Source organism: Alkalihalophilus pseudofirmus OF4 (assembly GCF_000005825.2).
Lineage (GTDB): Bacteria > Bacillota > Bacilli > Bacillales > Bacillaceae_D > Alkalihalophilus > Alkalihalophilus pseudofirmus.
Genome location: NC_013791.2, coordinates 1,382,986 through 1,613,671, shown reverse-complemented (window position 1 = coordinate 1,613,671; position 230,686 = coordinate 1,382,986). Strand labels below are relative to the sequence as shown.

Annotated in this window: 240 protein-coding genes, 1 other RNA gene, 1 pseudogene, 5 riboswitches and 1 other annotated feature (2 of these 248 running past the window's edge); of the genes and pseudogenes, 41 read left to right on the top strand and 201 right to left on the bottom strand. The window is 40.1% G+C overall.

Annotated features, from left to right (window positions below; genetic code table 11):
- The 3 genes in view from BPOF4_RS08085 to BPOF4_RS08075 are tightly spaced (each overlapping or abutting the next) and all read right to left on the bottom strand, a layout consistent with a single transcriptional unit that may run on beyond the window.
- Positions 1-810: the 5' portion of a cytochrome P450 gene (locus tag BPOF4_RS08085; protein ID WP_012958626.1), read on the bottom strand. Its footprint begins 399 nt before the window's first position; 810 of the gene's 1,209 nt are visible here — the first part of the coding sequence; its start codon is at positions 808-810; the stop codon falls past the left edge of the window.
- Complete coding sequence (gene bioF / locus BPOF4_RS08080; RefSeq protein ID WP_012958625.1) at positions 797-2,017, bottom strand: 8-amino-7-oxononanoate synthase; 1,221 nt, start codon at positions 2,015-2,017, stop codon at positions 797-799. The genes BPOF4_RS08085 and bioF overlap by 14 nt, the downstream gene beginning before the upstream one ends.
- Positions 1,980-2,801, bottom strand: a complete 822-nt coding sequence (locus tag BPOF4_RS08075) for a 6-carboxyhexanoate--CoA ligase (RefSeq protein ID WP_012958624.1) — start codon at positions 2,799-2,801, stop codon at positions 1,980-1,982. The genes bioF and BPOF4_RS08075 overlap by 38 nt, the downstream gene beginning before the upstream one ends.
- Positions 2,802-2,984: 183 nt before the next feature.
- On the opposite strand from BPOF4_RS08075, the gene BPOF4_RS08070 reads away from it, so the two are divergent.
- Positions 2,985-4,073 (top strand): tyrosine-type recombinase/integrase, encoded by a 1,089-nt coding sequence (locus BPOF4_RS08070; RefSeq protein WP_012958623.1) that lies wholly within the window; start codon positions 2,985-2,987, stop codon positions 4,071-4,073.
- Between the two features lie 109 nt (positions 4,074-4,182).
- Positions 4,183-4,863, top strand: coding sequence for a YwaF family protein (locus tag BPOF4_RS08065; RefSeq protein ID WP_012958622.1), 681 nt, complete (start codon positions 4,183-4,185; stop codon positions 4,861-4,863).
- A gap of 87 nt (positions 4,864-4,950) precedes the next feature.
- Here the strand turns inward: BPOF4_RS08065 and BPOF4_RS08060 are convergent, their stop codons facing one another.
- Positions 4,951-5,244, bottom strand: a complete 294-nt coding sequence (locus tag BPOF4_RS08060; RefSeq protein ID WP_012958621.1) for a hypothetical protein — start codon at positions 5,242-5,244, stop codon at positions 4,951-4,953.
- Between the two features lie 165 nt (positions 5,245-5,409).
- Complete coding sequence (locus tag BPOF4_RS08055) at positions 5,410-6,927, bottom strand: carboxypeptidase M32 (RefSeq protein ID WP_012958620.1); 1,518 nt, start codon at positions 6,925-6,927, stop codon at positions 5,410-5,412.
- Between the two features lie 181 nt (positions 6,928-7,108).
- Here BPOF4_RS08055 and BPOF4_RS08050 point away from each other — a divergent pair, with 181 nt between their 5' ends.
- Complete coding sequence (locus BPOF4_RS08050) at positions 7,109-7,435, top strand: iron-sulfur cluster biosynthesis family protein (protein WP_012958619.1); 327 nt, start codon at positions 7,109-7,111, stop codon at positions 7,433-7,435.
- Between the two features lie 19 nt (positions 7,436-7,454).
- On the opposite strand, the gene BPOF4_RS08045 is transcribed toward BPOF4_RS08050, so the two are convergent.
- The 11 genes from BPOF4_RS08045 to BPOF4_RS08005 all read right to left on the bottom strand — a co-directional run bounded on the left by BPOF4_RS08045 (position 7,455) and on the right by BPOF4_RS08005 (position 16,686).
- The gene (locus BPOF4_RS08045; RefSeq protein ID WP_012958618.1) at positions 7,455-7,709 is read right to left on the bottom strand and encodes a DUF2564 family protein; all 255 of its coding nucleotides are present in this window, start codon (positions 7,707-7,709) and stop codon (positions 7,455-7,457) included.
- A 142-nt stretch (positions 7,710-7,851) separates the two neighbouring features.
- Complete coding sequence (locus BPOF4_RS08040) at positions 7,852-9,000, bottom strand: THUMP domain-containing class I SAM-dependent RNA methyltransferase (RefSeq protein ID WP_012958617.1); 1,149 nt, start codon at positions 8,998-9,000, stop codon at positions 7,852-7,854.
- 144 nt (positions 9,001-9,144) lie between these two features.
- An RNA gene (rnpB, locus tag BPOF4_RS21620) (RNase P RNA component class B) lies at positions 9,145-9,533 on the bottom strand.
- A 65-nt stretch (positions 9,534-9,598) separates the two neighbouring features.
- Positions 9,599-9,991 carry a reverse transcriptase-like protein gene (locus BPOF4_RS08035; RefSeq protein ID WP_012958616.1) on the bottom strand — a complete coding sequence of 131 codons (393 nt, stop codon included), beginning with the start codon at positions 9,989-9,991 and terminating at the stop codon, positions 9,599-9,601.
- Positions 9,992-10,022: 31 nt separating this feature from the next.
- Positions 10,023-10,334, bottom strand: coding sequence for a cell division regulator GpsB (gpsB, locus tag BPOF4_RS08030; RefSeq protein ID WP_012958615.1), 312 nt, complete (start codon positions 10,332-10,334; stop codon positions 10,023-10,025).
- A 103-nt stretch (positions 10,335-10,437) separates the two neighbouring features.
- Positions 10,438-10,998, bottom strand: a complete 561-nt coding sequence (locus tag BPOF4_RS08025) for an SLOG family protein (protein ID WP_012958614.1) — start codon at positions 10,996-10,998, stop codon at positions 10,438-10,440.
- 73 nt (positions 10,999-11,071) lie between these two features.
- Entirely contained in the window at positions 11,072-11,608 is a 537-nt protein-coding gene (locus BPOF4_RS21615; RefSeq protein ID WP_012958613.1) for a spore coat protein, read from the bottom strand.
- Between the two features lie 77 nt (positions 11,609-11,685).
- Positions 11,686-11,844: a hypothetical protein gene (locus BPOF4_RS22170; protein ID WP_158305558.1), complete on the bottom strand. Its 159-nt coding sequence runs from the start codon at positions 11,842-11,844 to the stop codon at positions 11,686-11,688.
- A gap of 206 nt (positions 11,845-12,050) precedes the next feature.
- Entirely contained in the window at positions 12,051-13,376 is a 1,326-nt protein-coding gene (locus BPOF4_RS08015; RefSeq protein ID WP_012958611.1) for a ribonuclease H-like domain-containing protein, read from the bottom strand.
- Entirely contained in the window at positions 13,360-15,666 is a 2,307-nt protein-coding gene (locus BPOF4_RS08010) for a DEAD/DEAH box helicase (RefSeq protein ID WP_012958610.1), read from the bottom strand. Before BPOF4_RS08010 ends, BPOF4_RS08015 begins: the two co-directional genes overlap by 17 nt.
- 108 nt (positions 15,667-15,774) lie before the next feature.
- Complete coding sequence (locus tag BPOF4_RS08005; RefSeq protein ID WP_012958609.1) at positions 15,775-16,686, bottom strand: ketopantoate reductase family protein; 912 nt, start codon at positions 16,684-16,686, stop codon at positions 15,775-15,777.
- 275 nt (positions 16,687-16,961) lie between these two features.
- On the opposite strand from BPOF4_RS08005, the gene BPOF4_RS08000 reads away from it, so the two are divergent.
- Positions 16,962-17,408: a hypothetical protein gene (locus BPOF4_RS08000; RefSeq protein ID WP_012958608.1), complete on the top strand. Its 447-nt coding sequence runs from the start codon at positions 16,962-16,964 to the stop codon at positions 17,406-17,408.
- Between the two features lie 79 nt (positions 17,409-17,487).
- On the opposite strand, the gene BPOF4_RS07995 is transcribed toward BPOF4_RS08000, so the two are convergent.
- Genes BPOF4_RS07995 through BPOF4_RS07985 form a run of 3 tightly spaced genes read right to left on the bottom strand, consistent with a single transcriptional unit; the run spans position 17,488 to position 19,623 of the window.
- The gene (locus tag BPOF4_RS07995; protein ID WP_012958607.1) at positions 17,488-18,210 is read right to left on the bottom strand and encodes a P-II family nitrogen regulator; all 723 of its coding nucleotides are present in this window, start codon (positions 18,208-18,210) and stop codon (positions 17,488-17,490) included.
- Positions 18,200-18,934, bottom strand: a complete 735-nt coding sequence (locus BPOF4_RS07990) for a DUF1538 domain-containing protein (RefSeq protein ID WP_012958606.1) — start codon at positions 18,932-18,934, stop codon at positions 18,200-18,202. Before BPOF4_RS07990 ends, BPOF4_RS07995 begins: the two co-directional genes overlap by 11 nt.
- On the bottom strand, positions 18,931-19,623 hold the full coding sequence (locus BPOF4_RS07985; protein WP_012958605.1) for a DUF1538 domain-containing protein: 693 nt from the start codon (positions 19,621-19,623) through the stop codon (positions 18,931-18,933). The genes BPOF4_RS07990 and BPOF4_RS07985 overlap by 4 nt, the downstream gene beginning before the upstream one ends.
- A gap of 205 nt (positions 19,624-19,828) precedes the next feature.
- Between BPOF4_RS07985 and BPOF4_RS22435 the strand changes: the two genes are divergently transcribed.
- Positions 19,829-20,002, top strand: coding sequence for a hypothetical protein (locus BPOF4_RS22435; RefSeq protein WP_012958604.1), 174 nt, complete (start codon positions 19,829-19,831; stop codon positions 20,000-20,002).
- Positions 20,003-20,106: 104 nt separating this feature from the next.
- Here BPOF4_RS22435 and BPOF4_RS21175 read toward each other — a convergent pair whose 3' ends face one another.
- The 3 genes from BPOF4_RS21175 to BPOF4_RS07970 form a co-directional block, all read right to left on the bottom strand.
- Positions 20,107-21,945, bottom strand: a complete 1,839-nt coding sequence (locus BPOF4_RS21175) for an SEC-C domain-containing protein (RefSeq protein ID WP_012958603.1) — start codon at positions 21,943-21,945, stop codon at positions 20,107-20,109.
- A gap of 175 nt (positions 21,946-22,120) precedes the next feature.
- Positions 22,121-23,791: an acyl-CoA dehydrogenase family protein gene (locus BPOF4_RS07975; RefSeq protein WP_012958602.1), complete on the bottom strand. Its 1,671-nt coding sequence runs from the start codon at positions 23,789-23,791 to the stop codon at positions 22,121-22,123.
- A 20-nt stretch (positions 23,792-23,811) separates the two neighbouring features.
- Positions 23,812-24,201, bottom strand: coding sequence for a MerR family transcriptional regulator (locus BPOF4_RS07970; RefSeq protein ID WP_412675610.1), 390 nt, complete (start codon positions 24,199-24,201; stop codon positions 23,812-23,814).
- Between the two features lie 274 nt (positions 24,202-24,475).
- On the opposite strand from BPOF4_RS07970, the gene BPOF4_RS07965 reads away from it, so the two are divergent.
- Positions 24,476-24,676, top strand: a complete 201-nt coding sequence (locus tag BPOF4_RS07965; RefSeq protein ID WP_012958600.1) for a cold-shock protein — start codon at positions 24,476-24,478, stop codon at positions 24,674-24,676.
- Positions 24,677-25,033: 357 nt separating this feature from the next.
- Entirely contained in the window at positions 25,034-26,572 is a 1,539-nt protein-coding gene (locus BPOF4_RS07960; RefSeq protein WP_012958599.1) for an AbgT family transporter, read from the top strand.
- Between the two features lie 42 nt (positions 26,573-26,614).
- Here BPOF4_RS07960 and BPOF4_RS22780 read toward each other — a convergent pair whose 3' ends face one another.
- The 6 genes from BPOF4_RS22780 to BPOF4_RS22160 form a co-directional block, all read right to left on the bottom strand.
- Positions 26,615-26,749, bottom strand: a complete 135-nt coding sequence (locus BPOF4_RS22780; RefSeq protein ID WP_274378529.1) for a hypothetical protein — start codon at positions 26,747-26,749, stop codon at positions 26,615-26,617.
- A gap of 157 nt (positions 26,750-26,906) precedes the next feature.
- On the bottom strand, positions 26,907-27,065 hold the full coding sequence (locus tag BPOF4_RS22165; protein ID WP_012958597.1) for a hypothetical protein: 159 nt from the start codon (positions 27,063-27,065) through the stop codon (positions 26,907-26,909).
- 169 nt (positions 27,066-27,234) lie between these two features.
- Positions 27,235-27,438, bottom strand: a complete 204-nt coding sequence (locus tag BPOF4_RS07955) for a cold-shock protein (RefSeq protein WP_012958596.1) — start codon at positions 27,436-27,438, stop codon at positions 27,235-27,237.
- A gap of 759 nt (positions 27,439-28,197) precedes the next feature.
- Entirely contained in the window at positions 28,198-29,169 is a 972-nt protein-coding gene (locus BPOF4_RS07950) for a YbgA family protein (RefSeq protein WP_012958594.1), read from the bottom strand.
- Positions 29,170-29,200: 31 nt separating this feature from the next.
- The gene (locus BPOF4_RS07945) at positions 29,201-30,055 is read right to left on the bottom strand and encodes a Cof-type HAD-IIB family hydrolase (protein WP_012958593.1); all 855 of its coding nucleotides are present in this window, start codon (positions 30,053-30,055) and stop codon (positions 29,201-29,203) included.
- Positions 30,056-30,204: 149 nt separating this feature from the next.
- On the bottom strand, positions 30,205-30,363 hold the full coding sequence (locus tag BPOF4_RS22160) for a hypothetical protein (RefSeq protein WP_012958592.1): 159 nt from the start codon (positions 30,361-30,363) through the stop codon (positions 30,205-30,207).
- A 134-nt stretch (positions 30,364-30,497) separates the two neighbouring features.
- Here BPOF4_RS22160 and BPOF4_RS07940 point away from each other — a divergent pair, with 134 nt between their 5' ends.
- Positions 30,498-31,061 (top strand): hypothetical protein, encoded by a 564-nt coding sequence (locus BPOF4_RS07940; RefSeq protein ID WP_012958591.1) that lies wholly within the window; start codon positions 30,498-30,500, stop codon positions 31,059-31,061.
- A 50-nt stretch (positions 31,062-31,111) separates the two neighbouring features.
- Here BPOF4_RS07940 and BPOF4_RS07935 read toward each other — a convergent pair whose 3' ends face one another.
- Positions 31,112-31,732: a YhcN/YlaJ family sporulation lipoprotein gene (locus BPOF4_RS07935; protein WP_012958590.1), complete on the bottom strand. Its 621-nt coding sequence runs from the start codon at positions 31,730-31,732 to the stop codon at positions 31,112-31,114.
- Between the two features lie 319 nt (positions 31,733-32,051).
- Between BPOF4_RS07935 and BPOF4_RS21610 the strand changes: the two genes are divergently transcribed.
- Positions 32,052-32,216 (top strand): aspartyl-phosphate phosphatase Spo0E family protein, encoded by a 165-nt coding sequence (locus tag BPOF4_RS21610; RefSeq protein ID WP_012958589.1) that lies wholly within the window; start codon positions 32,052-32,054, stop codon positions 32,214-32,216.
- 91 nt (positions 32,217-32,307) lie between these two features.
- A riboswitch (Lysine riboswitch) is annotated at positions 32,308-32,487 on the top strand.
- Positions 32,488-32,615: 128 nt separating this feature from the next.
- Positions 32,616-33,503, top strand: a complete 888-nt coding sequence (gene dapA, locus BPOF4_RS07930; protein WP_012958588.1) for a 4-hydroxy-tetrahydrodipicolinate synthase — start codon at positions 32,616-32,618, stop codon at positions 33,501-33,503.
- 46 nt (positions 33,504-33,549) lie between these two features.
- On the opposite strand, the gene BPOF4_RS07925 is transcribed toward dapA, so the two are convergent.
- The 5 genes from BPOF4_RS07925 to BPOF4_RS07905 form a co-directional block, all read right to left on the bottom strand.
- Entirely contained in the window at positions 33,550-34,458 is a 909-nt protein-coding gene (locus BPOF4_RS07925) for a DMT family transporter (protein ID WP_012958587.1), read from the bottom strand.
- A 202-nt stretch (positions 34,459-34,660) separates the two neighbouring features.
- Entirely contained in the window at positions 34,661-35,845 is a 1,185-nt protein-coding gene (locus BPOF4_RS07920; RefSeq protein ID WP_012958586.1) for a M24 family metallopeptidase, read from the bottom strand.
- Between the two features lie 72 nt (positions 35,846-35,917).
- Positions 35,918-37,375 carry an aldehyde dehydrogenase family protein gene (locus BPOF4_RS07915; RefSeq protein WP_012958585.1) on the bottom strand — a complete coding sequence of 486 codons (1,458 nt, stop codon included), beginning with the start codon at positions 37,373-37,375 and terminating at the stop codon, positions 35,918-35,920.
- Positions 37,376-37,468: 93 nt separating this feature from the next.
- Positions 37,469-38,497 (bottom strand): homoserine dehydrogenase, encoded by a 1,029-nt coding sequence (locus BPOF4_RS07910; protein WP_012958584.1) that lies wholly within the window; start codon positions 38,495-38,497, stop codon positions 37,469-37,471.
- Positions 38,498-38,531: 34 nt separating this feature from the next.
- Positions 38,532-39,716: a cystathionine gamma-synthase family protein gene (locus BPOF4_RS07905; RefSeq protein WP_012958583.1), complete on the bottom strand. Its 1,185-nt coding sequence runs from the start codon at positions 39,714-39,716 to the stop codon at positions 38,532-38,534.
- Positions 39,717-39,890: 174 nt separating this feature from the next.
- Here BPOF4_RS07905 and BPOF4_RS07900 point away from each other — a divergent pair, with 174 nt between their 5' ends.
- Entirely contained in the window at positions 39,891-41,561 is a 1,671-nt protein-coding gene (locus BPOF4_RS07900) for a PucR family transcriptional regulator (protein WP_012958582.1), read from the top strand.
- Between the two features lie 10 nt (positions 41,562-41,571).
- Here the strand turns inward: BPOF4_RS07900 and kapB are convergent, their stop codons facing one another.
- The 8 genes from kapB to BPOF4_RS07860 form a co-directional block, all read right to left on the bottom strand.
- Positions 41,572-41,940, bottom strand: a complete 369-nt coding sequence (gene kapB / locus BPOF4_RS07895; protein WP_012958581.1) for a kinase-associated lipoprotein KapB — start codon at positions 41,938-41,940, stop codon at positions 41,572-41,574.
- Between the two features lie 17 nt (positions 41,941-41,957).
- A complete protein-coding gene (locus BPOF4_RS07890; RefSeq protein ID WP_012958580.1) occupies positions 41,958-42,143 on the bottom strand; it encodes a hypothetical protein in 186 nt (61 codons plus the stop codon).
- Between the two features lie 11 nt (positions 42,144-42,154).
- The gene (locus BPOF4_RS07885; protein ID WP_012958579.1) at positions 42,155-42,406 is read right to left on the bottom strand and encodes a hypothetical protein; all 252 of its coding nucleotides are present in this window, start codon (positions 42,404-42,406) and stop codon (positions 42,155-42,157) included.
- A gap of 156 nt (positions 42,407-42,562) precedes the next feature.
- Positions 42,563-42,958: a hypothetical protein gene (locus BPOF4_RS07880; RefSeq protein WP_012958578.1), complete on the bottom strand. Its 396-nt coding sequence runs from the start codon at positions 42,956-42,958 to the stop codon at positions 42,563-42,565.
- Positions 42,959-43,110: 152 nt separating this feature from the next.
- Positions 43,111-43,761: a YpjP family protein gene (locus BPOF4_RS07875; protein WP_012958577.1), complete on the bottom strand. Its 651-nt coding sequence runs from the start codon at positions 43,759-43,761 to the stop codon at positions 43,111-43,113.
- A 164-nt stretch (positions 43,762-43,925) separates the two neighbouring features.
- Positions 43,926-45,413: a glutamate synthase subunit beta gene (locus BPOF4_RS07870; protein WP_012958576.1), complete on the bottom strand. Its 1,488-nt coding sequence runs from the start codon at positions 45,411-45,413 to the stop codon at positions 43,926-43,928.
- Positions 45,414-45,554: 141 nt separating this feature from the next.
- On the bottom strand, positions 45,555-50,147 hold the full coding sequence (gltB, locus tag BPOF4_RS07865) for a glutamate synthase large subunit (protein ID WP_041822723.1): 4,593 nt from the start codon (positions 50,145-50,147) through the stop codon (positions 45,555-45,557).
- A gap of 316 nt (positions 50,148-50,463) precedes the next feature.
- On the bottom strand, positions 50,464-51,246 hold the full coding sequence (locus tag BPOF4_RS07860; RefSeq protein ID WP_012958574.1) for an NRDE family protein: 783 nt from the start codon (positions 51,244-51,246) through the stop codon (positions 50,464-50,466).
- Positions 51,247-51,496: 250 nt separating this feature from the next.
- On the opposite strand from BPOF4_RS07860, the gene BPOF4_RS07855 reads away from it, so the two are divergent.
- From BPOF4_RS07855 to BPOF4_RS07840, 4 genes are all read left to right on the top strand, one after another.
- Positions 51,497-52,519, top strand: coding sequence for a toxic anion resistance protein (locus BPOF4_RS07855; RefSeq protein ID WP_012958573.1), 1,023 nt, complete (start codon positions 51,497-51,499; stop codon positions 52,517-52,519).
- A gap of 37 nt (positions 52,520-52,556) precedes the next feature.
- Positions 52,557-53,468, top strand: coding sequence for a hypothetical protein (locus tag BPOF4_RS07850; RefSeq protein ID WP_012958572.1), 912 nt, complete (start codon positions 52,557-52,559; stop codon positions 53,466-53,468).
- A gap of 135 nt (positions 53,469-53,603) precedes the next feature.
- Positions 53,604-54,542, top strand: coding sequence for an MBL fold metallo-hydrolase (locus BPOF4_RS07845; protein WP_012958571.1), 939 nt, complete (start codon positions 53,604-53,606; stop codon positions 54,540-54,542).
- Between the two features lie 42 nt (positions 54,543-54,584).
- On the top strand, positions 54,585-55,568 hold the full coding sequence (locus BPOF4_RS07840; RefSeq protein ID WP_012958570.1) for a DUF2777 domain-containing protein: 984 nt from the start codon (positions 54,585-54,587) through the stop codon (positions 55,566-55,568).
- 4 nt (positions 55,569-55,572) lie between these two features.
- On the opposite strand, the gene BPOF4_RS07835 is transcribed toward BPOF4_RS07840, so the two are convergent.
- The 4 genes from BPOF4_RS07835 to BPOF4_RS07820 are packed head-to-tail and all read right to left on the bottom strand — an operon-like array spanning position 55,573 to position 58,980.
- Complete coding sequence (locus BPOF4_RS07835) at positions 55,573-57,111, bottom strand: PH domain-containing protein (protein WP_081457646.1); 1,539 nt, start codon at positions 57,109-57,111, stop codon at positions 55,573-55,575.
- The gene (locus BPOF4_RS07830; protein ID WP_012958568.1) at positions 57,101-57,577 is read right to left on the bottom strand and encodes a PH domain-containing protein; all 477 of its coding nucleotides are present in this window, start codon (positions 57,575-57,577) and stop codon (positions 57,101-57,103) included. Before BPOF4_RS07830 ends, BPOF4_RS07835 begins: the two co-directional genes overlap by 11 nt.
- 50 nt (positions 57,578-57,627) lie before the next feature.
- Positions 57,628-57,837: a hypothetical protein gene (locus tag BPOF4_RS07825; protein WP_012958567.1), complete on the bottom strand. Its 210-nt coding sequence runs from the start codon at positions 57,835-57,837 to the stop codon at positions 57,628-57,630.
- A 6-nt stretch (positions 57,838-57,843) separates the two neighbouring features.
- The gene (locus BPOF4_RS07820) at positions 57,844-58,980 is read right to left on the bottom strand and encodes a conserved virulence factor C family protein (protein WP_012958566.1); all 1,137 of its coding nucleotides are present in this window, start codon (positions 58,978-58,980) and stop codon (positions 57,844-57,846) included.
- 167 nt (positions 58,981-59,147) lie between these two features.
- On the opposite strand from BPOF4_RS07820, the gene BPOF4_RS07815 reads away from it, so the two are divergent.
- Entirely contained in the window at positions 59,148-59,870 is a 723-nt protein-coding gene (locus BPOF4_RS07815) for a metallophosphoesterase family protein (RefSeq protein WP_012958565.1), read from the top strand.
- Positions 59,871-59,881: 11 nt separating this feature from the next.
- Here BPOF4_RS07815 and BPOF4_RS07810 read toward each other — a convergent pair whose 3' ends face one another.
- The 8 genes from BPOF4_RS07810 to ilvA form a co-directional block, all read right to left on the bottom strand.
- Complete coding sequence (locus BPOF4_RS07810) at positions 59,882-60,301, bottom strand: TlpA family protein disulfide reductase (protein ID WP_012958564.1); 420 nt, start codon at positions 60,299-60,301, stop codon at positions 59,882-59,884.
- Between the two features lie 138 nt (positions 60,302-60,439).
- A complete protein-coding gene (locus tag BPOF4_RS07805) occupies positions 60,440-60,877 on the bottom strand; it encodes a BrxA/BrxB family bacilliredoxin (protein ID WP_012958563.1) in 438 nt (145 codons plus the stop codon).
- A 5-nt stretch (positions 60,878-60,882) separates the two neighbouring features.
- Positions 60,883-61,290 carry a thioredoxin family protein gene (locus BPOF4_RS07800; protein ID WP_238446491.1) on the bottom strand — a complete coding sequence of 136 codons (408 nt, stop codon included), beginning with the start codon at positions 61,288-61,290 and terminating at the stop codon, positions 60,883-60,885.
- A gap of 114 nt (positions 61,291-61,404) precedes the next feature.
- Positions 61,405-61,668, bottom strand: coding sequence for a YtzC family protein (locus BPOF4_RS07795; RefSeq protein WP_081457645.1), 264 nt, complete (start codon positions 61,666-61,668; stop codon positions 61,405-61,407).
- Between the two features lie 63 nt (positions 61,669-61,731).
- The gene (rnz, locus tag BPOF4_RS07790; RefSeq protein WP_012958560.1) at positions 61,732-62,649 is read right to left on the bottom strand and encodes a ribonuclease Z; all 918 of its coding nucleotides are present in this window, start codon (positions 62,647-62,649) and stop codon (positions 61,732-61,734) included.
- 99 nt (positions 62,650-62,748) lie between these two features.
- On the bottom strand, positions 62,749-63,381 hold the full coding sequence (locus tag BPOF4_RS07785; protein ID WP_012958559.1) for a YitT family protein: 633 nt from the start codon (positions 63,379-63,381) through the stop codon (positions 62,749-62,751).
- Between the two features lie 303 nt (positions 63,382-63,684).
- Positions 63,685-64,593 carry a chemotaxis protein gene (locus BPOF4_RS07780; RefSeq protein WP_012958558.1) on the bottom strand — a complete coding sequence of 303 codons (909 nt, stop codon included), beginning with the start codon at positions 64,591-64,593 and terminating at the stop codon, positions 63,685-63,687.
- Positions 64,594-64,672: 79 nt separating this feature from the next.
- The gene (ilvA, locus tag BPOF4_RS07775) at positions 64,673-65,920 is read right to left on the bottom strand and encodes a threonine ammonia-lyase IlvA (protein ID WP_012958557.1); all 1,248 of its coding nucleotides are present in this window, start codon (positions 65,918-65,920) and stop codon (positions 64,673-64,675) included.
- A gap of 375 nt (positions 65,921-66,295) precedes the next feature.
- On the opposite strand from ilvA, the gene BPOF4_RS07770 reads away from it, so the two are divergent.
- Complete coding sequence (locus BPOF4_RS07770; RefSeq protein WP_012958556.1) at positions 66,296-66,499, top strand: hypothetical protein; 204 nt, start codon at positions 66,296-66,298, stop codon at positions 66,497-66,499.
- Positions 66,500-66,632: 133 nt separating this feature from the next.
- A complete protein-coding gene (locus BPOF4_RS07765) occupies positions 66,633-67,244 on the top strand; it encodes a trimeric intracellular cation channel family protein (protein WP_012958555.1) in 612 nt (203 codons plus the stop codon).
- Positions 67,245-67,258: 14 nt separating this feature from the next.
- Here the strand turns inward: BPOF4_RS07765 and BPOF4_RS07760 are convergent, their stop codons facing one another.
- From BPOF4_RS07760 to racA, 3 genes are read right to left on the bottom strand one after another with little or no spacing between them, the layout of a single operon-like run.
- Positions 67,259-68,107, bottom strand: coding sequence for a sulfurtransferase (locus BPOF4_RS07760; RefSeq protein ID WP_012958554.1), 849 nt, complete (start codon positions 68,105-68,107; stop codon positions 67,259-67,261).
- Between the two features lie 25 nt (positions 68,108-68,132).
- Positions 68,133-68,525, bottom strand: a complete 393-nt coding sequence (locus tag BPOF4_RS07755; protein WP_012958553.1) for a YppE family protein — start codon at positions 68,523-68,525, stop codon at positions 68,133-68,135.
- Between the two features lie 42 nt (positions 68,526-68,567).
- Entirely contained in the window at positions 68,568-69,128 is a 561-nt protein-coding gene (gene racA, locus BPOF4_RS07750; protein ID WP_012958552.1) for a chromosome-anchoring protein RacA, read from the bottom strand.
- A 218-nt stretch (positions 69,129-69,346) separates the two neighbouring features.
- Between racA and BPOF4_RS22775 the strand changes: the two genes are divergently transcribed.
- Positions 69,347-69,472 carry a hypothetical protein gene (locus tag BPOF4_RS22775; protein WP_012958551.1) on the top strand — a complete coding sequence of 42 codons (126 nt, stop codon included), beginning with the start codon at positions 69,347-69,349 and terminating at the stop codon, positions 69,470-69,472.
- Between the two features lie 39 nt (positions 69,473-69,511).
- Here BPOF4_RS22775 and BPOF4_RS07745 read toward each other — a convergent pair whose 3' ends face one another.
- The gene (locus BPOF4_RS07745; RefSeq protein WP_012958550.1) at positions 69,512-70,465 is read right to left on the bottom strand and encodes a DUF2515 domain-containing protein; all 954 of its coding nucleotides are present in this window, start codon (positions 70,463-70,465) and stop codon (positions 69,512-69,514) included.
- Between the two features lie 207 nt (positions 70,466-70,672).
- On the opposite strand from BPOF4_RS07745, the gene recU reads away from it, so the two are divergent.
- Complete coding sequence (gene recU / locus BPOF4_RS07740) at positions 70,673-71,278, top strand: Holliday junction resolvase RecU (protein ID WP_012958549.1); 606 nt, start codon at positions 70,673-70,675, stop codon at positions 71,276-71,278.
- Between the two features lie 94 nt (positions 71,279-71,372).
- Entirely contained in the window at positions 71,373-74,045 is a 2,673-nt protein-coding gene (locus BPOF4_RS07735) for a PBP1A family penicillin-binding protein (RefSeq protein ID WP_012958548.1), read from the top strand.
- A gap of 615 nt (positions 74,046-74,660) precedes the next feature.
- Here BPOF4_RS07735 and BPOF4_RS07730 read toward each other — a convergent pair.
- The 9 genes from BPOF4_RS07730 to BPOF4_RS21605 form a co-directional block, all read right to left on the bottom strand.
- A complete protein-coding gene (locus BPOF4_RS07730) occupies positions 74,661-75,941 on the bottom strand; it encodes an IS110 family RNA-guided transposase (protein WP_012958547.1) in 1,281 nt (426 codons plus the stop codon).
- A 281-nt stretch (positions 75,942-76,222) separates the two neighbouring features.
- The gene (locus BPOF4_RS07725) at positions 76,223-79,789 is read right to left on the bottom strand and encodes a dynamin family protein (protein WP_012958546.1); all 3,567 of its coding nucleotides are present in this window, start codon (positions 79,787-79,789) and stop codon (positions 76,223-76,225) included.
- Positions 79,790-79,865: 76 nt separating this feature from the next.
- Entirely contained in the window at positions 79,866-80,189 is a 324-nt protein-coding gene (locus BPOF4_RS22155) for a YpoC family protein (RefSeq protein ID WP_158305557.1), read from the bottom strand.
- A gap of 176 nt (positions 80,190-80,365) precedes the next feature.
- Positions 80,366-81,022: an endonuclease III gene (gene nth, locus BPOF4_RS07715; protein WP_012958544.1), complete on the bottom strand. Its 657-nt coding sequence runs from the start codon at positions 81,020-81,022 to the stop codon at positions 80,366-80,368.
- A 32-nt stretch (positions 81,023-81,054) separates the two neighbouring features.
- On the bottom strand, positions 81,055-81,756 hold the full coding sequence (locus BPOF4_RS07710) for a DnaD domain-containing protein (RefSeq protein ID WP_012958543.1): 702 nt from the start codon (positions 81,754-81,756) through the stop codon (positions 81,055-81,057).
- 172 nt (positions 81,757-81,928) lie between these two features.
- Positions 81,929-83,221, bottom strand: coding sequence for an asparagine--tRNA ligase (gene asnS, locus BPOF4_RS07705; protein WP_012958542.1), 1,293 nt, complete (start codon positions 83,219-83,221; stop codon positions 81,929-81,931).
- A gap of 162 nt (positions 83,222-83,383) precedes the next feature.
- Entirely contained in the window at positions 83,384-84,568 is a 1,185-nt protein-coding gene (locus tag BPOF4_RS07700) for a pyridoxal phosphate-dependent aminotransferase (protein WP_012958541.1), read from the bottom strand.
- Between the two features lie 119 nt (positions 84,569-84,687).
- Entirely contained in the window at positions 84,688-85,176 is a 489-nt protein-coding gene (locus BPOF4_RS07695; protein WP_012958540.1) for a cell wall elongation regulator TseB-like domain-containing protein, read from the bottom strand.
- 28 nt (positions 85,177-85,204) lie between these two features.
- Positions 85,205-85,375, bottom strand: a complete 171-nt coding sequence (locus tag BPOF4_RS21605; protein WP_012958539.1) for a YpmA family protein — start codon at positions 85,373-85,375, stop codon at positions 85,205-85,207.
- 123 nt (positions 85,376-85,498) lie between these two features.
- On the opposite strand from BPOF4_RS21605, the gene BPOF4_RS22150 reads away from it, so the two are divergent.
- Positions 85,499-85,663: a hypothetical protein gene (locus BPOF4_RS22150; RefSeq protein ID WP_012958538.1), complete on the top strand. Its 165-nt coding sequence runs from the start codon at positions 85,499-85,501 to the stop codon at positions 85,661-85,663.
- 76 nt (positions 85,664-85,739) lie between these two features.
- On the opposite strand, the gene BPOF4_RS07690 is transcribed toward BPOF4_RS22150, so the two are convergent.
- The 14 genes from BPOF4_RS07690 to BPOF4_RS07620 form a co-directional block, all read right to left on the bottom strand.
- Complete coding sequence (locus tag BPOF4_RS07690) at positions 85,740-87,053, bottom strand: amidohydrolase (RefSeq protein WP_012958537.1); 1,314 nt, start codon at positions 87,051-87,053, stop codon at positions 85,740-85,742.
- A gap of 48 nt (positions 87,054-87,101) precedes the next feature.
- Entirely contained in the window at positions 87,102-87,947 is an 846-nt protein-coding gene (locus BPOF4_RS07685; RefSeq protein WP_012958536.1) for a ComEC/Rec2 family competence protein, read from the bottom strand.
- Between the two features lie 170 nt (positions 87,948-88,117).
- Positions 88,118-90,940, bottom strand: a complete 2,823-nt coding sequence (gene dinG / locus BPOF4_RS07680; protein ID WP_012958535.1) for an ATP-dependent DNA helicase DinG — start codon at positions 90,938-90,940, stop codon at positions 88,118-88,120.
- A gap of 104 nt (positions 90,941-91,044) precedes the next feature.
- Positions 91,045-92,043: a tetratricopeptide repeat protein gene (locus BPOF4_RS07675; RefSeq protein WP_012958534.1), complete on the bottom strand. Its 999-nt coding sequence runs from the start codon at positions 92,041-92,043 to the stop codon at positions 91,045-91,047.
- A 69-nt stretch (positions 92,044-92,112) separates the two neighbouring features.
- Positions 92,113-92,496, bottom strand: a complete 384-nt coding sequence (gene panD, locus BPOF4_RS07670) for an aspartate 1-decarboxylase (RefSeq protein WP_012958533.1) — start codon at positions 92,494-92,496, stop codon at positions 92,113-92,115.
- 3 nt (positions 92,497-92,499) lie between these two features.
- Positions 92,500-93,351: a pantoate--beta-alanine ligase gene (gene panC / locus BPOF4_RS07665; protein WP_012958532.1), complete on the bottom strand. Its 852-nt coding sequence runs from the start codon at positions 93,349-93,351 to the stop codon at positions 92,500-92,502.
- Positions 93,348-94,184, bottom strand: coding sequence for a 3-methyl-2-oxobutanoate hydroxymethyltransferase (gene panB, locus BPOF4_RS07660; RefSeq protein WP_012958531.1), 837 nt, complete (start codon positions 94,182-94,184; stop codon positions 93,348-93,350). Before panB ends, panC begins: the two co-directional genes overlap by 4 nt.
- Positions 94,185-94,447: 263 nt before the next feature.
- Positions 94,448-95,437, bottom strand: a complete 990-nt coding sequence (locus BPOF4_RS07650) for a biotin--[acetyl-CoA-carboxylase] ligase (protein ID WP_012958529.1) — start codon at positions 95,435-95,437, stop codon at positions 94,448-94,450.
- Between the two features lie 6 nt (positions 95,438-95,443).
- Positions 95,444-96,613, bottom strand: coding sequence for a CCA tRNA nucleotidyltransferase (locus tag BPOF4_RS07645; protein ID WP_012958528.1), 1,170 nt, complete (start codon positions 96,611-96,613; stop codon positions 95,444-95,446).
- Positions 96,600-97,745 (bottom strand): N-acetyl-alpha-D-glucosaminyl L-malate synthase BshA, encoded by a 1,146-nt coding sequence (gene bshA / locus BPOF4_RS07640; protein ID WP_012958527.1) that lies wholly within the window; start codon positions 97,743-97,745, stop codon positions 96,600-96,602. Before bshA ends, BPOF4_RS07645 begins: the two co-directional genes overlap by 14 nt.
- A 51-nt stretch (positions 97,746-97,796) precedes the next feature.
- Entirely contained in the window at positions 97,797-98,501 is a 705-nt protein-coding gene (gene bshB1 / locus BPOF4_RS07635) for a bacillithiol biosynthesis deacetylase BshB1 (RefSeq protein ID WP_012958526.1), read from the bottom strand.
- A complete protein-coding gene (mgsA, locus tag BPOF4_RS07630) occupies positions 98,494-98,910 on the bottom strand; it encodes a methylglyoxal synthase (protein ID WP_012958525.1) in 417 nt (138 codons plus the stop codon). Before mgsA ends, bshB1 begins: the two co-directional genes overlap by 8 nt.
- A 12-nt stretch (positions 98,911-98,922) precedes the next feature.
- Positions 98,923-99,735: a 4-hydroxy-tetrahydrodipicolinate reductase gene (gene dapB, locus BPOF4_RS07625; protein WP_012958524.1), complete on the bottom strand. Its 813-nt coding sequence runs from the start codon at positions 99,733-99,735 to the stop codon at positions 98,923-98,925.
- Between the two features lie 63 nt (positions 99,736-99,798).
- Complete coding sequence (locus BPOF4_RS07620) at positions 99,799-100,170, bottom strand: nucleotide pyrophosphohydrolase (protein ID WP_012958523.1); 372 nt, start codon at positions 100,168-100,170, stop codon at positions 99,799-99,801.
- Between the two features lie 157 nt (positions 100,171-100,327).
- Between BPOF4_RS07620 and BPOF4_RS07615 the strand changes: the two genes are divergently transcribed.
- Positions 100,328-101,200 carry a YitT family protein gene (locus BPOF4_RS07615; RefSeq protein WP_012958522.1) on the top strand — a complete coding sequence of 291 codons (873 nt, stop codon included), beginning with the start codon at positions 100,328-100,330 and terminating at the stop codon, positions 101,198-101,200.
- A 40-nt stretch (positions 101,201-101,240) separates the two neighbouring features.
- Here the strand turns inward: BPOF4_RS07615 and BPOF4_RS07610 are convergent, their stop codons facing one another.
- The 23 genes and pseudogenes from BPOF4_RS07610 to aroC form a co-directional block, all read right to left on the bottom strand.
- The gene (locus BPOF4_RS07610) at positions 101,241-101,918 is read right to left on the bottom strand and encodes a zinc metallopeptidase (RefSeq protein ID WP_012958521.1); all 678 of its coding nucleotides are present in this window, start codon (positions 101,916-101,918) and stop codon (positions 101,241-101,243) included.
- Between the two features lie 131 nt (positions 101,919-102,049).
- Positions 102,050-102,841 (bottom strand): sporulation protein YpjB, encoded by a 792-nt coding sequence (gene ypjB / locus BPOF4_RS07605; RefSeq protein ID WP_012958520.1) that lies wholly within the window; start codon positions 102,839-102,841, stop codon positions 102,050-102,052.
- A gap of 79 nt (positions 102,842-102,920) precedes the next feature.
- Positions 102,921-103,520, bottom strand: a complete 600-nt coding sequence (lhaT, locus tag BPOF4_RS07600; protein WP_012958519.1) for a lipoprotein heptaprenylglyceryl N-acetyltransferase LhaT — start codon at positions 103,518-103,520, stop codon at positions 102,921-102,923.
- A 114-nt stretch (positions 103,521-103,634) separates the two neighbouring features.
- Positions 103,635-104,414 carry a menaquinol-cytochrome c reductase cytochrome b/c subunit gene (locus tag BPOF4_RS07595; protein WP_012958518.1) on the bottom strand — a complete coding sequence of 260 codons (780 nt, stop codon included), beginning with the start codon at positions 104,412-104,414 and terminating at the stop codon, positions 103,635-103,637.
- Positions 104,415-104,496: 82 nt separating this feature from the next.
- Positions 104,497-105,168, bottom strand: coding sequence for a menaquinol-cytochrome c reductase cytochrome b subunit (gene qcrB, locus BPOF4_RS07590; RefSeq protein WP_012958517.1), 672 nt, complete (start codon positions 105,166-105,168; stop codon positions 104,497-104,499).
- Positions 105,169-105,183: 15 nt separating this feature from the next.
- Positions 105,184-105,684 (bottom strand): Rieske (2Fe-2S) protein, encoded by a 501-nt coding sequence (locus tag BPOF4_RS07585; protein WP_012958516.1) that lies wholly within the window; start codon positions 105,682-105,684, stop codon positions 105,184-105,186.
- 142 nt (positions 105,685-105,826) lie between these two features.
- Positions 105,827-106,288 carry a YpiF family protein gene (locus tag BPOF4_RS07580; protein ID WP_012958515.1) on the bottom strand — a complete coding sequence of 154 codons (462 nt, stop codon included), beginning with the start codon at positions 106,286-106,288 and terminating at the stop codon, positions 105,827-105,829.
- Positions 106,289-107,187: 899 nt separating this feature from the next.
- Positions 107,188-107,733, bottom strand: coding sequence for a ReoY family proteolytic degradation factor (locus BPOF4_RS07575; RefSeq protein WP_012958513.1), 546 nt, complete (start codon positions 107,731-107,733; stop codon positions 107,188-107,190).
- Between the two features lie 168 nt (positions 107,734-107,901).
- Positions 107,902-108,828 (bottom strand): tetratricopeptide repeat protein, encoded by a 927-nt coding sequence (locus tag BPOF4_RS07570; RefSeq protein ID WP_476489874.1) that lies wholly within the window; start codon positions 108,826-108,828, stop codon positions 107,902-107,904.
- Between the two features lie 6 nt (positions 108,829-108,834).
- Positions 108,835-109,182 (bottom strand): annotated as a pseudogene (locus BPOF4_RS23020) (tetratricopeptide repeat protein); the annotation flags it as partial.
- 150 nt (positions 109,183-109,332) lie between these two features.
- Positions 109,333-110,289 (bottom strand): hypothetical protein, encoded by a 957-nt coding sequence (locus BPOF4_RS07565; protein WP_041822337.1) that lies wholly within the window; start codon positions 110,287-110,289, stop codon positions 109,333-109,335.
- 279 nt (positions 110,290-110,568) lie between these two features.
- A complete protein-coding gene (aroA, locus tag BPOF4_RS07560; protein ID WP_012958510.1) occupies positions 110,569-111,858 on the bottom strand; it encodes a 3-phosphoshikimate 1-carboxyvinyltransferase in 1,290 nt (429 codons plus the stop codon).
- A gap of 10 nt (positions 111,859-111,868) precedes the next feature.
- A complete protein-coding gene (locus tag BPOF4_RS07555) occupies positions 111,869-112,966 on the bottom strand; it encodes a prephenate dehydrogenase (protein ID WP_012958509.1) in 1,098 nt (365 codons plus the stop codon).
- A gap of 147 nt (positions 112,967-113,113) precedes the next feature.
- Positions 113,114-114,220, bottom strand: coding sequence for a histidinol-phosphate transaminase (gene hisC, locus BPOF4_RS07550; protein WP_012958508.1), 1,107 nt, complete (start codon positions 114,218-114,220; stop codon positions 113,114-113,116).
- Positions 114,221-114,260: 40 nt separating this feature from the next.
- Positions 114,261-115,061 carry a tryptophan synthase subunit alpha gene (gene trpA / locus BPOF4_RS07545; RefSeq protein ID WP_012958507.1) on the bottom strand — a complete coding sequence of 267 codons (801 nt, stop codon included), beginning with the start codon at positions 115,059-115,061 and terminating at the stop codon, positions 114,261-114,263.
- On the bottom strand, positions 115,058-116,266 hold the full coding sequence (trpB, locus tag BPOF4_RS07540) for a tryptophan synthase subunit beta (RefSeq protein WP_012958506.1): 1,209 nt from the start codon (positions 116,264-116,266) through the stop codon (positions 115,058-115,060). The genes trpA and trpB overlap by 4 nt, the downstream gene beginning before the upstream one ends.
- Positions 116,235-116,906 carry a phosphoribosylanthranilate isomerase gene (locus tag BPOF4_RS07535; protein ID WP_238446490.1) on the bottom strand — a complete coding sequence of 224 codons (672 nt, stop codon included), beginning with the start codon at positions 116,904-116,906 and terminating at the stop codon, positions 116,235-116,237. Before BPOF4_RS07535 ends, trpB begins: the two co-directional genes overlap by 32 nt.
- Positions 116,881-117,654: an indole-3-glycerol phosphate synthase TrpC gene (trpC, locus tag BPOF4_RS07530; RefSeq protein ID WP_012958504.1), complete on the bottom strand. Its 774-nt coding sequence runs from the start codon at positions 117,652-117,654 to the stop codon at positions 116,881-116,883. The genes BPOF4_RS07535 and trpC overlap by 26 nt, the downstream gene beginning before the upstream one ends.
- A complete protein-coding gene (gene trpD, locus BPOF4_RS07525; protein WP_012958503.1) occupies positions 117,647-118,672 on the bottom strand; it encodes an anthranilate phosphoribosyltransferase in 1,026 nt (341 codons plus the stop codon). Before trpD ends, trpC begins: the two co-directional genes overlap by 8 nt.
- Complete coding sequence (trpE, locus tag BPOF4_RS07520) at positions 118,665-120,194, bottom strand: anthranilate synthase component I (protein ID WP_012958502.1); 1,530 nt, start codon at positions 120,192-120,194, stop codon at positions 118,665-118,667. The genes trpD and trpE overlap by 8 nt, the downstream gene beginning before the upstream one ends.
- 369 nt (positions 120,195-120,563) lie before the next feature.
- Entirely contained in the window at positions 120,564-120,944 is a 381-nt protein-coding gene (gene aroH / locus BPOF4_RS07515) for a chorismate mutase (protein WP_012958501.1), read from the bottom strand.
- Positions 120,928-122,034, bottom strand: a complete 1,107-nt coding sequence (gene aroB / locus BPOF4_RS07510) for a 3-dehydroquinate synthase (RefSeq protein WP_012958500.1) — start codon at positions 122,032-122,034, stop codon at positions 120,928-120,930. The genes aroH and aroB overlap by 17 nt, the downstream gene beginning before the upstream one ends.
- 2 nt (positions 122,035-122,036) lie before the next feature.
- Positions 122,037-123,209 carry a chorismate synthase gene (gene aroC / locus BPOF4_RS07505; protein ID WP_012958499.1) on the bottom strand — a complete coding sequence of 391 codons (1,173 nt, stop codon included), beginning with the start codon at positions 123,207-123,209 and terminating at the stop codon, positions 122,037-122,039.
- A 254-nt stretch (positions 123,210-123,463) separates the two neighbouring features.
- Here aroC and BPOF4_RS22430 point away from each other — a divergent pair, with 254 nt between their 5' ends.
- Positions 123,464-123,607, top strand: a complete 144-nt coding sequence (locus BPOF4_RS22430; RefSeq protein ID WP_012958498.1) for a hypothetical protein — start codon at positions 123,464-123,466, stop codon at positions 123,605-123,607.
- A 38-nt stretch (positions 123,608-123,645) separates the two neighbouring features.
- On the opposite strand, the gene BPOF4_RS07500 is transcribed toward BPOF4_RS22430, so the two are convergent.
- The 17 genes from BPOF4_RS07500 to BPOF4_RS07420 all read right to left on the bottom strand — a co-directional run bounded on the left by BPOF4_RS07500 (position 123,646) and on the right by BPOF4_RS07420 (position 137,989).
- Positions 123,646-124,422 (bottom strand): CheR family methyltransferase, encoded by a 777-nt coding sequence (locus tag BPOF4_RS07500; RefSeq protein ID WP_012958497.1) that lies wholly within the window; start codon positions 124,420-124,422, stop codon positions 123,646-123,648.
- A 124-nt stretch (positions 124,423-124,546) separates the two neighbouring features.
- A complete protein-coding gene (ndk, locus tag BPOF4_RS07495; RefSeq protein ID WP_012958496.1) occupies positions 124,547-124,990 on the bottom strand; it encodes a nucleoside-diphosphate kinase in 444 nt (147 codons plus the stop codon).
- A 177-nt stretch (positions 124,991-125,167) separates the two neighbouring features.
- Positions 125,168-126,139: a heptaprenyl diphosphate synthase component II gene (hepT, locus tag BPOF4_RS07490; protein WP_012958495.1), complete on the bottom strand. Its 972-nt coding sequence runs from the start codon at positions 126,137-126,139 to the stop codon at positions 125,168-125,170.
- 23 nt (positions 126,140-126,162) lie between these two features.
- Complete coding sequence (locus BPOF4_RS07485) at positions 126,163-127,008, bottom strand: menaquinone biosynthesis protein (protein WP_012958494.1); 846 nt, start codon at positions 127,006-127,008, stop codon at positions 126,163-126,165.
- Between the two features lies 1 nt (position 127,009).
- Positions 127,010-127,612 (bottom strand): UbiX family flavin prenyltransferase, encoded by a 603-nt coding sequence (locus BPOF4_RS07480; protein WP_012958493.1) that lies wholly within the window; start codon positions 127,610-127,612, stop codon positions 127,010-127,012.
- Positions 127,609-128,475 carry a UbiA-like polyprenyltransferase gene (locus BPOF4_RS07475; protein ID WP_327869777.1) on the bottom strand — a complete coding sequence of 289 codons (867 nt, stop codon included), beginning with the start codon at positions 128,473-128,475 and terminating at the stop codon, positions 127,609-127,611. The genes BPOF4_RS07480 and BPOF4_RS07475 overlap by 4 nt, the downstream gene beginning before the upstream one ends.
- Positions 128,476-128,496: 21 nt before the next feature.
- On the bottom strand, positions 128,497-129,207 hold the full coding sequence (locus BPOF4_RS07470; RefSeq protein ID WP_012958491.1) for a demethylmenaquinone methyltransferase: 711 nt from the start codon (positions 129,205-129,207) through the stop codon (positions 128,497-128,499).
- A 6-nt stretch (positions 129,208-129,213) separates the two neighbouring features.
- On the bottom strand, positions 129,214-130,002 hold the full coding sequence (locus tag BPOF4_RS07465) for a heptaprenyl diphosphate synthase component 1 (protein WP_012958490.1): 789 nt from the start codon (positions 130,000-130,002) through the stop codon (positions 129,214-129,216).
- 157 nt (positions 130,003-130,159) lie between these two features.
- The gene (gene mtrB / locus BPOF4_RS07460; RefSeq protein ID WP_012958489.1) at positions 130,160-130,378 is read right to left on the bottom strand and encodes a trp RNA-binding attenuation protein MtrB; all 219 of its coding nucleotides are present in this window, start codon (positions 130,376-130,378) and stop codon (positions 130,160-130,162) included.
- 230 nt (positions 130,379-130,608) lie between these two features.
- On the bottom strand, positions 130,609-132,087 hold the full coding sequence (gene spoIVA, locus BPOF4_RS07455) for a stage IV sporulation protein A (protein WP_012958488.1): 1,479 nt from the start codon (positions 132,085-132,087) through the stop codon (positions 130,609-130,611).
- A gap of 362 nt (positions 132,088-132,449) precedes the next feature.
- Positions 132,450-133,166, bottom strand: coding sequence for a hypothetical protein (locus tag BPOF4_RS07450; RefSeq protein ID WP_012958487.1), 717 nt, complete (start codon positions 133,164-133,166; stop codon positions 132,450-132,452).
- A gap of 40 nt (positions 133,167-133,206) precedes the next feature.
- Positions 133,207-133,410: a DUF2768 domain-containing protein gene (locus BPOF4_RS07445; protein ID WP_012958486.1), complete on the bottom strand. Its 204-nt coding sequence runs from the start codon at positions 133,408-133,410 to the stop codon at positions 133,207-133,209.
- Between the two features lie 306 nt (positions 133,411-133,716).
- Positions 133,717-133,983, bottom strand: a complete 267-nt coding sequence (locus BPOF4_RS07440) for a stage VI sporulation protein F (RefSeq protein ID WP_012958485.1) — start codon at positions 133,981-133,983, stop codon at positions 133,717-133,719.
- Positions 133,984-134,076: 93 nt separating this feature from the next.
- On the bottom strand, positions 134,077-135,117 hold the full coding sequence (locus tag BPOF4_RS07435) for an NAD(P)H-dependent glycerol-3-phosphate dehydrogenase (protein ID WP_012958484.1): 1,041 nt from the start codon (positions 135,115-135,117) through the stop codon (positions 134,077-134,079).
- Positions 135,118-135,148: 31 nt separating this feature from the next.
- The gene (gene plsY / locus BPOF4_RS07430) at positions 135,149-135,775 is read right to left on the bottom strand and encodes a glycerol-3-phosphate 1-O-acyltransferase PlsY (protein WP_180316875.1); all 627 of its coding nucleotides are present in this window, start codon (positions 135,773-135,775) and stop codon (positions 135,149-135,151) included.
- A 38-nt stretch (positions 135,776-135,813) separates the two neighbouring features.
- Positions 135,814-137,127 carry a ribosome biogenesis GTPase Der gene (gene der / locus BPOF4_RS07425; RefSeq protein ID WP_012958482.1) on the bottom strand — a complete coding sequence of 438 codons (1,314 nt, stop codon included), beginning with the start codon at positions 137,125-137,127 and terminating at the stop codon, positions 135,814-135,816.
- 232 nt (positions 137,128-137,359) lie between these two features.
- The gene (locus BPOF4_RS07420; RefSeq protein WP_012958481.1) at positions 137,360-137,989 is read right to left on the bottom strand and encodes a YphA family membrane protein; all 630 of its coding nucleotides are present in this window, start codon (positions 137,987-137,989) and stop codon (positions 137,360-137,362) included.
- Between the two features lie 126 nt (positions 137,990-138,115).
- Between BPOF4_RS07420 and BPOF4_RS21600 the strand changes: the two genes are divergently transcribed.
- Positions 138,116-138,250 (top strand): YpzI family protein, encoded by a 135-nt coding sequence (locus tag BPOF4_RS21600; protein ID WP_012958480.1) that lies wholly within the window; start codon positions 138,116-138,118, stop codon positions 138,248-138,250.
- A 42-nt stretch (positions 138,251-138,292) separates the two neighbouring features.
- Here BPOF4_RS21600 and fni read toward each other — a convergent pair whose 3' ends face one another.
- The 12 genes from fni to prsW all read right to left on the bottom strand — a co-directional run bounded on the left by fni (position 138,293) and on the right by prsW (position 153,126).
- Positions 138,293-139,342, bottom strand: coding sequence for a type 2 isopentenyl-diphosphate Delta-isomerase (gene fni / locus BPOF4_RS07415; protein ID WP_012958479.1), 1,050 nt, complete (start codon positions 139,340-139,342; stop codon positions 138,293-138,295).
- A 17-nt stretch (positions 139,343-139,359) separates the two neighbouring features.
- Positions 139,360-140,517 carry a 30S ribosomal protein S1 gene (gene rpsA / locus BPOF4_RS07410; RefSeq protein WP_012958478.1) on the bottom strand — a complete coding sequence of 386 codons (1,158 nt, stop codon included), beginning with the start codon at positions 140,515-140,517 and terminating at the stop codon, positions 139,360-139,362.
- Positions 140,518-140,604: 87 nt separating this feature from the next.
- Entirely contained in the window at positions 140,605-141,210 is a 606-nt protein-coding gene (locus tag BPOF4_RS07405; protein WP_012958477.1) for a lysophospholipid acyltransferase family protein, read from the bottom strand.
- A complete protein-coding gene (gene cmk / locus BPOF4_RS07400; protein ID WP_012958476.1) occupies positions 141,211-141,885 on the bottom strand; it encodes a (d)CMP kinase in 675 nt (224 codons plus the stop codon).
- Between the two features lie 187 nt (positions 141,886-142,072).
- Positions 142,073-142,741 carry a flagellar brake protein gene (locus BPOF4_RS07395; protein ID WP_012958475.1) on the bottom strand — a complete coding sequence of 223 codons (669 nt, stop codon included), beginning with the start codon at positions 142,739-142,741 and terminating at the stop codon, positions 142,073-142,075.
- Between the two features lie 122 nt (positions 142,742-142,863).
- Positions 142,864-144,222 carry a germination protein YpeB gene (gene ypeB / locus BPOF4_RS07390; protein ID WP_012958474.1) on the bottom strand — a complete coding sequence of 453 codons (1,359 nt, stop codon included), beginning with the start codon at positions 144,220-144,222 and terminating at the stop codon, positions 142,864-142,866.
- Positions 144,223-144,240: 18 nt separating this feature from the next.
- Positions 144,241-145,287, bottom strand: coding sequence for a cell wall hydrolase (locus BPOF4_RS07385; protein ID WP_012958473.1), 1,047 nt, complete (start codon positions 145,285-145,287; stop codon positions 144,241-144,243).
- 243 nt (positions 145,288-145,530) lie between these two features.
- Positions 145,531-148,977: a methionine synthase gene (gene metH / locus BPOF4_RS07380; RefSeq protein WP_012958472.1), complete on the bottom strand. Its 3,447-nt coding sequence runs from the start codon at positions 148,975-148,977 to the stop codon at positions 145,531-145,533.
- A gap of 82 nt (positions 148,978-149,059) precedes the next feature.
- Positions 149,060-150,886, bottom strand: coding sequence for a bifunctional homocysteine S-methyltransferase/methylenetetrahydrofolate reductase (locus tag BPOF4_RS07375; RefSeq protein ID WP_012958471.1), 1,827 nt, complete (start codon positions 150,884-150,886; stop codon positions 149,060-149,062).
- Positions 150,887-150,898: 12 nt separating this feature from the next.
- The gene (locus tag BPOF4_RS07370) at positions 150,899-152,020 is read right to left on the bottom strand and encodes a methionine biosynthesis PLP-dependent protein (protein WP_012958470.1); all 1,122 of its coding nucleotides are present in this window, start codon (positions 152,018-152,020) and stop codon (positions 150,899-150,901) included.
- An 87-nt stretch (positions 152,021-152,107) separates the two neighbouring features.
- A riboswitch (SAM riboswitch) is annotated at positions 152,108-152,210 on the bottom strand.
- 81 nt (positions 152,211-152,291) lie between these two features.
- Positions 152,292-152,456 (bottom strand): hypothetical protein, encoded by a 165-nt coding sequence (locus tag BPOF4_RS22425; RefSeq protein ID WP_012958469.1) that lies wholly within the window; start codon positions 152,454-152,456, stop codon positions 152,292-152,294.
- 22 nt (positions 152,457-152,478) lie between these two features.
- Positions 152,479-153,126: a glutamic-type intramembrane protease PrsW gene (gene prsW, locus BPOF4_RS07365; RefSeq protein ID WP_012958468.1), complete on the bottom strand. Its 648-nt coding sequence runs from the start codon at positions 153,124-153,126 to the stop codon at positions 152,479-152,481.
- A gap of 165 nt (positions 153,127-153,291) precedes the next feature.
- On the opposite strand from prsW, the gene BPOF4_RS07360 reads away from it, so the two are divergent.
- On the top strand, positions 153,292-154,260 hold the full coding sequence (locus BPOF4_RS07360; RefSeq protein WP_012958467.1) for an asparaginase: 969 nt from the start codon (positions 153,292-153,294) through the stop codon (positions 154,258-154,260).
- A 20-nt stretch (positions 154,261-154,280) separates the two neighbouring features.
- On the opposite strand, the gene BPOF4_RS07355 is transcribed toward BPOF4_RS07360, so the two are convergent.
- From BPOF4_RS07355 to BPOF4_RS07310, 10 genes are all read right to left on the bottom strand, one after another.
- The gene (locus BPOF4_RS07355; protein WP_012958466.1) at positions 154,281-155,252 is read right to left on the bottom strand and encodes a YpdA family putative bacillithiol disulfide reductase; all 972 of its coding nucleotides are present in this window, start codon (positions 155,250-155,252) and stop codon (positions 154,281-154,283) included.
- 87 nt (positions 155,253-155,339) lie between these two features.
- Positions 155,340-156,602 carry a Glu/Leu/Phe/Val family dehydrogenase gene (locus tag BPOF4_RS07350; protein ID WP_012958465.1) on the bottom strand — a complete coding sequence of 421 codons (1,263 nt, stop codon included), beginning with the start codon at positions 156,600-156,602 and terminating at the stop codon, positions 155,340-155,342.
- A 229-nt stretch (positions 156,603-156,831) separates the two neighbouring features.
- Positions 156,832-157,749 carry a D-alanine--D-alanine ligase family protein gene (locus tag BPOF4_RS07345; RefSeq protein ID WP_012958464.1) on the bottom strand — a complete coding sequence of 306 codons (918 nt, stop codon included), beginning with the start codon at positions 157,747-157,749 and terminating at the stop codon, positions 156,832-156,834.
- Between the two features lie 202 nt (positions 157,750-157,951).
- Positions 157,952-158,551 carry a genetic competence negative regulator gene (locus BPOF4_RS07340; RefSeq protein WP_012958463.1) on the bottom strand — a complete coding sequence of 200 codons (600 nt, stop codon included), beginning with the start codon at positions 158,549-158,551 and terminating at the stop codon, positions 157,952-157,954.
- 126 nt (positions 158,552-158,677) lie between these two features.
- Positions 158,678-159,583, bottom strand: coding sequence for a MerR family transcriptional regulator (locus BPOF4_RS07335; protein WP_012958462.1), 906 nt, complete (start codon positions 159,581-159,583; stop codon positions 158,678-158,680).
- 262 nt (positions 159,584-159,845) lie between these two features.
- Positions 159,846-160,589 (bottom strand): metallophosphoesterase, encoded by a 744-nt coding sequence (locus BPOF4_RS07330; protein WP_012958461.1) that lies wholly within the window; start codon positions 160,587-160,589, stop codon positions 159,846-159,848.
- 32 nt (positions 160,590-160,621) lie between these two features.
- Entirely contained in the window at positions 160,622-161,014 is a 393-nt protein-coding gene (locus tag BPOF4_RS07325) for a hypothetical protein (protein ID WP_012958460.1), read from the bottom strand.
- A gap of 401 nt (positions 161,015-161,415) precedes the next feature.
- Positions 161,416-162,318, bottom strand: a complete 903-nt coding sequence (locus BPOF4_RS07320) for a hypothetical protein (protein ID WP_012958459.1) — start codon at positions 162,316-162,318, stop codon at positions 161,416-161,418.
- A complete protein-coding gene (locus BPOF4_RS07315) occupies positions 162,315-162,845 on the bottom strand; it encodes an RNA polymerase sigma factor (RefSeq protein WP_012958458.1) in 531 nt (176 codons plus the stop codon). The genes BPOF4_RS07320 and BPOF4_RS07315 overlap by 4 nt, the downstream gene beginning before the upstream one ends.
- Positions 162,846-163,016: 171 nt before the next feature.
- Complete coding sequence (locus tag BPOF4_RS07310) at positions 163,017-164,243, bottom strand: M20 family metallopeptidase (protein ID WP_012958457.1); 1,227 nt, start codon at positions 164,241-164,243, stop codon at positions 163,017-163,019.
- Between the two features lie 597 nt (positions 164,244-164,840).
- On the opposite strand from BPOF4_RS07310, the gene BPOF4_RS07305 reads away from it, so the two are divergent.
- Complete coding sequence (locus BPOF4_RS07305) at positions 164,841-165,062, top strand: hypothetical protein (RefSeq protein WP_012958455.1); 222 nt, start codon at positions 164,841-164,843, stop codon at positions 165,060-165,062.
- 59 nt (positions 165,063-165,121) lie between these two features.
- On the opposite strand, the gene BPOF4_RS21170 is transcribed toward BPOF4_RS07305, so the two are convergent.
- The 5 genes from BPOF4_RS21170 to BPOF4_RS07280 all read right to left on the bottom strand — a co-directional run bounded on the left by BPOF4_RS21170 (position 165,122) and on the right by BPOF4_RS07280 (position 169,097).
- The gene (locus BPOF4_RS21170) at positions 165,122-165,583 is read right to left on the bottom strand and encodes a YpbF family protein (RefSeq protein ID WP_012958454.1); all 462 of its coding nucleotides are present in this window, start codon (positions 165,581-165,583) and stop codon (positions 165,122-165,124) included.
- 57 nt (positions 165,584-165,640) lie between these two features.
- Positions 165,641-165,883 (bottom strand): hypothetical protein, encoded by a 243-nt coding sequence (locus BPOF4_RS07295; protein WP_012958453.1) that lies wholly within the window; start codon positions 165,881-165,883, stop codon positions 165,641-165,643.
- Positions 165,884-165,944: 61 nt separating this feature from the next.
- The gene (locus BPOF4_RS07290; protein ID WP_012958452.1) at positions 165,945-166,520 is read right to left on the bottom strand and encodes a CPBP family intramembrane glutamic endopeptidase; all 576 of its coding nucleotides are present in this window, start codon (positions 166,518-166,520) and stop codon (positions 165,945-165,947) included.
- A complete protein-coding gene (locus tag BPOF4_RS07285; protein ID WP_238446489.1) occupies positions 166,513-168,045 on the bottom strand; it encodes a RecQ family ATP-dependent DNA helicase in 1,533 nt (510 codons plus the stop codon). Before BPOF4_RS07285 ends, BPOF4_RS07290 begins: the two co-directional genes overlap by 8 nt.
- Positions 168,045-169,097 (bottom strand): YpbB family protein, encoded by a 1,053-nt coding sequence (locus tag BPOF4_RS07280; RefSeq protein WP_012958450.1) that lies wholly within the window; start codon positions 169,095-169,097, stop codon positions 168,045-168,047. The genes BPOF4_RS07285 and BPOF4_RS07280 overlap by 1 nt, the downstream gene beginning before the upstream one ends.
- Before the next feature lie 364 nt (positions 169,098-169,461).
- Between BPOF4_RS07280 and BPOF4_RS07275 the strand changes: the two genes are divergently transcribed.
- The gene (locus tag BPOF4_RS07275) at positions 169,462-169,710 is read left to right on the top strand and encodes a ferredoxin (RefSeq protein WP_012958449.1); all 249 of its coding nucleotides are present in this window, start codon (positions 169,462-169,464) and stop codon (positions 169,708-169,710) included.
- A gap of 31 nt (positions 169,711-169,741) precedes the next feature.
- Here the strand turns inward: BPOF4_RS07275 and BPOF4_RS07270 are convergent, their stop codons facing one another.
- A complete protein-coding gene (locus BPOF4_RS07270) occupies positions 169,742-170,821 on the bottom strand; it encodes a M14 family metallopeptidase (protein ID WP_012958448.1) in 1,080 nt (359 codons plus the stop codon).
- A gap of 218 nt (positions 170,822-171,039) precedes the next feature.
- Positions 171,040-171,272: a binding site (T-box leader), on the top strand.
- Positions 171,273-171,384: 112 nt separating this feature from the next.
- Between BPOF4_RS07270 and serA the strand changes: the two genes are divergently transcribed.
- The gene (gene serA / locus BPOF4_RS07265; RefSeq protein WP_012958447.1) at positions 171,385-173,007 is read left to right on the top strand and encodes a phosphoglycerate dehydrogenase; all 1,623 of its coding nucleotides are present in this window, start codon (positions 171,385-171,387) and stop codon (positions 173,005-173,007) included.
- Positions 173,008-173,068: 61 nt separating this feature from the next.
- Here serA and BPOF4_RS07260 read toward each other — a convergent pair whose 3' ends face one another.
- From BPOF4_RS07260 to BPOF4_RS07175, 18 genes are all read right to left on the bottom strand, one after another.
- A complete protein-coding gene (locus BPOF4_RS07260; protein ID WP_012958446.1) occupies positions 173,069-173,881 on the bottom strand; it encodes a histidinol-phosphatase in 813 nt (270 codons plus the stop codon).
- A 97-nt stretch (positions 173,882-173,978) separates the two neighbouring features.
- Positions 173,979-174,365: a hypothetical protein gene (locus tag BPOF4_RS07255; protein WP_012958445.1), complete on the bottom strand. Its 387-nt coding sequence runs from the start codon at positions 174,363-174,365 to the stop codon at positions 173,979-173,981.
- A 148-nt stretch (positions 174,366-174,513) separates the two neighbouring features.
- Positions 174,514-175,299, bottom strand: coding sequence for a peptidoglycan DD-metalloendopeptidase family protein (locus BPOF4_RS07250; RefSeq protein WP_012958444.1), 786 nt, complete (start codon positions 175,297-175,299; stop codon positions 174,514-174,516).
- A gap of 135 nt (positions 175,300-175,434) precedes the next feature.
- Positions 175,435-176,535, bottom strand: a complete 1,101-nt coding sequence (locus tag BPOF4_RS07245; RefSeq protein ID WP_012958443.1) for a Ger(x)C family spore germination protein — start codon at positions 176,533-176,535, stop codon at positions 175,435-175,437.
- A complete protein-coding gene (locus BPOF4_RS07240) occupies positions 176,513-177,631 on the bottom strand; it encodes a GerAB/ArcD/ProY family transporter (protein WP_012958442.1) in 1,119 nt (372 codons plus the stop codon). Before BPOF4_RS07240 ends, BPOF4_RS07245 begins: the two co-directional genes overlap by 23 nt.
- Positions 177,632-177,673: 42 nt before the next feature.
- The gene (locus BPOF4_RS07235) at positions 177,674-179,170 is read right to left on the bottom strand and encodes a spore germination protein (RefSeq protein WP_012958441.1); all 1,497 of its coding nucleotides are present in this window, start codon (positions 179,168-179,170) and stop codon (positions 177,674-177,676) included.
- A gap of 115 nt (positions 179,171-179,285) precedes the next feature.
- Positions 179,286-180,218 (bottom strand): VanW family protein, encoded by a 933-nt coding sequence (locus BPOF4_RS07230; protein WP_012958440.1) that lies wholly within the window; start codon positions 180,216-180,218, stop codon positions 179,286-179,288.
- A 133-nt stretch (positions 180,219-180,351) separates the two neighbouring features.
- The gene (locus tag BPOF4_RS07225) at positions 180,352-180,951 is read right to left on the bottom strand and encodes a cob(I)yrinic acid a,c-diamide adenosyltransferase (RefSeq protein ID WP_012958439.1); all 600 of its coding nucleotides are present in this window, start codon (positions 180,949-180,951) and stop codon (positions 180,352-180,354) included.
- Positions 180,952-180,965: 14 nt separating this feature from the next.
- A complete protein-coding gene (locus tag BPOF4_RS07220; protein ID WP_012958438.1) occupies positions 180,966-181,364 on the bottom strand; it encodes a bifunctional adenosylcobinamide kinase/adenosylcobinamide-phosphate guanylyltransferase in 399 nt (132 codons plus the stop codon).
- On the bottom strand, positions 181,361-181,993 hold the full coding sequence (locus tag BPOF4_RS07215; RefSeq protein ID WP_041822326.1) for a histidine phosphatase family protein: 633 nt from the start codon (positions 181,991-181,993) through the stop codon (positions 181,361-181,363). Before BPOF4_RS07215 ends, BPOF4_RS07220 begins: the two co-directional genes overlap by 4 nt.
- The gene (locus BPOF4_RS07210) at positions 181,951-182,736 is read right to left on the bottom strand and encodes an adenosylcobinamide-GDP ribazoletransferase (protein ID WP_012958436.1); all 786 of its coding nucleotides are present in this window, start codon (positions 182,734-182,736) and stop codon (positions 181,951-181,953) included. The genes BPOF4_RS07215 and BPOF4_RS07210 overlap by 43 nt, the downstream gene beginning before the upstream one ends.
- Positions 182,723-184,246, bottom strand: a complete 1,524-nt coding sequence (locus tag BPOF4_RS07205; protein ID WP_012958435.1) for a cobyric acid synthase — start codon at positions 184,244-184,246, stop codon at positions 182,723-182,725. The genes BPOF4_RS07210 and BPOF4_RS07205 overlap by 14 nt, the downstream gene beginning before the upstream one ends.
- A 1-nt stretch (position 184,247) precedes the next feature.
- A complete protein-coding gene (locus tag BPOF4_RS07200; protein WP_012958434.1) occupies positions 184,248-184,847 on the bottom strand; it encodes a bifunctional adenosylcobinamide kinase/adenosylcobinamide-phosphate guanylyltransferase in 600 nt (199 codons plus the stop codon).
- Complete coding sequence (cobD, locus tag BPOF4_RS07195; RefSeq protein ID WP_012958433.1) at positions 184,841-185,917, bottom strand: threonine-phosphate decarboxylase CobD; 1,077 nt, start codon at positions 185,915-185,917, stop codon at positions 184,841-184,843. The genes BPOF4_RS07200 and cobD overlap by 7 nt, the downstream gene beginning before the upstream one ends.
- Positions 185,904-186,863, bottom strand: a complete 960-nt coding sequence (cbiB, locus tag BPOF4_RS07190; protein ID WP_012958432.1) for an adenosylcobinamide-phosphate synthase CbiB — start codon at positions 186,861-186,863, stop codon at positions 185,904-185,906. Before cbiB ends, cobD begins: the two co-directional genes overlap by 14 nt.
- Positions 186,860-188,329, bottom strand: coding sequence for a heme ABC transporter ATP-binding protein (locus BPOF4_RS07185; RefSeq protein ID WP_012958431.1), 1,470 nt, complete (start codon positions 188,327-188,329; stop codon positions 186,860-186,862). Before BPOF4_RS07185 ends, cbiB begins: the two co-directional genes overlap by 4 nt.
- A gap of 33 nt (positions 188,330-188,362) precedes the next feature.
- Positions 188,363-189,421 carry a FecCD family ABC transporter permease gene (locus tag BPOF4_RS07180; RefSeq protein WP_012958430.1) on the bottom strand — a complete coding sequence of 353 codons (1,059 nt, stop codon included), beginning with the start codon at positions 189,419-189,421 and terminating at the stop codon, positions 188,363-188,365.
- Complete coding sequence (locus BPOF4_RS07175) at positions 189,384-190,382, bottom strand: ABC transporter substrate-binding protein (RefSeq protein WP_012958429.1); 999 nt, start codon at positions 190,380-190,382, stop codon at positions 189,384-189,386. The genes BPOF4_RS07180 and BPOF4_RS07175 overlap by 38 nt, the downstream gene beginning before the upstream one ends.
- A gap of 206 nt (positions 190,383-190,588) precedes the next feature.
- A riboswitch (cobalamin riboswitch) is annotated at positions 190,589-190,769 on the bottom strand.
- A 148-nt stretch (positions 190,770-190,917) separates the two neighbouring features.
- Between BPOF4_RS07175 and BPOF4_RS07170 the strand changes: the two genes are divergently transcribed.
- Both BPOF4_RS07170 and BPOF4_RS07165 read left to right on the top strand, forming a co-directional pair.
- Positions 190,918-191,130, top strand: a complete 213-nt coding sequence (locus BPOF4_RS07170) for a hypothetical protein (RefSeq protein WP_148229502.1) — start codon at positions 190,918-190,920, stop codon at positions 191,128-191,130.
- 4 nt (positions 191,131-191,134) lie between these two features.
- Positions 191,135-191,434 (top strand): spore coat protein, encoded by a 300-nt coding sequence (locus tag BPOF4_RS07165; protein ID WP_012958427.1) that lies wholly within the window; start codon positions 191,135-191,137, stop codon positions 191,432-191,434.
- A 74-nt stretch (positions 191,435-191,508) separates the two neighbouring features.
- On the opposite strand, the gene BPOF4_RS07160 is transcribed toward BPOF4_RS07165, so the two are convergent.
- From BPOF4_RS07160 to BPOF4_RS07110, 11 genes are all read right to left on the bottom strand, one after another.
- Positions 191,509-192,900, bottom strand: a complete 1,392-nt coding sequence (locus tag BPOF4_RS07160) for an MATE family efflux transporter (RefSeq protein WP_012958426.1) — start codon at positions 192,898-192,900, stop codon at positions 191,509-191,511.
- A 27-nt stretch (positions 192,901-192,927) separates the two neighbouring features.
- Positions 192,928-193,374 carry a MarR family winged helix-turn-helix transcriptional regulator gene (locus tag BPOF4_RS07155; RefSeq protein WP_012958425.1) on the bottom strand — a complete coding sequence of 149 codons (447 nt, stop codon included), beginning with the start codon at positions 193,372-193,374 and terminating at the stop codon, positions 192,928-192,930.
- Positions 193,375-193,547: 173 nt separating this feature from the next.
- On the bottom strand, positions 193,548-195,347 hold the full coding sequence (locus BPOF4_RS07150) for an ATP-binding protein (protein WP_012958424.1): 1,800 nt from the start codon (positions 195,345-195,347) through the stop codon (positions 193,548-193,550).
- Positions 195,347-196,063: a response regulator transcription factor gene (locus tag BPOF4_RS07145; protein WP_012958423.1), complete on the bottom strand. Its 717-nt coding sequence runs from the start codon at positions 196,061-196,063 to the stop codon at positions 195,347-195,349. Before BPOF4_RS07145 ends, BPOF4_RS07150 begins: the two co-directional genes overlap by 1 nt.
- Before the next feature lie 137 nt (positions 196,064-196,200).
- Positions 196,201-197,388, bottom strand: a complete 1,188-nt coding sequence (ccsB, locus tag BPOF4_RS07140) for a c-type cytochrome biogenesis protein CcsB (RefSeq protein ID WP_012958422.1) — start codon at positions 197,386-197,388, stop codon at positions 196,201-196,203.
- A 28-nt stretch (positions 197,389-197,416) separates the two neighbouring features.
- Positions 197,417-199,129 carry a cytochrome c biogenesis protein ResB gene (resB, locus tag BPOF4_RS07135; protein WP_012958421.1) on the bottom strand — a complete coding sequence of 571 codons (1,713 nt, stop codon included), beginning with the start codon at positions 199,127-199,129 and terminating at the stop codon, positions 197,417-197,419.
- Positions 199,130-199,177: 48 nt separating this feature from the next.
- Positions 199,178-199,711: a thiol-disulfide oxidoreductase ResA gene (gene resA, locus BPOF4_RS07130; protein WP_012958420.1), complete on the bottom strand. Its 534-nt coding sequence runs from the start codon at positions 199,709-199,711 to the stop codon at positions 199,178-199,180.
- Between the two features lie 83 nt (positions 199,712-199,794).
- Positions 199,795-200,523 (bottom strand): pseudouridine synthase, encoded by a 729-nt coding sequence (locus BPOF4_RS07125; protein WP_012958419.1) that lies wholly within the window; start codon positions 200,521-200,523, stop codon positions 199,795-199,797.
- A gap of 160 nt (positions 200,524-200,683) precedes the next feature.
- On the bottom strand, positions 200,684-201,217 hold the full coding sequence (locus tag BPOF4_RS07120; RefSeq protein ID WP_012958418.1) for a spore maturation protein: 534 nt from the start codon (positions 201,215-201,217) through the stop codon (positions 200,684-200,686).
- A complete protein-coding gene (locus BPOF4_RS07115; protein WP_012958417.1) occupies positions 201,218-201,811 on the bottom strand; it encodes a nucleoside recognition domain-containing protein in 594 nt (197 codons plus the stop codon). It abuts the gene before it with no gap.
- Positions 201,804-202,952, bottom strand: a complete 1,149-nt coding sequence (locus BPOF4_RS07110) for a D-alanyl-D-alanine carboxypeptidase family protein (RefSeq protein ID WP_012958416.1) — start codon at positions 202,950-202,952, stop codon at positions 201,804-201,806. Before BPOF4_RS07110 ends, BPOF4_RS07115 begins: the two co-directional genes overlap by 8 nt.
- Positions 202,953-203,161: 209 nt before the next feature.
- Here BPOF4_RS07110 and BPOF4_RS07105 point away from each other — a divergent pair, with 209 nt between their 5' ends.
- Positions 203,162-203,878 (top strand): DUF421 domain-containing protein, encoded by a 717-nt coding sequence (locus BPOF4_RS07105; RefSeq protein ID WP_041822319.1) that lies wholly within the window; start codon positions 203,162-203,164, stop codon positions 203,876-203,878.
- Here BPOF4_RS07105 and BPOF4_RS07100 read toward each other — a convergent pair.
- The 7 genes from BPOF4_RS07100 to BPOF4_RS07070 all read right to left on the bottom strand — a co-directional run bounded on the left by BPOF4_RS07100 (position 203,875) and on the right by BPOF4_RS07070 (position 207,540).
- Complete coding sequence (locus BPOF4_RS07100; protein WP_012958414.1) at positions 203,875-204,732, bottom strand: DUF421 domain-containing protein; 858 nt, start codon at positions 204,730-204,732, stop codon at positions 203,875-203,877. The genes BPOF4_RS07105 and BPOF4_RS07100 overlap by 4 nt on opposite strands.
- A gap of 11 nt (positions 204,733-204,743) precedes the next feature.
- Complete coding sequence (locus BPOF4_RS07095; RefSeq protein WP_012958413.1) at positions 204,744-204,950, bottom strand: DUF1657 domain-containing protein; 207 nt, start codon at positions 204,948-204,950, stop codon at positions 204,744-204,746.
- Between the two features lie 10 nt (positions 204,951-204,960).
- On the bottom strand, positions 204,961-205,311 hold the full coding sequence (gene spoVAE, locus BPOF4_RS07090) for a stage V sporulation protein AE (protein ID WP_012958412.1): 351 nt from the start codon (positions 205,309-205,311) through the stop codon (positions 204,961-204,963).
- A 1-nt stretch (position 205,312) separates the two neighbouring features.
- On the bottom strand, positions 205,313-206,323 hold the full coding sequence (spoVAD, locus tag BPOF4_RS07085) for a stage V sporulation protein AD (protein ID WP_012958411.1): 1,011 nt from the start codon (positions 206,321-206,323) through the stop codon (positions 205,313-205,315).
- 1 nt (position 206,324) lies between these two features.
- Entirely contained in the window at positions 206,325-206,804 is a 480-nt protein-coding gene (gene spoVAC, locus BPOF4_RS07080; protein WP_012958410.1) for a stage V sporulation protein AC, read from the bottom strand.
- A gap of 11 nt (positions 206,805-206,815) precedes the next feature.
- Positions 206,816-207,241, bottom strand: a complete 426-nt coding sequence (locus tag BPOF4_RS07075) for a YhcN/YlaJ family sporulation lipoprotein (RefSeq protein WP_012958409.1) — start codon at positions 207,239-207,241, stop codon at positions 206,816-206,818.
- Positions 207,242-207,336: 95 nt separating this feature from the next.
- A complete protein-coding gene (locus BPOF4_RS07070) occupies positions 207,337-207,540 on the bottom strand; it encodes a DUF1657 domain-containing protein (protein ID WP_012958408.1) in 204 nt (67 codons plus the stop codon).
- 103 nt (positions 207,541-207,643) lie between these two features.
- Between BPOF4_RS07070 and BPOF4_RS07065 the strand changes: the two genes are divergently transcribed.
- From BPOF4_RS07065 to BPOF4_RS07055, 3 genes are all read left to right on the top strand, one after another.
- Positions 207,644-208,171 carry a hypothetical protein gene (locus BPOF4_RS07065; RefSeq protein WP_012958407.1) on the top strand — a complete coding sequence of 176 codons (528 nt, stop codon included), beginning with the start codon at positions 207,644-207,646 and terminating at the stop codon, positions 208,169-208,171.
- A 120-nt stretch (positions 208,172-208,291) separates the two neighbouring features.
- Complete coding sequence (locus BPOF4_RS07060) at positions 208,292-208,993, top strand: DUF421 domain-containing protein (protein WP_012958406.1); 702 nt, start codon at positions 208,292-208,294, stop codon at positions 208,991-208,993.
- Complete coding sequence (locus BPOF4_RS07055; protein WP_012958405.1) at positions 208,990-210,573, top strand: alkaline phosphatase family protein; 1,584 nt, start codon at positions 208,990-208,992, stop codon at positions 210,571-210,573. The genes BPOF4_RS07060 and BPOF4_RS07055 overlap by 4 nt, the downstream gene beginning before the upstream one ends.
- 249 nt (positions 210,574-210,822) lie before the next feature.
- Here the strand turns inward: BPOF4_RS07055 and BPOF4_RS07050 are convergent, their stop codons facing one another.
- The 3 genes from BPOF4_RS07050 to BPOF4_RS07040 form a co-directional block, all read right to left on the bottom strand.
- The gene (locus tag BPOF4_RS07050) at positions 210,823-211,704 is read right to left on the bottom strand and encodes a superoxide dismutase (RefSeq protein WP_012958404.1); all 882 of its coding nucleotides are present in this window, start codon (positions 211,702-211,704) and stop codon (positions 210,823-210,825) included.
- Positions 211,705-211,821: 117 nt separating this feature from the next.
- Positions 211,822-212,400 (bottom strand): SMC-Scp complex subunit ScpB, encoded by a 579-nt coding sequence (gene scpB / locus BPOF4_RS07045; protein WP_012958403.1) that lies wholly within the window; start codon positions 212,398-212,400, stop codon positions 211,822-211,824.
- Complete coding sequence (locus tag BPOF4_RS07040; RefSeq protein WP_041822700.1) at positions 212,400-213,161, bottom strand: segregation/condensation protein A; 762 nt, start codon at positions 213,159-213,161, stop codon at positions 212,400-212,402. Before BPOF4_RS07040 ends, scpB begins: the two co-directional genes overlap by 1 nt.
- 229 nt (positions 213,162-213,390) lie before the next feature.
- Here BPOF4_RS07040 and BPOF4_RS07035 point away from each other — a divergent pair, with 229 nt between their 5' ends.
- Positions 213,391-213,918 carry a DUF309 domain-containing protein gene (locus BPOF4_RS07035; RefSeq protein WP_012958401.1) on the top strand — a complete coding sequence of 176 codons (528 nt, stop codon included), beginning with the start codon at positions 213,391-213,393 and terminating at the stop codon, positions 213,916-213,918.
- Between the two features lie 27 nt (positions 213,919-213,945).
- Here the strand turns inward: BPOF4_RS07035 and BPOF4_RS07030 are convergent, their stop codons facing one another.
- The 5 genes from BPOF4_RS07030 to ribD form a co-directional block, all read right to left on the bottom strand.
- Complete coding sequence (locus BPOF4_RS07030; protein ID WP_041822316.1) at positions 213,946-214,296, bottom strand: GNAT family N-acetyltransferase; 351 nt, start codon at positions 214,294-214,296, stop codon at positions 213,946-213,948.
- Between the two features lie 168 nt (positions 214,297-214,464).
- Entirely contained in the window at positions 214,465-214,932 is a 468-nt protein-coding gene (ribH, locus tag BPOF4_RS07025; RefSeq protein ID WP_012958399.1) for a 6,7-dimethyl-8-ribityllumazine synthase, read from the bottom strand.
- 83 nt (positions 214,933-215,015) lie between these two features.
- Positions 215,016-216,209 (bottom strand): bifunctional 3,4-dihydroxy-2-butanone-4-phosphate synthase/GTP cyclohydrolase II, encoded by a 1,194-nt coding sequence (locus tag BPOF4_RS07020; RefSeq protein WP_012958398.1) that lies wholly within the window; start codon positions 216,207-216,209, stop codon positions 215,016-215,018.
- A gap of 39 nt (positions 216,210-216,248) precedes the next feature.
- A complete protein-coding gene (ribE, locus tag BPOF4_RS07015; protein WP_012958397.1) occupies positions 216,249-216,920 on the bottom strand; it encodes a riboflavin synthase in 672 nt (223 codons plus the stop codon).
- A 1-nt stretch (position 216,921) separates the two neighbouring features.
- A complete protein-coding gene (gene ribD, locus BPOF4_RS07010) occupies positions 216,922-218,004 on the bottom strand; it encodes a bifunctional diaminohydroxyphosphoribosylaminopyrimidine deaminase/5-amino-6-(5-phosphoribosylamino)uracil reductase RibD (RefSeq protein ID WP_012958396.1) in 1,083 nt (360 codons plus the stop codon).
- A gap of 262 nt (positions 218,005-218,266) precedes the next feature.
- Positions 218,267-218,469: riboswitch (FMN riboswitch) on the bottom strand.
- Positions 218,470-218,660: 191 nt separating this feature from the next.
- Between ribD and BPOF4_RS07005 the strand changes: the two genes are divergently transcribed.
- Complete coding sequence (locus BPOF4_RS07005) at positions 218,661-220,166, top strand: potassium/proton antiporter (RefSeq protein WP_012958395.1); 1,506 nt, start codon at positions 218,661-218,663, stop codon at positions 220,164-220,166.
- Between the two features lie 65 nt (positions 220,167-220,231).
- On the opposite strand, the gene BPOF4_RS07000 is transcribed toward BPOF4_RS07005, so the two are convergent.
- Positions 220,232-220,723 carry an SMI1/KNR4 family protein gene (locus BPOF4_RS07000; RefSeq protein ID WP_012958394.1) on the bottom strand — a complete coding sequence of 164 codons (492 nt, stop codon included), beginning with the start codon at positions 220,721-220,723 and terminating at the stop codon, positions 220,232-220,234.
- A 144-nt stretch (positions 220,724-220,867) separates the two neighbouring features.
- Between BPOF4_RS07000 and BPOF4_RS06995 the strand changes: the two genes are divergently transcribed.
- The 3 genes from BPOF4_RS06995 to BPOF4_RS06985 are packed head-to-tail and all read left to right on the top strand — an operon-like array spanning position 220,868 to position 222,750.
- Positions 220,868-221,674, top strand: coding sequence for a hypothetical protein (locus tag BPOF4_RS06995; RefSeq protein ID WP_012958393.1), 807 nt, complete (start codon positions 220,868-220,870; stop codon positions 221,672-221,674).
- Between the two features lie 3 nt (positions 221,675-221,677).
- On the top strand, positions 221,678-222,061 hold the full coding sequence (locus BPOF4_RS06990; RefSeq protein WP_012958392.1) for a GntR family transcriptional regulator: 384 nt from the start codon (positions 221,678-221,680) through the stop codon (positions 222,059-222,061).
- Positions 222,058-222,750, top strand: a complete 693-nt coding sequence (locus BPOF4_RS06985) for an ATP-binding cassette domain-containing protein (RefSeq protein WP_012958391.1) — start codon at positions 222,058-222,060, stop codon at positions 222,748-222,750. Before BPOF4_RS06990 ends, BPOF4_RS06985 begins: the two co-directional genes overlap by 4 nt.
- Positions 222,751-222,792: 42 nt before the next feature.
- On the opposite strand, the gene BPOF4_RS06980 is transcribed toward BPOF4_RS06985, so the two are convergent.
- Positions 222,793-223,413 (bottom strand): SIMPL domain-containing protein, encoded by a 621-nt coding sequence (locus tag BPOF4_RS06980; RefSeq protein ID WP_012958390.1) that lies wholly within the window; start codon positions 223,411-223,413, stop codon positions 222,793-222,795.
- A 290-nt stretch (positions 223,414-223,703) separates the two neighbouring features.
- On the opposite strand from BPOF4_RS06980, the gene BPOF4_RS06975 reads away from it, so the two are divergent.
- Entirely contained in the window at positions 223,704-224,801 is a 1,098-nt protein-coding gene (locus BPOF4_RS06975) for a M24 family metallopeptidase (RefSeq protein ID WP_012958389.1), read from the top strand.
- A gap of 114 nt (positions 224,802-224,915) precedes the next feature.
- Here the strand turns inward: BPOF4_RS06975 and BPOF4_RS06970 are convergent, their stop codons facing one another.
- The 6 genes from BPOF4_RS06970 to spoVAD (BPOF4_RS06940) all read right to left on the bottom strand — a co-directional run.
- The gene (locus BPOF4_RS06970) at positions 224,916-225,350 is read right to left on the bottom strand and encodes a peptidylprolyl isomerase (protein ID WP_012958388.1); all 435 of its coding nucleotides are present in this window, start codon (positions 225,348-225,350) and stop codon (positions 224,916-224,918) included.
- Between the two features lie 618 nt (positions 225,351-225,968).
- Entirely contained in the window at positions 225,969-227,291 is a 1,323-nt protein-coding gene (lysA, locus tag BPOF4_RS06965; protein ID WP_012958387.1) for a diaminopimelate decarboxylase, read from the bottom strand.
- Between the two features lie 90 nt (positions 227,292-227,381).
- Positions 227,382-227,556, bottom strand: a riboswitch (Lysine riboswitch).
- A 110-nt stretch (positions 227,557-227,666) separates the two neighbouring features.
- The gene (locus BPOF4_RS06955) at positions 227,667-229,154 is read right to left on the bottom strand and encodes a spore germination protein (protein ID WP_012958385.1); all 1,488 of its coding nucleotides are present in this window, start codon (positions 229,152-229,154) and stop codon (positions 227,667-227,669) included.
- Positions 229,129-229,722, bottom strand: a complete 594-nt coding sequence (spoVAEA, locus tag BPOF4_RS06950) for a stage V sporulation protein SpoVABEA (RefSeq protein ID WP_012958384.1) — start codon at positions 229,720-229,722, stop codon at positions 229,129-229,131. Before spoVAEA ends, BPOF4_RS06955 begins: the two co-directional genes overlap by 26 nt.
- Positions 229,723-229,726: 4 nt before the next feature.
- Complete coding sequence (gene spoVAE / locus BPOF4_RS06945) at positions 229,727-230,077, bottom strand: stage V sporulation protein AE (protein ID WP_012958383.1); 351 nt, start codon at positions 230,075-230,077, stop codon at positions 229,727-229,729.
- A protein-coding gene (gene spoVAD, locus BPOF4_RS06940; RefSeq protein ID WP_012958382.1) for a stage V sporulation protein AD crosses the window boundary here: on the bottom strand, positions 230,077-230,686 show its 3' portion. Its footprint extends 401 nt past the window's final position; the window shows 610 of its 1,011 coding nt (coding positions 402-1,011); the start codon falls outside the window, past its right edge; it ends in the stop codon at positions 230,077-230,079. The genes spoVAE (BPOF4_RS06945) and spoVAD (BPOF4_RS06940) overlap by 1 nt, the downstream gene beginning before the upstream one ends.

Sequence of the window (230,686 nt, the reverse complement as noted above, 5' to 3'; positions counted from 1 at the left end):
AGTAGGGTTTTCATTTAACATCTTCCATTGTTCAGGGTGCTTTAGAAAGGTGTAAATGGTGTTGCTAATTAAATTGACTGTTGTTTCGTGACCAGCAATGACAAGCAATATAAATGTAGAGATTAATTCATTTTCCGTACAATCATTTTCTTTAATCAGCATACTAATAAGATCGTCGCCCGGCTCCGCTCTTTTTTGGGCGATTAATGAGGAGAAGTACTCGCTCAGCTCTTCTGCCAATTGATCACTTGCTTCTAATGTTTTATGAGAACGTGAAAAATCTATTGATTGAAGTAATAAAGCTGCCCAGGCTCTAAATCGGTCTCGGTCTTCTTCCGGCACGCCTAAAATGGTCGCAATGACCAAGCTCGTAAGCGGAAAGGCGAATTCAGATACAACATCAAATTCTTCTTTTACAATAAGTTCGTCTAAAAGAGAATCAACGACCTCTTCTATTAAAGGTCTGAATCCCGCTATTTGCTTGGGTGTGAACCCTTTGTTCACAAGAAGCCGCAGCTTGCGGTGATCTTCCTTGTTCATATAAAGCATCATCTTGCTTTGAATTTGTTTTAGGTGGCTGTATTTTTCTGTCGCTTCAGGTAAAGGAATGCGAGTAAAAAAAGATGAATCTTTTAGGATGTAGGCTGTTTCTTTGTATCCTGTTACAAACCATCCGGGCTGCTTCAGTATACTTCCTTTATAAATCGGACCTCTCTCGCGTAATCGTTTATACAAGCCATACGGATCTTTAAATAAGTCATCTCTTTTAAGACGAATCTGTTTTGCTTTCGTTTGGCTAACGGTATTCATCATGACCCTCTCCTTTAGATGATCCTATCTTTGCATCTTGGATGATACACATTTCTCTTCCTATTAAATAGAAACTATGCAGCAAGTAGTTAATATCTTCTTCTGTATGATCAGCAGTCACTGTCACACGGATTCGTGCTTCCCCTTCCGCTACAGTAGGAGGTCGTATGGCTGGTGCGAATATGCCTTTTGCTTGGAGCTTTTCTGCGAATTGAGTAGCTTTGTGGGTATCCCCTATGATGACAGGGATGATAGGCGTTTCTTCCCCGCGGATATAAAAGTCCATTTCTACTAATTCTTTGCGAATGTGATTTGAAAGCTTCTTTAATTGTTGCAAACGGCTTTTATCAGATTCAATGATTGCTAATGCCGTGTAAGCCGCAGCACAGCTCGATTGGGGGATCGACGTTTGAAAGATAAAGCTTCGCGCATGATTTCTGAGAAAATCAATAAGGGTTCGCGAACCAGCTGCAAAGCCTCCTTCACATCCGACAGCCTTGCTTAATGTGCCAATGATTACATCACAGGCAACCCCAAAACGTTCACATGTTCCTATGCCTGTCTCTCCGGTTACACCTGTTCCATGAGCATCATCCACAACGAGATAAGCATCATACGTATCAGCCAGTTGCCTGATCTTATCAAGAGGAGCAATCGTTCCATCCATACTAAACACGCCGTCTGTTACAATAAATCGATGATTGTAATGCATACTCTCTTTTAATAGAGTTTCGAGCATTTCCATATGTAGATGAGGGTAGATCTTTTTATCTGCTTTTGATAATCTGCAGCCATCGATCAGACTTGCATGATTTAACTCGTCACTTAAAATAATATCCCCTTCTTGAGGGATAGATGATAGAACACCAATATTCGCTAAGTAACCGCTTGAAAATAATAATGCTGCCTCTGTTTGCTTAAAAGAGGCGAGTTTCCCTTCCAATTTTTCATGCCACGATGCATTGCCAGTCGTTAATCTAGAACCAGAACTGCCTGTACCGAACCCTTCTATCGCCAGCTTTGCAGCCTCTACAACTCTCAAGTCTGCTGCTAGCCCTAAATAATTATTAGATGAAAAAACAAGCTGCTTTCGTCCATCAATGATATTCGTGCGACCCGGTGCTTGTTCCATTTTACGTAGGGTCCGGTATAAACCTGCGTCCTTTGTATTACTCAGCCGCTCGGCCAGCCATTGATCGAGACTCATCAGCCATCACCTCCTGCTTCCAACGAATCAGCACTGGCTGTGTCGTTAAATAATTTATATAGGCATCCAAGTTTTTCATTTTCGTTTGATCCACAAAAAAAATACGGCAGCCTTTCTCTTCGCCCAATTCTTTTAGCTGAGATATTCGCTGATACCCAAACTTCTGACTCGCCACATATCCAGTAATATAATCAGGATCATCTGACCAGCATAATTCAGCAATGGTTGCAGGGTGTTGAGTGACTTTTGTTGCTAAGGCCAAAGCTTCTTTCATTCGTATATTAGGCGACAGTTGGTGTTCGTTTAACCAGCAGCTAAAGTCATCCAAAGGCCAATCCATCCTTGTTACTCTGACTCCATTTTTTATAGGGTCATCCAACCTTTGACCAGTAGCAGCATCAATGAAAAGAGCCCCTCGTAATTCAGTTAGCTCTGATAACACATAATAGGCTTCTTCAATTACCTGAGGCTTAATCCCAGCTTCAGTTAGTAATGAGCGAGCAGTCGCTTGCCCGTCAGCTACTGAAGATACAACATGGGTACCAACAGGCAAGGGTGACACATATTTAACCGCTTCTTCGATTTGTTCAAATTGAATGTTCATAAAGTCAGGCTTGCCACGCGAATGATTCAGGCCTTTTTCAGCTAATTCTGCCATACATGATGAGAGGTCATGATACGGAACAATCTTTTCCCCGCCTGAGATATGCTTGCCTCCTTGTTCATGAGATCCACCTTGTGCTGCTCTCATTCTGACGCTGAAATATATATGCTCATGTTGCATTTTATCACCTTCAATCCAGGTCTCGATCTTTTTGTTAACCTATTTATATATTAAGTTAACAATTTATTCAGGTGATTGTCAATTACTCTTAGAAGTATCTTCCAAACTAATTATCTACGTTCCATGAAATCAACATTTCACAGAACGTATATTTTACGTTAAACTACTAATGAGGTGAATACTGTGTCATTCTTTGCAAAATTAAATGATTTACATAAAAAGACTGATTTAAAAACAGATTTCCTGCCAGAGGCAATTAAACAGCAATATAGAAAAATAGATCAGCTTCCTCTATTTATCCAGCAATATCTCATAAGCCGTGTATCACTCGGTTATTCTAAGCAGACGATCCAAAGATATATTTATGATTATCATTATTTTTTCCATTATGTAAAAAGAGTCTCAGAAGATCCCTCTTTCCAGCCAGCAGCTGTCACATTAAAAGATTTCTTACAAATTGAAAAAGCAGCGATTGAACACTACATTACCTATCTCTCTCTTGAGGTAGAAAATGAACCGAGAACGATTAACCGAAAAATCTCTGCCTTGCAATCGTTATTTGATTACCTTGTTAAAAAAGGTGAAACGACGACGAATCCAGTTCTTGGTGTCGAGCGTCCAAAGGTCGGGAAGCGAGATCCTGTTTTCTTGACAATCAACGAAGCTCAGTTATTGTTAAAAGCAGTTAAAGACACTAGCAGTCTATCATTCAGACAAAAAAAGTATGCAGAAAAACTATTAGCGCGTGATTATGCCGTTATTTATTTATTAATTAGTTCAGGCTTACGAATTTCGGAGTTAGCCAATGTAAAGATGAAGGATTTTGATAAAGAAGAGAACATTCTTAAAGTACAAGGGAAAGGAAATAAAGAGCGCAGCATTCCGCTCTCCTATGAAACAATTGACGTATTAACTTACTATCTTGACTCCCTGCCAATTAAATCGCGACCTAAGCAAAGTGAAGACCACCTGTTTATTGGGTACGATTTTCAAAGCCAAGAATATACGAAGCAGGTAACAGTCAGCGCATTGCAAAAGATGATTCAGCGTCAATTACACCGAGCAAAACAATATGCACCGTCTCTCCAACATAAAACGATCACTGCGCATAAACTACGCCACAGCTTTGCTACAGCACTTGTGGCAAAAGGAGTCGATGTCTTAACCGTTCAAAGTCTTCTCGGCCACGAATCGGTTGCCACTACACAAGTTTATGCCCATGTTCAAGACGATGCTAGAAAAGAAGCGATCACAAGACTCTCAATTTCATAAATAAACATTATTTACTTATAGTAAACTAAAGCGAACAACCTAATACTTGAGGTGATGTTTTATAGATACAATTTTTGCTCCAGGGCAGTATGCAGAGGCCCCTCTTTTTTTGTCAACAGCCCATCTGCTTTCTATTGGTATCTTACTTATTCTATTGGTTCTGCTCTATCTACACCGCCATAAACCGTACATGCAATCATTCGGCAGGTATGCACTGATAAGTTTGCTGATTTTATCAGAAGTGAGTTTTCTCGCCTGGACAGTCCTATCCGGAATTTGGGATGTGAGATTTCATCTGCCTGCACAACTTTGTACGATCAGTTTATTTATTTGTATTTATATGCTGATTACGCGTCAGTCATTTATATTTGAAATCGTCTATTTCTTTGGGCTAGCTGGCGCGCTGCAGGCCATTATTACACCAGATTTATTTTATACGTTTCCTCATTATCGTTTTTTTCATTTTTTCATCGCTCATACCGCGATTATTCTAGCCATTCTCTACATGGTCTGGGTTGAAAAATACCGAATCACTTGGAAATCAGCTTTAAAATCATTTGCTGCCTTAAATGTAATTGCACTTCTCGTCTTTTTTATTAACGTTCTAACTGGTGCAAATTATATGTTTTTAGCTCACAAACCAGAAGGACCAAGCATTCTTGATTTCCTCGGTCCTTACCCATGGTATATTTTTCAGCTTGAGTTCATTGCTCTCTTTATGTATGGACTGTTATATGTACCTTTTCTCTTAGTTAAAAAATCTTCTCACCAAAAACAAGGAGCTGATTAGTCAGCTCCTTGTTCTGTATCTACCTCAGATTGCCCTCACCCTTTTTGAATATAACAACCTATATAAATATAGTAACCTCTCTAATTTTTAATGAGCGATTTCCCACTTCTCAATATCCATCCCATTGTTAAATAAAAAATGTTTATCCTCATCTTCTAGTCGGCTGCTTCCTGCTGCAAGAATAACGGTTCCATATACGGCTGCCACTTCATCTCGATGCTTTCTCCAGCCTTCTTTATGACAAAAAGCTGCATACTCTTCTCCATTTGATTTGTATATAAACTCACTGTATGGACCGCCAAGTATTTGTTCAATCTCTTGTTTATTGTTTATTTTTGTTTTAAATGGCTCTTTTCTCGGTTCGAAAATCACAATATCCATCTACATGATCACCTCTAGCACAAGTATAGGATAACTTGCTATATTCTATTCAATTTGGTTGTTCTTTGTTTAGTTACCTGTCCTATATATCATCATTTAATACGGTAAGTGAAATTATATATATTTAAGTAAATAAAGAGAGCTGCATTCCTGCAGCTCTCTTGCTTAAAATTTATACAAGCGACGATATTTTTCTTCTAAGTAGCGAACAAGCGGTTTGGAGTCAATGCCGCCGCCTGTTGTATCTTTAATAATATCGGCTGGCTTTTTCATTTTTCCAAACTGATGGACATTCTCAGTCATCCAGCTCTGAATCGGTGCATACTCTCCTGTACGGATCAGCTCATCAAATTGAGGAAGATCACTCACTAACGCTTCTTTTAATTGTGCTGAATAAATATATCCTAATGCATATGATGGGAAGTATCCGAATGCACCAAATGACCAATGCACATCCTGAAGCACTCCTTCACCATCATGACTCGGTCTGATCCCTAAATACTCTTCCATCTTCTCATTCCACAGACCAGGCAGATCACGCACTTCAATATCCCCCTGCATTAATGCTTTCTCAAGCTCATAACGAAGAATAATGTGCAGGCAATAAGTCAGCTCGTCACTTTCTATGCGGATTAATGATCGCTTAGATTGATTAACGGCAAAGTAGAAATCTTCAAGCGGCACATCATCAAACTGGCCTGATGAATGCTTTTTCAGCAAGTCATAATTGCGCTCCCAGAAGCCGAAGTTCTTTCCGACAAACTTTTCCCAGAACAATGACTGTGATTCATGAATTCCCATCGACGTGCCGTCACAAAGAGGTGTACCGATCAAATCTTGCGAAATATTTTGTTCATACAGCGCATGACCGCCCTCGTGAATCGTGCCAAATAATGCGACGCGGAAATCAGATTCATTATATTTTGTTGTCACACGTACATCATTCGGATTGATACCTATAGCAAACGGGTGAACCGTTTCATCTAAACGTCCTGCCCCAAAGTCATATCCGATTTCCTTTAAAATATCTTTACTTAACGCTTGTTGAGCTTCACGAGGAAAGCTTTTAAATAAAAAGTCTGTCTTTGGCTGATGGCTTGATTCAGTGACTCCTTTGACAAGAGGAATCAGCTGATCGCGAAGCTCGCCAAACACTTTATCGATCGTATCAACAAATACACCTGGTTCATAATCATCTAATAATGTATTGTATGGGTTGCCGTTATGTCCTAAGTAACCGACAAAACGCTTCTTAAACTCTACAAGCTTCTCTAAGTTCGGTTTGAACATCTCAAAATCAGCTTTATCCTTAGCTTCCTCCCAGATTGATTCTGACTGCGATTGAAGCATTACATATTCCTTATACTCATCTTTTGGGATTTTTAAGTTCCGCTCAAATTCTTTATGACACTGCTCTACACTTTTAAGAGTAATTTCTGATAGATGCTCTTTTGCACCCTCTTCCCGTAATTCACCTAAGAAGCTTGCCATCTCCTCTGATGTTGATAATTGAAACAACTCTGATGACAGCGTGCCGATCACTTCTGAACGCTGCTGAATTCCTTTTTTCGGAGCACCTGTTCTAGCATCCCAAGCTAGGAGAGATAAAGCCTGTCCGTAATCCTCCATCTTTTTGGTATATGCTAAAAAATCTCGTTCTACTTTTTTGATACGTTCACTCATCTTTTATCCACCTTTCAATTATGTAAGTCTTTTACATTTAATTATGTAAGTTTAAATTTCAAAATTTGTTCCTTTCATTAATTCGTCATCCGAATCAAATTTCCTGCTTCTTAGCAACGTTTTTTCTAGGAACTTGTCGAATTTTATGATATTGTGGAAAGGATTGAAGGGGGTACATTAAATGGATTTGAAATTAACAGACAGCGCAAGCACTTTTTATATAAATGAGATTCCTTTACAAAAAGGAGATACTCTTCGTTTGTTTGTTCGAGTCGGTGGAGTTGGTTCAGGCGGCTTCTCAGTTGGGGTCATTAAAGATTCACCACAAAAAACATCTTACACCTTAAACAAAAACGGAGTCACCTTTTTTGTCAATGAAGACGATTTTTGGTATTTGGACGGCATGACAATCGATTACAATGAAGATTTTGGATACCTCGATTTTTACAGTCCTAAATTCGAGCAGACCGATCATCCAGATTTAGAAGACGAACAAATAAAAAAATAACCGGCTCAATGGAGCTCGGTTATTTTTTTGCTTCATTTAATTGTGTATCTGCCTTCTCAAGCAGCTCTTCTGAAAATTCAAAGAAAGCAGCGTCTACGCCTGTTTGATGGGAAGCCGCTTTTTTGTATTGTTCTTTCGCTTGATTTACAGCATCGGTTGCTGCTTGAAGCTGATCAGGGTCCATACTCATTGTCGCTTGACCGACCATACGCTGTGCAGACTTAATCGCCATTTCTACTTGCTTTAACTCATTATACGGCTCACTCATTCTCATCCCTCGTTTCGATGTTCTCCTTACATACTATGCACCATTTTGGGATTAAATATTCATTGAGTTATTAGTTGTTTACATAATAATATTATAGTAAATATTTTTTTTAAAAAGCTGCTCATTATGAACAGCTTTACTTCGTTGATTAGTTTGTTTCTTCCTTACGAGGTGGACGAGGCCCAAAAAATTGATAATAATCCGTTTTAATATTCCCGTTATAAAGCTTCCGTTTTTTATTTGCCTTTTTACCATAAAACGTTTCAAACTCTTCATGGGACGTAAGCATGTAAACAGACCATGTATCTAAAAGCTCGAAAGCTTTCCCCATTCCACGGTACATCTCTTCCACTTCTGCCCGCTCTCCTAAACGCTCACCGTATGGAGGGTTACCTACTAAAATCCCGTATTCTCCCCTATGACGGAAATCGCTCACTTGCATCTGCTTAAATGAAATCAACTCACCAAAACCTGCTTCCATCGCATTATTTTGGGCTAACTCCACACTGCGATGGTCGATATCTGATCCCATAATATCTAACGGCTGATCATAATTAGCTGAATCTTCTACCTCTTGTCTAGCCGTATTCCATATCTCTTTACCGATCCAATGCCAATCTTCTGAAACAAAATCACGGTTAAAGCCTGGTGCAATATTTTGACCAATCATAGCGGCCTCAATCGGAAGCGTTCCGGACCCGCAAAAAGGATCAGCAAAAGGACGATCAGGTCTCCATGTCGTTAACATAACCATAGCTGCTGCTAATGTCTCTTTAAGAGGTGCTTGGTTGTGCAAGTAACGATAGCCTCTTTTGTGAAGACCAGTGCCGCTCGTGTCGATCGTTAAAGTCACGACATCTTTTAATAACGCCACTTCGATTCGGTAAAATGGACCGTCCTCATCAAACCAGCCGCGCTTGTATCTTTTTTTCATACTTTCAACGACTGCTTTTTTAACAATAGCCTGACAATCAGATACACTAAATAATTTTGATTTCACAGATTTCCCGATAACAGGGAATTCTGCATGAACAGGAATAAGATCTGCCCATGGCAATGCCTTTGTTTTTTCAAACAGCTCATCAAAAGTGAACGCCTTAAATTCACCGACTTTTAATTTCACACGATCTGCTGTACGCAGCCATAAATTAGCACGTGGAATCGCAGAGATATCGGCGGTAAATTCTACTCTTCCATTTTCTACTTTCACATCAGTATAACCGAGGTCTTTCACTTCTCTAGCAACAAGTGCTTCAAGACCCATCGTTGCTGTCGCAATTAATGTTACTTTACTCATTGTACGTATCTCCTTATGTATACAGTTACCTTATTATAAACAATTTATGATCAAGCTGACAAATACCTGAAAAACTTATGTAAATGAAAAAAACCCCTGTAGAGGGGATTTCTCAACGCGCTTATTCAAGTCATCTATTAACTGTTCGATAAGCCATGTTCTGTACCTTAGTACTACAAGCGGTGATGAACCTCGTACTCCGGTGGTAACCATCTATCTACAAGACCTACGATCTTGTTCATCTGACCCGTTCATTTCCGGTTCAGAAAATGCCCCTACCATATTTTGGGTTTCTCGCTCGCGGGGTTTACCTCGTTCCACTCCATATGTTTCCACATGGACTCCGTCACTGTGGCACTTTCAAGGCTATCACACCATATCTAAAGACTTAGGTGCGTCACCTGCCGTTAGCCCAGCATAATGCCAGACTACCCTAGCTTATGAATTGGCTAGGCACGAACACTACTGGCATCTCAGCCAGTGCGAGCATGGACTTTCCTCTACACGTAAACGTGCAGCGATCACCTGAACAGTTAATTCCGTCATAAGCGACAAATCTAATTATACGTTTTATGTTGAATGAAATCAATGGTAAATTTTACTTTGCTTGTTGAATTGCTCTTCTTGCTAATTGATCTGCATCTTTATTTTGTTTACTTGGTACCCATTTCATAAAAAATAAATCAAATTCATCAATATAGACAAGCGCTTCTTCTAAATACTGATTATAGCGCTTATTTTTAACATAACGCTTCTCAACGGCTTGATCAATCAACTGTGAATCAGTACGAAAAGATACTTGCTTAAACCCTTTCTCTTTGCAAATTTTAAGGGCGTGCAGCAATGCCTCATATTCCGCTTCATGATTTGACATATGGCCAAGAGGAATTGAATAGTGTCCGACACTGCCGTCTTTGTAATTTATAAAGATTCCTGCCCCCGATGGACCAGGATCCCCTGCACTTGCACCATCAATATAGACGTCAATCAATGACCTCTCCCCTTATTCTAGTTACTACTTTCTATTCGTACAGCTTGCTGCCGAATACTTTTTTCTCTAGGTTTGAAAGGCGCTGCAGAATATCATAGTTCGTACTTCCTGCAGTCGGAGCTGCCGTTTGACGCTGCGGTCTTTCCTGAAGCTGTTTCATCTCACGGCGCAATTTTTGATTCTCTTGTTCAAGAGCTGCTACTTTCTTTTGAAACGCTTCATAATCTTGTATAACTGAATCAAGAAACTTGTCTACCTCATCAGGATTGTAGCCGCGCATACTCGTTTTAAATTCTTTATCTAAAATCTCTTTAGCTGACAGTCGAACCTCTGGATTATTCATCACAAATCACCCCTACACTTATAAACCAACTTAGGTTATTTCTTTCTATTTTTTCAAAAGTTCTCTATCTTGTCAATTTGAATTATTGCACTCATCCATCTCCCTACCAATAATCTGCGTTATTCATTTGTTCATCTTGAATAAGAAAATCAAGATCCATGGGAGTAATATAGTGGATTGGATAATGAGTAGTTAATGCTTTTTGTTTAGCTGGCTCTAAATAATACATAGGTGAACCTGGCTTTTCTTCATCTACTAATAATAAGAGGGCATCCGATTTTTCTATAATAAACTCATTTTTCAAGCGAAGCTGCGCGGGATTATCATAAGGCCGTTTCGTAATACTGTCAACAAAATCCGCTTGATTTACAATGTTTTTATAGTAGTTTTGAGTTTCTTCACTCCATCGTTCTTCTTGATTATAAAATGGGGTCAACACCGATAACTTCAAGTCCGAAAACTCGCTCTTCAATGCTAAAACTACTTCAGCAGCCCAAAGCTCAACACCAAGCTGGCCGCTGATCACCACCCATTCTAGCCCTTCATCTATATACGAACGAAGTTTTTGTTCTAATGCTTTTTTTATATATGTAATACCTTGATGCTTTTGATCAAAAATGCCGAGTTCATGTCCTTTATAACCGGATACAGCCAATACTTTCACCGTTTTCACCTCTTACCAAAGAAATAAGGGCCAAGCCAAAAGATGGCTTAGACCCTACTATAACATGTGAAGATTAACGGTAGCTACAACCGCAATTTCCGTTTCCTTTACCTTTCCCGCCGCTCATTGGCCCAAAACCCATTGGAGCCATATTTGCTCCTGCTTGCGGACCCATGTTTGCTCCGGCCATTGGTGCCATGTTTGCTCCGGCCATTGGCCCCATGTTCGCTCCGGCCATTGGCCCCATGTTCGCTCCGGCCATTGGCCCCATGTTCGCTCCGGCCATCGGCCCCATGTTCGCTCCGGCCATTGGGCCAAAACCTTGTGTTCCCATTGGCGGACGAGGCGGCATCATTGCACCTGCTACTTGCGGTCCGGGACCATTTGCAACGAACTGCTGGTTAGAGATCGTCTCTTGGAAAGAATCTGTGTGCGGGAAGCTGTGAACATGCTTATATACATGGTTAGTCACATGCGTTGTATGACTTGGGTGAATTTCCGGTACGATATATTCACAAGTCTTTTGAGTCATATTACACTTTGTCGGGTGTACAACCGCAGGCATCACTTTCGTGCAAGTCGGCTGACAATGATTATAATGTTTTTTCATAGGTTAACTTCCTCCTTTTAATGGTGAGTCAATATTAACCTATGTAAAAACGTATGCAGGTGTACTAGTTGTTTCACCTAATTATACGCACTTATCTCGACATTGGGCGTGATTGGGCTGGTGCTGATTAACTCCGCACTATAGAGAGAACTTGATGTCTCATCACGAATCTCACTCATTACAAACACTGTTACACCAATCATTAGAAAAAATAAAATTAACAACGCCTTACTCATTCTTTTATCACTCTTTTCTTCAAATCAAATCCAGAACTACCATATTCAAATGCAGTACATTTCAATTCCAGTACATATTTTACTTCCTTTTAGATAGTCTGACAATTGATTTTTCTGAAGAAATAAGAAAAAATGACTAGGTTCACATTTTTGTCACATTTTGTTGATTGATAAGAGTTTATGCGCTTGCCCAGGAAATGTGCAGTTTAGATTACTAATTTCTTTTGCAGACGTTCAATGCGCTTTAACAGCTCTGCCTCTAACCGCTTATTTTCCTTAGTCGTTCGTTGATGTAGCGTAGCGTGGAAATGCTCATACCCATTTTCAGCAAGTTCGAATGCTTTGTTAATATTTTTGTCCTTATGCTCTAGGATCTTTGAGAGCTCAATTGCACTATCAATGGCATATGCTTGATGTTCTAGGAGCCGATAGAAATACGATTTTGCACTTTCAAAGTCTTTATTCTGTTTCAAAAGTTTTGCTGCTTGATGCATCGTTTTGAATAATATGTCTTTCTCAGCAGGTCTATCGCTTGATATGATGTCTTCATATAATTCTAGCGCCTTTTCTTTTTCACCGATATAGTCAAACCAACGGGCGATCTCATGTTTTTCAATTGTGTGCAGCGATTCTTCCTTTTTCTCAGCTTTAAATAGACTTTTGGAGAGATGAATGTAGAGTGTAATCAGCGAAAGCATATCCCATTCGTGATGCTTAATAATGCCTGTTACAAAATCTGGATCCTGCTCTTGTAAAAAGTCAAAATAAAGCATTGGAGCCAGGTATCCAGGAGTATCTTCTACTCTAATAAACCCAAGGATCTCATTTTCTACGACTGAAAGTTTACAAGAGGGCAGAATCTCTTTCCAAAGACGTCTTGACGCATGTAGCAGATCATAATGCCCGAATTTCGGCAATTTAGGAACCTGATCTCTGACAAACGTATGGCGTGTTTTCACTTGCGGCCAATCAAAAGCTTTTCCATTATACGTAACTAGATTTTTCATGTTGCTTACATCTGTTAAGAAATGATGATAAAAACTCACTTCTGCTTCTGGTCCTGGGAGAAAATATTGCTTAATAATGACTTCTTTATCGGTTACTTGTCCAAAACCAAGCAGAAAGATCCGATTGCCTGCCCCGCTTGAAAGTCCCGTTGTCTCTGTATCAAAAAATAACAGTTCATCCATCCGTTTTCCTTTTGCAGAGAGCGGATGAGAAGATAAAGGGTGTGCGGCGTCATAGGATTGCCATTGATCAATGATGGACGAAAGCTCGGCAAAGAGATAATGTCCGTGTTTTGTATCGATAGGATAACGGACTTCTCTAACCATCGTATAATGCTCTTCAAACCATTTAGGCTCAGTTTGCTGATCAGTCCACTTGTTCAAAAAAGGAATCTCTTTATGCATGTCTTCTGTTTTGCTAGGATGCTCATTACAATCCTGATCAGCTTGTTCAAAAGAGGAAGGACGCTCAGGCTCGATTTTCATATGTTTTTTAAGACGACCCAATTTACTTTTTAATGCCATCAAAATTCCCCCTCACCTTTAGCTGCCGCAGGATGGAAACAAGTCTTAGTACCGTTGATTTTACATTTGTTCCAGCTTCGCCCTCGGCTCCGACACATGCAGGACAGCCATTTTCACATGAACATGACCTTACAAGGTCGACCACTTGTTCTAAAATAACATCAATATTTTTATAGACTTCCTTTGAAAGTCCAATCCCCCCAGGGTAACGGTCATATATAAATATAGTCGGAGCCTCTGAATGATCAGCCTTCATCTGTGGAATAACATGTAAATCGCTGCGATCACACATGACAAATACCGGCGCGACATGTTGAAACAGGTGCGCAAGACCAATTAAAGCCTGATCAAAAGCACCTTCACTGTATTCTTCGACTAACTCGTTAGAAAAACTTAACCACATCGCATTTGTATGGAGCTCTTCTTCAGGAAGATGAATCGGACCAGAGCCAATATTTTCAAAGGTTGAAAGTTTAATCTTTTTGAAGATAGTCGCTTTTGCATTCACCATTACATCTCCAAAAGATACCTCTGCATACTCTTTTCTCTTCTTTTCATCTTCTTCGAGAACTTTTAACTGCACCGCAAGATTGGCATCTGTAAAGTATTCAACCGCTACTTCTCGGACGAATGCTTTCTTTTCATCCCAATCTAAATACTCCACTTGATACTGGATTCCTTGATGAAGGTAAATGGCCTCATCATGTAATAGAGTCATGGCACTAAAGCGGTCCATTTCTCCGATGACTGTCGGATGTGCAACATCTGACTGGTCTATAATGATGACATTTTCTTGTGAGGCAGAACGCAGGCTTATCCCATGGGCAGGAAAGGCATCGTTCATCCAATACCATTTATCTGCACGGTGGTGAAGAACCTGCTCTTCAGTAAGAAATTCTAATACTTCCTCAACCTCCACTCCGTCAAACGTCTCTCCTTTTTTAAATGGAAGTTCGTATGAGGCACACTTTAAGTGATCAACTAAAATCACTAAATTATCAGGGTTAATTCTGGCCGATTCGGGTGAACGCTCAAAAAAGTAATCCGGGTGTTGAATCACATATTGATCTATAGGGGTTGAACCTGCCACCATGATAATCACCGATTCATTTTGTCTCCGGCCTGCTCTGCCTGCTTGCTGCCAAGCACTCGCAATTGAGCCGGGATATCCGGTCATAATACACACCTGAAGCTGGCCTATATCCACGCCAAGCTCTAAGGCATTCGTACTGACAACTCCAATGATATTTCCTTGGCGAAGTCCACGCTCTATTTCACGACGCTGCTTAGGAAGATAGCCGCCGCGGTAGCCTCTAATGGTATCTGGCCCTAGGTTCTTTTTTATGAGCTCTTGTAAATGGCTTAAAATAATCTCAACTCGGACACGGCTCTTAGCGAATACGATGGTTTGGATCTTATTTTTCAAAAACTTCGCAGCTAAATCATTCACTTCTGCTGTAGCACTTTTTCTAATATTTAACGCTTCGTTTACAATCGGAGGGTTATAAAAAATAAAATGCTTCTTACCCCTAGGTGCTCCGTTCTTATCCACTAACCGCATCGGTACACCTGTAAGTTCTTCAGCAAGCTCTTTTGGATTGGCAATCGTTGCTGAGGTACAAATAAAGGTAGGGTAGCATCCATAATAAGCAGCAATTCGTTTAAGTCTTCTAATGACGTTTGCTACATGACTTCCAAAGACGCCGCGATATGTATGCAGCTCATCAATAATGACATACTTTAAGTTTTCAAAAAATGCGACCCATTTTGTATGGTGAGGCAAAATAGCAGAATGAAGCATATCTGGGTTTGTAATGACAACATGACCGGCCTTGCGCACAGCCTGACGAATGGTTGGGGCTGTATCCCCGTCATACGTAAAGCATTTTACATCCACGCCCATCTCTTCAATCAGTTCATTCATTTCACTTTTCTGATCCTGTGCTAATGCTTTCGTTGGAAAGATATAAAGTGCACGACTCTCATTATCGTTGATGATTTCTTGCAAAACAGGAATGTTGTAACAAAGTGTTTTACCTGAAGCAGTTGGTGTGACTGCTGTAATATTCTCACCTTGATGTGCGAGGTTGATCGCCTCATACTGATGAGAATATAACTCGCCGATTCCCCGTTTACGAAGAGACATTTGAATCCTCTCATCTATAAACGAAGGAAAAGGCTTTGTTACCGCCTCAACAGCTTCAATTTCTTCCCAATGACGAATTCGCTCCCTTAATTCCTCACTATGTTTTAAATCATGTAATAGGTCTTGCAAAGATTGTTTAAACATCCGGTCCACCTCGATTTCTGTTAGTTACATTGTAGCGAATGTTTGTTTGTTTTTCTACATTTATCAACGAAAAAAGCTGATCCCCAAAAGAGAAGATCAGCCTTGTATTTAACGGTCGTTTTCATATAGTTTTAAATTTACATAAATGTTCTTTAAGATAGGTGTTTCTAATTGATGGCGGCAAGCTTTTGTTAGAAGGTAACCTTGAAGGTGATCTGCTTCTACCGCTGCATGCTTTTCCATATCACGCTGCATGGAAGATTTCATCGCTCCTTCTATCTCCATAAATCTTTCATATTGAACCCTCTCAATATCATCAGCAATAGGTGCACCTTCCGCTCGCATGATAGCTGCAATCTCATTAAATAAGCCCTTAACGATCTCACTGCCTTCTTTAAGCTCACGAATCGGACCTACCGGCTGCCCGTAAAGTGTTGTGACTCCTGACATTGTCGTAATAAATAAGTATTTATGCCACATTTCTTGGAGGATGTTATCACTCACTTTCACCTTGGCATTTGCCCCTTCAAAGGCGTCTTCAATGCGTTTAACCCGATCGGTATATTCACCGTTTAATTCACCAAACGTGAAATGATGAGCACTGCTCGTCTGCTTAATGATTCCGTCTTCAGTCACCGTAGACTCAATAAAACATAAGCCGCCGATTACCTGCTCCTCGCTGAACGCCTTTTTAAGCATATCTACGTGGGAAATTCCATTAAGCATCGGAATGATTACTGTGTTCTTATGTACAAATGGTTTAACTGCCTCTACTGCCTGCTCAAGATGATAGGCCTTAGTTCCAATCAATACGACGTCAAACTCGCCTTCCTCACCTTCCACAACCATTTTTGGCTGAGTTTTAAAATTCCCGTTCACGCTTTCTAACATTAATCCATGATCTAAGAGCTGCTCTTGCCTTTTGTAGCGGACTAAAAAGGTCACATCTTCCCCTTTTTCTAACAGTCGCCCTCCAAAATAACCACCGACAGCACCCGCACCGACAACTAGAAATTTCATAAACTCTCTTCACTCCTTCAGCTAGTCTTGTCTAATAGTATACAACTTGTCAGAATATTTTAGTAGTTATATCTCTTCTATAAACCTTTCTTCAACCATTCATCTGCGTATCTATCTATAGTTCTTGAGATCGCTTTTAGATTCCTTTAATAATTTATCCTCCGCGTGCATAAGATGAATTAATTTCGAAAAACAACCCGCCAGGTAAGAGCGGATCATGGTTGTAATATGACCTGAGCTTATACATTACCTTTTAGCTAAACGAGGTGAGAGAGATGTCACAATTTCCAAGAGAGCAGTTTAACAATTTATCTATCCAAGTGAAGAAAAGTCAATTAAATGACATTGTTCAAGAAGTGAATGAACGTAGTTATGGGGTTTTTTGGGGATTTGACCGCGGGAAGATGATTTTAACCATTCATAATACCGACTTAAAAAACAAATTAACATTCGTGCGTCATAAACGGTATATGGAATTAATCAGTGTAGACATTCTCTCAGTTGAAGTACTTGATATTTTAGACAGGGTCATTGATTATACGAAACAGGTCAAAGAGCTGAAAGAACGAGAAGTAAGGACAAAGAAAGTCGTTCAATATCATGAAATTGACTATTACTTATCCGAGCTTCATGAATATCTAGTGCAAGGGGATAAATCGAAAGTTAATGAAACGAAAGCAATTTTGAAGAATTTGTTAATTAATGGGGTTCAACTAAATTAATAAAGCAATCATATACAACACCACAAAAGAAACGAGAGCAGGTTTTTTGCTCTCGTTTCTATCAAATCGTTTCCTCTTTTTATTCATCTATTTGTTTCAATTCGTCTATGACATGGTTAATTCCTACAACACGGTCAACATCTAGTACAAAAGCGATCCCCTTACCCGATTGATTAAGCCCAACTCCTAATTCAATGGCATGAAGTACTTCTTTTGTTTTCTTTCTGTGTATTAACGTCAGAACCACTTCCTTTTCTGGTTCGATCGGTATATTTAAAAATGATGCTTTTTCATGTATACCTGAACCACGGGCTCCGAGTACTGTGCCCCCTTCTGCTCCAGCTTCTAATGAGGAGTCAATAACTTTACCTGCATCTCCTTTTTTCACAATTGTTACAATCAAATCAAAAGGAATGTCTTCTTTTGGCATTACACCCTCATCCTCCTCTATTAAAGTATCTTCTGCATCTGCTGGATCTTCTAATAAATGGGCAATCCCGGTTAATTGTTTTAAATCCAAAACAAAGCCTATACCCTTTCCGCTTTGATTCAGGTTGCCTGCCAACGTTACATGGTAAATAATTTGCTCCATGACATTTTTTTTCGCTATTGTTAGAATGACCTCTTTTTCATAGTGAACCGGTATACCTAAAAACGTTTTTTTCTCACGTATTCCGCTGCCTTTGGCATATAGGATCGTTGCCCCTTCTGCTCCTGCTTTTTTCGCTGCCAACACCAGTTTTTTTGCCTGATGTTTCTTTACAATGCTTACAAATAGCTGGTGCTCACGTCTAAGTTTCATTCGACTCCCTCCCCTGCCTCTCAAATAATACTCCTAATATAAGAACGGACAGAATAGGGGCTAGGGCAACTAAAGCGATCATCCCAAAGCCGTCCATGAGCGGGTCTCGGCCTTCTGTAACTGACGCAACCCCAACCGCAATCGCTAAAATAAACGTAACCGTCATCGGTCCAGTTGCCACTCCGCCTGAATCAAATGCAATGGCAGAGAACGTATTACTTGATAAAAACAATAAAATAACGGCCAAGATATAGCCTGGAATGATGTAGTACCATAACGAGAAACCTACAAGAATTCTAAGCATCGATAAAGCAATTGACACACCGACACCAATAGATAGGGTGTAGAGCATCACACGTTCTGAAATATAGCCACCTGAAACCTTTTCTACTTGCTCATTTAAAATTCGTACAGCAGGTTCAGCAAAGGTTGCTACAAACCCTAAAACAAACCCGATTGGAATTAAAATCCAGTTGTAAGAAAGGCCGCCAAGCACTTCTCCCATCAACTCTCCTGCAGGAAAAAAGCCAACATGAACCCCTTGCAAGAATAAGGCTAAACCAAAAAAGGATAAAACCATTCCCTTTCCAATATTTATGATCTTTTCTTTTTCAAGTTTTAAAAAGAAAAACTGAAAAACTAAAAAGAATACGAGCAGCGGCAATAGGGCGAAAAATACTTCTACCAACACCTCTGTAAAGCCTTCAAAGATTGTAATATTCACCCGTAAATCACCCCTAAAATCTGTACCGAAATGATTGGACCAATTGATGCCAGAGCAACAAGACCAAAACTGTCGCTTGATGAAGACTTGCTTCTAAGAACAGAGGCCACACCTACTCCAAGGGCTAAGATGAATGGAACCGTCATTGGCCCTGTAGTCACCCCGCCAGCATCAAAAGAGATGGGGATAAATGTATTAGGGGTTATCGTTGCTAGGAGAAAAACGACACTGTATCCGCCTAATAACAGCCACTTCAACCGAATCTTAAAAATAATTCTTGCCATAGCAAGAGCAACAAATATGCCTACCCCTAAGGCTACCGAAGAAATCAGCACCATCTGAGAGATCTCCCCTCCTGAGACATTATCTATTTGCTGCGCAAGGACACGAACATCAGGTTCTGCCACCGTGACGACAAACCCCAAAATAAAGCCGACTGCAATAATCAGCCATATCTTTTTTGATTTAGGCAAAGTGGACCCGATCATTTCTCCTACCGGAAGAAGTCCTACATGCACTCCAACTAAAAAAAGAATCAAACCGACACTGACCATCACTACGCCGATAAGAAACTGTATAAAAACCTCAGTCGGCAGCCATATAAGAGTAAACTGCAAAATGACAATAACTAAGGTAATAGGAAGCACAGCAAAGACGACTTCTTTGACCGTTTCCATAAACTGCTCCATCTAACACTCCTCCTCGGATAGACTCATGATATATGTACCCTGCTTATCACATTTGATCTGCATGAGTACCTATTACCTTTAAAAGAAGAGACAAAACCTGTAAATTCCCTCTTTCAATCCAGCAAAAAACATATGACAAGCTATGCGGCTTGCTATATAATGATAAAGTTATTCCATTTAGAGTACGACAGGAGGGAAGTAAAGAATGAACGAGAAGAAGAAGATTAATTTACAAGAAGCGATGAAACAGCAGCTAGCACGTAAAAAGCAGCAATCATCTCAAGGAACCGGCCGCCAGCTGAATTCACACCAAACAAAGCCGCTTACAAGTCAGCTGACGAAAAAGCCTAATAATCAAAGAAAACGTATGGGAATTTAATTGATTTAGAAAGCGATATTTTAAAAGCTTTCTTTTTAGTTTACATAATAATATTATGATAAATATATTGAATAGCCGTACACCCTTTGATGTACGGCTGACGATTAGCGAGCTGCTGCCGGCTGTTTCACATACATGGATTCGACTTCTTTTAATAATGGTGTTACCCATTCAATAACAGACGTGCCCTCTTTTTTATCCTGCCATTTAACAAAAGCTCTTAGGACGCTGACAAAGTCCTTACTCTGCGTTTTGCTCAAAGTAGAATAGGTTTCTTTTAATCTAAAACATAATAGAGCTTCCCATTTTTCTTTAGTAAGCTCACTCCACGTTTTTATATCCATTGCATTCAATAAGCCAGCAAAGATCTCTACACTATTTGAATACTTTCGTACTGTCGCATCAGACTTTCCGTTCGTCTTTTCTTCTTTGAACGTTTCTAGCTCAAGATAGAGATCTAACGCTGTTTTCTCATCATAAGCATCATCCAAAGCTTGACCTTCTTGTTTGGCTTTTGCCCCGTCCGCAGCTTCAGACTGATCTAAATCTGTTGGGATATGTTCTTGCTTTGTAACCCTCTTACGACCACCCGTTACAAATGGGGACATAGGCAGATTCAGCTCTTCTCTAAGCGTGTTATAGTCTGCTGTTACTTCTACTTGTCCAAGTTTATTTTTTTGAGCGATGTATACATTGTATTCAGATTGACGCAGCCATCCTTCTACTTTTTCAATTTCATCAGCACGAACAAGTTCTTTTATCGTACGTTTTTCTTCAGTTGAATATGGCTTATCAAGCTGAGCTTCAATATTATTTTGAGCAAAAAGCGAAAAATGCTTTGGAAGTTCTGGATTAATTTGCACAAGCATATTTTTCATTTCGGCATGATATGGAATCTCCCATTCTTTCGTGCCCTCATTCATAAACGAGACAGAAGTAAGTCCATTTAAGCTATTTTTGACCTCGTTCATTGAATCAGAATCGAATGCTTCCACTTCTACGATGTTATCCTGGACTTTAAGCGTGCTTTTTACTTCAGTCGTCAGAACATCACCAGACATTTCTGAGTCTGTATAACGATACCAGTCAAGAATGAAACTAGCCATTTTTTCCTTCTCTGACCAGTTCTCTAAATAAATAGAAGGCTGTTTTTCTAGGTATGTTATAAGTTCATTCTCATTTTCGACTTTCCATTGTGCCTTGAATTGTTTGACAATTTTCATTTTATTAGAGTCTTCATTTTGCTGACCTTTAATGAAGGCAGACAATATTTCTGGAAATTCATTCACTAACAACGTGTCAACTGTTTCTTTTGTCTGTTTTGCTCTCTCTTTTACATAAGTAGCTGCTTCTTCAAGATTTAACGGTCCTTCAAACATTCTCACACCGTAAAAAATAGATTCTTGATTAAGATCTTCGATTAGACTAAATGTTCCATACCAAGGGGCAAAAGATCGCTCACCCTCATCTGTCAGCGTCATTGTATATACATCGTCATTTAAACGATCTTTAAACGTGACTTTGCTTTCTTTACGATCAACTGCTTGAACAAGACGCGGTGTTAACGTGCTCCATTTTTGGATCATCTCATATTCTTCAGCAGTAAGAAGATCCTTGCGTTCTTCTAAAAATGCCGTGATTAACCGGCCTTTTGAACTTTTGTTGAAAAACAACAGCCACAGCTCTGTAAATGAAGCTTTTAATTCCTTTGGAACAGCATGGTTTGAACGTTCATCAAATTCTTTTTCAAGCATAAAACGTTCTTTTACCGTAAATGTTTCTTTCACATACATACGTAATTTTTCAATCACTTGTTTACGTTTCGCAATATAGTGCTCACGCTGTTGTTCAGCGACTACCTTTACCGTTTCTTTATTCATGCAGCATTTCTTGTACTTCTTGCCGCTGCCGCATACACATGGGTCATTTCGTTTAATTGTCATTAGCCGTCTCTCCTACTTCATCCGAACAATTTCTGTTTTTATTTCTTAACGTAAAAACAACGCACCTTTAATAATAGACGAAAAATGCCTAATAAATCAATGGTTCTAGTTGAATATATGGAAATAGAAATAAGACCGCTCCAATCGATAGCTGCATCCATTGGAGCGGTCTTGGCTAATACGCGTGCTGCAGGACCACTTTATCGAAATCCTCTTTTAAGCTTGCTGCATCTTCAAATGAACAATCATGTTGAAATGTCTGCTGCATATAGCGTTTTAATAGAACCCTTTCACGCTCTGAACCATTATTTGCCCACTGGATGGCCGTTTTCGCTTCAAAAATCCCAACCATCTTCACAGCGATTTTTTTAGCGTAATACGTTTGTGTCTCTTCATCCGCTCGCTCAATATATGTGGTCATGCGATTTAGTGCATGCAGCTCTTTAGACAAGATCTCTTTCTCCTGCTCAAACTGCTTCAAATCACTTTCCACAAACGCTTTTATACGCTTACTGAATTGCTTATGGACATGCGTTTTCTTCATGAGACGTAACAACTCAAGTCCCAATATATTAGCCGTTCCCTCCCATACCGTCAGGACCTGTGCGTCCCTTAACAGCTTCGGTGTCACAAAATCTTCTATATACCCATTTCCACCAAGCAGTTCTATCGCCTCATGTGAAAAATGAATTGCTTGTTCAGCTGTTTCTTTCTTCAAGATGGCAATCAACAGCCGGACATATGCTGCCTGTTCATGATCCTTTTGATCCTTTTGATCATCATTCATAAGCAGGTCATATTCCTTTATTAAATCAAAGATAGCGACAGTTTCTATTTCATGTTTAACACATAAGGCAAGCAGACTTTCCTGCACCATTGGGTAATCAATTAACTGTTTCTTAAATGCTTCACGCTTAAAAGCATAACGAAGGGCCTCTTGATACGCACGTCTCATAATGCCAATTGAAGCGACCGCATTACAAATACGAGATAAATTAAGCGCTTCCATCATGTAATAAATACCCTTAGATTCATCTCCTACTAAATAAGCCTTAGCATTGGTAAATTCCACTTCCGCTGACGGAACAGCCCTTACTCCAAGCTTATCTTTTAAACGGCGGATGCTTATTCCATTTAATTCCCCACCCTCTAATCTCCAAGGTACAGCAAATAAGCTTAACCCCTTTGTACCTGATGAGCTTCCATCACCTCTTGCAAGCACCATGGCAACGCCGCACACCCCCGCATTTGAAGCAAAATATTTTTCCCCGCTGATCAAATAATGGTCCCCGTTCTTTACTGCAGCCACTTCATTAGCTCCTACATCAGAGCCGCCTTGTCTTTCAGTTAGAAACGTTGCCCCTTCATACAATTCTGTTTCACCCGTTGATAATACATGTGGTAAAAAACGTTCCTTCACATCTTCGTTTGCGTACTTCTCTAACAGAAGAGCAGTTGCCATTGAGAGGGTCACAGGACAGTAGAAACCAGGCTCAGATTGTGAGAGGAGATAGCCTTGTGCATATGAATACATGTAATTTCCTTTTGTATTCAGCTCAGGTATTTTTTTATGAACATACCCAACAATTCCAGTTTGATATGTCTCTCTTACCGTTTGCTTATAGCCTTCGTTCACCCAAATATGAGATATGTCTTCCCCAAACTGATTGTATTTCACCAGTTTAGGCTGCCCTTCACGGTCTGTATGCTTTGCTCGCTCATCAATTACGGTCCCGCACATTTCACCAAATGATTCAAGCTGCTTATCAGCCCAATTAAACATTCGTGAATCCAAATGTGTCTTTAAAATTTTTTTTAGTACCGGATCATTCTGATAAAAGTTCATGTTCGCTCCCCCTGGACGCTTCATTTTTGAGATAAACCTTTCTGGCACAACCTTGCTTTTAGATCTGTTAACATGTCTGTCATTTCACTTTTTAATTGTTCAAGCTCACTCATCCTGCACTCAATTTCTTTAATCTTTTTTTCTCCATATAAAATAGTTCGTGACAATTGCTTTGTCCCGGTTGAATCCTCTTCAAACAACCCAATCATTTCTTTAATTTCCTCTAATGTAAATCCATATCTTTTTCCTCTAAGAATTAGCCTCAGACGTACATGATCTTTTTTTGTATAGATACGCTGATTCCCGCTTGATCGTTTAGGGGTAAGTAAATTCAGCTCTTCATAATACCTGATTGTTCTTGTCGTCACCTGAAACTCTTCTGCGAGCCCCCTAATCTTGTACATGCACAGCACAACCCTTCGAATCTCTACTTTGAGCTTATCATTTACGTTAACGTTAATTTCAAGAAAAATCACAAAATTCCTTTTCCAATTGATAATTTCCAGCTTTCTGCTAAAAAGACCTTGCTTGAAAAACCATTCTTATGGTAAAGTTAAGGTACTTATTTTTGATCGTTCTTAAGGTGCTAGAAGAAAGAAACTGATGTTGATTTCCTCTTGAACATTATTAATGACGAGAATAGTAATACAATTAGTGCGTATGGCACTTCTAGGAGGAAATACAATGTTAGAAGGTACAGTAAAATGGTTTAACGCAGAAAAAGGTTTCGGTTTCATCGAGCGCGAAGGTGGAGACGATGTATTCGTTCACTTCTCAGCGATCCAAATTGATGGTTTCAAAACTCTTGAAGAAGGTCAAGCAGTAACATTTGAAATCGTTGAAGGTAACCGTGGCGAGCAAGCTGCTAACGTTCAAAAAGCATAATCTAGAATCGCCTAGATACAACCCCACTTCGGTGGGGTTTTTTATTTTCCTGTAAATACTTTTTAAAAATAATAATGATGGTATAAAGCGAGACTCTTGAATTTAACACCGATGTCGGTTACTTCAGCTATTTAAAGCGTTTATGCGTTAGATTTTTATGAGTTTTCCGATAAAATCCCCTTTATCAGATTATTCAAATACTATTTTAGAATATTTATAGGACTTATGATTCATTTTTTCGGTCTTTTAGAATTCTTGTTTCATCTCCTCTTATTTGTGATGTAGAATGAATGACGTGTCTAATCTAAGATGCTAATCGTCAGAAAATTACATATTAGAGGGGAGCTTTTCTAACTCATGGAAAAAGGTAAAAAGCAAGGTGCCTTTAATAAATTTTTAACTTTTATTGAAGTCACCGGTAACAAACTGCCTCACCCAATTACGCTGTTTGCGATCCTTGCGGTGCTGGTTGTTTTCGCTTCTGCTATTCTCTCAAGCTTGAATATAAGCGTAGAGAGCCCAGCTGAACCTGGTGTAGAAGTAACTATTACAAACTTACTTTCATCAGAGGGCATACATTATATTGTCACTAATATGGTAAGTAACTTTATCAATTTCGCTCCACTCGGGGTCGTACTTGCGACGATGATCGGGATCGGGGTCGCTGAGCGCAGCGGATTAATCAGTGCAGCACTAAGAGGACTTGTAACATCCGTGCCAAAGCGTTTAATTACAGCAGCACTTGTATTTGCTGGAATTATGTCAAGTGTGGCATCTGATGCAGGTTATGTTGTCTTACCGCCGCTTGGTGCATTATTATTCATCGCTTTAGGAAGACACCCGCTGGCGGGTCTTGCAGCTGCTTTTGCTGGGGTTTCTGCTGGATTCAGTGCTAACTTGTTCTTATCGGCAACAGATCCAATGCTTGGGGAATTAACAAGACAAGCCGCTGCAACATTTGATCCAGCTTACGCTGAAACGATTAATATTGCCATGAACTATTACTTCATTATGGTTTCAGTATTTGTATTAACAATCGCTGGTACATTCGTTACAGAGAAGCTAGTTGAACCTCGCTTAGGGTCATATAAAAAGACAGAATCTGACGAAGCTGAAAAGATTGACTACTTAAGCTCTAATGAGAAGAAAGCATTACTGTGGTCTGGTATTTCTATGTTGGCAACAATCGCTGTAATGGCTTTATTAATTGTGCCAGAATGGGGCCCGCTTCGCGGAGATGGTCCTAACCCAGTTGTAAACTCGCCATTTATGCGTTCATTAGGTCCTGTCATCTTATTTGTGTTCTTAATTCCAGGTATTGTTTACGGAGTTATGACGAAAACGATTAAAAACGATAAAGATGTTGCAAACCAAATGTCAGATACAATGGCTTCAATGGGGATGTTTATTGTACTCGCATTTACCGCAGGTCAATTTGTTGCTTTCTTTAACGAAACAAACATGGGCCTCGTACTTGGAGTATATGGTGCTGAATTCTTACAAAGTGTTCAATTCACCGGTATTCCGCTCGTCATTGCTTTTATGATCGTAGCTGGTTTTATCAACCTGTTTATCGGAAGCGCATCAGCCAAGTGGGCAATTATGGCTCCGGTATTCATACCAATCATGATGCAGCTTGGATATTCACCAGAATTAACTCAAATGGCATATCGTATTGCCGACTCAACAACAAATATCATTTCTCCATTGATGACATACTTTGCAATTATTATTGCCTTCGCTCAAAAGTATGATAAAAAAATGGGGATTGGTACGTTGATTTCAGTAATGCTGCCATACTCAATTGTCTTCTCAATCGTATGGGCTCTTATGTTAATTGTGTGGATGCTTCTAGGGATCGACCTTGGACCAGCTTCGCCAATTCACTACCCATAAGAAGCAAAAAAACATGGACCGGCTTCGGTCCATGTTTTTTTATTAATTTCCGCAATATCCGATAAACGGAATACCGGCCTTATTCATCTTGTCACACACTTCCTTAGATAACACAGCGTCTTTTCTACCTTCTTGGCTCAGCTCTTTTTGCACTTGTTTAACTAAGTCTTTCATCACATAAACTCCCCCTTTATGTTCTTATTAAAATAAGTATAAAGGAAGATCATGTTATATTCTAGTTCTTTTTACCAGCACCTATTTAACTATGAAGTTTTTAATACGTAAAAATATAAAATACCCCTGATCTTCATCTGACTGATCAGGGGTATTTGTATTAGAAGCGGTTCATTTTTTCAATTTGAGCTTCTAGCATTTCAATGTATTCTTCATACACCTCAATAAAAGCTTCTCTTTTATATTGGTGCCTGTCATCTTTCATCATATTAATTTTCTTTCTCATTTCTAATAAGTTTGGTTCAACCTCTTGTTTCATCTTATCTCCTCCATTTATACGTTCATTTTAGAAATAATCTTATGTAACTATTCCACAAGAGCACTGCATTTAAACCTGTAAGCTAGTAGACTAAGAAGGAAGAATTAAAAATTCAGCATAAAAACAAAAAAGGCACTACCCATAAGGGCAGTACCTGTATATGTGCAGCTTAGCGTTTTACAACGTTAGCAGCTTGAGGTCCGCGATCGCCTTCAACGATTTCGAACTCAACAGCTTGACCTTCGTCAAGAGATTTAAATCCTTCACCAGTGATAGCGCTGAAGTGTACGAATACATCGTTTCCGCCTTCAACTTCGATAAAACCGAATCCTTTTTCTGCATTAAACCATTTTACTGTACCAGTTTGTGTCATGCTTAAAACCCCATTCTTAATAATTTCTTAATATGCCAATCGTATTTACAATCCTTGGTAAATAAAAATTCACATATTATAAGGAACATCAGTCACTAAACCGAGTGAATATCCCTTATAACATGTGAATACTAAACCTCTGCTTGTGTTACTCATGATTTACCAATAATAATATAGAAGGTATAAAAGATCCCGTTCTATTCTTCCAAACAATAAAAGCCCTGCCTCTCTTTCATCCTTGCGGCTCCGATGACCGCGCCAGCTGATTGAAATGCGCTTGATATTGATGAAGAATTAAACTGTTAACTAAACTATACCTGATTTTATTCTATTTTGCAAGTCTAGTGTTCCTGAACGTGAAAGAAGCAGCTTAGTATTTACCTATATTTATGTAATTAGCCTATGTCTGTTACATAACAAAACCACTTAATTTAATAAGTGGTTTTGTTATGTTTTGTTTAATAACTAGTTACGGCTGTAATAGTCATTGATCATTTCAAGAATTGTCGGTTCTTCTTTTACCTCAACTGGTTTACGCTCCGAATTCGTTTTGATTTTTTCCATTTTCAACACCCTTTCTATTTTTTGTTCGAATGTTCAATCTTTTCTCTTACTCATAGTATATGCAACTGTACTATAATAGTCAACAACTTTTTTCGTGTTGTATTATTACAAATGTATGACAGCTGTCACTAATATAGACCTAACGCAAAAAAGCATCCGACAGCAATAGCCGAATGCCTTTGATAAGTTACATACTCATGATAAGCTTCTTCCCTTTCCTGAATCAGAAATCGCCACAAGAGCCTCAGGATATGGGCTAAAATAGTTTTGGGACAGTAAATAATCATTTTCAAATCGATAACTCCAGGAACGGAGCATAGTTAATAGACTGCTGAGAGGAATTTTTTGGTCTTTAAACTGATCAAGAGCTTGCAGGAAATGGTCTTTTTCAGCTTTTGTTAAATGCTTAGAAAAATAGCCGAAAACATGTTGACATACATTAATGTGGTCACTTGGTTTTGGCATGCGGTTAAATAACTCATCAAGCTCTTCTTCATAGAGGTCAAATACTTCTCCATCTTCAAGTTTTTCATGGTTCGCTACAATCCTCCCAAGTCTCCTCATAGAGTCTTGATTACAAGCCATGAACAAATATTTATTTTTTGCTTGAAACTGCATCAGTTTTGAAATCGAATGACTCTTCCTTACTTCTTTGAATTCAGCAACTGTAAACAATCTTGTTAAAAAGTGTTCACGAACAATAAAATTCTTTAACCTTCCTTCATCTTCTTTAGCTGCTTTTGGAAAATGCTCTTTTACTTTGTTAGCAAACAAGCCGGCTTCTGTTCTTACAACAGGAGATTTTTCAAGGCCGCTGTACACTTTCGCATCATATAAACCGCAGCTAGGGCTTCTTGTTTTGAGTATAAATCCATCAACCTCTTCAAGTTCACTCAAAAAGTCATTTGAATACTCCTCCATTTGTTCGGTAAGATCACGACCTGTTTCAGGTTGTTTAAGTCTTGCTTCATCTCCGCTTGCTACAAGACGGATGACTTCTCTTGGAGTACCTAGTCCAATTTCAACTTCTGGACAAACAGGTATAAATTCGACATATGGAGATAATTTCTCAATTAACTTATCTGGGATTTTTTCCCCGTTATACCGGCATGCCTCAAACTCGAGACATTTACTAACCACCACTCTTGGCTTAGCGAACGAACGCATAGGCTCACTCCTATCTCTACTTTTATAACGATTAAGATAAAATGTTATAAATGGCTTTAGCGACGCCACTATTATCATTCGTGTCTGTCACTTCTTGAGCAAGGCTCTTTACTTCTTCAATCGCATTACCCATAGCTACTGCATGGCCAGCTACTTTAAACATAGAAAGGTCATTACCGTTGTCACCAATCACCATAACTTCCTCCATTGGAATATCGAGACCAGCCGCATATCGTTTAACTGCTCTGCCTTTTTGTGCCTCACAATGAGTGATTTCAAGGTTATCAGAAGCTGAAGAGCTGATGGCTAAATGGTCCATCTCCTCTAATTCATGTTTAGCCTTAGTTCGCTTTTGGTCATCTTTCGTAAAAGCCAGTAGCTTATAAAATGAGATCGTTGGATCATCGAATAGTGCTTGATAATTCTCAATATGCGACACAGCACCTGTTTCATATCTTTCTTCCGCAATTTCTCTCATATGATCTAAGCTGTCTGTAGACCCAGAAGACAGTAATACATCGATGACTGTTTCAATTCCTTTTTCATAATCATCTGTAAAAGCACCTTTATTTGTATATAATTCGAAATACACTTCATGTCTATGTAAAATTTCTGAAGCCTTTTTTACGGTTTCATTATCAAGGGAATAAACATCTAAGACTTTTCCATCAGCAGATTGAACTTCTGCTCCGTTTACACTGATAACCGGACAGGTAAGTTTTGCTTCATCTAAAGGGATTCTTGCTTCTTTATCATCTCGGCCTGTGGCAATCACTACTTCAATTCCGCGTTTTTGTGCCTCTTTTATCGCCTTAACATTCTCAACTGTTACCTTGCGTTCATCATCTAATAATGTTCCATCCATATCAATTGCGATCATTTTCATTTTTACCACTCCAATTTCTATTCTGTTACCCTTTTCTTCTTATTTTAATCAAGTGAAGAACGAGCCGCAAATTTAGGATCTTTTGTGAGCGGTTACAAAAGTATAGATAAATAAAAAAACAGAAGAACTTGAGTTCCTCTGCATGATTTTTAAGATTTTAGCTGGTCATCAAGTTCTTGATTAAGATCATAAAGCATCTGATCTGCGTTTTCTGAAGTGGTTCGCTCAATTAAATGAGACATATGATTTCCAAGCATCATGACCCCAAAGAAAATTGTAAAAAAGAAGACAACTAAAAAGACAACCACTACACATCCCTCCCGGTAGTCAAAGTTCGAGTTTTGCTCTTTTGTCTACCGTATGTAGATAGGAGATGTCCTCATGCATAATTTTTCCTGTTTCCCTAAATACTAATAGCATTAGACGATATGGGGTGATGATTATGAAAAAACAAATGTTTTTAATCCTTGCTGGTATAAGCATTCTTTTTGCAGGGTGTATGCAAGATAACAGCGCTGATCTGATGGAGGATATTAAGCAATCTCAGACAAAAGGAACGTTTGGGGCTCAACGTTTTTCAAATAATACAGACCAGAATCACGCTATCCGCCGTGCTGACACGGAACTCCTAACTTATGCAAAAGAAGCAGGCGTATACCTAGAGCAAACGATCAATCAATTAGAAGACCTGGCTCCGACTTTCCAAGAGGATTCATTTCAAGCAGACTCACTTCATTCTGTTTTATCAACGATCCATTCGATAAAACAGAACAGTGAACGCTTCCATAACATACGTATCCCTCATGAATTTGAAGGCTTTCACCAAATTCATATAGGGTTTATCACTGAATTAACAGACCTTGAGCGGGTCATAGATGACATGAGAGAACCAGTCGACCCAAGACAAGCCTTGAATGCCCGTGTCCATTATGAAAATATTATGATTTCCCATAAATCAATGGAACGTGAATTTATGTCTTTATCAGAAGACTACGGGTTTCACTAAGTTCTCTTGGAACCTGTGATGAAAAAAAATAAGGCATGCGGATGCATGCCTTATTGATGAGACAATCGCTCCATTCTCCTTAGAAACTGGCGATCGCTTGTCACTATAATTTCGTGTTTCGGGTAATAGCTCTCTGCCATCCCTTCAATCATATCCTGCAGGGATTTAAGATTTTGGTTATCTGCTGCAACACCTATGACCAATGTTTGATCATCTGATAGCATATATACTTTATTTACCTCTTCAAGGTTTTCAAGTGTCTGCTTTAAATCATCTTGGCCTTGCTGTTTAGTTAAAATCGATTGACCGCTAATCATATCCCGTTTTGTACGATTAGAATATCTCACCTTATCTCTTAAAATCCCAGGCCTGCTGTTTTCAATTCTACGGCCCATATGATTAACACCCTCATGCTTCATCCCTAAATCCCGGTTGCCTGAAACATAGTCATAATGGGTAGTAAGCCTCGCTGTTGAATCGGTTAAGCCTTTCGGGGCAGCATCCGGAACCATCATATCCATTAAAGGCCCTTCGAAACTCCTCGCCCGCTCTACACCATACCCGCTGTATCCCTGATCACGATGTGAGTTCGCTCCTAATGTAGCTTTTTGTTCTATAGAGCATCCACTCATGATGATTAACAAGAGCATCGTTACGACAATCCTTTTCATTCTTTTCCCTCCTTTGCCTTAGTGTTTGCAAACTTTTCGCTGAAGAAACAAAAAAACACCCAAATCAGTTCAATTGTTGTTACCAAATGAGACAACAATCCATTTGTTATCCTATAAATCCCATTTTTCTTCTTGCGATGTTTGTCGAACCTTTTCTAATAACGACTTATTATGACTACTTTGCAAGAATGACTTTTCAACTTTCCTGCAATGGGTATAATAATCTTTGTGTGAAAAAAGACATGACTTCAACAAGACCCTTCAGAAAAAATAAAATAGTCCGTCTTCTTTCGAAAGTTTAAAATTGGAGTTGAAGGGTATGCTAACTATAAAAATTGAATTAAAGCGCAGACAAATGTTTAAGCTAGCAAAAAAATACGGATTCACGTCTCCACAAACAGTTAAATGCAGCCAAGAACTTGATGACCTTTTAAACCAAGTACAATTTAAACAAAATCCAGAGACAGATATGAAAGGTGTCTAAAGTGAAAATTTTTCATTAAATCCATTGCAATCCCCCTTAAGTTTTGATAAGGTTAACTCACAAAATCAATAATCTTTACTTCACATACTGAAGTGAGGGTAGAGGCGCAAATGTCATGAGTAAAGATGCGGAGGAGAATGAGCTCCATTGATGCATTTTAAAAGGGGGATTTGCCGAAGCGTACAAATGCTCATTCTTTCTACGCTGGGACTGTATTTAACAAATACAGGACTGTCATGCAGCACTGTCTGCATGGAGGGCTATCTCACGCATTGGAATGATTGTGCAGCCACAACATGTCCATGCAACAATGAGACTCCCTCATTGTTGTTTTTTTGTGCCTTGGCACATAGCCCGCTCATACTTGAAAGATATTATTACGAATTGAGGGTGAATAGAATGAATTTTGGACGAATACTTACTGCAATGGTAACGCCATTTAATCAACAAGGGGAATTTTGCGTTGACTCTACAAAGAAACTAGTGAGATATCTCATTGAGAATGGTTCCGATGCATTGGTTGTCGGGGGAACAACAGGAGAATCACCTACCCTGTCAACAGAAGAGAAACTAGTATTATTTAAAACGGTGGTAGAAGAAGCTGGCGGACAAGTTCCAGTGATTGCTGGAACAGGTTCGAATAATACGAAAGCTTCAATTGAATTAACAAAACAAGCAGAAGAAATTGGTGTAGATGGAATTATGCTCGTTGCACCATATTATAATAAACCTTCTCAAGAAGGCTTGTACCAACATTTTAAAGTGATTGCAGAAGCAACAAAGCTGCCGGTTATGCTCTACAATATTCCTGGCCGCAGTGCAGTTACGCTTAGTGTCGAAACAACTCTTCGCCTTGCGGAGGTTCCAAATATTGTCTCAACTAAAGAAGCAAGCGGAGACTTAGATGCCATTGCTGAAATCATTGAGCATGCACCTGAAGGATTCTCTGTTTACAGCGGTGATGACAGCCTGACACTTCCAATTCTTGCAATTGGTGGAACAGGTGTCGTCTCAGTTGCCTCCCATATCGTCGGAGGCCAAATGCAGCAAATGGTTAAAAATTATTTAGCCGGACAAGTTCAAGCAGCAGCAAAAGAGCACCGCCAGCTTCTACCTGTTATGAACACATTGTTTATGGCCCCTAATCCGACAGCTGTGAAAGCAGCCCTTGAATTAAACGGCGTTCAAACAGGATCTGTCAGATTGCCTCTTATTCCACTAACGGCTGAACAAAAACAAGAGCTTGTACGTATCATTAAACCTACTATGAACTTTTTTGTGAGCTAAAGGTAATGCCAACGATATAAATATTAAAAAGCATGCAGCCCAAAGGCTACATGCTTTTTTCATGAATAGGAACTTTTCTGACCCAATATCTCTCAGCATATCCCGTACCAAATAACACACCGGCTACAATAAAGAGAAAACCAATTAATTGATACATATGTATCGTTTCCTGGAGAAAGATGGCTGAAAAGACAAGCCCAAAAAACGGGACAAAATTATTAAATATCGCTGTCTGACCAGCGCCAATTTTTTGAATGGCTGCATTAAAAACAAAATGACCAATGGCTGTTGCTACAACGGCAGAAAAGAAAAACACCCCATACACAAAGGGCTGTGCCCCTGCCATTGATGCAACCCCTTGCGGTTCTACAATCAAGCTCACGATAAACAGGCCGGCAGAACCAATGATCAGCATCATACCAGTTACTTGCTTTGAATCTAGTGTAGCTGTAGCTTTTTTAATAAAAATAAAACTGATCGCTTGAACGACCATAGCAATAAATAAATAAATTTCACCAAGGGAAACCGATAATACCCCTGCTCCGCCCTGAATAAACAACACCCCGATTAACGCAAGGGCAATTCCCAAAAGGCGCCACTTTGTTAATCTCTCCCCTAGAAACCATACAGCAAAAAGGGCTGTAGTAAGAGGAAGCAAAGCTAAAATTAAGACAGCATTAGACGCATGAATCATCGTTAACCCTTGTGCAAGGAACGTATGGTGTAAAATAACTCCAAACAACATCCCAAGCAGCATATACATCCATTCACTTTTTGTAAGAGTCCTGAATGAGCGTCCAAAAAGTACAATTAATACTGTTACCACTCCTGCAGTCATTATCCTAAATGCTGTCATCGTCTGCGGCGGGAACGCTTCTACTAACACCTTTAACATGACTACATTTAATCCCCATGACACCATAACTAAAAACATTAATCCATATGTAAGGAACAAGGCTCGCCTCTCCACTCCACACGCCTACCCTTCATTTTCTATTAAAGCTTTTTTCTATTTTAGCTTTTTTCTATTTTAGCTTTTTCTATTTCTTTATTATTGTATCTTACCACCTGACAATCAAAACGTCATTGATTTTTTTCGCATTACGAAAGAAGCACTAGGAACCCCTAGTGCCTCACTTTATTTATTTTGACACTATTTATAATGCTGTTTCAATAATTGGCTTTTCATATAAATCACGTGAAAACTGAGTCAGTGCTTCCACACCTTTTTTAGTAATTAAGATTGATTCTGTAATCTCAACTCCGTAGGATTCATACCAAATACCAGGCATTAAGTGGAATGTCATATTCGGTTTCAAAATCGATTTATCCCCTGTTCGGAAACTGACAGTATGCTCTCCCCAGTCCGGAGGAAAACTTGCTCCAATAGAATAGCCAAGGCGTGAGCTCTTTTGATAACCATACTTAGCAATAGCCTCACTCCAGGTTCTCTCCACTTCTTCAGCGGTTATTCCCGGTACAATCACCTCAAGCGTTTTTTCAATTCCTTCCTGGACCACTTTTGAGAGTTCCTTTACATGATGAGGAGCTTCTCCTAGCGCAAGGGTTCTTGCAAGGGGTGCGTGATATCGTTTATACACACCAGCAATTTCTATTGTTAAAAAATCCCCTTTCTTGTACCTGCGTTCACTAAATGTTAAATGCGGACAGGATGTGTTATCGTTAGTCGGCAGCATAGGAACAATCGAAGGATAATCTCCCCCATATTCATCAAGCCCGCTGATCTGTGCTTGATAGATCGCTGCTGCCACATCACACTCTCTAACCCCTGCACCGAGACTGTCATAAGCAGCCTGCATCGCCCTCTCTACAATACTTGCTGCCTTTCTCATATATGATATTTCTTGGTCAGACTTAATTAATCTCACCCGGTTTACAAGAACAGTAGCATCCTTAAACTCCGCATTAGGAAGTCCATTTAATAAACGTTGAAAACATAGAGCTGTAAAATAATGCGCATCCATTTCAAGTCCAATTTTTCGTTTGCTATGGCCGATTTCATCAATGATCTTCACTACAAAGTCCATCGGGTGCCTCTCTGTAGACTGGACATAATAATCTGGATAGGAAATAATATGATTTTCATCCAGCCACGTTGTTTTTGCTACACTTGTAGCGTCCATATGTCTACCTATCCAAATGGGCTGAGAGTCTTCAAGAGTAACGATCATCATTTGATGAACATAGAAGCTCCACGCATTGTAATTGGTTAAATAATACATATTAGAGGGGTTTGAGATTAATAAAACATCGATCCCAGACTCTACCATTTTCATCTTTGTTTTCTTCAAACGCTCTTCATATTCTTTCACAGAAAACATATCCCCACCCCTATCCTATTACAAGCTTCATTTCACATAAATAATGATGCCTTTTTCAGTGATCCATTGATTTTAATCTGTTTTTTTCATCGAATTGTTCACTCGAAAGGCTACCACTTTCTCCTCTGTCATTGCTTCCATGGCATATTTAATTCCTTCTCGCCCCAGTCCTGAGCGTTTTACACCTCCAAAAGGCATCCCATCTATTCGTACATCACTGCTATCGTTAATTATCACACCACCTACTTCGAGTTCTTCGATCGCATAAAAAGCAGCATCGATATTGGATGTAAATAAACCAGCCTGAAGTCCATAACAACTGTCATTTGCTAAATTTACTGCTTCTTCAAGAGATGATACCGGCAGGATGGACACAACTGGACCAAACACTTCTTCTTGAATGATTTTCTCCTCTTTGCCAACATTAACGAGAACAGCAGGTGTTACATACGCTCCGTAACGCTTTCCCCCGCAAAGCAGATTAGCACCATTTGTTACAGCCTCTTTAATCCACGCTTCAACGCGCCTTGCTTCTTTCTCAGAGATCATAGGACCGATATCGGTTGCAGGATCCTTCTTTTCACCAACTTTTAACTGCTTCGTTTTTTCTACAAATTGACTTGTAAATCGTTCATACACCATGTTCTCTACATAGACCCTCTGTACACCGATACAGTTCTGACCAGCCACACCAAAAGCTCCATCGACACATGCCTCTACAGCTTCCTTAAGATCAGCATCTTGAAGAACGATGGTTGGAGCATTTGAACCAAGCTCCATGGCCATTTTTTTCACGCCAGCTTTTTGAGTGATCCCCACCCCTGTTTCATAGCCGCCTGTAAATGATACAAATCTTACATCTTCATTAGATACTAGTTCATCCCCTATTTCCTTGCCGCTGCCTGTCAGGACTGAAAGGATGCCATCAGGTAATCCAGCTGCTAGAAACGCTTCAGCAAGACGCAAAGCACTTAAAGGCGTTTCACTTGAGGGTTTTAAAATCACTGCATTTCCACAAGCAATCGCAGGCCCGACTTTATGTGCTACTAAATTGAGCGGATCATTAAACGGTGTGATGGCCGCTACAATACCTACTGGCTGATGCGTAATATAACCGATACGTGATTCATGGCCTTTCATTTGAGAAAAGGGGATCGTCTCACCGTTTAAACGACGGGCCTCTTCAGCACTCAGCCTTATAGTCTCTATACACCTTCTAACTTCTTTCTCTGCTTCTTTCACCGTTTTACTACTCTCTAAAACAATCGTTCTAACAAACTGGTCTTGATGTTCATTAATATATTCTGCAGCACCCATTAAGATAGATTGTCTTTTATAAACAGGTAAGTTTTTTGAAATGCCGGCCCCTTTTTTTGCAAGTTCGATCGCTCGTTTGACATCTTTTTTCGTTGCTTTTGGAACGGTAGCAATACAAGTATTAGAGCCAGGGTCCATGACTTGCAAATATTCTTGTCGTTCTACCCACCTGCCCCCGAGCAGCATTCTTTCAATAACCATTTGTTCTCTCATCACATCCCCCTCCTTCTATACGAATAAAGATAGCTTAGTTGATGTTTGTATTATTAGACCTTAAATGAAATCATTTATATTCATTCAATATATTCATTCAATATGGAGTAAATCAACTAACACAGCAAAGGCGGTTTCCCGAATACCAGCTCCTGCACCTACCAGCGTAATGTCACCGGAAATATCACACTCATAAGTAATGGCATTCAATGCCCCTTCAATCGATGCGAGCGGGTCTGTCAAATCAAGCTTTACAGGCTTTACGGATGCTTCAACTTCCTCATCTGTCCTTTCAACCGTACCAATTAACTTCCAACGCTTCCCTTCTTTATTGGCCAACTCAATATCTTCTTCTGTTATTTCAGTAATGCCGATGCAAGGCACCTCATCTTTTGTTAGGGTTTGGTCAAATAACTCCGACGCTAAGATCATTACTTTATAAAGCACATCATACCCTCTCACATCGCTAGTTGGATCTGCCTCAGCATATCCAAGAGCTTTAGCTTTCTCTAAAGCCTCCTTATAACTCATCCCGCCCTCCATTTGGGTCAGCATATAGTTGGTTGTTCCGTTTAGAATTCCCCGCACACGGATAAAGTCATTTCCCATAAGAGTCAGCTTAGGCATCCTGATCGCCGGTGTACCGCTCATGACAGAACCTTCATAGAAAAACTTAACTCCGTGTTCCCGAGCCATCACCTCTAAATCTTTTTTCTTTAAAGCGACTGGCCCTTTATTGGTCATCACCACATTTTTATTGTGGGTAAAGGCAAGTTCGCAATGGGCAATCGCCGGCTCTCCTGTTTCAATATTGGTAAAGGTCATCTCTACAATCGTGTCGGCATTTGTTTGCTTAATTGTTTCTTCACTTGAGAGGCCTCGCACTAAACCTCTGTGATCTGGATAATGATCAAGAGTGCCGTCTTTTTCAATGGACTCAATTACACGATCTAGGTCAAGACCCTCATCATGATGGATAGCCCCTTTATACAAATCAGCTATCGAGACAACTTTAAATTGACGATCATACTTTTTCAAAAGGGAGGACTCTTTCTCTTTAAGGAGCTTAACAACTCCCTGCCCGACGCCTCCAAAACCAATAAGAGCTATTTTTTGGATCACCTAAAATCACCTGCCTTTATGGAATACTTTCCTCCTATTCAATGGCATCAAGTGCTCCTTTGAGATCCTCTATTAAATCAGAAATATCCTCAATCCCTGCAGAATATCTTACGAGCCCTTCAGGAATTCCTAATGCCGCTCTCTCTTCCGGAGTGTTTTCAACATGGCTTGTTGTTCTAGCAGGCCCTACAGTTGTTTCAACGGCCCCAAGATTAGCTGCTTTATTGGCAAATTTCAGCTTCGGCAGAAACGCTCTTACAGCATCTAGTTCACCTTTTAGAGCAAAGCTTAGCATCCCGCCAAACCCGGTCATCTGTTGTTTTGCAATCTCATGATGAAGATGATCTTCTAATCCTGGATAATAAACCTCTTGCACTTTATCATGATTCTTCAAAAACTCGGCTACTTGCTGGGCATTTTTCTGCTGCTGTTCTACCCTTAGCTTTAAGGTTTTCATTCCTCGCAGCAAAAGATAGGCAGCATTCGGGTCCATTGTCGCTCCGTTAATTTCACGATAATGATAAATTTGTTCAACTAGACGCTTGCTGCCAAGTGCCGCCCCTCCTAGCGCATCAGCATGCCCTCCTAAAAATTTAGTAGCACTGTGTAAAACTAGATCAGCACCAAGAGCAAGCGGTTTCTGGTTAATAGGCGTTGCAAATGTATTATCAACAAATGTCAATGCACCTACTTTTTTTGCAGCCTTTATAATACGCGCAAGATCAGTAATCTTAACCGTTGGGTTAGTCGGGGTTTCTAAATAGACGAGTGTGCATCCCTTAGCAATTTCTTCTTCCATTTCATCGTGATCACCTGTATTCACTAACGTCACCTCAATATTTAACCGAGGAAGGAATTCACTAAAGATTTTATTTGTCCCGCCGTACGTGTCTTTTAAAGAGACAATGCGGTCACCAGGTTTGAGAAAGGTTAAAAGGGAATTAGAGATGGCAGCCATTCCAGTTGAAAAACTAGTACAAGCTTCTGCATTTTCTAATATGCGAAGTTTTTCCTCAAACGCTTGAACTGTAGGATTTGTGTTTCGACCATATATGTGGCCAGCCCTTTTTCCTATTGCGACCTCATACCACTCATCTATATCGTCATACGTAAAGGCTACACTGTTTACAACAGGTACTTGAGATGCCCCGTGCACTAGAGCGGCTTTTTCACCTGACCATACGCTTTTTGTTCCATCCTTTGGAGTGTGTTGTTTCATTGACGATCAGCCCCTTTCATCTATACATCCATCCTACGCGAGTAAGCCAAATAAAATCATTCGCAAAACTGTATGAAAAAACACCAGCATCCCTAGATAAATTATACAAATGTTCTGAAAATGATTGCGGCGTTGAATTCCTTTCTTTTACAATAAGAAGAAAGGGGGGATTAGATGAAGCTCACGATGGATGAAGTGTTATCATTACCACTTTTAAAAGATGCTGTTCATCATACGTCCGTTGACTTACAGACAAAAAAAGTGGAATGGATCCAAGCACTTGAGGCCCCTGTAGAGCAGTTTGTACGTCCAAATGAATTAATCCTCACTACAGCAGTAGGCTGCTTGGATGATGAGCAACTATTTGATTTCGTCTGTGACATTATTGACTCTAAAGCGAGCGGGCTGGCTATCGCTGTCGGAAAGTTTGTTAAACAGATTCCAGAGAAGATCATTAAAAAAGCAAATAAAGAAGATTTTATTCTGCTTGAAATGGAATGGGATATTAGATTCTCAGATGTGATTAAAGAAGCACTCCATTTACTTGATACGAAAAAGAGGCAGCATTATCATCAAATAGAATCCTTACAAGAAACCTTACTAGACTTTATTTTAAAAGGAAAAAAGCTGCAGGATGTTTGTGAATATGTTGCCAATACGCTAAAAGCACCTGTTCTTATCACAGATAACCGAGGGAGTCTATATGGATCAAGCAAACAAGTCACTTCTTCTTTAATAACCCACTTCAATCAATATCTTCATAAACAGCTTACCGAGAATGGAATCATATTCAATCATTCAAGCACGATAGAATGGTTTCAATACGAGGAAGACTATGCACTAGTCCTCGGAGTTGAATCAGCAAATCAGTTGAAAGGCTATATCATTGTAGGGGGTTTTGGCCCAAAACCTTTTGCCAGCACTGAATATGAGGAATGGGGCAAGCTTCTTAAGCATGTATCTACGGCGATTGCCCTCTTCTTTTTACATGAGACGGCTGTCAAAGAAACCGAATGGCTGCTTCGGGATGATTTTGTTTGGGAGCTTGCTAGCGGCGGGGTTCATTCTAGTGACACCTTATCTTCACGCGCTAAATCATTAGGTTACAGACTGAACTTGCCATATGTCTCTCTTGTTGCCACTCCTGAATATTTCAAACAACGTTTTGAACAAGAGGATAAACTTCAAATGTCGTATGATCACTGGCTTCATTACCAAATCCGGCAAATTGAAGAAGAGGCTGAGAAAATCGCCAAAAAACAAGCTTTAAAAGCGATGATTACCTATCAGCAAGATGAATTAATTATTTTTTTAGAAGTCATTTTTGATCAAGCGGCAGAGTGCGCCATGCGCTTTATTAATGAATTTGAAGAGCGTCTTTCTTTTCTCTATCCATCTATTCAGTTCAGTTGGGGAATCAGTAAGCAGTACGGCTATCATTTATTTCAAGAATGTTATCAAGAAGCAAAGAAAGCCCTGACTTTAGGAAAAAAACGAAATGGGCGAGGAAGCAGAAATCTGTTTACAGATACTAAAATCGACCGGTTAATTGAAGCCATGAGTGAGGTAACGGTTCTTACGGAGTTTACGAATCATTTACTCGATTCATTGATTCACTATTCTAAAGAGCGGAATATCGATCTTTTGCATACGTTTATGACTTATCATTCCCATAAAGGGAATGTCAGCCAGACTGCAAGGGCACTTAACCTCCATCGGCAGTCTCTCTTATACCGTTTAAGAAAAATTGAAGCACTAACAGGTTGTTCGCTTGATAATGCAGATGATTTATTTCTTCTAGATTTAAGCACCAGGTTATGGAGTGCAGGCCAAGAAGAACAATAAAAGACGAGTATTATAACCCATACTCGTCTTTTAGTTCTTGAAGATGTTTTAAAGATTGATTACTAAACTCTGACTGTTTATGCGTAAGTTCATCGATCTTCTCCTCTAGCGCACTGCGAAGAGAATCTGAATATGAAGGGACATTCCCTTCATATGGTTTAATTGTTGCTAGCGGCACCCATGTCTTCTCAAACTCGGCTAAAGCCTTACGTTGATGAAAGAAGACTCCTTCTGTCTGTTTAGGATTGTGCAGATCGCCTTGAGTAGGGTGCTTCAAAACAGCCAGCACTTTAATAAGCCCTCTTTGTTCTGATTCTCGCATCTCTACTACTTCTCCAATATAAACACCTGTTTTATACTTTGCTTGAACAATAGACAACAGAACTCACCTCCTGCTTAATGCATGGCTCCTAAAAAGGTAAAAATAATAAACGTAATAATACAAATAAATCCAATAATTAAAAACCACGTTGCTTTTTTCTTTTGATTATGAAGAGCTTGATAAATACCAATCCCGCCGAAAACACCAGTTAAAAGAAAAAACAGCATGGCAAAAAGGACTAAGATCAGGCCTTCTTCCATTATATCACCACCTAAAGCCCAGGAACTAACCATGTAAAGAGATTCCACATGAACTCTGATACTGGGACTAAATATTGTTCAGAGAATTGACCTAATCGGCTCGATTCCGTTACCCCGTCAATAACAATTAATGTAAACGTTACAAGGATTACGATAATCGTTATCGCTAAAATAAGAGCAAGCAAAGCGGCATATCCTAGCACCACTCTGAGCGCCCATTTAAGCCATAGCGGACTAGATTTTGTTTCTTTCTTCATTTCCATAAAATCACTTCCATAAAAAAATCCCCCCAAGTTTCACACGTTGGCTACCATACTATCGTACCAAAACTATGTAAAAGATGAGAGGGAATTCTTGAAAATCTAATGAATTCATGTAAAACACAGCTTTTCAAACAAATTTCCTATGTTAATCGACCGTTATTCTAAGTTTAATTTTGATAAAATACCTTCAATAGGTATGCCATCAGCAGTAGATATATCACTGAAATCATATAATCTTAAATCGATCAGCACACCAGACTCTGTAACTAACCCCTGATTTTCTTGAACAAATTCTTCTGATGACCCTTCTTCTATCACTTCTAATGATGGATCAATACTTTCATCGACCAAGGAATGACTTTCATCTGTAATAGAATCAGGCAGCGGAATCACTCGATCAGAAGTGGTTTCACTATCCATCACCGCGAGGTCTAACGGTTCTTTTATTTCAATGGGTTCACTCGTTTTTGCATTAAATTGAAAAATAACGATTGCCCAGACTGTTATAAACATAACAGCGGACATGACAACCATTACGATCTGCTTGCTCATAACACCACTCTTTTCTATCTTTATACTCATTCTTTATCAACAATATTAGTTAAGACATCAGAATGCACTTATATATTCATAGGTCTATATTATCATTAACTTGGATAGATGTCAGTGGGTCGTCACACAAAATACAAAAAAACCGCATCTAATTAGACACGGTTTACAGACATCCATTGAGGCGGACTGTCCTTTCCCCAATAAATGCTACCCAGGTCATGGTGTTTCTCAAATTGATCTAGGTAGGTATGGTAATGAAAATTAAATAAGTAACCTTGTTTAGGCGGATGATCTCGTCTTACATGAAAACGAAGCAGATCTTCTCCGCTCTCTTGATTATACAAATGGACAATTTTCTCTCCGAGCCCTGCTGCAGGATGTTTAGAGAGAGTGACTTGTTCCCACTCTTCTTTTGTTAAATCGCTTGTTGTATCAATCAGAATATCTTTTAATTTTGGAAGGATTTCTTGCTTAAATGGTTCTTCGATCTTACCTGCTATCGCAGAACCAAACTTCATCATGCTTTGATCGTACATATAATTCATAACATATTCAGTAAATACTTCTTGTGAGGAGGAATCTCTGTGAATATAATGATCGGTACTTAAAGGTAAGACGTCATGATACAGCTCATAGCTTGTCTCATTAACTTTATAAACGAGTGGTTTCTCACTACTCTCTCCTATAGACTTTGCGGGTGCTTGTGCTTGCACTTCTTTGACATATTCATTTGGTGGAACAAATATACCTAAGGTCAGGAGGGCAGATGAGATAACGAGACCCCTTTTCATCCATGGCATCATCGTACACACGCCCTTTCATAGTTTTCATTTTATAATTATAATTTTCACTCTACTTTATTTTCTCATGAAACCTATGAAAACGCTACGATATTTTCCATAAAAAATATGTGTCATTATGGGAGACCTTAAAGGCCGCCCTGACACATATCCTTAACGATTCACTCTTATGGCAAGTTCGAGCTTCCCATTAAGAAACGATCACACTCTCTTGCAGCTTCACGGCCTTCATGAATCGCCCATACAACAAGACTTTGACCTCGGCGATTATCTCCAGCTGCAAATACGCCCTCTTTATTCGTCGCGTATTTTCCGTAATCAGCTTTTAAAGTCTGCCTTTTAGTTGTTTCAAGTTTCATTTGATCAATGAGCTCTTGTTCAGGTCCTGTAAATCCGACAGCTAATAAAACTAAATCTGCCTTCCAAACCTTCTCAGAACCTTCAATCGGTGTACGCACTTTCACCCCGTCTTCACCAATCGTCGTTTCCACGGCAATCGTATGAAGTTCACGTACATTTCCTTCTTCATCACCAACAAATTTTGTGGTCATAAGCTGATAAGCACGCGGGTCTTCCCCGTAAACGGCAAATGCTTCCTTATGCCCGTCCTCAATTTGATGTACATATGGAAACAGCGGCCAAGGATTATCAGCTGTACGATCTGCACCCTTTTGACGGTTAATATCAAACTGCGTAATGGATGCTGCACCATGTCTGACTGATGTTGTAATACAGTCTGCGCCCGTATCACCGCCGCCAATAACAATCACATGCTGATCTTTTGCAGAAATAAATTCTCCGTCTTTATGATCAGAGTTTAATAAGCTTTTTGTATTAGCCGTTAAAAAGTCCATAGCATAATGAATACCTTTTAGATCACGGCCTTCTACTTCTACCTCACGCGGTTTCGTAGCTCCAGTACATAAAATTACCGCGTCAAACTCACTCTCAAGCTGTTCTGATGTGATATCTTGACCAACCGTTGTGTTAGGCTTAAACTCAATTCCTTCTTCTTCAAGAATTCTCACGCGTCGGTCTACAATTTGGTATGCAAGTTTCACATCAGGAATTCCATATGTCAAAAGTCCGCCAATGCGGTCTTCTCTCTCAAATACTGTAACCAAGTGCCCTGCTTTATTTAACTGAGCAGCAGCCGCTAAACCAGCAGGCCCAGAACCTACAACAGCCACTTTTTTACCTGTTCTTGTTTTTGGAGGGTTCGCTGTGATCCAGCCTTCTTGGAAGCCTCGTTCAACAATATGGTATTCTATGCTCTTAATTGTTACAGGGTCATCAGAGATTGCTACTGTACAAGAGCCTTCACACGGAGCAGGACACACTCGTCCAGTGAACTCAGGAAAGTTATTCGTTTTATGCAGGCGATCCAGCGCTTCACGCCATTTACCGCGATAAACTAAGTCATTCCATTCAGGAATTAAATTATAAACCGGACAGCCGATATCAGCTGAGCCAGGAACAGAGGTGCCAGCCTGACAAAAAGGCACTCCACAGTCCATACAGCGTGCACCTTGCTGTCTTAATTTAGCTTCGGGCATAAGCAGTTGAAATTCCTGCCAGTTCTTTGTTCGTTCAAAAGGATCTTTTTTTAGTGGATTCTCTCTCTTATACTCAATAAAACCTGTTGGCTTCCCCATAAAAATCACTCCAAACTACGCTCAATGTCTATTTATAAATCATCTCACCATCTATTACATTTCAGTTTAATGAAAGGATAGGAGGAAATAGAGCGTTGTCTAACGCTCTATTCTTTCGCTACCTTTCAATTTTGGAATTGCTTATTTTCCACTTACTCTTGATTTATCACGTTTGTTCTCATCGAATGCAACCATAATCGCATCGCGGTGTGACAATCCTTCTTGCTTCACCCGCTCTATTGCTTCAAGCATTCGTTTATAATCTTTTGGTATAACTTTTACAAAGTTTGCCGCATATTGATCCCAATTGGCTAAAACTTTCTCAGCTTGTGTACTGCCTGTATAAGCTAGATGTTTCTCAAGCATCGATTTAACGAGTACCACATCTTCTACAGAAGCAAGAGTCTCAAGATGGACCATTTCTAGGTTGCAGTTTGTTGGGAACGTACCTTCTTCATCAAGAACAAAAGCGACTCCTCCAGACATACCAGCAGCAAAGTTTTTACCAACTGTACCTAGGTTGATGACCATACCGCCGGTCATATATTCAAGTCCATGGTCACCTACACCTTCAACGACTACATTTACACCAGAGTTACGTACAGCAAATCGTTCTCCCGCAATTCCACGAATGAACGCCTCACCAGATGTCGCTCCGTAAAAGGCCGTATTACCAACAATTATATTTTCTTCTGCTTTATAAGAAGCTACCTTTGGAGGATACACAACAAGTTTTCCGCCTGAGAGTCCTTTTCCAATATAATCATTGGCATCTCCTTCAAGCGTCAAGGTCATGCCTTTTGGTACAAAAGCTCCAAAACTTTGACCCGCTGAACCAGTAAAGTCAAATTGAATCGTATCTTCCGGCAAGCCTTCAGCTCCGTAACGTTTGCTGATCTCACTACCAACAATCGTACCAACAACACGATCCACATTTTTAATTGGGTAAGACCCGCGTACTGGCTTGCCCTCGTATAAAGCAGGCTCACTTGCTTTAAGCAATTCACGAGCATCAAGAGAAAGTTCTAACTGATGATCTTGAGCTTTCGTACAATAATGACGTGATGGATCACCTGAACGAGGCTGGAACAACAGCCCAGTTAGATCGATATGTTTTGCTTTCCAGTTATCCACTTCTTCATTCATTTCAAGTAAATCCGTACGGCCGATCAGCTCATCAATCCTCTTAACTCCAAGCTCTGCCATTAGTTCACGGATTTCTTCTGCAATAAATTTCATAAAGTGAACGACGTGTTCCGGCTCTCCCATGTATTTCTTTCTAAGTTCAGGATTTTGAGTGGCAATTCCGACTGGACATGTATCAAGGTGACAGACGCGCATGACGATACAGCCTAATACAACAAGCGGAGCCGTAGAGAATGCAAACTCCTCTGCACCAAGAAGTGCTGCAACGACGACGTCTTTACCAGTCATTAATTTCCCATCTGTCTCAAGCGTTACACGGTCACGTAAATTATTTAATACGAGTGTTTGATGAGTTTCAGCCAAGCCAATCTCCCAAGGAAGACCCGTATGTTTAATACTTGTTCTTGCAGCAGCACCCGTACCGCCGTCATACCCGCTGATGACAATACCATCAGCACGCCCTTTAGCAACACCGGCAGCAATCGTACCAACACCAGTACCTGCTACAAGCTTAACGCTGATTTTTGCCTGAGGATTCGCATTTTTCAAATCATGAATTAACTCAGCCAAATCTTCAATTGAATAAATATCATGATGCGGCGGCGGTGAAATTAATCCAACCCCAGGAGTTGAACCACGTACTTCTGCCACCCAAGGGTACACTTTGTTTCCTGGAAGCTGGCCGCCTTCACCAGGTTTCGCTCCTTGTGCAACTTTGATTTGAATCTCATCAGCATTTACTAAATAGTGGCTCGTTACGCCAAAACGGCCTGATGCCACCTGCTTAATAGCACTTCTTTTCAGATCGCCATTTTCATCTTCTGTAAATCTCTTCGGATCTTCTCCGCCTTCACCTGTATTACTTTTTGCACCAATGCGGTTCATCACGATAGCAAGTGTTTCATGTGCCTCTTTAGAGATCGATCCAAATGACATAGCACCCGTTCTGAAACGTTTAACAATCTCTTCTGCCGGCTCCACTTCATCAAGTGGAATAGGAGTCGCAGCTTTAAGTTTAAGCAATCCACGGAGTGTTGTTTGCTCATTTGTCTGCTCATTAATGGCCGCAGAGTACTTTTTAAATAAATCATAGTTACCGTTACGGCATGCATGCTGGAGCATATGAATTGTATGAGGATTGTATTGATGAGGCTCCCCATTTCTTCTCCATTGCAAATCATCACCCGCATCAAGAGTACGATCGACGCCTTCTTGAGTGGAATACGCACGGTCATGTCTCATTAAAACTTCTTTTGCGATCACTTCAAGTGTAATCCCGCCAATTCTTGATGTTGTCCATGTGAAATAGCGGTCAATAACGTTTGAATCAATCCCAACAGCTTCAAAGATTTGCGCCCCTCGGTAACTTTGGATCGTAGAAATCCCCATTTTTGAGAGGACCTTCATGATCCCTTTAGTTGCTGCCAAGACATAACGGTTTACAGCTTCAATATATGAATATCCTTCAAGCAGACCTTCTTGAATACGCTCATCAATCGAATCGAATACAAGATACGGGTTGATGGCTTCTGCCCCGTACCCAAGCAACACTGCATGATGATGAACTTCACGTGGTTCACCAGATTCAAGCAAGATACTCACCTTTGTACGAGTTCCTTGACGGATTAAATGATGATGCAAACCAGACACAGCAAGTAATGCTGGTATAGCTGCATGTTCGGTGTCCATATTGCGGTCACTTAATATAAGAAGGGTGTGTCCATCTTCAATTGCTTGGTCAGCTTGGGCAAATAAATCATTAAGCGCTTCTTCTAAGCGATTTGGCGCATGATCTGCTTTAAATAATATCGGCAGCGTACAAGCTTTGAACCCTTCTAATTTGTTATGACGCAGCTTAGCAAGTTCTTCATTATTTAAAATTGGATACGGCAGATGAATATGTCTGCTGCTTTTTGGCTCTGGATTTAATAAGTTACGCTCTGCACCTATGGTCGTACCATAAGAAGTCACAATTTCTTCACGGATTGCATCAATAGCTGGATTCGTAACTTGTGCGAACAGCTGCTTAAAATAGTTATATAAAAGCTGTGATTTCTTCGATAATACAGCGAGAGGCGAATCGTATCCCATAGAACCAACTGGATCAACACCCTCTGTTACCATAGGAGAAATCACTTTAGATAATTCTTCATACGTGTAGCCAAAAGCAAGCTGACGCTCTAATAAATTGGAAAATTGCGAACCTTGTACATGAGAAGTTTCCAACACATCCTCTAGTTGGATGTAATTTTCACTCACCCAATCGCTGTATGGGAATTCAGCAGCAATTTCATGTTTAATTTCTTCATCAGGAATAATGCGCCCTTCTTTTGTATCGACTAAGAGCATTTGACCTGGGTGAAGACGCTCTTTGTACAATACATTCTCTGGATCAATATCTAACACCCCGACCTCAGAGGACATTAACACATAATCATCTTTGGTTACATAATAACGAGCAGGACGAAGCCCGTTACGATCAAGACATGCGCCAATCTGCGTACCGTCTGTAAACGAGATCGCAGTAGGTCCATCCCATGGCTCCATTAATGTGCTGTGGAATTGATAAAACGCCTTCTTCTCAGGAGACATATGGGGATCATTCTGCCATGGTTCAGGAATCATCATCATCGCAGCATGAGACATTCTTCTTCCAGATAGCGATAAAAACTCCAATGTATTATCGAACATGGAAGAATCACTTCCGCTTTGGTCGACAATCGGACGGATCTTATTAATGTCCGCTCCAAATACATCCGACTCAAACATAGCCTCTCTAGCATGCATCCAGTTTACATTACCCTTTAAAGTATTGATTTCCCCATTATGAATCATATAACGGTTAGGATGAGCACGCTCCCAGCTTGGGAATGTATTTGTTGAGAAACGAGAATGAACAAGAGCAATGGCGGTTTCAAAATCATGATCACAAAGATCTAAATAAAATTGATTTACCTGCTCTGTTGTAAGCATTCCTTTATAAACGATGGTACGACTTGAAAGGCTTGCAAAATAGAACGATTGATCAATTGGGATTTGCTTGGCAAGTTCTTTTTCAGCGCGCTTTCTAACTACATATAGTTTACGTTCAAATTGAAGGTTATCCGTACAATTTTCTTCTCTTTTTATAAATAATTGACGAATATATGGCATGGCTGTTTTTGCCGCATTGCCAAGCATGGTGTCATCAACAGGAACTGTACGCCAGCCTAGAAACGTTAATCCCTCTTCTTGAACCTTTTCTTCAACGTTTCTTTCACACTGCTCACGTAATTGTTCATCTTGTGGCAAAAACAACATCCCAACTCCGTAGTACCCTTCATTAGGAAGAGTCATCCCTTCAGCTAAACACACTTTTTGAAAGAAGCGATGTGGAATTTGAAGCAATATTCCTGCACCGTCTCCAGTATTGACCTCATCGCCTTGACCACCGCGATGCTCTAAATTTCTGAGAATATGAAGGGCATCTTCTACAACTTGATGAGATTTTTGACCTTTCATATGTGCTAAAAAGCCGATCCCGCAATTATCACGTTCAAATTGAGGATCATATAGGCCTTGTTTTTTAGGATATCTAGCGTTCTGCATTAGCACCCAACCTTTCTCCAAAAAGTAAATTCAATCAACTCTCCCCATAAACCATTCGAGCTAATATACAGGATCATATCATTTTTCTGACATTTCGGCAAATTTTAAATAGGTAGATCTTTTGATGAAAACGCTTACTTTAAAGGTTTTTTTCATTCTTTTTCAAAAAATGTTCAAATATTTTTCCGATTATAATGAATATAAAGTGCATTCAATGAATAAATATACAATTGTTCTTTACTACTTATCACTTTACTATAAAAGTATAAAATCCTTTTCCCGTTCTACAAAAAAGAAAACACGTCGTGACGTGTTTTCAAGCGTTTCTGTGTATAATTTTTTCAATTCTTTCTTCTTGAACCCCATTCTCCCCATAACCTTGTTCAGCTATAAAGCGTTTGCCGTCTTTATCAAATAGAACGATGGTCGATACTCTTGTCCCGTACGTTTCGCTTTGTATAAATACAGGCGAGAGTAATCGCTCTAACTCTAGACCTACTCCTGTGTCAGGCAGCGCATGATCAGGGTAGGTCATTGTTGATTGCAAAATGTGAAGACCCTTATCTATTAAAGCGGGATAAGCGGTTTCATTCATAATTTCAGTTTCAACGGCTGTTTTTAATGTATCTATTTTTGGCCAGGTGACATTTAATGTGCTGTTGCTTACATAATAGTTTCCTGGAATAAGCTTTTGTACGGCATGTAAGCGATTTGAGTAGTAATATACGTCATCAATTGTACCTGCAATCAAATTAAAGCCTTGAAAATCATCTTTTTGTTGTCGAATGCTTTCAACATATTCTTTAGCGGGTGTCGTTGATGATAGAAATCCCCTTACTAGTTCTCCCCTAGAAATAAATTCATGGTCCTCCGTTTCATTTAGAGGTTCTCTAATATTTGTTACGCAGGCTAATCGTCCACTCTTTGTTACGCCAAGCCAAGTCCCCCCGCGCTCTACATCTCTCCCTGCATAAATGTCAGGATGATCTTCCCAAAAATGAACGCGTTTGCTCGGCCGGTCATAAAATTCATCACGGTTTGCCAGCATTATCAATGGAAACTCTTTATTTTGCTTATATGAGATCGCTACTAAACACATTAATATATTCCACCTTTCGAAATGTTCAAGTATATCTTGAACCAGACAAATTGCTACTAGAAACTGACAACGCGCCGTAATCTTAATTTCTTTAACTTCCTAAAGCACTTATTATAATCCATATCACATTCATTGTCTTTCAAAATTATTTGATACATAATAGAAGGATAATCAACCGAAACCTAACGATGCGGATAATCGTATGTACTATAAATAAACTCTATTTTTCACACGACGGAGGAGATCAATGATGACTCAAGATAATAGACAGGAACAACAAAATAAAGAAGTGGAACTGATTAATAAATATAGACAATCGGAAGATATCGATTCACTGCTTGCTTCATTAAATACTTTAGGTGAGGAAGAACAAAAAGAGGCAGGAGAATCACTTGAAGCACTAAAGCGTCCTGTTAAAGAAATGATGAACGACCAATCAAATCAGCTGCCTAATCAACTGCATCAATTAAAAGAAATGGTCAGCCAGCTTGAGCCTGATTACTTAAAAGACAGTCCGCTAAAAAAGTGGACGAATAAACTGTTAAGAAGAAGCCCGATCGAACAATATGCTAGAAAATATCAAACGGTTGAAGCTCAAGTCGAACAAGTCATTGAAGGGCTGCTTAGCGGGAAGGACAAACTGCAAGAAGATACATTAATGCTGCAGCAATTAAAAGATGTAGCCAAACAGCGAATTACAAACCTAAATCAACAAATTGATGCGGGTAACAGGCTGCACGCCATGCTTGAAGAAGAAATGACTTCTGAGAAGTGGAAAGATAATCCAAATGCATTGAAAAAAGGACAGCTAAAAGTGGTCTCTCGAGTAAAAAACATGTCCCAAGCCGTTATGGTATTACAGCAATCACTTGCCTCAGTCGATTTGATTATTGAAAATAATGATAAGCTTGAAGAAGCTATTTTCAATGCCATTACCATGACAAAAAATATTATTACCGTCACGGCTTCCATTCAGCTTGCCTTAAATAATCAACAAAAAGTCATTAGTGCTGTTCGTAACGTGAATGAAGCAACTGAATCGATGCTTTTATCTAATGCAGAAATGTTAAAACAGAATACAGAAGCTACATTGAAGACACTAGAGGAACCTGCTATTGCGATCGAAGCGTTTAAAAAAGCATATAACAATGTGTTTGAAGCGATTGAATTAACGGAACAGTCCAATGAACGAATTGTTACGAGCGGCAAACAATTTATTGAAGAAATGGATACTCTTAATAAAGAGATGCAGACAAAATTATTAGATAAATAGTGAATAAAAAGATATTTTTTATCTGGAGGTGATCGTATTGAGTCGTACATTGCTGCAATCCCCTTTCTTTCGTTTTTTGACTCCCGCTCATAAACGTCCTGTTGAGGAACATCTGCTAAAAGATGCAGCCAGTCAAAAGCTGATTCATGAAGCTGAATCACTCATTGAGAGAATGATTGAGAAAGCAGATGGTCAAAATAAGCAGCGCGTCATTAAACGTAAGCATAAAGAGTTTGTCATTAAAATCAAATTGACTCACAAGCAGATCACTTTGAAAATGAACGATACTAAATACACCAATTCTGCGATTCATAAACGGATCACAATCACATGCTACCGAAAATATATGAAGGCTAAAAATGGAGTAGGTGTCATTCGAGAAGCGAGTATTCATTATTTAAAAAATGGACGGGCACATGTCAGACAAGTTGCGGAATCCACTCTATTTAATGGGTTATTCTATCGGATTCACCGATTAGACGAGGCTTATACAAATGGGACGTCATCTGCTTTAACATTAGCTGAAGTGAATTCGTTAAAAGCTCCTGCATTCAATAAACAGCAGGATATCAGCCTTATAAGACAAGAAGCCATTCGATATTTAGATACAGTAAAAAAATTTTCTGTAGACCCGTTAATTGAAAACCGATTAACCCGCATTATTAAGCAAGTTGAAAAATTACAGGAAGATTTTGATCTCTTGGATTATGAAGAAAAGCATACAGTACGAAGAATGCTTAAGGAAGATATTCCCAACCTCTTGAATACCTTTTTGTCTCTATCAATGAAAAATCAGCTAGACCATAAAGAAGATGTCTTTGTTTCTTTATCACAAATGGAATTAACTCTTATTACTTTTTATGAGCAGCTCGAAGAAAAACGAAGGGAACATATGAACCACCTGCTAAGACTTCAAAAGCTCCGCTATGAGCAAGATCGTAAATCTTAGAACAAGCAGACCTTCGTATCACCTTGCTTTAATACTTGTTAAATCGATATAAGACCCTTACACTACTAGTAAGGGTCTTATATGTAATGTAAAGCTAAATTCAATAGTTAATTTCAATAAAAAGGGGGAAATGAAATGAATGCACCAGTATCCTTAACACCTTCTATTTCAATTATTGACGGCTTTGATATGAGTATGCCAGAAAGGACTGGAAGCTACATACTTAATGAGGATATGCTGACTATTATTGAAACAGGTCCAAGCCCATCAGTTAAACATATTATTGATGGATTTAGGGCGCTAGATTTAAAACTAGAAGATGTTGAATATATTATCCTTACACATATTCACCTTGATCACGCAGGTGGAGCTGGCCTGCTCATTCAACATTGTCCTAATGCGAAAGTGATTGTGCATCCAAAAGGAAAAAGACATCTTCATGATCCTTCTCGCTTAATCATGGGCGCTAAAGCTGTGTATAAAGAAGATTTTGACCGATTATTTGATCCGATTCTTCCTATTGCAGAGGAGAAGCTGCTCACGGTTGAAGATGGTGATACTCTCCCATTAAGTGATACGTGTACATTAACTTTTTTACATACCCCAGGACATGCAGCTCATCATATTAGTATTTATGAATCAAAAACAAAAGGCATATTTACGGGTGATACGCTCGGTGTTAGATATGAGCCTTTATCAAAGGACGGTGTGGAACTGATTCTTCCTTCTACATCCCCTAATCAATTTGACCCAGAAGCGACGATTCAATCAATGAAGAGAATTCAAACGTTCGATGTTGAACAGATTTACTTTGGTCATTACAGCATGGCTTTACACCCTGAGCTGGTCTATACACATATTGAAAAATGGCTCCCCGTCTTTGTACAAAAAGGAAAAGAAGCTGTTAAAGATGGCTTAGGTGTAAATGAATTAGCTGCATCCATTTTAGAAGCCGTTCAACATGACTTAGACAAAAAAGGCGTAGAACGTGACCACCCAGCTTATGAACACATTCGCCTAGACCTGAAAGTATGTTCAATGGGGATCATCGATTATTTATCAAAGCAAACCTGATTCCACATACGATGAGGTTTATTGCAAAGCGAGGTTTTTACCATGGATAGAATACAAGCCAAACGTTATATGAATCAACTCCTGCTCATAAAAGACGACCCGCACGGTCACTTTATTGGTGAATTACTTGAAATAATAACAGAGCCGAAAAAGCCTTGGCGGGGAAAACTGAAAATAAAGTATATCGTTAAGCTAGGAGAACCAACAGTTTCTGAGGTTATTTCTACACCTGTTTATAAAGAAAATGAAATCGTAGAATTTGCAGGGAATAAATTAGCTCCTCTCTCTTTAGCTAAACTTCCGGAATCATATGATCATTCTCATGCAAATGTCATAGCCGATCGTCTAGCTGCCATTTTCAAAGAACAAAAAGAGCTGCAGGTAGAAGAAAATCAACTATTAGTTTACTTAAAAAATGAGAATCTCGACAGGCTGCTACACTCTGCAGCCAATGAGAATCACGAGCACATCCCCTATGTTTTCTATGAGAGCGGATCAAGGTACTTGTTAATTGATGAGCACGAGACAACACTTGATTTAGCAGACTGTCCATTTGAATTTAAATGGAGCGGGAAGAAAAAAGATATGCTCGGCTATTACGTAGGTGAAGGGATATTCAGGAGTCATGACGGTGAGGAATATCGTCCATCAGAAGGGGAAACAATTTATATCGACAAAAAGCAATTTGATCCTTATTTTATTTTACAGAACGAATTAGATCCTTCATCACTTGACCTATTTGAAGCGACATTAAAAGATTATCATATAGATCATAAAGATTTAATCGATTGCCATAACAGCTTATTGCTTCAGCTGCTGCAATCTAACGGTCAAAAATCATTTAAGGGTGTAAACTTTTTAACCTACCGAACACACACAGGGCAAATTATTGTCCAGCATCATTACGAACGTACACTTAATGAAGATGCGAGTGACCATGTGTTTGACCGGTATGAATTTACTTCTGATAACGGAAAACGCTCCGTTGTGACGTATGTATCAAATATATCAAATAAACCAACGTAAGCGCTCAGTCAGAGCGCCCACGTTGGTTTTTATTTGAATACCAATAAAGCAGTTGATCCGCATCATTGACATCTACATGTTCCACACGAAATAACTTCCAGCTAAAACTAGACTGCACTGCTAACTTTATTGTAGCTAAATCTCTTCTTCCTTGAAGCAATGACACATGCCGCTCTAATGATTGAATTTTCCTATGTTTCGATATCACAATCACTTGACTTAGTTTTCTATAGCGAACATATAATTGTCCACAAAGTGAACCAGCCGCTGCATCACGATACTGGGCATACCCTATCACACTCATGAGTGCTACAGCTATCAGGCCGTAGTAGGCAAATTCGGGATAGAAGTAAAAAAGTGCCGCTGTCGCTGCAATCGGAATAAACGTGTTCTGCACTAAATATCTAATTAAGGCTCTTTGCGGCACCCGCTTAAAGACTGGCTCTGCTGCATATTCAGGCAGCAGTTCTTCTAAAACTTTGTGTGCGTCTTTTTTCTTTAGTAGGGGCAAAAGAACCGTTGAGCCTTGCTCCTCTCCTGTCCCTCCACCTGCACTTTCAACATAAACGGCTGTATAGCCAAACGGCTGTCGGAAGATATTTGCCACATACCTTACAGCAGTTACACGATCTGTGTTAATCGTTAATTGCCGTGTTTCAATCAGGCCGCGTTTGATGATTAAGTCATCGTTTTGTTTGACAACCGAAAAATTACCGTACTTTAAAACAGTATTGATAAAAGATATAATCCATGAAATAAACACAATGAAAAAGATAATGGCTGTGATAAACCATATACCAGACCCAACTAAAAATCCAAATGTCCGTTCATAGAGGGTTGAAGGGATAACCTGCTCTACCTGACTGAATAACGCCCCTACAGCTGAGATCGTTAAACCGATCCCGCTAGAAGTAAGAGCTGCAATAAGCAGGTGCTGAGTTGATAAATTCCATTTAACAGAAGGTTTTAGCTCTTGCGATGATTCATCTAACCGCTCATTACTGTCTGGATTAAACTCACTGCCATTTAATGCATCGGGCTCATGACGATCGTTTGAATCATGATCTGCTATACCTGCATCAAATGGTTTCAAGTTCTGCTTACCAGCTTTTAATGCTTCACTAATTAACGATGCTTCCTGTTTTTTAATGGCATTTAATTGAACTTCAGGTTCACCGCCGCTCCCTGCTGTTTCTACATTTACTTTAACCAGTCCAAATATCCGCTGAAGCAGTCCCGCTGTGATATCGATACTTTGAACTCTTTTTTGTTGTATGTATCTCTTTTTCTTAATAAAGATGCCTTTTTGTACAAATAACTCTCCATCTTCAAGCTTATATTTAAAGCTGATATAAGAGAGGATGCTCGATATGAATAAAATGACAATGAAAACAAGCCAGATATATTCAAACCGTATAAAAGACTCCCCTTGTGAGCTGCTAAAGAATAACGTAATAATGACTGGTAAAATAATGCCCTTTAACCCTTGTAAGAACATCAAAATGATACTCGCTGGATGAAGCCGTTTAAATTCACTCATCATAAGCCACCGCCGCAAGTCTAGCGATTCTGTCTCTTAATTCATCTGCCACTTCAACTGAAAGAGTAGGAATTCGATGACTTGTTGCTGCAGTTGTAATCGTAACATCCGCCATTTTATATCTTCTAAGCAGAGGACCTTGCTCGGTATCAACATGCTGAACCCGTGTCATTGGGATTAACTGTCTCCTAACAATCAATACTCCAAATTGTATATCTACCTCACCCTCTAATACATCATACGTAAAGCGCCTCCAGCGAATAGGAGGTAAAATAAATACAGTGATTAGGACAAAGATAAGATAAAACCCGATTAAGCTGTATAAAATCCATAGTGGAAAATCAAAAAAATAAATCAGCACACCATATGCAATCGGAAATAAAGCTACAAGCAGACTTTCAAAGAATGCTTGCAGCCTCCATACAGAACGTGCTTTTTCAGGTAAAAAGGTTGATGGTGCAGCGCGCACGTTCACTCCTCCTTAAAAGGTTACTCCTCGTAACTTTTAACTCTTTATGCTTACTCTTCTTCAGTGACGTAAATAATCTCTACCCCTTGCTCTTTCAATAAAGAGATAATGGCCTCGTTTAACTCTCTATCATAAAGAAGTCCAACAGAAGGAACAATTTCAAGCTCCTCTAAATAACCCTTTTCCGCATCTTCAATCAGTTCAAGAATATCTTCCATTTCTCTTTTTTCAAGTTCCTGTATGATCTCTTCTTTATTCATCAGCCGCTACTCCCTTTCACTAGAAATTGAATCAGTCATCTGCTTCCATACAGAACCTTTTGCTTCTTCTCCGCCTTCAATTCGTTCAATTGCCATTTTCACCTGCATCGCCACTTCAAATTCAGGATCATCAGCAGCTTCCTTTAATGCAGGAAGGCTGGACTCGTCACCCACTTCATATAAAAACATTGCAGCACGCCAGCGGACTAACTTATTTTTATCTTTTAAGGCCTTCTCCATCGCCCCAGCTGCATCAGCATCACCAATATCACTCAAACAATCACCAGCTGTACGACGAACAGTGACTGAAGAATCCTCTAAAGCTTGATACAATAATGGAAGGACAACCGGCTTTTCAATCATTCCTAAATAAACAGTAGCCAATCGTCTGATCGATGCTTTCTCATCACGTAAGGCAAGCTCTAACACAGGAATATCCTCTTCTTTTGGATCCATTCTCTCAAGAGCCGCATAACGCTCTCGCCAATCTGAAGCTTCAAGCATTTCTTTTGTCACTTTAATAAATCGGCTTTCAGCCTGCTCTGTATTCTTTCCTGCCTCACCATTTGCAATAAGAACCAGCCCATTTAAGCGAGAGTCTGAATAAGCCGCTGAAACCTCATCTACTACTTCTTTAGCTACATCATCAAGTTCACCGTAGCGGATCCCTTGATCCACCCATTTTCGCTCCATCACTACATTGTCCTCAGGTTTTTGAGCTTTGCTGATTGCTTCATTAAAACGATCAGGCAGTCCTGCCCGCTTTTCTTCTTCTCCGTTAGTCAGTTTCACCTGCATCGGAATGCCTTTGAATACTTGAAGACTTACATACACTTCACCAAATGTATCTTGCGCTTTGTTTTCCTGTTGACGTGCCTCATCTGCATCTTCCCCAAACACTTCGCGAACCTTTGGAAGAATGACTTTCCAATCCACCTTAGGATGGCGGTCAATGGCTAGGAAATCAGCTACATGATACACACTTTTAACTCCTTCTATGTTAAATAATTCTTGTATGTATTCAGGTGCCTCGCCCTTGTTTTTTTCGTTATAACTATTACGTGACCCTTGTCCTAAGCTTTCGCTTAATGTTAATTTCATCGTATTAGGACTTGGAGTTGGTTCAATTGATAAAATATGCATGCTCATACCTCCTGTGTACCTTTTTTTTGATCTTATCACAGCTTGATAAGGGATTCCACCGATAGACCCTTTGTCTCAATTTACTGAATGAATCTTCAGATTTACCAAATTGTTATGTTAAATAGGAACAAACCTCTGTTATACTACTATAAAAAGGAGGTTTCATCATGCGATTTGCTTTTCTTTCAGATATTCATGGCAATGCAACAGCACTAGAAGCAGTTATTACCGATTTAAACAAAAAAGATGTCGATCACATTGTTGTTTTAGGAGACCTCTCTTTTAGAGGACCTGAACCTAAAAGATGCCTTAATTTAATTCGTTCACTTGATGCATCCGTTGTAAAGGGAAATGCAGATGAGTGGCTTGTGCGCGGCTTTAATGAAGGTGAAGTGCCAAAAGAAGCACTTGATGGCCTAAATAAAGAACGCGACTGGACATTGAAACGATTAAATGATGAGGACCTAACGTATCTAAGCGAACTTCCTAGTGAAATGATTGTAGACCGCGGTCAAGATCAATTAATTCATGCGTTTCATGCTACACCTACTAGCTTATTTGAAAATGTATATCCAGATGAAACAACTAAAATTGAGCACCAATTAATGCAAAAGGATGAAGCAGACGTCTATGCATATGGCCATATCCATTTACCGTTTGTTCGTTCTTTCCACGGCAAAAATGTTATTAACCCAGGTAGTGTCGGATTGCCATTTGACGGCCATCCTCTCGCATCTTATATCATTGCCGACCTTGAAGAAGGACGTCACACGATGCAGATTCACAGAGTTCCTTATAACAGAGAGCATGTCGTAGAGCTTTATCATCAAGGCGGTTATCCTAATATTGAAACGATGGGCCGGGTAGTCTTTTACGGGGTAAAACCATAATTAGCCCCACATTATAAAAGGCCGCCAAGGCCTTTTATAATGTCTATCATACGAGCTTTATCATTGTATAGGCCTTTAATGGACTGGTCTTTATCGATCAACACCGTCGTTGGAACCCCCATACAACGGTAGGCATCATACGTTTTTGTACCAAGATCCATATAAACAGGCAGAGTAAGCTGCATCTCTTCTTGCCACTTACTTAGATCAACAGATGAATCTCGTCCTGTTACATGAACAAAAATCATTTTGACATCGTCTCGATTCATCGATTGAAAAAGCGCCTGTTTTTCTAAAATGTCTTTTTTCGAATCAGGGCACCAAGTTGTAAAGAAAGTTAGTAGGACAACTTTTCCCTTTAATGAGCCTAATGTAAGAGACTCTGTACCGTTTAATGCTGGCAGTGTAAAATCAGGGGCTGTTGAGTTCATAATAGATGCTCCTTTTGATTTGTCCAAAATTGATTGTTACTAAAACGAGGAAAGCCTCTTCGCCTTATACTAAGGTGAGGAGGCTTCTTTTTATTTGGATAACCTACATCTAGGTTAACCTTAACAAACAAGTGTCATTTATGACTGGCAATGTTCGTTGTATGCAAGAGCTAAATTTCGAATAATCGATTCAGGTGCTGCTCCTTCAATTTGCTCACGAGGGATAAAGTGAACGACCTCAGACCCTTTCAAAATTGCCATTGATGGAGAAGATGGAGGAATATCGCTGAAATAAGAACGCATAACAGCAGTTGCTTCCTTATCTTGTCCAGCAAATACTGTCACCAAATGATCTGGCGTGTGATCATGTGATAACGATGTAATCGCAGCAGGTCTTGCAAGTCCTGCTGCACACCCGCACACAGAGTTAATAACAACAAGCGTTGTACCCGCAGCACCCTTCATATATTGATCTACTTCCTCAGCTGTTGTTAATTCACGAAAACCGGCATCCGTCAGTTCTTTTCTCATTGGCAGTACTACCTGCTTCATATATTCTTCATAATGCATTGACATAACTACTATCTCCCCTTTTTATCTTCACCTAGATTATGTATGCCCTCTTTGCCTACATATGGTTTTAACATTTCATACAAATGAGCAATGGAGTGAAAAGCATAGATTCTTTCTACACCTAAGCCTTTTTTGAAAACGAGCAATACGGGAACACTTTTAATTTTCCACCTGTTTGCAAAGCCTGCCGCGGTATTGACATTCAATTCTAGCGGTTTAAATGCAGGCGCAGACTCCTCAAGGATCATAAGCATTCTCCTAGCCAATTTACACGTTCCGCAAAGAGGGGTTGTCACAAACACAAATTGCAGCTCTTCCTTACTTTTAAGACGTTCATTTAATTCTTGTTCCGTAATACTCTCCATCATGCTCACTCCTGACATTTCTATTGTAGCAAATAATGTTTGCTTACGCACGAAAAAGAGAAGCGCTTCAAAAAGCAAAAAGCTGCCCTTGAAGATCTTTATGAATCTTCAAAGACAGCCCTTTCTTGCTTATAGTTAGCAGGCACCAAAAAAGCATGTAAGCTTTTAACGTTTTAGGATCATATTATTTTGCAGCTGTCTGATCTGCTGCTGTTTACGATTAAGTGCCTCACGCTGTTCTGGAGTCGCCGCTCTTAGCACATCATCAAGCTCCCCGCTCATTTCCTCTAACATCATTTGAGCATTTGTATACTCTTCATCTGTTCCGGGTTGAACGCGTCTAGCATCATCAAACACTTTTTGAACTTGTTCAATCACTGATTCTGCTTTCTCCATACATGATTCCATTTGTTCACGGTTAGCCATCATTAACTCCCCCAGTAAATTGGTATAGTGAATGATGTTACTATGCCTTTTTGTTTACGAATTTATTCATGAACTCAGCGTATACACCATCAAATCATGAGCAAGATGCGTGTTTTCAAAAATCGTTTTAGCCTCATTGAGAAACGCCTCTTCCTCACCTGTATACCTTGAGCTGATATGAGTGAGCAGCAGAGTCTTAACTTTTGCTTCTTTTGCAAGGGAGGCCGCTTCTAGTGTTGTGCTGTGACCAAATTGAACAGCATGATCTGCTTTATCCGCTCTAAATGTGGCCTCATGAATCAAAATATCTGCATCCCTGCTGAATTTAATCATTTCTTTAGTAGGCCTTGTATCTCCTGCAATCACCACAATCCGGCCATTTTTTGGGGGACCGACAAACTCCTGTCCATTGATTTTGCGACCATCTTCTAAAGTGATCGTTTTTCCCTCTTTTAACAATTGATAATGTGGACCTTTTGGGATATTGTACTCTTCTAGTTTCTTAATATCCAATGTACCTGGCTTATCTTTTTCGGTCAGCTTAAACGCAAAGCTAGGCATCACATGATTTAGTGCCAATGCTTCCACTGAAAGATGTTCCGTTTCAAACATCAAGCCTTCTTCAAGCTCAATCACTTCATATGGATACCGGAGATGAGTTTTTGATACAGCTAGAGACGTCTCAATAAACGGAGCTAAGCCTCTCGGTCCATAAATGATTAGAGGATTCAGCGCACCCTGAAAAGACCTTGAACCCATTAATCCAGGCAGGCCAAAAATATGATCGCCGTGTAGATGTGTGATAAAAATCCGGTCAATTTTTGTTAAAGTGATGGGTGAATGCAATAATTGATGCTGAGTTGCTTCTCCGCAGTCAAACAACCATTGAGTGCCTTTTTGCTGCAAAAAACGTATCGCCATCGCACTTACATTTCTCTCAATAGCTGGAACTCCTGAACCAGTTCCTAAAAAATGAAATTCCATAGTACCCCTCCGCCAGTATGTATTAGTTGAAGTATAGCATTTTCTCTTTAACTAATTCACTAAAAAACGAACAACCCTGAAGGATTGTTCGTTACCTGATTATTCATGAATGCTTTTAGCAGGCATAGATACATAAGCGCCTTCGCCATTTTCTGCTTCTTTTGGAATCGGGGACTTCTTGTAACGCCCGATAATGGTACTTGCCACAAAAATTACAAGAACAGATAACAAGGCTTGTTGGAAGCCTACTAACATGGCAGCAAATAAAATAATTAAGAAATCACTAACAAAAATTGTAACCCCTCGATTAATTCCCCATTTTTGATCCATATACAGAGCTAAAATATGAATGCCCCCAAGAGATGAACCATTATTCAAGACAAGTGTTACACCTATCCCAATGAAAATCCCAGCTAATGCCGTTGCAAGCCATAAAGGAACATTGAAAAAAGGCATCACATCAAGGAGATCTCTGATCACTGAAATAGCAGTGATGGAAAGTAAACTTGATAAAGTAAACCATTTACCTAGCTTCGTCCATGAAATGATAAAGAAAGGTAAATTCACTAAGAAAAATAATAAACCCCAGCTCCACGGACTCATATATGTTAACACTGTAGCAAGTCCTGCCGTACCGCCGAACGTCAAATCATGCATTGCTAAAAACCGCAGACCAAAAGAAGTCAATAACAGCCCTGCCAAAACAAGGCCTATACCTTTATACCTCTCCACTACCAAACACTCTCCTATCCACACTTTCTCTCTTATCTAGAATGGATTTTATTTCTCTCTATTTATTCTCATCATCAAATCCATCCCTATGTATAATGTTGTAATCATCTCTATTATCTTATTTAACCTTAATCCAATTTGAGGAAACCGTCAATGTATCTCATTGAATTTTTATTCATCAGAATTATCAGATAACCTTATTTATTAGTTTTACATACGTCTTTGTCTTTTTCTCTATACATTTTTTATACATTTTTATAGGTACACGAAGAAACCTCCCACTACATTAGGGGAGGTTTTGTTCTATATTAAAAGATCAATCTCTTCTATTAATTTTACGATTTCAGGTTTACTAACCTGCCTGTCTGCACCAACTGTAATCCCCTTATGATATAAGTCATCCGTAATTAAAGAGGAAAAGATAATAACGGGAATTCGTTTAAAATCATCATCTTCTTTTATCCGTCTTGTTAAATGGAGTCCATCCATTTTCGGCATCTCAAGATCTGTTATAACGAGCTGTACCTCTTCTTCAACCGTATGCTCATCTGACGTTTGAAGATATTCAAGATAATCAAGCGCCTCTTTCCCATTTTCAAAGAAGGTTACTTGTTCATACCCCGCCTCAGCTAAAGTCTGATGAAGCAGCTTACGCAACATAGCTGAATCTTCCGCTACGACAATCTTTTTATGACTGCGCTCTCTTCTCCCGAGCTTTCTAACTTGTTCCACATTGATTCCTTTTGATGGATTAATATCTACTACAATTTTCTCAAAGTCAAGAAGCAGAATCATTTGTCCGTCAAGTTTAATGACCCCTGTTGTTGCACTTTGGAGCCCTTGAGATAATTCAGTCGGCTTTTCAATTTGTTCCCAAGAAATACGATGAATTCTCGAAACGCCGCTGACACGGAAAGCAACTTTCATTTTATTTAACTCAGAAACGATAAACTTATCTTGACTGTCGTCTCCCTCGCTCACACACCCTAATACTTCTTTTAAGTTAACAACTGTTAACACCTCATCACGCAGACGAATCATTCCTTCAATATGCGGGTGACTATTAGGAATATGGGTTACGGTTTGCGCCTGAACAATCTCACGAACTTTCATCACATTTATCCCATACGTACCATTGCCAACATTAAACACTATGACTTCAAGCTCATTCGTTCCCGAATCAAGCAAAATCCCCTCTTGATTTAACGCCATTATACTCACACCTTTTGAACTAGTTTTAGATTAAAAGAAAGCTCGTTCGCAATGAGAACGAGCTATTTATAAAAGGACATCAAATTAATAAGTTGAATAAACTTTCATTTTTGTTGATTTCATGATAACCGAATCCTTTTTTCTCCAATCGATCTATTAAGTGATCGTAATCTTCATCACATTTAAGTTCGATTCCAATCAGGACAGGTCCATTTGCCTTATTATTTTTCTTTGTATACTCAAAACGTGTAATATCATCATCCGGCCCAAGCACATCTGAGATAAATTCTCTTAATGCCCCGGCACGCTGTGGGAATTGAACAATAAAATAATGTTGCAGCCCTTCATAGATCAACGAACGTTCCCTCATTTCCTGCATACGTCCAATATCGTTGTTACCTCCACTAACAACACAAACAACCGTTTTCCCTTTAATTTCATCTTTATAGAAGTCGAGGGCAGAGATCGGCATAGCCCCTGCAGGTTCTGCGACAATCGCATTCTGGTTGTACAACTCCAGGATGGTTGTACAAATTTTCCCTTCAGGTACTAACACGATATCATCAAGGATCTTTTGACAAATCTCAAATGGAAGATCACCTACTTTTTTTACAGCGGCACCGTCCACAAATTTATCAATCTTTTCAAGTTCAATAACTTTTCCTTGTTCGATCGATTCTTTCATCGCCGGTGCGCCTGAAGGCTCACATCCGATGATCTTTGTGCGTGGTGAAATACTCTTAATATATGTTCCAGTTCCGCTGATTAATCCGCCGCCGCCAATAGATGAAAATAAGTAGTCTATATTTTCTTCAATATCATTCATAATTTCCATACCTACTGTTCCTTGACCGGCTACAATTTTTTCTTGGTCAAAGGGGTGAATAAATGCCATTTGATGCTCTTCGCAATATTTCATTGCTTCATTAAAAGAATCGTCAAATGTATCACCAATTAAAATAACTTCCACATATTCCTTACCAAAGAATTTCACTTGATCTACTTTCTGCCTAGGTGTAGTTGAAGGCATAAAGATCTTGCCAGTGATCTTTAGGGTATGGCAAGAATAAGCAACACCTTGAGCATGATTACCAGCACTCGCACATACGACCCCATTGTTTAATTCTTCTACAGGCAAGCTTGATATTTGGTGGAAAGCACCTCGGATTTTAAATGAACGAACAACTTGCAAGTCTTCACGTTTCAAATAGACATTACATTGATAGCGTTCAGATAACACTTGATTTTTTTGAAGCGGCGTGTGTGTAACGACATCCTTTAATTGTTGATTGGCAATGATGATATCTTCAATGTGTAAGGTTCCCATGTGTGTAATCCCCTCGTTTGCTTTCGTTTTGCTAAGGTATAGCCTAATTCCTCTAAAAGATTGTGTTTATATAACACATTCAATAACATTTAAACAACTCTTTAAAACGCACATACATACATTAATATCTTCATCATCTTACCATATGCTCTTATTTTTGCGAACCCCTATATGTAGCGAACAATCATCTTTCTATTTCTTTCAGCACCCTCAGTAACATTCATCCTTTGCATACAGCTTTGGTAAGCGATTGCTTGTTGATTATTTTTTAGAGCGCCACTATAATAAAGTGGACGAACGAGTATGACCTATTTGTCATACATAGATCGATATATGTGTTTCTACTATGGTTTATCTATTAGAGGAGGGTCGAATATGTTTAAAAAACTAGCACTAATGACAACGATCTTATTAACATCATTATTCATGGGAGCGCAAGCTATTTTAGCAGCAGGCGGCGGTGCTGCAGAAGATGCAGCACATGCTGAACCATCTGGTTTAATCACTGGGGCGCTAACTGCACTTTCAATTGTAACTCTTGCTTTCATGATCTTTCTATCATTCCGTGATAACGGCTAATAAGAACGCACGAAAGTTTGATTTAAGGGTTTGGTTCGGTAATGAACCAAACCCTTGATTTATGTGATGCAATAAAGACATGCATACTACACCGAGAATTCACACAAAGGAGCTTTATTATGGGGGCATTACTATGACGTTTGATGTGTTAAATGTTATTGGGACCGTCGCCTTTGCACTGAGTGGCGTCATTGTCGCAATGGAGGAAGATTACGACTTAATGGGTGTATATATCCTCGGCCTTGTCACCGCTTTTGGCGGCGGTGCAATTCGAAACCTGCTTATCGGGGTGCCAGTGTCAGCACTTTGGGATCAAGGGACTTTATTCACAATTGCTATTATTGTTATGACTGTTGCTTTTATTTTCCCTTCCCTTTGGATTAACAGATGGCTGAAGTTCGGTATCCTGTTTGATGCGATGGGCCTTGCTGCTTTTGCCATTCAAGGGGCCATGTATGCCACAGAAATGGGACATCCGCTTAGTGCCGTTCTTGTCGCTGCAGCGCTCACAGGAACAGGGGGCGGCATGATTAGAGATGTATTAGCAGGCAGAAAACCATTATTCTTGCGAAAAGAAATTTATATTGGCTGGACATTGATTGCGGGTCTCGCGATCGGTCTTAATTTAGTAACCGGAACAATCGGGCTGTGGCTGGTATTTATTGTAATGGTTGTACTTAGAATGTTATCCGTCCACTATCAGTGGCAGCTTCCACACCGCAAAATTGAACAGCCAGCAAATTAAAAAAGAACCGCAATTTATGATTGCGGTTCTTTTTCTATCGGGGCATCCGGATAGGTGATCCAATCACTCCAGCTGCCTGGGTATAGTTTTACGTTTTGATAACCTAAGCCCTTTAGAGCTAGAATATTCGGGCAAGCCGTGACGCCAGAACCACAGTAGACGATAATTTCTTCATCAAAATGCAGATCAGCAAAACGTTCTCTTAAACGATGTTCATCTTTCCACATTCCAGATTCATCTAAGTTTTCCTTCCAGAAGCCATGAACCGCCCCTGGAATCCGGCCCGCTTTTTTATCAACAGGCTCTGAAATCCCTTGATACCTAGCAAGCTCCCTAGAGTCAATCAGAATCGCCTCATTAAGTGATGCGGCTACTTCTTCTTTTGAAATCGTCATATGCGGCTGTACATTTGCAGAAAAGTCCTTCTTTGTGAAAACAGGTATTTCTTTTGTAACAGGAAAGCCGTGCTCCGTCCACTCTTTAAATCCGCCATTTAATACATAGACGTTTTCATGTCCGACATAAGATAACATCCACCACAGTCTAGAAGCAAATGCACCGCCCTCATCATCATACGCAACGACCATTGTTTCTTGGTCAATTCCTAAGTGGCTGAACAACTCCTCTAGTGCTTCAGGCGTTGGCAATGGATGTCTGCCGCCATGCTCTCCTTTCTCGCCAGTCAGATCCCCTTCAAGGTCTAAGTAAGCCGCATTAGGAAGATGACTTTCTTCATACCTGCTGAGACCATCACTTGGGTCACCAAGCTTTGTTCTGCAATCAATTAAACGGAGCGAAGCCCCATTCTCTAATAAGTTTTTGACCTCTTTAGCTGTTTTTATAAATGGCAGGTTTTGATTCATCTGTATCCAGCTCCTTACCGTTTTTTTAATGATGGGTTGTATCCTGTTCTTCATCGAGCAATTGATTTAACTGATTGAGGACAAAAGCAACCGATTTAAAGGTTTCAATTTGCTTTTTCAACCCTGTTTTTGGATAAAAGGATTTAATCGCCACCACTTCTAAGTTATCGAACGTGTGAGTGATTTGGATCGGATATAAATGCTTAGGCTTTGTTTTCAATACAAAAGCTTCTGCAAGCGGCTTCCAATTTTCGCTTGTCTCTTTAACGCGATCAGCGAATGGCTTTACCACACCAAAAAAATCAGGTTCATATCCTTCTTTTCGAACCTGATTTATATAATAAGATTCTGCTTCTTCATTTAGACGAAGAAGCTTTTCGTTGTATGTTTTTAAATCTAAATTTTCTTTGGAAAGCATTCTTCTTCACCTCTCCCTTATCATAGCAAATGACGATAAGGGTTAAAAGGAAAACATCTGCTTAAACGACCTCCACTTTCTTTTCGGTTCTGCCCCAGCTGCAACCGGCAATTCCACTTCCTCTTCTGGTGTCACTTTTTCCTCCATTTTATCAATCCTAGCCTCTAGCTTTTGAAGCATTTTCATCATATTCTCAATTTCCGAACGGTGCTTTAATAATTGATAACTTACCACTTCATCTGCTTTTTTAGAAAGTTCAGCCTCAAGATCCTCTACTCGTTTCAGCACATTCTCAAGCTTTTCTTCATATACCCCAGCACGGACGCTTACTGCTTTAGTTTGCTTTCTGATATTTGTATCCGTTGATGGACTCTTAGAAATGATCGATGAGTATTCACTTAAGTCCACTTCTTTCATTTTTTTGCCTTCTTGAAGCTGCGCTTGGATTGTTTTTAATACAACAAGCTGTTCATCGGTAAAAAAGTAGTGACCATGTTCATTTGTTTCACAGTGAATATTAAAAAACTTCATCCAGCGTTGGATGGTTGTCGGATTTACCCCTAACTGCTCTGAAACCTCTTTTGTTTTCATCGTCATTTCCATAAGACGTCCCCTCCCGTTTAATGTTCTAAGTTGAAAATTCGTTCTTTATCTTCTCTAAACCTGCATGATGACAAAACTAGAATCCATTCGGCAAAGAAGGTTAAAAAAATACACGTCGAGATTATAGCCGTCTAATTTTGACGATACGTGTAAAACTTTATGCGGGCTGTACATCTAATTATTTATCATAGGCATACTATTTTTAAGGAGGGATTAACATGCAGCAAAATAACACGAATAAAAAACTGAACCAAAAAGACCAAGCACCAAAAAGAGAACACCAAAAAGATTCTGGTTATACTGGAGATAAAAAATTAGGAGGACCTAATCGTCCTGCCGAGTAAGCAAGACAAAAGCCGAGCTCCCATAAGCGAACTCGGCTTTTATTTATGCATAAATTTTTGTCCCCACTTATAAATCCAATAAAGTTCTACCCTCTTCGTATGGACCCATTCCCTGATTTCCTCAGGTCTTGTTTCTTTTACCCGCTTAAATAAAGGAGTTAGCGGCTTCCGGGAGTAAAACCAATCTAATCCTTTAGGAGGCTTATGATGATAGACCGGATGTAAAACGCGCAGCATAGGGCTTGTATTAGGTGATGTGATATCACATACTCGCTCATAGTCTCTTCTTGAACCAGTATGTTCAACTTTTCGCGTGAATTGTAAGATATCTTTATGAACTACAGGGTGAAATAAAATCATCGCCAGCCTTTTTCCCAGTTCAATTCGTTGATTAACATGAGTAAAGTTCCGGACATACTGACCATAAATGGATCCGTTCATCGTGGGCAGAAGAACATAGCTGAAATGCGCATATTCCTCCAATTGATAGCGCAATGTATGGAACACATTTTTTTGAAAAAGACCGCTGCTCATTACTTCTAACTCTAATAATTGTTGCTCATTAATAATTAAGGAAGTACATAACCTCACTTCATCCCTTGCTTCCCAAAAAAATTCCCATTCCTGTCTCATAAATTCGGAAACGTGAAATGTCTTTAATTGTTCAAAAACGGGTAGTTGTTTTTTCTTCGCCCATTCATATAGTAGAAGTTGTGGGTAAGCGTCTTGAAAAATGATCCAATTTGCTCGCTCGTACATGGCAAAAATAGTAGCACGAGAGTTTTTGTCAAGAATACCTTGAAACCATTTACTCGATAAATCCGTCATATTCCAGCCGGCATTCCTAGAAACAATTCCCGCAAGCATTGCCCATCTGATCTCTGGGTTTCTCTCATAAAAGCGTTCATAAGCTTTTGTTCGGCTAATATTATCTTTGTTATGCTTTTCAACAGTCTTCTTTATTAATTGAAGTTCATTCGGAGATATAGTCATAAATTTTTTATCCTGCTTTCGATTTCATAGGATCTTTTCATCTTGGTATTGTACATTTTATTTGTCACATAACATCCAAAATTACTATCTACCCAGTTCATTAGAAGATATGGTAAGATTGTGTGATGGAATCTCCCTACTAGCTTTTACCATATTTTTGATTCCATGCATGTTCTTACATGATGATGAACAAAGGTTGTGATGAAGATGACAATCAGGTATCCAAATGGAAAACGATTTGAGACTTCGCCAAAGAGCAGGAAGCTGCCAAAGAAAACGAACGAAATAACCTACAGTAATCGAGGGATGACTTTAGAGGAGGATATAAATACAACAAATGAATGGTATCTAGAGACAGGTAAAGCTGTCATTCATAAGAAACCTACTCCCGTTCAGATCGTAAAAGTAGATTATCCAAAAAGAAGTGCAGCTGTCATAAAGGAAGCATATTTTAAGCAAGCCTCTACTACTGACTATAACGGCGTATACAAAGGTAGATATATTGATTTTGAAGCAAAGGAAACAAAAAACAAAACGTCATTTCCTTTGAAAAATTTTCACGATCACCAAGTGAAACATATGAAAGAAGTGTTAATACAACAAGGCATCTGTTTCATATTATTACGCTTTTCAACTACAGATGAAGTGTATTTACTAGATGCCACGCATTTAATTCAATTTTATGAACAAATGGCTGATTCAAGAAAATCAATACGAAAGTCCGATGTTGAAAGATATGGACATTTGATTAAAATAGGATATCATCCACGCATTGATTACCTGCCAATCGTTGATGAAGTTTACTTCTCGTAAAAAGCAGCGAGTGCAATACTGGTTTAAGTAAAAAAAGTTAAGTTGCATAAGGTTAGCATGCATAAGGTTAACATGCATAGAAAGGAAGATTGCGATGTCAGAAGAACAAAACACACGAGCTGGCCGTCGTCAAGCACGTCAAACAAAGAAAAAAGATAAAAAGCCTAGAAAAGGTTTGTTTAAAAAAATTGTAATTGCGATTATGACGCTAGGGATTCTAGCGATTCTTGGCGGAGGAATTACAGCATTTGTCATGATTCAAGGGGCCCCGCCGCTTGATGAAGAACGTTTGCAGTTATCCCAAGCATTAATCATTCATGATAAAAATGATGAATTTGTTTCACAGCTTGATTCCTCAGAACGAAGAATCAATATTAGTATTCAAGATGCACCACAAGTACTAGAAGATGCCTTTATTGCCGTAGAAGATATTCGCTTTTATGATCATTTTGGTATTGATGTCAGACGTATGTTTGGAGCCCTTGCAGCCAATGTAACAGACGGTTTCGGAGCTGAAGGAGCTAGTACCATTACCCAGCAGCTTGTTAAGAATTTATTCTTAAATGAGCAGAAGCAATTAACACGAAAAGTCCAAGAACAGTATTTAGCTGTTAAACTTGAACAAAAATATTCAAAAGATCAAATTCTTGAAATGTACATGAACCAAATCTATCTCGGCTCTGGAGGCTGGGGTGTTGAGGCTGCATCTCAAAGCTACTTCAATAAATCGATTCAAGATTTAACTTTAGCAGATGCTGCATTATTAGCAGGGATCCCAAGACGTCCAAGCTTCTATGATCCCACTCAAAACCCTGAAGCTGCAGAAAGCCGCAGAAACTTAGTTATTTCTTTAATGGAGCAGCACGGCAAAGTCACAAGTGAGGAAGCAGCTCAAGCTAAAGCTATTCCAATTGAAGACCAACTAAATCCTTCGGGAAAGCGTGAAGCCTATCCATATGAAGCCTTCTACAATCAGATCGTTTCTGAAATTGAAGCTATGGATGGGATTTCGATTCACGATTTATACCATTCAGGATTACGAGTTTACACAACTTTAGATGTTGAAGCACAAGAGCATGTAGAACGGGTACTTCAAACAAACGACTTTATTGCAAATTATCCTGATAATGAATTTTTCCAAGCAGGGATTACCCTGCTTGATACAAAAACTGGTGAAATCCGAGCTATAGGAAGCGGCCTAGAAGATACAGGTATTCAGCGCGGCTTGAACTATGCCACAGAAATTGAGAGACAGCCCGGCTCTACAATTAAGCCGATCCTTGATTACGGCCCGGCTATTGAATACCTGCAATGGTCAACAGCAAAAGTTCTAGTAGATGAGGCGCACACGTACAGTAATGGAACAGAATTTGGCAACTTTGGCGGTACATACGAAGGTGCCATGTCTATGCGACGTGCGCTGGCTCGCTCACGTAATGTTCCAGCAGTTAAAGCGTTGCAGGAAGTTGGAGTGGATCGTGCGGCTAACTTTGCTCAAGGCCTAGGAATTCCAATTGATCAAGACCCAATGCCAGAATCATATGGATTAGGTGGTTTTAATACTGGATTTTCCACAATGGATCTAGCAGGAGCGTATGCAGCGTTCGGTAATAATGGGACGTACAATAAGCCGCATACAGTGCGCAAAATTGTTTTCCCTGACGGCCGAGAGATCAATACATCTCCTGAGCCAACTGCAGCGATGAGTGATTACACAGCATATATGGTGACAGATATGTTGAAAACGGCCGTAACTGATGGGACAGGAACAACAGCAAATATCCCTGGCCTTCCAATGGCAGGTAAAACAGGAACCACAAACTTTGCACAAGACACACGTACTAAGCACAACATCCCGCGTGACGGGGTTCCTGATGTATGGTTCTCTGGCTACACAACGAACTATACCGCAGCCGTATGGGCTGGTTTTACAAAGTATGATGAAGGAAATTATCTTCAATCCCAAGAAGACCGCCGCTTAGCACAGCGTATTTTCAAAGCAGTTATGGAAGAGGTGTCAAGCAACGTAGAAACACCAGACTTCACACAGCCTAACTCAGTGGTGCGGATTGGAGTTGAGCGTTCTACCGGACTTCTTCCTAGTGAATTTACTCCACGGAGTGAAATTGTAGAAGAACTATTCGTTCGAGGAAATGAGCCGACTCGAGTATCAGAGGAGTTCATTCGCCTGCAAGCTCCATCAAATATGACTGCAGGCTATGATGAAGGCTCAAATCAAGTCATTGTCAGCTGGGATTATCCGAGCAATCAACGTGATGCAGTTACATTTGATCTGCAACTCAGTGTGAACGGTTCAAGCCCGCAAACGGTCGCACAAGGATCTGATATGCAATTTATTTTATCAGATGTCGAACCAGGTGCTACGTACCGATTCACAGTAACTGCCGTGTCTAACGATAATTCAAGCTTACGCAGTGATCCTGCAAGTGCTGAAGTGACAATTAACGGCGCTGAAGAGGAAGAGGAAGAGGAATTAGAGGAAGAACCGATTGAGGAAGAAGAAACAGAAGAGCCTCAAAATCCTGATGGTGAAAACGAAGAAGATAACAATCAGGAAGACGAAGGAAACAATAACGGAAATAACAACGGAAACAATGGCAATAACGGAAATGGAAACGGCAATGGAAATGGGAATAACAACGATGGTTCCGGGAACGAAGAAACCCCACCTGCTCCTGAAGAACCAGGTGATGATGAAGAAGTTGAAACAAACAGCAGTTCGACAAGAGAAGAAGAAGACGAATAAGCAACAGAAAAGGACACCCACCATTATCAATGGTTGGGTGTCCTTTCTTATGATTAGATCCCTTCTTTAATGAGTTATTACAGATATACGGATACAAAAGAACAGCACCACACAAGAGTGTGCGGTGCTGCTCAGGGGTAAAATTTTTATTGTTCTTTAAATGAGGTGAATCATTACTAAATCACTCCACAAAAAGAAAGCCAAAGCAATAACTAGCGGATGAAATATACGTAGACTCCCTCAGGAAAAGTTAATCTGACGGGGGTTTCTTTGGTTTTTAACACTACTAAAAAAAATTTTTTAAGACTATACTCCGATATCCATATACACATTACGGAAGATTAAGAAGGATATGGCTGTTATGCTTACGCGTGGCGTTGGCAGTTTGTAAACTACTACCAATTCAAATGGTATTTGCACGAGTGATCTCTGCTGCTTCAGGGGACGTACCCTCCCATATCTCCTGGCATCAAGTGCCTACATTCCTTCGTTGGGTCTTTCCTGACGCAGAGCTCGGCTTCTACTCCTGCATGGACTCACCTATCCTAGGCGGTCTTAAGTCTACGCTTGCCGAGTCTCTGTGCATATGTTGTTAAAACGAAGAAAGCTTAACACTTACGCTGCTCTACTCTCTGTGATATAGGAGAGGTCCGCTAACATCCTTTCAGGATTGAAGCTTGCTTGATTCCTACTCAGTCCATGAAACACTTGAATGAGCTTTCTGCATAATACGACCATCGCTTCTTTCTTCTTCAATGGGTTATACTGGCGCGAGTGATAATAGGTATACACGCTGTTGAACGCCTCATTATTATGAATCAGCGGAAGGATGGCTTTGTAAAGAAGTGCCCTTAATCTTCTTCTGCCACGCTTAGAAATTCTCTTGGTTCCTTGATGGTTCCCTGAGCTATTCTCTCTTAATGTTAACCCCGCTAGTTTAATAATTTGGCGTGGGTGTTCGTAGTTCTGAAGAGAACCCGTCTCAGCTAACAGCTCACTGACCGTGTTTTCACTAATTCCTTTAACAGAAACAAGGTATTCAAACTCCGGTAAGTATCTTGCCTGTTCAACCATTTGAGTCGTGACTTCTTCGAGTTGAGCATCTAATAGCTCTAATTGATGAACCAAGCTTTGGATTTCTAACCGCGCCATTTGCGCTCCTTCTGTTAGTCCAATCGAATGACGGGCCAAATTAATGAGCTTCGCCATTTTAGGTTTACCCGCGTACTTAGCTCCAGCCTCTTTCTGTTTGATGACTAACTCCTCTGCAGAGGCTTCTTTGATATCTTCTGGAAGGGGAGTAAGCTTTAGAACCGTCAGTTCTTGTTTTCCAAAATTCTTAAAGGCTTGTCGAAATTCCGGAAAATAAAGGGCAATCCAACGCTGTATTCTATTTTTTACTGCCCCAATGTCTTTTCGTAGACGTTCTCGAATGGCTGATCCTTGACGCAAAGAATGATCTACCGGGGTCATGTCTCTTGGTACACTAAAGTAGCCGTTTGGAAGTAATTTCGCAATGACTCGGGCATCTTTGGCATCATTCTTTGTTTGAAGGTTATCATCCATTTCCTTCGAATTTTTCACGTGTAGTGGGTTCACTAAGACGAATGGAAAGTCAATTGCCTTTAAGAAATGAGCTAGGTTCATCCAGTAATGACCGGTTGCCTCAAAACCAATCAGAACATCTGTCTTTTGATGTTGGTTCATTAACATGTGAATGTACTCTTCAAACTGGATAAAGCCTTCTCTAGATTGATGAATCCTCCACACTTTAGCTAATTCTCGACCGCGGCTATCAATCGCGCAGGCATAGTGGTTCTCCTTTGCGATATCAATTCCAATGACAAGAGTGCTTTCTTGAACTTGATTAATTCGTTTCGTTCGATTATCCTTCATGTGAGGATCCTCCTTTTTTAATGTTTGTTTTGAGACACAAGCATCATATCGGAGGATCCTTTTCTTTTCAATAGGTTAAAACTCATCTGACAGGAATGCTCCTGCAGGATGTAAAGCAGGGCTGAGACCCTACAGTGCAAGAGCACGAGGAGGCTCAGCAGCTTCCTGCGGAAAGCGAAGTATATTTCAGGAGCGGCAAACATCCTACTTATGCCGATCGATTTAACGTACCTTTACAAGATTACTCTCTTGAGATAATGGTAACGAATAGCTATTCACAATCAAACGATAGCCTCCAGCTCTTTCCACTCTGTCTCAATCACTTGCTTTTCTTGCTCTGACATATCAACAGTTAACCGTTCATACTCACGGTCAAGACTGTCTAAAATTTGTTTTTTCATCTCTTCTTCAAGAGTATCAAAAAGATCTACTGCTTCACTGTCTACTTCTTTTTCTAGCTGACTCAAATACGCTTTAGCCATTTCTGTACCGTCAGATACGAGCTGGTCTTTTAGCTTACGACTTCCCCCTTCTTCAAAAAAGCTCTTTAACGAAGATAAAAATGAAAGATAGTCATTAGGATTTATAGTGAAAATATGATGTTCTCTTTGATGATCAAATTGTACGTTCAACTCTTCAGCATCTAACATAAAATGCGTAAATTCATTTCTAATGGACTCCTCAGTCTCTCTCATCCACGTAATTAGAGCCTGCTTCATAGAGGTTTCTACTCGCAATATCGTTGCTCCTAATTCTTGTACTAAGAAGTATTCACCTGAGTTTCTCCACTCTTTGATAGCAGCAGCAAGGCTTTGATGTTGAGCTTTTTTGGATTTGCCAGTAACAGTGACTACATTAACTGCATCTGTGTACTGATCATTTAATACATATTGAACGCGTTCACGCAGATATAGGAATAGCTCGTTAATTTCTTGGGTCGTTCTTCTTTTTGCTGAGATCGGTTCAACGTCCTCCACATGTTTCTTCCACTTAGTGACTTGCGCTTTTTTCTTTTCTTGTTTAGCTAGACGCTCTTCCTTGCTCGCATTCATATAATTCAGCGTTTCATTTAACTGCTCTGTATAAGTTCTTGTTTCTTCTTGAATTAATGAGTAGCTTAACTGCTTTAATTCTTGAATCGTCTCTGTATAAAATGCATTCTCAAACCGTTCAAACATTTCATCATGAGAAGAGGTGCTGCGTTTCGCCTCTAACCCTTTCTTACTTGATAAAGGATATAGTCGAGGTTGATCAATACCAATATTTACAAGCTGATCATGAATGTGCTTTCTAACTCCGTTTAACTCTGCCGGACTGCTCGCAAGGTCTGCTGCATTTAAAATAAAATACAATTTATCCGTACTGAAGCGATCATTGACTTTAGCCATTTGTGTAAGGAAATGCTGATCTGACTTCGAGAACGCATGATTATAATACGTAACATAAAAAATCGCATCAGACTCTCTTAATTGAGTAAAAGCTACATTTGTATGACGACCGTGAATGGAGTTTACTCCAGGCGTATCGACTAAAACGATCCCCTCTTTTGTCAACGGGCAGTCATAGTATATTGTCACATGGTGAATCAAACAGGCATACTTTTCATCTGCCACGTATTGCGTGAGCTGTTCATGGGAAACAGATAACGTCTCTCCTAGCGTCCACTCAGTCTTTTTTAAGCTTTCTTTTAATGTTAATAAATAAGAGACATATGTTCTTTGCCAGCTTGTTGTTTGTTGTGTATCTTTAGGACGCCATTTTACTAAGCTGTCAAGAGTCAGTGATTCATCTAACTGCTTCGCTACCGATTTAATCTCTTGATTCAGCTGCTCGGGCGTTTTTATCTCGACGCTTGCACTCAAGTTTTTATGTTCACTGTTTGACTGCTTAACGGTGGTAACAGTAGCTGTCGTAGGATGCGGGGAAACCGGTAATATGGCATCGCCTAATAAAGCATTAGCAAAGCTTGATTTACCCGCACTAAATGCTCCAAATAATGAGATGATGAAGGAACGGTTGTGATATCTTTTCACTCGATCTAAGAGCTTTCGCTTTTCACGATCCACTATTTCAGGTGCTTCATGCGATTGTGTAATCGTAGTAAGCTTTGTTAGCCAGCTGTTCGCTTCTTCCTCATCAAAACGAGCTCTTTTCTCACTAGCATCCTCATCCCAGTTTGTTTCAATGACACTTTCTTCAGGTAAGGAAACATGGTGAAAGACTGATTGGTCTACATCTTGCGGAACCTCACGTTCACTCATTGCCTCAAGCTGACTTTCATAGTGACCTTGATCGGAGTATGAGGCTGCAAGCTCAAAGTACTCTTCTTTTTCCATGTTAAATTCTGCTTCAATATCGTCTAGTTGGGTTGTAAATGTTTCAATTTCTTTAAAGCGAGTTAATTCTGCTTCTAATTGCAGCCTTTCACCTTCCCAATGACTTCTTAGCCCCGAAATATAGGTTTCAATCACTGCTTCAGCAAGTCTTTTTAACTCCTTTACAAAATAAGCGGTACGATCTTTGGTAAACGTAAACACATACTCACGGTCATGAGGACCCGTTTTAAGTGCTTTTTCAAAGTGCTCTGGTTCCACGTTTACATGCACCTGACGAATTGCATCTTCAAACGCTTCTTTATTTGATAAATGAGTACGGTCATACTTTTCGAAAAGACGGTGCACATGAAACTCGAGCTGACCTTTTACCTTATCTTGCGTGCTTTCGATTAATTTCTTTAAACGAAGCTCTCTTTCTTCTTCTGTTTTCTTCTTAGCGAAAAACAAGCCAACTTTAAATTGAGGCTGCATCGACTCAATCCATTCACGGCTTAGCTCAGTTGTTTCGTAAGGAAACAAGGTGACATCTTTTGTCAGTTTTGCCCACTCGTCTTCAAACGTTTCACGGATCATTTTTTCGGCCTGAACATTTTCTTTTAATTCTTCTTGAATAGATTGCTTCCGCCCTAAATCTTCTTTATCAAAGCCATTTTCAGAAAGCTCCTCAATAACCTCTTCCATTTTTTCTTGCTTCTCATCTTCTATTCTAGAAGCTACACTCAAATAAAAGCTTTCGTTTAATCGCTTTTTTGAAGCTGGAATTAACTCATGACTGTAGTGCAAGATCGCTTTAATTTTTTGTTTAAATTCAGTGAATTGATTTAATGGATGATCATGTACTTTCATGCTCGTAAAATATAAATCGAGAGGCTCGATGCCCCATTCTTTAAATCCGTCTAACACCGACTGCTTAAAAGAATCGAAAGACAACTCTGACTCATCATGTTTATCCACTTGATTGATCACAATGTAAAGCGGTTTGTTTTCATCTGTTAACTGCTTTAAAAAATATAAGTTGGTTTCAGATTGAATATGATTATAATCCATCACATAGACGATCAAGTCTGTTGTGTACAGGGCTTCCATGGTAACGGCTTGATGGGTTGGATCTGTAGAATCCACCCCCGGCGTATCATAAACGACGCTTTGAGGGTGCATAAAAGGAAGCGGTGCGAAAATAGTCATATGGCGGATATCAGATCCATTCATCCCCCATTCTCTGACACTTTCCCATGGAATTTCGCCCGTCCACTCTTTTTCGGTATCATCCATCCGTTCAACTAAAAGTCCAAGCTCCCCATTTTTAATGCCGATAATATTAGCACTGGTTGGGATTGGACTTGTAGGCAGCACTTCAGCACCTAATAATTGATTTAAAATTGTTGATTTTCCGGCAGAAAAATGCCCGCAAAATGCCACCTCAAATCGTTCATCAACCTCTTTATCTTTGATCATTGCTTGTCGTTGAATTTCAGGCTCCGTTAATACGCGTTGGCTGACATCTACTCTCATCCATTTCTCCCCCACTCCATGTAATCCCTTACTTTTTTATGTATTCTGAAGGTTTGTTGCACACATGGCCACGGAGTTACAATTCCCCCATGGCTTTACTTCGTGCAGTTAGTTTTTCAAGCTCATTCATTAATGCTCGCAGTTGAGTAAAGCTGTGATAACTTTCTGGTTTGATTAAAATAAAGCGAAGTCTTTCTTCAATATTAACGGGTTTATGCTTTAACCGAGCTGCTGCAGCTTCAATATCCTGAAGCTGACCAACCTTCTTTTTGTTGAGCCAAAATAAGGCATCTATAAACACTGCAGTCATCGCGATCATTAGCATTCTGCCGTTTTTTCCGTCTCTCTTTTGAAAGAAAGATCGTAACTCTGCTTCTCTTTCTCTCCATAATACAAACATCTGGGGTAAAAAGGAAGCGGGATTTTCCCACGGTCTCTCTTCTTCTGTAATGTCATAGTAAAAATAACTCGATAAGAGCCTTCGCTCAAATGGTTTATCATCCGAACAGATGACTATACTTTGAGAACGATTATAAAACGGCTCGCACCTAAAATTGGAAGGAAGTGAGTACTTCATTAGAGCAGTCCTTTTGCTTTCATTCTCTTTTTCCCTTCTCGGCACCTGTCTAGTAACGGACAGGTTTCACATTTAGGTGATTGAGCCTTACAATGATAACGACCAAAGAAAATAAGTCTGTGATGTGAATCAGACCATAATTCGATTGGGATTTTCTTCATTAACGTCTGTTCTACTACATTGACATTATCTTTCCATCTGCATATTCCTAGCCGTTTTGATACTCTTTCTACATGAGTATCTACTGCAATAGCAGGAACTCCAAATGCGACAGATGTAACGACATTCGCAGTTTTACGGCCCACGCCTGCCAGCTTCACTAGTTCATCTCTATCTTTAGGTACTTCTCCATTATATTGTTCAACTAGTGATTGTGATAATTTTTTTATATTTTTTGCTTTACTTCTAAATAAACCGATTCTGCGAATATCTTCTTCAAGCTCTTCAAGAGGAGCAGCAATATAATCTTCAGGCTGCTTGTATTTAGCAAATAAACCTGGTGTCACTTTATTAACAAGAGCATCTGTACATTGAGCTGATAGTACAACCGCAATTAACAATTCAAACGGATTAGAATGGGTTAATTCACATTCTGCATCTGGATACATTTCTGCAATAATATCTAACACTTCTATTGTTTGCTTTTTTGATAACACGATTCTATTCCTACCTTATTTGTTATTTAGATCTATTTTTCTAGCCAATTAAAGCTTGGGTACGCGTCTGCTCTTACACGTTCTTTTTCGGTTTTCTTCGGTTTTTGGTGCGCTCTGAACTTTTCTCCGTGAGCTCTTGCTTGAGCCACCGTTTTGACTCCATTTCGTTTCCATTCAAATAAAATCCGATCAATATACCTAAAATTCAGCTTCCCTGATATGACTGCTTCTCTGAGGGCCCCGATTATTAGTTCTGAGGAATGCTGGTCTTGATCAATCCACATCGATAACGTTTCCGCTTCAATAGGTGATAATGGCCGGCAGAATTCTTTTTCAAAAACTTGATATAGGTTACCTGCTGTTTCTTCTTCTCTTTTTTCTTGACCCTCAATTTCTTTTGATTGAAGGAATGTGCATAACTTTTCGTATAAAGGCTCTAATGAATAAAATTCAAATAAGATCCCTTCGTTATCCCAATGCTTATCTAATGATAAAAACCCTTTCTTAACAAGTCCGCCCATCAGCTTGGCGCATTCAGCCGTTGTCAGACTCATACGCTCGCTTAGTCGATCGGGAGTTGGAAAAGGTTCTCCTTGTTCAATAAAAGCTTGTACGTGAATAATTCCAGCAAATTCTTGCTCATTTAGACCAAGCTTTGAATAATGCTCAATAAGCAAGGCAGGAATAATGACCTGCTTTTGCTTCATCCATTGCAGTAAAAAATTCTGATTCATAAAAACACCTCTGCCCATTATTATAACACGCATTACCTGCTCCGTCGTTGCCTAATCATTCCTGATCTTCTAGAGTGCTAAGAACTCGCCATGGAAAATAGTTAAGCGCATAAAACCAAAAAAAGCCTCTATTTAGGTAACCACCTAAAGAGACTTTTTTTGGTTTTGCCCATTAAGGATACAAACGATTTAACAAACGCGGGAATGGAATCGACTCACGAACGTGTTCTACTCCAGAGAGCCACGCTACCGTACGCTCTAATCCAAGACCAAATCCTGAATGTGGAACGGAACCGTATTTACGTAAATCTAAATACCATTGATACGTATCAAGTGACAAGTTGTGCTCGTTAATACGCTGTTCTAGTAATTCATATGAGTGAATACGCTCTGATCCTCCGATAATTTCACCGTATCCTTCAGGAGCGATCAAGTCTGCACACAAAACGACATCCTCGCGATTCGCATCTGGCTGCATGTAGAAAGGTTTCAACGATGTCGGGTAATGCGTGATGAACACTGGCTTATCATAATGTTCTGCAATGGCCGTTTCATGCGGTGCGCCAAAGTCATCTCCCCATTTAATATCATCAAATCCTTTTTCATGTAAGAACGTAATCGCATCATCATAAGAGATACGTGGGAAAGGAGCTTGTACTTTTTCAAGTTTTTCTGTATCTCGTCCTAATGTCTTAAGCTCAAGCTGGCAGTTTTCCAGTACTGACTTAGCTAAGTATGAAACATATTGTTCTTGAATTTCAAGACTTTCATCAAATTCAACAAATGCCATCTCAGGCTCAATCATCCAAAATTCAATCAGATGACGACGTGTTTTTGATTTTTCAGCTCGGAATGTCGGGCCAAATGAAAAGACACGTCCAAGTGCCATAGCGGCAGCTTCCATATATAATTGACCGCTTTGAGATAAATAAGCATCTTCATCAAAATATTTCGTTGCAAACAATTCCGTTGTACCCTCAGGAGCGCTTCCTGTTAAAATCGGCGGATCGACTTTTGCAAAATCATTTTGATTGAAGAATTCATATGTAGCACGAATAATTTCATTACGCACCTTCATTACTGCATGCTGGCGCTTTGAACGAAGCCATAGATGGCGGTGGTCCATTAAAAATTCTGTGCCATGCTCTTTTGGCGTAATTGGGTAATCAGTAGCTTCGTGAATCACTTCTACTTTCGTGACTGTTAATTCATAACCAGACGGAGCACGATCATCAGCGCGTACCGTTCCCGTTACATATAATGAGCTTTCCTGCGTTAAGTTCTTAGCAGCTTGAAATGCTTCTTCTCCTACTTCCGCTTTGACGACAACACCTTGAATAAAACCAGTTCCATCACGCAGTTGTAAAAAAGCAATCTTACCGCTTGAACGTTTATTAGCCAGCCAAGCACCGATTGTTACTTCTTGCTCGACATAATTTCCAACCTTGGCGATTGTTGTTTTCACATTATTCCCTCCATCACTAACAAATGCTATTGAGACATCAATCCTCATTATACCCTTCTTAGAAATTTGAAGTCAACGACTAAGCGACCGTAAGCTGTACTTCATATGTAAAAGTTAAGCCCTCTTGCTTTGAATACAAGAGGGCCGAATGAAGAACTGCGTTTATTTTGTTTTTGCGCGAACAAATCGCTCAATACGAATTAATGCTTCTTCTAAAGCTTCAAGTGAGGTCGCATACGATAAGCGGACATTATGTGGTGCTCCAAAGCCAGAACCAGGAACTAATGCTACTTTTTCTTCTGCTAATAAGGCTTCTACCCACTTATCGACATCGTCATACCCATTTAACTTAGCCGCCTCGCTTACATTTGGAAAGAGGTAAAATGCTCCTTTAGGTTTCACACAAGACACTCCAGGGATGGCAACAAGCTTTTCATACACTTTGTTTAAACGGTCTTCAAAAGCAGAACGCATCACTTCTACAGAACCATCATCCTCTGTGTAAGCCGCGATCGCACCGTATTGTGCACTTGTTGTAGGATTTGATGTGCTATGGCTTGCTAGGTTCGTCATCGCTTTAATAAGTTCTGCAGGACCTGCTGCATAGCCAATTCTCCACCCTGTCATAGAATGTGATTTAGAAACCCCATTTACAACAACCGTTTGTCTCTTCAACTCATCAGAAACTTCAGCAATCGATGTATGAGTTACTTCACCATAAACAAGCTTCTCATAAATTTCATCAGATACAATTAGAATGTCATGCTTTAAGCAAACATCTCCAAGCTGCTTTAATTCCTCTTTTGAATAAAGAGAGCCTGTTGGGTTTGATGGAGAGTTAATAATAACCGCTTTTGTTTTCGGTGTAATAACTGCTTCTAACTGCTCTGCCGTTATTTTAAAATCATTACTTTCAAGTCCCTCTACATAGACTGGTTCACCGCCTGCAAGTTTCACTTGTTCAGGATAGCTCACCCAATAAGGTGTAGGAATAATAACTTCATCCGCTTCGTCTAAAAGTGCCTGGAACAACGTGTAAAGAATATGTTTAGCACCAGTTCCTACAATAATTTCACTCGGTGCATAATCTAAGCCTTGGTCTTCTTTAAACTTTTCAATAACAGCTTTTTTTAAAGCAGGCAGACCGCCTGATGGCGTATATTTTGTGTGCCCTTCTTCCATGGAGCGAACCGCTGCATCGATTATGTACTGTGGCGTATTAAAGTCAGGCTCACCCGCTCCTAGACCAATGACATCATGTCCTTGTTCTTTTAGTTCTTTTGCTTTTGCAGTAATGGCTAGTGTTGTCGATGGTGTTAATGCAGAAACTCTTTGTGCTAATTTCATGTTCTTAATGTCAACTCCCTTATCATGACTATATATAACTATAGTGTGTACACTCAGTTGAATCAAGTGTAGATTCAGAAAAGACAAACGATTAAAGAAATTTATTTATCTTTAATATATTATCTATTTATATTTCGAATGCTGTATCTTTTTAGAAAGGACCCGTCTTCAAACGTTAGATAATAATACCCTGTTCGAGCATTTTGGTCATTGTACATCACTTCATACACAGGAACCCCTCGTGTATAGCCGAGACGAATTTTCTCAATTTTCCTATCTGGTAATTCGCGTTGGGCAATCTCCATCGCTTGATCATAAGAAATTCCATCCGCTCGTTTCAGCTCATGAACAGTTTCTAGGTCATCACCAACAAAAACGATCATTTCGTCATTGTCATCATTAGTACCGGTCAAAACATAATATGCTTCTGTACCATGGTAGTAGTGGGCTCCTTCAACTGTTTGAAGATGCTGATTAGAGAGCGCCAAATCTTTCGCTTCATTGTAGCTTTCAACGAGCGGTGCGCGGATAATGTGATAGGCATATGCACTTGTACCAACAAGAGCTAAAAAGCCTACAACCAGTCCCGTAAATATAATCTTTTTCATTAAAATTCACCTATTTCATTAAGCTTGCCTACGTTCTATAAATTGTGAACACCATTTGCTCTTCATTTTTATCATCTAATGATAAACCAAACATTAAATCCTGTTCTTTCAGCGTGCGATTGAGAGAATCGACAATTTTGTATAAATCACTCGCTTTTTGCACTCTGACCGTGGATAATACTTCCATTTTTTTATCCATTCTTTCTCCTCCAATTTTTAAATCCTTTTTCTCAAATGACATCCTTTTTGCTCAACTTTTACTAGTCATAAGCATGTTCTGTTCTGCCATACTATAAGTAAGCTAAAGAAAGGGGGCGCATAGATGATGCACCAACCATCAAAGACCGCCTCTTCATTTCAAAAGCAAAAGGAAAGCATTTCTTTTGTTGGACGCAGCGGACTTGATTGGCATCAGCTGTTTCCCATTTCGATTCGTCAAACTGAATTCCCTGCCTTTTTCGAAAAAAAGCAGACAACCAAAGAATAACACGAAAGCTAGAAAACAAAAATACAATTTTATCTAGTTCACACCTCACGATCCTGCGCTCAAATAGTGCAGGATTTTAAATGTATGATCTAACCCTTTGATAATGCTCATTCGCTTCAAATTTAATCTTTTCTTCATCTAACGTTAGCAGCTCTTTGTTTCTCATTAAAGGCAAGCCATCCACGTATACATCCGTGATATCTGAGCTTTTTGCTGCATACACGATATGCGAATCACGGTTAGACGCAGGCTGCATGTGGGCTCCATGTGAATCGATGATCATAAAATCAGCTTTATATCCTGTTTTAATTTCGCCTGTCTTATCATGCTCCAATAATTGTGCCCCGTTTTTAGTCGCCATCTTAATCGCCACCTCAGCAGGTATTAAAATTGGATCCTCGGCAATTCCTTTATGAATAAATGCAGCCATTCTCATTTCTTCGATCATATCAAGTGTGTTATTTGAAGCAACACTATCGGTGCCAATCCCTATTTCCACCCCTTTTTGCAGCATTTCTGCAATAGGTGCTACACCTGACCCCAGCTTCAAATTAGAAATCGGGTTGTGGCTGATACCGGCTTTATATTCGGCTAATAGGTCGATATGTTCCTCGTTTAGATGTACGCCGTGGGCAAATAACCATCTAGCCTCATTTAAGAAGCCCAGCTTCTCTAAGTGTTCAAGCGGGTGATGATGATACTGTTGAATATGTTCTCGGACCTCTTTTCTCGTCTCTGCCAAATGCATATGTATTGGAAGATCCAGCTTTATAGCTTCTTCAACAATCATTTCGATAAATTCCGGCGGGCAGGTGTAGGGAGCATGAGGAGCAAGCATCGTTTGGATGCGAGAATCTGCTCCTTTGTGCCACGTCTTTGCAAATTCAACTGCCTCTAAAAGCTTTTCTTTCTGTTCCTCTTTAGAACACAAACCAATCATTGAGCGCATTAATGTTGCGCGCATGCCTGCATCGGTTATATCTTGGGCAAATTCATGCATAAATAAGTGATACATCTCAAGAAATGTCGTTGTTCCGGATCGAATCATCTCAACCATTGCTAAGCCACGTGCTGCTTTTGTTGCCTCCAGGTCCAGCTTCCCCTCAAAAGGCCACATTTTTTCTTTTAGCCACTGATCAAGCGGCAGGTCATCTGAATATCCCCGCAAAAGGGACATTCCGGCATGCCCGTGGGTATTGACTAACCCCGGACACACCCACTTACCGCGGCCGTTAATCACTTCACCTGCCTCAGTTAATTCTTTTTCACTCGGTTTACCGTCTGCAATTTTCTTAAATACTCCCTCATTTATGATGATATAGCCATCTTCAATCCAATTAGAACTTTTCTCGTCGGTTCTAATCGAAACAGTATGTATTAAAATCGACATGATCTCACCCACCTTCCTTTTCACTGGAAATGTCTTACGATTATTTTTTTAAAAGCGTATTGTTAACAGCTCATAATCAGTTTCATTTACTTTGATTAGAATTGTGCCATGCTGTTTTGTCTCGTATGTGTCGATCCATGTTTCCTGCAGTCTCTCACGAACACTGGCACTAACGGTATGATCATGCAAATTAAAAATAACCGCTACCTCAGGATCTGATGAGACAAGGAAATCTTCCCCCGTCCCTTTCTCCGTCCCATACTCGGCTACCTTTAACACATTCACCGTTGATAAGTCTTTAGTCATCCATTCTTTTTCTAATTCAAGGGAGGCTTCATTCGCTAAAAATAATCGGTGCCCGCAGCCAATATCTACATCTAAGTTTAAAGCAGGCATCATAGAGCTCGTACTTTTCATGACAGAAAATTGTAAGGCTGGATGAGGCTGATATAGTCCTTCTTCCTCCCAGCTGATGATATCAATTTTATACTCTTGATAAGACTCAGAGAACCATTTTAACCCTTGATCAGGAACGATGATTTGTTCTACCTTCCTCTCATCAAGCAGCCTGCTCACTCCGCCCATATATGTATCCTCTAACTTGGGCAATATAAGCTGGTTAATGACTGTAATGCCTAAACGCGTTAATCTCTCGGACAGTTCATCAAATGACGCTTCACTGCCCGTCCCTATTAACACAGTAAATTCATCATTCGTATGAAAAAGCGCCGATTCCCCTTCTGGAAGATCAAAGAATAAAATCGACACGTCATCTTCTTCCTCTTTAAGAATGGTTCGAATATCTATATCAGAAGAAGCCCTAATGAACAACGGACTTGACCCAAAAACCACTACCAAGATTATTGCAGCTATAAGCACTTTCCATTTATGCACCTTGATCTACCTCCACCATCAGTATACTAAAAACGACAAAATTAAATGGCTGTAACTAAACTCCGCCTGAATAGTATGCGAAGGTCAGGGAGAAGATATAAGGTGCTTGTTCAATTGACTTAAACTGTGTAAAAATGCTCAAAAGCCGATGTATTACCTGTGTGCAGGCGCTATAAGAAATCTTCGTAACGATCGAGTAACACTTCGAGTTTATGCTCGTCTACTGGAACATCAGGCAGTGATTTAATAAATTGACTTCCATATCTTGTCGTTGAAATTCGGCGGTCCAGCACGAATACGCATCCTTTGTCTTCTTTCGTACGAATTAAACGGCCGAACCCTTGTTTAAATCGAATAATAGCTTGCGGCAAAGATACATCCATAAAAGGGCTTTTCCCCGCTTCTTTTGCCCGTTCAAGCTGTGCTTGCAGCAAAGGTTGATCAGGCGGCGAGAACGGCAGGCGAACGATCACAAGACTTGTTAGTTCATCTCCCGGTAAGTCAATCCCTTCCCAGAAACTGCTCGTCCCAAAAAGAATGGCTTCCTCAGCCTGTTTGAAGCTTTTAATCAGTTTAGCGCGAGATCCGCTGGTGATCCCCTGACCAATTAAAGGCATCGGTTCATACTCACTTAAATCTTTAATATAGTCATACACCATCTTTAACATCTCATAGGAGGTAAATAAAACAAGCATTTTACCCCGCTTTCTCTCAGCAATCCGCCATACTTTGATTGCTGCATCCATGGCAAATTGCTTTTCTCCTACCTCTTTAATTGCAGGCATATCTTTTGGAATCAACAGTCTCGCTTGATCTTTATAAGAAAAAGGCGATTCAATCGTATACACTTTCGCACCGAAATCTTCTAATCCAAGCTGTTCGAGCTGATAATCAAACGATCCGTTTATTGATAAGGTAGCCGATGTTAATACAACGCTTTTTTTCTTTGCAAAAAACTGATCTGCCAGTCTGTCGGCTACTTGGATTGGTTTACTGTAAATAAATGTAGCATTCCTAGCTCCTCTAGGTTCTATTTCAATCCAATAAACAAATTCCGGGTCTGCTTCGAGTAATAACTCGTACAAGTACTGCTCTTCTTCCATTAATGCATCTACTAGTCGTTGCGAATCGGTCACTAGCCCATGGTCAACATAGCTTATCTGATCCTTTATATCAAGAAATTGCTTTATTAATGTATCAAAACGAATTCGGATATCTTTAGCGAACATATGAACACGCATCGTACATTCTAAAATGGCATTCCATGAACTTCCAGATTCATCAAAGCTCCTATATCTGTAACTTATACGCCCTATATCTGAGGCGCCAGTCTTTCTTTTATATGTTACATAGTCATTCAGCATTCGAAACAATTCATCTATTTCATCTTTAATTGCGGTAAGTGAAATTATTAATTCATCATGAAGTTGTTTGCTGCTTATTCCGTATTCCTCTGAAATTCGGCATAGATGCGGTTGAATGCCATGGTCGTGATCGAGTCCTATTCGCTGAAGTAAATAAGAAAAGGTCACATAATCTGCTTTCATCCCTAAATGTTCGCTTGCAGCTTCTACTAAATGATGGGCTTCATCTATAACCGCATGGGAATAACTTGGCAGTAAAGCTTGGTCATGAACAAGGTCAGTTAAGAGCAGAGCATGATTGGTAATAACAAGGTGAGCCTCTCTCGCTCTTCTTCTAGCCCGGTGATAGAAGCATCGCGAAAACCACGGACTGAACTTTCCTAAGTCAGACTTCGCATCGCTTTGCACTTCAAACCAAAATCCTCTGCCGCCAGATGATAAGTTAAGCTCCTCTACATCCCCGTAATCCGTCTCAGTCAGCCAAACAAGAATTTGAGCCTTCATCAGCCTGACATCATACGTATCATCAGAGATCGTTCTAAGAGACTGCTCAAACTTACGTAAACAAAGGTAGTGACTGCGCCCTTTTAGTAAAGCTACGTCTACTGGAAATGGAAGTAGGCGCTCAAGCAGCGGCAAATCACGCATGAGCAGCTGATCTTGAAGCGGGATGGTTTGGGTCGAGATGACGACCGCCTGATCTGTCTCATGTGCATACAATACAGCCGGCAGTAAATAAGCAAGGGATTTTCCTGTTCCCGTTCCTGCTTCAATTAACACATGCTCATTATGATGAAACGCATGGTCAACCTTGTCCATCATCCTTACTTGACCTTCTCTTGTTTCATATTTTGTAAAAGCTTCTTTAAGTCCTTTATCCGCAGAAAAAAGTTCAGACCTAAATTCACTAAACGTGCCTTTAAATGATTCAGGTGCTGGTTCATTATCATGCTCAGGCTGCTTTTTTAGGGCAAGCTGACGATAGCAGTCAAACTCTTGCGCATCATTCACGCCCAACATGACCTTCTCTTGAATAAAAGCTGAAATCATCGGCTCTAAGCTGCTTCTAAAATACCTGACAATAGGAATGAGCTGCTCAAGGGTTAAGAGAGGAAGACCTTTTAGTTTATTTAATAAATATAGAAAAATTTCTGCTGTTACTTCCGCATCACTATCGGCTTGATGAGGACGATCATGCGAAAGCCCTAAGCTGAACGCTAAATGTCCGAGCTTATAACTTTCTTCTTTAGGCAATAACATTCGAGACAGTTCCACTGTGTCGTAGCATTTCATTTTTGGGAACTTCTCACCAATTAATTCAAATTGATTTTTTAAAAAGGATAAATCAAACGGAACATTATGCGCCACAAATCCAACATTTTCAAATAAAGGAAGCAGCTCTACAGCCAATTCCTTAAACGTTGGTGCATGTTCAACCATCGCTTGATTAATACCTGTTAATTCCTCGATAAAAGGAGGAATCTCCACTTCTGGATTAACAAAAGAAGCAAAACGTTCTATGATTTCCCCGTTTTCGATGACCACTGCTCCTATTTGAATGATGCGATCACCCTTTGCTACTGAATGACCTGTTGTTTCTACATCTACGACTATAAAGCGATCGTTCATGTTTCACCTCTAACCTTACCTAACATCTCACATCTCTAATTGTTTTTTCATTTTGGTTTATTCATTTTGCTTTATTTCAATTAAGGCGATTCAATCGAATTATTTCAATTAAGTTGAAAGTGAGTTGATAGTTCCTCTGATTGTGCATGCGGCCAGTGTGCAATCAGCCAGCGAACTGATTGAGCGATCGACTCATCATCATTTCCTGATTGGTTAAGTTCTGTAAATAATTCAATCGCATGTTCATACTCCTCGATAAGAGCATAATTCCACGCTAGCCCATGCCTTGTTTCAATTGTACGTCTGCCTAACGATTCGAGACGCTTATAACAGTGAATCGCCATTTGATGATGACCATGCCACTCACTCACTTTAGCAAAAGCAAGAAGAGCCTCATCTGTGTAAAGTAAGCATAAGGCACTTAAAAAACAGTTCCAAGCTTCTCTTTTATATCCCGATTCAATCAAGCAGCACCCTAAGAAGAAATAAGCTTCACCGTCTTCTTCTAATTCTTTAATCGTTTCTTTAAAATAATGAGCGGCCTGACTATACTCTTTCTTCACATAATGACATACTCCTAAATTATACACAACATCTATACTCGTTGTAAGTTCATTCGCTTTTTCAAAGGAGTAAATAGCTTGGTCAAAATCCTCAAGCTGAGTGTACAGACACCCTAAACCTACATACGCAAAATGTGAAATGACAGCAGGTGCTTTTGATTGAATCAAATACAAAAACGTTTCAATCGCCTTTGTGTATGCCTCTGTATATAAAAAGGAGTATCCTAAATAAAGCAGTCTCACATCATTCGCTTCACCGCTTGCCTCTTCAGTTAAAAATGCCGCGCTTGCTTGTTCAAACATTTCTAATGTGAAAAAGCTTGTTCCTCGGCTTTCATAACTTGGAACTTCTGCTGCACCCTCTTTTTTTTGTTTGAGGTCAATTAATTTTTCCTCCATGTCACTCCATGATTCTAATAATGACTGCGCTGCTTCTTCTAGGAAATGCAGCTGCTCTTCTTTTTCTTTAGCTGAAAATAAATGCCAGTTTTTATGCGCGGCCGTATACAGCTGATCCCACTGGTGAATAAATTCACTCATAAAAAAACCCCTCCTCTCGTTGTCACTCCTCTTGCTCAGTGTTCAACGAATAGGAGGGGAATATGCGATCTACATAACGGTAGAAGCTGGTTCTGTCCCTAACATTTCAACAATTTGATTAGTCTCATCCATTATCGCCACTCTTGGCGTATGTGTGGCAGCTTTTGATTCTTCCACCATCACATAAGATAAAATAATAACGACATCATCTTTTTGAACGAGTCTAGCCGCGGCACCGTTCAGGCAAATGACTTTACTGCCGCGAGGGCCTTTAATGACATAAGTTTCAAATCTGGCTCCATTATTATTATTAACAATTTGTACTTTTTCATTTTCAAGAATATCCACAGCATCCATAATGTCCTCATCAATGGTAATGCTTCCTACATAATTCAAATTAGATTCTGTCACACGAGCTCGGTGAATTTTTGCTTTCATCATCGTACGGTACATGGTTTATTCTCCTTTTGATACAATAATATTATCGATTAAACGTGCATGTTTAAATGTATAGGCGACAGCCAATAGGATCGTCTTATCTTTTTCAGTAACAGGCATAAGTTTCGGATACGTCAGCAATTCGACATAGTCCATTTCCGCATGCTGTAGGGAGTTTAATTCCTTTTTGACAAATTGAACGATCTCATTTGGACTCAGCTCGCCTTCTTTTATGAGACTGCGCGCCTGTGTAAGCACCTGATAGATAAGAGGTGCTTCTTGCCTCTCTTCGTCTGTTAAATAAACATTTCGAGAACTTTTAGCAAGGCCGTCTTCTTCTCTGACAGTAGGACATGGGATTACTTCAACCGGAATATTAAACATATCCACCATATTAGTGATAATCGCGACTTGCTGAGCATCCTTTTGCCCGAAATAAGCTTGATCAGGCTGAACAAGCATGAACAGCTTCATCACAACAGTCGTCACCCCGTCAAAATGACCCGGACGGCTTTTACCGCATAACACATTCACTCCTTCTGTCACGTGAATGGTCATTGATGGATCTGCCGGGTACATTTCCTTTGTGTCAGGATAAAATAAAAGATCCACACCGAGCTCTTTTGCTATGTTTTCATCACGGACAAAATCTCTAGGGTAACGCTCTAAGTCCTCATTCGGTCCAAACTGCAGCGGATTCACAAAGATACTCAGCACGACAATATCATGTTGACGTCTAGCTTCTTCGATCAAGCTCATATGACCTTCATGCAAATAACCCATCGTTGGAACAAATCCAATGGACTGCTGCTTACGTTTGACAGCTGTTATTTCTTCTCTTAACGCATTAATTGTCTTAACAACTCTCATTCTCTTCCACCATACAATCCTGCCAGCACTTCTTCATTCATTGTAAATCGATGTGTATCTTCAGGGAACTGTCTGGACTTCACATCATGCACATACCGGTCCACTGCTTCTTGAATAACGTCAGATACATTTGCATACGTTTTCACAAATTTTGGGACATGAGCCGAACCATAGCCAATTACATCATGATACACAAGAACCTGTCCGTCTGTATCCACACCAGCACCTATGCCAATCACAGGAATCGATAGTTCTTCTGAAATAAGGGCTGCAAGTGAATCTGGTACACACTCAAGGACCAAAGCAAACGCACCAGCAGCTTCTAGCGCATGAGCATCCTCTCTAAGAGCACGGGCATCTTCTAGCTCTTTTCCTTGCACCTTGTATCCACCCATCACAGCCACCGATTGAGGTGTTAACCCTAAATGACCCACAACCGGGACTCCAGCGGTCGTTAATTTAGCGATCGTCTCAATCACTTCTCCTGCCCCTTCAAGCTTAATTGCATTTGCCCCAGCTTCTTGCATTAGGCGCTTTGCATTGGCAAACGTTTCAGTGAGATCTGCATGATAGGATAAATACGGTAGATCAGTAACGACAAACGTATTTCTTGCCCCGCGCTTTACGGCTTTTGTATGCAGAACCATATCATCTACAGTCACTGGAATCGTTGAATCGTAACCTAGAACCACCATTCCAAGCGAGTCTCCGACTAAAATCATGTCCACTTCTGCTTGTTCTAGATGCTTAGCAGAAGGAGCATCGTAAGCCGTCATCATCGTTATTTTTTCTTTTTCCCGCTTCATTTTCTTAAATGTTGCTGTCGTTTTCATCATCTTCCTCCTTTTTAATAGAGGAGGGATGTTAAGCAATGAATTTCCACAAAAAAATCCTTCTCCCATTTATGGAAGAAGGATTTTGCTCACAGGAAATAATGCACACAAAGCTATGAAAAACAAGCGATGTACACATATTGCATATCAATCCCTCTGTCCTAGTCCTTTTGGGATCAAGGCAGAACTAATTTTTTCTACTTTCACTTTTAAAGGTGCTGTTCCTAAGATACAGCCCGTATGTTGAGTATAGCAGAAATTTGTTACTTAGAGGGATCAATTTCAATATCAGCTGAATAGATATGATGAGTTTTGCCGGATTCATCCTCCACAAGCAGTACACCGTCATCTGTAATGCCTTTCGCATAGCCGTAAATGACGTCTTTTATCATCCTGGCATAAATATATGTACCTACACTAATGGAGTAAGATTCCCATAACGGACGAATCGATTGAAATCCATTTTCTAAATATTCTTCGTACAGCTCTTCAAATTCCAAGAGGATATCTGCAATCAAACGAGCTCGATCAACAGGCTCACCGGATGCACCGTCTTTTTCAAGGTGCAATGAAGTAGCAAGATGAGCAATGTCCTCCCCGAAATCTTCTGACGTTTGGTTGACATTAAGACCAATGCCGATAATAACTGAATGAACAAGATCAGGATCAGCTTGCATTTCTGTTAAAATTCCTACAAGTTTTTTCCCCTTTAATAAAATATCATTCGGCCATTTGATTTCGCATTGCAGACCTGTATTTTTCTTGATTGCCTGTACAACTGCGACAGCGGCAAGCAATGTTAACTGCGGTGTTTTTTGAGGCGGAAGGGGCGGCCTTAAAATCATACTCATTGAAATGCTTGTGTTGCTTCTTGAATGCCAAACCCTTCCTAACCGACCTTTTCCTTTTGTCTGCTCATTCGCTACAACAACATGTCCTTCTTCAGCCCCGTCTTGAGCCAATTTATGTGCAATTTGCTGAGTTGACTCTGTTGCATCAAAATAAGTGAGCTCACGGCCTAAAAACTTGGTCGTTAAATACTGCTTAATTTCATGAGTATGAATACCATTTGCCCTCATCACCATCCGGTACCCTTTTCGTGGTGCCGAATCAAGCTGATAGCCATTTTTTCTAAGTTCTTCGATATGCTTCCAAACTGCTGTACGTGAACAACCAAGCTCTTGACTAATTTTCTCGCCCGAAATATATTCGCCTTGGTGATCTTGAAATATTTTCAATAATTGTTCTTTCATATTTGCTCACCCCTCTCCTGTATTACTTGTAACAATTGCTTGTAACAACGTATCTTTTTCGTTAGGAAGGTATCCTGTTACGACCTGTTCTTCTACCCATAAAAGAGCTTCGCCCAGCCATGGACCTGCTTCACGCTTAAAATGTCGAAGCAGATCAGTACCTGTAACCGCTAAATCATTTTTCGTTTGAATAGGAAGCTGCTCCCAAATAGTTAAAATCTTCTCTTTAGCTATATAGGATTCATTGGTAAGCTCCCTCACACGCTCCACATCTAATGCAACTTCAATCGACGCACGATAAAGGGATAGAACTTCCCATGAATGATTGTTTCTATAAGAAAAAGCAGCCAGACGATTTCGTACATCTTTTGTTAATTGATTTGAAAATAAGAACCCCTTCAAATGACTTTCGCTCGTTAGATTCATGCTTAGGCAAATGAAGGTCCAAATTACTTCTTCTTTTTCATTCTTTAAAACAGGAAGTTCTCTTAAAAAATCAATCGCCTTTTTATCTAATTGAGGAAGACCGCAATGTTTGTAGAGTCCTGATGATGCAAGTTCTTTAAGTGCTGTATGTTTAAATGGACCAGAAACGAGCTTATAAAATTCCTTAGAAATCCGCTCCATTGCTACTCGGCTTAACGTTTCTGCTTGATACCTAATGATCTCACCAAGGTTCTCTGCAACCTTAAACCCTAAATCACTTGAAAAACGATAGGCTCTTAGCATCCGAAGAGGATCCTCAGACATTCTTGCTGCAGGATTATGTGAGCGAATAACCTGATTTTTAATATCAGATTGTCCATCTAATGGATCGAATAACTGCCCTTTCTTATCAAGTGCTATGCTATTGATTGTAAAATCCCTCATCAAGAGATCCTCTTCTATGCTTTTCCCTCTTTGGGTAGTCACTTCAAACAAGCAGCCTGAGTGACGAACAATCACGGTTTGGTGCTGATTGTTCATTGAAAATGTTTTGGAAAATACCGTACTTATCTCTTCTGGAGTAGCTTCAGTGACAATATCAATATCCGTTATCGGCCTTTTGCATAACAAATCACGAACGGCTCCTCCAACTATATAAGCCAGAAACCCCCGCTCGTGTAATTGAGAGAGGACAGGCTCCGCCCCATCAATCATTTTCTGATTATGGCGTTCTACTTCAACTGTCTTCATCAATATCCTGCTCCAATACCTCACGATAAATCGCCTCATACTGCTCGACAATACCGTGCGAGTGAAACGTTGTACGTACAGTCTCTTCGGCACCTCTAGCTAAACGTGCATGGAGCTTATCATCTTTTAATAGATGAATGGCTGCCTGCGCTACGCACTCAACATTTCCAACTTCACATAGATAGCCGTTCTCCCCGTCTGTGATAACTTCAGGAATACCGCCAATGTTTGTACCGATGACAGGTACCCCGCAGGCCATTGCTTCAAGTGCGACTAATCCGAAGCTTTCTTTTTCACTTAGTAATAATTTAAGATCACTCATCGATAATAATTCGGCGATATGCTTTTGGTTCCCTAAAAACAACACACGATCTTCTAAATCAAGATCTCTAACAAGTTCACGCGCAACCGTTAGTTCGGGACCATTTCCGATCAGCATGAGCTTTGAAGGTACTTCTTTTTGAATCAGAGAAAAGCTTCTCACCACATCACAAACGCGCTTCACTCCGCGAAAATTAGAAATGTGGATTAATACTTTCTCCTCATCCGTTATTCCGTAATGAGAACGAAGCCCGCTGACATCTGACTTTCTGTATACTCTTTCATCAATAAAATTATAAACGGTGTCAATCGGTTTAGACGTATGGACTAATTCATGTGTTTGTTTGGCTAAATCATTTGATACCGCTGTTACTCGATCTGATTGTTCAATCCCAAAACGAATCAATTCACGCAAAGATGGATCGTACCCTAAGACGGTTATATCCGTTCCATGAAGTGTCGTCACAATCTTAAAATCATGATCGCTCATTTGTCTTGCTAAAATCGCGCAGATCGCGTGGGGAACCGCATAATGAACATGAATCAAATCAAGTTTTTGTCGTTTAGCTACTTCAGCCATCTTACTTGCTAGAGTGAGGTCGTAAGGAGGGTATTGAAAAACAGAATACTGGTTCACTTCGACTTCATGATAGTAAATATTCGGATACACTCGATCTAAGCGAAAAGGAACACTAGACGTAATAAAATGAACTTCATGTCCTCTTTCGGCAAGCAACTTGCCAAGCTCAGTCGCAATGACGCCTGACCCCCCTACGGTAGGGTAACAGCTGATTCCTATTTTTAGTTTCATATTTTTTTTCTCCGTTTGTTTAATCTCTGTTTACTCAATCTAGTTTACTCATTATCCGTCAAGTAATTGTTTGACAAGCAGAGGTTTCGTTGTTTTAAAGCCTTCTGCATACTCCACACCGGCTTCACTGCCATATAACTGTTCACGTGCAGCTACTCTTGTTATGTATCCATTTGTTAAAGGAGTATCTACTGAATCAGTTCCTTTTTCAAACTGACTTCTATAAGCTGATAACGCTTCTTGCTTTTCTTTTATGACAGAAGATACATCAATGATAAAATCCGGTTTCACGTACGCATTAATCATATAGAGGTGAAACTCTTCTACTTTATGAGCCAGGTGACCTTCTGCACACTTATAGTTTCTGATTCCGCTGTTAAATAACGCTTCTTGAATCAGCGTTTTCGCCATGCCGTGATCAGGGTGCCGATCGATAGGATAAGGTGCAAAGACAAGCCTTGGTTTTGTTCTTCTTATGAGAGATACCACTTCCCTAAGCTGATCGCTCGTATAAAAAGAAAGCCCTCTATCTGGCAAATCAAGCTGATACCGTTCTGAAACACCAAGAATAGCTGCCGCTCTCTCTGCTTCCTCTTGCCTAATGGCGGGAGTGCCATTTGATGATAGTTCCGCTCTTGTCAAATTGCAGATCCCGATTTTAAAGCCTTGTTTTGCATATAGAGCGATGGTGCCGGCCATCCCGATTTCAACGTCATCAGGATGCGCTCCGAATGCTAATAGATCTAACTTACTCATGATCTGATCCCTTTTGGTGGAACACTTCTCTCCACTTCAGGTCCCCGCGCTCTAACCCTTTTATCAACACTTCTGCCGTACCAAGATTCGTTGCCAGCGGAACATTTTGTACATCACATAATCGCACTAGCGCAGAAACATCTGGTTCGTGAGGCTGTGCAGTCAAAGGATCACGGAAGAAGACGATTAAATCAAATTTATTCTCAGCGACAAGAGCACCAATCTGTTGATCGCCGCCAAGCGGTCCAGATTTAAAACGAGTGACAGATAAGTCTGTTGCTTCCATAATTCGTGTGCCAGTTGTACCTGTCCCGTAAAGTTCATGCTTAGATAAAATTTGTTCAAAAGCAATCGCAAACTGTACCATTTGATCTTTCTTTTTATCATGGGCAATTAAAGCAATCCTCATCTTCCTCACTCCTTATTCGATAATGTTTTCAAGGCCATACACTAGCGTATCAATCGATAGAACGGTTTCAACTGCTAGTCTGACACCTGGCATAAAGGATGCTCTGTTCATAGAGTCATGACGAATGGTTAAGGTCTGCCCTTCTCCTCCAAAAATCACCTCTTGGTGGGCAACTAGGCCAGGAAGGCGGACACTATGAATTTTCATGCCTTCAAAATCAGCCCCGCGTGCGCCTTTTAGTTCCTCGTGTTCATCAGGGTGCCCTTGTACTTTTGCTTCTCGCACCTCAGAAATCAATTGTGCCGTTTTAATCGCTGTACCAGACGGCGCATCCAATTTACGGTCGTGATGACGTTCGATAATTTCAACATCGGGAAGGAATTTAGCTGCCATTTGTGAAAATTTCATCATTAGAATTGCACCAATTGCAAAGTTAGGAGCAATGATCGCACCTAAGTTTTTGTTCTCTGCGATGGTTCTAAGTGTTTCAATATCCTCATCAGAAAATCCTGTTGTCCCAACAACTGGTCTAACACCGTGATTAAAAGCGATTTCCATATGCTTACGACCAAATGCCGGTGATGTTAAATCAATTAACACATCCACCTCATGCTCGCTAAAACAGCGGTCCATATCTGTATAAACCGGAATATCTAAGGCCGGCATACCATCTAGATCAGCCACTCTCATCCCATCATGCTTAGAATCGACAACGGCCTTTAACGTAAAATGATCTGTATCAGTCACCATGCGAACGGCTTCACGTCCCATGTTTCCTCTCGGTCCTGCAATCACAATATTTACATTTTCGTTTGTGTTATTCATCTTTTTATCCACTCCGTTTTTTCTATTTAATAGGTTGTCATTTTGTTGGTTTTGGTTTCAGCTTTAATCGTCTATCTTTGTCCAGCGGTCTTTATCCCGGCTTTCGAACTTATCCATCACTAAATGAAACGCTTCTTCTAAATCAATATGTAAGGAATTTGCAAAACAAATGAGCACAAATAAAATGTCACCCATTTCTTGTTCCATTGTTTTTTCTTCTTCATCTGATTTTTTGGGTTTCTCACCGTAATAATGATTGACCTCACGTGAGAGCTCACCTACTTCTTCTGTCATCCGTGCAAGCATGGCAAGCGGGCTGAAGTAGCCTTCTTTAAACTGTCCGATAAATTGATCAACTTCTTCTTGCATGTCTTTCATCGATTTATGAGAGTTACGGTCTGTTTGACCAGCCTCCAGGCGTTGTTCTCTGTCCATTTTTCCCACCTCACAGTCTTCCACTATCCATGTTAGCGAATCTAGAACGATTTGACAAATCTTATTCGCTTCATTGCTCTTCTTTGTTCGCTTCTATATAATAATCATGCATTGATTTCATCAAAATATAGGAAGAAAGCTGAAGGGAGGATTTTAATTGCCTTATCGTGTTAAATTTAAAAATGTGCTCCTTATTTTACTTGGAAGTGCGATCTTATCTTTTGGACTTGTTTATTTTAATATGGAAAATAACTTGGCAGATGGCGGATTTACGGGGATCACCTTAATTTTGTACTTTATTTTTGCTTTCAATCCGGCGATCTCTAATTTGCTGCTCAATATTCCGCTCTTTTTTATCGGGTGGAAGATTCTAGGTAAGACGACGTTCATTTATACAATCATCGGAACCGTCGGAGTCTCGATCTTTTTAGAGATTTTTCAACGATATACTGTTGTTTATATTCCCCTGCATGATGATATGACACTCGCTGCTTTATTTGCAGGTGTTTTTATTGGAGTCGGGCTTGGAATTGTGTTCAGATACGGCGGGACTACAGGCGGAGTTGATATTATCGCAAAGCTCGGGTTTAAGTATTTAGGCTGGAGTATGGGGAAAACAATGTTTATGTTCGATGCTGTCGTTATTGCCTCTTCTCTCATTTATTTAAATTACCGAGAAGCTATGTACACACTGCTTGCTGTATTTGTGGCAGCGAAAGTGATCGATTTCATCCAGCAAGGAGCATATTCTGCTAAAGCATGCTTTATTATTTCTGATTCAACAAGCGAGATTGCGGATGCCATTATGAAGGAAATGGACCGCGGGGCGACGTTACTAAAAGGACAGGGAAGTTTTACTAGAACGGAGCGCGAAGTACTCTACTGCGTTGTCGGACGAAATGAATTAATTCGTCTCAAAACCTTAGTAGAGAAAATTGACCCGCATGCCTTTGTAACGGTAAATGACGTCCAGGATGTGATTGGTGAAGGCTTCACCTTAGATGAGAATAAAAAACCAATCGGCATATAAAAAACCTCCGGGATATTTTAAATCCCGGAGGTTTCCTTTATTAATCGTCGTTGTTCATTCCAATGTACATTAAAATAAAACGAGCAAGCTCAAGAAGGGCAACAAGTGCACCAGCTACATACGTTAATGCAGCAGCATTTAACACTTTACGTGTTTCGCGCTCTTCGTCATTACGAATCACGCCAACTGATACCACTTGTTCCATCGCACGGCTTGATGCGTTAAATTCAACTGGCAATGTAACCACTTGGAATAAAACAGCAGCAGCCATGAAGATGATCCCGAGCAGCAACAGGTTAGATGCACCCATTAGGATACCTGCTAGGATTAAGAAAAATGAAATGTTTGATCCAAATCCAGCAATCGGAACTAATGCATGACGGAAACGCAAGAAAGCATAATCCTCTGCATCCTGCATCGCATGACCTACCTCATGGGCAGCGACGGCAGCTCCTGCAACGGAATTGCCATGATAGTTTTCGCTAGATAAGCGTACGACCTTTGAACGAGGATCGTAATGGTCTGTCAGTTGACCTCGTACTTCTTCGATACGGACATCATACAAACCATTATCGTCTAAAATTTTTCTTGCTACCTGTGCTCCAGTCATCCCGGAAGACGATTGAACTTTAGAGTACTTTTTGTAAGCACTCTTTACTTTCATCTGCGCCCAAATTGGAATGATCAGAAGTAAAATAAAATAAATCAGAAAACCCATTCGTATGTCTCACCTCTGCGTTAGTCTAGTTACCATTAAGTCTAAGTAAAACATCAAACAAAGTCAAACAAAATACCCATCCGAACCGCTTGCGGGAAACGAATTTAAATTATTTTCACAGCTTTGACACATTATTCTTTCATTCGAACTTTGCCCTTCTCCGCACGGTATTTCTTTACTCCAACATACGAAAGGGACAACACAATCATGCCGCCGATCGTGATCATAACCCATAGCAAGGAAGGATCGGCACTGTCTTCTTTTACCCGTTCAAATACTTTAGCAAAATCCGCTTCCATCATTTCAATATGTGCCGTTAACTTATCACTGTTTATGCCATCAACTCGAAGGTTATCAAGATACGTAACCTGTGATTCAACTTGCTGCAGCAAATGCGGTTCAAGATCAATCGTTAATGCCGGACGAATCATTTGATAATGCCTTAAGAACGTGTTCATTCGATGCTGCATCGCCTCTGGCTGTCCATTTTGGTGATCTTGTTTAATGAGAGCTAATTGATTTAGAAGCGTTTCTTCAGACTGAAGCCATAAAGGGTGATGCTCACTTGATAGCGCATCTACTGCAAGCCTGAATGTCGTAACCGTATAAATTCTCTCATCAAGGGACTTTTCTGCCGCAGTCACCGCTTCAACCGATTGTTCAAACGTCATCGTGATCGTACGCATCTCATTCATCGTAAATCCTTCTGCTTTAAAATCAAGCTGAATGAATCCGTCGGAAAAGTAATCAAGCAGCTGCTTCGCTTCTTCAAATTTCTCCTGCTTCACTAGCTGCAAAACGTGATCTGTCGTTTGATTGAGCTCTTTCCATGTATGTTGTCCATTCACTTCCGTTGCATACCCATATCCTGCCGTTGACATATATAAACAAATACAAAAGATAAATATAAAGACCTGACGCATGTTTGTCCCTCCTTCTTTTTTCATCTTATGAAGACTAGGACAAGAGTAGACCACAAAAAAAGAGAGACTCATTGTCTCTCTAAAGGATATTCAGCTTATACGTCTTGTTTCTAATGCAGAGCACATATACCGTAAAGAGGGAAAACACGCTCAGCCAGAACGTAAAGTAGCCGACTTCTGTAATATATGGCATTAAATAAGGATGCAGACCTGGATGCATCATATACACATAATCAATCACATCATTGTGAAGCGTCCAGAGAGCAACGACAATTAGATGCCATGGCTTGATTCTAAAATAAGGGGCATAAATTACTGCTTGAAGAGCCATCCCAGCATGTGAAGCAATCAGCATATAATTTGTCCAATGAGGAGTCGCTCCCACTGCAAACGAGGCAAGATTCATCACAACAGCCCAAATCCCGTATTTAATTAACGTCACCGCTGCTAATGCTTCTATTAAAGGGAGGTTCTTTTTCATTAGAAAAGCAATCAAGACAATTACAAAAAATAGACTCGCCGTTGGACTGTCAGGTACGAACAGCAAAAAATGAGCAGGCGTACGTTCAAGCTGATTGGCATACCACATATACCCATAAATCGTCCCAGGTATATTAATAATCAACATTAAAATGATTGTAAGCCTGTGACCGAATAAAGTAAGGATTTGTGTTTTCACTTTTAGTAGTCCTTTCTCTATTTCTTTAATAAAAAGATGAAAAAATCTCTAAGTAAAGATCATATGTAAGAAAAAAGCTGACTGTAACAGTCAGCTTTCCTAAAAACGTATGTTTTATTCTTCAGGGTTTCCGTGAGCAGCTATGTATTCAGCAAGAATTTCTAGCTCCTCATCCGTTCCTTCGAATAGTCCGCCAGGCATTGCACCTTGACCATTAACGATAACATCCATAACTTCTTCAGCAGATTTCTCTGTTTCTAGAAGTGAAGGACCGCCTGATCCTCCGGCCATTGTATCCCCGTGACATCCAATACATGAAGCTTGAGCGGAGTAAATAGCATACCCCTCAGCCTCTGTGTCGATATCTCCTTCTTCAGCAATCGCACCTTGCTCAGCAGCTGCTTCCCAGTCATGCTGGTCAACAGATTCCCAAGTTAAGTAGATTGTTGCAATGATTGCAAGCATCATCATACCTGAAGCGATCGGACGCTTTAATGGACGACGCTCTTTACCAGTATCTAACCACGGAGCGATTAATAACGCACCGAACGCTAGACCTGGAATTACTACTGCTCCGATTACGTTAAAGTCCCCGGAAGCATATTGGTATTTAAGTAATTGATACATGAACAAGAAATACCAGTCAGGTAATGGAATATATCCAGCATCTGTTGGGTCAGCCATACGCTCTAGAGGAGCCGGGTGAGCAACAGTTAAACAAAGATAACCCATTAAGAAGACCGCACCAACCATCCACTCTTTTAAGAGGAAGTTCGGCCAGAACGCTTCTGTTTTACCTGGATACTCTGAGTAGTCTTTTGGAATATTCGGTTTGCGGTTGTTTGCCTTGACACGAGAGTCGCCGACAAACTGCATTCCTTTACCACGTTCCATCTCGTTCCCTCCTTTTTATTTTTCAGTTAGAGGGTGTCTAAAAGATCAATCATTATTAAGCTTTCAAACACTCCATTAAATCTTACAATGGACCAGAAATACCTTGTTTACGGATCATGTAGAAGTGAGCCGCTAGTAAACCAAGTAAGGCACCTGGTAAGAAGAATACGTGAATCGCGAAGAAACGTGCTAGTGTAGCAGCCCCGATTACTTCCCCGCCGGCAAGCAATGTTTTCGCAAATCCACCAATGAGTGGAACACTCTCAGCAATTTGCAGACCTACAACAGTCGCAAAGTATGCTTTCATATCCCATGGTAATAAGTAACCTGTGAAACCTAAACCAAGCATAACGAAGAAAATAAGTACACCGACAACCCAGTTTAATTCACGAGGCTTCTTATATGAACCGGTAAAGAATACCCGCAACGTGTGTAAAAACATCATAACAATAACCAAACTAGCTCCCCAGTGGTGCATCCCACGTACGATAACACCGAAAGCTACTTCGTTTTGTAAGTAAGCTACTGATTGATAAGCGTTGATAATATCTGGTACATAATACATCGTTAGGAACATACCTGATAAAATCTGAATGACTGTAACGAAGAAAGTTAATCCACCAAAACAGTATACGAACGCAGAGAAATGGTGAGCAGGGTTAACATGCTCAGGCACTTCGTGGTCAGCAATATCGCGCCACATAGGCGTAATATCAAGACGCTCATCAACATAGTCGTAAATTTTTTGAAGCATCGATTACGCCCCTCCTTATGTTCGCTGATTAATTTGACCTAAGTATACTTTTCCATCCTCTACCATCACATCATACACATCAAGTGGACGCTGAGGCGGTGTACCAGGCACATTGATACCGTCTTTTTCAAACATACCAAAGTGACATGGGCAATAGAAACGTTCAGGATGATCATCATTCGAACCGTATGATACCGTACAGCCTAAATGCGTACATGTTGGTGAAAGCGCTGTTACCTCATCCCCACGGATAAAGATATACGCTTCACGTGTTACTTCCGATTCATACCACGCATCTTGCTGCTCAAAGCTGAAAGCAAACTTTTGTGGTTCCTCTGTCAATTCTTCAAGATAACATACAGGCTGATATTCAGATTCAGTTCCAGCTTTCAAAGCAGGATCAAGGGCAAAGCGTGCCATTGGCATCAGCATTCCCGCAGCCATGAAGCCGCCAACACCTGTAAGCGTGTACGTTAAAAATTGTCGTCGTGAAACTTTGTGCTCTTTTTCGCTCACTAGTTTTCCCCCCCTACACTATAAAATAAGACCCATAACGGGCACAGTTAAACACATATAATACTAGGACATACCCATGATAGCTTAATGACCTAGCGGTGTCAATTGTTTCAAGAAGTAAAACGACACGATTTTGCCATGATTATCGATTTTGCCACTTGTTTGTCATAATCGGGACTAACTGTTTAATTTGCCCGCCAATCACTTCACGTCTATTTTCTGATGATAGATGTTCAAGCGGAATGGATGGAAGCCATATCAGCCATTCTCCCAGTTCCTCTTCTACCGTTTTCCAAAATCCATCTGAGGTTGCATAGACGATATGCTCCATCCCGCCAAGTTTCAGTTCTTCAGACCAGCGCTTAAGCCGCAGCGTCCGCTCTTCGGCATTTTCTGTTTCTAAGTATGTAAAAGCCGGGAATAACACGACGCGCCCTTGGAACTGTCTTTCAAGCTCTTGGGTGATGATAGAAATAAATTCTCCCATTGCCACCGTCGATTTGATTTCCTTCTGCCAAGAGATTGGGATAAGCGGCACAATTGCCGTATCAACATATTCTTTTGATTGCAAGTACTTATCCATTTCACTCGATTGCCACTTCATAAAATCACCTCTATTTCCAATTCGTTTACCTAGTCATTCTACCTTTTTCTACGTCATAAGACAATCAATCACTATTTATAGAGCTATAAATCAAATAGCACAACATCCTGAAAAAGCCCCCTGCCAGAGTGGTTAATTTCCACTGCACGCACTTGCTTTCCGCAGACGGACCAGAAGCCTCCCGTCTTTGCACTCGTATGCGGTCTTGTTGTTCACATACATTAGGCAGCTGAAAAGACATCCTCTTGCCATAGGTGTTGATCTCCGCTAAAGGCACTCGCTTCCGCGGGCGAAAGTCCGGGAGCCTCCTCGGACTTTCGCCCTGTGGGGTCTCCCTGGTCACGCATATCCCGCAGGAGTCGAGTACCTTCCGCTCCAATCAACGGAGGAAGGATGTTAAGCTGCTCCCATTTTTATAAACAGAACACTGATCTCAGCAGATGAACCCAAGGATGTCTGCATTTTTAAAACTTGAACTGAACCGCAACTAAATTGCTCCACATTATAATTAGAAAACGTACTAACCTAGCGGATGAAATATACAGAGACTCCAGTGGTGACTAGAGCAGGAGTGAGATCCCGCAGGGCAACAGCCCGAGGAAGCTCACTAGCTCACCACGGAAAGCGTAGTATATTTCAGGAGCGGCGGTTTCTCCTCCAACACATGTTTTAATTTCTGTCTGCACGAATCAACCGAGGATGAAACAAGGTTGAGCTTTAACTAACACAAAAAAAGACGCCTCTTCATTTCACAATGAATGAGCCGCCTTCATATTCCTTGTTGGCTTATGGCACCGCGGAAATCCTAGAACCTCAAAATCTCTACATTAGCCTGCATATTATTCTCTTCTCGTTAATACACTTGCATTATGTCCAAGCCTCTTTTATAAAGAAGCTTTTTAATATGTCTCTAATTGTTTTAGCTCTGTAGACAATTCGATAAAACGTTCGTAATCCTTATTATCTAATGCCTCGTCAATTTTCGTTTGCAGATCCTTTTTGCGGAAAGTTTTAATAGATGCATCAAGTAAATCTTCTGCTAAACGTTGGTGGACCTGAGCAATTTCTTCATTCTCTGGCAAGTATGGATTATCCTCAAGCACCGCTAAATAGGGCGGGTACATCTTCGGGTTGGCAAAATGGAGTTCAATATAAATATCCTCTGTTTGATTAAGACGAATATCATGAAATGCTTTTTCAGCATCTGTGGTGATATGTTTAAATTTGTGAAATGAAAACGGGACGGTATCGACACCCGTTGCAGAGATCACTAAAGCTTTCGGTGTAGATGCTGCCCGCTCTACAAAGTGAACCCGCTCCATTAATTCATCATCACTCATTAAGTAATTTAACAACCACGCACACTCACGCCTCTTAAGCTCATAATGCTGCAAAAAGCCTCGAAGAAACTCTTTTTTCTCCACTACTGGAATGATGCTGCCCATGCTCCATCCTCCTTCGTGATTTATAAGCAGTTCTATTGGTACAAACCAATTGTATGAAAACACTTCATATTATTTTTAACCTTTTAATCTAAGGTTCACCTACAAAAGGTTTATCTTTATAACTAATCATTCGCTGTTTGAGTCGTTAAATCCTTGTTTCTTCCTAAATTAATCTAATTCTAATTGATTGATCATTTCAGTCACATCAGATCGATCTGGATTAATGTGAAGTAACTGCTTAAAAGCTGCCGCTGCTTTTTCGCGCTGCCCTTCTTCAAGGAGGAAGCTTGCGTATTCATATAAGAAATCTTCATCTTCATTAAAATGATCACTCACTTCCTGATAACAGCGAAGTGCCTCATCATATTCTTCAAGCTCTCTTAAAGCCGCTCCTTCATACCATGTGAGAAGAGGATCGATTTCACCGTAAGATTTAGTGTGAGTCATTAACTCAACAAGCTGATCAAATTGTTCGGTATGCTTTAAGTAAGCTGCAAGCGTTTGAACAGCTTCTAAATTAGAAGGGTTCAAAGCAATGACTTTGCGTAAATACAATTCCCCTTCATCTGGATGCTGACGTTTAAACGAAAGCTTACCTGCCATTATATAAAGTTCCTCGTTGTACTCATCAACAGACATTCCATCTTTTAAAATATCCATTGCCTCTTCAAGCCGGTTTTCAGCTTCGAGTGCTTTTGCTAAATATGGATATAAACTTGAGAAGTCAGGATCAAGTGCTTTTAATGCCTCTAATTGCTCGATCGCAAGAGTCATATCCCCCACTTGATAAGCGGTAAAGCCATATCCGAACAAGGCATGCGGTTCAAGGTGATCCTTTAACCCTTTCTCATAATAAACCAACGCTTCTTCAAATTGTCCGCTAGCACTATACGCTTCTGCCATTTTTAAATCCACTTCGATATTTGGAAGCTCCTCAGCTCGGTGTACAGCTTTTTTCAGATGAGGAATACTTTTATTATAATCCCCACGCTCTAAATAAAATTCCCCAAGTCCATAAGAGATAATCACTTCATCTGGTGCTGCTTTAGCTGCTTGAAGAAGCTTTTGTTCAGCTACTTCATCTAAAGATTGCATCTGATAAAGATCAGCAAGCAATAATTGTGCTTGAAGGTAAGTCGGATCATCTTCTTTGATCTCAAGCAGCCATTCAATAGCTTCATCTTCCTTATCCCCATCAATCATTACTTCGGCTGCGAAGATAATCAGACTGCCTTCATCGGGGTAAAGTGCTAATAACTCGTTAACGATCCGTTCTGTCTCTTTTAAATGACCAAGTTCATAATAGACCTCTGCTATTGCAAATTTTTGATCATGATCCGCTGATTTTTCAGATTTACTAAGTGCTGCGAGGCCTTCTTCTACTTGACCTGATTCGATTAGCTCAAGCGCTTTTTTTATCCATTCCATCGTTGATTCCTCCTGATTCTTATACCTTGCTACTTCATTCGGGTTCTACGGTATAAAAACCTTCCTTAACGACCGAATAAGTGAATAATGCCATCACTCCTGTATATGATAAAATTCATGATCAAAAAATGACCATATGACTCACCACATGAATGACGGCATCCAATATTGTTAGAGTATAGCGGATGATACCGGGGCAGCAGCATGAATGGTTAGAAAACGCCTAGGTGTAGTCACTTCTATCTGCCTGCCATATCCCGGGTAAAAACAAGTGTCTAGATTTACTTTTAATGCACGATCACGTAGAGCCACTATTGCTGGCTCTCTTTTATCATAATCAAGATCTGTCTTTCCATCAAGAAAAAAACCTTGCTTTTTCGGAGGTTGATTACTCTTCCTCTCGTAGTTATTAAATAGCTGATAATCAAAATCACTAGACACCAGCAGCTCCCCTTTGACAGGAAAGAGACCCATTTTTTGCAAAGCTGTCTTGCTCCACTTCTCATTCGCTGGATCATCTTCTGTCTGCAATCGGTAATGTGTACAATACTGATCCCAGAGCTCTTTCATCTGAGAGCGCTCTCCTTTAACCGTCGTTTTAAAAACAGGAATAAGTACTAACGGATAAGTGAGCTGTAAATAAGAAATATGCTCCCATTGGACCTGATACAACTGCTCAACGGAATTAATATGGACCTTTATAACGGGAATAAGCAATCGCTTGCATATTGACGCCACGGTCGGTCTAAGTAGATGGATCGGCAGCTCTAGTCCAAGCACATAATCAAGGGTGCTGTTCGCCATCGCATGCTTCTGTTTTTTCACAGCCGCTACAATTTCTCTTTCATATTGTACGGCTGCAAAAGAAATGCAGCTTGTGCCTCCTTTTTTAATAAGGTTCACCTGTTGCTCTTTAAATGCTGAAAAAGACTGTTTTGAGGAACAAGGGCTTGTCATCGTATAGATGGCTCCTTCGGCTATTGTGAGCCCTGTACCATTTGATGTTTTTCCGATCCACCGTGCCATTGAAGTATTAATATACGTAATCTTTCCTTCTTTAATTAAATACGAACGAGCTGGCCTCTCTAGACAATCATGTTTGTGAATATGATTGAGTAAATACAACATGATCCCCTCCCTATCCTTATAGACAAGCTATGAAAAGAAAGGAAAGATGAGAACCTGAACATAGAACCTAAAAAAGTTTTTGGAATTTTTTCATTTATCTGTTGACTTCATAGGTCAAATGGTTATAATAAAAGTAGCGTATGGTTTCTCTCCACTCCTATCCATACTATATGTAGCTTTTGCTAAACCCTAATTCGAAAACGCTTACATTTTCGAATTAGGGACTTTTTTTTGTTAAAAATAAAAACCTCGTGATTTTTTATCACAAGGTTCCGAGTTCTATTTTGTTAACCTGTCAATATGTTCAAAAAATGAAGGATAGGAAACAGCAATCGCTTCACTTCTTTCAATATCAACTTGGCCTTCTGTTATAAGACCAGCAATCGCCATGGCCATTCCGATTCGATGATCTCCGTAGCTGTTAACTGTTGCACCTTTAAGGCTCCCGCTGCCCTCAATAATCATTCCATCTTCCGTTGCTTCAATCGATGCTCCTAATCTCTTCAGTTCACTGACAACTGTATCGATTCGGTTTGTTTCTTTGACCTTTAATTCTTCAGCATCTTTTATCACTGTTTTGCCTTCCGCTTGAGAAGCTAGTACAGCGATGACTGGAATTTCATCAATCAGTCTCGGTATTAAATCTCCGCCAATCTCAATTCCCTTCAAACTCGATGTCTCAATCGTTAAATCAGCAATCGGCTCACCGCTTACCACCTTTTCATTAGAAACGGTAAGAGAAGCGCCCATCTTTTGAAGGACATCAATGATGCCTGAGCGGGTAGGATTGAGCCCTACACCAGTCAATGTGATCTGACTATTTGGCACAATGGCCCCTGCAACAAGGAAAAAGGCTGCGGATGAGATGTCTCCTGGAACGACAATGTGGCTTGCCTTTAGAGATTGTCCCCCTTTAACACTCACCTTGAGACCTTCCCTTTTAACCTTAACGCCATACGCTTCAAGCATTCTTTCTGTATGATCCCGCGAGAGGGCAGGCTCTGTGACAGATGTGGTCCCTGCGCTTTGCAGACCAGCTAAAAGAATAGCCGATTTCACTTGCGCACTTGCTACTTTTGAAGTGAAATCAATTCCTTTTGTGCTGCCGCCGCGGACAGATAAAGGCGTGAAATTACCATTTGCACGTCCATCGATTTCTGCTCCCATTTCACGAAGGGGATCTACCACTCTAGACATCGGACGCTTAGCAATCGAGTCATCACCAATCATTACGGAATGAAACGGTCTTGTGGCAAGGATGCCTAACATTAAGCGTGTAGTCGTTCCTGAATTTCCTACATCCAAAATGTTTGATGGTTCAACTAAACCATCCCAGCCCTTTCCTTCAATCTTCACACGTTCCTCGTCTTGTGTAATGTTGACCCCAAGCTTTTTAAAGCAAGCAATTGTACTTAAACAATCTTCCCCATTTAAGAAACCTTCTACCGTTGTCACCCCATCAGCGATCGCACCAAACATGACCGCACGATGAGAGATCGACTTATCTCCTGGTACACGTATCGTTCCATTTAGACCTTGTTTTACTGCATTAATCGTATTTGTTGTCATATGCTCCTCCTTAAATCCGGTATGTATCGTACATATGATGCCCTAAATGCACCTTTGCTTCTTCTAAGTCATCTTCTGAACGGAAAGTCAGCCTCAGAACACCCATGATGTCTTCCCTTGTTTCTAGAATACGAATATTTGTAATACTGATTTTATGCTGTGCCAGGATACCTGTCACATCTGAAATCACGCCGGGATGGTCAGGGATATCAACATATAAATCATAAAATGACGGGATTGCTCCTTTTTTCTTGACCGGCAGTCCGTCGCGAAAGGCTTTCGCTTCCTCAAAATATGTATAGATATCGGCTTCATTTTCTTCTTCTATTAGTGATTTAACTTCTCCCATTTCCTCCATCCACGCTTCTAGGAGGTGTAGAAGACTATCTTTATTTTGCAGTAAAATATCCCTCCACATGACAGGGCTTGCTGAGGCAATACGAGTAATATCTCTAAATCCCCCTGCTGCAAGCTTTGAGACGAGCGGGTCTTTTTCTTCTAACTTAGCGACTTGATGAACAAGGCTGGCCGCGACGATATGAGGAAAATGACTGATCGCTCCTGCAAGATGGTCATGTTGATCGGCAGACATTTCAATAAATGTGGCCTTCGTTCCTTTCAGCCAATTTTGCAGCTGTATTACAGCTCTCGCATCGGCATCTGGACTAGGCGTAATAATATAATAAGCATTTTCAAAAAGATGAGCTCTAGCAGCCTCTACACCGCTTTTATGAGAGCCTGCCATCGGATGACCTCCAATAAAGGTAATCCCTTTTTCACTTAAGCATTCAGCTCGTTTATAGATTTTTCGTTTCGTGCTGCCTACATCGGTAATAATAGCACCGGATTTCATTTCAAAATGAACTAAATCCGCTAAAAGCTCCGTCGTTATTGAAACAGGGGTAGCAAAAACAATCAAGTCAGCTTGCTTTACACCTTCTTCAATCGAATGACAAGCCTCATCAACGACTTTTAATGACTGAGCCATTTTTAGCTGTTCTTCATGTATGTCATACCCAAGGATTCGAACGTCATGTTCTTTTCTAATCGCTAATGCAATCGATCCCCCGATTAAACCTAATCCAATAATAAATGCGGTTCGCTTCATAGTTCTCTCTCCTTATTTAAAAAGCACTACCTGGAATAGCCGTATTCATGTTCTCTATTCCTATAAAAAAAATAAGCAAAAACCGCCTTTCCGTTGCATGAATGCAAAAAAGCACATCAACCATACAATGGGAAAGACGATCATTGACTATGAATGCTGCGGCAGTGATGTTTGTGTTAGAACGCGTTCTAACGCCTCAAATAATGCCGCGTTATCTTCTTTCTTGCCAATTGTAATACGGATCGAATTCGGATAGCCTAATGGGTTGCCAGACCGGACGATAAACCCTTCACGAAGAAGTGCTTGGAATACTTCATCTCCATCCAGCCCTACTTCAATAAGCAAAAAGTTTGTTTGTGAAGGGAAATAGCGTAACTGATGCTTCTGGCAAAACTCTTCAAACTGCTTCATGCCTTCGTTGTTTTTCTCTACACATTCGGCAATAAAAGCTTGATCCTCTATCGCACTAACAGCAGCTATTTGGCCAAACGTCACATTATTAAACGGCGGTCTTACCGGCTCTAAATACGAAATCAATTCTTTACTTGCTACACCAAAACCAACTCTCAATGCAGCAAGGCCATAAGCTTTAGAAAATGTCCGTAAAACAACGAGCTGCTTATAGCGATCTATAAGAGGGACAGTTTCTGGGTAGTCACTGGCCGTTACATACTCATAATACGCTTCATCAGAAACGACGATCACATGCGGAGGAACTTGATCTAGAAAACGAACAAAAGCTTCCTCTTTTACATACGTTCCTGTTGGATTGTTTGGATTACATACCCAGACAATTTTAGTGTTTTCATCAATGGCATCAAGCATCGCATCAAGATCATGCACTCCGTCTTTTAGTGCCACCTCACGAATTTCCGCTCCTTCAATCGTTGCATTCAGCTTATATTGTGAGAATGTTGGATGAGCGGTTACCGTGTTTGTCCCCTTCTCTAGAAACGTACGGCATAAAAACTGAATTACTTCATCTGAGCCATTGCCAAAAATGAGCTGATTTTCATCAACTTGCAGCTGCTTAGCTACAGATTCACGTAATTGCCTTGCATAACCGTCTGGGTAAACAGCCGTTTCGCCAGCAGCTTTCTTGATCGCTTCACTAGCTTTCGGTGACGCCCCGAATGGATTTTCATTTGAAGCTAATTTAACAATTTTTGTGAGTCCTAATTCTTTTTTTACTTCTTCTATCGGCTTACCTGGCTGATACGATGGCAGGCCTAATAACTGAGCTTTAGGTTGCATCTTTAGCACCCCACCTTGTGAAAGTATTTATCTCTCTATGTTACGATGAAATGAGCGAGGTGACAAACGTTTTTAATTGAAATAGTCCATCTTTTCTGTTTTTTTCATCTTTCAGTAAGTCTTCATGCTTCGCGATCTCACGTACAAGAGCACTCCCTACAATGACACCATCAGCATGCTGCTGCATTTCTTTGACTTGTTCATTAGATGAAATTCCAAAACCTACGGCTACCGGAACCGGGCTTGCTTGTTTTACTGTTTCCAAAAAGTCATATACTCTATCATCAATTTTCTTTCTCTCACCTGTCACGCCTAGTGAAGAAACACAGTATAAAAACCCTTCTGCACGGCTCGCAATTTTTTTAATTCTGGCATTGGATGTAGGTGCTACAAGTGAGATCATTGATAAACCTTGCTTATTGCAAAGGGTGTTCAAATCGTCACTTTCTTCATAAGGCAGATCCGGAACCAAAATACCATCAATCCCCATATCCCCTGCCAACTCCGTAAAGCGCTTTTCCCCAAATTGCAGAAGCGGGTTAAAGTACGTAAACACAACAACTGGAATCGTTAACCCTCGCTCTCTCATAAGAGGAACAAGCTTCATCGCCCCTTCAAGTGTCATTCCGCCAGCTAATGCTCGCTTAGATGCCTCTTGGATCGTCGGACCATCTGCTAGCGGGTCAGAGTAAGGAATCCCGAGTTCCAGTAAGTCAGCACCTGCTTCTTCTAACATCAACGCGATATCAATTGTAGCTTCAGGAGTTGGGTCCCCTGCTGTAATAAAGGGAATAAAGAGACCGTCATTTTTTTCTTTTAGTTGATTCATCCGCTGGTTCATGACTCATCCCCTCCTTTAAAATGCTTCATTAATGTATGAACATCTTTATCTCCTCTGCCTGATAAACAAACTAAAATCGTATCATTTGGTGTTAATTTTCCCGCACGCTCAAACGCCTTTGCCAGGGCGTGTGCTGATTCAACAGCCGGAATAATCCCTTCCTCAACAGATAAGAGTCTAAGGGCATCGAGCGCTTGTTGATCGGTTACAGCTTCGTACTGAACACGGCCAGTGCTTGCTAAATGCGCATGCTCAGGACCTACACCAGGATAATCAAGTCCTGCAGAAATCGAATAAGGCTCGGTGATCTGCCCTGCTTCATCTTGAAGCAGATACGTTAGTGAACCGTGAATAACCCCTTTTTTCCCGTGTGTAATCGTGGCTGCATGTTGATCGGTATCCACTCCTTTTCCAGCAGCTTCAACCCCGATTAATCGCACATCATCTTCAATAAAAGGGTAAAATGTGCCAATCGCATTACTCCCTCCGCCGACGCAGGCAATAATCTCATCAGGAAGTCTCGACTCACGTGCGGTAAACTGCTCTTTCGCTTCGTCTCCAATAATCCGCTGAAAATCTCTTACCATCTTCGGATATGGATGCGGACCAACAACCGAGCCAATCAAATAAAAGGTATCTTCTGCATGTGTGACCCAGTACCTGATTGCTTCATTTGTCGCATCTTTTAACGTTTGGCTTCCGGATGTAGCAGGAATGACTTCTGCTCCAAGCAGCTCCATGCGGAATACATTTAATGCTTGACGTTCCATATCCTCTGCTCCCATAAAAACTTTACAGGATAATCCGAATCTTGCAGCAATCGTAGCTGTGGCAACACCATGCTGGCCTGCTCCCGTTTCTGCTACAATCTTTGTTTTCCCCATTCGTTTTGCAAGCAGTGCTTGACCAATCGCATTATTTAACTTATGAGCACCGGTATGTACTAAATCTTCTCTTTTTAGATAGATTTTCGCACCGCCTAGTTTTTCAGAAATATTTTTAGCATAGGTTAATGCAGTTGGTCTGCCAGCAAACTCACGCAGATGGTCTACGTATTCTTTTTCAAACTCATCACTGGCCATAGCCTCATCAAGAGCTTGTTCTAATTCCTCAATTGCACTCATTAATGTTTCCGGAACGTACTTCCCGCCAAACTCTCCAAAACGTCCTCTTTTATCTGGATACACGCTCGTTGTTGTTTGCAAGATGTGACACCCTTTCTATGATGTATTCAATCTTATTTTGATCTTTATGTCCGTTCGTTTCTACTCCGCTTGAAATATCAATCCCGTCAGGCTGGTAGCTTACTAGTTTATCAATGTTTTGAGGCGCGACTCCACCAGCTATCAACACCTTCACACTCTGTCGTTTCCCTTCTTCTAAGAAGCTTGGAATAAGGTCCCAGTTAAAAGACTGTCCTGTTCCCCCCCATTGTCCGCTTACTTTACAATCAACCACATAGCCATCTACTAGCCCTTCAAAGCTGCTCATCACGGCAAGAGCTTGATCATCAGCATGAATCACTTTCCATATTTCACAATCAAGTTCTGCTCGCAGCTCTTTTATATATTCAATCGATTCCGTCCCGTGGCATTGAATCACTTCAACCGGCAATGCATTGTACACTTCTTTGATGACGGAGATGGATTCATTCACAAACAACGCAACGATTTTTTGATTCATTCCGGGTGCATCAAGCCAGCTTTTCACTTGACCGATCGTCACTTGCCTCTTGCTCGCTACAAAAACAAATCCCATATAATCGACATCAGTTGCTGATACCGAAGCGACATCTTCTTGATGATAATTTCCGCAGATTTTAACGAGTGGCCGCAATGTGCTCACCGCCATATAAAGAATCAATTCCTTCGGCAGGAGATTCAGCTCTCATCAGAGATTCTCCTACTAAAACGGCATGTGCTCCTGCGTTTTTCACTCTTTCTAAATCTTCGGTTACATGAATTCCGCTTTCGCTTACAAATAAACTGTCACGTGGAACGAGGCTCCCGATCGTTTCTGTTTGAGAAAGGTCGGTTGTAAATGTTTTTAAATTTCGATTGTTCACCCCGATGATTGAAGGGGTAAATTCGTGAAGCAATGACTCAAGCTCTTCTTTTGCATGCACCTCAACTAAACATTCAAGACCGGCACCAACTGCCTCCTCGTATAACTTTTTCAACTCAATGTTTGGCACTACACCTGCAATCAACAAAATCGCATCTGCACCCATTCGTACACTTTCTTCTATTTGCACTGGATCGATAATAAAGTCTTTACGCAAAACAGGCAGATTTACTTGCTGCTTAATGGCAGATAGATAGTCTCTGTGTCCTTTAAAATAGGGTTGATCCGTTAACACAGAAAGGGCATCTGCCCCTCCGACTTCATACCCTAGAGCAATTTCTAAAGGATTGAAATCTTCCTTTATGATGCCTTTAGAAGGAGAGGCTTTTTTCACTTCAGCAATTAGCCCGATCGAACGATTTGGTTTTGATAATGCTTGATACAGTGATTTCTTTTGAACATTTACAAAAGACGGCTGTACTAGGTTTTTTATTTCCGTTCGTTTTGTTTCAATAATTTGATTAAGCATGTTGTGATTGCCTCCGTTCCGTTTGCAGTGATGTGACATGTTTATCAACGATACCTGATTGAATCGCTTTTTTGACTTCGTCTACCCCGTCACTAATTGAATCGCACCGGTCTGCAGCATAGAGGGCGACCGCTGCATTAAGAGTCACAATATCTTGTGCAGATTGGTTCGCCGTTCCGCGCACAACTTGGTTTATCACTTCAGCGCTCTCTTGTGCATTATTGACTTGAATATCTTCCACCTTGCCTCTAGTTAAGCCTACATCCTCAGGTGTAATCGTCATTTTTGTAATCGTTGTACCGATCACATCATAAAGCGTGGTCTCTCTAGTGATCGAGCACTCGTCTAATCCTTCTCCACCTGTAGCAAAAACAGTATGCGTGGTACCTAATTCCTTTAATGTTTGGGCCATTTTATAGGCAAAATCTTCGTTATAAACCCCAACCAGCTGATGCTCTGCCCGTGCAGGATTTGTAATAGGTCCGAGCAAATTAAAAATCGTCCGGAATCCGATTTCTTTTCTAGGTGCCACCGCATGCTTCATCGATTGGTGATAAAGAGGGGCAAATAGAAAACATAATTGATTATTTTTTAACGACTCTGCTGCAAGTTCTGGTGTACTCTGAATCTCAATTCCGAGCTCCTCTAGTACATCAGCACTGCCGCTTTTTGAAGATACCGCTCGGTTCCCATGTTTAGCAACAGGTACGCCCATAGCTGATAAAACTAGAGCTACAGCTGTTGAAATATTAAATGTAGACAAGTCATCTCCGCCTGTTCCACATGTATCTACAACACCTGGTTGAGTATGTGGAATAGTAACGGAATGAGATCGCATCGATTTTGCGAAACCGATCATTTCCTCTACCGTTTCCCCTCTAAATCTAAGGACCGTTAAGAGGCTTGCAATTTGGCTTGGGGTCGCTTTTCCACCCATGATCTCATCCATTACAAATTGCGCTTCCGTCTCGGATAAAGTGACACCTTCCATACATTTACGTAATAGCTGCTTAAACATGGTTCACCACCGCCCCTTCTCCAAACATCTTCTCAGCAAGCTGCACCGCACGAAGCAATGCCTTTGCTTTATTTTGCGTTTCTTCAAATTCTTTTTCAGGTATAGAATCCGCTACAACCCCGGCACCGGCTTGAATATATGCTTTTTGATCTTTAATGATCATCGTTCTGATCGCGATACAAGAGTCAATATTTCCGTCATAGCTTAAATAGCCGATTGCTCCAGAATAAATTCCTCTTTTTACGGGTTCCAGCTCATTTAATATTTCAATGGCACGAATTTTAGGTGCTCCTGAAACTGTTCCAGCAGGAAAAGCTGACATTAATGCGTTTAATGGTGTGATCCCTTCTCTTAACTCTCCTGTTACTTTTGAAATGATATGCATCACATGAGAGAAGCGGCCAATCTCGAGTAACGTTGGTGTTTTTACTGAACCGTACTCCGCAACTCTTCCGACATCATTTCTTGCGAGATCAACGAGCATATAATGCTCAGCCCGTTCTTTTTCATCTGCTAGCAGCTCTTTGGCCAGCTGATTGTCTAACTCTTCATCAGCGCCTCTTGGCCTGGTTCCTGCTATAGGATGGATCTCAACGTGCTTATCGGCTACTTGGACAAGCCGCTCAGGGGAACTTCCTACCACCTCAACGTCTCCAATTTTCAAATAGAATAAGTAAGGCGAAGGATTAACCATTCTCAGCACTCTATAAATATCAAACGCACTTGATGTGACAGGCATCTCAAAACGTTGGGACAATACGGCTTGAAAAATATCACCAGCCCTAATGTATTCTTGGATCGTCTCTACATCTTTCATAAAATCAGGCTTTGTGTAAGAGGACAGGACCCCGTCAAAGGAGACTTCCTCGGTATTCTCAATTGCTGCAGGCACCATTAAACCAGAAGTAGATCGCTCTAATGTGGTAAATAATTCATCGATCTGTGAAAATGCTGCATCATATCGTTCTTTTAAAAAAGTAGACTGTTTGGTCGGTACATGAATGATGATCATTAATTCTTTTTTTGTATGATCATAGGCAATTAACGTTTCACAAAATAGGAAATGAAAGGCTGGCTGCTCGTTGTTATGATCTTGTTTAGATAAAGGTGCCCTTTTCAAAGAAGGCTCAATCGATTGAATCGCCTCAAAACTCATATAACCTACTGCCCCTCCTTTAAAAGGAATGGGCAGATCAAGCGGCTTAACATTTAAATGCTGCAGTGTTTGATCAAAAGCATCTTCAAAGGTTTGACTTCGGGCGATTTGGCTTCCATCCTCAGAGTACGTATGGAAGATTCCGTTTTCTTCTACTAGTTGATACATCGGATTTAAACCGATGAAGGAATATCTTGACCAAGGCGAGGCTGCGTCCTTACTTTCTAGAAGAAACGTTAATTGATCTTGCAATTGATAGGCGATTTGTATAGGCGTCAGCCCATCTGCAAAATACCTTTTCACAACAGGTACGGTATCATAGGTTTTTGCAGCTTGCTTAAAAGATGTGAAATCTGTGTAGGTCATATTCACTCACTCCTAGGTAATGGAATGAATGAGAAGAGGTATAAAAGAGGATACAGTGGTTTTTGGGTATAACAAAAACACCCTAAGACCGATGAGTCAAAGGGTGTTAGACTAATCCCTATATAAACTCAACTCAGCTCAGCTCTTCTCTGCTCAACTCATTCTCTGCTCAACTATTAAACTCTAAAACAAATAATTAAATATACATCATCTACATGAGCCCGACATTCGGACTCCTCTCAGCTCTTATGCCATCTCATACTCCTATGAGATGCGCATTTTTTTAAGTGTAACGTGTAGCTATCCTCTAGTCAAGGAAAAGAGTATAGTTTGCCAGAATATTATGAGAATATCGCCATAACTAACTTATTAGTTAGCTAGCTTGTTCCCATTCGCAAGATCAGGGCGAAGCTTCGTCGCTTCTCTAAGATAGACATGATTTATTTTATCTTGAGCAAGAGAAGTATTCACCGTGACAAGGAGACGAATACATTTTTCTAAGCTTCCCGGAACAGGAATTTCTCTTGCACAAACAACCGGCACATACGTCCAATCAGAAAACCGGCGTAGCGCCTTAGCAGGGAAGGCTGCTGATAAATCCTCCGTTACTGTAATAAGTACCTGCGCCACATCCTCTGCTTGAAAGGAGTTTTGGGCAATCATTTCATGCAGCAGTTCTTCTGTCACATCTAATATTTCTTCTTCTTCATCCCGAACAACAGTGGTTGCGCCTCTAATTCCACGAATCATCAAACCCCTCCTCTATAGCTTTATGTAGTGAATCAAGCAATGGTTCATCCGCTACGTCCTTTAATACGGCTTTGCCGCATTCTTCAAGTAGGACCATGCGGATCAGTCCGCCTGTCGTCTTCTTATCTTTTTTCATTGAAGCAAGCAGCTGTTCAGCCGATAGTCCCTTAGGTACGTTTGTACTGTAGCCTAATGTTTCAAGCCACGAAATCGTCTCTTTAACGGGAAGCTCAACTTGAAAGATGCGCTCAGATAAACGCAGGGCAAAGATCATTCCAACCGCCACTGCTTCACCATGAGATAATTCCCCGTAGCCAAGCTCCGCTTCTATCGCGTGACCTAACGTATGTCCGAAGTTTAAATAAGCTCGTATGCCTTGCTCTGTTTCATCCGCTGAGACAATATCAGCTTTTACACCGATTGATTGCACAAGCATTTCTTTTAGAAACTCATCGTTAAATTGATCAAAAGAGGTTACCTGCCCCTTCAGCCAATCTAAAAATTCACGGTCTCTGATAAACCCATGCTTCACTACTTCAGCGAAACCAGAACGCCATTCACGCTCTGGCAGACTGTGAAGCATTTCTGTGTCATAGATAACCAGCTCTGGCTGAAAGAAAGCTCCAACAATATTTTTTGCACCAGGCAAATTAATCGCCACTTTTCCGCCTACACTGCTGTCATGAGCAAGCAAGGTGGTCGGCACTTGCACAAAGCGAACCCCTCTCATATAGGTCGCAGCAACAAATCCAGCAAGGTCGCCTATCACTCCGCCGCCTAAAGCAATAATCACCGACTTACGATCAAGACCGATCTCTAATGCTCGTTCCTGCAGCTTTTGATAGACCTCAAATGATTTAGATGATTCGCCGCTCGCTACTTTCTCAACATAAACATGATACTGCTTAGGGAAACCAGCTAAAACATCATTTATATAAAGATCATGTACATGCTCATCTGTAATAATTAAGAATGAGGAAGCATCACTCATCTTATGAGCATGCATGAGATTATATAAAGTATGCCTCAGACCAGGTTCAATTCTCACCTCATATGATTTGCTTTTAGTAGAAATATGAACAACAGACATTGTTAAAACTTCCTCGCATGCTCGTTATGACGCTCAATATTTTCAGAAATCGCTTCCACACGATCAGCACCGAAGGTTTCAAGCAAAGCATTCGCTACTTCCCAAGCAATGACCGATTCAGCCACTACACTTGCAGCAGGGACAGCACAGCTGTCAGAACGTTCAATACTAGCTGCAAAAGGCTCTTTTGTATCAATATCTACACTTTGCAGAGGTTTATATAACGTCGGAATCGGCTTCATAACTCCACGAATCACAATCGGCATGCCGGTAGTCATCCCGCCTTCAAAACCACCAAGGTTATTTGTTTGTCTTGAATAGCCGTCTTCTTCATTCCATGTGATTTCATCATGCACTTGGCTTCCTGGTCTTCTGGCCGCTTCAAAACCAATTCCGATCTCAACCCCTTTAAACGCATTAATGCTCATCATAGCTGCTGCTAACTTCGCATCCAACTTGCGATCATAATGAACATGGCTGCCTAAACCGATCGGAACTCCTTCAATCACTACTTCTACAATTCCGCCAATGGAATCCCCATCTTGTTTCGCTTGATCAATGGCTTCAATCATTTTCGCTTCTGCTTCTTTATCTAAACATCGAACAGGAGAAGCCTCTGAGCGTTCTCTAAGATCATCGATTGTATCATACTGAATAGCACTTGCCTTAACACCGCCAATTTCAAGAACATGGCCGCCTACTTGAATACCAAATGTATGTAAAATTTTCTTCGCAACAGCCCCTGCTGCTACACGCACAGTCGTTTCACGAGCTGAAGAACGTTCTAAAACATTTCTCATATCGCGATGCCCATATTTAATTGCTCCGTTAAGGTCTGCATGGCCTGGACGCGGACGGCTCACCTGTCTTTTCACTTCTTTTTCTTCTTCTTCAGATAAAGGCTCTGCCCCCATCACCTTTGTCCAATGAGTCCAATCCTTATTTTCTACAACTAGTGCGATTGGTGCACCTGTTGTTCTTCCATGTCGAACTCCGCTTAGGATTTGAACTTGGTCTTTCTCAATCTGCATTCTGCGTCCTCTTCCATAACCGCCTTGACGCCTTTTCAAGTCAACATTGATGTCTTCTGCTACTAATTCAAGCTGAGCAGGCACCCCTTCAATAATCGTTGTTAATTGCGGTCCATGTGACTCTCCTGCTGTTATATATCTCATCTCGTCTCCTCCTCCAAATCCACTCTCTTTATCGCTTTTATGCGTTAAATTATAACATGACTTTCTTTTCATGTCTCGATAAAATCGGAACATTTCGTTATTAATTAGTCATTGTATCAAAAAGACCTGCTTGCGTCTAAGGAATTTTAACGTTTTACTTCTTCAAAAACAGCAAGTTTAGAGATATCGAATAAATGAATGCAGGTAATGGTTATACTAAAATAGGAATTTCTTAGTAAAAGGGGCGCTCACCATTGAAGAAGTCAACGACAAAAAGCGGCACAAATATTGATGAAGTGAAAGAGTTAAACGCAAAATCAGGACTTACTTATAATGAAGTGAAGGATAAGGTGTTAAATGCTTATATCAAGAAACAATTGAGCGAAGATCAATCATGATCCAAATGCAAAAAGGATAAACCAGCCATTACAGCGGTTTATCCTTTTTTCTTATAAAAAAACGTGTCTTCTGTTTCAAAATGATATTGATCAGCATGAAAAATCTGCTCAGTGCTTCCTACAAATAATACACCGCCAGGACGCAACGCTTGGCTGAATTTTTGATATAATTCATGTTTTGCTTCTTCAGTGAAATAAATCATGACATTTCGGCAAATAATCAGATCGTACTGAGTTCCAAATGAATCAGATAAAAGATTCTGCTGTTTAAATGTTACCGCTCTTTTTACTTGATCACTAACCTTGTAGCCCATAAGCTCCTTCGTAAAATAGCGTGAAAGCACTCCTGGAGGAACTTCTTTTAATGAGCGGTCCGTGTAGAAACCAACTTGAGCTCTTTTCAGAATTTCTTTATCTAAATCTGTTGCTAGTATGGACACCTCAGACAAAGGCATAAAAGAGGCCATAATCATCGCTAAAGTATATGGTTCTTCACCTGTTGAACAAGCTGCACTCCATAGCTTCGGCTTACTGTTTTCAGCTAGCAGCCTTGGCAAAATCTTTTCTTCTAACACCTCCCATCGCTTTTTATTACGGTAAAATTCCGAGACATTTATCGTCATACGCTCTAAAAACTCATGAAATAACGATGAATCAGCAGCAAGAGCTTGGTAGTAGCTCAAAAAGGTAGAGTACCCTCTTTTATCTCGAAGGGATTCTAACCTTCTTTTCATCTGTGCTTCTTTGTAAAGTGCTAGATCTATACCGGTTTTTTTCTTAATTTGCATGATGAATTGTTGATAGTCTGCAGTCATCTGTCAGGTCCCCTTACCTTAAACAATCGGTTTCATTTTTTCCACATTAGGTATATCGGCTGATTTAAACCGATCGTTTACACACAAAAAAATACCTGCTCAGCTGAACAGGTATTCATCATCCTTAAACCCACTTATTTACAACTTTTTCATAGTTGTTTAACTCTGCATCTTCAAAGAAGATTCCGATTTCACGCTTCGCGCTCTCAGGAGAGTCAGAACCGTGAATAACATTCATAGCTACTTGTACACCATAATCACCGCGGATTGTTCCTGGTGCAGCTTCAGCTGGGTTTGTTGCTCCCATCATTGTACGAGCAGTCGAGATCACATTTTCACCTTCCCAAACCATTGCGAAAACTGGACCTGAAGTAATGAAATCAACTAGCTCTCCGAAGAAAGGACGTTCTTTATGTTCTGCATAATGAGTCTCTGCAAGATCTTTTGTAACCGTCATCAATTTAGCGCCCACTAATGTAAACCCTTTCTTTTCAAAGCGCGAAACAACTTCTCCGATTAAATTACGTTGTACTCCATCAGGCTTAATCATTAAATATGTACGTTCCATTTAAAACACCCTCGCTCTCATAATCATAAACTATGTATTAATTAACTAATCGACTAACCTTGTTTATTATAGCAAACATTCTAAACACTCTCAATCATTATTTTACAGAAATATTCAATAAACCGTATTCATTTCCAGTTGTATATACAAATAAAGAGAGCACTCAGGCTCTCTATTTTAAAATTTCCGTTTTCCGATATAGGCCGCAATCTCTTTTAAATAATTCTTTGCTTCACAATCAGGCAGTCTTTCTAATGAATCATAGGCTCTATGGAGGAAGCGATCACTCATCTTAATCGAATAATCGATCCCCCCTGATTCTTTAACAGCTTTTAAGATGGGCTGCATATCAATATTTTCAGGAAATTCATTTTTAAGCATGTTTTTAATTAAATGGGAAATCTCTTCATCATGATGCATGGCATAGAGTGCAGGAAGCGTGACATTCCCCTGCCTTAAATCACCACCTGCAGGTTTGCCTAACTGCTTTTCTGTACCAACAAAGTCTAAGATATCATCTGTAATTTGAAAAGACATCCCCACATTGTATCCAAAGTTATATAAATGCTTTTGAATGACTGGGTCTGCATCTGCAGCTAATGCACCCAGCTCACAGCTTACGGCAATTAACAAAGCAGTCTTACGTTTAATTCTTCTTAAATAGACTCTTAAGTTCTGCCCCCAGTTATATTGATCACGGATCTGTTCTACTTCTCCAATACACATCTCAACAAGCGTATTAGACAACACTTGATGAACACGTGGGTGATCAAAATAAGCAGATGCTTCGACTGCCTTGGCAAAAATATAGTTACCTGTATACATCGCTACTTTGTTATCCCATTGAGATTTCACCGTACGTTTGCCCCGTCTAAGTTCAGCATCGTCAATGACATCATCATGAACCAAAGACGCCATATGTACAAGTTCTAAGGGAACAGCAATATTTTTCAACACATGTATATCGTATGTACCAAATTTAGCAGCAAGCAACACAAAAACCGGACGAATCCGTTTTCCCCCTGCCTTTAAAAGATGGGTTGAAGCGTTTTTCAGGACATCATGGCGTGCTTGAACAGAAGCTTCTAGCTCTTGTTCGATAATTGTTATATCTGATTGAAATTGCATATAAATATCGGCTAGTTTCATCTTATCCACCTTACTACGCAAGGTCAGCTTCCTACAGCTTTCCAAACATGTATTGATTCAACAGGTTCGCTTAAATATCCTAAATCATAAGCAAGCTGATAATAAAGCATTAACCCTCGCTGTTCTCTATTACTAAAATCATATATTAAATTATTAAAGTAGTCTTCCCAAAAAGATTTATCGCCGCCATAGGTCTTTAAAATATCTTTAATCATAGGCTGATAATGACTCATTTCACTTCGCTTTTTACTTTCGAGAAATGATCTATACAATGTACCAGCTAAGTGGCTGTTATGATCAATGGCTTCGTTTCTTATCGCTAATACTGCAAATGTCATCGGCATCCCTGTATGCTTATACCAAAGCTCTCCAAGGTCATATTGATAAAGTTCTTCTCTTTTATTGAATGAAGCCACTATCGCTTCATCACCAATTAACAAGCAAGCATCGTGATCTGAGAGCATCTTATGTATATTCGGCTTCATCGTTGTATATCTTGGGGACTGTTCATAAAACCGTTCAAGTATGATTTTAAGCAAATGGGTAGAGGTTGCCGACGTGGAAGTCAGAGCAACCTTTTTTGCTGATAACTGATGAATCGGCACTTTAGAAAATAAAAAAATCGACCCGACCTTCCCCAGAGCTGATACAGACAGATTAGGAAACAACGTGAAATGATTTTTATTTTCAGCATAGGCAAAAGAAGAAATTCCTCCAACATCGACTCGCCCAGCAGACATTTCTCTGTTTAATTCTGAAGGCACTTGTGGTTTGATTTTACAACCTTGGCTCTCTAAATACTCTCTGTCTAAATCATAATAAAGAGGCAATATATTAGTATAAGAAATTTCACCGATAACTAAAGACATGTTATTCCCCCCAGCGGGTAAATAATGTATGCTCCACTCCGAGACTATCTAATGCTTTTCCAACAAGAAAATTAATCAAATCATCAATTGTTTTAGGTAAATGGTAATAACCAGGCATTGCCGGCAGGATCGTAGCCCCCATCTTTGAAAGTTTAAGCATATTCTCCAAGTGAATGTCATGCAACGGTGTTTCTCTAGGTACAATAACCAGTTTTCTTTTTTCTTTCAGCATAACATCTGCCGTACGTTCAAGCAGATTTCCGGATGCCCCATGCGCCATACCAGATAAAGTACCCATTGAACAAGGAATAATAACCATGCCGGCACTTCGATAGGAACCGCTTGCAATAGGAGCTGCATAGTCATGAAGATCATGAGTATGCAGCTCACCAGGCAAATCACCAAATAGTTCATGAATTACTTTTTGGCGATCCGTTGTATCTAAAAGTAATTCCTCTTTAAACACTTGCCAAGCGGCTTCTGTTAATACGAGGTGAACCTTATATTCTTGACGGAGCAGCTCTTGTGTTAGACGAACACCGTACATACCGCCGCTCGCTCCAGTTATTCCTACTGTCATGATCTTTTCTATACGCTCACTCATAACCAAACATCTCCTACTGTAAAGATAAACATGACTAAGCTAAGAATTCCATTCATCGTAAAAAAGGCTACCCCGACTTTTGAGAGATCATCTGCAGATACTAAGGAATGCTCATAAATCATAATCAATCCAGCAATAATCACCCCAATTAAATAAAGCCAGCTTAGAGGAGTAATAAGGAATAAAAGGAAAAAGGCTGCAAAACTAATGACGTGGAAAAGTTTTGCAAGAATAAGTGCTTTTCTAATACCAAATCGGCTAGGAATGGAATATAGTCCTCGCTCACGATCATAATCAGCATCTTGAGTCGCATAAATGACATCAAATCCAGTTGTCCACAGGGCTACTGCTGTAAATAGAACAAATGCTTCAAAAGAAACCGATCCGGTTACAGCGACCCATCCACCTAATGGTGCGAGCGCGATTGTAATACCTAATATAAGGTGACAAGCCCATGTAAATCGCTTTGTATAGGAATAAATAACAAGGAAAAATACCGCTAAAGGTAATAAATAAACGGCTAATTGATTTAATTGAAAAGCAGCGTAAATCAACATGGCAAATGAAATTATAATGAAGAACATGACTTCAATTTTTGAAATCAGACCAGCTGGTATAGCACGGTCAGCTGTTCTAGGATTGTATTTGTCAATCTTTTCGTCAATCACTCGGTTAAGAGACATCGCTGCACTTCTTGCTCCAACCATCGCAACAGTAATCCAGACCCATTGCATAAGAGTGGGCCATGTTTCATTTACAATAAAACTTCCGAGCATTGCCCCAAAATAGGCAAAAGGCAATGCAAACACAGTATGTTCAAACTTAATCATTTCTAAGATGATTTTCAACTTTCTAACCACGATATCTGCTCCAATTCTAATTGACTAATTTTTACCCTTTACCCCAAGGTGCATACAAGCTACCCCTCCAGAGTAAGGCTTCACGTCAACACGTTCAAATCCAGCTTCACGGAACATCTCAGCCAGCTTCTCTCGATTTGGGAACGACATCGTTGACTCTTGTAACCATGAATATTCGTCATAACTTTTAGCAAACACTTTACCAAAAACAGGCATAACCCTGCGGAAATAAAAGAAATAGAGGTTTTTAAAGACAGGAATTGTAGGCTGTGATGTTTCTAAACAAACCACTTTTCCTCCTTTTTTTACGACCCTGTGCATCTCTTTTAATACTTGCATGTAGTCGGGTACATTTCTTAACCCAAAGCCGATTGTGACAACATCAAAGGTTTCATCAGCATAAGGCAGCTCCATAGCATTACCATGACGCAAGGAAACGTGCTTCATTTTATGTTCCTTAACCTTTTCTTCCCCGATTAATAACATATTTTTGCTAAAATCAAGTCCTTCGACTTTACCGTTATGACCTACAGCTTCCCCCAGGGCAATCGTCCAATCTGCTGTCCCGCAGCAAACATCCAGAGCATGATCTCCTGGCTGTACTTTCATTCTTTTCATCGTATCTTTCCGCCAAGCCTTATGACGTTGAAAAGATATAACTGAGTTCATCATATCGTATCGCTTGTAGATCGATTCAAACACTTGGTGAACACGTTCTTCTTTCGTTTGAGTCATTTTCCCTCACCCTTTTTCTGCTACGTACTCATCGTAGTCCGTTGTATTGATTAACTGATCAATATGTTCAATAATAAAGCCCTCATATTTTTGAAGACGCTTGCTTGTATTTAAAAGCTTGTCCTTTAAGTCTTCTATTTTTTGTTCACATAACGCAAGCACTGAATCTGGGTGCCTTGCTTCTTGAAATAAAGTCTCCATAATGGGCAAGTTCTTACCTTTTATAAACTCATTGCGTTCTAAGACCAACCGTTTTAAAAAGAAGAAATCATTAAAGATTTCCTTCCAGTAATTTTGATTATAATGATTTGCTATATTTTGCATAAGAATCGATTCTGCTTTTTCTACATTTCTTTTTGCATCAGTGTATGTAAGCTCATCTGCCTCGTAGATATTCATCTTATGTTCATTTATTTCCTGAATCGAATGACTGAAGATGCGAATCATAGGAATTTGCTTTTCTTCTGCTAGTAAATAATAATAAAGACTGCTGTAATAATCACCAGCGAGCACTGTAAGCTGACGATTTTTTCGTACGGAATCTGTTTGGAGTTTATGGAGGGAGATCGCTTCATGTACATCAAGTGCAGCTTGAGCCAGCACAGCTGCCAATGTATATGCTTTTGCTTCTTTTTTTGATGCATGTTCACTTAGCATCGCATATAAAAAGCGCACCTTGTCCTCATCAATAGCCGGCACTTCAATATAGCGCTCTAAATAAGAATGCTTCGTTAAACTGTTAAAGCTTTTTTTTAGTTCTCTTACTTTGTCATTAAACTGACTGATCCTCACCATTTTACTTCCTCCAAATCGCATCCATCATAAAATCACAACAAACGACTAAAATACTTGCTTTTATCTGACTTAAACCGCTATCTATTATAGCATAATTTACATAATCCTACGAACGAAAAACTTTATAGATAGTAAAGAAAAGCAGGGTTCCCTGCTTTTATTCTTCCGTATCCATTGTGCCGTGGCTTGTCTGAATCACTGCTTTTCCCCGCACTTTGACGGCAGAAGTATGTTCAGTAAACTGAGCAATCATAACCTCTCCCTTATCAAGTTTCTCCGAATGATGAAAGCGTGTATCTGACCCTCTTGTAAGCCCTATCACATTTACACCATTTTCTTTTGCTTTTATCACAAAAAATTGATTTTCATTGCTCATCCATATCTCTCCTTAAACCCTTGCCGTATCTTTCATTTGGTCCATAGAAACCTTTTAGTTATTTTTTATTTCAATCTTTTATACACAATCATTATTTCAATAAACAAACGATTTGATGATAACCAGTATGTACGTATAGCTTACTATATAAAGCTTAGCACATTAAGAAAAGAAAAAGCAAAAGGAACCTCAGGCAGTGAGGAACCTTTTGCTTTTTTGGCAGGATACAATTACAAGATAATGGCAATCAATCCGCCTGAGCCTTCATTAATAATACGCTCCAGTGTTTCTTTCAATTTATAGCGGGCATTCTCAGGCATTAAGGAAAGCTTAGCTGATATTCCTTCTCGTACAATAGAGTTAAGAGAACGACCAAAGATATCAGAGTTCCAGATAGAAAGCGGGTTCTCTTCAAAGTCCTGCATTAAATAGCGGACGAGCTCCTCACTTTGCTTTTCAGTTCCGATAATTGGGGCAAACTCACTCTCTACATCTACTTTAATCATATGAATAGAAGGAGCGACGGCTTTCAAACGAACCCCGAATCTTGACCCTTGACGAATGATCTCAGGCTCATCTAAGCTCATATCAGAAAGGGCTGGGGCTGCAATGCCGTAACCTGTCTGCTTCACCATTCTTAGAGCCTCTGCTACTTGATCGTATTCAGCTTTAGCATGAGCAAAATCCTGCATGAGCTGGAGCAAGTGATCTTTCCCTCTTATTTCCACACCAACGACCTCTTTTAACACTTGGTCATATAAGTCATCTGGTGCATATAGATCAATCTCAGCAATCCCATGACCCATCTCAATGCCTGCAAGCCTTGCATCATCAATAAATTCATATTCTGTAAATTGTCCGACGACACGATCCACATCCCGCAATCGTCTAATATCTTTCACTGTTTCCTGAACAGATTCTTCATAACTTTGTCTTAACCAGTGATCATCCTTTAATACCATGACCCAGCTCGGCAGATTAACATTTACTTCATGTACCGGGAATTCAAATAATACTTCCCTTAAGACATTGTTAATATCATGATCTGTCATGCTTTCAATACTCATCGCAAGCACTGGAATATCATGTTCTTCTGAAAGCTGACGACGCAGATTTTCTGTGTCAGGATGATGCGGTCTTACACTGTTGACAATCATAATAAATGGCTTTCCGACTTCTTTTAATTCCTCAATGACTCGTGTTTCTGATTCAATATAATCATAGCGAGGAATTTCCCCAATTGAACCATCGGTTGTAACCACTACTCCTAAAGTAGAATGCTCTTGAATAACTTTTCTTGTTCCAATTTCAGCTGCTTCCTGAAATGGAATCGGCTCCTCATACCAAGGAGTATTGATCATCCTTGGACCATTTTCGTCCTCATATCCTTTAGCACCAGGAACAGCATAGCCAACGCAGTCCACCAGGCGGACATTAACATCTAACCCTTCATCTACATGAATCGAAATCGCTTGGTTAGGTACAAATTTCGGCTCTGTCGTCATGATTGTTTTACCTGCTGCACTTTGCGGCAGTTCATCTTGAGCACGAGCCTTTTCCGATTCATTTTCGATATTCGGGAGTACGACAAGCTCCATAAATTTCTTAATGAATGTCGATTTCCCTGTCCGAACCGCACCTACGACCCCTAGATAAATATCGCCGCCTGTGCGTTCTGCGATATCTTTAAAAATATCAACCTTTTCCACGTGATCCCCTCCCGATCGAGTAAAGATTTGAGTTTCATCATAAACTTCCGTAAATCTTAGACACTATCATGTGTATGATGTTGTCCATTATTTATGACAACTACCAGGAAAGAAGCATTTTATTTTCTAAATCAGCCTTCTTAGAAAGATTTAATAAAATAGGAATGATTTCAGCGGCAGCTGCCATACACAACCTTCAATGAAATAGATCTAGGAAGTAAGATGTCTCGATAGATATACCGAGAAGGGGTAGAAAGAAAAAATGCCCCTTCCTTTGACATGTATATCAATGGATAAGGGGCTTTAGACCAACTTTTTATTGATTTATGTGACCTTACTTTAATTGCACTTACTTATTTACCTTATTCTTGCCGGATATTGTAGGCAGGCTCTCCGTTTTCATCGAGTGTATATGGAACGGACCTTACAGGTACAATCGGAAAGTTATCTACTAAAATGGAGCGAATGTCTTCGTTTTCTTTAAAGTCATGCTCGAATTCGTTGAGTGCCATATTAAGATCAATTCGATAATCAATCACAATTTCTCCATCATTCGTATATAACAGCGGCAGATACGTATCGTAATACGGGCTTCTCACATGAGGAGCTTCGCTGTAATTTAACGCTTCATGATCCAATTTAAAGAGCCCTACATCCACCATTTCTAATACTGGTGCATACGTATGTTTCCGCATATATTCATTAATACGCTGTTGAAATTGCTGGATTTCACGTTGACTTCTTAAATCGATGACTTTTGCTTCTGGTTCTTCTTCGACATTAACAAGTACATATTGAAAGACTCCGCCATTTTCAAAAGCCGTTCCTGGAGGCTGCTGCAAATATCTTGGTACAAGCTGGTTAAAATCAACTACATAACGTTGATAGAGGGGAGTCGTTTCATCGAAGTTTCGAATAGGAAGGACTCCTGTATCTTGTTGAAATTGCTTTGCAGCCTGTTCAACGGCTTGCAGCTGATCTGGATAAGCCAGCTGATTTTCACTTCTCTGTTCATCCGGAAGCATACATCCTGCTAGAAACATACTTATCATCAGGATTGAAACTATCGTCCATTTCATCCAATCAATCTCCTACTCTTTTCATTCTTTGAAACTCAGCTTATAAAGTGGCAGTCGGCCCGCCAATTACGATTAGAAATACAATCAAACCAGACACTAATAAACAAATAAACGAGAAGGCAAGAACTATTTTTTGAATGACCCCTCTAAGTTTTTCGCGACTGAAGATCGCTGCCCCTGCAGAAATAAACATTAAAGCGAGAGCAAAAAACGAGATCCACATATTCATCATTGCATCAGACATTACCATCATCCTTTTTTAAAAATTACACTTTTAAAAATACCACGATTTATTATACCATATCATCCAAGCCTATATTTCTTATAATGCTTGTCCATTCGGTTACAGACAGAGTGCATCATTTTCCCTCTTAACTTCCCTTCCTTTTAAGCCATTAAAAAAGTTAGAGAAGCGGGGCGCACTTCTCTAACTCAACTAAAGCCTTCTTATTGAACAGCCCTATTTTAATGTTCGTTCCATAAATTATATGCAGAATAAGTGCTTTTGCGTTTGGCATCCGCCTATTGTTGCACCTATTTTTACACTGCATTATTTTTTATTGAACATTTTAGCAAGAGAAGCGAAATCAGTAGGCATATTATTTTTCACAATAGCCTGAACAATCTGATCTTCCTTTTCTTTCGATACTGGAGTATTAGCAAGCTTTGATACTTGCGAAATTAATTGACGAACCGTTTTCTCATCTTGTAAATTTGCTTGACTGACCGAGTTTGCCAGTTTCATTAATTCATCTGGTCTCACACTTGTTTTCTTTTGAAGCTGATCCATAAATGAAGGGTCATTTTTTTGAAACATCATACGTCCTCCTTCGTTCTTAATATAGACATATACTATGCATGAACGAAGGGTTGGTGCCTGACCTTTGGGTAGGTAGTGCGAGCTTACGTCTTAAAGTTCATCTTGATTTAGAAAATCTGAAATTTGTTCAACTTCGTGCTTTTTAATTCTACCCATTAATTTCTCGGTTGCTTCTTTCGGATGAAGACCTTCAAATAACACCTCATATAATGCTGAGGTAATCGGCATTTCTACTTTTAATTCATTAGCTAATTCAAAGGCTGCCTGTGTGGTTCTGATTCCTTCCACTACCATCCCCATACTGCTTAGCACTTCATCAAGCGACTTCCCTTGCCCGATCATTTGACCTGCTCTCCAGTTTCTTGAGTGAACACTCGTACACGTTACGATCAAATCACCGAGTCCAGAGAGGCCCGCAAACGTTAAAGGGTTGGCTCCCTGCTTAACTCCAAGTCGAGTAATTTCTGCTAATCCTCTTGTCATGATGGCGGCTTTAGTATTATCACCCATCCCAAGACCATTTGTTAATCCGCATACAAGCGCAATAATATTTTTTAACGCTCCTCCGACTTCAACCCCGATTAGATCAGGATTCGTATAGACTCTGAAATGCTGATTCATAAATAAATCTTGAATAAGAAGTGAGGCATCGTTATTACTTGAAGATACAGTCACCGTAGTAGGCTGACGAAGACTGACTTCCTCTGCATGACTTGGCCCTGATAAAACAGCAACATCTTTCAATAAATCTGAACCCTCAAATTCTTCTTCAATCATTTCTGATATACGTTTATGCGTGCCCGGTTCAATTCCTTTACTTGCATGAACAATCACAACAGGTGAAGTCAGGACTTTACGAAGGCTTTGAATCGCGTCACGTACAGCTTTTGTGGGTACGACAAGCAAAAGCACCTCTACGTTCTTTACAGTTTCAGAAAGGTCAGAGTATCCTTTGATTTGTTTTGGTAACTGAATGCCTGGCAGGTAAGCTTCATTTGTATGATTGTTATTAATTTCAGCAATTTGTTCTTCTCGCCTTGCCCACAAACGAACGTCATGATGATTATCAGCTAACACCATACTTAATGCCGTTCCCCAGCTTCCTGCACCCATTACTGCGATATTTGCCACATGATCAACTCCTTTGGACCATTTCTACTTCCTAGGAAGCTTCTTTTTTCTTTCCAATCTTGCTCTCAGTTCCTGTCAGCAAGCGTTGAATATTGGTACGATGTCTCCAAAATGAAAGAACCGCTACTAGAATAGATAAGATAATGTACATCTGAGGGATTTGGTACGTTTCCATCAGCAAGTAGGCAAAAGCAGGTGTTAAAAGAGCAAATAACAGCGAACCTAGCGAAACATAACGCGTTAAGACAATACTAATAATAGCAATAATTCCGGCAAATAAAGCAGGGAAGAAAACAAGCGTCGCAATAACTCCGATGGTCGTAGCGACCCCTTTTCCCCCTCTGAAGCCATAATAAACAGGCCAGTTATGCCCTAAAATAGCTGCTAAACCTGCAAGAGCTGGAAACACACCGCTTTGGTCTGAGGCAAGCAAAATCCCAATCCATACAGCAATAATCCCTTTGACAATATCCAAAGCAAGCACAGAAATGGCAGGACCGATTCCTAAGACACGCAAAGTGTTCGTTGCTCCGGCATTGCCGCTGCCATGCTGTCTGATATCAACTTTCTTAATCTTCTTAGCAATTAAATAACTAAAACTGATCGAACCAAGTAAATAACCAATTAAAATAACAACGAGCAGTAACAATATAGTCATAGTCTCCCCCAGTTCTAACTATGATAAGTCATTTCCAGTTAGTCATTTTTCTTTCTAGCAATAATTTTAATAGGTGTTCCCTCGAATTCAAATGTCGCACGCAGACGATTTTCTAAGAAACGTTCATAAGAAAAGTGAAGAAGCTCTGGCTCATTGACAAAGAAAACAAAAGTTGGCGGCTCTACTGCAACTTGAGTCACATAATTAATACGAAGTCTCTTTCCTTTGTCAGTTGGAGTAGGATTCATTGCTACAGCATCCATAATTAAGTCATTTAAAACATTCGTCGGTACACGCAAGTTATGATTTTGAGAAACTTTCTTTACCATAGGCAGCACATGTTGCAGGCGCTGTTTTGTTTTAGCTGATGTAAATAAAATTGGTGCATAAGATAAGAATAAAAATTCATCTCGAATTTTCTGTTCAAATTTCTGCATTGTTTTATCATCGCGCTCAATCGCATCCCACTTATTGACTACGATAATTACAGCTCGTCCTGCCTCATGTGCATAGCCTGCAATTTTTTTATCTTGTTCAATAATGCCTTCTTCAGCATTAATAACAACTAAAACGACGTTAGAACGCTCAATGGCTTTTAATGAGCGCAGCACGCTGTATTTCTCTGTACTCTCATATACCTTTCCACGTTTACGCATCCCTGCAGTATCAATTAAGACGTAATCTTGACCATCTCTTGTGAAAGATGTATCAATAGCATCTCTTGTGGTACCAGGAATATTACTGACTATCACTCGTTCCTCACCGAGCATCGCATTTACTAACGAGGATTTACCGACATTGGGACGTCCGATAAGTGAGATACGAATCGTATCAGGATCATAATCATCTTCTACTTTTTCAGGGAAGTGCTTTAATACCTCATCGAGAAGATCACCAAGCCCTAAACCGTGCGACCCTGAAATAGGGAACGGATTACCGATACCAAGAGAATAAAACTCATATAATAAATCATGCATATCAGGGTTATCTACTTTATTAACCCCTAAAACAACCGGCTTTTTAGATCTAAATAAGATCTTCGCGACTTCTTGGTCTGCACTCGTAATTCCTTCTCGTCCATTTACGATGAAAACAATGACATCTGCTTCTTCAATCGCAAGCTCTGCCTGTTCGCGCATTTGATTCAATAATGGTTCATCCGCAAGCTCAATCCCGCCTGTATCAATCAGATTAAATTCACGATCTAACCATTCACCGTGACTGTACAAGCGGTCACGAGTTACTCCTGGCATATCTTCGACAATGGCTACTCTTTCTCCTACTATTCTGTTAAAAATGGTTGATTTTCCAACATTAGGACGCCCTACTATGGCAACGACTGGTTTCGTCATAATTGTCCCCCGACCTTTCTTATGTAAAATACATCGTTTTTTTGTATTAGTTAAAATGATTAATTGATGGAGATAGACTCCGCCTGTAACCTGTTCATTCTACTAAACCTCAATGAGATTGTCGAGACCTTGGTTGAAAACAATCGTTCAAAACAATCGTTTCAATCAACCTTTTTGCTCGCTATTTTCATTTTTTGATTATATTAATAACGAAATAAATCACAACGATTTATTATTCAATGCGATCTTCTTGCGCAATCATATTCCGAATTGGTTGTTGTTTTCGCTGCTTAATCCATTCACCTACATTTTCAGAAAGCATATGCAATAACCATCCTCCCCCGATGACAACAGTTGAGAGCGCCAGCACATCTAAAACATAAAAAGAGCCAAATGCATGGGAAGTAAACGTCTTAATCGCAGCCAGTCCATATAAAAGTTCCCCGTGCAGCAACCCTACTACCGCAATGAGTATTCTCAAGCTCCATTTCCCAGCCAGCATACAAGACAGACAAACCACGATGGCCATTGACATAAGCCTCCCATCAATTAAATGAACAACCGGATCGTAAATGGCTACTAATTGAAACGTGGCATAAGCCGCGGCTACAGCTAGTACGGCAATCACTATATGCAACAATCTCATGACTTTCACTTGAGAAATAAAACCATAAGAAACACCGATTAAAAATAAAAAGCCTAAACTGACCTCACTTGAAAATACTGGGATATAAATTGGACTTACTATTAATGTAATAAATAAAAATATAGCAGAAGCCGTTCTTAAAGACGTTTTATTCCAAAAAAATGTGACAATACAAATATAGATCCAACCTATCCAATAAAAATATACACCTTCCATTAAACCCACCTCCCTTGCTTTAGTATCGACAATCCAACAAAAGCTAAACGTGAAAAGAAATAGGTTCTACATGAAACAAACGAAAGTGGACATACTAAAAATTGCAATATGAAGGGAGGGGAGTATATGGGACGTGATCGCCAAGAGCGCAAATTAAAAGCTTCTCACCGTGTCGAATCAGATCGTGATCAAAGTTTATCCAATAAAGGAGCAAGCAAGCTCCAGAGCCCTGAAGAAGCTAGAGAAAATCAACGGCCATAAGACAAAAAAGGTTGAATAAGGGTTTTCTCCTCATTCAACCTTTTAGCGTTTAAGATATCGATCTAGGGGAATCCCCCGCTGCTCACACCATTCTTTTGTGCTCCCGCCTATGACTAAAGGGACTTCTTTCAGCTCACTAAGTGAAGATGCGCCTAATGCAGTCATCAACATTTTAATATCTTTATGAATAAAATTGATCTCTTCGATAAGGGCATTTTGGCCTTCTTCCATTAATATTTTTAGGAAGTAGCCTGCAAAGCCTGTCGCATCGGCTCCTAGCGCAATCGATTTAACTACATCTAATGCAGACTGAAGACCTCCCGATGAAATTACTGATATCCCCTTAGCAGCTTCTGTCACTTCTATAATAGAACTGGTTGTATTTATGCCCCAATCATCAAAATAGCTTAGCTTACGTTCTCTTCTTGCATTTTCAATTCGAGAGAAATTCGTTCCGCCGAACCCGCCGACATCAATCATTTGAACTCCGATAGATGCTAATGTTTCAGCCGTCTCCCTGCTCATACCGTATCCTACTTCTTTAATGATTAACGGGACATCAATCGCATCTTTGATTTTTTCAATACGAGTCAGCGTATGTCTAAAATCTCTGTCTCCTTCTGGCATCACAAGTTCTTGAATTACGTTAAGATGAATTTGCAGAGCAGAAGCCTGAAGCATGTCGACAGCCCTTTTGGCTTGGTCTGCCGTTGCTTCACTTCCTAAATTAGCGAATACGACTCCATTTGGATGGGTCTGCCTGACAATTTCATAGCTTTTTCTCTCTTCCGGATCTCGTATGGCTGCCATTTGCGACCCTACAGCTATTCCAATTCCGCATTCAGAGGCGACTTCGGCTAATTGCTGGTTAATCATTTTCGTCCGCTCGCCGCCGCCGCCGGTCATGGCATTGATAAAAATCGGCGAACTTAATGAAAGTCCGCCGATTTCAGAGGAATAATCCACTTCATCAACAAAAGCATCAGGAATACTATTGTGGACAAAACGAATGTGTTCAAAGCCATGAGTGCGCTCTTGCCCCGAAGAAAGAGCATGTTCGATATGATCTAATTTTCTTTTTGCACGACTCATGTACATCACCTAATCAATTAAGATTTGTATTTTTTCAATTGATCTCCTATCATGTCGCCAAGAGAAAACCCGCTTGGTTCTTCTTCTTTATTCGCCTCATACGCGGCATAATCTCCATCATTCGTATCGTCTTTTAAAAGCTCACGAATGCTTAAAGAAATACGCTTATCATCAAGATTTACATCTAACACTTTCACTTCAACCTTTTCACCTTCAGTTAAAACTTCTGACGGTGTGCCGATATGGCGGTTGGCGATTTGAGAAATGTGGACCAGACCTTCGACTCCTGGTGCTACTTCAACAAATGCACCAAATGACACTAAACGTCTTACTGTTCCTTCAATGACATCACCAGTTGAAATTTGCCCCGCTACTTCTTCCCACGGTCCAGGCTGTGTATCTTTAATAGACAGTGATACACGCTCGCTGTCTGGGTCAACAGATAAGACTTTCACCTTAACCTTATCCCCTTCATTTACAATATCAGAAGGCGTTTCAACACGGTGGTGCGCAAGCTGAGAAATATGCACAAGTCCATCTACTCCGCCCACATCTACAAATGCACCAAAGTTTGTCAGACGCTGTACAGTTCCTTCAACTGTATCTCCCGATTTAAGTGATTGAAGGACATTTTTCTTCTTTTCTTCAAGCTCTGCATCTAGTACGGCCCGCTGCGATAAGATTAGTTTATTATTTTCTTGATCCAGCTCTTCTACTTTCAGACGAAGTTCGCGCCCTTTATAATCCGAAAAATCTTCTACAAAATGACGTTCAACTAAAGAAGCCGGAATGAAACCTCTTACGCCTACATCTACCACTAAACCGCCTTTTACTACCTCAGCTACTTCAGCAGTAATAATTTCGCCTTTTTCTTGTTGCTTACGTAATTGATCCCATGCTTTTTCAGCTTGTACAGCACGCTTTGAAAGAATCAGCTCATCGTCTTCTAGTTTAAGAATTTTCATTTTCAATTCATCATCTACAGAAAGAACATCACTTACTTTTTCGACATGCAAACTAGAAAGCTCGCTGATTGGTACAATGCCTTCCACTTTAAAACCAACATCAACCAATGCTTGTTTGTCTTCCACTTTTGTTACCTTTCCAGTAACAACATCCCCTACAGCTAATGACTTCATTTCTGCTAGTTGTTCATTGTTCATTTCTTCACCCATGACTTTTGCCTCCTTCAATCTCCGCTAAAGCGGTATGTATACGTATTATATAAATTGAACTCTCACATATAGCGAGAAAGTATTTAACTACGTAAGAGTAGACTTAACTTCCTTAGAATGCAGCTCAATAAGCTGACCAATTTCATCCATAATGATCGCTGTCGCATCATCAGCAGAACGCTTCTCTAACCGAATTTGTTCAAAATCCATCGGCTTTCCATAAATTAATTTTAATGGCTGTCCTTTTTTGTAAGGTCCTACAATGGCACAAGGGACAACTGCCGCATTCGTTCTAAGAGCAAAGAACCCGGCACCTGCAAGGCCCTTCCCAAGTTTGCCATCCTTGCTCCTCGTTCCTTCAGGAAATAAGCCAAGCATTTCGCCTTGCTTGAGAAAATCCATCCCTTTACGCAGGGCTTGCTTATCACTCATTCCTCTCCTAACAGGGAAGGCGCCGAGTTTTGGCAGAAGCGACTTTAAAATGGGTTTTTCAAATAACTCTTGTTTGGCCATATAACGGATAGGACGACTAATATACGCGCCTAATAGAGGTGGATCTAGATTACTTATATGATTGCAGCAAAGCAGCACACCACCATCAGCAGGAAGATTTTCGGCACCAATCACTTCAACTTTGTACTTACTTGAAAGGTACATTCTACAAATACGCTGACCAATTTGATATAAACCCATTTAAGAAGCACGCTCCTTCGCTAAATTGATAATGGAGGCCGCAACTTCTTCAATCGACATAGAGGTCGAATCAATTTCAACCGCATCATTTGCTTTTTTTAATGGAGCAAATTCTCTAGTTGAATCTAATTCGTCTCGTCTGGCTATATCTTTTTTTAGCTCTTCAAGATTAGATGGGAGTCCTTTTTTCACTTGTTCTTCATGCCTTCTTCTTGCACGCTCTTCTACTGAAGCAGTCAAGAATACTTTTAACTCCGCATCAGGAAGGACGTATGTTCCTATATCCCTTCCATCTAACACCGCATCTGTACCTTTTGCGAGAGTACGCTGTCTTTCCACCATTTCAATTCGAACAGACGGATGACTTGCCACTAAAGAGACGTGTTTATTCACATCATCGGTCCTAATTAATTCTGTTACATCTGCCTTATTTACGTAAACGAGAACCCCGTTTTTTGTATGCTTTAAATCAATATCGATTCCTTCAAGTAATTGATCGAGAGCATCCTCATCTTCTAGGTTAACATTTTTTTCAAGTGCTGCATAAGTTAATGCTCGATACATGGCACCTGTATCAATATATAAGTAAGAGAGTCTTTCAGCTACTAGCTTCGCAACCGTACTCTTACCTGCTCCTGCAGGGCCGTCAATAGCAATATTCATTAAATTATTCATCTATTCCACACCTCATACAATCTTCCCAAAACAGCTAGCACAGAACGGCTATTCCATTTTATTCAACGGTAAATTTTCAGATACCTTCATCATATCACACTCGTATATCTCGGTCTAATACTAGCTTGCTCGAATTATTGACAAATTGAGGCCGGCATATTTTTGCTAGTGATTTAGTCTCTGCATGCTAGTCGCGGTTCTTGCGTCTAAGGACAACTTGTCGTTCAAAACAATACCTAACAATTTGATCCTGATCCTTTTGGTTAACGTCAATAAACTGCAACGAAGCACGAGTTTTGGCCTCAGGTCTAGGCTTGTAACTCCGTACGACCCTGCAACGTGCTCGTACATACTGATTTTCGCTTTTTTGCATAGGAAGAACGATTGTAATATCTACTTGAGTATCCACTGAAAGAACGACTTCATCAGGCAGTAATACAGCACATCCTCCCCCGCTAATGTCAACAGTTACTGAAGTAAATGGCTTAAACGCATCATCAATAGAATGAACGGCTACATCATTCGCCGCTTCAACCCTTACATAGTTCCTTCTTTGAATACGGTAATACTTGTCTTTACCTGGATCCATTAAAAATAAAACAGGAATATTCCGTTTTTCACGACCTATTACCTCAGTATTAAATTCATACACCACATTTGCTTCTGTTATAAAAGAAGCCTTTAACTTTGTCCCATCTATTAAGAAGCTGGGTTTTTCTGTTTTTTGATCTATAGGATAATCAATAATACACAAGCCTTTGCTTTTATCAACTAAGCGGCAGCGCATCTTCTTGCTCTCCTTATCTTTTGAGTCCTCTATCGTTTCTAATTGAATCGTTGTTCCGATCTCAATCATCAAAACCCTCCTCTGACACCATGACCTGACAGTCCTATATCTTTTTACTCATTATCTCACGGAATAAAAAAAAGAAGAAGCATTTGCCGCTTCTTCTTTTTAATAAATTAGATGATATTTAATTAAGAGAAATCATACACACGCTCAGCACGCTCTAATCTGTCTACTTTTTCTTCTTCCCCGTCATCAGCATTGATAAAGATTCGATACGTATCGTCTTTAATCGTTCCAATGAATTCATAGCATAATACTTCATCACCTAAGTCATTTTCAATAATAGCAAGGTGATCTTCCATGACTGAAACATTAGGATTCACACTTGTTTCAGCTTCTTCTAGCGTAAGTTTAGGCTCTTTAATGTCACGCTCTTTGTGATTGATTAAATAGTCCTTCGCTTCATAACTGATAATGCTTCCATCATCTAACGCCACTTCAGTCATAACTGCATCTGTATAAACCCGTACATTATTATCAAGGTAGACAAATTCAAACATCCCAATAGAATCATATTGCTTGCTGTCAATCAACTGCATATTCTCCATGTCATTTTCATTTAAGAACTCTTGTGCCTTATTTGAAGCATCATTTAAGCTGATTTTCGGTTCGGCTATTTGGCGTTCCTGTAAAAACCAAATAGGATGCCCGCCTTCAACACTCATATCCATATAATAATTTGTTTCATGATCAGGGTCATCAATCACTAAACTATAAGCCGGATATACCAACCCTTTACCAGTATCCGCTACATGGACAGCAGCACGGTCACTTAGATCTAAATACTTACGCGCGATATCTTGGGCTTCTTCTTTAGACACTTTTTTCTTTCCAGATAATGCACGCTTTAACTCACCATTTAAATCTTCAATAGAAGTTAACCCGGCGCCCCATTCAACTTCACTGTAACCCTCAATGTTTTTATTCATTACTTCAAAATTATTTACAACAAGGTTATCAGATGGTTCCTCAGTTGTAGCCGCTTGAAGCTCTTTATCAATATCTAGCCATCTTTGACCGTTTTTTAAGACGTAGGCTTGCGCTTCACGCATTTCTTCTCTAATTTCATGAGAGTGGTCGTACAACTTATTAAGCGTCTCATATTCTTTATCTGTTAAAGGCTCTTTATCAAGATCTCTAATAGAGGTTTGATAAGAAAACTTTCCAATTTTATAAAGGAACTCTTCCGTTTTTCCAAGCTGCAGGGAGTTTAATGGAAGCTGGCCTAGTTCGGCTTGAGCTAAGCTTGTTATACGCCACACCTCTGCAAGGGCAGGAGTTAACTGACGACGTGTGTTCATTGCAAGTGTCGCTCCAAGCTCATCTTCAATTTGATCTAAATGAAACGTGAGATCATGGAAGGCACGCTGATAGTTATTTTCAGCATTAATAGAGAGCACCTGTTTTTGTTCCTGTTCTTGAAAACCCCAGTACCCTAATGCAATCACTGCGACTGCAAGCAACCCAATAATTATATTACGTATCATTTTTTTCACCTCCAATGATTAATGACAGAAGATATGTTTCCCAATCTTTTTAATTTGTGGTCTAGACCAAATCCAGCCTGATGTAGCTGTATCTGGATTGAAATAATACATTGCATTACCTGAAGGATCTTGCCCATTTAACGCGTCTAGAACAGCGCGCCTTGCTGTATCATCAGGTGTCATCCATATTTGACCATCAGCTACCGCTGTAAAGGCACGCGGTTCAAAGATTACTCCTGAAACAGTATTAGGAAATGTAGGGCTATTAATTCGGTTAATAATAACAGCAGCAACTGCTACCTGCCCTACATAAGGCTCCCCGCGTGCTTCCCCGTAAACAGCTTGAGCCATTAGCTGCAAATCGTTGTCAGAATAACCCGGCGGTACATTTGTTGCTTTTTCAATATCTGCATCGTTGTTTTGATCTTCTGGTGTTTCTTCCTCAGGAACAGGTGCTTGTTCAGGTGTTTCAGGAGCCGGTGCCGCTTCACCAGGTGCTGGTGCTGGTGTCTCGCCCGTTTGACCGCCGCCTGGTGCTGGTGCTGGTGCCTCGCCCGTCTGACCGCCGCCTGGTGCTGGTGCTGGTGCCTCGCCCGTCTGACCGCCGCCTGGTGCTGGTGCCTCGCCGCCTCTTCCTTTTCTCATTTGTTTGTCACGGCTTCCTTTTGGACCTTTTTGAATCTTTTTAGGCGTGCCGCCGTAATGAGTAAATTTTCGTCCTTCATTTAATGCCCGCTTAACAAATTGCTCATTATACTCTGTTGATTTCGCTAACATTTCTTTCATCTCTGGCCCTACAAGACCGTCAATATCCAGCCCGAATTCATATTGATAGTTTCTAACAGCCCAATACGTACCCCAGCCATATACACCATCAATTTTCCCATTATAAAAACCAATGTACTGAAGACGCGACTGTAGTTCAACGACATCATCCCCCGTTGCCCCTTGCTGAATGACTTGATCTGTAAATGCATGTGTTGGTGTGCTTGTAGCCACTAAAAGCGCTGCACATACGGTTAAAAGAGCAAGAGTAAATCTTGAGTAGAACTGATGACTCTTCATGCTGTTATTACCCTCCTTAAGTTACAAATTCTTTGCTCGATGAGTAGTAGTTTCTCATCTCCTCTAATCGTATTGTTTGTACAGTCCCATTTTTTATACGAATGAACCTAACTTTTCTTCCCTTGCCCCGTTAATGGCAGGTTCGCACATTTAGTGGGAGTTAAGTTAAAACCACGACAAAAAACCAGCCATACGTTGACTACGTATAGCTGGCTGCTTTTTTAATAAAAGGGAATACTCATTTTATGCTAATACATTGAAATATCTACCTTCTGGATGGGCAAAGACCATCGCTGTAACAGATGCTTCCGGTTCCATCATGAAACCGTCTGTTAATTGAACGCCAATTTTTTCAGGCTTAATCAAGTCGAATAACTTTTCTTGGTCTTCTAAGTTTGGACAAGCAGGATATCCAAACGAGACACGAACCCCTTGATACTTAGCAGCAAACCTCTCTGCCATAGTGAAATCAGTCGAGTCAGGGAAACCCCATTTATCACGCATCAGCTGGTGTACCCGCTCAGCAAAGCCTTCTGCTATTTCTAGAGCAGCTGCTTGAATAAGGTGGCTGAATAAATAATCACCATTCTCTTTTGCTTCCTCAGCCAGATCCCTTACTCCGTTTCCAGCTGTTACTGATAAAAATCCTACATAATCCATTTCACCACTTTCTTTTGGACGAAGATAATCCGCCAAACATAAAAACGGCTCATGATTTTGTCTTGGAAAACTAAATCGATTAATTTCGGTTTTCTTATCGTTAGGATCATAAATAATGACATCATTACCGTCTGCTTGTGCAGGGAAGAATCGATACATTCCGTTTGCTTTAATGATGCCTTCTTTCTTAATACGTTTAAACAATTCATCAACTTTCTCTTTTAATTCAACAGCGCGTGAATCACCCTCTTCAAGCAAGCGGCTTACTTTCCCTTGCAGCCCTAAATGTTTTCCAAGAAGCATCTGTAAATTCACATACGGCTCGAGGTGGCTTAAATCATAGTCACGCAAAATATGTTCATCAAGATCCTCAGGAATAAATAACGGACCATCTGCCGCCACTTTTGAGCGGACCGGCTTCTCTAATACTTGTACTGCTGCCTCCCTTTGAGGTCTTACTTGTTCTTTTAAAGAGCGTTTTTCACTTATTTCAAGCGCTAGTTTCTGTTGATCTTCAGGCTTCACTAATTTATTTGCTAGTTCAAGCCCGTTCATCGCATCTTTTGCATAGAGGACAAGCCCGTCATATTCAGCAGCAATTTTAGTGTCCGTAAATTTACGAGTCAAAGCAGCCCCGCCCACTAAAATAGGGATCGAAATATTTTGTTGACGAAGATCCTGTGCCGTTAATACCATTTGCTGAGCCGATTTCACAAGCAAACCAGATAATCCTACTGCTTTTGGATTCTCTTTTTTGATCGCTTCAATTAATTCATTTGACGTTACTTTAATGCCTAAGTTAACAATTTTGAAACCATTATTTCCCAGGATGATTTCAACAAGGTTCTTACCGATGTCATGCACATCACCCTTCACAGTAGCGAGCAAGATTTTACCTTTACCATCATCATCCGCTTTTTTCTCCATATGAGGTTCAAGGTGGGCAACTGACGCTTTCATGACTTCAGCACTTTGGAGCACTTCAGCAACGATCAGCTCATTATTATTAAATAAACGGCCAACCTCATCCATACCATCCATTAAAGGACCATTTATAATATCTAATGCATCCGAGTAAGATTTAAGAGCTTGATCGAGATCTTTATACAATCCTTCTTTCGTTCCCTCTACTACGTAAGCTGCCAAGCGCTCTTCTAATGTCATTGAAGACGCTTCAACCTTTTTCTCTTGTTTCTTCCCTCTATAAAAAGCTGTAAATTCAGCTAAGGATTCATCCGTTGTTTTAAATAATAACGTTTTAGCCATTTCTTTTTCTTCCTCAGGAATCGAGGCATAGCGTTCTAATTTTTCGGTATTTACAATCGCATAATCGAGTCCGGCCTGTGTACAGTGATAAAGATAAACAGCATTTAAAACTTCCCTGCCTACAGGGGGCAGTCCAAACGAGACATTACTTACACCAAGAATCGTTAAGCATTCAGGTAATTCCTCTTTTATCAAGCGAATTCCCTCAACCGTTGCTTCAGCAGAGCCGATATATTGCGCATCCCCCGTTCCTACGGGGAAAACAAGCGGATCAAAGATAATATCGGATGGCTTTAGCCCATGCTTATTTACTAGAAGATCATAAGACCTCTTGGCCACTTCAAGCTTTCGTTTTGCTGAAACAGCCATCCCCTCTTCATCAATGGTTCCTACAACAACTGCTGCGCCGTATCTTTTTATTAAAGGAACGATCGCTTCAAATCTCTCTTCCCCATCTTCTAAGTTAATGGAATTGATAATCGCTTTTCCTTGAGAGTAAGTTAGAGATTTTTCAATAACAGCCTCATCTGTAGAATCGATCATTAACGGTACTTTCACCTTATTAACAACATGACTCAAAAAGGCTTCCATATCTTCAAGTTCTTCACGATCAGGGTCAGCTAGACAGATATCGATTACATGCGCACCACGCTTCACCTGTGCACGAGCAATTTCTGATGCCTCTTCATACTTCCCTTCAGCAATCAGCCGTTTAAATTTCCTCGACCCGATGACGTTCGTTCGCTCACCTACGAATAGAGGACGCATACTGTCATCATAAATAAGGGGCTCAATACCAGAAACAGCATGACCACGTTTCTCTTCTAGCTTTCTCGGGGCAAATCCATCTACAGCCTCGACCATTGCTCGGATATGTTCAGGTGTTGTCCCGCAGCAGCCGCCGACAATATTTAACCAGCCTTTTTCAGCAAATCCCATTAATTTTTTCGATAGAGAGCTTGGCGATTCATGATAATGTCCTTCTTCATCAGGAAGCCCTGCATTCGGGTAACAGCTTACAAACGTATTAGACAGCTCCGATAAGGAACGAATATGGTCCCGCATAAATTCAGGACCCGTTGCACAATTTAAGCCAACGACAGTCGGCTTCATATGTTCAAGCGATAAATAAAAGGCTTCAATTGTCTGGCCGGCAAGCGTTGTACCCATTGGCTCAATCGTGCCTGACACCATAATCGGCACCTTTACATCAAGTTCAGAGAATGCACGCTCAATACCGACGTATGCAGCTTTTACATTCCTCATATCCTGGCTTGTTTCAAGTAATAATAAATCGGCTCCACCAGAGAGCAGCCCTCGTGCTTGCTCATGATAAGAGTTGATTAAAGCGTCAAAGGTGGTGCCTCCTGTTACCGATAATGATTTGGTTGTCGGACCCATCGCACCTGCTACAAATCTCGGTTTTTCAGGAGCAGAAAATTCCTTAGCTGCTTTCTTTGCAATCTCTACAGCTACACGGTTAAGCTCTTCTGCTTTAAATCCTAAATCATAATCGTCTAATACAATATCTGTTGCTCCAAATGTATTTGTTTCAACAATGTCCGCACCTGCTTCAAAGTAAGCACGATGAATACCTTCAATGACATGAGGCGCTGTTTCATTTAAGTATTCATTACAACCTTCATATTCCTCGCCGCCAAAATCTTCTGCCGTAAGGTTTGCTTGTTGAAGCATTGTCCCCATAGCTCCATCTAGTACAAGGATTCTCTCTTTAAGTTGTTGTTCTAATAATGATTTTGGCATGATTAACTCTCCTTTTTAAATCCATACAAGTCCAAAAATTTACATTCCTATCATACATCTCGTAAAATACAGCTCAAAGTGTTTAATTCATTAATTTAGCCGTTGATTTCTGCTCAATATAGGCTGTTAACTCAGCTGTAATTTCATATCGCAGAAACGGTGTAATTAAATAAATACCGTTAAAATACTGTGTAGCTGTATCAATTAATGATTTTGCAATCTTTATTCCTTCTAATTGAGCACTATCTTTTGTTTCACAGGAAGCCATTGATCTGCGAATTGAATCTGTAAGCTTAATACCCGGCACTTCATTGTGAAGAAATTCAGCGTTTCTTGAGCTTGTCAGCGGCATGATCCCGACATAAATTGGTGTATCTAAATGTTTTGTTTCATGATAGAACGCTTCAATTTGTTCCTCGCTGTACATAGGCTGCGTCATAAAGAAGTCAGCACCACTCTCTATTTTCTTCTCCATTCGCTGAACTGCTTTATCCAAGTGCCTAACGTTAGGGTTAGAAGCAGCAGCAATAGAAAAATTAGCTTTCTGTCCAAGATCTTTACCTGAGAAAGATATGCCTTCATTTAATTGTTTCATTAATGAAATAAGTTGAAAAGAGGTGACATCATACACCGAAGTAGCCCCCGGGAAATCCCCCACTTTTGTCGGATCTCCGGTCACAGCCAGCACATCATTAATACCGAGCGCATGCAGCCCCATCAAATGCGACTGCAGCCCAATTAAATTACGGTCTCGGCAAGTTACATGTACAAGCGGCCTTACATCTTCTTTTATTTGGGCGGCCAGAGCCATATTGTCAATCCTCGGAGAAGCAAGTGAATTATCCGCCAGAGTCACCGCATCCACTCCTGCTTCTTTTAAAACTTTTGCACCCTTTATAAATTTTTCAGTACTTAATTTCTTAGGAGGATCGAGCTCAACGATCACTGAGCGTCTTTTCTTAGCAATATCAGATAGCGGCACTAGAGAGCGAGGAAACTCTATTTTCTTTGTAACTTTTTCCAAAGAAGGCGTAACCCATTTCTCCTCCACAGGTGTTCTACGCTCTGCTACTTGACTAAAGGCTCTAATGTGCTCGGGAGTCGTACCACAGCATCCGCCAAGAAGGCGTACCCCTTGATTCACAAACTGCTCACCCATACTCTCAAAATATTCAGGATTTGAATGATAAAACAATCTTCCGTCTTGATATTCAGGCAAGCTGGCATTTGGATAAACGGACAAATACGCACGCTTTGGCAGCGGCACATCTTCTAATGAACGAAGCATGTGGCTTGGACCCATTCTGCAGTTTACCCCTACAACATCTGCTCCTGCTTTCTCTAGCTCCCCAATTGCTTCTTTCAGAGAAACCCCGCCATGAAGCACCCCGATTTCACCTAGTGAAACATTAGCAATTATAGGGAGCTCCGATTGGTTCCGAACGATATTAATTGCTCCTAGCAGTTCATCTAAGTCATAAAAAGTTTCTAACAATATACCGTCTACATTTGATGCAAGCAAGGCCTCAATTTGTTCTTCTAATGCCTCTAGAACTTCTTCTTTCGTCCATTCCTCTTGATGGAAATTTTGCAATCCACCGACTGTTCCGACAATAAATATGCCATTAGGGCCAGCTTCTTTTGCAAGCTTTACTGCTTCTTGATTGATGATTTTAACCTTTTCACCAAGTCCATACTTCTCGAGTTTTAAGCGATTGGCAGCGTACGTATTCGTTTGAATGATTACAGCACCTGCTTCGATATATTGTTTATGTGCATCTATAATTCTATTTGGGTCTGATAGATTCAGCTCCTCAAAGCATTTGGAAATCCCTTGTTCATAAAGAAGAGTCCCCATTGCACCGTCTCCAACTAATACTTCATTTTTCATTTTTTCTATAAAAGTCATGCGGACACCCCCTTACACATTTGATTTCGATTTAGCTGCATACGTAATGGCTTGCTCTAAATCATTTATAAGATCTTCTGCTCTCTCAATCCCTACTGAAAAACGAAGAAGTCGATTACAGACGCCATTTTCAACCCTCACGTCTTCTGGAATATCTGCATGTGTTTGGGTTGCTGGATAGGTCATTAAACTTTCCACACCGCCTAGGCTCTCTGCAAAAGAAATCAGTTTTAATTGCTGCAAGAGCGGATTCACCCATTCCTCATCTTGAATACGAAACGATACCATTCCGCCGCGTCCTGGATATAATACATCTGTAACATGCTCATTTTTTTCTAAATATTGAACGACAGCTTTCGCATTCTCTTCGTGCTTTTCCATACGGAGGGCTAGAGTCTTCATCCCGCGAATTAAAAGCCATGAATCAAAAGCACCGAGTGTTGCGCCAATTCCATTATGATAATATCCAATTCGCTCAGATAATTCTTTGCCTTTTGAGACGACGAGACCTGCGATTACGTCATTGTGCCCTCCTAGATATTTGGATGCACTATGAACAACGATATCAGCACCTTCTACAAGCGGCTGTTGTAATAAAGGAGTGTAGAACGTGTTATCAACGATCAATAATAGCTGATGTTTTTGACAAATAGCTGCAAGTGACTTAATACAGGCTTCTTGCATCAAAGGATTCGTTGGAGTCTCTATAAACAGTGCTTTTGTTTTTTCATTGACAGCCGCTTCTACTTGAGCTAAGTCCCTCGGGTCAACATAAGAGAAATGAAGGCCCCATCTGCTCCATCCTTCTTCAAACAGTCGATATGTCCCGCCATATAAATCTTTAGATGCTAAAATTTCATCCCCCGACTCAAATAACGAAAAGACTGTTTGAATTGCAGCCATTCCAGAGCTGCATGCAAATCCTTGATCTCCTTCTTCAAGGGACGCAATCGCATTTTCTAAAACTTCACGTGTCGGATTGCCCGTTCTTGCATAATCATAACCTGTTGATTCTCCAATACCAGTATGTCTGTAGGCTGTTGATAAGTAAATAGGCGTATTAACAGCTCCAGTATGCTCGCGTCCTCTATTTCCAATCTGAACAACCTCTGTTTTATATCTCTCTTTTGTCATGGTTTCTCCTCCCGATTCCTCCTGATAACTAAAAAAGACACCTTCCTTAAATAAATAAGAAGAAGGTGTCTGTTAAATGCTAGCCTCTTCTTATCTTCCAAGCTTCAGCTTGGTGGAATTAGCACCTGACCAATAATGGCTGGTTGCTGAGACTTCATCGGGCCATTCCCTCCGTCTCTCTTGATAAGAATTCATGTTTTATGAAATTTCTAAATAAACTTTCTACGTTGAACCTAAGTTACACTATCTCACGGGTAATTGCAAGTGTTTTTTAAGATTCAGGTGTTGCATCCACGTGAAGGTCATCATTATTTCCGCACACACATTGTTTAAAGCCCGTCTCATATTCACCGTGATCATTTTCTTTGCCACGTAGAATATATTTTTCCCCGCATTTCGGGCAACGAATGATTACTCGATAACGTTCTCCTACCATCTTTCATTCCCCTTTCTACATTTTAATGATCAAGCTTATTAGCCCATTTTACCTTATTTAACGCTAAGATCCAAAGGCCAACCATAAAAGGTACCAGTCCGATTAAAAAGTACATATCAAATGTCAGCAAAATGAAATCATAGACTCCATGAAGCATAACCGGGATCAATAAGGATAGTAATAGAAACTGCTTTCTTTTGGTGTTCTCCATCTTGGCTCTGCCTAGATAATAGCCCATAATCACCCCATATAATGCATGGCTTGATACAGGAAGCAGCGCACGACCTACCGCAGTCTCTAGTCCATGAGCTAGAATATAGAACACATTTTCCATCGATGCAAACCCTAGTGATAAAGACACACCGTAGACAATTCCATCATAACGACGTTTCATTTGTCCATATTGATATGCAAAAAAATAGAGCATGAACCATTTGAAAAACTCCTCAAAAAATCCATACAAAATAAATGCTTGACTTAGACCAGCCTGTAATAAACCCTCAGCTGTAAAGGCGTACTGCAACACCATAACAGGGAAAACAAGGATAAGTCCAATAATAAAGGTTCTAAACACTAAGGCATTGACAGTTGATTCATATTCATTTCTCAAATAAAAATAAGATAGTAACGCCATTCCTGGTGCAATAGCAGCTGTTAATAGGGCAAACAATGTAGAGCCTACCTTTCTTATACTGTGCAATCATTTATTAATCATACAAATAGTATTTATACAAAATTAGATGGTAATTCTAATGAGTGAGGTATGAAAAGTATGGTAAAATACGTACATAACATCAAGAGAGTCATTCTCGAACGATAAAAAGGAGCATGAAAGATGAAAAAGATACTTGTGTTACATACTGGCGGAACCATCGCTATGCAAGAGGATGAACATGGTGCGGTTACCCCCAATCTAGTAAATCCATTATATTCCACAATTGAATCCCTTTCAAGCATCGCCTCTGTTGTCGTAGATGATTACTTGAACATTCCGTCGCCTCATATGACTCCTTCTCTAATGGTCGATCTGGCCAAACGATTAAAAGAAAGAGTACAAAATGATTCGCTCGATGGAATTGTAGTGACACATGGTACGGATACGCTAGAAGAGACGGCTTATTTACTTGACCTTGTCTTAAACATCGAAAACCCAGTTGTGGTAACCGGCGCTATGCGCTCAAGCAATGAACTAGGATCAGATGGTCCTCACAACCTCATTTCTGCTGTAAAAACCGCAGCAAGTGACGAAGCCTACGGTAAAGGTGTGCTCGTTGTTTTAAATGATGAAATTCATACAGCTAAAAACGTAACGAAAACACATAGTTCTAACATTGCCACCTTTCAAAGCCCTCAATACGGCCCGATTGGAATTGTCACTAAACGAGGGGTAAACTTCCATCATACATTATCGCATAGGGAATGCCACCCAGTTGATTCCCTAACAAAGAAAGTCTCACTGCTTAAAACGTATGCCGGGATGGAAGCTGATATTGTTGAAGCAGTAGCTGATGCAGGAATTAACGGCCTGGTTATTGAAGCTTTTGGACAAGGGAACGTGCCACCGGCCATCATGCCTGCATTAGACCGTTTAATAAAAAAACAAATCCCTGTTGTATTAGTATCAAGATGTTACAGCGGAGTCGTACAGGATACATATGGTTACGACGGAGGCGGAAGAACGCTTAAAGATCTTGGGGTAATTTTTACGAATGGTCTAAACGGACAAAAAGCACGCTTGAAGCTAATGGTTGCTCTTGAACTTACTACTGATAATGAACAATTACAACAAATATTCCTAACATAAAAAAGCCCTAAAGGGCTTTTTTATGTTGAAAATTTTTTCTTTAAATCTTCAGCGATCAACGGTCCATGGTGACGACCATTTTCGATAAAGATTTCATTTGCATTATTGCCAGCTGCAATCACTCCAGCAATATAAACTCCTTCAACATTTGTTTCCATCGTTTCAGGATCTAAAGCAGGACGTCCGGAACCTGCTTCTACTTCCACCCCTATTTTTCTTAGAAAAGAATGATCAGGATGGTAACCTGTCATAGCGAAAACAGCATCTGCCTTCACTGAATATACTTCATCACCGATTGTATATAATACTTCATGATCTGTTATCTCTTTAACTTCTGCATTAAAATGTAGATTTATTTTCTCATTGCGGACAAGTGATTCATATTCTGGTAAGATCCAAGGCTTCACACTGGTTGAATATTCGCTCCCACGATACAATGCACACACTCTAGCCCCTGCTTTCTCGAGTTCAAGAGCTGCATCTACTGCAGAGTTCTTCCCGCCGATTACGACCACATCTAAATCAAAATAAGGATGGGCTTCTTTAAAATAATGATGCACATGCTCCTTATCCTCACCAGGTATATTCATTTTATTAGGGCTGTCATAATAACCTGTTGCGATAATCAGCTTTTGACAAACGTATTCCCGTTTTGATGTACTCACGCGAAACTCACTGTCATCTTGTTTCGTCACCAATTTTACCTCTTCATATGATTGGACACGAATCTTCTTACGCTTCACTACATCACGGTAATAGACTAACGCTTGATTCCGCTTCGGCTTCCGCTCTTCAGTTACAAATGCAACGTCTCCGATCTCAAGCTTTTCACTTGTACTAAAGAATGTCTGATGAGTTGGATAACGATAGATCGCATTGACGATATTACCCTTCTCTATAACAAGTGGAGAAAATCCGGCTTCTTGGCACGCAACGGCAGCTGATAGCCCGCATGGTCCTGCTCCTATAATAATGATGTCTTCTTTGATCAAACTACTCACCTCTCACAACAATGAAACCCGAAAACCCTTGTATCATTGACACAAGGGCAAGGTTAATCTTATTTATAGTATATCAAATTACACCCAGCCACGGAAACGAGAGGCTTCGGCCATCTTACGCACACCAATCATGTATGCGGCTAGACGCATATCTACTTTTCGGCTCTTCGATAAGTTGTAAATGTTTTCAAAAGAACCAACCATAACATGTTCAAGCTTACCTTCTACTTCTTCTTCCGTCCAATAATAGCCTTGATTATTTTGAACCCACTCAAAGTAAGAAACAGTTACCCCGCCTGCACTAGCTAATACATCAGGAACTAACAGGACATCACGTTCTGATAAAATACGCGTTGCTTCCATCGTTGTCGGACCATTAGCAGCTTCTACGACAATTGAAGCTTTAATTCGCTCTGCATTTTCTTCTGTAATTTGATTTTCAATAGCAGCTGGAACTAAAATATCACATTCTAATTCAAGCAGCTCTTGGTTTGTAATGGTTTCTTTAAACAGATTGGTTACCGTACCAAAACTGTCACGACGATCAAGCAAGTAATCAATATCTAACCCTTCAGGATCGTGCAGGGCTCCATAAGCATCACTAATACCAACTACTTTTGCTCCGGCATCATGCATGAACTTCGCGAGGAAACTTCCTGCATTACCAAAGCCTTGGATTACTACTTTTGCTCCTTCAATATCGATCCCTTTTTTCTTAGCAGCCTCACGGATACAAATGGTTACACCTTTAGCTGTTGCAGATTCACGTCCGTGTGATCCTCCTAACACAAGAGGCTTTCCTGTAATAAATCCAGGTGAATCAAACTCACGGATACGGCTGTATTCATCGAGCATCCACGCCATAATCTGCGAATTAGTAAATACGTCTGGAGCAGGAATATCCTTAGTCGGTCCTACTAATTGACTAATTGCCCGCACATATCCGCGGCTTAATCTTTCTAATTCACGGAAGGACATATCACGAGGGTCACAAATAATTCCACCTTTTCCTCCGCCATAAGGAAGATCAACTATTCCAGCTTTCAAACTCATCCAGATAGATAACGCTTTCACTTCTTTTTCAGTAACATTTGGGTGGAAACGTACTCCACCTTTTGTCGGTCCAACTGCATCATTATGCTGAGCTCGGAAACCTGTAAAAATCTTTGTCGAACCATCATCCATTTTAATAGGAATACGCACCGTTAACATACGGATTGGTTCCTTCATTAACTCAAACATTTCATCAGGATAACCAAGCTTGTCCAAAGCCTTTTTAATTACCTTCTGCGTTGAAACAAGCACATCTAAATTTTCAGCTTGCTTACCATTACCTTCCATCTGTTTCACCTCTAGCCAGTGTTCGATGTATTATTTTTTACGCATATGACCGCGTTATCATTCATCACTACTTACTATAATGAAAGAGCTGTCATATTTCCACCTTTTCAGTAAAAAAAACAAGATAACTTATATTTCCGTCCTATTCACACTATTCTTACTACTATTTACCCAAATCTTAAGCAATTAAAACAGACTGATTTAAAATCAGTCTGCCTTTTATTAATGTTTATTTATTTAAAGATAGTTGGACGAATGTTTCAATCATCTCATCATAGGATAACCCAATTTCACGAGCAGCATCCGGATAGAGGCTTGTTGGTGTCATCCCAGGAAGAGTATTTACTTCTAAAATGACTGGAGCTCCTCCATCATCGGGTACAATAAAGTCAACGCGTGAATAAATGTCGCAGCCTAGAGCTTGGTGAGCCAATACAGCATGCTTTTGAACATAATCTGTTTGTTCACTTGTAAGACGTGCAGGAACAATATGCTCGCTCATACCCGCTGCATATTTTGCCTCGTAATCATAATACTTATTTTTTGGTACAATCTCTACTACAGGAAGAGCTTTCTCACGCCCTTTATTCCCCATTACAGCGACCGTCACTTCTCTGCCCTTAATAAATTCTTCAAGCAGTACCGTTTCATCTAGTTTGAATGCTTCCTCAATACCATTTAACAATTCTTCTTCATTCTCAGCAAACGTAATTCCAATTGTAGAGCCTTCTTGGTTTGGCTTTACTACAACAGGAAACGGAATCTCAATTGCCGTCGTTTCAGGGTCGTATGAATGCTTATAAAGCACGTGCTGTTTGGCTATTCTGGTACCTTCTCTCTCAAAGAACAGCTTCGACTTTGCTTTATCCATCGCTAGAGCAGAACCTTGCACACCTGAACCAACATAGTTAATGTTCAGCATATCTAGTAAAGCTTGCACTTTGCCATCTTCACCGTACCTGCCATGCAAACCAATGTAAACTAAGTCGACTTCCAAGTTTAATAAATCTTCTAATCTATCAGGGTGAAAATCAATCCCGATCACTTCATGTCCATTTGCTTTAAGAGCATTAATAATGCCCTTACCAGAGGATAAAGATACTTCTCTCTCTGCTGAAATCCCACCATACAATACAGCAATTTTCATTTGGCTCAACTCCTACTACACATTATGTACCACTAGTATATTCGCCTACTTTATTTTCGGAACTAGTCTCGGTTATTGTACCATAATACCCTTGGCCACGCTTATTAAAAGCACAGGAAAACTGTGAAAGAAAAAGTACCTCAACGAAAAAGCAGAGCTGCACTCAAAAAAAGAAAACCGATGACCATTTGGCACCAGTTTTCTATCGTTTGATAAATGTATGATATAGTTGATAGACAGCTTCATTTTCCATTAATGTCTTACCGTATTCTTTTACTCTGTGTATAGACACGGTCGAGGAATACCCAAATTCAGATAGTAATGCGATAAAAGCTTCTTCGTCTTGGTCAATAATGTCCATATCTTCAAATTTCATATAGTATTGACCGTCAAAGAAATAAAGCTGTCCACCTATCACACCAAATGGATACAGCCTAGAAGAAAGGCCAATGACATCTTCAAATTCTTTAAATGTATAGAATATCTCATCACTCTCATCTAATGTTACCTGCATTTCAATATAGCCTTCCTCAAACCCATCAATATCAAAATCTTCATCTGGAAGCCCTTTTGACACAATGATAACCATTCCTTGCGCCGGCATTGCATACACTTCTACAGCAATCGGCCCATCTACTTTAAAACCTAATTCATCATCTGCTTCAAGCATCATATCTCGAAATAGATCATGTACTTTTGGAACATCCTGCCATAAATCTTCTTTCGTTATTCCTCTTTCCTGCATATCATCAAATGTAAGGAATACTTTAAATTTATCTACATTTAAACGCTCAAGACGCATTGTTAACCCTCCCTTTTCCGAGAGCCTGAAAATGGCTGACTCGTGCCGTAAACATCGTCTTGCTATACGGTATGTGAGGACGTTACAGAAGGTTCGCAAACACGCCTGTGAAACAAACCTAATTATTTATTTAAGGTTGTTTTTTAGCCAGTTTTCCCATTCAGTCTTCGTCTTACCGACAAGATGCGGCTCTAACACTTCTTGTTTTTCATCCTCTAACTCATCAAAGGCATATCCGCCCGTGCCAATAATTAAATGTGGAAACACCTCTTTTAGATGTTCAATTAACTCTATTGTCGCTCTAGCATTAGCAGAAATTGTACAAGAAGTGAAAAACATTTTAGCATTCACTTCACGCAACACCATTTCTACATCATCATTTGGTATACCTGCCCCTAAATAAATGACCTCAAATCCTTTACGTCTTAAAAACAAAGTAAAGATCAACAAGCCAAGCTCATGAGTTTCATTAGGTCCACACACTGCTACTACTTTCGGCAAGAACCCATCAACAGGCAGCCCGTGAAAAATATTACCGATTTTTGTGCGTAGAAAAGAAGTGACAAAATGCTCGTGAGCAGTCGAAATTTCATTATTCTCCCACATATACCCTACTTTCACAAGCAACGTTCCAAGGATATCAATGGTCACCTTATCAATACTAAACATGCTGAACGCTTGGTTTAGGAGCTGATGTGCTTTTGTTTCTTCAAAAGAAAGCAAAGCTTGAAGAATCTCATCTGATAATTGTATTGAGTAGTCTTGATGCTCACTGCTTTCTTGCTGTGGCATCCCAATATTACCTTTCTCAAATAATCCGACAGCTTGTCCGATTGTAAAACCTTTATTTACTTTATCAATTAACCACCGCAAGATGGCAACATGTTCATCTGAATACAAACGATGGCCTGCCGAATTACGTATTGGTTCAATAATTTGATACCTTCGCTCCCAAGCTCTTAACGTTCCTGGTTGTATCCCTAACATGGTTGAAATTGCTTTTATATTGTATTTCCCTTCATTAGAAGCCATATTCTCTCCCCCTATACAAGTTGCACAAGCTCCGTATTTTAGATCTTTGATGTAAGACTTGCTTTAGAGAACCTTGCCTTCGTATCTTACTCCATACTTTTCATGCGATCATTGAATACACTTTGAATACAACCTTTGCCTTAAAGTGGTGCTTTTTAGCTTAGTATAGCGAATGAAGCCCTCTGTGTAAACTTTGTACAATCATTTGTATAATGTGTTCATTTAAATTGTAAGTTATATCATTTATTTATTTTCTTTCATCCTATTTCTTTATTTCAATTATATGTGTTTGTTGAGGCGCTCCAAGCCTAAGCGGCAGTTTAGTAGTCCCGTATCCATTACTAATTAAATGCCACCCTCCGTTTTCTCTTTTCATACCGCCCAGCTCAGCTATACCAAACCTGATTAGTCGGATCTGCCCCCCGTGGGTATGTCCACTTAAAGAAAGTTCAGGAGAGAGCATAGAGGATGCTTCTCTTATAATGTCTGGGTAATGACTGATTAACACAGTGAACATTTCATTATTAATCTCTCTTTGATCTAGCTGCTCATACTCTTCATCAATACCAATTAATTGGATCCTCGATTCTGATTTAGTGATTATTTCGCGTGATTGGCTTAAAATCGTCACTCCATGACGAAGGAGAGTCGTTTCTAGCCTCTGTTTATTTACTTCCTCGTCATTATTTCCCCAAACAAAATAAACAGGAGCTAGTTTTGTTAACTGGCGTAAATTTTCTTCAAGTCTTTCTTGTTTTACTCCTGCCTCTAGCAGATCGCCTCCGATAATGACTATATCAACCGGCTTTGTAAGTTTGTTTATTAGTCTTTCTGACACCCGCCTTTTATGGATATCAGAAATAAAAAAGATACGAAAAGAATTAAGTCCTTCTGGCAGCTCCTCAAATGTTAGAGGATGATGTATTAAACGATTACGAAATGCTTCTATAAACATATAAAACAGCAGCAACACTCCTGCTGCTATGAACAAGTATAGGTAAAACATGCATTTTCCTACTTTCTCACATCTTGTGTTTCTTAATCAACTTTTTGCAAATTAACATCCATTATACCATATAAGCTTGCCAAAATTAGAGCACAGAGGGCAGGAACCCAGCTGGTGTACATAAGATGTGCAATCGATAAAAAGGCTAAAACAAGAAATAAAATGCGTATGTTGTGATTCACGGAATAACGCGGCATTTGAAAGAGGGTTTTTAGTAAATCTTGAACAAACAGCGAATAGGCTAAAAATCCCGCAACAAATGCCAAAGAGGCGGCAAGCATTTGAAAGGGAGAAAAAAGAACAGCGCCGATCAGCTCCCCTAGCCCAAACCCTCTAGGGTGAGGAAAAAGCTTGAATGAGGTTAAAATACCGCCATATGCGGTTAATAAAAGTAGACATTTCTTAAAGATAAAATAAGGATCCACGTCTATTTCTCCTTCATGTCTTTTACTTCTTTTAAAAACATAGTATGGGATTTACACAAAGATATGAGGAAAAATAAACTGAAGTTTAACTCTTGAAAATAAACGCAAGTAAGAGGAGGATTGCCGCTTCTGAAATAAACTCGCTTTTCGCGGGGAGCTAGTGAGCTTCCTCGGGCTAATGTGGGATACTTTTGTTATGATTTAGTTCACTTGAGGCTCAAGTATAATTGCTTTCATCCCGCTTCACTTTCTAAGGCCTGAAAGTTTGCTTTTAATGAGAGAGCAGCTTAACAAAACCCTTCCTCCGTTGACCTCGCTGCAGGCACCCGCGGAAAGCGTGTGCCTGCAGCGGAAATCAACAATTATTGAGAGCATTTTTTGTGACCTTATTGCCCCTGCGTTTAAGGGGTCCACTCAAAGTGCTCTATCACCTGTCCTGCACGTACTTGAAGGCCTTCGGAATATTCTCCAAACGTATAGATCTCGATGGTATAGTAATGATCATCGTTAGATAGTAATGCATATCGCTTAGATTCATATTCACCAATGTAGAAACGCTCCTCCATCACATTTAATTGGTCATTCCTTGAATTGACCCAATCTGTTTCATTATCTTCTAAAGCAAATCCGTTATGACTCATTTCTAGATCCCACTCTTCTGAAATTTCATCTACACTGCCCACGTCAACTGGAGTGATCGATAAAAATGCCGGTTCTATCCGACCATTGCCATAATTGGCTACGATTTGAATTCCTTTTTCTTCGTCAGAATTTATTTCTACATCAAATTGTTCGTCTACAACGGAGGAAAAACCAAGTTCGGTATCTGTAAATTCTTTAACTACGATAGTATCTTCTTGTCCTTCTCGCATAACTGTTTCTTCTCTCGTTTCACCAATATCAATTCGTTCAAATGACGACCTTGGTGCTGTCACATTTTCTCCAGCAGGTTCTTCATAGGTTGTGACCTCGTCTTTATCCGTTCCACCCTCTTCGGCAGCTTCTTCCTCGATTAAAAAATTCGCTTCGCCGTCCCCGTTAGATTCCTCGTTGATTTCCTCATCACTAATGGCTATTTGATTACCCTGGTCTGTAAAAAAACCGCCTGATAGGAGAATAGCACCTATTCCAGCAGCTAAAAACATTAACGCCGCCACTTGCCAACGAGGAAAAAAGGTAGCCCGGCGAGGCTGATTCCCCTTTTTAATTTGAGACATGATATGATCACTTGAAGTCTTTTGAGGTATTTGATCATATTGCTTTTTTAATTTTTTCATTTGATTTTCAAACTGTTGATCATTCATTGTCTTTCACCTACTTTTTCAAGCTTTTCTTTTAATTGCTTTTTAGCTCGCATCATTCTCGTTTTTATGGCCCCTTCCGATACCTTTAAAACATCTGCAATTTCTGCATAGGTCAGGTCATGAAAGTAATGCAAAATGATAGGAACTTTATATTTTTCATCTAGGGATTGAATTTGTTCATGCAGTGCTTTTGTTTCATCGTCATAAAAAGTTTCTACATAAACCGATGCCTCCCCCTCATCCTGCATCGCCTTTACTCTTTTAGAATGCCTTGTCTCTGTTCTATATTGGTCCCTGACTACATTTAATGTAATCGTATAAAGCCAAGTAGTAAATTTACCTCTCGTATGCTTAGATAAGAATCGATAGACTTTAATAAACACTTCTTGTGTGATATCCTCCACACTCGATTCCTTTGCTCCAAGCTGGAACGCGAACTTCTCAACGGTCTTTATATGCATTTCAATTAATCGTTGGAAAGCTTCGTCGTCCCCTTTCTTTGCACGCATGATCAATTGTTCTTCCATTGCGACTACCCCCGAAGTTGGTCTCACTGTTTTTATTTCATTTAATGCTGGTAAGCAATTTATGGTTAGTTAGATTTTTTAACATGACATCCATAAAACGACAGTCACATTTAAAAGGTTTCATAAAAAAACACGCTCATCCTAAGATAAGCGCATTTAAAGACCAATAACTTACGAGGTTGCATCGGCTTCTTTTGATTGAGTTTTTAGTAGAGAAGGATTTTTATCAGAAAGGAAATCTAATGCAACACTCAATAAAAGTTTCGCAGCAACAAGCATAGCAGATTCATCAAAATCAAATTTCGGATGGTGATGCGGATAAACAATTCCTTTTTCTACGTTGCCTGCCCCAGTAAAGAAGAATGTACCAGGAACATGCTGCAAGTAATAAGCAAAATCCTCTCCCCCCATAACTGGCGCCATCTCTTTGACAAGGTCTTCCCCTTGTAATTTCGTAGCTGTCCCGACAAAGCGATCTGTTTCAAACGGGTCATTAATAACCGCTGGATAGCCTTTTTTGTACAAGAAATCATATGTTGCTCCCATGGCGTCACATACTCCCTTTGTCACCTGCTCCATACGTTCAATCATCATATCTTGTACATCAGTTTCGAACGTTCTAACCGTCCCGACAATCTTAGCACTATCAGCAATAACATTAAATGCTCCGCCAGCATGGAAAGACCCGACACTTAAAACAGCAGATTTTAATGGATCAACATTTCTGCTCACGATATGCTGCAGGTTTTGAACAACTGAGGTACCAACTGCAATGGCATCTACCGTTTCATGAGGGGAAGCCCCGTGTCCCCCTCTGCCTTTAAAATCAATCTCAAAACGATCAGCTGCTGCCATGATGGCATCTCTTCTATATCCAATTTCTCCGAGCGGCATTGTGGACCATAAGTGCGTACCAAAAATGGCATCTACACCTTCTAAGCAGCCATCACTAATCATAGCAATAGCACCACCTGGGGCAAGCTCTTCAGCAAATTGATGAATAAGGACGACCGTACCTTCTAAGTTTTGTTGATTTTCCATTAACACTTTCGCAACAACTAAAAGGGTAGCTGTGTGGCCATCGTGACCGCATGCATGCATCACACCAGGAGTCTCGGAAGCAAACGGAAGCCCTGTTTCCTCTTGAATAGGAAGAGCATCAAAGTCTGCACGCAGTGCTACTGTTTTTCCAGGCTTTGCCCCTCTAATGTAGCCAACAACCCCTCGTCCGCCTACATTTCTTTTTACTTCTACCCCTAGTTTCTCAAGGTAATCCGCAATCATAGCTGGCGTTTGTTCCTCTTCAAAAGAGAGCTCAGGATGTTGGTGAAGCGTTCTTCTTAATTCAACCATTTCCGGATAATACGTTTCCAGTGTTTTATGTAATTGATCAATCATCTATCAGCACTCCTTTTCTTTTCCATTGCACATATCTATTGTACATTTCGTAGGGCGAAATGAAAACCTATTATCCTAAATATTCCGATTTTTCATAGGATATTCTCAAATTATAACAGTTTAGAAAAATAAAAAACTGATACCCGATTGGATACCAGTTTGGTCTCATGTTAAATTGCCTTACTTCAGTTGCTCTAAAATTACTCAGAGTACTCGGAAACTTTAAGAAGTCCAATTGCCATTACTACAGCAAGAACCATTGCCATAATTCCGAAACCTAAAACAGCTACTAATTGTACTAATGTCATTAGTCAACACTCCCCATATGAAGATGTTTCTTTTTGATAATTTGTAAACTAATCGTAACATAGCTTGTTTGTTGATCTAGAATCGATTTGTGACAATCTCACGAACATTGAATACAATAAAAATGGGTAAAATGAATGAATTTTTTTCGTCGATTTTTTAGCTTTTCTGTCAAAATTCTTTTGTAAGATTCCTTCACTAACAGATTGAATATTCAGATTAATTACGTTATACTGAAGACACAGAGATTTAGAAAGCGCTTACATTAATAAATAAGAAAGGTGTGAGTGTATGTTTTTAACTAAGCTGACAGACAAATCACTCGTAACCAACCAAGACTTGGCTTTTAACCAGCGTATCGGCCTTCCAGTTGAAGTGTATTGCTCAAGACAAGGAACAACACTTGCCTTTGGCAAAATTGAAATGTATACGGACCATTTTATTTATGTAAGCGGCAGATCTTACTGTCGTGAGAACCATATGTTTTTTGGCCATCCACATTTATCTGCCTAGGATAAAGATAAAACCACTCCGCCATTCAGCTTGCTCCCTGAATGACGAAGTGGTTTTTATTATTTATGATATAGGTTGATATCGTGTTCTGTTTTCATATAAGTAAAAACAGATTCCCTATGCTGCCAGCTTTGATCTTTCTCCCAAAGTTCACTTGAGCGCTCAATACACTCTTCTCGCAAAGCTTCAAATTCGATTTCTGCTTTAGTTGCTTTTTTCGATAATAACTTAACCTGCACAATCCCTACTATAAATAAAAGGATAAGCAAAAGGAGAATCGTGTTGCCTACTAATATAGATAAAAAGTTTGAACTAAAATGAAGCCCGCTGCTCCCTCTTAAAACTTGAGCACCAAACAGCAAAAAAAGTCCAAGCGATAATAACGTAAATAAACTCCAATGATTTTTGGCTTTATTCAGCTTTTCCCATTTTTCTTTTCGTGCAATCATTTCTTCAAGCATCACTTTACTAACATTTGTAAGAGCATCAGGATGTATATTCCATTGTTTCATACCTGTCATACGCTTGGCCCCCTTTACTAGAAAATATGAAGAGGGTAGAAAACTAGAACGATTTGCTTAAAGATTTAACCAGTAAGGTGAAAAAATCAGTAGTAAAACAATGAGAATAAAAGTCATTAATAATAATCGTACAAGCGGAAATGTCATCTGGATGCCGCGTTTTTTCTTTTTCCTGTGCCGATGTACGTCTTTTCTAGAAGGAAGCTCTCCTTCCTTACGCTCCGTTCGACTCTCAACTCTTGACATTTGTTTTCTCAAAGGCTCTGCTTGGTCCTTGTAGTCCCGCTGTGCTTCACTCATACCGTTTCACCTCACTTATAGTATCGGTCATCCACTGCTTTTTTTAATGAATCTTATTTCCCTATTTTCTTGATTTTTTTCTTAAAAATAACCCAAATAAAAAATCAATTAAAAAATGAGCAAAAATCGTTACAGTAAGGTTATTTGTATATTCAAATAGAAGCCCCAGAGAAAAACTAACTAACAATACAAATGAAAACAAGATTGGTTTCTTTAAATACCGCACATGAACAAGGGCAAAAATAATGCTTGCAGCAATTAAACCGAAGGCTGTTTGTAAAACCGCTCTAAATAAAAGTTCTTCTACTACAGCAATGACCATACATAAAATAATCATATGAAGTACACTGCGCCCTTTAAAAACTCGTTCATTTATCCCGCCATCGTCAAGATGACGATAAGGAATAAAGCGGTACATTAAAAGATCAACACCAACGACAATCAGAGCAAAGCTGCCCCCTATTACGATCGTTTCATACCAAGTAAATGAAAGTAACTGCAGGAACATGGATAGATCATCAAAAACAAAGTAAGCCCCTGTCAAACCAATTAAGAGCATGGCCGCTTGTGAGCCATATAAGCTAGCTAAAATTTCTTTATCACTTAAATGCTCTATTTTTCGTTCATTCTCATTCATATAATTCCCCTGTCTTGCCGAACAACCTGATAGACAGCTCCTCTTGCCAATTTTTCGCATCATGCTGATTATAATGATGTAGTTGTTCTTTTAAATAATACGTTTCAAGCGTTAACCCACAAATATCACAGCAATTTTCTGTTTGAATCTGTTTTTCTTCTTCTTCAAAATAGTCCAACACCCCATTTCGCCTGCACGTTTTACTGTGCATCCAGGTCTCAAACTGAGATAAATGTTTTTGTTTATTGATTTGATATTTTAAAAATGAATCAGCTAACATGGTAGAAACAGCATCGATTGAGAACCGTTGAACCATGGTACCCTTTAAAACGTTCATTTCCTCTAATGAAACTTTTACATTTTTCCATGCTGTTTCGCTGCACCCAAGCTTGGCACAAAGTTCAGTCTCTGCCTTCTCATCCATTACTTCCATTTGGCTGAGTGCAAGAAGCAGCTGCACTATTTGCTCGTTATCTAATTGTTCTCGCTTTGAAAGCAGTCTTGCAAGCCCGCGGTCCTCTTCACTAAATAGGGTAATCGCAATACTTTTCTCCCCATCACGCCCTGCACGTCCTATTTCTTGTACATATGATTCCATTTGAGTTGGATAGTGAAAATGGATGACGTACCGGATATTATCTTTATTAATTCCCATGCCAAATGCACTTGTACAGCATATAATTGAAAGTTCCCCTTGCATGAATTGCTGTTGGATTAAAAGCCGATCATCATTTGTCATCCCGCCATGATAAAAATTGACACCTTGAATGCCTCGTTCTTGTAGTTTTCTAGCTGCTGCCTCACTCCACAGCCTGCTCGAAAAATAAACCATACCAGGTCCTTTTAGTTTTGATGTCAGCTCAAGTAACCGTTCCATCTTCTCTTCTGTTGATAAGTATTGTTCTACTTGGACCGCAATATTCGGCCGGTTGACAGAATGAATAAATGATTTAGGTTGACTCATTTGTAAATACGAGCAAATATCTTTTTGTACATAAGGTGTAGCTGTGGCTGTAATTGCTAAGCAAGGTGGATTGGATAATTTCTCTCTTACTTGTGCTAAGCGTAAATAATCACTTCTAAATTCATGTCCCCACTGAGAAATACAGTGTGCTTCATCAACAATAAATAATGAGATCTGCAGTTTTCTCAATTTATGTAAGACGTAATCAGATTGGAGCATTTCAGGTGACGTATAAATCAATTTATAGGTAGACAAAGAACGAAATACTTCTTCACGTTCAAGATGATTCATAAAGCTATTGATTGCTACTACTTGCTTAATTCCAATGGAGCGCAGCTGCTGCACTTGATCCTCCATGAGAGAAAGAAGCGGAGATACAATGATGGTCACCCCCTCCTTCAATAAAGCAGGAAGCTGATAACAAATGGATTTCCCCATCCCCGTGGGAAGAACTGCTAATACGTCTTCATTTTCCATTAGGGCAGCTACAATTTCTTTTTGACCACTTCTAAATGTAGAATAACCAAACCACCTGTACAGCTCTTTTTCTAGATCCATCATTATTCCTCCTTCCTTGCAAGAACTAAGCGAATCATAAAGTAAGATACTTCATCACCTAATGCTTCTTTAATGTCCCGTAACTTTACAGATGATCCTTTCTCCTTCATAAACGCATAAATTTTATGTTTAATTTCTTCAGTCACATAAGGCTTGATTGAAAAATCAGGCTGCTGAAGAGCAATTTCTATAATATGATCTTCTATCGTACTTCTTTTTAATTTTCGTTTCGTTGCAATTTGGTCTAATGTATGACCTTGCTGTATGAGTCGAGCCGTTTGGTCAGCAGACTTTGTCCAACCAGCTGATTTAGAATCTCTTTCAATAAAGACTTGTAAGACTGGGAATTTTTTTTCATTCTTCTCCATTTCCTCAAGCATTTCATGAAGCATTGCTTGATGAATGATCCAAGCATCCTCCACATTAAACCCACATGTATGAGCAGCTTGGGCTGAGGTATATCCGACTTTCTTTTCTGTTGTCAGTTGCAAAACTATAAACAGAGCATAACGATCTGGAAAACGTTCTAATAGCTGCTTAAGCTCTATGTGTAATTGTCGAAGTACATTCATCCTTTTGTTTTTTTGGTTTGGCATTCGTGCCTTGACCCACTTTTGAATGGCGCGGTCTTGAATGATTGGAATAAAAGATCCACTCTGTGATAGGAGCTGTGTCAACGATTGGATAAACAACGTAAACCTCTGCCAAAAGAGTATGCCTGTCCTTCCATATTTAAATCCATTTAAGCGTCTAATTATCGGTGTTTCTGCCTGTGTATCACGAATCGCGATATCTCCCTTTTCCGTAACGAGATAACAATCCTTATCACAAGGCTTAAGATACCCACTCTCCATACAAGCAGCTGCTATCGTGTCCATTTCTTCACGTTTTATCTTAGGGAAAAGACCAAAATACGGAAGCAGTTTATAATAATGTCCATCTTGAATCGTTTGTGCAGATTTTTTGCCCTGAAGTAGGTGATAGGCTCCATATATCGTTCGTTCTCCTTTGAACCTTTTTAACACTGTTAAAACAATCACATGCTTTATTTTCATGGTTTCATTTCATCTCCTATCACAGGCCTTACTCACGGATTAGCTGCACGTTTCTAATATATAATGATTGTATCAAATTTCCGCTTTCTTTAGGGGCTATTTGCATCACCTGCGGGAATAATGATAAGAGCATGATTTGAACACGACCATTTAACATACTCAATCGATCATAAAACTATAAATTCGAACATAAAAACTTTATAAATGAAAAAGTTTAGGAATGATTTGGTTGAAAAGTTTATCAATCGGCTTTACAATAGGTAAGTACAAAAATCAAATCACCCTAGATCAGGAAGATGCATAGGCTATTGCAACCTTATTCTAGAGTTGGATTTAATAAATAGAACAAAATGGAGGGAACATCATGGCTAAATATACGATTGTCGACAAAGATACTTGTATCGCATGTGGGGCTTGTGGCGCCGCTGCTCCAGATATTTATGATTATGACGATGAAGGCATTGCATTTGTTATTCTTGATGATAACCAAGGAACGGCTGAAATTCCAGAAGAGTTAGAAGAAGATATGATTGATGCTCAAGAAGGTTGTCCGACAGATTCAATTAAAGTCGCTGATGAATCATTTGATGGCGATGCACTAAAATTTGAATAGGATCATTATTACATTTAAAGCAGACTGCCTTTTAAGGCAGCCTGCTTCTTTCATTATAAAGAGTATGGAGAGTGAGTCCTTCTAACGCCAGCATAACGGCATTGGACCATATTTCAGCATAGCTGTGATTTGATAGGGGGTTAACTCCAACTCCTACCTCAATCGTGAAGCCAGGCCTACCAGTTTCTTGTATAAACCAGTCTTTATACCCTCCATCACTGTCAGCCGTATGAACAGGTGTATAGGAGCTTGCTAAAGACAATCTTTTGACCATGTCTTCACTTTCTTTCGGTTCGTATCCTCTGTAACCCCAATAAATCACTTGTCCTTGTGAGTGAAAAGCCAACACATAACTAAACGTATTGCGCAGCGTTAGTCTGTGTACAGCCTTTGCCTCAGGTTCAGTGAGCGGGGCCGTTCCGCTGTAATGCCTGCTCCACGGCATTTGCGGACTCTCATCTGCTTCTCGCTCCCACCCGGCAGGCCACTGGTGATTAAGATCCACCCCTCTAATGTTACTTGACCAATGTTCAAACCGAGTCATCCCCTTATTTATTTTTAATACTTCATTATAATGAGGATGCTTATCATAGATCCCTTGCATCACAAGTTCAATACCGTCAGGATTAACAAGCGGTACGGCGAATAACTTTACCTCTTTTAACCATTTTGCAACATCATACCCATACATCTTTTTGTTCTTATGACCAGCTGCTAAGCATTCCTTTAAAAATTGCACTAAAAATTTCGTCGTATGCCACTCATTTGCATGCCAGCCTGCTGAATAAAAAATGGATTTCTTCCCACTGCCAATAACAATCGCATAAATTGGTTTTTTCATTACAGAGTAACCAATTACTTCTACCCGCGCACCCATCGAACGAAAGAACGGAATATCTTTTTCAAGATCGCTTGGTCCGTATTCTTCCCAACTACTACCAGCTGCATTTTGGTTGTCAGTCCTGGCTGGAATATGTAATAGTTGGCCTGGATAGATATAGTCGATTTCAGAAGTAAGATGTGAGTTAAATAACAATAAGTCAAATGGTCTAATGCCAAATTGATTGGCTACTTTAGCCAGTGTATCGCCTTGTTTTACGGTGTATTCCATCTGATCACCCCTTGTTATTACCATATGAAATAATTAGATGGATCAGAAGCAGACGAGGAATCTTTTGGGAGAGGAATCTATTGATCGTATTTTGTCCAAAAGAAAGTGCACTCTCAAAAAGTACTCTCGCATTCAAAATAGGTTTGACAGAAAGATTTTAATATGATAAATTATCAAACAATTAGACTTCTTAGACTTAATAAAAATGAATGATAAAATATAAAACGTTGATGAAGAATGAAGAAATGGAATCCATTTTACAGAGAGTTAGTGGCTGGTGTGAACTAACATGGATCATTTCAGATAGCCCTTCTGAGTTGGCTGATTGAAACCTACTGGAGTAGATCAGCTCGGATGATCCGTTATCTTTGGAGATAATTCTCCCCTGAGATGTGTTATATCTAACACATAAATGAGGGTGGCACCGCGGTTAGAACCTTCCGCCCCTCACGATTCGATTCGTGTGGGCAGAAGGTTCTTTTTGTTGTAGCGCTTTCATGGTCTAACCATGTTGCTCAAATAAATCATTTTTAGATAAGGATAATTTAAGGGAGTGGTGGAGAATGAACAAGCAAGCAGTGATTGAAAAGGAAAAGACTACAGAGAGAACAGCTAAATATCACATTTTAGTATCTGATGCGATGAGTCAAGAAGGGTTGCTTCCTTTGCTCGAAAATGCCAATGTACATTGCGTAGAAGCCTATGTTGATGAGGTAGAAGATCTTACACAATTCGACGCTCTGCTCGTGAGAAGCGCTACGAAAGTGACAGAAGAACTACTGCAAAAAATGCCTAATCTAAAAATTGTCGCTCGTGCGGGAGTCGGCGTTGATAATATTGATTTAGACGCTGCCACAAAACACGGGGTGGTTGTCGTAAATGCACCAGATGGAAATACGATTTCTACAGCTGAACACACATTTGCCATGATTAGCTCATTATTACGTAAAATTCCTCAAGCTAATGCATCTATTAAAGCGGGTGAATGGAATCGTAAAGCATTCCAAGGCTCTGAGCTTCGCGGTAAAACATTAGGAATCGTTGGTTTTGGCCGTATTGGTACACAAATTGCTAAGAGAGCTCGCGCTTTTGAAATGTCTTTACTTGTTTTTGATCCATTTTTAACAAAGGCAAGAGCTGAAAAAATCGGTGTGACCCCTGCTAGCTTAGATGATGTTCTTGCGCAATCAGATATCATCACTGTTCATACGCCTCTTACAAAAGAAACAAAGGGTATTCTAGGTATGGAGAATATCGCCAAAACAAAGCAAGGTGTCTTCTTAATCAACTGTGCCAGAGGCGGAATTATTGATGAATCAGCCCTCAAACATTATTTAGCCAACGGTCATATTGCTGGTGCCGCTCTGGATGTATTTGAAGAAGAGCCTGCACAGGATAAGGAACTGCTTGAGTTTGATAATGTCATTGCAACTCCGCATATTGCAGCTTCTACAAAAGAAGCACAGTTAAATGTAGCCTCACAAGTTTCTGAGGAAGTGATCCGTTTCTTAGAAGGGCAGCCGGCTACTAATTCAATTAACCTGCCTACTTTATCTAAAGAGATTTATGAAAAAATCCAGCCTTATTATGACTTAACGAAGCGCATGGGTAACTTATTATCTCAAGTTATGAAAACACCGGTACAAGAAATCGAAGTGTATTACGGCGGAAATATTACTGATCTTGAAACATCAATTACGACACGCAGCCTTATCGCAGGCTTCCTTCAGCCTCGCGTAGATGCAGCCGTAAATGATGTCAATGCAGCTCTTATTGCTAAAGAAAGAGGCATTACCTATGGTGAGAAGCATGTTGAAAATACATTCGGTTATTCTAACTTAATTCATGCTGTCGTACACGGTGAAGACCGTCATTTTGACATTAAAGGAACATATATCAAAGAATACGGAGCAAGAATCGTAAGCATCAATGGCTTTAATGTTGATTTTGTTCCACAAGGCCACCTTTTATATATCCAGCATAATGATAAACCAGGGGTAATCGGGCGCATTGGTCAATTATTAGCCGAACATGATGTAAATATTGCGACGATGCAAGTAGGTCGTAAGCAAGAAGGCGGCGAAGCCATCATGATGATTACCGTTGATAAAACAGTAGAAGAAGACGTTTTAAAGGCGGTACGCAAAATTGAAGATATTCAGTTTGCTGATAAGATCGAAGGCTAATCTGATTCGAACGAATATAAGGACCAAAAAAACGAGATGGCTTCTTGCCATCTCGTTTTGCTTATCCTAAAGGAACTTCTTTTCGTTTTCCTTTTTCAAATGTCATAAGTGAGGTATAGCCAGCTGATTTTGCAAAATCAATGGCTTGGTCAAAGTCAGCCCCGACATGGTCAGGTTCATGTGCATCAGAGCTCAGTACAATAGGAATCTTCTTGTCATAGCACATCTTCAATAGACGCGGGTCCGGGTACAGCTCTCCTACCGGCTTTCTAAGCCCCGCAGTACTAATTTCCACGCATGTTTTTGAATTAGCTAAAGCTGTCGTTGCTCTGTCATACTGCTCAAGCAGGAACGATTCATCCTCTGGCACATATTTAAATATCTTCACCAAATCAAGATGCCCAACGATATCAAATAAATTTGACTCAGCTAATGTAATAACTTGGTCGTAATACCCTCGATATGTATCATATAAATCTCGTTTATCCCACTCGGCTCTAAACTCAGCTAAGTCAATGCCAAAGTCTCCAACCCAGTGAATACTTCCAATCACGTAATCAAAATCATATTGCTCAATAAAATGCTTCATTTCTTGGTGCTTTCCGGGAGTATAATCCATCTCAATGGACATTTTCACATCAATATTGGCATCCCATGCCTGATGAAAAAGAGAAACATAATCCTCCATGTCATAGTATCTTCTAGCATCAACCCATGGATTACTTAAAATATCTTTTGTTTGGTAGAAATGATAAGCATGTTCAGAAATACCGAAATGTTCGATATCCTTTGCTTTCGCTTGATCGGTAAACTGCTTCAAATAGTCAAGTGTAAGTTCACCTTTTTCCAGGTGATTATGATAATCAGTCTTCATTTTCAGCCTCCAGACAAGTTATGTATAGTCCTTTTTATTGTATCAAACCCCAAAGCAAAATGTATCAAATTCTCAAAAATTCTGACACCTTCACACATTACCAAATATGTTGAAATAGCGTTTCTAGCTGGTCTTCTCGGTGCATTTTTAAATAGATCTTCCCCCGGTCTGTCAGCTGTATTGATTCATCCTCTGTAAACACAAGTCCTTCCGCAAAAGCGACATCTACATAAAATTGATATAAAAGAGCAATCTGTGTTTTTTTCTTTTTTCCCATAAGCCTGTATCCAAATGTCTTATCGTGAGTCCTCCAAAACCTTGGATGTACCTTACGTTTACCTATTAAGCGAATAGAACCGTGTTTATTCATTTTTTGAAGCATGAATACAAAACCATCTACAAGATCCACTTGATTGGACGTTAGATCCGTTTGTTGATTTAACCACTGAAAAAGTTCAGTACTAACTATAACTCGTTCCTTCATGTCCACAACCTTCTACCTTTTCCAAGTTTCATAGACATTATTCTATCATATGCTTTTCTCTTTTTACAGAGCTCTTAATAAAGTAAATCTTCAAGTAAATCTTCATATATAAATAAGCGTGCCTAACGTAAGCACGCTTGTCACTTCTTTATTGATCAACAATCAATAAGTCACCTACTATAATAGACTCATCAGATAACCCGTTCCACTCCATTAACTCTTCAATAGATGTATCATACAGCTGACTGATCGACCATAATGTGTCCCCGCTCTCAACCATCTTCACTGGTTGTCCTACAACATTTCTTTCTTGATCACCCGCTTTTCCCATTCCAGGTAGATTACTCATAACATAAACAGCCTCAGAATCTTCTGTATCATTTTCATAAGCAGAATCTAATGACCAGGCTGCATACCGGTCCGAATCTTTTTCAGATAAGACGAATAAAGGATCTATCGCTTCTGATTTATCAATATTCCAGCTTCCGTCATGCACTTCAAAATGCAAGTGATTTCCTTGAGATCTTCCGGTATTACCGACAGTCCCAAGCTGTGATCCACCCTCTATAGCTTGTCCCTCTGAAACAAACCGGTCATGCAAATGAGCATAGACCGTTTCGAAACCATTATCATGTTCAATAAAGACTACTTCACCATATGTATCAGAAACATACGATTTACTTACTACGCCGTTCGCTGCTGAGACAACAGGTGTCCCTTCAAGCGCTGCAATATCAATTCCAAAATGTTTCCCTTCTCTTGTTCCAAAGGTATCTGATATTTCACCTACGGTAGGCCAGATAAATGTTTGATCCTCCACTTCTAGTAAGTCCCTTTTTTCTTCTGCTTTTGCTGTCTGAGTTCCTAGAAATAAAATCCCAATACATAATCCCAATGCTACTGCAATACAAAAACGCTTAATGATGTCTACCATTTCTTCCTCCTTACACGAATGAAAAAGCATCATACAAAGTAATCCGTGTTGTATGATACTTAATTTTGTTCAAACCTTTATTAGTTTATGCCAGCTTTATTTAATTTATGCTGCCTTTTTTTTATGAGCTAGATGTTACTCGATCGCACCGGAACTTAGAATTTCGACATTTGTTTCCACTTCAAATTCCATCGTTTGGTAAATCTGATCTTCCCATTTTTCAGGAACCCAATCGCGGGTAATACTTCGATATTTCTCCCCTACCGCAACAGGATCCACCCCTTCATCACGAAACTGTTCTAACAAGGTTTGAGCTCGCTTAGAAATCTTCTCTTCAATCTGACTTTCTATATCATCGATTAAGTCATCTTCATCTAAATTCATCGCCCCTGTATAATCAATGATTTCCGCCTTGAGTTTAATCTCAAGGGTATATCTTGGATAAGGTCCTGTTTTATCAATTGAGCGTTTTCGGTTGCTGAAAATCTTTTCTAGTACAACAACAGCTTGTTGATCTCCTGTTTGTACATAAAATTGTCTTGACACTCTTTTCGTCGGTGTCGTCATTAATTTTAAGATGAATGAATCATCTAAAGTAAGAGTACGTATATATTTATCATCTTTAAAAAGAGCTGTACCGGTTATTCCAACTCGATCATTTTCAATAGCTAAAACGGGTAAGAAAGGGTCCCTCGCGTCATTATATAAACTAAACAGAAATTCGTGCATGTTCGTTGCTGGGATTGTGTTTGTCTCCATATTCTGCTGAACTAGATCAGATAAATAAACTCCTGTCTGTTCTCCCCCGCCTAAATTTGCTTCTATGATATCTTGTGCCCTGCCTTTAACTAAAGCCAATGTAATTCGATTACCTACTGAAGCATCCCTGTATAGAGAATCAATAGCCTCTTCTACTCCTTTTGAGGCAAGCTCTTCCCCAATCAACACCACATTCAGCTGTCCAAATTCAAGAGGCTTCTGAGATTTCTCGGTTAATAAGATCCTCGCCCCTTTTACCGTTTCAGCGTCGGCTGTAATAATATCTCTTTCTTGAATATTTTCCTGTCCTTGTTCAAGAAAAATAGGAAAACTAACTGTCATTGAGAGATTTTGTTCCCCGTCCGTATCAAAAGCGACCGTACGTATTACGGCAATTTCATCAATAATTCTCGTTTCAATACAGCCTGAGAGGATGAAGAGCAAGAGAAACAGGTTACATAGAAGTCGTTTTCTCATGATCTCCCCTCCCTTTTTTCACTTTCATAACAATCGTTTGAATAATAACAAGTAATGGAATATAGGCAAAGACAAAATAGAAGCCAAACGTACTGACCCAGTCGGCAAAGATGCTGATTTCTTGACGAGTAGGCAAAGAGATCATAATAAATGTCACTAATACTAATGAAATAAACAAAGCGGCACGCTGGTTCATATGAAAAATCCGTTTCGCCCCTCTGCTTGCTGCCCACAGTGCGAGAGCAATATTAGGAGCAATAAACAAGACCCAAAGAGCGACCCCAATGTATTCAAACCTCTCAAGAAAAGGCAGCTGTACGACTTTAAAGAGACTGAGTGTCGCCCATATCGTTTTATTTAATTGTTCCTCCGAATAAAAAGCCAAACTGATCAGCATGATGATGGTATAGATAAAAGTTGTCGCAAACGCTCCGAGCTGTGCCCACTTTTGTGTGAATTCCCTGTTCTTTAGAAAAGGGTAATATAAAAGCAATATCTCAAAGCCTAAAAAACTTAATGTCGTTTCTTTTGCACCTAAAGCAAGTTCCACTATGGTATGCTTCAATACTGGAACTAAATTAATGAAATGGGCAAACTCAAGCGGCATTAATAAAATTAAAAATAAAGGGATGGGAATAATGACACCTAAGAATGTCAAGCCGACAACAGAACGAAAGCCCCCAGCTACGACATAATAGAATAGGCCAAATCCAATCAAGGCCATCACCCAAGTCGGCAGGTCAATAAACATCCATACTTGGATAATTTCAATATAAGCACGCATGACAATGGAGGCTAAGCAGACAAAATAAATACATACAAAAAAACTGAGAATATTCCCTATCCATTTACCAAACAGCTGCTGGTGAATCAATATCAGGTCTCCCTTTGACCGCTTCGCTAATAAGTAAATACAAAAGATAATCAAGTGTACAAAAATGCCTGCACCAATGACAGAAATCCACGCATCATACCCTGCCTCTTTGACCACACCGCGCTGAAACCCTAAAATACCGATTCCAATCTGCATTCCGTGAATCAAAAAGAAGACTAAAAAGCCTGACACCAGATACTGTTCTTTGATCGGCTTGTCCATACTATCACCCCCATACTACATACCCTTTTATTCATCTATATGTTATTCATCTATATCGTGCTTTTCCATGGCTCTTTTAAAGTTGAATCTCCCTTTATCTCTCGGCCTTAAGTAAACAGGTCTCTCAGACATATAGTTAAATGGCATTCTGATAAATGCGTCTTTCCAATCTTTTATTCTCGGCGGGAAGAGCGGTGACAAATAAGGTCTTCCTAACGAGGTTAAATGAAGAAGATGAGCTAATGTATATAACCCGCAAAAAGCGACACCCACTCCTCCTAATAAAGCCGCTGAAACAATAAACGGAAAACGAATCAAACGAATCGTATTACCCATTTGATAGACCGGTGTCGTAAATGAAGCAAGTGCTGCTAGAGCGACAATGATCAATAGAACATTACTCGTTAAACCCGCTTCCACTGAGGCTTGTCCGATGACAATCCCTCCTACGATACCAATCGTCTGACCGACTTTCGTTGGAAGTCTAGCCCCCGCTTCACGTAATAGCTCAATCGTTAACTCTAAAAAGATGGCCTCTATTAACGGCGGGAAAGGAATATTACTCCTTGATGCCATAATGGTCGCTAAGAGATCTTTAGGAATTAATTCGTAATGGTATGTTAATACCGCTACATAAATAGGTGTGGCTAAAATAGAAAAGGCTACCGAAATAAATCGCAACATACGTACCGAAGAAGCAATCTGCCATGGAAGATAATAATCTTCTAAGGAAGAGAAGAACTCAACTAACGTAACTGGTCCAAACACACCTTCAGGGGAACCGTCGCATAAAAAGGCTACTTTTCCCTCAGCAAGCACGGCAGATACTCGCTCAGGACGCTCAGTATTAATGAGCTGAGGAAATATCGACATTGTTTTATCTGTAATCATTTGAGCAAGACTGCTAGAGTCGAACACTTGATCATATTCGAGATCATTTAATCTCTGGAGCATCGTATTTAAATTTGCTTCATCAACTAGCCCTTCTACGTACATAACCGCTACTCTCGTTTTTGTCAGCTTTCCTAAAGTCAGTTCCTTCACTTGCAGCTGAGGAAGCGGTAATCGTTTTCGAATTAAGTTAATATTTGTATCAATTGATTCGATGAATGCTTCTTGGGGTCCTGATACGCTGAACTCAACCTCTGGGGTTGTTACTTCACGATCACTTGCAAGCCCTGCTTCAATGAGAGCTACAGTAGAAGGATCATTCTTATCACGAATAGCAATAAATCCTTCTATGACTTTGTCGCGAACATCTTGAGCTTTCGTAGTGATGAGCTTATTTTGTATAGGAACAGGCTCAATTAGTGACGATAAATCTTTGGATTCTGCTTTTTCTAGGTGGAGTAAGATATCACGATGCAAGCGATCAATATCAATCATCGTCTGAAAATAACTAATTTCATATGTACGTTGATTTTGCTCGCGTTCATACTGAGAAAAGTCACTTGATTTAGTGAGCATTGTATATACGTCTTCGACCGTTTCCTGGTGATGTTGATTTTTCATCCGTTGTTTCATCCATCTAACAAGCATCTCTTATCCACCTCCTCCTACCTAATTAGTATTAGTATGAAATGGTTAGGTGTGAATTATGCGGAAAATCAAATATGGTCTGCCAACCAAACCAAAAAAAGCTAAGCATAAGAGCTTAGCTTGAAGGTGTAACACGCTGATTGGAATGAACACTGACCGTGATCTCTCCTCGCTCAAGAGAAACTTCTGTGCGTATGATCACAGGATGAGTGTGCGGGTTTTTAAATTTAAAGTCTGGCCCTCCCCAAGATACTGTCGCATCACGCCCGGCCGGAACGTAGCCTATGTCTTTAGAATGCGTAATCCGCTCAACCATTTCTAGACCAGCTTCTTCTACTGCATTATATAAGGTTGAAGATGTCTGACAGATGCCTCCGCCAACTCCCATCACAAATTCCTTATTCACAATTTCTTTCGCTTCCTTATAGCCACGTTCAATCGTTCGTTCTCCAACGACTTGATTAAAAGAAAATTGATCTCCAGGACCAAGGACAAAATCTTGGATTGACCCGGCAGACAATCTAATATTTTCAGAACGGCCAGCTACATTTGGGTTAAAATAAGTAGTAAATGCGCCGATCTCATACAAATCAATTCCCTCAAGTTGTTCTTCTGATACAGTTGGTTCCGTTACATAGATAGGAAGCGGGATCTGATTATCTAAAAATGTGGCATGTAATAAGGTGTCTATTAACTCTTCCTCCGCCAAAATCACCCTCGCTTGCCCCGGTGTTATGACTCCGTCTTTATTTATCGTCGGGTTTTGCATTGGAGTATCAATTGCTTCAGCAAGCTGTTTGGCAAAAACGACCAGTTCATCGCGCTGAACCGTATTTCCAGGTTGATATCCAAACTCATTTAATTCAATCACTTCAGTAGACTGATCCCGCTCATCGATAAGCTCAATCTGCCAAATAAGCGGTGTTTTAACCCTTTCTGCATTCATCGGATAACCAATATGATCCCCAGCAGTCAATGGTGCTTCTGCCACAGCCGGAGATGCTCCTAACAGCAAAAAACATCCTGCAATCAATAACCTTTTGCGCATCTTCTCACACTCCTCTATACACTCCATTGCTACATTATGTAAGAACATGGCACGGTATGATTACCCTTTTCTTTTTTCTGGCTAAACAGAAAAAGACACTAGGAACTCTGCTGAGCCTAGTGTCTTATCCTGCTTACTTAGTATCTCTCTTATCTTCTTTTCGTTTTCCGTTGCGAAAAACGAGCGCACTACGTTCGTACTCTACATCACGAACATTAAGACGTGCATTGACCACTCTTGCAACTGCAAAGAAATAATCAGACAAGCGGTTTAAATACTTTAAAACGATCGGGTTTGTCTGCGATTCTTGCTGCAGTCTTGTCGTTAATCGCTCGGCTCTTCTTGTGACTGTTCTGCATATATGCAGTGTTGCTGCAGCAGGTGAGCCTCCTGGTAAAATGAACCTTTCAAGCTCTGGGGCTTCTTTAATATACTCATCAATTCTCTCTTCTAGAAAATCAACAATCTCTTGCTTAGCTTTATATGGTCGGTCGTCGCTTACTTTCACCATTGCAAGGTCCCCGCCGCAATCAAATAGCTCATGCTGAATTTTTTCAAGTTCTCCTACTATATCAGCAAAAAGCTCTTGGTCAAGCTGAGTAACAGCCTGGCCGATAAAACTGTTTAATTCATCCGTTGTACCGTATGCTTCAACTCTTATATCATCCTTAAATAGTCTGCCGCCAATCACACTTGTTTTTCCTTCATCACCAGTTCTCGTATAAAGTTTCATCCGTTTTCCTCCTCTTATTTCAGCCGCTGATTGATGCCATACCAAATAACATCAACACGATCTGCTCTTTCTACAATATCCTGATAACACCACCCAACAAGATCTCTCAAACTTCTATGTCTGCTATCAATTGGCACAATTCCTTTTCCGATATCACAGCCAATAAGGTAAAGCTTATTTTTAGGTGAGCTGTCTTCCCATTCTATTAATCTTTGAAGCCACTGTCTAAACAGACCTCTAGAATGATCTACATCTTGCTCTAAAAACTGTTCAATCACGTGTTCAAGCCCGAAGATAATAGAAATGCCTTCACTTCGGATTATCTCTTCACCCTCTATATTGCTAGTATATCCATTATACCATGTGATCTCTGAATATTCGCTCGCTTCGATATGGGAAATTTGAGTTTTCACCCATTTGTTTTTACCACAGAAGGCACTACCTGTAATAAACTGAATCGTTGTCCCCTCCTAACGTCTACGATATCTCCTGTTAGTTTGTATGCTTTTCCTATATCAGCAGTCCACTCATTAAACGGCATTAAATTCGGTGCATATTCACTCAATAAATACCTAATTACACCGCCATGCGTCACACACCCAACAGTAGAATGCTTATTCCTTGATGCTTCGTTTAACAATTGATTAAAACCTTGTTCAATTCGATTCGTAAAATCTTTAAAACACTCCCCATTAGGAGGAGTAATGGTTCGAGGATTCGCAATCCAGTTCTGATAATGAGGTAAATCAGCTAAATCTCTATACTGCTTCCCTTCCCAATCCCCAAAGTCATATTCTCTTAGAGAAGACATCAGGACAGGGTTTTGGTCGGGAAATAAAAGAGAAGACGTTTCAATACATCTGTTTAAATCACTGGAATAGAGTTGATCCAGCTTCATCTTCACACACCATGACTTGAGGGAGTCTAATCGCGACTGTTCTTTTTCAAGAAGGGATAGATTCGTGTGGCCTAAATACCTTTTTTCCTTGTTATAGCTGGTTAAACCATGCCGAATGAGTACAACACAAAGAGTACCGCCCACAAAAATGTTTCACTCCCTTCTGTTCCCGCGCCAATCGTATCACCTGTGATTCCATTAATTTGTTTATAGCTGAACCTCAACCAGCCTATCAAAAAGAGAAGAGCCAATAATACTAACCAAACCGAAGTGAAATCAAGGGTCAAAAAAGCTATAAGTGCAGCTGTAACCCAGCTGAAAAATACAAGCTTCACCGACGTGGTTTGAGCAGGCTTTAGAGCTGCTGCCATTCCATTATTTCTCGCAAATGAACCAAGTAATATCTGACTGCCCATGATGATACGTGTTAAAAACGGAATAAGAATCAGCCAATAGACCGATAATGAAGCTTCGATGACTTCATAAATGAATAAAAATCTCCATCCTAATAAAAATAGCAAGGAAATGACCCCAAATGCTCCAACTCTTGAATCCTTCATGATTTCAAGCTTACGATCTATAGACTGTCTAGAGAACACAGCATCACTGAAATCTGCCCAACCATCAAGGTGCAGAGCACCTGAATAGATACACGTAAATGTCAGCAGCCATGCTGCAATAATCAGGGATGACAAATTGGTGTATTGGACTAACAGATAAGCCTGTCCTCCTAGTAACCCCCCTAAGACAAGCCCTGTTAAAGGATAAAAACAGACTGAGATTCGAGCCAGCCTCTCATTCCAGCCAAGCTGCATAGGTATAGGTATGGTAGTTAGTAATTGAAAAGCTAACAAAGCACCTTTTACTAGATTTTTAATTGATTCCATGCTGACTTTTCTCCCATGTCTCTATTCGATTCAATAGGCTATTTACATCTAACTCCTTTAAAACGGAATCAGCTAACTGATCATAGGCCCGTCCTCTGAGTTTTTCATAGGAAACAACCTCTCTTTTGTTAAACCCTTTCTTATCTCTTAGTTGATTTAACCATGTATTCCGCCATTCGTCATGGAAATAGAGATGATGCAGATACGTCCCGATTATGCGTCCCGATTCCCCGTGTACGCCTTCATATTTTCCGTTTAATCTAAGGAAAGGTAACACTTCATCTGTTAAGTAGAAAGTTTCTCCTAAATGAATCTCATAGCCGCTAATGGTTGGGTTGTTTATCTCCCGGTAATGCAGTAACTCTCCTGATGATTGAATCGTCGTTTTATCTTTCCTGAATTCGGTTTCAAGCGGAGAAAGACCAAGCCCGTTTACTTTTTTTCCAACTATTCCAGTATCCGTCCCAGCCGTATCAACAATCGACGCTCCCATTAATTGATAACCGCCGCATATCCCGACAAGATAGCCTCCATCTTTTGCATACGTTTGAATCGCTTTATACAGGTTTGTTTCATGCAGCCAGCTTAAAGCAGCGATAGTGCTTTTAGTGCCGGGCAGAATGACCGCATCAGGATAACCTAACTCTTCTCCTCTTTGGACAAAACGTAGAGACACATCTTCTTCAGATAAAATAGGTTCTAAGTCGGTATGATTCGATACATAAGGGAGGTCGATGACAGCAATATCTATGCTCTCCCTCTGTGGTGATTGATGCTTTCTAAGTTGATCCAGTGCAAGCGAATCTTCAGCTTCAATTCGGAGATTCGCAAGATGCGGAATCACAGCTAATACAGGGATATTCAGATGCTCCTCAATCCATTTTTCGCCGTTCTCAAATAAAGCACGGTCTCCTCGGAACTTATTAATGACTACTCCGATTACACGGCTTCTTTCTTCTTTACTTAATAAAGAAAGTGTTCCCGCAATAGAGGCAAAGACACCGCCGCGGTCTATATCAGCGACTAATACGACAGGTACATCGGCTAACTCGGCGACTTTCATATTAACGAGTTCTTTATCATTTAAGTTCATCTCAACTGGACTTCCGGCCCCTTCTATTACCACAAATTCATACTCTTTCTTTAGTTCAGCTAAAGAGGAAGAAATGGCTTCTAACCCTTTTTCATAAAATGTTTCTCGATAATCGGCACCTGTTGCTGTATGTTGTCTTTTACCTAATAGAACGATTTCAGCTTCTTGATCGCTCGTCGGCTTTAATAAAATGGGATTCATAAATACGCTCGCTTGAACGTTAGCTGCTTCTGCTTGTATGCCCTGTGCTCGTCCGATTTCTTCATTAGAAGCTGTAACATAAGAGTTATTAGACATATTCTGCGATTTAAATGGCGCAACTTTAATCCCTCTATTATAAAGAATTCGGCAAAGGGCTGTACAAAGTATGCTCTTTCCTACATCTGACGCCGTTCCTTGAATCATTAATCCTCTCATGTCACTCCCTGCCTTTCTTTATAATTGGAATTCCAGCCTCAACTAGAACCGCTTCATCTGACTCGCACACTGCATGCTGGTGCAAGGTGCCTAAGAGCTTTGCATAAACGAGGGGTAATTCATCTAAAAAAAGCTCATGACTTACCTCATTTGACACTAGAACAGCCGTGAATTTTCCTCTAGCTAAATGAGTGATAAACGATTTAAGCTTGGTTTCTATTTTTTTCCGGTAGAAAGGATCCTTCCATTTATCCGGTTCATCCTGCCAATCGTTGAATAATTCGTTAGTCAGTAAAGTGGTTAAACAATCAATCAAAATAACATCTGTTGGTTTAAATAACGGCAGCCGCTCTCCAACATTTGTACTCTGTTCAATCACCCTCCAGTGCGGGGATGTTTTACTCCGTTGAAGCTGATGTTTTTCCACTCTTTGCTTCATTTCATCATCATCTGCCAGGCCGGTTGCAAGATAATATAATGCTCCCTTTTCTTTGTTAAACAGTTTGACTTGATAAAGCTCCTCATGAAACAGATCTACTGCACGTCTTTCCGCATAAGAGCTCTTTCCGCTTCTTACTCCGCCTGTTATAAAAATTAGCATGATTGATCCCGCCATTTTTTTAATACAGATAAAAGAATGGTATTTTCATCTTTCGTCTTGACAGCCAGCCTTAAATAACGTCCATTCAACCCATTAAAAGAGTACGTATGTCTAGGAATAATTTTATGTTCAATTAAAAAGATCATAAGCGGTCTAAGATCCCGCTTATCTTTTTCACTAAGCAAATAAAAATTAACGACAGAATCAGACACGCAAAAGTCCATTTTCCGAAGCTCTGTCTTCATCCGCAGCCTTTCTTTTTTTATGTATACAGCTGTTTCATTTATAAATGATGAATCCTGCAGGAGGTTAAGTCCGATCCGCTGAGCAAGTCCGTTCACACTCCAAGGCGGCTGAAGATTTCTTATTTGTTGGATGATTGAAGGAGACGCAACCATATAACCGAGGCGTACACCTGCAATTCCATACATTTTAGTCATCGATCGTAAAATGATTAAATGATTACATTGTTGAATTTCCTCTATGATGGTTTGCTTACTCTCCTGGAAATCATAAAATGCTTCATCTATTACAACCATAGTGTTATGTTGTGCAGCCAAGTTGAGGATTTCTCGGATTTCTTCTATCTCGTACGTGGTTCCTGTCGGATTATTAGGCGCACATAGAAACATTAGGTCAACCTCATCTAGGCGCCCCTCTAATTGTCTGAGATCTATTTTCCAGGGGTCCTCTAACACGATCGATTCCATTTCACAGCCATTAGCCTCACATGCATCTCTATATTCACTGAACGCAGGTTCTATCAACAGCACCTTTTTTCCTTGATAAAGATGGGCCAAATGAAAGATTAATTCTGCCGCTCCGTTTCCTGCTAACAGCCTGCTTTTATCAACCTTTAGATGCTTCGCTAGAGCTTCTGTTAAGTGTTCAGCATGAGGTTCTGGATAGGCACTTATTGCCTCTTTGAGATCACTTTGAGTAAGGTTCGCATAATTGCTCATACCTAATGGGTTCGTGTTTACACTAAAATCGATTGAGCCTTCTTTATAAGCCACTCCTAATGCTTTCGTAAAGATCTTAGGGTTGGCGCCGTGGTCAGGTAAGGACATACCACATACCCCCAATCATCCATAATAAAATTGTGAATCCGAAAACTGTGCGTATCATCAAGCGATTAGCAGCAAGTATATGTTCTGGAAGAAGTTTAATTAATGAGTCTCCCATTCTAGCTCGCTCTGACACGTGTCCGCCATATACATTTCTCCCGCCGAGCTGGATCCCCATTAGTGTCGCAGCTGCTGCTTCTCCCCACCCGCTATTTGGGCTCGGGTGCTTCTTCGCATCTCTTAAAAGCACGTTAAGACACTCTGTTCGGCTGCGTTTTAGCGCAGGACGATTAAACATAATCATAATCAATCCAGTCAGTCTGCTTGGTATCAAATTAAAAAGATCATCCAATTTCGCCGCTGCATACCCAAACTCAGAATATCTCTCATTTTTATACCCTACCATTGAATCGCCTGTATTAACGGCTCTGTAAATCATAGCAAGGGGAGCACCTCCAAGCAGCGCATAAAATAAAGGTGCAGTAATCCCATCACTCGTATTTTCTGATACCGTTTCAATGGTTGCTCTTGTAATCTCTTCTTCCTTCAAATTCGTAGTATCACGACCTACGATATATGATAGATACTTCCTTGCTTCGTTTAGATCCTTATTTACGAGAGGCTGCCACACATCCAGCGCTGCTTGCTTTAACCCTTTTGCAGCGATCGTCGTTGAAATAAACCATGCCTCTACCATAATTCCTAGCATGGTATGAATGGAATAGGCAGTATAAACGATGATAAAGAGGACACCGCCGCTGATAGAGAGTAAAATAAGCATCATCATAAACCCTTTAACACGGCGATGGCTGCCATTATTCAATTTTTTTTCAAAGAAGGAGATGATTTTCCCCATCCCAACGACAGGGTGCGGCAGCCATTTTGGGTCGCCGATCAGACGATCAATGATCACAGCAAAAGTTAGAGCCATCAAATGATATAAAATCATATTCCCCGCCTCTTTTTGTTATTAACAATCGCCTCTCTTGTAGCCTCATATACCAACTTAGCCATTAACTTTCCAACTGGAGTAATGGTCCCGGCATATGGGAATTCCTCCCCTTCCTGACTAGCTGCAATCATTACACTGTCAGTAGACGTTCCTGTTGCAATCGTTTGAGTGATTTCATCTTTAATTCCTTCATCAAACATCGCTTTACTTTTAGCTTCCGTTACCGTCATTAACGCTTGAACGTATGCAGACTCTGGCATCTTACCTTCCACAAATACCCAAGTATTTATAGTACCTACCTTACTTTCAATCTGCGGGTGAGAAAAAGCTCTTGTCGCATCGACGGCATTTGACGTACCTGCTGTCACCATGACTAACATATTTAATCCATTTTCATTCACACGTAATATAACTCCATCTTCTAACATTGCCGCGGTCATCATGCCCATCACATCTTCACCGCTCATTTCACGTTCAGTAAGGTAGTGTCTAAATTCGGAAATGACATCATCACACTGATAATCTTTATGCACATGACGATTAACAAACGTATTATGCCAGCTGAACCCTGCCCCTAATACAGCAGATGATAACGCCTTCCATCTGTTAGGACTCGTTATTTTTATCCACTGTGCATTCTGTTCAATCTGTAATTGATCGATAGGTGAGAGACTTTCTTGATCAGCTGTTTCAGGAACAAATGTAATTAATGGTGAAGGATGAGCCGGATGTTCTCCGCACTCAAGCGCTGTTTTATACACATCAGTCAGAGACTCTTTTTTCATCACATTTCTCGGATCGTTTAATGCGATTGTCTGACCTTCATCTAATAACAAGACTCGATCACAGTATAAGCTTGCCATATTTAAATCATGGAGAACGGCAATGACCGTTAAGCCGCGATCCCTAGACCATTGTTTAAGCGAATTCAATAAGCTCATTTGATAGGAGATATCAAGGTGATTCGTTGGCTCATCTAGTAATAAAATATCTGGTTCCTGAGCTAAAGCTCTCGCTAAAAGCACACGCTGGCGCTCCCCGCCGCTTAATGATTGAAGCGGTATGTCTTTAAATCCTTCCGTTCCGGTCTGACGAAGAGCTTGCTCTATCACTTGATGATCTTCTTTCGTCAGTCCTTGCAGCCATCCTTTTTGATAGGGATACCTCCCAAGCGCCACCACATCCGATACAGAATACGTAAAGGCCGTCTCAGATTGCTGAGGCAGGACTGCCATAAGTTTGGCTAATTCTTTTGAGTGATAGGTTGTGAGAGATCTTTCATTTAAAATAATCTTCCCCTGTACAGGCTCCTGACTGCCGCTAATCGCTTTTAAAAGGGTCGTTTTACCGCTGCCATTAGGACCAACTATCCCAAAAATCTCTCCTTTATTTACGTTGAAAGACACATTTTCAATCACGATTTTTTCGCCGTAGCTTAATGTTAAGTTAGTTACATTTAACAATTACGTTCCTCCTTTCTCTTTCATAATGACATTTTATCTTCCAATCTTGCGTTGTTTTAACAAAATAAGCGCAAATACAGGCCCGCCTATAATCGCCGTTATAACCCCGATTGGCAGCTCTGTTGGCGCTAAAACTGTTCTAGCCGTTAGATCCGTTAAGGCTAAAAATCCTGCCCCCACAAACATTGAGAGCGGAATCAAATGCTTATGGTCACTTCCCCAAAGCAATCTCGTCAGATGCGGAATGACTAAACCTACGAATCCAATCGTGCCTGAAACAGCTACTGCACCTCCTGTAACGATTGTAGCACCAAGTAATATGGTCAATTTACGCACCTTTAAGTTCACACCTAATTGACGGGCTGTTTCTTCACCAAATGCTAGTGCATTGAGTTCATGCCGGTTAAAAAACAACATAATAAATCCAATTAGAAAACAAGGAACAATCATGTATACATAGGGCCATCCTCGCATCGCCACACTGCCCATCAGCCAATTAATAATCTGCCGCAGCTCATCACCTGTTAATGAAATCATCAAGGAGATAAACGCGCCCAAAAACGAGCTGAAAATAATTCCTGCTAAAATAATCGTCTCAGCCGACATCGAACGCTGAACGATTCTAGCAAACCCTATAACTAAAAATAAAGTTAAAAAGCCTGAAATAATACTGACAAAAGGTAATGTGAACTGTCCAATAATCGGCAAGCTGATGCCAAAAAATAATACGACCACCGCACCAACTGCAGCCCCTGATGAAACCCCTAATGTATAAGGATCAGCAAGGGGATTTTTAAGAAAACCTTGAAAGGCTGCTCCAGCAACGGCTAAACAAGCGCCGACCATCATAGCGAGCAGCGTCCTCGGAAGTCTGATTTCCATCACAATATTTACATGCATAGGATCTAGGGCTGCATTGAGCGGTATATGTAATCCTTCTTGTAAAACGATAAGTATAACGGTAGAAAAGGGAAGTTCAACACTTCCCTTTCCGATGCTTATGATAAACGCTGTAAAACAAAATATTAGTACTGCTGTATAGGCAATAAAGTGATTATTCGCCAAATACCTCTGGATAAATGACTGACGCAAGTTCCTCTACTCCTTTTACAAGACGCGGACCTGACCTTGTGACTTCATCAGATTGCACATCATAAATACGCTCATTTTTAACGGCATCTACATCTTGCCAAGCGGCACGTTCTTTAATTTTCTCATCAGCGTTTTCAACGTAATACCCGTAAGTTGTAATAATCACTTGTGGATTCAAAGTGACTACTTCCTCTTCAGTAAATTGCGGCCACCCCTGCTCCGTATCAGCAATATTATTAGCACGAATTAGAGTAAGCATTTCATCAATAAACGTTTCGCTGCCAGCTGTATATAACTCGTCTGACACTTCAACCCATACATCTACCTGTTCTTCCTCACTAATTTCTGATGCTTTTTCTTCAATAGCTGCAAAACGTTCTTTCATCTCTTCGATGGTAGAAGCTGCTTCTTGATCTCCGCCAGATGCTTCTCCAATCATTGTGATAGCCTCATATACGGCATCAATGGAACTTGCATCGTTAATGACAACTACCGGAATACCAGCAGAACGGATTTGATCTAATCCTTCAGTTGAACTATGTGCATTTGATTCATGGGATAAAACAAGATCAGGACTAAGAGATAGCACACGCTCGACATCAAAGTTCATATCTCCTACGCTTTCAATATCTAAGACTTCTTCAGGATAGTTGTCCCAATCTGTACGGCCTACCACATATTCTCCTTGCTCAATTTTAAACAATGTCTCGGTAATACTAGGAATGAGAGAAACGATTTTCTCAGGCTTCTCTTCAATTACAATCTCTTCTCCCAAAGCATCAGTTACAGTTCTAGGAAAATCTCCAGCTTCTTCGTTCTCACTTTCAGCATTTTCTTCCTCCCCTGCTTCTTCTGTATCAACAGGCTCAGTACTCTCCTCTGTATCTGTTGTCTCCCCACAAGCAGTTAAAACAAAAGCAAGCATAAGTGCGGCAAGAATTGCATACCACTTTTTCAACATAAAATCCTCTCCTAAATATGTAGTATTACTTATTTTCTCTCTCTAGCTCTTCTGTGGAACATATTGTTGAATCAGGCGGCATATACACAAAAAAAGCACTCCATGCCGAGGAGTGCTTACACATTAAAGTAGTACTAATCTTACTCTATTTTTGAAATGAAATAAAATAGAGTCGTTTTAGACCGCTTCCCCTTTTCCTCGAAGGTTTCACACGAAACACCTAGGCAGGTCTCCTGACTCATGCTTATCGATTACTTCCCCTTCCCATCAAATTGACAGTGGATGTGCAGGCAATCAAGCATTTACAGTGGCGGGACCGCGTTGGATTTACACCAACTTCCCTATTATCACTTCTATAACAAAGTGACCTAGATGTGCTATATGAGATTGTTAATAAGTACCTTTATTATACATGATCACCACGTATTCGACACTATTTTTTAAACATTTTGTCTATCAATAAAAAATTAATAGGTTTTATTTTATAAAACAGTGGAATTCATACATTACATTCCAAAACAACAAGGAGGCAACAATGATGGCAAAAACAAACTACGCAGCTCATGAAGTGTTAGAAGTTCATGAAATGCTGACGATTAAATCAGCTAGTGCTGCAAAATCCTCAATGATGCAAGGGCTAGCTTCTGACAAGAAACTAAAACAATTGCTACAAAAAGATGCCACTGCATCTCAAGAGGCTGTTAAAGAATTGCGTAGTATTCTAGAAAAAGTAGAGAAAGGAGAATAAGCATATGTCTAGTATTCTTGATAAAATCAATAATAAAGATTTAATTAATGATGAAGTCATTGCAACAGATCTCCTAGTAACTGCAAAAGCAGCTGTCCGGAGCTATGCAGTAGCTATTACGGAAACAGCAAGCCCTGAGATCCATAAAATTTTAAAGAAACAATTAGATGAAACGATACAATTACATCATGAAGTGGCTACCTATATGATTGAGCAGGAAATGTATCATGCTTATGATGTTGACGAGCAAGTCAGTCATGACCTCGAAAAAGCAAAACTTGCTCTTGAGATGCCATCTTCATAAAGGTTCATTTATAAGAAAGGTGAGTCGCATTGATTAATATGCCTCACCTTTCTTTTGCTATTAAGAGTTATATCTTAATGTGTTAAAGAAATAATATCTTCTTTTACCTCCTCTTCTTTACCCTTCACTAAAATCGTATCCCGATCTTTATAAAGAAGCACAGAAGCTAACACAAATGACAGCACATCAGCAATCGGAAACGCAATCCACACCCCGCTGACTCCAAAGAAACGAGGCAGAATTAAGACGAGCGGAATTAAGAATACGATTTGTCTAGAAAGCGACAAAATCAACGCTGGCTTCGGTTTCCCTAGCGCCTGATACAGTCCGCCGGCAACCACTTGCACACCGACAACAAAGAAGGTTAAGAATAAAATCCGCATCGCACTTGCACCAGCTTCAATGACTTCTGGATCTGCTGTAAAGATTCTCATAAACCAAGCAGGGAAAATCATCATGGATAAAAAGATGACGACAGATGAAATGACAACGACTTTTAATGTCAGCCATATCGTTTCTCGCATCCTCTCAAACTGCTTGGCTCCGTAGTTATAACCTACAATAGGCATCATGCCCTGCATGACCCCAATGATCGGCATAACTGCAAACATAAGAATGCGTTGAATGATCCCAAAGATCCCCACATAGAGATCACTGCCATATTGAATGAGCATCGTATTAATAGCAATCATCATGATACTTCCTGAGGCTTGCTGAACAAAGGCCGGCATTCCCACTGATACGACTTCTTTTACGATGCTCCATTTAATTTTCAAGTCTTCCCACGCTAAGGAAAGTGAACTTTGACCAGTTAGATAATAGCGTAAAATAACAACGGTAACGGCAGCTTGAGAGATAACTGTTGCAACAGCCGCTCCTTGCACGCCCATATTTAGCCCGAAAATAAAGATGGGGTCTAAGATAATATTTAACACTGCTGGAATAATCATTGTGTTTATCGCAAATTTTGCATTTCCTTCAGACCTTACAATGTTATTCGTTGCAAAAGCGAATGAAAAGAAAAATGTTCCAAGCATAATTGGGAACATATATTCAACAGCATACGGTAGAATATCAGGACTTGCTCCAAATAAGACAAGCATTGGCTCTAAGAAGGTAAAAGAGGCAATAACCCCGATTATGCTGATCAGCAAAATAATCGAGATAATATTTCCAAATACCTGGTTTGCTTCGTCTCCCCGCTTTTCCCCGAGTCTTCTGGAAATAACTGAGGCTCCCCCGATTCCCATCGCAGCTGACACTGCCATAATAATCATCATCACAGGAAACGCGATCGTTACTCCTGCTACCGCTTCGATTCCTACACCGTAGGATATGAAGATAGTATCAACCACATTATATAAAGCCATAACAAACATCCCAATCATTGCCGGGATGGATAAATCTCGTAAAAGCTTAGGTATAGACTCTGTACCTAGCTTGTCACTTTTCATTTTTTCTTTCATATATGTTTCTTCCTTTCAAACAGTCTATCAATTAGACGGTTTTTCGCATTGGACATTGTTTTCAATTCTTTTTAACCAGGTAATTAGAAGCTCCTTTTCTTCAGGATCAAATCCTTCCATCAAGCTGCTTTCTAGTTGATTAAGTTCTTCCCATAGCTGTGCTTCTATCTTTTTGCCTTCATCAGAGATATGAACAATCTTAGCCCGTTTATCCATTTCGCTCGTTACTCTTTGAATCAAATCTTTCTTTAACAACGATTCGATAATCCCATTCATTGTTGAACCTTTTATATATAACTTTTTTTGAAGCTCTACCTGAGTTTGAGAACCATATGTTACAAGCAAATATAAGACTCTTGATTGAGCTACAGTGAGATCATAGTCTGCAAGTTTAAGGTTATATTGATTTTGAATTCGGTGAGAGAGTATACCGATGTGATAGCCGATTCTATTTTCAAGCTGTCGCGTGGACATTAGTTAGCCTCCTAAGTATTTATCCTGTCATATTGTATCAGCTTCGATTACGTAAATCAATTTATTTTTATTATCGAAATAAATTTGACGACTGCTAACAAATTTGAATCAAAAAAGACAGCCGCAGCGGCTGTCTTTTTTTCTTATTATTTACGTTTCAGATGAAACAAGATTTATCGGGACAGTTCTTCTTTCTCCGTACCAGCTTCAGGAATAAAGAAGGAAAATGTCGTTCCCTCGTCAATTTTGCTGTGAACAGAAATCTGACCTTTATGGGCATCGACAATATTCTTCGCTATCGCAAGGCCTAGACCAGTCCCACCTCTTGCCCTCGTACGTGCTTTATCTGCTTTGTAAAACCTCTCAAACACGTAAGGAAGGTCTTCTTCAGGAATTCCCGATCCTGTATCAATTACGTCAAACTTCACACCATATTCATTCGATCTAACTTTCACTGTCACTCTGCCATTTTCACCCGTATGTCTGATGGCATTATGAATCAAGTTCGTTAACACTTGTTCAATTCTGTCAGGATCAAATGAGTTGGTGTATCCGTCTTCTACATGATCAAGCCTGAGAGCAACCCCTTCATCTTTTGCGTAACCTTGAAATTTCCTCACGATCCGATCAGAAAATGCCCCAAGCTCTACTGCTTCCATATGAAGCTCAATATGACCAGCTTCCATACGTGCTAAATCTAAGAGCTCGTTCACAAGGCGACCCATCCTTAGCGATTCATCATAAATGATCTTGGCAAATTCCTTCTTATCTTCTTCAGAGCCTGCAATATCATCAATAATCGCTTCGCTGTAGCCTTGCAGCATCGACACCGGCGTTCTAAGTTCATGAGATACATTTGCAATAAAATCCTTACGCAGTTTATCATGACGTCTTTCTTCTGTCATGTCGCGGATTACCGCAACCGCACCTCTAACATATTCCCGGTCATAGAGCGGAGTCATTAAAATAGCCCAGCTTCTTCCTTGCACGTCGATCTCAATCATTTGTTCCTTTTCAACAGATACGACACGCTGAAATAATTGTTCCACCGCTTCAGGCAGTACAGAAGAATCGTCATTAATCCCTTGTTCATAAAACCAAGACTGCATAAAGCGCTCTGCTGGCGGATTCGTCACAATCACTTGGCCTTTGCGGTCAAGAGTGATGACTCCATCTGCCATACTAACTAAGATTCTAGACAATTGTTCTTTTTCTTGGTTAAGAGCATGAATGTTGCGGTTTAATTCTCTTCCCATTCGATTGAAAGCCATAGCAAGCTGTCCAATTTCATCATGTGTAAGAATCGGCACCTTCGTTTTAAACTGGCCTTGAGCTACTTCTAGTGCGACCTGTCTCATTTTACGAAGAGGAGCTGTAATTCTAGAAGAGAGGAAGAATGCAAAAATGGTTGTTAAAACAATAGCAATCCCGGCTGAAAAATAAACAATCTGCTTCGTTTCATTTGACGTCTCTTCAATGGCTGATAATGATTGATATAGAAATACTGCACTATTATCAAGCTCTGTTGGCTGAAGAGGTACGCCGACAACCATCATTTCTGTGTGACTCGCTTCACCGTTGTCGGATAAAGGAAAATCACCTTCTGTTGCAACCACTTGTTCACCATTAAATACTTCACTTAAAACCGGGTTAGTCATAAATAATTGAGCATAAATATCATCATTGGCACTGTTATTTGTTCCCCAGACCTTTGTCCCTTCCACAAAAATTAATGCGTGGGTTTCAAAGGATGAACCGTATTGTGAAATGGTTCTTAGTGCATCATCTTGTTCATCATACCCATCAAATATAGCTGCTATCATGTTCGCATGATTAACAAGCTGCGACTCTGCTTCATTTACATGAAAACGTTCAAATGATTGCAAAAGCAAGACCATAAGAATCGTTAATACCACTGACACAAGCAATAGAATGGTAAACCAAAGTTTACCGACAACGCTTCGCCACAACATTACTCTTTCTGTGCCTCAAACTTGTATCCAACGCCCCATACAGTAGAAATCATTGCTGCAGCTTCAGGGGAGATACGATTTAATTTCTCACGTAAGCGTTTAATATGTGTATCAACCGTACGAAGATCTCCAAAGAAATCATAGTTCCATACATCTTTTAACAGCTGTTCTCGTGAAAATACTTTATCTGGTGATTGTGCTAAATAATGAAGCAGCTCATACTCTTTTGGAGTTAAACTGATCTCATCTCCATTAACAGACACACGGTGTGCATCATTATCAATTGTAAGATGCGGGAAGACAAGTACATCCTTTGTCTGCGTATCAGTCTGGAGGAATTTCGTTGTAGACGAACGGCGCAAGAGCGCTTTCACTCTTAAAACAACTTCGCGTGGACTAAATGGCTTTACGATGTAGTCATCCGTACCTACTTCAAACCCTTGTACGCGGTTAGCTTCTTCTCCCTTTGCTGTCAGCATCATCACTGGAGTCGCCTTTGTTTTACGGAGTTCCTGACATACTTCAATTCCATCCATTCCAGGCATCATAATATCTAATAAAATAAGGTCATAGTCTATTTCAAGTGCGAGGCTTAATGCCTTCTCACCATTTTCAGCCTCTTCAACCTCATAATTTTCTCTTTCTAAATACATCTTCAAAAGTCTGCGAATACGATCCTCATCATCTACGACTAAAATCTTTGCTTCTTTTTCCATATGTATAAAACCTCCTAAATAGGTAAGTTAATTCATTCTATTAAGTGTAGCATGCCAAATACTGAAAAATAAACTAACATGTGTTTATCATAAAATAGAAAGAAAGACCCTCGCAACTATACGAGGGTCTAAACAGCTTATGCGTATGAATGCAAGCCTGCAATGACCAAGTTAACGAAAACAAGGTTAAACATGATAATGGCAAATCCAATAACGCATAACCAAGCTGAACGTTCTCCTTGCCAGCCTCTTGACAGACGTAAGTGCAGGTACGCCGCATAGAATAAGAAGGTAACTAGAGCCCACACTTCTTTCGGGTCCCAGCCCCAGAACCTTGACCAAGCAATTTGAGCCCAGATCATGGCGAAAATAAGTCCTCCAAGAGCAAATACCGGGAATCCAATCGCGATAGCACGATAACTAACTTCATCAACCGCTTGCGGGCTTACGCCTTTAAGAAGCGGCTGGATGGCCCCGCCAATTCGTTTGCGTAATATAAGGCGCAGAGCAACATATAATACTAAACCTGCAATTAATGACCAAATCACTGTGTTCAAATCATTTGCTCTAATGATTGCCGGTGCATTAAAAAATGGTTCCATTCGATTTTCAGTGACCAGCTCTCCTTCATGTGGACCGATCAGAGCAGGAAGATTGTAGACCATCTGTGCTTCTACATCTTGTTCATTAACATAATTAAATGTTGCCTCATAATTCATCGCACTAAATAAATAGCCGATTAAAATGAAACCAACCAAACTAATTAAAGAATACATAACGAATTCAAATGCACGAGTTCGTTTGTTTGTTTTAGTAAAATCAAGCGTCCGGACTAAGTAGACTAATCCAGCTGCCATACCAATTGATAAAATCCCTTGGCCAATTGCAACTGTAATAACATGAATCGTCAGCCAGTTACTTTGCAGAGCCGGAATAAGCGGCTCTACTTCACGCGGGAAAAGTGAAGCATACGCCACAATTAACATAACAATCGGCATTGTAAACATTCCAAGTACATTGGAGCGATAGATGGCGTAAATGATCACAAATGCATACCCAATTGCGATGCCTAGGAATGTCATATATTCAAACATATTACTTACCGGAGCATGTCCTGCATGCATCCAGCGGGTGATAAAATATCCCGTAGCAAACAAGGAAGCTCCTATCGATGAAAGAAATCCGATAAAGCCCCATCTATTACCACTCATTTCTCCTGCCTTGTTACGCCACTTTCTGCCTGTTACAGAGACTGCAAAGGCAATGGTCGCAGCAAGATAGAGGAAAAAGGCAACGTATAATAAATTACCGCTTATTGCTGCCATTTTTTACCCTCCTAGCTTGTCTTAAATCTTATTTTTTACTCTCATTATCTGTATTACTGTCAATATGGTCTTTCTCTAAAGGATCATTTTCAAATGTACTATCTTTACTTTCTAAGCTCGCTTCTTTTTCTTCTACCTGATCTTTTGGAGAAGTTAAGTTCGTTTCTTTGATCGCTTCATCAATATCACGACGCAGTGTCAGCCAGTTTTTATTCGTATGACCAGCAATCCACACTTCGCCGTTAATTCGTTGAATCCATATTCTTCGATGCGCCCAGTAAGACCCTTGAATCAATCCAACCATAAAGATGACACCACCTGCAATGAGAAGTGGAAGCGTTCGGTCTTTTCTCACTCCAAGAGCCGTAACATTATTCGTTTCAACATCTAAGAACGTCATCTTGTATTGATTTTCACCAAGCGGCTCTAAGTTTTGACGAATCCCTACAAAGCTTACTTCACCCTCTGGTGTTTCAGGGGTAATCATCTCGAAAATAAAGACTGGATTATCAGGGATTTTTGAACGGGTTGATGGAACATTATCATTATTTAGGAAATAGTCAGGGAAATAATCACGAATCTTCACTTCATACCCGTCACCTAAATCATAGCTTGACTGCGGGTTATACAAATCTATGTCCATACGGCCCTGCGTTTCCCCTGTCTCTTTATTCTCAACTGTAAAACTCATCGTCTTTAATTCATTTAACTTATAATCAAGCTGATAAAAATTAAATCCATTATGACTCATCGGGAAGTTAACGCGGATTTCATGTTCAGCAACTGGTACTAGTTCTCCTAAGTCACCAACTGTATCTGCATCCTGGCGCTCGTACAAAATGGCATCTGTTTGGAAGTTGCTGACGACGGCTCCGCCGCCGCGTTGGATCGCTTCACCGAAAGTTTCATCGTCCTCATCATAAAATTCTAATAAGAATTGTTCGTTTTCAATATAATACTGGCCATCTGTGCCCGGAACAACTACTTGATCACCCTCACGGATCCATACATGCTCATCAATGTACATTCCAGGGAAGTAACGCAGCATACAGCCAATTAAGAAAACAATAAGTCCCACATGATTCACATAAGGACCCCAGCGGGAAAAGCGGCCTTTTTCTGCCACTAAGTTTCCATTTTCTTCTGAGACCTTATATTTATTATTTTCAAGGCGTTCACGGACCTTACTGAATGTCTCGTCAACCTCTTCTTTAGAAATACTTGATGTTCCATATACACGCTGCCGTTTCATGAAGTTCGCATGTCTTGTTACTCGCTGAGTTTTCAATGCGCGGTGCAGGGGAACTACTCGGTCAAGACTAGCAATAATAAGAGAAATACCAAGCCCTGCGACAAGAAGCATGTACCACCATGAACTGTATAAATTATGAAAACCTAATAAGTAATAGATTTCACCCAAATACCCATATTCTTCTGCATAGTAAATAGATGGGTTGGCAGTAGGCGGGATATACATTTCTTGAGGAAATAATGTCCCTAATGCCGAAGCTACTAATGTAAGTACAATCAGCCAAATTCCTACTTTAACAGATGAAAAGAACATCCATATTTTGTCGATAATCGTTGTTGTATATGTTTGTGAACGGCGTGCTACACCTTCATACCTCATATTTAGAAGCGTCTTTGGTTCTGAATTTTCCTCAATCGGTTTACCGCAGGATTCACAAATCTCCGTCCCAAGAGGATTCTGGTGGCCGCATTCACAGGTAACTTTCTTCATGCCTTACACCTCGATTTACCGTTCGATTTACCCTTCGATTAATTTCAATTAACTATTCGTACTTGGCTTAATAAGCTCTAAAAACTCTCTTACTTGTGAATCAGTCATTCCGCCAGTATGAACTTTTACAATTTCCCCGTGCTCATCAATTAATATTGTCGTGGGCAGTGGTGAAATGCCATAAGCATCACTAACTCTCATCCCCTTATCAATAGCAATCGGGAAAGTAAGATTCAAGCGGTTCACAAATTGATTAACCGTCAATTCAGGTTCATTCACGTTTACAGCAATAATTTCAACACCTTGTTCTTTGTACTCATCATACAAATCTTCCATGATCGGCATTTCTTTTACACAAGGCGGGCAGTAAGTACCCCAAAAGTTTAGAAATACCCCTTGTCCCCTATACTCATCAAGTTCAATCCGCTCTCCCTCTAGATCAGTTAACGCGAAATTGACCGCATCATTTCCTGCTCGTGCTACACTGTGGTCAGCTATATAGTTTGAGTAAAACGTATAGGCAAGGGCAATCGCAATCACTGCAAGTATAGAAGTTCGCATGATTAATCGTTTACGTTTCATTTTTAGTCTATCTCCCCTTTTCTACACTAATTAATAGTGATTATCACTATTATAGCGTTGTTCACACGCACAACATTTTAAGTTTATGACGGTTTCGTGACAGCTAATTCTCGCAGATGTTTCACTTCAATCGGCTTAAGAGGACGCACATCTCCAGGGTTCATACTGCGTAAATTTAAAAAGCTGTATTGCTCGCGTTTCAGCTTCATTACCGGGTGCCCGATTGCTTCAAACATACGACGGACCTGTCTATTTCTGCCTTCATGAATCGTCAATTGAACTATAGCTGTTTGTTTTTTCTTATCCATTGAGACCAGCTTAACTTTTGCAGGAGCTGTCTTTCCATCTTCAAGCACCACGCCATGCTGCAGCTTTTTCAAACTTTCGCGAGCTGGGATGCCTTTTACTTTTGCCACATACACTTTGTCAATTTTAAACTTTGGATGCATCAGCTGATTAGCAAACTCTCCATCATTTGTTAACAAAATAAGACCAGATGTATCATAATCCAAGCGTCCGATTGGAAATACTCGCTGTTCAATCTCTAAGAAATCAGTGACGACCTTACGTCCTTTTTCATCTTTGACACTAGAGATCACACCTTGTGGTTTATACATTAAATAGTAAACCGGTTCTTCTTTATCAATCGGAACTCCTTCCACTTCAATCTCGTCTTTATTAGGATTGACCTTAACTCCTAACTCCCGTACAACTTGTCCATTCACTTTTACTTTTCCTTCGGTAATCATCGTCTCTGCTTTCCGCCTTGACGTGATCCCTGCTTGTGCTATCACTTTTTGTAACCGTTCCATTCTATTCATTCACCTCATGTACCATCATACTCCCCAAACTGTTAATTCTCAAGCAGAAGCGATAACAGTTGGGGGTCGTTCAAGCTTTTGTCACCATTATCACCTAGTAAAAGGAAATTTATTGCATACAAAAAGCCTAACTAGTAAATACAGTCAGGCTCTATACACCAAATACTATGGTTACGATAATAATAGATGCTATAATTCCGACAACATCAGCGAGCAAACCGACTTTAAGGGCATCCCCCATCTTCTTGATCCCGACTGCTCCGAAATATACAGTCAGTACATATAAAGTCGTATCTGTACTTCCCTGCATGGTCGAAGCGAGTCTGCCAATAAAAGAATCTGGCCCATAGGTTGCAATAAGGTCACTCGTCATCCCTAATGCTCCTGTACCTGAAATCGGCCTGATCATTGCAAGAGGAACAATTTCTGATGGGACCCCTGCCATTTGTAAAAATGGTTTCATCAATTCAATTAAAAACTCCATCGCACCAGATGCCCGAAATACTGAAATAGCCACAAGCATTCCGACAAGGTAAGGAATAATGGATATAGCCATACCAAATCCCTCTTTAGCACCTTCCACAAATGTTTCATAAGTCGGAACTCGCTTGTAGGTTCCATAAACTAAAATGACACCAATTAAAACAGGGATAAACCAGATGGAGACGACTGTCAGTATGCTCACCTATGCTCTCCCCTTCCTTACTCTCCGGTAATAAAAATACCGATCTATTAAAATAGCACCGACTGTAGAACAAGTAGTAGCTAAAAGAGTCGTCCCTACGATTTCTGTAGGTGAAACAGAGCCATAACTCATTCTAATTGAGATGACTGTTGTTGGAATCAACGTTATGCTCGCTGTATTAATAGCAAGCAGGGTAATCATGGAACGGCTGGCAGAGTCTCTGCCTTCATTTAAATCTTTAAGCTGTTCCATCGCCTTAATTCCCATAGGAGTGGCGGCATTTCCTAAGCCAAATAAATTTGCAGTCATATTAGATAGGATATAGCCCATTGCCGGATGATTGGGAGGAACTTCAGGAAATAATCTTGCAGCCATTGGGCGCATAAGCCTTGCTAAGCCCTTCAGCATCCCAGCGACTTGTGCAATTTTCATCAGTCCAAGCCAAAATACCAATATACTTATTAACCCGATGCATATTGCCACAGCATCCTTAGCGCCAGCGAAAATGGCCTCATTCACTTCAGCCATCTTTCCATTAAATCCCGCAAAGACAATGCCGATCACAAGCATGCCCACCCAAATTTTATTAATCAATTCCTCTCACCCCAAGCGTGAGCGAGAAAATGCTAAGGAAACGCGACCAAAATCCTTGCTTCTCTACAACCTCTGGCGGGTGATAATACAGTGGAACCTGGCCAATTTTTTCTCCCGACAATGTAATGTCTACTTTTCCAACAGGATGAGGCGGCACGTATTGATCACGCTCTTCCTCTGTGGGAGGACGGTAAAGAGTAACCTTTTGTTGGACCATTTCTTTTTCAGAACCTAATAACGGATATTCAAATGTATAGGGACTGAACACATGGTCTTTGTAAAACTCATCTTTTATATCTTTAAACATCCCCTCTTCTACCAATGTTTCAAGAGAAAAGGAATCAAATGCCCAGTTAAATAGATTCATATGATCATGCCAATCGCTTGGCGCATTTAGAGTAACTACGATTAAATCAAGATCATCTTTTGAGGCTGTCGATACAAGCGTTCTTCTAGCTCTTTTCGTAAATCCGGTCTTCCCACCTGTTGAATATTCATACAGCTCCGTTAACAACCGATTTTTATTATGCCAAACGCGAATCTGATCTCCGTCTACTCTGTGGGTTTTAGCGGAAGAAATTTCCTGATAAAGCGGGCTTTCCATGGCATAACGAGTTAATAATGCCATGTCATAAGCAGACGAATAATGGTCTTCATGATCATCTAGCCCGTGAGGATTTTGAAACTGTGTTTGATTCATCCCAAGTTCTCTTGCTTTTTCATTCATCAAATAGACAAACCCTTCTAAACTGCCCCCGACATGTTCAGCTATTGCAACCGCCGCATCATTTCCGCTTCGTAACATGAGGCCGTAAACCAAATCTTCTAAAAGCATAGACTCTCCAGCTCGTAAATAAATAGAAGACCCTTCTGTCCCCTCCGCATTCGTTGAAATTTTCACCTGCTCCTGCATCTTGCCTGATTCAATTGCGAGTAAAGCTGTCATGATTTTTGTAATACTCGCGATTCTCAAAGAAGTCTGGTCATTTTTCGCATACAAGATTCTTCCTGATTCCTGCTCCATCATTATGGCTGCCTCAGCAGAAACGGAGAAATTCCTAGCTTCAACCTCAATTTGAGGAGCAATTGAAAAAGAAAGAAGAAAGAAAATAAGTCCAATTACCACCGTTTTTTTCATCATATATTATCCCCGTCCCGTCTAAGAATTATCTTAAATGCACCTGTTCGTGTTTATGATGCTGAATGACACCTATCTATCTGTAAGACAAGTTTATGCAAGACAACCATATATATGACTTGATTAACTCCTCGCATATCATGCAGAAGCTGGAACATACTAACAAATATTATCTAGAATCGTTCATATCAGTTTGTGAGAGGAGAAAAAAGATGATGTTTCAAGAACTCGCGCTTGTAACCGGGCGGATATTCACCATTCTCCCCCTCTTATTATTTATGACCTTAACGATGGGGAAACGTTCCATCGGGCAAGTACCTATATTTGACTTTTTAGTGATTGTGACACTTGCGTCTGTAACCGGTGCGGATATTGCAGATCCTACAGTGAGTCATATTCATACTGCCTATGCAATCATTGCCATTGCTTTGTTTCAAAAAGTTGTAGCATTAAAAGTGATAAGAAACCGCCCATTTGGTAAGTGGATTACATTTGAGCCGACCGTCGTTGTAAAAGATGGGAAAATGTTAGTCGATAATGTGGCTTCGATCCGTTATTCCATTGATAATGTCTTACAGATGCTTAGGCAAAAAGATGTGTTTGATATTGGAGATGTGAAATTGGCTATTATAGAAGCAAACGGGGATATCAGCGTACAACGGAAGCCAAATAAAGCTGTGCCAAGCATTGAAGATCTTGGAATTAAAAAGAAATATTCTGGAATTTCTTATCCCACTGTTATTGAAGGTGAGTTTCGTGAGGAAGTGATTGAAGAGCTCGGTATGAATAAAGAATCACTCCTTCGCCGCTTAGAGAAGATGGGAGTGATTCGAATCGATACTATTTTTTTATGCACGATAAATGATGAAGGGGACCTGCAATTAGCTTATTCGCGTAAAGACGAAGAACATGAATTAATTCAGCATTAAGAAGTGTATGGTTTCAAATCATTTATCAACTCAGTTACTTCTTTTTCACACCATTCATAGCGCTCTCTAGAACGCATATTTTCCGTATCTAGCGCAAATAACGAGAGATCTGCTTGCACTTTTTTTAAGCTTGCAGAAAGCAAAGCTAGCTCAGTCGGTTGTGGAACGGTTAATTGATCATCAAATAAATCAACTGTTAACTGCCCGTCTTTATCAACTTGAGCTAGAAATACATTTTCGACTGAAACATCGATTTTACTCAATTCCGTCTCCAGCCATTCACGGTTAAGACCTCTTGTTGCTAAAGGTTCATCCAAAATCTCTCCGTCTTTAATGACGGTTTCTGGCTGTTTTGTTTGTGCAACCTTTATTTGCAAGGCGCTTGGTGAGATCGGCTGCTTATCTGATTTTAATAATACATTTAACTCTCCATTAGATTCTAACACCGCAAACTCTACATCAGCCGTTTGAAATACATCTTTTGAGCGTAATCTTCTTAATAGTTCATCACTTGTTACATGTTGTTTTGTCATATTATCTTCAAGAATTTTCCCATCTTTAATCAATGGAATTCCTCTTCCGTAAATAAATGTACGGACCTTTGCGCTTTTTTCAACAGCATAAGCTAATCCGATTGCCAAAAGCCCCCATACAAAAAGTGCAGTAAGAACTAATCCAATCGGTGATTGAAGAGAAAACGCTCCTATGGCACCAATCACGCTCATGCCAGCTACTATGCCATATTCAAATGCTGAGCATTCACCAATAGGCTTCCGGATAAAGCCTTTGAAAAAGGCAAACAGAATAATGATGATGCCTATACTTCTTGCGACAACTTCTAGCCAGCCTGGCATTTTATCCCTCCTTAATTCCCTTTATATTGCGGCTCTTCCCGCTCTAAAAACATGACCTGCTGCTCCATTTCTTGAATGATGGTTCTTGTTTTGAGAGAAGCTTGATGATACACTTTCTCTGCTTCTTCGTCTGATGATTGCAAGGCTAATTTGGTTAAGGTAGCGTCAATACCCTTAAGCGAAAATAGAGTGCCTTTTACTTGTGCTGCTACTGACATACTAAATCACCTACCCTTTAGGTTTAAAAACGAGTGATGCGAGGAATCCAAAAATGATGGCTGCAGAGATACCGGCACTTGTCACTTCAAATATTCCTGTTATCACACCGATTAATCCATTTTGTTCAGCTTCAGCCATCGCACCGTGTACTAAGGCATTCCCAAAGCTTGTTATAGGAACTGTGGCACCAGCTCCGGCAAAATCAATTAAAGGCTCATAGAGACCAAATCCATCTAAAACTGCCCCTGTCACAACAAGAGTACTCATGGTGTGTGCCGGAGTCAGCTTCCCTACATCCATTAACAACTGTCCAACCACACATATAATACCGCCAACAATAAAGGCCCAAATAAAGATCATGTTACATTCCCCCCGCTTCAATTGAGACTGCATGTGCGATACAAGGGATCGTTTCCTTTTGTTGAAATGATAACGGGGAAAGAAGTGCTCCAGTTGCCACTATTAACATACGCTTAATTTCGCCTCGTTTCATTCTGTTAAGTAAATGCCCGTACGTTACTGAAGCAGAACACCCCGGTCCGCTTGCTCCGGCAAGAACCGGCTGTCCTTCTCGATAAATCATTAACCCACAATCTTGGAACACACCATCCTCTAGTGCGATGCCTCTCTCTTCAAGCATTTCTTTTGCAATCGGCAATCCAATCTTTCCTAAGTCACCTGTTGCTATAAGGTCATAATGATCATGTGGCAGTTCTAGATCACGAAAATGTGATTCAATCGTATCAACAGCTGCCGGAGCCATAGCACCGCCCATATTAAATGGATCTGACAACCCCATATCAATAACTTTGCCAATCGTAGCCGAGGTAACGTGCGGACCTGAACCTTCTCTTGAAATAATGGCAGCACCGGAAGCGGTAACAGTCCACTGAGCAGTTGGCGGTTTTTGTCCGCCATACTCGGTAGGATAACGGAATTGCTTTTCGGTTGCTGCATTATGACTCGTTGCTGCTGTCACTACATGATTTGCCCCGTCCCCATTCACTAGAAACGCAGCAAGCGCAAGCCCTTCCATTGACGTTGAACACGCTCCAAACATGCCTAGGTAAGGAATACAAAGCATACGGCATGCAAAACTTGATGGGGTTAATTGGTTAAGCAGATCTCCTGCCAGCATAAATTGAATATCACCATTTGTTAGCTCAGCTTTTTCAATGGCCCTGGTTACGGATTCTTCTAGAAGGACACGTTGTGCTTTCTCGTAAGAATCCTGCCCTAACCAAAGGTCCTCATGGAGGAGGTCAAAGTCGTTAGATAGCAAACCATTTGCTTCAAACGGACCTCCAACAACACCAGTTGAGGTAATCACTGGCTTATTTTCAAACACCCAAGACTGATGTCCCTTTAACATCTCACAGCCCTCCCCACTGAAGCAGCACGGTTTTTATAATTGCAATAATGAAAGCTGCAACCGTCCCAAATACGATAACTGAACCAGCCAGCTTAAACATATTACCGCCCACACCAAGAACGTAGCCTTCAGTTCTATGTTCAATAGCAGCTGATGCAACTGAGTTAGCAAAGCCTGTCACAGGCACTGCTGTACCAGCTCCTGCAAATTGAGCGAACCTGTCATATACTCCAAAACCTGTTAGTAAGACGGCGATAAAAATTAACGTGGCTACGGTCGGATTGCCTGCTGTGCGCTCAGTAAAATCAAAAAAGGTATAATACATCGTTTGTACGCCTTGTCCAAAAAAACAAATTAATCCTCCAATAAAGAAAGCTCGAATACAGTTTTTAAGAACCGGGCGCTTCAATTCGTGCTTTTGGGCAAGACGTTGATAAGCCTGCTGTGTCGGCGTCACATTTTTCATTTTACTGCTTGACATAAGCTACCCTCCTAACCCTTCATTTTTTCTTCTAGATCTTTTAGTTTGGCGTCATATCTCTTTTTACTTATAGTGCGTTGCTTCAATTCTTTCTCAAGCTTGCCAAGTTCAATAAAAATCTTTTTATCTGTAGATACGTGAACTGTGTAATCTGGAAAACGCTTTTTTACGTTTTCATGACCACGTTTTCTAATATCATTCAAATGGAATCGATCGAATTGTTTCACACGAGGGGCCAGATAAATATCCTTTTCATTGGATACACCAACTACTTCTAATACCTCTTCCATAGATAAGAGAATCTGCTTTGCCTCATCTGCTTCATGTTGAGGAACAACGGCTTCCTCACCTACTTGTAGAGGATTAATCGTCTGTGCCCTTTGACCGCATCCGCTCGCTATAAGAAGAAAAATACATATAATTAACATTCGTTTCATTTATATCACCTCATCTTCTGATAAAATACATGATGTAAGAGCTAAGTAACGTTCATTACATTACTTAGCTCAAAACTTTTCGAGGCTGCCAAAACTTACTGTTTGTATTGAGGCTCTTCTTGTTCAATTTCTTGCAAACGAGGGTTTAACCCGTCAACAATTCCTTGTGTTTGTGTAGCAAGCTGCTGAAATAATTGCTTCGCTTGCTGATTATCTGTTTCAAGAGCAAATGTTTCAAGGCTTGCTTGTGCACTTTTTAATCCAGAAATCGTCTGTTTCATTTTGTTAGCAACAGTCATTATGTCACTCCCTTTCTCTTTAACATCACTTTTAGGATGAAATAATTTACGTCATCTTATTAGATACAATTTCTGTAAACTATTTTTCCGTAAGGAGTTTTCTATGCAAACGATCCTAATCTTGCTCTGTCTGATGACCATTTTACATACAGGAATGCTCGTCTTTCTCCTTATAAGACAGCATAAGCACATCCACATAAGTAAACAAATGTATGACTTGCTTCTCTCTTCAACAAAAGAAGCGAAAGTAAAGCAACGTGAGGAGCTGATAGAAGAGCAACGTACCCATCTTCTCCTTCTTTGTTATAAGATTAGAGAAACCGTAGCTAAACAAACAACTAGTCTGCACCCATTGCAGATCGAACGCACTCCCCGCAAGCACGGTCTTACGGAGCAGGAGTTAGCAAAGTGCTTTAATTCAGAACAAGCACAAGCTGTCACCATCCTTTTTAAGAACTATAGAGAGTATGTAGAAACATACTGGTCAGGAAAAGATCAATCGATTAAGACTATTTTTAAGGGGAATCCTACTGATCCAACGTCAGAGCTTGGAACATTGCACGCTGCTTCTACTCAGCTTCTCCATCAGATTGATCAACTACTTATAACCATCCAACGCACAGAAAAATAACACCTTTCCATATGACTTATTTGAAGCTGCCCCTACAATGGCAGCTTTTGTTTTCCTCTTTGATAAAAAACATCATTTTGATCACACTATAAAGGATTACATCTTAAAAGGAGAAGCGCTGTGCATACAAATTTCCTATCGCTAACTACCGAGCTTTTAGTCGGTTTCTTTGCATTATTAATATTAACTAAAGTGTTAGGCAAAAATCAGATTACACAGCTGACTCCATTTGACTTTATCTCAGCATTAGTACTTGGGGAGCTGGTTGGTAATGCTATTTATGACAAAGAGATCGGCCTGCAGTATGTTATCTACGCCATCTTTTTTTGGGGGTCATTAATCTATTTTATCGAAATGCTCACACAAAAGTTTAGAGGGACCAGAGCCTATCTAGAAGGAACACCTGCATTAATCATTGCGAATGGAAAAATTCAATATGAAGAATTGAGAAAAAATAAGCTTGACTTAAATCAGCTTCAGCATCTTTTAAGAGAGAAAAGTGTATTTTCTGTACGTGAAGTTCAATATGGGGTGCTTGAAACGAATGGGTCGGTCAGCGTATTAAAAAAGCAGCAATTTGATACACCTATTAATAAAGACTTAAACATCCCCGCTAAATCTGTTTCGCTGCCTATCCTTTTAATATTAGACGGGGAGTTAATTACTGAAAGCTTACAGCAGCTAAATATGAGTGAAGAGTGGTTAAAAGAAGAACTATTAAGAAGAGGAATCCCTGAAATCAAAGCTGTTATGTACGCGGAATGGCTTGAGGGCGAGGGGTTTGAGATTCAAACGTACGATAGAAAGAAGGGATCAAAATGAGAGCATGGATTATTTTCATTCTAATAATTAGCCTTGTTTGTTCAGGTTGTACTTCTAAAGAAGAAGAAAAAAGCGGCGCTTCTATTCAATCAAGTGACCATCCATCTAAGAAAATAATGGTTATCATGGTCGATTCTATGACACCTGAATTAATTAATCTCGGGATACAGGAAGGAAGAACTCCAGCGATTGCTTTTTTAACAGAACACGGAAAAGTATTTGATGATCTTATTTCTCCATTTCCATCCATGTCCGTTGTAATTGAGAGTTCATTGATTACTGGTGTTGGTCCAGAGGAACATCATGTACCGGGATTAATTTGGTATAACAAAGACGAGAACAGATTGGTCGATTATGGCGCTACCATACCTCGCACCTTTAAAATTGGTACAAATCAAATTCTTGAGGACGCATTAGAACATTTAAATAATACACATTTAAATCAAGACATTCCGACTGTTTATGATGAATTAGCAAATACAGGAGTAACCACAGGATCTGTTAATATGTTACTTTACAAAGGACCGATTCAACACGAATTAACGATCCCGCCTTTAGTAAAACACACCGTTCATACGGAATCGACCTTTAAGACAAAAGGGCCTGATTTACTAGCATTTGGACAGGTCATTAAGCCAAAAGCTCTTAAAAATAAAAACCTGCCAGACCATGTATATGAGCAATATGGCCTTAATGATCAATATTCAACAGAAGTTATCCAAAGCTTAATCAAAGCTGGTCAACAACCTGATTTTCTCATGACATTCCTTCCTGACTTTGACAAAGAAGCACATCACCATGGGCCACTTAATCTTGAAGGCTTTTCAAAGGCAGATTATCACCTGCAGACTATTTTGAACAGTTATCCTAGCTGGGAAGAAGCCATAGATGATACGATTTTCATCTTATTAGGGGATCATAGCCAAGTAGCTCTGAGAGACAAAGGCGAGCATACTGCAATAGAACTTGAAGCTCTGCTTGAGCCATATTCCATTGCAAAGCTCTTAGATGAACCAACGGATGGAGATGTCATTATCGCTAATAATCACCGTATGGCCTACCTCTTTTTCACTAACGAAAATATAAACAAACAAAACATTTTAAACCTGCTTACTGATGAACGTATCGATCACTTGGCTTGGGCAGAGGGTGAGAACATTATGGTTAAACAAGCAGCAAAAGATTCGTCCCTTTCTTATAAGAAAAATGGGAATCTTCGTGATCGTTATGATCAAAGCTGGGACCTTAGTGGAGATTTATCAGTATTAGACTTGAGTGTAGATAAGCAATCTAATACCCTTGTCTACGGTGAATATCCTGACGCTCTTGAACAACTTTATTCAGCCCTCAAAAGTCAAGAAGGCTCTTTAATTATTACAGCAAAGCCAGGTTATACTTTAAAGACAGAAGGTGCCCCTGTTCATTATGGTGGAGGTGAGCATGGAGGGCTCCATGAAAATGATACAAGAGCAGCTCTAATTGTAACAGGGACTGACAAATATCCTGACAAGTATAGAATCCGAGATCTAAAGCCTTATTTTTTAGATTTGTTAAATCAAAAGGAATCTTTAGTTGAATAAAAATTGATGCTCATAAGGAACTGAATAGAACAAATAAGAGACTGGCTTATTTATAATCCAGTCTCTATTTTGTTTAAGATACCCACTTGATTTTGTTTTCTTAGAGTAGTTGTGGATCTCCGCTGCAGGTACGCACTTTCCGCGGACGGTTTAGGAGCGGCGAGTAAGCTCAGCTTTATGTGCACATTATCTTTCATTTAAACACGTAAACCCTTTTGCCCTATCCGTTCTTTTTGCCTGCAAGCCCTTTTAATAAGGCTGCCATCTTACTTGCTTCGCTGTTGCATACCGCTCTTCGACAGCCGGCCAGTTTACAATGTTCCACCAATTTTCGATATATGGCTTCCTTTCATTTTTATACTGCAGGTAATAAGCATGCTCCCATACATCTAAGACAAGCAACGGAATTTGATCTTGCTGAGAAAGGTTTTGATGCTTTTCCGCTTGCAGGATCTCGAGGCGATGAGACCTCGGTGACCAAACCAATATGGCCCACCCTCCACCTTCCACTGCGTTTGCCGCTTCTGAAAAATGTTTTTTCATCTGTTCAAATGAACCAAAATCGTGATTGATTTGCTCTAACAGTTCTCCACTTGGTTCTCCCCCGCCATCAGGATTCATAATTTCCCAGAAGATTGAATGAAGGTAATGACCTGATCCGTGAAAAGCAGCTTCTCTTTCCCAATGTTTAATGAGAGAGAAGTCACCTGTTTCTCTGGCCCCCTGCATGGCATTTTCAGCTTTATTCAGGCCATCTACATAACTTTGATGATGCTTATCATGGTGCAGCCGCATAATTTCCTCTGCAATGTAAGGTTCTAGTGCATTATAAGCATACGGCAATGGCGGGAGTGTATGGCCGCCAATCGGAACTGCGCGTACTCCCCCGTCATATCTCTTATCACTAAACATCTTATGCCAAGCGTCATAAACTTCCCATGCCTCATTTTCATAGTCAGCGGAATCTCTTAGCAGCTGTTGCTCTTCCATTGAGTTTAATAATGACGTTAAGGAGCTTACAAAAGATACTGTTTTCTGTTTCCCAACCTGACTTTCAATGAATTCCCCTTGTTCATTCCAAAGCTGCTTTATGTCCTCAGCCCATTCATACAGCCGGTCATTATATCCCATAAGCCGCCCCCCCTAAATTTTTACTCATCGTTAAAGCGTATGACTAGAGAATGTCCATGTGAACTTGACCATATAAAAAAGGTATGTCTCACTTAAAAGTCAGACATACCTTTATCACTAAAGCCCTTCTTCCATATTCTTAAAGAACAGATCAGCCTCATCTTCGATTGGATCATCTTCAATATCCTCAGGCAGCGGCGGAAGCTCATCTAAATGCTTTAACCCAAAATGGTCAAGAAATTGAGGGGTTGTCCCATATAATATAGGCCGCCCCGTTCCTGCAACTCTTCCCACTTCCTTAATTAATAATTTTGAAGTAAGCGATTGAAGTGCTCGTTCAGACTTCACACCACGAATCTCATCTATTTCAGCACGTGTGATAGGCTGTTTATAAGCAACAATGGCTAACGTTTCTAGCGCTGCTTGTGAAAGCCCTGAATGCAGCGGCGACGTAGCTAGTTTCTTAATAAAAGGTGCATGATCTGCCCGTGTTTGAAAACGGAATGAACCACCAACCTCTACAATCTGTAACCCGCGCACAGTGTCTTCCATTGATGCCTGCAGGTCACTCATCACATCTTTTACAGTGTCAACTTCAACTTCAATCACTTCTGCAAGCTGTTCATACGTCATTCCTTCATCACCAGCTACAAATAATAAGCCCTCGACAATAGCCTTCATTTCATTTTTAGTCATTATAGATTTCCTCCTTCCTGCTTAAAGATTGTAATATCTGCAAAATTCCCTTCCTGCTCACAACGAATCGTTTTTGTTTTCATTAATTCTAATACAGCTAGAAATGTCACAACCATATGACTTTTTTCAGGTACGGTAAACAATTCATGAAACGAACAAGATTTGGTTGGAAGATCCGTAAGATAGGAAACGACTTCATTCATTCGATCTTCAATTGAATACTCCTGGGATCTAATCGTTGTCGTACGTGGTGCTTTTAATGATTTTCGTTTCATTAACTTTTGATAGGCTGCGAGCATATCAAATAATGAAACACCAGAAATAGCTACATCTCGACGATCATTCTCACTAATTAAAGGCTCTAGATCCTCTGGCGGTCTAGTATGTACAAGGCTGCGCTTTTCTTCTTTTTCCTTAAGTTCCGTTGCGGCTTCTTTATACTTACGATACTCAATTAATCGATTCATTAATTCATCTCTTGGATCTTCCTCGTCTTCAATCATTAATTCTTCATCAAACAATTCCTCTTGCTTTGGTAGGAGCGTTTTACTTTTAATTGCTAGAAGAGTTGCTGCCATAACCAAATATTCGCTAGCAATATCAAGATGAAGCTCTTGCATAGCATGAACATAACTCATATATTGGTCCGTAATCGGTGCTACCGGAATATCATAAATATCAACCTCTGCTTGATTAATTAAATGAAGCAGAAGATCAAGAGGCCCTTCAAAGGTATCAAGCTTTACATTATAAGGATTTATTTCATAAGGATTTACTTCTTTTGAATTCAATTCACATTCACCACTAGCCTTGATTTTTTTGCGCTAGATGAGATTATACCATACTTCGAAACACTCTGTAACAGGCAATAGATATAGGGTTAGAGAAGGTCGCTAAGAAACTTGGTAATACAGTTAGCTTACAAACCACATGCGTTCCTGATAAAATAGAAAATATAGTAGATGGAGTGTTGCTCAAAGGAGTTTTTTTATGTATTCAAACGCCTATTTAGAGTTTCTGATTGAATTTCATGCCACGCGTGATTATTTTGAATGCCATGAAATTTTAGAAGAACATTGGAAAGAAGACCCTCCTGGTAAGAGAAAACTACACTGGGTTGGGTTAATACAGCTAGCAGTTGCCCTATATCATGAGCGGAGAGGAAATGTGACAGGTGCAAAACGGATGTACCGCAGTGCTCTTAGAATTATTGAAGCAGAGAAGAAGTCAATAGAACAGCTTGGGATTGATACCAGCCAATTACAACAACTAATTTTAGAGAGAACCTTGCAAGCTGGTAGTACATTTACTGATTTTATGATCCCTATAAATGATAAGAAACTGCTAGCGGCATGCGAAAAGCTCGCTTACGAGAGGAAAGTCATATGGGGATCGTCAAGCGCGTTAGATTCGGAGCAGCTTATCCACAAACATAAGCTAAGAGATCGCAGCCCTGTTATAAAAGAACGTGAACGAAGGTTAAGTGAGAACCAATTGATGAAACATGAAAAAAAGTAGACAAATCATCTGTCTACTTTTTTCGTGTTAATTCGTTTTTTCTTCATAGTTTAAAAGAAAGTCTTTTGTTTCTTTTGATGGTTTTAGATCTGCATTCAATCTTTCTTTTAAAGCGTGTATTATATTCGTTCCTAAGCCCTCTTCACGATAAGAAGGATTGACGCTGAGGTGGTGTAAAATGGCTTCATCTCCATCCATTTCAAGACCAGCTATCCCTACAATATCATCGTCTACCTTCCAAAAAAATAATTTCCATGTTTCATTCGTTTCATAAAGCTCGATCGTTTTAATAAGTTTCTTTACATCCTTCTCTTTTGGCATATACGATAGTAAGCCCATCGCTATTTTCTTCTGAGATGTTTTGTATGGTATGAGCATGATTTCTCCTCTTCCTATGAACCTAATGTAACGTATCCGCTTTCACCCCATACATTTTACCATATTCATACACATTTTGCGTCTTTAATTCATATATCAAAGGCAATTTAAGACTAAAGAAACAAAAAATCAGCGTAGCTTGGCAGCTATGCTGATTTTATGGGAATATTATTCGAACGAACGACCTAGATTTGCCATTTCAATTGCAGCCGCTGCCGCTTCCCAGCCTTTATTTCCTGCTTTTGTACCAGCACGTTCTACAGCTTGCTCGATCGTATCAGTTGTCAGCACCCCGAAAATAACCGGTTTACCTGATGAAAGAGATAGAGAAGCTACACCTTTCGCTACTTCACCACACACGTAATCAAAGTGAGGAGTCGCACCGCGTATAACCGTCCCTAGTGTAATAACTGCATCATACTTTCCGCTCTCGACCATTTTCTTTGCAGCAAATGGAATTTCAAATGCACCTGGAACCCATGCTACATCTACATCTTCCTCAGCAACACCATGACGCTTTAGAGCATCTTCAGCTCCGCCTAATAATTTGCTAGTAATAAATTCGTTAAATCGCCCAACTACGATCCCTACTTTTAACCCTGTTGCTACTAAATGACCTTCATATACTTTACCCATGTTTAAATTCCTCCTAATGTATGTATTAATTTGAGAGAAGCACTAGAAGCTTCTAGTGCTTCTCGTTTACCTTTTATTTACGTTTAAAAATGAAGCATGTGGCCAAGCTTTTCTGTTTTTGTACGCAGATAACGCTCATTATCTACATTATGCGGCATTTGAATCGGAACACGGTCAACCACTTCTAATCCGTATCCTTTCAGACCCGTAATTTTTCTTGGATTGTTCGTTAGAAGTTTCATTTGAGTGACACCTAAATCTCTTAAGATCTGCGCCCCAATACCATAATCACGAAGATCTGGCCCAAAACCCAGCTTCTCATTTGCTTCAACTGTATCATAACCCTCTTCTTGAAGCTTGTAGGCTTTGAGCTTATTCATTAAGCCAATCCCACGCCCTTCTTGACGCATATAAAGCAGAATTCCAGAGCCTTCTTGCTCAATTTGTGCTAGAGCTGCATGTAATTGCGGTCCACAATCACAGCGGTTAGAGCCGAACACATCACCTGTTAAACACTCTGAATGAACTCTGACAAGGGTTGGCTCTCCTTCTCTTATTTTACCTTTTACAAGAGCAACACTTTCTTTTCCTTCAAGTACATCTGTATAGCCAATGGCGCGAAAATCACCAAAAACAGTCGGAAGTTTAATTTCAACCTCTTGCTTAACAAGCTTATCTTTACGATGACGATAGGAAATAAGATCTTTTATCGTAATCATCTTAAGATCATGTTCATCAGCAATCTTGCGAAGCTCAGGCACTCTGGCCATTGAACCATCTTCATTCATAATTTCACAGATGACACCAGCAGGCTTTGCTCCAGATAATCTTGCTAAATCAACAGCAGCCTCTGTGTGACCAGCCCGGCGCAAAACTCCACCGTTTTTAGCAATCAGCGGAAAAATATGTCCAGGACGTTTAAAATGATGTTTCTTCGTTTGATCATCCACAAGTGCTAACACCGTGTCTGAACGCTCATGAGCTGAAATTCCTGTCGTCGTTGTATGATGATCAATGCTGACAGTAAAAGCTGTTCCGTGAGGGTCTGTATTATGATCAACCATTGGGACTAAATCTAATTCCCTCGCACGGTCTTCAGTAATTGGTGTACAAACTAAGCCGCGTCCGTGAGTGACCATGAAATTAATAACCTCAGGTGTTGTTTTCTCTGCAATGGCAACAAAATCACCTTCATTTTCCCGATCCTCATCATCACATACAATGACGACTTTTCCTTGCATTAATTCATAGATTGCTTCTTCAATTGGATCAAACATTTTGTCTGTCATGTTGATTCACCATCCTAATCTCGTTCGCTATTTAAAACCATGCTCTGATAAAAACTGTTCACTCAAGGAGGTTTGTTTTATCGGCTGACTGCTCTTTCTGGGTGGACTCTTTTTCCTTGTTATAAATTGTTCTATATATTTTCCTATCATGTCACACTCAATATTCACAATATCTCCCACACCTTTTGATCCTATAATCGTTTCTTCAATCGTGTGGGGAATAATTGAAATCGTGAAGGAATTTTCATCTACTCCAAAAATCGTTAAGCTTGTTCCATCTACAGCAACGGAACCTTTATGAATCATGTAGTGTCTTAAGTCATCAGACACTTCAATTGTATAATAGACTGCATTATCTTTAGGTTCTTTTGAGATGATTTTGCCGATTCCATCAACATGTCCAGATACAAAATGGCCTCCAAATCTACCTTCAGCACTCATCGCCCTCTCAAGATTCACTTTTGCGCCTCTGCCTAACCCGTTTAAACTAGTGGCACGGACCGTTTCTGGCATTAGGTCCACTGTAAATGAATGATTTGTATACGAGGTAACCGTAAGACACACTCCATTAACTGCGATACTGTCTCCAAGAGCAACATCACTGAGAACTTTTTTCGCAGCTATATTCATCACAATAGCTTCGCCGCTTTGACGTACTTGGTCAATTCTGCCAATTTCTTCAATAATTCCAGTAAACATCTTACCCCTCCTTTACTAAAGAAGTGATTTTAATATCTTGTCCTACTTGTACTACATCAATCACTTGAAGCTCAAGTGCTTGATTAATAGAAGGAATTCCTTCTCCACCAACTGAAGTCGGGGCATTCTTCCCTCCGATCATTTTAGGCGCCACATAGGTTATGACTTGATTGACCGCTCTTTCTTTAATGAAGCTTCCATTTACTTCTTGGCCGCCTTCCACATAGAGCGTCATAACTCGTCGTTTTCCTAATTCCTTTAAAATAGAGGGAATCGAGTAGTCACGTAATCTAATCACATCCACACCAAGCATACGAAGGGCTTCTTCTTTTTCACTAGAAGCATGTTCTGTGGTAAATACCCACGTCTTCGCTGCTTGATCACAAGCTACTTGTGAACTCTCCGGCAGACGCAGATGCCTGTCTAAAATAATTCGAATCGGATTGCGCCCGCCATTCGGCAGACGTGTCGTCAAAGCTGGGTTATCGCTCAGCACTGTACCAATTCCAACCAAGATTGCATCATGAATGTGACGATCGCGGTGCACATCAAGCCTCGCTTCCTCTCCTGTAATCCACTTACTTTCACCTGTGACAGTGGCTGTCTTTCCATCTAGGGTAGATGCTGTTTTCATAGTTACAAAAGGCCGCTTTGTTTGAATAAAATGAAAAAACATACGATTTAATTCAATGGCTTCAGCCTCACATACCCCAACATCTACGGTAATTCCTGAATCACGAAGTCGTTTGATCCCACGTCCAGATACTTCTGGGTTTGGGTCGACTGTGGCTACCACAACGCGTTTCAATTGTTTTTCAATAATTAAATCAGCACAGGGAGGAGTTTTACCATAGTGACTGCACGGTTCTAACGTCACATAAATGGTAGCTCCTTCGGCTTTTTCACCGGCCATTTTTAATGCGTTAACTTCAGCATGACCTTCCCCTGCCTTTAAATGAGCTCCCATTCCTACAATCGCTCCGTCTTTTACGACGACAGATCCTACCATCGGATTGGGAGATGTTTGACCACGCGTTTGTTCTGCAAGCGTTAGAGCCAGCTTCATGTAGTCTATATCCTTCATCATGCATCCCTCTCATCCGATGTTCCTTCAAAGGAAATCCAAAAAACCCCCGAACGATTCATCATCATTCGGGGGTGTCATTTAAAGAAGAGTAGCATGAACTAACCATTACAAACATAATGGATTTCAACTGTATTCAAAAAGGCAGACTGCTCCCTTTAATAAGTGCTTTCTTTTGAAAAAGATAGACTTAAATAAGGCATGTCTAAGAAATGTGACTCAAAAGTCGGTCTCAATTTCTATCACTTTTAGAATCATGCTCTCGTTCCTTCTCCCATCCAGACTTTAACTGTCGGTCCCGGATTTTCACCAGGTCCACCGTTTTCAAGATGCAGCAAACACATCACCTCTATACTCTAATCATCGTATTGATCACAGCCGATAGAAGCGAAAACGGGTCACGGACTAAGAAGCATTTGCTTCATCACCGCCGGTCGGGAATTTCACCACGCCCCGAAGGAAACATCATTCAATTTTTTACAACTACCGACATTGTATCTCGTTTCCTCACATACCGTCAACTATATTATCTTGAATTTAAGAAAACAACTTCTCATTCGCTAGAATTTTCGAACATATAGGCAAATGTCTACATATACTTTAGTAAGGATTCCACTGATTCTATAGATTTGAACAAAAAGGGGGGAAAACCTAACTTGATTGAGACTCTCTCATCTAACGACTACTTTATCCTGCTATGTGCGCTGCTTCTCATTACAGGTGTACTGGCTGCTAAGTTTTCCTCTCGTTTTGGTGTACCTGCGCTAGTGCTGTTCATCCTTCTTGGAATGCTTGCAGGGAGTGACGGAATAGGCTTTATTCATTTTGAAAATATAAAACTTGCACAATTACTTGGTCTGTTTGCTTTGGTCATTATTTTATTTGAGGGCGGCCTCCAAACAAAGTGGTCTACCGTAAAACCCGTCCTGCTCCCCTCACTTTCATTAGCTACCCTCGGTGTAATTATTACTTCCTGCATTATTGCTGTTGCTGCCAAATACATACTCGGCTTGACTTGGTTTGAAGGAATGTTATTTGGAGCGATCGTAGGTTCTACAGATGCAGCAGCTGTTTTTGCCGTATTAAAAGGCCAAAATATTAAAGAGCGACTCGGGTCAACACTAGAAGCCGAGTCTGGTGCGAATGATCCAATGGCTGTCTTTTTGACCTTACTGTTTATCGAGTTCATCTTAAATGACGCAACCTCTATAACCTACATGATCACAAATTTTCTTTGGCAGATGGGTGCAGGACTTATTATTGGTCTTACATTTGGAAAGGCTGCTTCGCTTGCTATTAATCGCATAAACCTCGATTCAAGCGGGCTCTACCCAGTTTTTGCTCTTGCTTTTGCCTTGTTAACCTACAGCGTCACGGCTCTTTTAGGAGCAAGCGGTCTTCTCGCTGTTTACGTGAGCGCTCTTGTCATTGGCAGTCATGATCTAACATACAAACACTCTATTTTCAGGTTTAACGAAGGGTTTGCTTGGATGATGCAAATCTCTATGTTCGTTATTTTAGGTCTCCTCGTCTTTCCAAGTGATCTGCTTGATGGAACGATTATCATTGTCGGCCTCTTACTATCCGCCATTCTTATCTTTATCGCCAGACCTGCTGCTGTCTTTTTATCCACATGGAACCTGAACATGAATTGGAAAGAAAAAGCGTTCCTCTCTTGGGCTGGATTACGAGGTGCTGTTCCTATTGTGCTTGCTACCTTTCCCTTACTTGCTGGATTAGAAAACAGTCAATTATTTTTCAATCTTATTTTTTTCATCGTCCTAACATCAACGCTCATACAAGGGTCAACCATCCACTTTTTTGCAAAGTCTCTCTCCTTAACAGGACCTAAAAAAGTGACTCCGATGCATACGCTTGAATTAATCTCTATTGGGAAAGCAAATGCTGAAATTATAGAGTATGAGGTGAATGAGGAAACAGTGGTCATAGGTCAACAGTTAAAGGATATCCCCTTTCCAAAAGATGTCTTGATCAATGCAATCATTAGGAAAGGAGAGTTAATTACCCCTACTGGGAATACCAAGATTGAAAATGAAGACACCTTATATATTCTCGTCTCAAGAAAAAGTGAACAAGAGTTGAAGAACCTTCTTACACCTGATAACACTGCAAAATCCACCCGATCATTTATTAAAGCCTAGTTCCAATTAGCGAGCAACTAGGCTTCAATAGGTTTATCATTATTACGTTGAAAATGTTAATTGAATTAATCATCATTCTCTTTTAAAAATAGTTTACCTAGAAATTCATCAAACGACTGCGCAGCTACCTCTTCAGACCAAGAGCCGTCCTCATTGGCAGAAAAATAAACAACCTTAGGAACGGTTGTGTATCTATAATCTAGTGAAAGCCACGTATCCATTGTCCCAGTTAGTAACACTTGTCTTTCAGGTAAATGGAGTTGTTCTATGAAAACACTAGATAGACCGACCCCGCATTCTGCATCAAGCTCCTGAAAGTAAGGGATGATGGCGGCTTCCCCGTCCTCAAATAAAAGATAACGGTAGGTTAATTCTCCGCCATTCTGCTCATTCATAAGCTTCTTATACATAAGGGGCAACTCTACATCTAATAAATACTCTATTTGGTGAATCGCATTCTCCGTCAGCCTCTTTCCTGGTTTATAAGAAGTAGGCCTCTTCCAAAAACCTTCCCCTTTATATAGTTGAATCATACTACCCGCACCTTTCGTTTTCATGTTACCTCTATTGTTACTTATATAACAATTTGAAACAACAATAAAAACGGGCTTGTCCATTTTGTAAAAGATCTTGACTGTACTTTTGTCTTATTGTACTATCTAACTAACACACTAAGACATTAAAAATTTGGAGGGGTCTTGATGAATGTATGGGGAAATTTATTAAAAAAAGAAATCCGCTTAGGGGTGCCCGCTTTTATCATGCCGGTCGCAGGCTTTCTAATCATCTGTGCGATTGCTGGATTTATTGGGCAGCGTAACGGTTTTATGTGGGAAGCATTAATCGGGGTTGTCGTATTGGGCATAGGTTTGCAAGCCTTTTATTTGGCTTATTATATGTTCTTCAGCTTACAGGCTGAACATAAAAAATTACATTTATGGCTTCATAACCCTCTTCCTGCTTATGGTTTGCTTTCAGCTAAACTAGCTGCCGGTATTATTTCTATGGTAATTACAACCGTTATTGTTGCGGCAGTTGGATTAATTGCCATAACACAGTCTGAGCTGTGGGGAGAACTCTCCTCCTATATAACATTCGCACAAATCGCTGAACTCGGATTTTATGGAGGCACTACATTATATTTGTTTGCCTTATCTGCAGTCGTATGGGTGATGTTTTTCTGGATGATATTCTTGCTGCTATCAAGAGTCTTCCATAGTTTTTTAAGTTTTGTTTTGACTGCGATCAGCTTTATCGCCTTGTTTAGTTTTACTGGATGGTTTGGAAACACGTCTGTCCATGCTGCACTTACCGAGTGGGGAGAAATTGAACTTGGGCAAATGCTACAAAGTATTGATTTTCAAACAAGCTTAGAAACAGGCACTGATGTCACCACTCAAATGGGTTCACTTTCTTTTTATACCGGTACATTATTATTTGAAACGATCTTGGCTCTAGCTTTATTCTTCATAGCTTGTTGGATGCTGGATCGAAAAGTTGAGGTGTAGGATATGACTGATACGTTTCATGCGTCAAAACCAATATACATTCAGCTCGCAGAAAGGATACAGCGTCAAATTTTACGCGGAGAATTAGCTCCGGGTGATAAGCTGCCATCTGTAAGAGAAATGGGTATCCAGTCAAGCGTCAATCCAAACACGGTACAGCGAACATATAGAGAACTTGAGGGGATGAATATTGTGGAAACAAAGCGCGGGCAAGGTACATTTGTAACAGAAGACAAAACGGTTCTTGACGTTATGCGCAATTCACTAAAAAAAGAAGAAATTTCTCGGTTTGTTACAGGCATGCACCAAATGGGTTACACAGATAGGGAAATTGAGTCAGGCTTAACTGATTTTCTAAATAGTTCTAGAGAGGAGCCTAAGCAATGATAACCTTCAACAATGTTTCTAAAAAATATATGACCAAAACAGCTTTAAAAGATATTAACATTGAATTAAATAAGGGGAAGATTATTGGGTTAGTCGGGGAAAATGGCAGCGGAAAATCTACAACATTGAAACTCATTGCTGGACTTATTCAGCCTTCAAAAGGTTCTGTCATTGTGAATAGTAAAAAAGCTGACCGCCGCATCGCAAAAGATGTAACCTATTTATCAGAACTTGATGAATACTACAGCTTTTATAATGTGGGTCAGACGATTGAATTTTACGCTTCACAATTCCCAGATTTCAATTTAGTAAAAGCAGAAGAAATACGAGAATTTATGAAATTAGATACAAATACTAAACTGAAACATTTATCCAAAGGGAATCGAGGAAGGCTGAAGCTGATCCTAACGTTATCTAGAGATGTGCCAGTTATTTTACTAGATGAACCATTTTCTGGACTTGATCCGATGGTACGCGACTCAATTGTGCAAGGGTTGATCTCTTTTGTAGATTTAGAAAAGCAGATTATTCTGATCACAACTCATGAAATTAAAGAGGTAGAAATGATTCTAGATGAGGTCATTGCCATTAAGGATGGGCAATTTATCGGCCATCACAACGTCGAAGACCTTCGGTACACCCAAAATATGAGCATTGTTGAGTGGATGAAAACGTTATATAACGAATAATAGATTAAGAGCAAATACCAACTAAGGTACTTGCTCTTTTTATTATTGATATGAAAATACTGCTTCTACAGATGCGCGGACTGATATGGTACCAGCTTGGATCGGCGTAGCTTGTGTACTGAACGCCGCCCCGTCATACATCCTGACAGGTGCACCGCCTGACCTCTCAATTATTTTCTGCGGCGTTTCATTCAGCGTGACATTAAGTGTTTCTGTCATTGCCATAGCTTTCCCTTTTGCATCTTCTAACGCTAATTGAAGTGCTTGTCGGTATAAGTCCGTTGAATCTGCTACTGTAAATTGGATCGATTGAATGACATTGGCACCGTTCGCTACTGCGGTATCTACTACTGCTCCAGCTTGTGTAATATCCTCAACCTTAATGTTAATCATATGAGTGACTTCGTATCCCCTAAATTGCTGTACCCCTTCTACAAAGTCATATCGAGGTTCAATTCGATAAGTGATTGTTTGAATCTGACTATCCTCAATTCCAATTTCATTTAGAGCGGAAATGACAGCAGTAAAAATATCATTATTCACTTGCTGAGACTCACTTACTGTCTCTGCTTCTGTCACTACACCAAGCGTGATTTCAGCTTGGTCAGGCATTACGCTAACTTCCCCTTCCCCATTTACGGTTAACGTTAGTTGATCTTCCACAATGCATCCCCCTCATTTATATGACTAACCTAGTTTATTCAACAAAGCTTGCCTAAAGACACACTACATTTACTACACTCTATTTTCTCATTAATATAAATTACCGCCTTGACACCTACTGACAAAGAAGCAAATCATTGCTTGCCTATACTGCATCATTTATCATATTATTAAGCAATTCTTATTTATTTTCCGTTTCTACATACCTATGTGAAAATGACAGCTTCTCATTTAACCCATTATAGAGGTCATTCATAGCTAAACTCGAATCTGCTTAAGGAGGCGTTTTTGTGAAACATCGTATCAATCAACTCACTACCTGGCTAAAAGAAGAAAAGACCGATGTCGCTTTTATTACTTCAAAAGAAAACATTTTCTACCTAACTAACTTCTATACAGACCCTCATGAGAGACTTGTGGGATTGTTTGTCTTCAAAGGTCACAGCCCAATTATGGTCGTACCAAGTATGGAAGTCTCACAAGTTCAAGATGCTGGATGGGAGCACCAAATTGTTGGATATAAAGATCATGAAAGCCCTTGGGGACTTATTCAGCAATTATTAAAAGGTCGTCAATTAGATACTGTTTCCACAGCAGCAATCGAAACAGATGTTTTAACCGTTGCACGCATGAATGAGCTTCTTCACCTATTTCCTAATGCTGCATTGCTGCCTGTAGAGGATCAGTTAAACTCTATGCGAGTGGTTAAGGACGCATCTGAAATAGAGATCATTCAAAGAGCAGCCGAGATGGCAGATTATGGTGTAGAAATCGGTAAAAATGCTCTTAAAGAAGGCATTACAGAAATGGAAGTACTCGCAAAGATAGAATATGAATTAAAGAAAAAAGGTATCCGCGAAATGTCATTTTCAACAATGGTTCTTTTCGGTGAAAAATCAGGTGCTCCGCACGGAAATCCAGGAGACCGCATGTTACAAGAAGGCGACTTTGTATTATTTGACCTCGGTGTTGTCTTAGACGGCTACACTTCAGACATCACACGTACCTTTGCCTTTCGATCAATCAGCGATGAAAAAAGAAAGCTCTATAACACTGTTTTACAAGCACAGCTAGCTTCTCTTGAAATCAGCAAACCAGGTACACGAATCGGAGACCTAGATCAAACAGCTCGTGACGTGATTACAGAAGCGGGTTACGGTGATCGTTTCCCGCATAGAATCGGTCATGGTATGGGGATTAATGTACATGAGTTTCCTTCAATGAGCCACCTAAATGATGGCATCCTAAAAGAAGGCATGGTGTATACGATTGAACCCGGCATTTATGATCCTGTTTTAGGCGGCGTTCGAATTGAAGATGATGTTCTTATCACAAAAGATGGACATATTACGCTCACGAAAACTCCAAAAGAATTAACGATTGTGTAAAACATAAATAAACCGGCAGTTCATACTGATCTGCCGGTTTTTGTTATTCGAATGTGACCCTTTTCATTAAAGAACAAAAAAGAGCCATCATAAGATGACTCTAAAGGAAAAAATTTACTCTTCCCAAACTTTTACTTCTTGCATTACGTCGCCTTGTTTAATGCGAGTCACTGAATCTAATCCTTCTACAACTTGACCAAATACAGTGTGTACGCCGTCTAGGTGAGGTTGAGATTCGTGAACGATAAAGAACTGGCTTCCGCCTGTATCTTTTCCTGCGTGTGCCATTGAAAGTGCGCCCGGTACGTGCTTGTGAGGATTCCCTTCTGTTTCACATTTGATTGTGTAACCAGGACCTCCTGTACCGTTACCAGTCGGGCATCCGCCTTGAGCAACAAAACCTGGGATAACGCGGTGGAATGTAAGACCGTTATAATATCCTTCATTCGCTAATTTTTCAAAGTTAGCTACTGTTCCTGGTGCTGCTTCTGGATAAAATTCAATAATTAGCTTTTCGCCATTTTCAAATGCAATACTACCTTTTTTCATATGTATAGCCTCCAATTGATAAGATTCACCTTATTGTACACGATTCCAAGCTGAAAGTGAAATCGAAACGGCTGGTGAAGAAAAGAAAAGGCTGATACAGAAATACGAAAAGAGTTATTAAGTGCATATATATAATTCGCTTCTGAACTATACTTCGCTTTTCGTGGGGAGCTGGTGGCTTCCTCGGGCCTTCGCCCTGCGGGATCTCACTCCTGCTCTAGTCCACACAGGAGTCTTCTCATAGTTCATCCGCTGGTTTATAGCATTGATCAATTATTAAGTGGAGCCATTTAGTTATGGTTCAGTTCAAGTTATAAAAGGGCAGACCTCTGTGAGTTCATCTGCTAAGATCACTGAACAGCTGTTAATCGGAAGCACTTTACAACACCCTGCCTCCGTTGATTGGAGCGGAAGGTGCGAGCATCCAGCGGGATGTGCGTGACCAGGGAGACCCCACAGGGCGAAAGCCCGAGGAGGCTCCCGGACCGCCCGAGGAAAGAGAGTACCTGCAGTGGAGATCAGCCACTACTGCAGTGAGGTGTCTTAATAGCATTAAGTGCCAGCCTCACAGGAGCAAAGCGACGAGACTACTTCCAAGCCGCCCGTGCCTGCGCCAACCTACATTTGTTTCATAACTTGCTTTAATGGCAGATCAAGGCGAACTAGATCTTCATATGATTCTCTTTGAATAACTAATTGTGCTTCTCCTTTTTCTACAAATACAACTGGTGGTCTTGGAATGCGGTTATAGTTATTAGCCATTGAATAGCCGTACGCACCTGTACAGAATACGGCTAACACATCTTCATGTGATGCTTTTGGGAGTGGAAGATCCCAAATTAACATATCTCCGCTTTCACAGCATTTCCCTGCAATAGAGAACGTTTCTGTCGTTTCCTCGTCCGCACGATTTGCAAGAATCCCTTCATACTCCGCTTGATAAAGTGCAGGACGGAGATTGTCACTCATTCCACCATCAACAGATAAGTAATGACGAACATTTGGAATTTCTTTTCTTGAACCTATCGAATATAAAGTAGTACCTGCATCCCCAACTAGTGAACGACCTGGTTCAATCCAAATTTCAGGGATCTCCATTTGATGAGCAGCTGCCTTTTCTTTAATAACATGAACCATTTTTCTCACATACTCACCAACAGGCAGCGGCGTATCACCTTCAATGTAACGAATGCCAAATCCGCCCCCTAAATTAAGAACGCTTGGGGTAAATCCTAATTCTTCACGCCATTTCTCAATAAATTCAAAGATTTTTTCAACAGCCATTACAAAGCCGCTCGTCTCGAATATTTGTGAGCCGATATGTGAATGAATGCCGAGCAGATTAATATGTGGATCTAGTAGTGATAATTGAATCGCCTGGTCTACTTGGCCGCTTTCTAGGTCAAAACCAAATTTTGAATCTTCTTGTCCTGTAGAAATATAATCATGCGTGTGTGCTTCTACACCTGGTGTAATACGAAGCAAGATATCCATTTTCACATCATGACGAGCACAAATATGTCCTAATTGTTTTAACTCATAGAAATTATCAACAACGACACAGCCAATTCCTGATTCCACAGCCATCTCAAGCTCTGCTAAGCTTTTGTTGTTGCCGTGAAAGTGAATACGTTCCATCGGTACACCCGCTTGAATCGCTGTATAGAGCTCACCGCCTGATACAACATCTAAACTCAACCCAAGTTCATCAGCAAGTTGAAACATTGCAATACAGCTGAAAGCTTTAGATGCATAGGCTACTTGATAATTTACACCTTCTTCCCTAAATGCCTCCTGAAACTGTTCAGCTCTCTCTTTAATTAATGCCACATCGTACACAAATAATGGTGTTCCGTATTTATTTGCTAATTCAATTGTATCAACCCCGCCGATTTCTAGATGACCTTTATCATTAATAAGACTTGAACCGTGCATATACATTGAATCTCTCTCCTTTTATTCCTGTCTATACAAAAAAAGCAGCTAATGTTGTTACACTAGCTGCCCTGATCTGCGCAAGAGTAACCTCACTTCTAGAATAGTCCTCCACTACGAATGTAGTGACAGTTCGTTCATTGTTCACAAACGACCCAGCACTTATTTCATGGCAAAATAAGCGCTTCGGCAAATTGACCTTTCCATTTGGTTCTAAGCCAGCCATCAGCTCCCCAATTGTACTCATTCGTTTTGCGCCTCTACCCCATTATTCATGAGGTTCATTAAATTGTTGTAACTACTTTAGCACACAAAGAAGAAGTCATCAACCCTAAAAAGAGAGAGAAAGCCATTTTTATATAGGTATTTAACGCTTCAGCCTTACCTTCCGCTAGGTTTTTGTTTAATCGGATCTTGCGGATTAACGATACTTGGACGCCATCGAACTGAAGGCACAGTAGAACGAATAAGTATCTGCCAAATAGCAGGCGGATCAAACGGAATAAACGGCCACAAGTAAGGCTTGTTGAATGTTTTGAGGCCGGCGAGTAATAGAACAAAGATCGTCGTACCTATGACAAGGCCAGGCACCTTAAAGAAGGCTACTAAAATAATGAGTAAGATTCTTGTGATTCTAAGAGCCACTCCAAGCTCATAACTAGGAGTAGCGAACATTCCAATCGCACCTAGAGCCACGTATAAAATAACTTCTGGCGTAAAATAGCCAACTTGGATAGCAATTTCACCAATCAATAATGCGGCTACTAACCCTAGGGCCGTTGCAAGTGGAGATGGGGTATGAATAGCCGCCATCCTCAAAAGCTCAATTCCCATTTCGGCAAATAATATTTGCAGCACCATCGGAATATTATTCGTTTCCTCAGGACCGATAAATTCAAGTGCAGCAGGCAAAAGACTTGGCTGCATAACGAGAAGGAGCCAAAACGGCAGAATAAACAAAGAGAAGAATATCCCTATGAAACGAGTCCATCTTAGAAACGTCCCTACTGCTGGCGATTGGCGATACTCCTCTGCATGCTGTACATGGTGAAACAATGTGGTCGGAGCAATAATAACACTTGGCGAAGCATCAACAATGATGATGATATGACCTTCAAGCAAGTGAGTGGCTGCCACATCAGGACGCTCTGTATAACGAACGAGCGGAAATGGATTTGCCCCTTGTTTTACGATATATTCTTCGACAATTTTATCTGCCATCGTGAGGCCGTCAATTTCGATCGCTTCAAGTTCCTTCTTAATAATATCTACAAGAACAGGATCAGCAATGCCATCAATGTATGAAACACAGATATCTGTCTTAGAGCGGACACCGACTTGCATGATTTCATTCCGAAGACGTTCATCACGGATTCTACGCCTGGTTAGAGCAGTATTAATAATAATATTTTCGGTATATCCATCTCTTGCTCCACGAACTACACGTTCTGTATCAGGCTCTTCTGGTCCTCTGCCTGGATATTGTCTGACATCAATGATAAAGGCTTCTTCTTCTCCTTCAACAAGGATAAAAATAAGACCGGAGAGCATTTGGGTAATTGCGTTGTCCATTGAATGCGTTTCTTCTACTTGTACATGAGTTAAATGGTTTTTGAACGCCTCTTTGATATTATGAGTTTTGCGGTGACGAACATCTAAATCCATCAATTCCTTCATTAACTCAATTACATAAAGAGTATCAATTAATCCGTTAACAAAATAGATACTTGTCTTTCGATCAAGGATAGATAGCGTTCTAACTCCTACATCAAATGATTCTCCTAGCCCCAGCCTCTCAGCTAGCCGTGTCTCATTTTTTGTGTAATCCCTGCTAAAATGTTCTTCATGATTTTCCTTTTCTTGACTCACGGTAGCCACTCCTCTCTAAGATGAGATTAACTGCTTGTTTTGTTACCGGACAGCCTTTCTTTAACGTATCTAGTCCTGCCATCTTCCCTATATCACCTATCCCGACAATAAAAGGGATATCAAGCTGATCAAGGATGTAGACAGTATCTCCATTGATTCTGCCTATTTCCATATCAGCGACCCCATCTTTGTCTACACCATACTCGGTCAGCTCTCCGTATCGATCAATGCTTATATCTACTTTTGTCCATTCACATGAATGAGTCGAAGAAGCAACAGCAATAGCTCCTAGAACTTCAATATTTGGATCAGTTGCCACCACTCGCATCGCTCTCTCCCCCGGACCCTCATATTGATAACCGCAATCATCAAACATAACTAAAACGGGATCTGAAGGTGTGCTAAGAATCATTTCAACAAGCTCTTCTCCAGATACGTGAGAAGGATTTCCCCACGAATGACTGATACACCTGCCTCCTATGTCGACAGCTACCTTTTCTACTGCTTGCTTTGCATGTTCATCACCATCGGTAATCAATATGACTTTCCTTTGTTTTTTCTCTACCACACCTTCACCCCCTCGGCTTAAAAACTAACGCCACTAAAAAGCTAAATAAAATAGCTGATGATATACCAACAGATGTCACTTCAAAAATCCCCATCCCTACTCCAAGAAACCCAAACCTCTCACCTTCTGCCATGGCGCCGTGAACGAGTGAATGACCAAAGCTTGTGATCGGAACCGTGGCTCCGGCCCCTGCAAAGTCAATTAATCGATCATATAAATGGAAGCCGTCGAGCAATGCACCGAGTACTACCAAAGCGCTTAATGTATGAGTAGGAGATAACTTCCCGACATCAAGGAGAAGCTGCCCTATAATACAAATAATCCCCCCAACAACAAATGCAATGACATATTCCATCAGCTATCCTCCTCTAGCTCAAATGACACAGCATGGGCAATACAAGGAATGGTTTCTTTTTGCTGAATCATTAAAGGACTTAATAAAGCGCCTGTTGCGACCACTAAAAGGCGTTTTATGATTCCTCTCTCCATCTCCTTCATTAGATAGCCAAAGGTGACAACAGCAGGACACCCCGCTCCGCTGCCTCCTGCAAAAACAGGCTGTTCCTGGTGATAGATCATCACGCCGCAATCTTCGTAATTATTCCCTAAGGTATATCCTTCATCATCTACTAGCTTGCGCAAAATCGAACTTCCTACACGTGATAAATCACCAGTCACGATCAAATCATAGTAGGAAGGATCTCTATTTGTATCTTTAAAATGATTGATTAATGTCTTGGCAGCAGCCGGAGCCATTGCGGATCCCATGTCAAGAGGATTAGACACTCCCATATCTACTACTTGTCCTATTGTTGCCTGCCTTACACGAATCGGACTCGGCTGATTACTAAGAACGGCTGCTCCTGAACCCGTTACTGTATAGTTGGCTGTCTCTGGTTTCTGTCCGCCAAATTCTGTTGGATATCTAAATTGTCTCTCAGCTGTTGAATGATGACTGCTTACC

Excerpts from the sequence above, each read along its gene's own strand:
- bioF (WP_012958625.1), bottom strand. The coding sequence starts at position 2,017 with ATGAGTCTCGATCAATGGCTGGCCGAGCGGCTGAGTAATACAAAGGAC.
- BPOF4_RS08075 (WP_012958624.1), bottom strand. The coding sequence starts at position 2,801 with ATGCAACATGAGCATATATATTTCAGCGTCAGAATGAGAGCAGCACAA.
- BPOF4_RS08060 (WP_012958621.1), bottom strand. The coding sequence starts at position 5,244 with ATGGATATTGTGATTTTCGAACCGAGAAAAGAGCCATTTAAAACAAAA.
- BPOF4_RS08055 (WP_012958620.1), bottom strand. The coding sequence starts at position 6,927 with ATGAGTGAACGTATCAAAAAAGTAGAACGAGATTTTTTAGCATATACC.
- BPOF4_RS08050 (WP_012958619.1), top strand. The coding sequence starts at position 7,109 with ATGGATTTGAAATTAACAGACAGCGCAAGCACTTTTTATATAAATGAG.
- BPOF4_RS08045 (WP_012958618.1), bottom strand. The coding sequence starts at position 7,709 with ATGAGAATGAGTGAGCCGTATAATGAGTTAAAGCAAGTAGAAATGGCG.
- BPOF4_RS08040 (WP_012958617.1), bottom strand. The coding sequence starts at position 9,000 with ATGAGTAAAGTAACATTAATTGCGACAGCAACGATGGGTCTTGAAGCA.
- gpsB (WP_012958615.1), bottom strand. The coding sequence starts at position 10,334 with ATGAATAATCCAGAGGTTCGACTGTCAGCTAAAGAGATTTTAGATAAA.
- BPOF4_RS21615 (WP_012958613.1), bottom strand. The coding sequence starts at position 11,608 with ATGAAAAAACATTATAATCATTGTCAGCCGACTTGCACGAAAGTGATG.
- BPOF4_RS22170 (WP_158305558.1), bottom strand. The coding sequence starts at position 11,844 with ATGAGTAAGGCGTTGTTAATTTTATTTTTTCTAATGATTGGTGTAACA.
- BPOF4_RS08015 (WP_012958611.1), bottom strand. The coding sequence starts at position 13,376 with ATGGCATTAAAAAGTAAATTGGGTCGTCTTAAAAAACATATGAAAATC.
- BPOF4_RS08010 (WP_012958610.1), bottom strand. The coding sequence starts at position 15,666 with ATGTTTAAACAATCTTTGCAAGACCTATTACATGATTTAAAACATAGT.
- BPOF4_RS08005 (WP_012958609.1), bottom strand. The coding sequence starts at position 16,686 with ATGAAATTTCTAGTTGTCGGTGCGGGTGCTGTCGGTGGTTATTTTGGA.
- BPOF4_RS08000 (WP_012958608.1), top strand. The coding sequence starts at position 16,962 with ATGTCACAATTTCCAAGAGAGCAGTTTAACAATTTATCTATCCAAGTG.
- BPOF4_RS07995 (WP_012958607.1), bottom strand. The coding sequence starts at position 18,210 with ATGAAACTTAGACGTGAGCACCAGCTATTTGTAAGCATTGTAAAGAAA.
- BPOF4_RS07985 (WP_012958605.1), bottom strand. The coding sequence starts at position 19,623 with ATGGAGCAGTTTATGGAAACGGTCAAAGAAGTCGTCTTTGCTGTGCTT.
- BPOF4_RS22435 (WP_012958604.1), top strand. The coding sequence starts at position 19,829 with ATGAACGAGAAGAAGAAGATTAATTTACAAGAAGCGATGAAACAGCAG.
- BPOF4_RS21175 (WP_012958603.1), bottom strand. The coding sequence starts at position 21,945 with ATGACAATTAAACGAAATGACCCATGTGTATGCGGCAGCGGCAAGAAG.
- BPOF4_RS07975 (WP_012958602.1), bottom strand. The coding sequence starts at position 23,791 with ATGAACTTTTATCAGAATGATCCGGTACTAAAAAAAATTTTAAAGACA.
- BPOF4_RS07965 (WP_012958600.1), top strand. The coding sequence starts at position 24,476 with ATGTTAGAAGGTACAGTAAAATGGTTTAACGCAGAAAAAGGTTTCGGT.
- BPOF4_RS07960 (WP_012958599.1), top strand. The coding sequence starts at position 25,034 with ATGGAAAAAGGTAAAAAGCAAGGTGCCTTTAATAAATTTTTAACTTTT.
- BPOF4_RS22165 (WP_012958597.1), bottom strand. The coding sequence starts at position 27,065 with ATGAAACAAGAGGTTGAACCAAACTTATTAGAAATGAGAAAGAAAATT.
- BPOF4_RS07955 (WP_012958596.1), bottom strand. The coding sequence starts at position 27,438 with ATGACACAAACTGGTACAGTAAAATGGTTTAATGCAGAAAAAGGATTC.
- BPOF4_RS07950 (WP_012958594.1), bottom strand. The coding sequence starts at position 29,169 with ATGCGTTCGTTCGCTAAGCCAAGAGTGGTGGTTAGTAAATGTCTCGAG.
- BPOF4_RS07945 (WP_012958593.1), bottom strand. The coding sequence starts at position 30,055 with ATGAAAATGATCGCAATTGATATGGATGGAACATTATTAGATGATGAA.
- BPOF4_RS07940 (WP_012958591.1), top strand. The coding sequence starts at position 30,498 with ATGAAAAAACAAATGTTTTTAATCCTTGCTGGTATAAGCATTCTTTTT.
- BPOF4_RS07935 (WP_012958590.1), bottom strand. The coding sequence starts at position 31,732 with ATGAAAAGGATTGTCGTAACGATGCTCTTGTTAATCATCATGAGTGGA.
- BPOF4_RS21610 (WP_012958589.1), top strand. The coding sequence starts at position 32,052 with ATGCTAACTATAAAAATTGAATTAAAGCGCAGACAAATGTTTAAGCTA.
- dapA (WP_012958588.1), top strand. The coding sequence starts at position 32,616 with ATGAATTTTGGACGAATACTTACTGCAATGGTAACGCCATTTAATCAA.
- BPOF4_RS07920 (WP_012958586.1), bottom strand. The coding sequence starts at position 35,845 with ATGTTTTCTGTGAAAGAATATGAAGAGCGTTTGAAGAAAACAAAGATG.
- BPOF4_RS07915 (WP_012958585.1), bottom strand. The coding sequence starts at position 37,375 with ATGAGAGAACAAATGGTTATTGAAAGAATGCTGCTCGGGGGCAGGTGG.
- BPOF4_RS07905 (WP_012958583.1), bottom strand. The coding sequence starts at position 39,716 with ATGAAACAACACACTCCAAAGGATGGAACAAAAAGCGTATGGTCAGGT.
- BPOF4_RS07900 (WP_012958582.1), top strand. The coding sequence starts at position 39,891 with ATGAAGCTCACGATGGATGAAGTGTTATCATTACCACTTTTAAAAGAT.
- BPOF4_RS07890 (WP_012958580.1), bottom strand. The coding sequence starts at position 42,143 with ATGGAAGAAGGCCTGATCTTAGTCCTTTTTGCCATGCTGTTTTTTCTT.
- BPOF4_RS07885 (WP_012958579.1), bottom strand. The coding sequence starts at position 42,406 with ATGGAAATGAAGAAAGAAACAAAATCTAGTCCGCTATGGCTTAAATGG.
- BPOF4_RS07880 (WP_012958578.1), bottom strand. The coding sequence starts at position 42,958 with ATGAGCAAGCAGATCGTAATGGTTGTCATGTCCGCTGTTATGTTTATA.
- BPOF4_RS07875 (WP_012958577.1), bottom strand. The coding sequence starts at position 43,761 with ATGATGCCATGGATGAAAAGGGGTCTCGTTATCTCATCTGCCCTCCTG.
- BPOF4_RS07870 (WP_012958576.1), bottom strand. The coding sequence starts at position 45,413 with ATGGGGAAGCCAACAGGTTTTATTGAGTATAAGAGAGAGAATCCACTA.
- gltB (WP_041822723.1), bottom strand. The coding sequence starts at position 50,147 with ATGCAGAACGCTAGATATCCTAAAAAACAAGGCCTATATGATCCTCAA.
- BPOF4_RS07860 (WP_012958574.1), bottom strand. The coding sequence starts at position 51,246 with ATGTGTTTAGTAGCGATCTCATATAAGCAAAATAAAGAGTTTCCATTG.
- BPOF4_RS07855 (WP_012958573.1), top strand. The coding sequence starts at position 51,497 with ATGACTCAAGATAATAGACAGGAACAACAAAATAAAGAAGTGGAACTG.
- BPOF4_RS07845 (WP_012958571.1), top strand. The coding sequence starts at position 53,604 with ATGAATGCACCAGTATCCTTAACACCTTCTATTTCAATTATTGACGGC.
- BPOF4_RS07840 (WP_012958570.1), top strand. The coding sequence starts at position 54,585 with ATGGATAGAATACAAGCCAAACGTTATATGAATCAACTCCTGCTCATA.
- BPOF4_RS07835 (WP_081457646.1), bottom strand. The coding sequence starts at position 57,111 with ATGATGAGTGAATTTAAACGGCTTCATCCAGCGAGTATCATTTTGATG.
- BPOF4_RS07825 (WP_012958567.1), bottom strand. The coding sequence starts at position 57,837 with ATGAATAAAGAAGAGATCATACAGGAACTTGAAAAAAGAGAAATGGAA.
- BPOF4_RS07820 (WP_012958566.1), bottom strand. The coding sequence starts at position 58,980 with ATGCATATTTTATCAATTGAACCAACTCCAAGTCCTAATACGATGAAA.
- BPOF4_RS07815 (WP_012958565.1), top strand. The coding sequence starts at position 59,148 with ATGCGATTTGCTTTTCTTTCAGATATTCATGGCAATGCAACAGCACTA.
- BPOF4_RS07810 (WP_012958564.1), bottom strand. The coding sequence starts at position 60,301 with ATGAACTCAACAGCCCCTGATTTTACACTGCCAGCATTAAACGGTACA.
- BPOF4_RS07805 (WP_012958563.1), bottom strand. The coding sequence starts at position 60,877 with ATGTCAATGCATTATGAAGAATATATGAAGCAGGTAGTACTGCCAATG.
- BPOF4_RS07795 (WP_081457645.1), bottom strand. The coding sequence starts at position 61,668 with ATGATGGCTAACCGTGAACAAATGGAATCATGTATGGAGAAAGCAGAA.
- rnz (WP_012958560.1), bottom strand. The coding sequence starts at position 62,649 with ATGGAATTTCATTTTTTAGGAACTGGTTCAGGAGTTCCAGCTATTGAG.
- BPOF4_RS07780 (WP_012958558.1), bottom strand. The coding sequence starts at position 64,593 with ATGGCGTTAAATCAAGAGGGGATTTTGCTTGATTCGGGAACGAATGAG.
- ilvA (WP_012958557.1), bottom strand. The coding sequence starts at position 65,920 with ATGGGAACCTTACACATTGAAGATATCATCATTGCCAATCAACAATTA.
- BPOF4_RS07770 (WP_012958556.1), top strand. The coding sequence starts at position 66,296 with ATGTTTAAAAAACTAGCACTAATGACAACGATCTTATTAACATCATTA.
- BPOF4_RS07765 (WP_012958555.1), top strand. The coding sequence starts at position 66,633 with ATGACGTTTGATGTGTTAAATGTTATTGGGACCGTCGCCTTTGCACTG.
- BPOF4_RS07760 (WP_012958554.1), bottom strand. The coding sequence starts at position 68,107 with ATGAATCAAAACCTGCCATTTATAAAAACAGCTAAAGAGGTCAAAAAC.
- BPOF4_RS07755 (WP_012958553.1), bottom strand. The coding sequence starts at position 68,525 with ATGCTTTCCAAAGAAAATTTAGATTTAAAAACATACAACGAAAAGCTT.
- racA (WP_012958552.1), bottom strand. The coding sequence starts at position 69,128 with ATGGAAATGACGATGAAAACAAAAGAGGTTTCAGAGCAGTTAGGGGTA.
- BPOF4_RS22775 (WP_012958551.1), top strand. The coding sequence starts at position 69,347 with ATGCAGCAAAATAACACGAATAAAAAACTGAACCAAAAAGACCAAGCA.
- BPOF4_RS07745 (WP_012958550.1), bottom strand. The coding sequence starts at position 70,465 with ATGACTATATCTCCGAATGAACTTCAATTAATAAAGAAGACTGTTGAA.
- recU (WP_012958549.1), top strand. The coding sequence starts at position 70,673 with ATGACAATCAGGTATCCAAATGGAAAACGATTTGAGACTTCGCCAAAG.
- BPOF4_RS07735 (WP_012958548.1), top strand. The coding sequence starts at position 71,373 with ATGTCAGAAGAACAAAACACACGAGCTGGCCGTCGTCAAGCACGTCAA.
- BPOF4_RS07730 (WP_012958547.1), bottom strand. The coding sequence starts at position 75,941 with ATGAAGGATAATCGAACGAAACGAATTAATCAAGTTCAAGAAAGCACT.
- BPOF4_RS07725 (WP_012958546.1), bottom strand. The coding sequence starts at position 79,789 with ATGAGAGTAGATGTCAGCCAACGCGTATTAACGGAGCCTGAAATTCAA.
- BPOF4_RS22155 (WP_158305557.1), bottom strand. The coding sequence starts at position 80,189 with ATGTTTGTATTATGGAGAGAAAGAGAAGCAGAGTTACGATCTTTCTTT.
- BPOF4_RS07710 (WP_012958543.1), bottom strand. The coding sequence starts at position 81,756 with ATGAATCAGAATTTTTTACTGCAATGGATGAAGCAAAAGCAGGTCATT.
- BPOF4_RS07700 (WP_012958541.1), bottom strand. The coding sequence starts at position 84,568 with ATGAAATTAGCACAAAGAGTTTCTGCATTAACACCATCGACAACACTA.
- BPOF4_RS07695 (WP_012958540.1), bottom strand. The coding sequence starts at position 85,176 with ATGAAAAAGATTATATTTACGGGACTGGTTGTAGGCTTTTTAGCTCTT.
- BPOF4_RS21605 (WP_012958539.1), bottom strand. The coding sequence starts at position 85,375 with ATGGATAAAAAAATGGAAGTATTATCCACGGTCAGAGTGCAAAAAGCG.
- BPOF4_RS22150 (WP_012958538.1), top strand. The coding sequence starts at position 85,499 with ATGATGCACCAACCATCAAAGACCGCCTCTTCATTTCAAAAGCAAAAG.
- BPOF4_RS07690 (WP_012958537.1), bottom strand. The coding sequence starts at position 87,053 with ATGTCGATTTTAATACATACTGTTTCGATTAGAACCGACGAGAAAAGT.
- dinG (WP_012958535.1), bottom strand. The coding sequence starts at position 90,940 with ATGAACGATCGCTTTATAGTCGTAGATGTAGAAACAACAGGTCATTCA.
- BPOF4_RS07675 (WP_012958534.1), bottom strand. The coding sequence starts at position 92,043 with ATGAGTGAATTTATTCACCAGTGGGATCAGCTGTATACGGCCGCGCAT.
- panD (WP_012958533.1), bottom strand. The coding sequence starts at position 92,496 with ATGTACCGTACGATGATGAAAGCAAAAATTCACCGAGCTCGTGTGACA.
- panC (WP_012958532.1), bottom strand. The coding sequence starts at position 93,351 with ATGAGAGTTGTTAAGACAATTAATGCGTTAAGAGAAGAAATAACAGCT.
- panB (WP_012958531.1), bottom strand. The coding sequence starts at position 94,184 with ATGAAAACGACAGCAACATTTAAGAAAATGAAGCGGGAAAAAGAAAAA.
- BPOF4_RS07650 (WP_012958529.1), bottom strand. The coding sequence starts at position 95,437 with ATGAAAGAACAATTATTGAAAATATTTCAAGATCACCAAGGCGAATAT.
- BPOF4_RS07645 (WP_012958528.1), bottom strand. The coding sequence starts at position 96,613 with ATGAAGACAGTTGAAGTAGAACGCCATAATCAGAAAATGATTGATGGG.
- bshA (WP_012958527.1), bottom strand. The coding sequence starts at position 97,745 with ATGAAACTAAAAATAGGAATCAGCTGTTACCCTACCGTAGGGGGGTCA.
- bshB1 (WP_012958526.1), bottom strand. The coding sequence starts at position 98,501 with ATGAGTAAGTTAGATCTATTAGCATTCGGAGCGCATCCTGATGACGTT.
- mgsA (WP_012958525.1), bottom strand. The coding sequence starts at position 98,910 with ATGAGGATTGCTTTAATTGCCCATGATAAAAAGAAAGATCAAATGGTA.
- dapB (WP_012958524.1), bottom strand. The coding sequence starts at position 99,735 with ATGAATAACACAAACGAAAATGTAAATATTGTGATTGCAGGACCGAGA.
- BPOF4_RS07620 (WP_012958523.1), bottom strand. The coding sequence starts at position 100,170 with ATGGACAGAGAACAACGCCTGGAGGCTGGTCAAACAGACCGTAACTCT.
- BPOF4_RS07610 (WP_012958521.1), bottom strand. The coding sequence starts at position 101,918 with ATGGGTTTTCTGATTTATTTTATTTTACTTCTGATCATTCCAATTTGG.
- ypjB (WP_012958520.1), bottom strand. The coding sequence starts at position 102,841 with ATGCGTCAGGTCTTTATATTTATCTTTTGTATTTGTTTATATATGTCA.
- BPOF4_RS07595 (WP_012958518.1), bottom strand. The coding sequence starts at position 104,414 with ATGGAACGTGGTAAAGGAATGCAGTTTGTCGGCGACTCTCGTGTCAAG.
- qcrB (WP_012958517.1), bottom strand. The coding sequence starts at position 105,168 with ATGCTTCAAAAAATTTACGACTATGTTGATGAGCGTCTTGATATTACG.
- BPOF4_RS07580 (WP_012958515.1), bottom strand. The coding sequence starts at position 106,288 with ATGAAGTGGCAATCGAGTGAAATGGATAAGTACTTGCAATCAAAAGAA.
- BPOF4_RS07575 (WP_012958513.1), bottom strand. The coding sequence starts at position 107,733 with ATGGGCAGCATCATTCCAGTAGTGGAGAAAAAAGAGTTTCTTCGAGGC.
- BPOF4_RS07570 (WP_476489874.1), bottom strand. The coding sequence starts at position 108,828 with ATGCAATCTTTAGATGAAGTAGCTGAACAAAAGCTTCTTCAAGCAGCT.
- BPOF4_RS07565 (WP_041822337.1), bottom strand. The coding sequence starts at position 110,289 with ATGTTGTATTTACTCAATCATATTCACAAACATGATTGTCTAGAGAGG.
- aroA (WP_012958510.1), bottom strand. The coding sequence starts at position 111,858 with ATGACAACAAATACGATTAATGCAGTAAAACAAGGTCTAAATGGAACG.
- BPOF4_RS07555 (WP_012958509.1), bottom strand. The coding sequence starts at position 112,966 with ATGAAGCGAACCGCATTTATTATTGGATTAGGTTTAATCGGGGGATCG.
- hisC (WP_012958508.1), bottom strand. The coding sequence starts at position 114,220 with ATGCAACCTAAAGCTCAGTTATTAGGCCTGCCATCGTATCAGCCAGGT.
- trpA (WP_012958507.1), bottom strand. The coding sequence starts at position 115,061 with ATGAACCAGCGGATGAATCAACTAAAAGAAAAAAATGACGGTCTCTTT.
- trpC (WP_012958504.1), bottom strand. The coding sequence starts at position 117,654 with ATGCTTAATCAAATTATTGAAACAAAACGAACGGAAATAAAAAACCTA.
- trpD (WP_012958503.1), bottom strand. The coding sequence starts at position 118,672 with ATGTTTAAGCAGCTATTACGTAAATGTATGGAAGGTGTCACTTTATCC.
- trpE (WP_012958502.1), bottom strand. The coding sequence starts at position 120,194 with ATGACCTACACAGATTTCACATCTTTTAAGCAAGCTGCAAAAACCTAT.
- aroH (WP_012958501.1), bottom strand. The coding sequence starts at position 120,944 with ATGATTCGTGGAATTAGAGGCGCAACCACTGTTGTTCGGGATGAAGAA.
- aroB (WP_012958500.1), bottom strand. The coding sequence starts at position 122,034 with ATGTCTGTTGTTCATATTTCTACTAAAAGCAAATCATATGAGGTGAGA.
- aroC (WP_012958499.1), bottom strand. The coding sequence starts at position 123,209 with ATGAGATATATAACAGCAGGAGAGTCACATGGACCGCAATTAACAACG.
- BPOF4_RS07500 (WP_012958497.1), bottom strand. The coding sequence starts at position 124,422 with ATGACTGCAGACTATCAACAATTCATCATGCAAATTAAGAAAAAAACC.
- ndk (WP_012958496.1), bottom strand. The coding sequence starts at position 124,990 with ATGGAACGTACATATTTAATGATTAAGCCTGATGGAGTACAACGTAAT.
- hepT (WP_012958495.1), bottom strand. The coding sequence starts at position 126,139 with ATGAAACTAGCCGATATTTATATGCAATTTCAATCAGATATAACAATT.
- BPOF4_RS07485 (WP_012958494.1), bottom strand. The coding sequence starts at position 127,008 with ATGTCTTTAGTTATCGGTGAAATTTCTTATACTAATATATTGCCTCTT.
- BPOF4_RS07480 (WP_012958493.1), bottom strand. The coding sequence starts at position 127,612 with ATGAGTGAGCGTATAGAAAAGATCATGACAGTAGGAATAACTGGAGCG.
- BPOF4_RS07470 (WP_012958491.1), bottom strand. The coding sequence starts at position 129,207 with ATGACTCAAACGAAAGAAGAACGTGTTCACCAAGTGTTTGAATCGATC.
- BPOF4_RS07465 (WP_012958490.1), bottom strand. The coding sequence starts at position 130,002 with ATGGTGAGGATCAGTCAGTTTAATGACAAAGTAAGAGAACTAAAAAAA.
- mtrB (WP_012958489.1), bottom strand. The coding sequence starts at position 130,378 with ATGAGCAATGAAAATCAATTTTTTGTGATAAAAGCAAAAGAAAATGGT.
- BPOF4_RS07450 (WP_012958487.1), bottom strand. The coding sequence starts at position 133,166 with ATGAAATGGACGATAGTTTCAATCCTGATGATAAGTATGTTTCTAGCA.
- BPOF4_RS07445 (WP_012958486.1), bottom strand. The coding sequence starts at position 133,410 with ATGTCTGATGCAATGATGAATATGTGGATCTCGTTTTTTGCTCTCGCT.
- BPOF4_RS07440 (WP_012958485.1), bottom strand. The coding sequence starts at position 133,983 with ATGTTTCAAAAAAATGACCCTTCATTTATGGATCAGCTTCAAAAGAAA.
- plsY (WP_180316875.1), bottom strand. The coding sequence starts at position 135,775 with ATGACTATATTGTTACTGCTCGTTGTTATTTTAATTGGTTATTTACTT.
- der (WP_012958482.1), bottom strand. The coding sequence starts at position 137,127 with ATGACGAAACCAGTCGTTGCCATAGTAGGGCGTCCTAATGTTGGAAAA.
- BPOF4_RS07420 (WP_012958481.1), bottom strand. The coding sequence starts at position 137,989 with ATGGAAGGTGTATATTTTTATTGGATAGGTTGGATCTATATTTGTATT.
- BPOF4_RS21600 (WP_012958480.1), top strand. The coding sequence starts at position 138,116 with ATGGGACGTGATCGCCAAGAGCGCAAATTAAAAGCTTCTCACCGTGTC.
- fni (WP_012958479.1), bottom strand. The coding sequence starts at position 139,342 with ATGAGTCGTGCAAAAAGAAAATTAGATCATATCGAACATGCTCTTTCT.
- rpsA (WP_012958478.1), bottom strand. The coding sequence starts at position 140,517 with ATGGGTGAAGAAATGAACAATGAACAACTAGCAGAAATGAAGTCATTA.
- BPOF4_RS07405 (WP_012958477.1), bottom strand. The coding sequence starts at position 141,210 with ATGGGTTTATATCAAATTGGTCAGCGTATTTGTAGAATGTACCTTTCA.
- cmk (WP_012958476.1), bottom strand. The coding sequence starts at position 141,885 with ATGAATAATTTAATGAATATTGCTATTGACGGCCCTGCAGGAGCAGGT.
- BPOF4_RS07395 (WP_012958475.1), bottom strand. The coding sequence starts at position 142,741 with ATGATTGAGATCGGAACAACGATTCAATTAGAAACGATAGAGGACTCA.
- ypeB (WP_012958474.1), bottom strand. The coding sequence starts at position 144,222 with ATGATACGTAATATAATTATTGGGTTGCTTGCAGTCGCAGTGATTGCA.
- BPOF4_RS07385 (WP_012958473.1), bottom strand. The coding sequence starts at position 145,287 with ATGAAGAGTCATCAGTTCTACTCAAGATTTACTCTTGCTCTTTTAACC.
- metH (WP_012958472.1), bottom strand. The coding sequence starts at position 148,977 with ATGCCAAAATCATTATTAGAACAACAACTTAAAGAGAGAATCCTTGTA.
- BPOF4_RS07375 (WP_012958471.1), bottom strand. The coding sequence starts at position 150,886 with ATGACTTTTATAGAAAAAATGAAAAATGAAGTATTAGTTGGAGACGGT.
- BPOF4_RS07370 (WP_012958470.1), bottom strand. The coding sequence starts at position 152,020 with ATGACAAAAGAGAGATATAAAACAGAGGTTGTTCAGATTGGAAATAGA.
- BPOF4_RS22425 (WP_012958469.1), bottom strand. The coding sequence starts at position 152,456 with ATGGTAGGAGAACGTTATCGAGTAATCATTCGTTGCCCGAAATGCGGG.
- BPOF4_RS07360 (WP_012958467.1), top strand. The coding sequence starts at position 153,292 with ATGAAAAAGATACTTGTGTTACATACTGGCGGAACCATCGCTATGCAA.
- BPOF4_RS07350 (WP_012958465.1), bottom strand. The coding sequence starts at position 156,602 with ATGGAAGGTAATGGTAAGCAAGCTGAAAATTTAGATGTGCTTGTTTCA.
- BPOF4_RS07345 (WP_012958464.1), bottom strand. The coding sequence starts at position 157,749 with ATGAAAATTGCTGTATTGTATGGTGGGATTTCAGCAGAGAGAGAAGTA.
- BPOF4_RS07340 (WP_012958463.1), bottom strand. The coding sequence starts at position 158,551 with ATGCGTCTTGAGCGTTTAAATGTAGATAAATTTAAAGTATTCCTTACA.
- BPOF4_RS07335 (WP_012958462.1), bottom strand. The coding sequence starts at position 159,583 with ATGGCTTCTAATGAAGGGAAATACAATATAAAAGCAATTTCAACCATG.
- BPOF4_RS07330 (WP_012958461.1), bottom strand. The coding sequence starts at position 160,589 with ATGTTTTACCTATACTTGTTCATAGCAGCAGGAGTGTTGCTGCTGTTT.
- BPOF4_RS07320 (WP_012958459.1), bottom strand. The coding sequence starts at position 162,318 with ATGAATGATCAACAGTTTGAAAATCAAATGAAAAAATTAAAAAAGCAA.
- BPOF4_RS07315 (WP_012958458.1), bottom strand. The coding sequence starts at position 162,845 with ATGGAAGAACAATTGATCATGCGTGCAAAGAAAGGGGACGACGAAGCT.
- BPOF4_RS07310 (WP_012958457.1), bottom strand. The coding sequence starts at position 164,243 with ATGATTGATCAATTACATAAAACACTGGAAACGTATTATCCGGAAATG.
- BPOF4_RS07305 (WP_012958455.1), top strand. The coding sequence starts at position 164,841 with ATGTTTTTAACTAAGCTGACAGACAAATCACTCGTAACCAACCAAGAC.
- BPOF4_RS21170 (WP_012958454.1), bottom strand. The coding sequence starts at position 165,583 with ATGACAGGTATGAAACAATGGAATATACATCCTGATGCTCTTACAAAT.
- BPOF4_RS07295 (WP_012958453.1), bottom strand. The coding sequence starts at position 165,883 with ATGAGTGAAGCACAGCGGGACTACAAGGACCAAGCAGAGCCTTTGAGA.
- BPOF4_RS07290 (WP_012958452.1), bottom strand. The coding sequence starts at position 166,520 with ATGAATGAGAATGAACGAAAAATAGAGCATTTAAGTGATAAAGAAATT.
- BPOF4_RS07285 (WP_238446489.1), bottom strand. The coding sequence starts at position 168,045 with ATGATGGATCTAGAAAAAGAGCTGTACAGGTGGTTTGGTTATTCTACA.
- BPOF4_RS07280 (WP_012958450.1), bottom strand. The coding sequence starts at position 169,097 with ATGAAAATAAAGCATGTGATTGTTTTAACAGTGTTAAAAAGGTTCAAA.
- BPOF4_RS07275 (WP_012958449.1), top strand. The coding sequence starts at position 169,462 with ATGGCTAAATATACGATTGTCGACAAAGATACTTGTATCGCATGTGGG.
- BPOF4_RS07270 (WP_012958448.1), bottom strand. The coding sequence starts at position 170,821 with ATGGAATACACCGTAAAACAAGGCGATACACTGGCTAAAGTAGCCAAT.
- serA (WP_012958447.1), top strand. The coding sequence starts at position 171,385 with ATGAACAAGCAAGCAGTGATTGAAAAGGAAAAGACTACAGAGAGAACA.
- BPOF4_RS07260 (WP_012958446.1), bottom strand. The coding sequence starts at position 173,881 with ATGAAGACTGATTATCATAATCACCTGGAAAAAGGTGAACTTACACTT.
- BPOF4_RS07255 (WP_012958445.1), bottom strand. The coding sequence starts at position 174,365 with ATGAAGGAACGAGTTATAGTTAGTACTGAACTTTTTCAGTGGTTAAAT.
- BPOF4_RS07250 (WP_012958444.1), bottom strand. The coding sequence starts at position 175,299 with ATGGTAGACATCATTAAGCGTTTTTGTATTGCAGTAGCATTGGGATTA.
- BPOF4_RS07245 (WP_012958443.1), bottom strand. The coding sequence starts at position 176,535 with ATGAGAAAACGACTTCTATGTAACCTGTTTCTCTTGCTCTTCATCCTC.
- BPOF4_RS07240 (WP_012958442.1), bottom strand. The coding sequence starts at position 177,631 with ATGGACAAGCCGATCAAAGAACAGTATCTGGTGTCAGGCTTTTTAGTC.
- BPOF4_RS07235 (WP_012958441.1), bottom strand. The coding sequence starts at position 179,170 with ATGCTTGTTAGATGGATGAAACAACGGATGAAAAATCAACATCACCAG.
- BPOF4_RS07230 (WP_012958440.1), bottom strand. The coding sequence starts at position 180,218 with ATGCGCAAAAGGTTATTGATTGCAGGATGTTTTTTGCTGTTAGGAGCA.
- BPOF4_RS07225 (WP_012958439.1), bottom strand. The coding sequence starts at position 180,951 with ATGAAACTTTATACGAGAACTGGTGATGAAGGAAAAACAAGTGTGATT.
- BPOF4_RS07210 (WP_012958436.1), bottom strand. The coding sequence starts at position 182,736 with ATGGAATCAATTAAAAATCTAGTAAAAGGTGCTTTGTTAGCTTTTCAA.
- BPOF4_RS07205 (WP_012958435.1), bottom strand. The coding sequence starts at position 184,246 with ATGAGAGGATTAATGATTCAAGGAACGGCGTCAGATGTAGGAAAGAGC.
- BPOF4_RS07200 (WP_012958434.1), bottom strand. The coding sequence starts at position 184,847 with ATGCTAATTTTTATAACAGGCGGAGTAAGAAGCGGAAAGAGCTCTTAT.
- cobD (WP_012958433.1), bottom strand. The coding sequence starts at position 185,917 with ATGTCCTTACCTGACCACGGCGCCAACCCTAAGATCTTTACGAAAGCA.
- cbiB (WP_012958432.1), bottom strand. The coding sequence starts at position 186,863 with ATGATTTTATATCATTTGATGGCTCTAACTTTTGCTGTGATCATTGAT.
- BPOF4_RS07175 (WP_012958429.1), bottom strand. The coding sequence starts at position 190,382 with ATGTTGAAAAAGTGGTATGCAATTCTTGCCGCACTTATGCTTGCTTTT.
- BPOF4_RS07170 (WP_148229502.1), top strand. The coding sequence starts at position 190,918 with ATGATGGCAAAAACAAACTACGCAGCTCATGAAGTGTTAGAAGTTCAT.
- BPOF4_RS07165 (WP_012958427.1), top strand. The coding sequence starts at position 191,135 with ATGTCTAGTATTCTTGATAAAATCAATAATAAAGATTTAATTAATGAT.
- BPOF4_RS07160 (WP_012958426.1), bottom strand. The coding sequence starts at position 192,900 with ATGAAAGAAAAAATGAAAAGTGACAAGCTAGGTACAGAGTCTATACCT.
- BPOF4_RS07155 (WP_012958425.1), bottom strand. The coding sequence starts at position 193,374 with ATGTCCACGCGACAGCTTGAAAATAGAATCGGCTATCACATCGGTATA.
- BPOF4_RS07150 (WP_012958424.1), bottom strand. The coding sequence starts at position 195,347 with ATGTTGTGGCGAAGCGTTGTCGGTAAACTTTGGTTTACCATTCTATTG.
- BPOF4_RS07145 (WP_012958423.1), bottom strand. The coding sequence starts at position 196,063 with ATGGAAAAAGAAGCAAAGATTTTAGTCGTAGATGATGAGGATCGTATT.
- ccsB (WP_012958422.1), bottom strand. The coding sequence starts at position 197,388 with ATGGCAGCAATAAGCGGTAATTTATTATACGTTGCCTTTTTCCTCTAT.
- resB (WP_012958421.1), bottom strand. The coding sequence starts at position 199,129 with ATGAAGAAAGTTACCTGTGAATGCGGCCACCAGAATCCTCTTGGGACG.
- resA (WP_012958420.1), bottom strand. The coding sequence starts at position 199,711 with ATGAAACGTAAACGATTAATCATGCGAACTTCTATACTTGCAGTGATT.
- BPOF4_RS07125 (WP_012958419.1), bottom strand. The coding sequence starts at position 200,523 with ATGGAACGGTTACAAAAAGTGATAGCACAAGCAGGGATCACGTCAAGG.
- BPOF4_RS07110 (WP_012958416.1), bottom strand. The coding sequence starts at position 202,952 with ATGATGAAAAAAACGGTGGTAATTGGACTTATTTTCTTTCTTCTTTCT.
- BPOF4_RS07105 (WP_041822319.1), top strand. The coding sequence starts at position 203,162 with ATGATGTTTCAAGAACTCGCGCTTGTAACCGGGCGGATATTCACCATT.
- BPOF4_RS07100 (WP_012958414.1), bottom strand. The coding sequence starts at position 204,732 with ATGCCAGGCTGGCTAGAAGTTGTCGCAAGAAGTATAGGCATCATCATT.
- BPOF4_RS07095 (WP_012958413.1), bottom strand. The coding sequence starts at position 204,950 with ATGTCAGTAGCAGCACAAGTAAAAGGCACTCTATTTTCGCTTAAGGGT.
- spoVAE (WP_012958412.1), bottom strand. The coding sequence starts at position 205,311 with ATGATCTTTATTTGGGCCTTTATTGTTGGCGGTATTATATGTGTGGTT.
- spoVAD (WP_012958411.1), bottom strand. The coding sequence starts at position 206,323 with ATGTTAAAGGGACATCAGTCTTGGGTGTTTGAAAATAAGCCAGTGATT.
- spoVAC (WP_012958410.1), bottom strand. The coding sequence starts at position 206,804 with ATGTCAAGCAGTAAAATGAAAAATGTGACGCCGACACAGCAGGCTTAT.
- BPOF4_RS07075 (WP_012958409.1), bottom strand. The coding sequence starts at position 207,241 with ATGAAACGAATGTTAATTATATGTATTTTTCTTCTTATAGCGAGCGGA.
- BPOF4_RS07070 (WP_012958408.1), bottom strand. The coding sequence starts at position 207,540 with ATGACTGTTGCTAACAAAATGAAACAGACGATTTCTGGATTAAAAAGT.
- BPOF4_RS07065 (WP_012958407.1), top strand. The coding sequence starts at position 207,644 with ATGCAAACGATCCTAATCTTGCTCTGTCTGATGACCATTTTACATACA.
- BPOF4_RS07055 (WP_012958405.1), top strand. The coding sequence starts at position 208,990 with ATGAGAGCATGGATTATTTTCATTCTAATAATTAGCCTTGTTTGTTCA.
- BPOF4_RS07050 (WP_012958404.1), bottom strand. The coding sequence starts at position 211,704 with ATGGGATATAATGACCGGCTGTATGAATGGGCTGAGGACATAAAGCAG.
- scpB (WP_012958403.1), bottom strand. The coding sequence starts at position 212,400 with ATGACTAAAAATGAAATGAAGGCTATTGTCGAGGGCTTATTATTTGTA.
- BPOF4_RS07035 (WP_012958401.1), top strand. The coding sequence starts at position 213,391 with ATGTATTCAAACGCCTATTTAGAGTTTCTGATTGAATTTCATGCCACG.
- BPOF4_RS07030 (WP_041822316.1), bottom strand. The coding sequence starts at position 214,296 with ATGCTCATACCATACAAAACATCTCAGAAGAAAATAGCGATGGGCTTA.
- ribH (WP_012958399.1), bottom strand. The coding sequence starts at position 214,932 with ATGGGTAAAGTATATGAAGGTCATTTAGTAGCAACAGGGTTAAAAGTA.
- BPOF4_RS07020 (WP_012958398.1), bottom strand. The coding sequence starts at position 216,209 with ATGTTTGATCCAATTGAAGAAGCAATCTATGAATTAATGCAAGGAAAA.
- ribE (WP_012958397.1), bottom strand. The coding sequence starts at position 216,920 with ATGTTTACTGGAATTATTGAAGAAATTGGCAGAATTGACCAAGTACGT.
- ribD (WP_012958396.1), bottom strand. The coding sequence starts at position 218,004 with ATGAAGGATATAGACTACATGAAGCTGGCTCTAACGCTTGCAGAACAA.
- BPOF4_RS07000 (WP_012958394.1), bottom strand. The coding sequence starts at position 220,723 with ATGAAAACGAAAGGTGCGGGTAGTATGATTCAACTATATAAAGGGGAA.
- BPOF4_RS06995 (WP_012958393.1), top strand. The coding sequence starts at position 220,868 with ATGAATGTATGGGGAAATTTATTAAAAAAAGAAATCCGCTTAGGGGTG.
- BPOF4_RS06990 (WP_012958392.1), top strand. The coding sequence starts at position 221,678 with ATGACTGATACGTTTCATGCGTCAAAACCAATATACATTCAGCTCGCA.
- BPOF4_RS06985 (WP_012958391.1), top strand. The coding sequence starts at position 222,058 with ATGATAACCTTCAACAATGTTTCTAAAAAATATATGACCAAAACAGCT.
- BPOF4_RS06970 (WP_012958388.1), bottom strand. The coding sequence starts at position 225,350 with ATGAAAAAAGGTAGTATTGCATTTGAAAATGGCGAAAAGCTAATTATT.
- lysA (WP_012958387.1), bottom strand. The coding sequence starts at position 227,291 with ATGTATATGCACGGTTCAAGTCTTATTAATGATAAAGGTCATCTAGAA.
- spoVAE (WP_012958383.1), bottom strand. The coding sequence starts at position 230,077 with ATGGAATATGTCATTGCATTTGTTGTTGGGGGGATTATTTGTATTATA.